The organism is Vibrio sp. 10N.286.48.F5 (genome assembly GCF_041469785.1).
Lineage (GTDB): Bacteria > Pseudomonadota > Gammaproteobacteria > Enterobacterales > Vibrionaceae > Vibrio > Vibrio crassostreae_C.
This window is the reverse complement of sequence record NZ_JBFRLG010000004.1, coordinates 403,701-599,585: the sequence shown is the minus strand read 5'-3', so window position 1 is coordinate 599,585 and position 195,885 is coordinate 403,701. Positions and strand designations below refer to the sequence as shown.

Sequence of the window (195,885 nt, the reverse complement as noted above, 5' to 3'; positions counted from 1 at the left end):
GTGACCATCGATACCGACGCCAATGCCGGTATTTTCATCGACACCATCACCGAAGACGGAATCATCAATGATGACGAGGCCCAAGCCAATATTACTATTAGTGGTTATGTCACTGGTGACGCTCAGCCTGGTGATACGGTCAGCATCTGGTTGAACGAGGAGAGTGGCGATTCATTGGTCGAGGTAGAAGTCTTAGAAGTGAAGGATGACCAAGGCCGTTACACATTCTCAGCTATCGTTGCTGGTTCCGAGTTAGCAAATAACAACGCAACATCACCTCAGGTATTTGCAAAAGTTACTGGTACTGATGCTGCAGGCAACACGTTCGAGGCCAGTGAAAACGAATCGTACCAAGTTGACCGTAGTATTGTGTTTGATTTCACTCCTACAGACGGAACCTTTAATGATGGTGATAACATTATTAATTTCACCGAACAAACCAGTGTTAACGTCAGTGGGTTTGTCAACGAATCTGCGACAATAAACTCTATTACATTCACTGACTCTAATGGAGATACCGTGGTTATCGATGGCTCTTCCGTAGTACAAGAGGTGATTGATAATAGTGGTGGTACCTCGTATACCGACTTCGTTATTACGGGCGTTGATGTGAGCGACTTAGAAGACGGAGATTTGTCCGTTGTGGTAAATGCAACAGATGAAGCGGGTAATACTTTTGATTCTTTGGCGAAAACTATAGAGAAAGACACCACAGCCCCAGATGCACCGGTCATTACCAATATCACCGACGATTCATCTGATGACGATTATTCAGTTGTTATCTTACATGGTACAGGTGAGCCAGGTCTCGAGATTAAGATATTTGATGAAGATGGAAACCTAATTAATCAAAACAGTACCGTTACTGTGGATGGCGAGGGTAATTGGTCGTTTGATATTTCAGACTTAACCAATACTCAAGTCAACGACAATGAATTCTTCACGGCTACCCAAGTCGACGTAGCAGGTAACGAGAGCGATGCAAGCGAGACGGTGCATTATTACCACGGTGACTTTGATCCTGCGCTTAATGAAGGCAGTGACGACTTTGTCCTGCTTGGTGAGGGTGATGATGTTCTCAAAGTTGACGTTGATGATGCTAATGATCTAATGGTTGCCGATGGCGGCGCGGGTAATGACAAAGCTGTCTTTGATTTTAATATTGACCAGGCGAGTATCGTACTCAATGCTGATGGCTCTGTGACTATTTCTGAGAATACCGATAGCGGAGATGTGAATACCTTTATCGAGTTTGAGGAGTTCGAATTTAAAGGCGGCGATAAGGCGACCTTTGATGAGCTGTTCTCGCCAACGATTGAGATCGAACGCGATGAAGATGAAGTAATCAATAGCGATCGCAGTACCATTAATTATACGATTGGTTTGCCGGCCGGTGCTGTTGCTGGGGCGACGTTGATAATCATGGCGGAAGGACAAGCAATTGCACAAAGCCCAATCACGCTAACCGATGACCACATCAGTACTGGAACTTTAAACTTCGGCATCAATGCTACCTTAGTTGACTCAGAGCTTAACGTGTCAGCGAGTTTGAACTACGGTAACAGTCAAGAGTTCAGCGATAACGATGCCTTGGCGATGAATGATGCTCCTGACGCAGACGACTTCACAGTTGAACTTGGGAGTCAGTCAAGCGCTAGCTTTAGTTTCGATGAGCATGTTATTGACCAAGAAGATGAAGATGCGTTGACTGTGTCAATTGATCAAAATCCAGAGTTAGGCACTCTGTACATTATTGACGGTGATGTTCGAACTGAAGTAACAACTGGGATGCAAATTAGTGAAAGTGACGTCGTAGAATATCAACTTCGTGACGATATCAATGAGTTTATGAGTTTTGATGCGTCTGTTGATTTTAACGTTGATAACAATACCGTATCGGAGTTTGAAGCTAGTAATGGTATTGTTATTTCTGGCGGCCGATTTGAAGGTGTTCGCCCAGATGGCAGTGGTAACGAAACGAGTAGCAAGCTATACAATGGTCAAGAAGGCAGCGTTAAGGCTGGTTCCGAAGGACTGGGAGTTGGCGACCAAGAAATCGATGTGAGTCAGAAAGATTTTATTGCCGTAGACTTTAGTCACGTCGGTGGGGGCAACACAGATATTACGATTACACAAGTTAATGTGAAGATCGGTAGTATCTGGGGTAACTATGAAGACGGTGATAGCGCAGACGCTCAGATCCACATATTACTGTTTAAAGATGGTCAAGTTGTTACAGATGCAAACGGAGACCCTGTTGAGTTTGTTTTCGATGATAGTGTTGACCCGTCTGTCTATGATGGCTCAGGCGAGTTTGTTGCCAATATCCATTATGAGGGCGGTTTTGATGAAATCCGCGTGTTTACGACGAAAGGTGGTACAGAAGATACCAGTCATAACTCAAACATCACCTTACAAGGCGTCGATATAATTGATGCAGCTGTATCGGAAGAGATCGCTTACACCGCTACGGATAGCGATAAAGGCGAAGGTAGCAGTGTGATCACCGTGAACAGTTCAACAACGGATAGCTCAATAACTACGCCAACGATAGATCTTGTTGCATCAAGTGATACGGGTGATAGTGATACAGACAACATCACTAAAGATACAACGCCAACCTTTGCTCTGGGTAATGTTGACAGCGACGTCGTAGCCGAAGGTATTGAGGTATTTAAAGATGGCGTCGTCGTTCAAGGAGATTTAGATCAGGTTGATGGGGTCTGGTACTTTACTCCAGAAAATGAAGCCAACGCTGGTAATCAGCAGTGGAGTGTCCAGGTCACTGATGATTCTGGCAATACAGCTACCTCTAGCGATCTCGAGGTGATTGTGGATACAGGTGCTTCGGCCAGTATTACCATTGATGCTATCACTAGCGATGACATTCTTGATGCTCAAGAAGCGGCTCAAAGTGTGGTCATTACGGGCCGTGTTGGTGGTGATGCGGAAAAAGGTGATACGGTGACGTTGACGCTGCAGGCAGAAGACCAAGCGTTGACTACATATACAGGCACCGTTGCGTCGGATGGTACGTATCGCATTAGTGTACCGGGCAGTGTGCTGGCGTCGGATGCGGATAGTTCCCTTGTAGCGAGCGTCACTGGCAGTGATGAGGCCGGTAACCCATTCACAGTGACGACAACGGTTAGCGGAGACAATAGAGATGGTGGTTATCATGTGGATACGGCGCCAGTTGCCAATCCAGGTGAAGTCACCACTGATGAAGATCACTCTACGGTCATTAGCTGGGCTTCTTTAGGCGTTGTTGACAGTGATTCAGATGAATCCTCATTGTCAGTTACCATCACCGCTTTACCTGAAGGTGGACTGTTAAAATATTATGATGAGATTGATGGCTGGCAAGCGGTAGCAGCAGATCAAGAGTTGGATAAGTCAGTATTTGACAACAACCAGGTACGATTTGTACCAGACAATAACCTGTCTGGTAGCAGCCAAATTGGTTTTGAGGCGTCTGACGGTGTCAACATGAGTGAATCAGCCGCGTTGACTATCAATGTGACACCTGTCGCTGATGCACCAAACCTAAGCCTAAAAACGCAAGATCCTGACTTGCCGTCGCAGGAGTTTAATGTCTCGACTTGGGACAATGTGGTCATCGATGATTCGACGTATGGTAGCGGCAGTGGGGTGCCAGGTAGTGATTTGGTTGCGCAGCTATCTCAACTGGATACAGCGGATGCGGCGCAGTCTACGACGGCGAATACTGAGGATAGTGCAAGCAATGCTACTGATCCGGATCAAGCGGTAATAGTAACTGGACTCGTTTACTTGGAAGCCAACGTTTCTTACGATTTTGTTGGGCGCGGGGATGATAGCATTGCGATTACTTTGGGTGGACAGCTGGTCGATGAGGGCCGTTGGGGCGACTCGAGCGGTGATATTCAGGGTGCGGCGTTTACGCCAACCGAGTCAGGCTACTATCCAATCGCGATTTACCACCATAACCAAAGTGGACAGGGCAACTTTAACGTTGATGTATCTATTAATGGCGCTGATCCTGTTGACTTGGCGAATAGCCAGCTTTCGATCGTGACTGACGTCGATTCAGCACAAGGTACAGACGTTCGTCTTTCTGCGTTGCAGACTGATGATAAGGGTTTCGATTATTATGAGACATATTCTGTTAATGAAGGGCGTCAAGACACTGCCATTCCATTGTCGGAAATTGACGCATCATTGACTGATGATTCAGAAACCTTGTCTGTTCTACTTTCTGGTATTCCTGTGGGTGCTACTATCAGTGATGGTAGTAATACTATCACCATAAACGGTGAGACAGATGAAAATGGTCAGCCTATTCAGCCAATTACCGTGACTGATTGGGCTCTCGATAATTTGACGGTCACGCCGCCTCCTGGGAGCCACGAAGACTTCACTTTGACAGTAACGGCTGTGAGCTCAGAGAATGCTAATGATAGCCAAGCTCAATCCACACTCGATATCGAGGTAGTGGTGCATGAAAGTGAGCCTACACTAACAGAAAGCGACACCAACTCTGCCAATGAAGATCAGATGATTACTGGTAATGTATTAGCGAACGACAGCGATGCTGACGATGTGCTGCAAGTGGTAGGCGTTAAGATCGATGGCACTGACTATCAGGTGGATCAGTCGATAACCCTTGATGAAGGTACGTTTACTATCGATGCTAATGGTAATTATAGCTTTGAACCGAAAGACGATTGGTCAGGCAGTGTTCCAACAGTCGAGTACACCACTAATACAGGGGCCACTGAGTCGCTTAACCTAGAAGTTATGCCAGTAACAGATGCGCCGAATCTCACTGTGAGTCTTGGTGATTCGACTTACAGTAATACGACAATCAACTCTAGCCTTTATCAAAAGCTAATTTTTGCTGATTCATCGACAAGCCTATCTGATCCAGAGCACGCAGAGTTAGGTCATAGCGATATCGGTAAACAAACCAGTGATATTAAAGTTGGAACAGACCAAGTCGATCAATTAACTGGTGATACCGGGAGTTGGGTTAAAGATGGCAATGACTGGGTGATGCAGACTAATGGAGATGACGTCTTTGTTGGTGGTCAGGGCAATGACAATATTGTAGGTGGTGATGGCTCGTCACTTGATTTAGGTCTGGATACAGTGGTTTACACTGGTAATCTTTCCGACTATACGTTTGATTTTTATAATAATCATGGGAATACTGACAAACCATATTGGCATGTTGTAGATAAACGCGGTATTGATACTCAAGACGACAATACTCCAGTATCAGAAGGCGAGCACCTTTATGAAATAGAGCGCCTAATCTTTGCTGATGCCATCGTAGAGCTCAATACAGATGGTACGCCCACTGTACTTCAAGAGGTTGTAACAGAGCTGAATATCTCAGCTTCCGTATCGGACCGTGATGGTAGTGAGTATCTTGATGAAGTACGTATTAGTGGCTTGCCGGGTGATGCCCAAATCTTCGATAAGGGCACGGGTCAAGTTGTTGGTATTAAAGATGGTGATGACTGGGTGATCGATGTAACAGGACAGTCAACTCAGGCTGTGAATTACGACACCCTAGCTGTTAAGTACCAATCAACAGATACCCTAGACATTGACGTCACTGCCGTGGCCAAAGAAATCGGCTTGGATAGTGACCAAGCTGGCAATACGACCACGGTTAATAGTGGTGCTAGTACGGATGCTATAGCCGATCAAGGCGGTGATGTGCCAATAACACTTATCTCTCTAGTCATTGACTCTTCTGGATCTATGGATGATGTCCCAAGCGGGCTCTCCGACATGAGAATTGAATACGTGTTGGAGGCATCCATTTCTTTATTAGATAATGTTAAAAGCCAACATGGTAGTGGTGATGTCTTAGTACAGCTTGTTGATTTTGATACGAGCGCATCTTTAGTCGAGAGTGGTAGAGGAGCGAATACCAGTGTTTGGATGACGGTATCCGAGGCGATTTCCATATTGCAAAAAGCGTCAGATACTGTAGATAAGTGGAACTATGATGGTGAGTTCGATCCAGATGGCTGGACTAACTATGATTCTGGCTTGGATGCAGTGATGGAGGGCTATAATGAAAGCCAAGTGACTAATATCAAAGGTGAAACCAATGATGTTATTTACTTCTTGAGTGATGGTGAAAGTAATAGGGGTAATATTGGTTCAGACTGGGCTCAGTTTATGGCGGATAAACAGGTAACTGCAGTTGGAGTGGGCGATCCTAATCGGATACCGGCTGACGGTCTTATTAAGGTAGCGGGTAGTGCAGAAAATGTTGTTTATATTCCTGACTCAAAAATCACTACAGATCTACCTAAATTGCGGCCAACTATTGGTGTTTCTGGCTCGTTGCTGATGGCGATAGCGGGGGCTGAGGCGGCTGCCATCGTGATTGATGAGTCGAATGCACAAGTGGCTCAGTTTATTAACCAAGATGGCGATGTATCTGTTGCACCTTCTGGATTAAGCTTCACCAAAGATACTGTCGGCAATGAGCTGGTTGTTGATACCGATTATGGTGTATTCCGTATTGGTTCAGATGGTTCTTACTATTTCCAACCAAGTGACACTGCTCCGACAATTGACGAAGGTAAGGCTGTTGGTTTCGAGATCGTGCTTTTGGTCGAAGATAGCAATGGTCAAACGACTGAACAGTTGGTTACACTGAATGTCAGCCACAATGGTCAGGTCAACCGTGTTGAGTCCTCGTCTTTCACTGCTTCCACTGGCGATGACCAAGTAAGAGGAACCGATGGTGATGACGTCATCCTCGGTCATGCAGGTAATGATGTCCTCGATGGTGGCTTAGGTGATGACTTCCTTATGGGCGGCACTGGTGATGACATCCTAATTGGTGGTTTGGGTAATGATATTCTGACCGGCGGTGCGGATGCGGACTTGTTCAAGTGGGTCGATATGGATAGCTCAACCGATACCGTTACCGACTTTGATTATGATGAAGGTGACCGTATTGATTTAGCTGACTTATTTGCTGACCTCAAGGATGATCAGCAAGAGCTTGCCGACTTGCTTACTTCATTGCAAGATAGTGACCCGCACTCTGGTGAAGGTGGTGGTTACACTGTCACTATTAGTGAGCATGATGACGTAGCAGAACTGACGATTACGAAAGGTGATCAGACTATGCAGATTGACTTTAATGGAGCGGATACCACGGACATTACCAGCAGTTTGCTGGATAGTTTGAAAACACTAACTAATGATTGACCAGTCAGAGTTTCAGGCGCTTAATCAACGCCTGAACTCGCTTGATTACCCTTGGGCTGTGTTTATCCCACGCTAATATAGCTAGAAGTTCAGTGGTTTAGGCTGGATAGGCCGAAAAGAATAAGGCCACCATTTTCAATGGTGGTCTTTTTTATGATAAATGTTTGGCTCGAAAGCTTGAGAGCGAGTCAAGGAACTCGATTACAAGACCTTACAAGCAAAGCCTTTCAGGTAGAAACCTTCTGGGTAGGCTGTGTCTGTTAGATGATCGGCTGCTTGCTCGAAGCGTTCTACGAACTTAACAGTGCGGCCTGCATCTAATGCTGCATCAGCAATGATTTTTTGGAACAAATCAGTACCCATTAAGCCAGAGCAAGAGTAGGTGAGTAGAGTGCCGCCTGGTTTCAGGATTTGCATCGCAAGCATGTTAACGTCTTTGTAGCCGTTAGCGCCTGAAGTTAGGTTATTCTTGCTTGAAACAAATTTTGGCGGATCCATGATCACGACGTCAAACTTAGTGCCTTGGTCACGGTACTCACGAAGCAGTTTGAAAACGTCAGCGTTTAGGAATACAGCGCGCTTTTTCGATATATCAAACTCGTTAAGTTCAGCGTTGAATTTAGCTGTATCAAGAGCTAGTTGAGATACGTCAGCGTTGATAACACGCTTCGCGTCGCCTTTAAGTGCGTAAAGGCCAAAGCCACCTGTATATGAGAAACAGTTAAGGACATCTTTGCCTTTAACGTACTTCATCGATTCTTTGCGGCTATCACGTTGGTCCATGTAGAAGCCTGTTTTGTGGCCTTCCATAATGTTCACGCTGATTTTAACGCCATTTTCTTCAATCACGATAGATTTTGGTGGCTCTTCACCATGAAGAACGCCGACAACTTGTTCTAGGCCTTCTTTCTTACGAACTGCCACGTCTGAACGCTCGTAGATGTTGCAGTCAGGGAAGCACTCGATTAACGCTTCAACCAATACGCTTTTGTTAAACTCAGCGCCAGCACTTAGCAGTTGGCAAACTAGGAAGTCTTGGTATTTGTCGATTGTGATACCTGGCAAGCCATCAGATTCTGCGGCCGTTAGGCGGTAGCCCGTTAGACCATCACGTTCGATAATGTCCTCACGTAAAGACTGTGCGTCTTGAATTCGTTTTACGAAGAACGCCTTGTTGATCTCTTCTTTTTCAAATGTCCAAACACGAGCTCGAATTTGAGATTCTGGTGAGTAAGCCGCTTTTGCAAGCCACTGACCATTTTGAGCATATACGTCTACAGTTTCACCTTGTTTTGGTTCGCCTTCGACCTTATCGATACCGCGTGAAAATACCCAAGGGTGTTTGCGGCGTAGTGATTTATCTCGGCCTTTAGCTAGATGAATTGAAGGAGTCATAATTTACTCTGTTTGTTGAATTTGAAGGAGATGTATTGTCGGGGAAGTACAGGTGAAAAGCAAATAAGAAAGGGCTGCAAAAGCAGCCCTAGTAATGATTAATCAACACATTGTGGTTGGAGAACAGTATTAAGCTTTAAGACCTGTCAGTAAACCTTCCATCGTATCGCTTTGTTTACGAAGTTGGTCAACATTGGAATTACTCTTACTGATCATCTCGCAGATGCTGTCTGATTGATGGCGAATCTCTTCAACACTTTGTGCAATGTTGTCAGCAACTACGCCTTGTTCTTCAGCTGCGGTAGCAATTTGAGTGCTGCTATCTGAAATAGACTGGTTCTTTTCCGCTAATGAACCGATCTCGACGTTCACTTCTGACATCAGTGTTTGGCCTTCATTAGCATTGTTCACCGTGACTTCCATCAGCTTGGTCAGTGATTGGCTGTTACGTTGTAATGATTCAATCATGCTTTGGATTTCAACCGTTGCTTGCTGAGTACGACCGGCAAGGGCACGAACTTCATCGGCAACAACAGCAAATCCACGACCTTGCTCGCCAGCACGTGCGGCTTCGATAGCGGCGTTCAACGCCAACAGGTTAGTCTGTTCAGAAATACCGTTGATGGTTGTGACTACTTCATCGATCTGCGCTGCGTTGGCATCCAGTTCTTCTACTGCTTGTGAAGCGGACTGGATCTCTTGAGATAGGCTAGAGATAGACTCCAGTGTATTTGAAACCTTGACTTGACCGCTCTGAGCAACGCCGCGAGCGTCCATCGTTTGTGAACTAGACTCATGAGCAAGGGTAGCGACTTCGCGAATGGTAGCCGCCATTTGTTCCGTTGCACTTGCCAAGCTATTCAGGTGTTCCTGTTGGTTACCTGAGATGTCTGAACTTTGTTGTGTTGACTGGTTCAAGTCCGAGCTGATTTGCTGCATGAGAGCGACAGACTCTTGGATTGATAGAACCATGTTTTGTTCACGCTCCGCAACTTTATCGATTGTAATCGCGATTTCACTAAACTCGTCACGAACTAAGAAGTAGTTCATACGGCAAGTTAAGTCGCCATTCGCTAGGGTGTTCAAAGCTTTGTTCATAGAGAACATCGCGCCGCCAATGAAAGTCATGATGTAGTAAACACCTAGTGCGATAAGCGTTAGGGTTACAGCGATGATAGAAACCTGAGTCGTCGATAGAGCAGACCAAAGGTTTTGGTCATGGTTAGCAACTAGGCTGAACGCTCCATTCATCACTGAAACAGAACCAGCACCGTAGCCTAAAGAGATGGTTTCAGAGCTGCTGACAAGCTGAGCTACTTGATCTTTAGTGAGTTGACCCGCTTCGATAAGCCCTTTCATCAAGAGCATTTCTTCTTGATAAAGGTGAGCAAGTAAAGAGTCCGCGGCACTATCTAAAACGAGAGTTAATATAATCAGGGCGAGAAGAGGCAATAAGAAGAGTAGATAGAACTTTTCTTGGATTTTTAGGTGAATGAGATATTTGTCAATCCAACGAAATGGGATTTCTTTCATAATCGTTATACTCGAAGTAAGTCCACCAATAAGCGGTGAATGAATAGAAACTCGACTATATCATTCATATAATTTATGAGGCAACGTTATGGAAAGTTCACAATATATTTTTGTCGTGTCAGGCGTAGTTCAATGTGTTGGGTTCCGTTACCACACCAGTAGGCAGGCGCAAGCTATGGGTCTCTCAGGTTATGCAAAGAACTTAAATGATGGTCGAGTTGAAGTGTTAGTTGTCGGAGAGAGTCAGCAAATTGAGAAGTTACATGCTTGGCTCTATATTGGCCCTTCGAGCGCAACAGTAGACAACGTTGTGATGCATCAAGTTAAAGATAGTGAGCGCCAAGACGTACGCATAGGGGCGTTTAAAATACTGTAGTTGTAGCACTACAGTATTTTATATTGAACGTAACTTAATGACCTAAAGCGGGTTAGGTTTTACAAGCACTTTGCTGGTTTAGGTAAACCGGCGAGCTTGGTCGCTTGTTTTGCAGGGCCTTTTTTGAATAACTTGAAAAGGTACTTACTATTGCCTTTTTCTGGGCCGTGAGCTTTTTCCATTGCTTTAACGAGCATGCGAACCGCTGGTGAGGTGTTGAACTCTTCGTAAAAGCTCCTTACAAAATGTACGACTTCTAAGTGTGCATCTGTAAGTTCAATCGCCTCGTCTTGAGCAAGAATTTCAATCATGCCTTCTTCCCATTGCGTGTAATCCAATAGGTAGCCTTGAGCGTCGGTTTCGATTTGCTTGCCGTTATATTCAAACATGTTTAATCCAGAATCCAATTAACTATGCGGATAGGGTACATGACCAAGTTTGTCTTTCTCAACAGAAATTATAGCTATCCAATGAAATATCGTACTTATAGATACAAAAAAGCCCAAGAGGTAGGCTCTTGGGCTAGATATTCTTCAATGATGGGAACGATTAGTCGTCGCTGCCCATGATGCCTAGGATGCTTAGTAGGCTGATGAAGATGTTGTAGATCGATACGTACAAGCTGATCGTTGCAGAGATGTAGTTTGTTTCACCGCCACGAATGATGTTTTGCGTTGTAAGCAAGATAACACCAGTCGAGAACAGGATGAACATACCGCTCATTGCCAATGATAGTAGAGGCATTTGTAGGAAGATGTTTGCAACCATACCTACAAGTAGTACTACGAAACCAGCTAATAGCATGCCATTAAGGAACGACAGGTCACGCTTAGTTGTTAGTGCGTAAGCTGATGCGCCCATAAACGCCAGTGCTGTACCGCCAAGTGCAGTTAGGATGACATCACCCATGCCTGCGCCAACGTACATGTTTAAGATTGGACCGATGGTGTAGCCTAAGAAACCTGTAAATAGGAATGTGAAGACTAGACCCATGCTGTTGTCACGGTTCTTTTCTGTTAGGAAAAGTAGGCCGTAGAAGCCAACTAGCATGATAATAAGACCCGGGCGAGGAAGGTTCATCGCCATGGATACGCCTGCTACAACAGCAGACCAAAGTAGTGTCATAGACAGTAATGCGTAGGTGTTACGCAACACTTTATTGGTTTGCAGAGCACTTTCTTGAGATGCTGTGCGTGAAAACATAGGGCTGTTCATAATCTTCCTCGTAAGGTGACTTCAATAGTTATTAGTACATTTATGGGGGTGAAAGTTCGAAAAATCAAGTCTCTCATTCCTCTTGTATACGTAAAATAATAATCAAAATAGTCGGTTAAGTGTTTCTGAAGGTGTAACAAAGTATTTCTTAAAGTGCAGTTAAGGTTCGTTGTTCAATTTTAATCGCACTGAATCGCTGTTTATAATCTTGAAAAACTAATTATAACACTGAAAACAAAGAGGCGACCTAAGCCGCCTCTGTAGTTTATGCATCATAACACATTAGTGGTGTAAGATTTGGCTTAAGAAGTTCTGCGTTCTGTCTGATTGTGGGTTTTCAAAGAAATCGACAGGGTTGTTCTCTTCTATGATTTCACCGGCATCCATGAAGATAACGCGATCCGCGACCTCTTTAGCAAAGCCCATCTCGTGCGTTACACAAAGCATCGTCATGCCTTCTTCTGCAAGCTCAACCATTACGTCTAACACCTCACGAACCATTTCTGGATCGAGCGCCGACGTTGGCTCATCAAACAGCATCACTTGAGGGTTCATACACAAAGAGCGAGCGATAGCTACACGCTGCTGTTGACCACCTGAAAGCTGACCTGGGAACTTGTCCGCTTGCTCAGGGATTTTTACGCGCTCTAGGTACTTCATTGCAATCGCTTCGGCTTCTTCTTTTGGCATCTTTTTGACCCAGATTGGAGCCAGAGTACAGTTCTCTAATACCGTCAGATGTGGAAACAGATTGAAGTGTTGGAAACACATGCCGACATCTCTACGCACGGCTTCGATGTTCTTTAGGTCTTCCGTTAATTCATTACCTGAAACGAAGATATGACCTTTTTGGTGCTCTTCTAATCGGTTGATGCAGCGGATCATCGTTGATTTACCAGAGCCTGAAGGGCCACAGATAACGATTTTCTCGCCTTTTTTAACTTCTAAATTGATGTTCTTAAGTACGTGGAATTCACCGTACCACTTGTTCATGTCTTTCAACTCGATCATAAGACCTTGAGAGTTGTTTTCTGTCTGCTGCGTCATAATACGTCCTTGATCTTGTTAATTATCGTTTGTGACCGGTGTGAAGTCTGTTTTCTAGCCATATCGAATATCTCGACATGCCAAAACAAAACACCCAGAACACTAACGCGACAAATACATAACTTTCTGTTGAATACCCAAGCCATTCAGGGTCGGTATTCGCGGCTTGGCCAATTCCTAGTACATCAAACATACCAATAATCAAAACAAGACTGGTATCTTTAAACAAACCAATGAAGGTGTTCACAATTGAAGGAATCGTGATTTTAAGAGCTTGAGGTAGAATGATAAGCCCGGTCTTTTTCCAGTAGCTTAACCCCAGAGCATCAGCTGCTTCGTATTGGCCTTTTGGTATTGCTTGTAGACCACCTCGAATTACTTCGGCCATGTAGGCTGCACTGAATAGAACTACCCCTACAAGTGCTCGAATGAGCTTATCGGTTTCTGTCCCTTCTGATAAAAAGAGTGGCAGCATTACTGAAGCCATGAATAGAACTGTAATGAGCGGTACGCCACGCCAAATTTCGATGTATACGGTACACATACTGCGAATGATCGGCATCTCTGAGCGACGCCCAAGAGCAAGTGCAACACCAATAGGGAGTGACACTACAATACCAACAAGTGCGATGACCAGTGTAACCAATAGGCCGCCCCATTTATGGGTATCAACAACTTCTAACCCAAAGACGCCACCGTATAGCAAGCCGGCAATGATAAATGGGTAGATGTTGACGAAGAACAACCAAATCCACGTACGTTTAGGTGTTTTTTCATAAGCCAGTAAGGCTACAAAAATGGCCAACGTTGCGTAGAAGAGGCGAGGTCGCCACAGTTCAGCTTCTGGGTAGAAGCCATACATGAATTGGTCCCAACGAACGCTGATAAAAACCCAACAAGCGCCTTCGCTAGTACAGGCATCGCGTGTGGTTCCTATCCAGTCGGCACTGATGAATGCCCAATCCGCTATTGCCCATAATAGGGTGAAAGCAAAGTAAGCAAGAATCACAGTGACGACGCTGTTAATAGGTCCATTAAATAGATTTTTTCTTAACCAACCGACTGGCCCAACGGTATTCGCTGGAGGCGGAAGATCAGGTTGAAATTGATGTGTACTCATCTTATCTCTCCACCAACGCTACTTTGCGGTTGTATATGTTCATTAGAGCGGACGTTAATAGGCTCAAGGTTAGGTAGACGCCCATTGTCATCGCGATTACTTCGATAGCTTGTCCAGTTTGGTTAAGTGTTGTTCCTGCAAATACAGAGACAAGATCAGGATAACCAATGGCCATCGCAAGTGATGAGTTTTTGGTCAGGTTTAGATACTGACTGGTTAGTGGTGGGATAATGATTCTTAATGCTTGTGGAATAATGACAAGCTTTAGAGTTCTAGAACGTGGGATGCCTAGAGACATCGCAGCCTCAGTTTGCCCATGGTTTACCGCGTTAATACCTGAACGAACAATCTCAGCAATGAACGCTGCTGTATAGATACTTAAAGCGAGCATCAATGCAGCAAGCTCAGGGATTATCGTAACACCACCCTTGAAGTTAAACCCTTTCAACACAGGGTAATCTGCAGAGATAGGCATGCCCATAACAAAGTAAGTTATCAACGGTAAGCCTAAAATCAACGCAGCGGCAATTCGCAACATCGGTGTTTGTTGGCCGGTCAGTTTCTGTCTGTTCTTAGCCCAGATGTTGATAATAAACGTAGCGATAATACCGACAATCAATGATGCGATGACAATGCTACTGCCTTGCTCAAAGACTGGAGCAGGGAAGTACAACCCGCGTACGTTCAAGAAAATTGCTTCACCTAGACTCATACTTTGACGAGCAGAAGGCAAGGCTTGTAGAACGGCGAAATACCAGAAAAAGATTTGTAATAGCAGAGGGATATTTCGGAATATCTCAATGTAGACAGCTGCAAATCGGCTAACTAGCCAGTTTGAAGAGAGTCTAGCGATACCCATACTAAAGCCCAGCACTGTCGCTAGCATGATGCCGAGTACTGAAACCAAAGCGGTATTGAGAAGACCGATAAAGAATGTACGACCGTACGAGTAGGTCTCGTCGTATTCAATCAGTGTTAAGCCGATACCAAAACCAGCTTCTTGTGAGAGAAAATCAAAACCAGTGGTGATACCACGGGAATCTAAGTTTGTGAGTGCATTATTTACAATCGTGTAAAAGAAAGCACAAAGCGCCCCGACGGCGATAATTTGGAAAATGATGGAGCGAAAAGTGGGGTTGTAAAATAAGTTGGCACTTTTGGGCTGTGGCTTTGCCTGAGCTGGAGAAATAGTTTCATTAGGTTTCATACTACTATAACCTCAAATCCATTTAATAAATAGGGCGGAAAACTCCGCCCTAATTGATGCTTGAAAATTTATTAACGGATTGGTGGAGCGTACATAAAGCCGCCCGCATTCCATAATGCATTTACACCACGAGAGATTTGAAGTGGAGAACCTGTACCAACAGTACGCTCAAAACTCTCACCGTAGTTACCAACTTGCTTAATTACTTGGTAACCCCAGTCGTCGCGAATGCCAAGGCCTTTACCTTTAGGACCGTCTACACCAAGAATACGTTTGATGTTTGGATCTTTTGACTTAAGCATTTCGTCTGCATTTTTAGAAGAGATGCCGTATTCTTCCGCGTTAATCATTGCTGAAAGTGTCCACTTAGCAACGTTAAACCATTGATCATCATCCTGACGAACAACAGGGCCTAGAGGCTCTTTAGAGATGATTTCAGGAAGTACTTCTGCAGATTTAGGATCAGCTAGGTTTAGGCGAAGTGCGTATAGACCAGATTGGTCAGTCGTTAGCACGTCACAACGACCTGCGTCGAAACCTTTCGATGTTTGTGCTGCCGTATCGAATACCACTGGCTTGTAAGACATGCCACTGTTACGGAAGTAATCGGCTAGGTTAAGTTCAGTTGTTGTACCTGATTGAACACATACAGAAGCGCCATCAAGCTCTTGAGCACTTGTTAGGCCAAGTTCTTTTTTAACCATGAAGCCTTGACCATCGTAGTAGTTAACGCCTACGAAGTTCAGACCTAGAGCAGTGTCACGATGTAATGTCCATGTTGTGTTACGAGATAGTACGTCGATTTCGCCAGATTGAAGCGCAGTAAAACGCTCTTTTGCTGTTAGAGGTACATACTTAACTTTAGTCTTGTCACCGAGTACAGCCGCTGCAAGAGCTTGACAATACTCAACATCAATTCCTTCCCATTCACCTTTTGAGTTAGGGTTAGAGAACCCTGGAAGACCGGTACTTACACCACAAGTTAGAAATCCTTGAGATGTGACTTTGTCCAGAGTGCTTTCTGCCGCTGATGCCGATGTTGCCATCATCGCAGTTGATGCAGCTACTACTGAAGCAAGAAGTGTTAGTTTATTTGTCATTTGTATCCTTCCTTGTTAACCAGGTGACACCTGATACTCGTGCTCGTTTGAGTTTCTCTTATGTGTTGCGTTTTCTATGACCTTGTTGTTCAAATTAAACGAGTTGCATTTTGCAAATGAAACTGTGTGCGATTTAAACAACTGTTTATAAGGTTAGGAAAGGATCCGTAGTTTCACAAATGTATAATTTAAAAAGAATTTTGAATGAAATCACAAATCCGAACACAATTAGAATGACCAAATGTTAAGTGAATGTAAATAGTGCAACGGTTCACACTGTTGGTGCAACGAGATTTAGATTTTTATATTGATAATCGACTAGATAAATATTCTGAATCCACATCACAATGATGAAATATTAAACTTAAGAAATGTTGAAATTTGGTCAATAAATATTTTTATTACACTTCGATAGTTATAAATATGCTCCAAATTTGGTAGCATGGCTGAATAGTTATTGAAGTAGTCTCAAGGAAGAACATGCGTTATTTCCCAATGTTTTTGGATGTAGAAAATAAGCCAATCTTAGTGGTTGGTGGGGGTGAGGTTGCTTGCCGTAAAGTCGATAGCTTACTACGAGCGGGAGCGGATGTGACTTTGGTCTCTCCCAAGGTAGCGCCTTACTTAAAGCAGCTTGTGGACGAGAACAAGCTTCACTGGGTTCAAAACTTTTACTCGTCACAGATCATATCGAAAAATTACTTGCAGGTTTGGGCCACAACAGACAACCCAAGCTTGAATCACCAAGTGTATAATGATGCGAAAAAACTGGGCATTTTAGTCAATGTGGTTGACGATCTTCCTTACTGCGACTTCATCACACCTTCGATGATAAATCGCGGCAGAATCCAAATTGCCATCTCTAGTGGCGGGGCATCACCTGTTTTAGTAAGAAATATCAGAGAAAAACTCGAAACGGTATTGCCACAAAACATAGGTTTGATAGCAGACTTCGGTGCATCAAAACGCAATTCAATCAAAGAGTCATTCCCAACCGTCGACGAGCGTCGTAAATTTTGGGAGCGTTTCTTGTCATCCAGCTTTATCGAGCAGGTGAATGACAGAGAGCAGTTAGAGTCTTACTACCAGCAAGCGCTAACCGAAGGCATTGATAGCGAAGGGCAGGTCACTTGGATTGAATTCGAGCAAGATGTCGAGCTGTTGTCTATGAAGGCTTTACGTTTGATGCAGGAGGCAGAGCTCGTACTTTCACCGAGCGATTGTCCATTTGAATTTATCGACCTGTGCCGCCGAGATGCAGAAAGAGAGAGCTACGCCAACAGCGGAGAGCTATCAACAAAGCTTGAGCAAGCAAGAGCAGAGAAATTACGAGTGTGTGTGTTTATTCCACCAGCAAGCGTAGAGTTTAATCTGTTGGTCGGCAAAGACCTAAAATTGTCAGCAGCCCAAGTACTCAGTTGAGGCTGTTGCTTCTAGTTGAAATGAGAGCTTTCTGGTTGTTTTAAATCGGCTAGAGGCTCGGAATAAAACTAAAGCTGGACCAGATAAATAAAAAGCCACTTCAAAAGAAGTGGCTTTTTGCTATTTCAAACACGACATTGTGCTGATGAATGAGCAACCCAAATAGGCGGTCACTCAAACTCAAAAATTAGTCGCGGAAGTTGTCAAACTGGAAAGGTTGACCAAGTTCACCGCCGCGAACTAGAGCCATAACAGCTTGTAGGTCATCACGCTTCTTACCAGTAACACGAACTTTGTCGCCTTGGATAGAAGCTTGAACTTTAACTTTGTTGTCTTTGATTAGCTTAACGATCTTCTTAGCGACATCAGTTTCAATGCCTTGCTTAAAGATAACCGTTTGGTGCCAAGTGCGACCTGTTTGGTCTGCCGCTTTCGCTTCCATCGCGTTAGGATCAACATTACGCTTCGTTAGGTTGCTGCGAAGGATATCGCGCATTTGCTTCAGTTGAAAATCGTCTTGAGCAGTCAATTTTACTGATTCATCTTTGTAATCAAAGCTTGCGTCAACGCCGCGGAAATCGAAACGAGTCGATAGTTCACGGTTTGCGTTGTCTACTGCGTTACGCAGTTCTACTGCTTCTACTTCAGAGATAATGTCAAATGATGGCATTGTGTTGTTTCCTTAAGCTAAGTTTCTATCTTTAATTGCTGTTGCAAGCATGTCTAGCATTGTTGCAGTATCTTCCCAGCTTAGGCATGGGTCAGTAATCGACTTGCCATAATCTAGGTTGTTAATGTCTGTCATTGGCTGGTTGCCTTCAATAATGAAGCTCTCTGCCATAATGCCTGCAATTTGGTTCTTGTTAGATTTAATTTGCTCACAAATGTCTTGTGCAACTTCTAACTGCTTACGGTGTTGCTTCTGACAGTTAGCGTGGCTAAAGTCTACAACCAAACGTTGAGGTAGATCGAATTCAGCCAGTTGCTTACATGCAGTATCTACAGATTCAGCGTCGAAGTTAGGGCCTTTATCACCACCACGTAGAATAACGTGACCGTATGGGTTGCCAGAAGTACGGTAAACCGTCATGCGGCCGTTCTTATCTGGAGAGTAGAAGTAGTGTGAAGCATGTGCTGCACGAATTGCATCGATAGCAATCTTGATGTTGCCGTTGGTCGCGTTCTTGAAGCCAACAGGGCAAGACAGTGCAGAAGCCATTTCACGGTGAATCTGAGATTCAGTTGTACGAGCGCCAATCGCACCCCAAGTGATAAGGTCTGCAATGTACTGACCTGTGATCATATCAAGGAATTCAGTCGCGGTAGCTAGGCCAAGCTTGTTGATATCTAGCAGAAGCTTACGAGCTTTGTTCAAGCCTGTTTCAAGTGCGTATGAACCATCAAGGTTAGGATCTGTAATCAAACCCTTCCAACCTACAACAGTACGAGGCTTCTCGAAGTAGGTTCTCATTACAACGAACAGTTCATCTTTGTACTGGTCTTGAATTTTGCTTAGGCGCTCAGCGTAATCAAGTGCCGCATCTGTATCGTGAACAGAGCAAGGGCCTACGATAACTAATAGGCGGTTATCACGACCAGTTAGGATATCTTCGATTTGGCGGCGAGAATTTTTAATGCGCTCAGCAACGTCGTCAGTAATAGGGTGTGCATTGCCTAGTTCGGCAGGAGTTGGCATAGGACCCAGAGCTTGGGTTCTCAACTCATCAGTTTTTAATGGCATGTGATAGCTTTTTTATTCTATTGCGAAGTGGTTAAGATAACGGAATTGAACAGAGGAATAAACTCTATTGAGTCAAAGTTATCTCAGTTATTGCTAATATTCTTATTTTTATCAGCAGGCCAGCGTCAAATAAGGGATTTTCACTTGTATTAACAGGCAGCTATCGGTATTTTCGTTTGAACACAACATAAAAATGCTGGAGCAGCAATGACTCAAGAAAATCAAAGCACTTTGCACCCAGAACTTGTCTTAGGTGATGTGCTGCCTTCTTATAACGATAATAATAATTCCAACCACTTATACGTTTCACTATCAGAATTGGTGATGGATCGTGTCTTTTATCACCCAAGTATCGAGAGTCACTTAGATACTTTGACTGATATTGAAAAAACGTCTTTAGATGCGATCCTTGGCGATAAAACTGTCGATGAGCATTTTGTTTCGACCTTAGTGATTGCCATTCAAGCTGCCGTTCAGCCAAATCACACTTCTGTTCGTATCGCATTAAGTAGTGCAGACAGCTATGGCTTCCGTTCGCTACTTGGCGGGAACTGTGAAGCTGAAGAGATTAACCCAGCACTAGGCGTTCGTGGCGTTGCTCGCTATGCAACACCAGAATACAGCAAGGCTTTCGCTTTAGAGTGTCAGGTCATTAAAACATTGCGAGAGCAGGGTATTAACGTTGAAGTGGTTGTGCCTTATGTACGAACATTAAGCGATGCCGCTAAGATTATTGACCTGCTTGCCGAGCAAGGGCTACCACGCGGCCTTAACGGTTTGAAAGTACTGTTCTCGTGCGATGTGCCGTCTGCAGTGCTACTGAGCGAACGTTTACTGCATTACTTCGATGGTGTAGTGGTAAACGTTGATAGCTTAGCGTCTTTCACTTTAGGCGTAGACAAACACAATGAAGCTCAGCAACACGCTTTTGATCCACAAAACGAAGCGGTTATTACCTTGTTGGATATGATTGTTAAACCAACCCTGAACGCGAAGAAGCCAGTGCTGCTAGTTACGCAAGGTTTAGTCGATTATCCACGTCTACAAGGTTACATTGCTGACCTTGAAGGTGTTGAAACGGTCGTGACTGCGTAAATCGATTAGCTTGCCTGATAAGCCGACTTAAGGCGCTAATGCTTTGAGAATGAAAGAGATATCATTGTGCGATGATATCTCTTTTTTGTAACATTTTTTTGACATTCTTATCGCTAGTCGATTAACTGGTCTGATGACTAACTTGGCTAGGTAATTCGAATGTTGACCCCTCTACAAAAAGCAAATTTCTACTTAAGCATGTTTGGCTTTTTCAAAGTCCCACTTATCTGGTTGTGCCGACCAAAACTACTCGCGTTGGACAACCAACATGTTGAAGTGAAAATCCCGCTTAGAAGGCGTACTAAGAATCACCTTAACAGTATGTACTTTGGCGTTTTGGCTGTAGGTGCGGATGTCGCGGGTGGGTTTCTTGCGATGAGCAAATCTCAGCAGCAAGGTGAAAAGATCTCGTTGGCTTTTAAAGAGGTGACGGGTAACTTTTTGAAGCGCCCTGAAGGTGATGTGCATTTCACTTGTAACGACGGTGAGCTGATCAACACTATGCTGGCAGAAACCATGTCGACCGGAGAACGGGTCAATCAACCCGTAACCATTATCGCGACTTGCCCATCTTTACATGGTGACGAGCCGATGGCGGAGTTCACGCTTACGCTTTCAATTAAGAAAGTCCCTTCAAGAAAATAGCGATTAAATAATAGATTTTGGTTTAGAAGTCATGGGTAACGTTGAAGAGATAAAACAACGGTATGTGAATGGTTTCCACATACCGTTATAGAGAACTTTATAACGGCTCTATGACTCTTGAGTGATCTGCTCAATATCAACTATTTTTGAACGGTTCATAACGATCTTCCAACGGTAGTAGGTTGGTTCGTTATCATGGTTGTTCTCTTTAATGATCAGGTTGAGAAGATGACGCTTTTCTACTGATTCGCGGCTCACTTGTCCTTCATTCAAGCGGTAGATCTTGTTTGAGCCTTTATCCATCAACCGTGTCAGGGCTCTTAGGCTGATCGATAACGTTTCACGAGTCTCCTCATAACCACTCATAAAGGTCGATGTCGACATCTCAGTATGAGAGCGGTAATGCAAGATTTGCTCTTCACGTTGTACCACACGCTTTTTACGGATCGACTGAATGCGATCTGCAAGCTTAGAAAAATTTGCGTAGTCCAACCATTCCAGTTTATGGCCTACTGACTTGTTGGTCGTTGGATCATAGTAACGACGCTTCCATTTTGGCTTGCCTTTACGCAGCCAGCGCCAAAGGATGTCTCTCAAGTCATCTTTAAAGATCTCACGCAGTGCGTAAATGAAAGACATTGCCACGATGAAAGAGGCGGTAATCTCACCAAGAAAGTCACGAGCCAAGATCACAGTAGTGGTCACGACAACCATCACCAAACCGGTCGCGATGCCTTTCACGGCACGCTTAACGTTCTTACCCATCGACGTTGTCTTTTCTTTAAGCACGATAGGGTGTTCAATCAAACGACGCAGCAAACGCATCTTGTTACTCAAGCGGGTAACGTCCTCTCGAACTCTTGCTGAGTTGTAGCGGTTCAGTTTACGGTGCGCGGTCTCTTTATCACAAAGCGTTAAGAGTCGTTCTTTAATCGTTGAATACTCACTACCTCGTGGCATGTGTGAAACTAGCGATAGGAACTTTTGCTCGGTATACCAAGATAGGTAGTTATCGATATTAGCGTAGTAGCGCTTGAGATTTTCTTCGTAAGGGATGCTTCGGCGTAGCTTCTTCAAGATATCTAAAGCCAATTCAATGACTTCATCTACTTCATCAGCCGTTACGTCGTCACTATCAGTTTTATTTAAGCTGCTGACTGCTTTATCTAACGCGATAACATATTGGTAGGCAAACAGACTCAAACTGACACGATACTGTGTTGTAGATAAGCGTCCACGTTTTGCCAAGCGACTGTGTACCAAAGGTAAAAGTGTTTTGTCACTATAGTAGGCACGTTTTTGAGTGATTGAGCTGTAGAAAAAGGCACTTTCAGAAAGCACTTCAGGAGTCAGTCCAAGTTCACCGGGAATGAATAGATAAACGTCCATGTCGAGCTTTTTGGTCTTAGCCATGGCATGGTTAATTTTAAGTGTTATCGCATCTTGTTTATCAACGGTGATCAACGATGTCTCCTAGAATGTAAAAATATGAATGAAACTAGCGAAAGCATATCAGAGATCACGTATAATCTCCGCCAAATTTAAAGTAGAGACAACCTTGATGATTAATATTGGTCAAATAAACAACTTAGAAGTAGTAAAACAAGCAGACTTCGGTGTATTCCTTGACGCGAGCGACTATGGAACCGTGTTGCTGCCGAAACGATTTACTCCTGAAGGTGTTGAAATTGGTCAAAAGCTAGATGTTTTCTTATACATTGATTCTGACAACCAGATCGCTGCAACCACTGAAAAACCAATCGCTCAAGTAGGCCAGTTTGGTTTGATGACGGTTGAAGGTGTTAACAGCACTGGTGCATTCATGAGCTGGGGCGTGAAAGGTAAAGACCTTCTTGTTCCTTTCAGCGAGCAGCGTGGCCGTTTAAACGAAGGCCAGTCAATCTTAGTATATGTGTATATCGATAAAGCATCGAGCCGTATCGTTGGTACAACGAAGTTCAACAAATGGTTAGACAACACGCCTGCTACTTATAAGCAAAATGAGCAAGTTGATCTCATTATCGCTGAGCGCAGCCAATTGGGTTACAAAGCGATCGTGAACGGTGAACACTGGGGTATGATTTTCCCATCTGACATCATCGGTAAGCTGTTCATTGGTAAAACACTAAAAGGCTACATTAAAAACGTTCGTGAAGAAGACGGTAAGATTGATTTGTCTCTTCAGAAGGTTGGTGTGGCTAAGATGGATGACCTAAGCACTAAGGTTCTTGACCTGCTTGAGAAGAAAGGCGGTTACCTGCCTTTGAATGATAAGTCTTCTCCTGAAGTTATTTTCTCTGCATTCAGAACCAGCAAAGGTACGTTCAAGAAGACAATTGGTGGTCTATACAAATCTGGCAAGATCACTATCGACAAAGAAGGTATCAGCTTAGTTAAGTAAGCGGTCCTTTCGGTCAAAAAAAAGCCCAAACCTTCCTGTTTGGGCTTAGGGGAAAGGGCTCCGAAGAGCCTACGCTAATCGTCTTAATCTTTTGACTGTTAGATTGAAGTCTAGTTTAGATTCTCTAAAGTGCGATTTTTCTTTTTGGAAATAGTGGCTTGAATTGATATTTATGTAATTAGTTGTTGATTTACAAGCGCTCGCACACTGACTTATATGGCCGATAGAATAGAAAAAGCCCAAACAATTAACGTTGTTTGGGCTTTTGTTTATCTAGCTGTATACAGGGAGAAAGCTTTAGAATAGGTTCTTATCGCGCACTAACTCGCGTGGTAAACCGTTCTTCACTCGGTTGCCAACCCATTTACCAAGGCCGATGATTGCACCGTTGTACTTCACTAGTACTTCACCTTTGCCAGACAAGCCTTCAGGGCGAACATCGCGTCCCATGAACCATTCACGAGCATCTTCAATGCTTAGCTCGACAACATTAGCTTCATTACCTGTTGCAAGCGTTGTCGCCACTTGGTGCTGCCAGCGGTAACCTTTTTTATGGGTTTCGGCGATCTTGATTCCCATGCGAGAAAAACGGAACTCACCGATCATAGGCTCTAGCGCTTCTGGGAATAGCCAAACGTCTTTGTCGCGAATCCAAACCTGAGTATCGCTTGGCAATTCGATATCGAGAGTACTCATTAGTTGTTCAGCGACTTCTTGTTGAGTTTTCTTTGATGCTTTTTCAAATGGGAATTTACCCATACGTTTTTTAACTTCTGGTGGAGTAACAGACGCTAATTTACGGATACGTGCAACAAAGAAACCTTCTGAGTCATAAACTTGAGGGAAGATGTGTAGAAAGCCTTCCTCTGTCGTGGTTGCTTTTGCGTTGTCGAATAGTGATTCAAGAGATTCAAATTCAACCGCATCACCAAAGGTTTCTTTTAAGTGATGACACACTTGTTGGTTCTCTTCGGTGCTAAGCGTACACGTTGAGTAAACCAAAACACCATTAGGTTTAAGAGCATGGAATGCACTTTCAATCAGATCTTTTTGCGTGTCGGCAATATCGACCACAGATTGATACGTCCAGTTCTTCATCGCATCGGCGTCTTTACGAATGGTACCTTCGCCAGAACAGGGAGCGTCTAGCAACACTGCATCAAACTGTTCTGGTAACCAACCACCGAAAACTCGACCGTCAAAGTTACTTAGAGCGGCATTACGAACACCACAACGTTCTATGTTAGCGTGAAGGACTTTCACACGGCTTGCTGCATACTCATTGGCAACCAATACACCGCGATTATTCATTAGCGCAGCGATTTGCGTTGTTTTAGAACCGGGTGCTGCCGCAGTGTCTAACACCGCTTGGTAATCAGCTTCACCTTGGAAAAGTGCCGAAGGTGGCATCATCGAGCTGGCTTCTTGGATGTAGAAAAGACCAGACATGTGTTCTGCCGTATTACCTAGTGGCGCTTCACTTTCATCAACTGTAATCCAAAAGCCCGTTTCACACCAAGGTACAGGTTCCAGTTCCCAGCCTTTCTCTTTTGCTCGTACTAGGAAATCTTCAACACTGATTTTCAATGTATTGACTCGAATACTTTTACGAAGTGGTTTTTGGCATGACGCAACAAAAGAAGCCATATCTAGGTGACTAGGCATGATTGCTTCGATGTGCGTTAGGAATTCTTCAGGAATATATACGTTAGCGTGCAAAAGAGTATCTCGATTTATTGCATTAATGCGGGGAGTTTAAAGCAAAATGAGGCCGTCCTAAACCATATTTGCAGCAAACAACAAAAATGCAGCCTAATGGCTGCATTTTGATGAAGAATTAATCTTCTTGAAACGTCAGGGGATTCTCTCTATGGGCGAGGAATTGCGGTTCTCCATGATTTCCACTCATCTTCGGCTTGAGGATAGAGGTAGAAAGACTGATCTTCGCTTGCTACTGGTTGAAGTTCATTTGTCGGTGGCGTTGAGAATGTAATACCACCTCTTAACAAGCTGTCTACCGTTCCGGCTTTGATGTTTGCGCCTGACAGGCCGATAGAGACATCGACGCCCGACACGTTCCAGAATACGGTGTTTGCGCGGATTAGATACGCGTAATCAGGTTCTATTTGAATCGTAGAGATGATGCGGTCAGCAAACTCGCCCAGCTGAACATCGATAACACTGCCGATTTCTAGCTCACGGAATAGTATAGGCGTGCCTTCAGATACCGAACCTCGCGTTTCGCTTTGTAGCTGGAATATCTTGCCTTCAGGCTGCACAGGTCCCTTACTAAGCTCAAATTTCGTGTTTCTTTCACCTTTACCCGGGTCTACGTTGATGTGCTTAGAGAGCAGCGCAGAGACGTTTTTGATGCCGTTAAGGCCAATTTCAGGCTCTGCCAACCAGAAGTGACTGTTCGCCACGGCAATCTTGTCGACGTACTCAGGTAAAATACGCGCAGTAATTTCAATACCGCCCTTGTTGAAGTTCGGAATCACTAAAGTAACCTCACCAACAGTGACACCTTGATATTTGATCGCCATGCCCTTGCTGACTTCTTGATCGCCAGAAGAGGTGATAGTAATGGCGCGGCCAAACTTTCGGGCAGATTTTGAATCTTTGTAAAGCTTCCACACATCACCAAGTTTGTTGTCGATTCCTGGCAGAGAGTCAAAAGCAATACCGCCTTGGATAAGGGTTTTAACTGGTGCCGCTTTAATGCTGATACCCGATAGCGACGCATCAACCTCAACGCCTGAACGGTTCCAGAAAACAGTGTGCTTGTTGAGTAAGTGCGTGTAACGATTTTCGATTGTGACTTTGATTCTTACGCCACCGTCGGCAAGCTGAAAATCAGAAATATTACCCACTTGTAGGTTGCGGTAGAGGAGTGGGCTGCCTTTAGAAATTGAAGGTAACTCACTGGCAAACAAAGAAAGTGTCTTTGAACCAGACTGATTAAACTTAGCAATTTCTGCTAACGACTTACTTTGGAAAAGTTGGTAGTCCGTTCGAGCTTCAGATTTACCTTCACTCACAAAGCTAATCGAGCCGGTAAGAAGCTGTTTTGCTGGTGGGACCGTAACACTCAAGCCTGATTCGGTTAGCTCTGCAGTCGCACTACCTGTCACAAAGAAACGGTTGTGGCTTTTGATAAGGTGCGCGTACTCATTATCGATAAGTGCATCCATGAAGACTTCGTGTTTATCAGAGCCCGTACCAACACCATCAACTAATCCCACATGGATGATAGAGCCAACGGCAATGCCTTTGTAGAGAAGTTGTGTACCGACATCTAACCCGAACGAATTGTTCGACGTTAAGCGAATCGCAACGGATTTCTGTTGTTCCTGACTGAATTCATTTTTGCGGATTGCAGTAAATCGACGCGCCTTTTCACCTTCACCCGGTACCAAGGTTAAAAAGTTACCTGTCACTAAATTGGCAATGTTTTTCATGCCAGTAAGCGACAGTTCAGCCTCTTCTAGAACGAATTTACTGCCGCTGTTTAAAAAGTCACTGAATGCCGGTTGGATAGCGGCAGATGCAACGACGTTTTCACGCCCTTCACTTAGCGATAAATCAGTGATTTGACCGATTTCAATGCCGCGATACATGATCGGAGCACCCGTTGCACTGATTTTATTATCATCGGGAACGGCGATCTTGATAGAGATACCTCGACCCGCTGTCTTCAAATCTGGGTAGAGCTTGAACTTGGTATTCATCTCTACGGGTTGGCCTTCTCCCGGAGAGTCGACCGCAATTGAACCGCCAAGCAATGCACTTAGGCTCTCTAAGCGAACATCAACACCAGAAAAACCAATACTGGCACCTAAACCACTGACATTCCAAAAACGGCTTTGGTCGGTAATGATATGGCTGTATTCATCTTTAATTGACGCTTGAATCGTAACGGATTTCGCGTTGTCGTTTAACTGGTAGTTGTAAACCTCACCAATTGGGATTTTACGGTAAACGATTTGAGAGCCAACAGACACGCCGCCCAGATCTTTGGTCGTCAGTGAAATATTCAAACCTTCAGAAGCCAGTAAATCAGAAGGGGAGGATTCTAACGCTTGGAAAATGGTTTCTGGGTCTTGTTTGGTTTCGCTCGGGTGGATAGCAATATAGTTACCTGAAACAAGTGCGTCTAATCCTGAGATACCCGACAAACTTGCTGTCGGTTTTACAAGCCAGAAACGAGTGCCTTTTGAGAGTAGCTTCTTCGCTTCAGGGTAGATGTCTGCATCGACATAGATGCTCGATAGATCTTTGGATAAAGTGATGTCGCGCACCATACCCACTTCTAAGCCTTGGTAACGAATCGTTGTTCGACCTGCGACTAAACCTGCGGCATCTGAGAAGTATATTTGCACACGTTGCCCAGCATCGTGTATCGATTTCATGACCAACCAACCGGCTAAGGCGACGGTTAATATCGGCAGAATCCACAAAGGGGAGATGCCTTTGTTTTTCCTTACTTCTGGTGAATATGACGTTTGTGATTGGTTATCGTTGTTCATTCACTGACTCATCTTTAGAGGTGTAGTTATCCCAAATTAGCCTAGGATCTAAGCTTTCCGCTGCTAGCATCGTGAGAACAACTACGACGCCAAAAGCGACTGCACCATAACCTGGTGTAAAGTTTAAAATTTGCCCGCGGTCGACCAAGGTCATCATGATCGAAATAACGAACAGATCCATTACTGACCATTTCCCCACCCATTTCACGATGAAATAGATGGTCATACGTTGCCTGTGGTAAACGGCGCGCTTCATCTTGATACAGATTAAGATGTACGCGAGGCCCAGTATTTTCGCGACTGGCACGACGATACTGGCAATGAAAATGATCGCAGCGATGCCATACATATCGCTATTAATCAGCGAAGCGACACCGGAAATGATGGTGTCTTCTAGCCTTTGACCGTTGGTAATAAGAATAGAAATAGGAATGACATTGGCTGGCACGATAGCCACGGATGCGGCAAATAGCAGAGCCCAAGTTTTCTGTATAGAGTAGGGCTTGCGGTGGTATAAGTCATGGTGACAACGCACACAAGTATGACCGTCAGGCTGAGATAGGTGACAGTTGTGACAGTGTACGTTCTTACTCTCAGCAAAAGAGTATTCGGATTCTTTTGCCCAAGCTTCCCAGTAGCGACGTACACTGATACGGCTTACTAGTAATACGCTGAAAAGCTGCAGAAGAATCAGGCCAATCAAACCAGGGCCGACGAAAATGTCAGAGTAATCTTGCAGTTTGAAACATGAGACCGCCAAACTTACCAGAAACACATCCAACATCATCCAATGTTTGAGAGTCTGAATAATGGCTAATGCATAACGAAAGGGTGTGAAGATCTTAAGACGCAGTGATGCATGAGTGATGAGTACCGAGGTGCACACGAGCAACGGAGCGATCGAACTGCAGAACAGGATCAGCAAACCAAGTAGAGGAAAGCCTTCGCCCATTAAGGTAAAAACACCCGATGGTAACGTCGCGGGTATCATGACGCCAATCAGGCGAATACTGATGAATTCAAAAAAGTGCGATGGGATAAACAGCAATAAGCAGGTAATTGCGATTGCTAGGTTTCCAGAGAGGCTAGGGGTACCGCCTCTATAAAGCTGAGTTCCGCATCTTGGGCAGTAAGCTGATTTCCCTAAAGGGATGTCCATTTTATCTACGGGAAGTTCGCAGCCCTGGCAAAGACGCACTGAGCTGCTGTCGCATTGGTGTTTTGTTGATAAAGGGTTGGTTACGGATGGGGAGGTCACGCGACCTCCCAAGTTGAAACGTAAGTTAGGTTAGCAACCCGACTTAAAGACTCAGAGCCACAAACATCAGGCGTGCGATTGCACACTGCCGTAGAGTGTTTGATAGAGTCCTTGTTGTTCAACCAATTCACCATGTGTTCCCGTCTGTGTGACTTGTCCATCTTCTAAAACATAGATTAGATCGGCTTGTTTCACCGCTGATAATCGATGAGCCACTATCAAAGTTGTGCGATCTTTCAAAAACTCGCTCAACGCTTTATGCAGTGCTGACTCTGTTGCTGTATCGAGTGCAGATGTCGCTTCATCAAGAATAACAAACTTAGGATTGCTCAGCACCATACGAGCTATTGCTAAGCGTTGTCGTTGACCACCAGACAGTCGAACGCCATTCCTACCAATTTGTGTATCTAAGCCATTGCTCAGTTGCTTGATGACATCTTGCATTTGAGCGACTTCAAGCGCACGCCACAACGACATTTCGTCGTATTCAGCACCAAGGGTCAGATTATGCCTTAATGTATCGTTAAAGAGTATAGGTTGTTGTAAAACAACGGCAATTTGATTGCGTATTACATCAAAACTGATGTCGTCGGTTGTTTCACCGTTATAGCGAATGCAACCTGAGTCTGCTTGGTAAACCCCAATCAGCAACTGGATTAACGTAGATTTACCCCCTCCACTCGCACCGACCAAAGCGACTTTTTTACCTGCAGGGATGTGCAGCGATAGCCTATTTAAAACAGTGTTTTCTAATGTGTAAGAGAATGTAACGTCTTCGATGTCGACTGTCACTTCTTGATCTTCAGTAAATGGGTTCACTTTACTGATAGGGCGCTTCTCTTCTTCTAACTGAAGAAGATCGTTGATGCGTTGCAGTGCCGCTTTCGCGCTATACCAAGAGAATTGAATCCCTAGTAGCTCTTGAACTGGGCCTAACATGAACCACAAGTAGCCAAATACCGCGAAAATCTGACCAATGGTTAAGTCACTGAATAACACCATTAGCATCGCGACGGCACGGAAAAGCTCGAAACCTAATAAGAAGAGTAGAAACGAAACACGGCCAGCAGCTTCAGATTGCCAAGCGTATTTGTCGGCATCGATTCTTACTTGGTTTGCTTGAACCTTAAGCTCATCGAGAAAGATACGCTCTTTATTCGCCGCGCGCAGTTGGTAAATGCCATCTAAGGTTTCCACCAAACGGTTTTGAAAGCGCTCAAAAGATTGGTTTTCGTATTTCTTAAGGTGTTTGACCCTGCTGCCTAGTTTACGGGAGAAATAAATCACAACAGGATTGACCAGTAAAATGAACAACCCTAAACGCCACTCTAGCCACAACAGCACGATCGCTGTACCGAACACGGTCAGGAAGCTGATGATAAATTTAGAAAGAGTCGAGCCAATGAACTTATCTATTGTCTCTATGTCTGTTATTAGGTGGGCGTTGATACCGCCGCTGCCTTTGGTTTCGTATTGTCTAATACTGATGCGACCAAGCTTATCTATCATCTTGCTGCGTATTTGATAGGTAATTGTTTTGGACACAAGCGTAAACTGACGCCCTTGCAGAATGTTCAACGCTTGGCTAACGGAGCGCATGATAATCACTAACAACAAAGTTAGTGCTATATAGCCAGTCGGTGTTTGTAATGAAGATGGAAGTAGGTGGTTCATCATCTCTAAGCCTGAAGCGGGCTTATCGAGTAATACTTCATCAACCATTAATGGCATGAGCAACGGGATAGGGACACTAATGAGAGTTGCAAATATGGCAATAATGTTAGCAAACAGTAATTTGGACTTGTGTTTTTTTACTTGAGTTATTAACCAAGAACGGCTAATAGTGTCTTCTGAATTGTTCATTGTAATGAGAATAAGTCCTATTTAGTTTGATGGCCGCATTCTACTGCGTTCTCTTGATAATGGAAGTCTCAATTTAATTGGAAGTTAATATGAAAATAGAACATTACCAACGCTTAACCAAACAAGCCGTTGCATTAATTGAATCAGAAACCGATCTAACTGCTAATCTTGCTAATATCAGTTCATTATTATTCATGGAATTGGATGACTTGAATTGGGCGGGTTTCTATTTAATGAAGCAGGATTTAGCTAAGGAAAAAGACGAACTTGTACTGGGCCCTTTCCAAGGTCAACCTGCTTGTGTGCGAATTCCGGTCGGGCGTGGTGTGTGTGGAACTGCGGTTGCGACGAATACAGTTCAGCGCATTCATGATGTTCATGAGTTCGAAGGTCACATCGCTTGTGACGCTGCAAGTAACTCAGAAATCGTTATTCCGTTCTCGATTGGCGGAAAAATCGCGGGCGTTCTTGATATTGATAGCCCAAATGTTGGTCGTTTTTCTCAAATTGACGAGGACGGATTGACATTTTTCATGGCAGAAGTGGAAAAGCTGCTTAATTCGCACGCGAACAAGGCATAAATTATTCTCTTACTGTGGTTTTTCCCAAGCATCTCTCTATAATACGTAAAAATATTTTCTTAATGCTCGCGGAAAACCGCAAAAACCAGGAACCCACATGGAAAACACTGAAAAGTTAAAAAACAGCAAAGAAGTTATCGCATATATTGCTGAATGTTTCCCTAAATGCTTTACTCTAGAAGGTGAAGCGAAGCCACTTAAAATTGGTATTTTTCAAGATCTTGCTGAACGTCTAAATGAAGACGAAAAAGTAAGTAAGACTCAGCTTCGTGCAGCGTTAAGACAGTACACATCATCATGGCGTTACCTGCACGGCGTAAAAGCTGGCGCAGAACGTGTTGACCTAGACGGCAACGCGTGTGGCACACTAGAAGAAGAGCACGTTGAACACGCTAAAGCTACACTTGCAGAAAGCAAAGCGAAAGTTCAGGCTCGTCGTAAAGAACAAGCACAAAAAGCTCGTGAAGAAGGCAAAGCGAAACCTAAGGCGAAGAAAGCTCAACAGCCTCGTCGTCAAGCGCCTAAAGCACCAAAAGTAGAAAAGCCTGTAGAAACACGCGCTTTGAACGCTGACGAATTCATCGCTGGCAAAGAAGTAAATGTGAACATGGGTAAAGGAAACATGGCTGCGACCATTGTTGAAATCAATAAGGAAGATGTGCGTGTTCAGTTAGCAAACGGCCTACAAATGGTTGTTAAAGCGGAGCACTTGCGCGCTTAAAGGAGATACTCCTACGCATGAAATGCCGTTCAAAATTGACACTGATTGCTGCTAGCTTTTGGCTAGCAGCTTCAGCTCAGGCTCTTGAAGCCAAATTAGATCAGGACGATTTACCTCTACTCGCTCCTGAGGTCCAACACGAAACTGCTAGTAAACGTGTTACTTCTCGATTTACTCGTTCTCACTATAAACACTTCAATCTCAACGATGATTTCTCTCAAGCTATCTTTAATCGTTACTTAGAGATGCTGGATTATAATCGTAATATCTTCACTCAAGCTGATATTGACTCTTTCTCTGCGTCATCTAAACAAATTGATGATCAGCTGAAATCGGGCAATAACCAGATTGCATTCGATGTTTATAATCTGTCTATGCAGAAGCGTTTTGAACGTTTTCAATATGCATTGTCTTTGCTAGATACAGAGATTAAGTTTGATACCGATGAAAGTATTGAGCTCAATCGTAGTGAAGCTGAGTGGCCAAAAGATATCGCTGAAGTGAATGAGCTTTGGAGAAAACGCGTTAAATATGATGCGTTGAATCTAAAACTTACTGGTAAAGAGTGGCCAGAGATTCAAGAAGTTTTGGAAAAGCGTTACAACAATGCGATGAAGCGTATTACGCAATCGCATAATGAAGATGCTTTCCAGATCTACATGAACGCATTTGCGCGTGAAGTTGATCCTCACACAAGTTACCTTTCTCCAAGAAATGCAGAACAATTCCAATCTGAGATGAACCTATCTCTAGAAGGTATTGGTGCTGTGCTTCAGATGACAGACGACTACACCGTTATTCGCTCTTTAGTTGCTGGTGGCCCTGCGTCAAACAGCAAACAATTGAGTGATGGAGACCGCATTGTTGGTGTTGGTCAAGATGGCGAAGAGATTGTTGATGTTATCGGCTGGCGTTTAGACGATGTAGTGCAATTAATTAAAGGACCGAAAGGGACTAAAGTTAAGCTACAGATCTTGCCAGACGGTAAAGATGCAAAAAGTCACGTTGTCACAATTGTTCGCGATAAGATTCGTTTAGAAGACCGCGCTGTTAAATCAGAAGTGATCGAGAAAGACGGCAAGAAAATTGGTGTATTAGAAGTACCAAGTTTCTACGTTGGCCTTTCTAAAGATACCGATAAACTGATCACCGAGCTTAAAGAGCAAGGTGTTGAAGGTATTATTGTTGACCTCCGAAACAACGGTGGTGGTGCACTGACTGAAGCAACTGAACTCTCTGGTTTGTTTATCAAAGAAGGACCTGTTGTTCAGGTTCGTGATAGCTACGGTCGTGTCAAAGTGAACAGCGATACTGATGGTCAAATCAGTTACCAAGGCCCGTTAACGGTATTGGTGAATCGCTACAGTGCTTCAGCGTCTGAAATCTTTGCAGCAGCGATGCAAGATTATGGCCGTGCAATTATCTTGGGTGAAAACTCTTTCGGTAAAGGTACGGTGCAACAGCATCGCTCTTTGAATCATATTTATGATTTGTTCGATAAAGAGTTAGGCTACGTTCAATACACAATCCAAAAATTCTACCGAATCAATGGTGGTAGTACGCAAAACAAGGGTGTAGTACCTGATATTGCTTACCCAACGCCAATTGATCCTGCAGATACTGGTGAAAGTGTTGAAGACAACGCTCTTCCTTGGGACAGCATCGACAAAGCGAAGTACTCAGTGTTACAGCGTAACGATGAGCAGATCGCAGCGTTGACGGCTAAACACGAAGCTCGTATCGCAACAGACATGGAATTTGGCTTTATCGCGCAAGATATTGAAAAATATAAGGCAGATAAAGACGACAATGACCTTTCTCTTAATGAAAAGGTTCGTCAACAAGAGAGTGATGATGCGGATGCGCTTCGTCTAGAGCGTATTAACCAACGTCAAAAAGCCGCTAAGTTAGAGGCATTTAAAACGTTGGATGATATTCCCAAAGACTACGAAGCCCCGGATGCTTATCTTGATGAATCAGTTGCTATCATGCTGGATATGATCAAGAAATAAACAAAATACCTGTTATAAGGTGATTGTTTAAAGACGTACTATTTGAAAAGCGAGCTTAGGCTCGCTTTTTTTGTACCTGTGTTCTTGCCTCGAATAATGTCATGTTAACGGCATGCTTCCTCGCTTTTTAACTTGCTGCAGAACCACTGTTATTTGATTTTCGGCTGTGAAGTACACTGTAAAAATAACTAAACTTAAGTATTATTTTTCGAGTGATAATGACATTTAAGTTACTTCGCACTTAAAATTTAGTGACTTAGATCATATTTTTTCGCTTTCTATTCATTACGTGCCTAAGCTTAAAGAAAACGAGGGGACGCTTATGAAATGGATTCTACTATTTTTATCTTGTTTAAGTTTTGTGGCTTTTGGGAGCGAGGTCGCTTCGAGTAGCCAACAATCAAAAAGTGATAGTAATCTATCTCATTTTGACCTTCCTTTGCTGCTTGGTGATTGGTATTTGATGAATCCTGATCCTGAGCAAGGCACTGAAAACTTTAGAGCGATCAAGCTCACTCTTGATTCAAACTACTCATTCACTATCGATATCCAAAAGAAAGACTACAGTGTCGATCATTGGGAAGGTTTGTATAACGCCAATGAAGACACGATTATTTTGGGTTTGAATACCTCAGAACCTCAGGTTTACGCGTACAGCAGTAATCACAACATGCTGAATCTTAACGGTGTTATGTTCACTAAGGCCTTGCCAAATGCATTGGCGGGAATCTGGTCAAGTGCCCAACTGTCTGGAAGCGATCTACGTGCGAGTAACATTCAAAAAATGGATTTAGTCCTTCAGCCGGACTTTATATTCATGTTCCGAGTATCAGATGAAGAAGGTGGTGAAGTCATTCGTCGCGGGGTGTATTACACAGAAGGCGATCAACTAGTGTTACTTTATGAGAACGGTGAACACGGCACTCGATATACACTGAACAGCGATGTGTTAACGCTGCAAGGTGAAGAGGGAGATATGTTTGCGGTACTCAATCGCATTCGATAATCGTGAGTTTTAGCAGTAACGGCGTACTCGTTGATAATATTGTGCACAGTTCATTTCTTAGGCGTTCCTGTCTGATTTGATTGATAAAATAGCAAAACATGGAGGCATTTTCTTACAATGCCTCCTTTTTTTAATATTCCCCTTGTTTTATTGGCGCTCAACCTTTAGATATATACAGTTAAAAAATAATTACGTATAACGATCAAAAGGAACCCGTCATGGCACATACACCTCAAGCCAAGTATCGTAAAGATTATCAATCACCATCTCACACGATTTCTGAAATCGATCTTACTTTCGATTTGTACGATTCAGCATCCATTGTTACGGCTGTTTCTAGTGTTAAGCAGGAGAAAGACAGCACGACATTAGTACTTGATGGTGAAGGCTTGAAGTTGGTTTCTGTTTTGGTTGAAGGCAACGAATGGACTCAGTACGAGCAGTCTGAAACTCAACTTACGCTGAATGACCTTCCAAAAGAATTTACTCTAACCATCGTTACCGAAGTTAACCCTGAAGGGAACAGTGCACTTGAAGGCTTGTACAAGTCGGGTGGCGCGTTCTGTACTCAATGTGAAGCTGAAGGTTTCCGCCGTATCACTTACTACATGGATCGCCCAGATGTGTTGGCGAAATTCACTACAACGGTAATTGCAGACAAAGCAGAGAACCCATTCTTATTAAGTAATGGTAACCGTGTAGATGAAGGTGAAGCTGAAAACGGTCGTCATTGGGTGAAGTGGCAAGACCCACATCCAAAACCAGCGTACTTGTTTGCTTTAGTAGCGGGTGACTTTGATGTACTTCGTGACGCATACACTACACAATCGGGTCGTAAAGTTGACCTAGAAATCTTTGTTGATAAAGGCAATCTAGACCGTGCGAGCCACGCGATGGTTTCTTTGATTAACTCAATGAAGTGGGACGAAGAACGTTTCAATCTTGAATACGACTTAGACATCTACATGATCGTAGCCGTTGATTTCTTCAACATGGGTGCGATGGAAAACAAAGGCTTGAACGTATTCAATTCGAAGTTCGTTCTAGCAAACGACCAAACTGCAACGGATACAGATTACCTAGGTATTGAAGCAGTAATCGGCCATGAATATTTCCACAACTGGACAGGTAACCGAGTGACGTGTCGCGATTGGTTCCAGTTAAGTCTGAAAGAAGGCTTAACGGTATTCCGTGACCAAGAATTCTCATCTGATCTTGGTTCTCGCGCAGTAAACCGTATTAACAATGTACGTATCATTCGCGGTCCACAATTTGCAGAAGATGCTAGCCCAATGTCTCATCCAATTCGTCCAGAAAAAGTGATAGAAATGAATAACTTCTATACTTTGACAGTGTACGAAAAGGGCAGTGAAGTGATCCGTATGATCCACACATTGTTGGGCGAAGATGGTTTCCAAAAAGGCATGAAGCTGTACTTCGAACGTCACGATGGTACGGCTGCAACATGTGAAGACTTCGTCGCGGCAATGGAAGATGCGTCGGGCGTTGACTTATCTCAGTTCCGCTTATGGTACAGCCAGTCTGGTACGCCGACGCTGTCTGTTGAAAGTAAGTACGACGCAGAGAAGAAACAGTACACGTTAACAACTCGCCAAGTAACAGCGCCAACTCATGAGCAAACGGAAAAGCAGGCTCTGCATATTCCTCTTGATATCGAGCTGTACACAGCTGCGGGTGAAGTTGTTGAGTTACAATGTAACGGTAAGCCAGTTCATAATGTATTAGATGTGAAAGAAGCAGAGCAAACGTTCGTGTTTGAAAACGTTTCTGAGCAACCGATCCCATCATTACTTCGTGAATTTTCTGCGCCAGTGAAATTGGAATATGACTACTCAGATGAAGAACTGATCTTCTTGATGGTGAATGCTCGCAATGAATTCTCTCGTTGGGATGCGGGTCAAATGCTATTAGCGAAGTACATCCGCAGTAACGTGGAGAAAGTTCAGCAGGGTCAAGCGTTTGAGCTTTCTGATTCTGTTGTTGATGCATTCCGTGGCGTACTGCTGAGTGATTCACTAGAGCCTGCGTTTATTGCAGAAATGCTTTCTCTACCAAGCCACAATGAAGTATCGGGTTGGTACGAGCGCGTTGATATTGATGCGGTCGCATCGGTTCTTAACTCGATGAAAGTTACATTAGCTGCAGAACTTGAAGACGAGTTAGCGGCGGTTTATCACAGCCACGCACTAACAGAATACACGATCGATCACGATTCGATTGGTAAGCGTACTCTACGTAAAGTTTGCTTAAGTTACTTAGCTCATACTGGGCAGGGTAATGACTTGGTTGTTGCGATGTATCAACAAGCGAATAACATGACAGATACGATGGCAGCAATGGGCGCGGCAAACAGTGCACAACTACCATGTCGTGAAACCTTGATGGTGGATTACAGTGACAAGTGGAAACACGATGGTCTTGTTATGGATAAGTGGTTTGCATTGCAAGGTACAAACCCAAGTTCAAACGCACTTGAAGTGATCAAAGCGTCGATGTCGCACCAGGCGTTCAGTTTGAAGAACCCGAACCGTACCCGTAACTTGGTCGGTTCATTCTTAAACATGAACCCGGTTCAATTCCACGACAAGTCTGGTCAAGGCTATGCATTTGCTGGCGAGATCTTACGTGAGCTAAACAGCAGCAACCCACAAGTGGCTTCACGTCTGATTGACCCGCTACTTAAGTTCCGTAAGTACGATGATGAACGTCAAGCTCTTATCAAAAAAGAACTAGAGACGTTAAAGAACATGGACAACCTAGCAAAAGACTTGTTTGAGAAAGTGACGAAAGCACTAGAGGCTTAAGTCAGCGCGCATTCAGGTAACTGTTTGCTAATAAGCGGTTTACTAATAAACTGTTTGCTACAACGAAAGGTCATCAGTGGTAGAGAATATCTGCCACTGATTTTTTGTTTCTGGTTCATCGAATTTTCGATAAGCTAGAGCAGCTTCAAGTTCAGTTTCACCGTCAGACATCTAAAAGTGCCAAAAAACACTGGCACTGTATGTTTATACAGGTATCGTATGAATCGCTATATTTTCCAACTTAACATCTCATATCAGCAGTTTTTGGCCAGCTATTCTGGCGCCGCAAGTAAAGTTCAAGTGATAACAACAACAGGTTTACGCTTACAGTTACCTGCAACTCGGTTCAGACCATTTCTTACACAAATAGGGGTTAGAGGGCAGTTTAGGCTGACAACTGACCAAAAAAATAAGTTTATTAAGTTAGAAGCTCTGTAAACCTTGGCGTGCCTAGTGAGTTAAAAGGAATCTTAATCACATAATCAAACATTTCACCTCTTACCACCTCCAAAACAATTAACTATTTTTCAATAATGCTTTTACAATAAATGAATGCATTACCTTTGCTTAACTCGTTAGTAGAAAAGAGCTCAACGGCACGTTTCAAACACCAGATTAAGTGATCCCCCTAATAATAAAATATAATTCTAATTGTGGAGTGTGACTATGACCGCACGTGAAACTGTGGTTCCAGTTTTACTTGAAAAAGTTTACAAGCTGATTCAAGACAAACTTGACCTTGCTCATCGACCTCTCGTAACTCAACTTGCTCAACACTTGTTTAGTAACGTTTCTCACGACGATCTGACTCAGAGAAACGAATCCGATTTATACGGTGCTGTAGTTAGCTTATGGCATCACATCAATGAAAAGAAAGCCGACGAAATCTCTGTACGCGTTTTCAACCCGACGGTAAGTCGTCAAGGTTGGCAGTCTACTCATACTATCGTTGAGATAGTCGTTCCAGACAGCCCATTCCTTGTTGATTCCGTAAAAATGGCATTGACTCGCCTAGACCTTTCTTCTCACCTTATGCTTCATAACCCAACACAAATCTCTCGCTCAGATAAGGGCAGTGTTGTCGGTGTAAGCAATAACGAAGGTGCATTCCAATCGCTTTTCCATATTGAGGTTGACCGTCTTAGCAGTAAAGCTGAAATGACAGCTCTTAAAACGGAGCTACTGGATATCTTTACCGATACTAGCTTAGTTGTGAACGATTGGTTGAAGATGGTAGAACGACTTGAAGAAGTAACCAATCAAGTAGAAAAGCAGAAAGAGAGCATTCCTGTAGATGGCCAACGTTTTGATGAAACGTTGGCGTTTCTTCGTTGGTTAGGTGAACACAACTTTACATTCATGGGTTATAAGGAATATGACCTAGTTTCAGTTAACGGCGACACTGAACTGCAACCGACCAAGGAGCAAGGTCTTGGTTTGTTTGCGAACTCAGATCGTGTACGTAACGTTAAGCTATCTGAGTTTTCTGATTCGGCACGTCTTGAAGCGAAAAAGCCTTATGTGCTTATCGTAACCAAGGGCAACACGGCTTCACGCATTCACCGCCCAGCTTACAACGATTACATTGGTATTAAGAAGTTCGATAAGAACGGTAAGGTCATTGGTGAGCACCGCTTTACTGGTCTTTACACATCTGCCGTTTATAACCAAACCGTTGAAACGATTCCTCTTGTTCGCGAGAAAGTAGAACGTATTTTGGATGCGAGTGGTTACCGTGAAGGTTCATACTCTTACAAAGCGCTGCACAACATTCTTGAAAACTACCCACGTGATGAACTGCTGCAAGCTCGAGAAGAAGAGCTACTAGAAGTCGGTACGGGCGTAGTACAAATGCAAGATCGCGATCTCCTGCGTTTGTTTGTTCGCAAAGACCCGTTTGGTCGTTTCTTTAGCTGCATGGTTTACGTAACAAAAGATCGTTACAACACTGAGCTTCGTCGCCAAACACAGCGCATCTTGAAACAGTACTTTGGTTGTGAAGAAGAGGTTGAATTTACAACGTACTTCTCTGAAAGTCCGCTAGCAAGAACGCACTATATTGTTCGTGTTGATAACAACAACATGGATGTGGACGTGAAAACAATTGAGCAAAATTTAATGGAAGTATCGTCTACGTGGGATGACCGTCTGTCTGAATCTATCATTGCAAACTTCGGTGAAAGCAAAGGTCTTCCATTGTCGAAAGAGTACATGCGTGCATTCCCACGTTCGTACAAAGAAGACATGATGCCAGGTTCTGCTGTTGCCGACATTGAACGTTTAGAAGCGCTAAGTGAAGACAACAAACTGGGTATGCTTTTCTACCGTCCTCAAGAAGAAGCGGCAGATTCAAAAGCCGTTCGTTTGAAGTTGTTCTACCACAGCGATGAGCCAATTCACCTTTCTGATGTTATGCCAATGCTTGAAAACTTTGGCCTACGCGTTATCGGTGAATCTCCATATGAAGTGCGTAAAACCAACGGTGTGACCTATTGGATCCTTGATTTCTCTATGCTGCACAAGAGCGATAAGACCATTGATCTTCGTGAAGCTCGCGATCTTTTCCAACAAGCCTTTGCGGCAATCTGGGCGGGTGAGTTAGACAGCGATGGTTTCAACCGCTTAGTACTTGGCGCTGGTCTTTCTGGCCGTGAAATCTCAATCTTACGTGCTTATGCTCGTTACATGCGTCAAGTTGGTTTCCCATTCAGCCAACAATACATTGAAGACACATTGTCTCATTACCCAGAATTAGCGAAAGGGCTAGTGAGCCTATTCGGCAAGCGTTTTGACCCGAAACTGAAGGGCAGCGTAAAAGGCCAACAAGATCTTATTAAGAAGATCACTGAACAGTTGGATCATGTAGAAAGCTTGGATGATGATCGTATCATTCGTCGCTACATGGAAATGATCACTGCAACGCTTCGTACTAACTACTACCAAGTAGACGAGAATAAGCAGTCTAAACCTTGGTTGGCTCTGAAAATGAGACCAAGCGAGATTCCAGATATCCCTGCGCCGGTTCCTGCGTTTGAGATCTTCGTTTACGCACCAGACATTGAAGGTGTGCATTTACGTGGCGGTAAAGTAGCACGCGGTGGTTTACGTTGGTCAGACCGTCAAGAGGACTTCCGTACTGAGATTCTAGGCCTAGTTAAAGCGCAACAAGTTAAGAACACGGTTATCGTACCGGTTGGTGCTAAAGGTGGTTTCGTTTGTAAGCGTCAACACATGATGTCTGGCCGAGACGAGATCTTTGCTGAAGGTCAACGTTGTTACAAGCGCTTCATCCGTGCATTGCTAGACGTTTCAGACAACATCATTGAAGGTGAGGTTATCCCACCTAAGAGCGTTGTTCGTCACGATGAAGATGACCCATACTTGGTTGTTGCAGCCGATAAAGGCACCGCGACATTCTCAGATCTAGCGAACTCAGTAGCTGAAGAGTACAACTTCTGGCTAGGTGATGCGTTTGCATCGGGTGGCTCTAACGGTTACGACCACAAAGCCATGGGTATCACGGCGAAAGGTGGCTGGGAATCGGTTAAACGTCACTTCCGCGAAATGGGTATTAACTGTCAAAGCACAGACTTCACTGCCATTGGTGTGGGTGATATGGCGGGTGACGTATTTGGTAACGGTATGCTGCTATCTAAGCACATTCGCTTGCAAGCTGCGTTTAACCACATGCACATCTTCATTGACCCGAATCCAGAATCAGCATCAAGCTGGGTAGAGCGTGACCGTCTGTTTAATCTGCCTCGTTCAAGTTGGGAAGATTACAATAAAGACCTGATTTCTCAAGGTGGTGGCATCTTCTCTCGCCGAGCGAAGTCTATCTCTTTGACACCTGAAATTCAGAAAATGCTGGGTACCAAGAAAGCATCAATGGCACCAAACGACTTGATCAAAGCGATCTTGTCTATGAAAGTTGATCTACTTTGGAACGGCGGTATTGGTACTTACGTTAAGTCTTCTAGTGAGACTCATACCGATGTGGGTGACCGTGCAAATGACGTGCTACGTATCGATGGCCGTGACCTGAAAGCTAAGGTTGTTGGTGAAGGCGGTAACTTGGGTATGACTCAATTGGGTCGTATTGAATACGCTCTAACGGGCGGTCGAGTTAATACTGACTTTGTCGATAACGTTGGTGGTGTAGATTGCTCGGATAACGAAGTTAACATTAAGATCTTCTTGAATGGCTTGGTGTCTAATGGTGATCTTACCGTTAAGCAACGTAACCAAGTTCTTGAATCTATGGAAGATGAAGTAGGTGAAATCGTACTAGACGACGCTTACTGCCAAGCTGAGTCTATCTCTGTTACTGAGCATCAAGGTGTAGGCTTAGTGAAAGAGCAAATCCGCTTTATCCACACAATGGAAAAAGCCGGGTACTTAGACCGTGGTTTGGAATACATCCCAGATGACGAAACGCTGCTAGAACGTGAGAAGCAGGGCCAAGCACTAACAAGACCAGAGCTATCAGTATTGATCGCTTACGGTAAAATGGTTCTAAAAGAAGATCTTGTGAGTGATGACATTGCGAATGATGAGTTCCATGCTCAACAACTGATGCAATACTTCCCAACAGAGTTACGCCGTAACTACTCTCAGCACATGGATAACCATCCACTTCGTGCAGAGATCATTGCGACTGCGCTTGCTAACCAAATGGTTAACGAGATGGGCTGTAACTTCGTGACTCGCTTGCAAGAAGAGACGGGCGCGAACATTGTTGATATTGCGAATGCTTACGCGGCATCACGTGAAATCTACGGCCTGGGTAAGGTATTGAAGAGCATCCGTGAACTGGACAACATCTCAAGTTCTGAAGCTCAATACGAATTGCTTTACCATGTACGTCGTACGCTTCGTCGTCTAGCACGCTGGTTGCTAAGAAACCGTACCGGTAAACAGTCAGTGAATGCATTGATTGAGCTTTACCAAGGTGATGTCGTCGCAATTACTGAGAAGCTGGATGAAAACCTAGTGGCTTCAGAAGTAGAAGAGCATCAAGCAATGGCTCAAGTATGGATTGACCAAGGTGTAAACGCTGAGCTGGCTAATTCAGTGGCTCGTTTGTCTAGCCTGTACTCAGCACTGGATATATCTACAGTGGCTCGTGAAACAGGTAAAACAGTACAGCAAGCGTCTAAGCTTTACTTCAACCTAGGCGACCGTTTGTCACTGCACTGGTTCTTGAAGCAAATCAATGGCCAAGCTATAGACAACAACTGGCAAGCACTGGCGCGTGCAGCATTCAGAGAAGATCTGGATTGGCAGCAACGCCAGTTAACTGGTCAAGTACTTAACTGTGGTTGTGCTTCAGATATCGATGTGATTAAAGCGCTTGATGACTGGATGGAAAGTAACTCTGTTTCTCTACATCGTTGGGAAAGCATCCTAAACGAATTCAAAGTAGGTTCTGTTCATGAGTTTGCTAAGTTCTCAGTAGCACTGCGTGAATTGATGCTGTTGAATCTAAACTGCATGTCAAAAGACTAGTTACTAGATAAGACGAAAAAGTATAAGGGCAGGCCACAAGGTCTGCCTTTTTCGTTTCGGTAAAGTGGAAACAATAGGCCTAACGACTTTTGAAGAACAAACTTCGACGCAAACGTTGTTTGTTGTTAAGTGACCTGATGGCTGTACTAAGGTTGAGATTAGAAATGGCTTAATAACTTGAAGAAACGATAACGTTTGCTTAATAATGAACCTCATTCGTTAGCAAACTTGATTATCTTACCCTTACAGACAGTAATAGATTGAATAGTTGGGTAAATAAGTAAATAATAGCGCCCCGTTTACACGGGGCTTTTTTCTATCGGAGGCACAATGCTTTACCGTCTAGCCAGAACTGGCTTTTTCCAACTTGATGCCGAAAAGGCACATGATCTTGCAATTCAAAATTTCAAGCGCTTCACAGGCACACCTATTGATCTTTTGTATCGCCAACAATTACCTCACCGACCTGTAGAGTGCATGGGTCTTACTTTTAAAAACCCAGTTGGCCTTGCTGCTGGCCTAGATAAAAACGGCGAATGTATTGATGCATTTGGCGCAATGGGTTTTGGTTTCGTAGAAGTAGGAACAGTGACTCCACGTCCGCAAGCGGGTAACGACAAACCTCGTTTATTCCGTCTTGTTGAAGCTGAAGGTATCATCAACCGCATGGGTTTTAACAACCTAGGCGTCGACAACCTTGTTGAGAATGTTAAGAAGTCGAACTACGATGGCATCTTAGGCATTAACATTGGTAAGAATAAAGACACACCAATTGAAAAGGGCGCTGAAGATTACTTGATCTGTATGGAGAAGGTATATCAATACGCTGGTTACATTGCTGTGAACATCTCTTCACCAAACACTCCAGGACTTCGTTCTCTACAATACGGCGAAGCTCTAGACGATCTATTGTCTGAACTTAAAACGAAACAATCTGAACTGGAAGAGAAGCATGGTAAATATGTTCCTCTTGCTCTTAAGATTGCTCCGGATCTAAGCGACGACGAAATTCGCCAAATTTGTGAATCATTGATCAAAAATAAGATCGATGGTGTGATCGCAACAAACACAACATTGGATCGTTCAATCGTTGAAGGTATGAAACATTGTGATGAAGCGGGTGGCCTAAGTGGACGTCCTGTTCAATCTCGTAGTACTGAAGTAGTTCGTAAACTTCACGAAGAGCTGGGTGACAAACTGCCGATCATTGGAGTAGGTGGTGTTGACTCGTATGTTGCTGCAAAAGAGAAAATGATGGCAGGCGCTAAGCTTGTACAAGTTTACTCTGGTTTCATTTACAAAGGTCCAGGCCTTGTAGGTGACATCGTTAAAAATCTTTAAACGGCAAGACGCTTTTATTTCTGAAAAGCGACAATCTGGCATCGTCTTAATAAAAGAGACACTGTAACTCACTGAGTTGTAGAGAAAAGCGACAAGAAAGAGGAATTCATTTCCTCTTTTTTTTTGCCTATTGCTCAGTAAAATTACTGTAATTGAAGGTAATTTTGCGTTTTACCTAATGGAATGGTTCAACAGTGTGAGACGAAATGATGCTTAAACCTAGCGATACATGGAGTTGGTATTACGATGAGCAGCAATGTTCATTAATGCTAAACCTCGGAGAGGATATGATTTTCAAAACGAATCTGGTCCGCAATAAGCTGGTGGACTGCGCGTTTCGAGATAATGAATTCACCGTTGATGACGCATCTTCATACCAAACCTTCAAAGAACAAATTTCTGGCTTAGAACTGTCTGAGCCTCGTCAAGCTGAATTAGCACTCTATTGTGTGGCAGCAAAGCGTTTCCATAAGCCTGTACAGCCTAAGAGTTGGTTCTTCGACTCACAAGGTACTGGCCATGAATATCCTCAAGAAGGGGATATTGTACAAATGAATAACGAGCATAGCTTAGGGTATTTCATTGTATTAGAAGTGGGAGAGTGTGCGAGCCTATGTGCATTTGTTGACCTAGAAGAGTTCCTGTTAACGCCTTCAAAAGGACTGCGATTTGGAGACTCAATCAAGGTGATGCACGATAGAATGGTAGACGCGAACGCTATCCTTCATCAGACACACATAGCGATGGTAGGTTAACCTCTAATCTAGAACATCATTTCAACCACGCATCGCAGCACACAAACGTATAAACCTTCCTCAGAATCGGCTCATTAGCCGATTTTTTTGTGCCTAAAAAACCTCATCCTGATAAATACATCACGGCTTAACCATTTAAATAGTGAACTTACGACTATTTTTTCACCTTAATTTCTGCCCGTTTTCATCGCCAGAAGAGTAAATCTACCGTATTTATTCCCTGTTTTTGGTCTTTTGTAGTTAAATTTCATCCATAAATCTCATTTGGTATATACCAGTTTTGAGGTGAATATAAATTCACATTGCTACTTTGGTTAATAAGTGGTCAGAAATGAAGTTGGTTTGATAGGTCTTATGTTCTAAGGGGATGTGGGTAAGCGATCGCTTCAAGACTGTGCATTTGCTAGCCAGTTAGTCGAAAGATTCAATGAAAAGACGTGTTTAGTGTGATGCTCTAGTTACAAATTCAGGTATAATCGAACTCATTTTTATCAATAAAAGAACACTATGAATCAATATCTAGCGGTTACCTCAAACGGCCTTGAGAATTTATTAGTTGAAGAACTAACCCAACTAGGGATTACAAACGCAAAACCTGTTCAAGCAGGTGTTAAATTCAAAGCGACCAATGAGCAAATTTATCGTTGTTGTTTGTGGAGCCGTTTGGCTTCTCGATTTGTACGTGTCCTTTCTGAATTCACTTGTATGGACGACATGGATTTGTACCTATCAACCACTGCGGTTAACTGGGTAAATCAATTCCATAGCTCTAAGCGTTTTGTTGTTGACTTCAATGGTACGAACAACGAAATCCGTAATAGCCAATACGGTGCAATGAAAGTAAAAGATGCCGTTGTTGATTGCTTTGAGAAGAAATCTCTGCCTCGTCCTTCTATCAGCAAAGAGAACCCAGACATTCGTATCCACGTTCGTTTACACCGTGATAAAGCGATTCTTGGTGTTGATATGGTAGGTAGCGGTCTTCACCAACGTGGTTACCGTCCTGAATCAGGTCGAGCACCACTACGTGAAACTCTTGCTGCCGCGATTCTTCTTCGTAGTGGTTGGGACGCAACTAAGCCTTTCCTAGATCCAATGTGTGGTTCAGGTACGTTAGTGATTGAAGCGGCGATGATGGCTGCAAACATGGCTCCAGGTGTTAAACGTCAGAAGTGGTGTTTTGAATCACTAGAAGATTTCGAACCAGAGCTATGGGCTGAAGTGAAAGCTGAAGCGAACGTTCAAGGTCGTCGTGGTGTTAAGAAAGTGGAATGTAAGTTCTATGGCTACGACAATGATGAACGTATGATCAAAACTGCGCGTGACAATGCTCGTCGTGCCGGTGTTGAAGAGTTGATTGAATTCGAAGTAGGCGATGCTGCAAAGCTTAAGCGTCCTACAGAGTTTACTGATGGTGTGATTGTTTCTAACCCGCCTTACGGTGAACGTCTTGGTACCGAGCCGGGTCTTATTGCACTTTACACAGCATTCGGTGCACAGCTCAAAGCTGAATTTGGTGGCTGTAACGCATCTATCTTCTCTAGCTCAGACGAGCTACTAAGCTGCTTACGCATGCGTGCAGATAAACAGTTCAAGTTGAACAACGGTGCGTTACCGTGTCACCAAAAGAACTACTCAATTTCAGATCGTCCGATGTCTGAGCGTCCATCAGGCGAGCAAGAACAATTGATTGCACCTGATTTCGCGAACCGTCTTAAAAAGAACATCGGTAAAATTGGCAAGTGGGCTAAGAAAGAGCAATTAGATTGCTACCGTATCTACGATGCGGACTTACCAGAATACAATGTAGCGATTGATGTATACCCAGGTCATCTTGTGATTCAAGAATACGCAGCGCCTAAAGATGTACCGGAAGAGAAGGCTAAACGTCGCTTAACCGATATCATCCGTGCTTCTATTCAAGTAACAGGCGTAGAAGCAAACAACGTTGTGCTTAAAGTTCGTCAGAAACAGAAAGGCCGTTCTCAATACCAGAAATTGGCTCAAGACTCATCGAACTTAGAAGTGAACGAGTATGGCGTTAAGCTGATTGTTAATCTTCATGATTACCTAGATACCGGGTTGTTCCTAGATCATAAGATCACTCGTCGTCGTATCGGTGAGATGGCCGTAGGTAAGGATTTCCTAAACTTGTTTGCTTATACAGGAAGTGCATCTGTTCATGCTGCTGTGGGTGGTGCTCGTTCTACAACTACTGTTGATATGTCTAATACCTACCTAGAGTGGGCGAAAGAGAACATGGAGCTTAACGGTCGTGTTGGTCGTCAACATCAGTTTGTTCAAGCTGACTGTCTACAATGGCTAGCTAAAGAGCAGGGTTCTTATGATCTGATCTTTATTGATCCACCTACGTTCTCTAACTCAAAGCGTATGGATCAATCTTTCGATGTTCAACGTGATCACATTCAGCTGATGGAAAACCTTAAACGTTTTCTTCGTGAAGAAGGCACGATTGTGTTCTCTAACAACAAGCGTCACTTCAAAATGGACTTGGAAGCTCTAGATGAGTTAGGTCTTAAGGCTCAGAATATCTCAGCGAAGACACTTCCATTGGACTTCTCTCGCAATAAGCACATTCATAACTGCTGGTTGATTACACATAAGTAGTTAAGAGATCGTATAAGGATATATAGTGCTGACTCTCTACAGTACAGAAGGGTGCCATCTATGTGAGATGGCATTCCAACTCACGGAACAGTTAAACATTAGCCATCACGTCAACGTTGTTGACATTGCATTTGATGATGAGCTCTTTTCCCGTTACGGGGTCACTATTCCGGTGCTCAAATTTGAAAGCTCTGACCTTTCTCAAAGCTCAGAGCTTAACTGGCCATTTGGCTTGTTAGAACTTAATGATTGGTTAAAGAAGAATGGCATTACTTACAATTCATAATGGGCAATTAGCGTTTGGCGATCACCCGTTATTAGATCGTGCGGACTTCGCACTGCAAGAAAACGAACGTGTGTGTTTAGTAGGGCGCAATGGCGCTGGTAAGTCTACGTTGATGAAAATCCTGTCTGGGAACATCATCATGGACGACGGCAAGATGCAAATCACACAAGATGTGGTTGTGTCGCGCCTTGAGCAAGATCCACCGCGCAATGAGCAAGGTACCGTTTATGATTACGTTGCTGGTGGCCTAGCTGAAATCGGTGAACAGCTGAAGATCTATCATGATCTTCTGGATCTCATCGGTACTGACCCTAGTGAAAAGAACCTAAATCGTCTTACTCGTGTTCAAGAGCAACTGGATCATGCGAACGCCTGGCGCTTTGAAGATCGCGTAAGTAACGTAATGGCTGCGCTTAAACTCACGGCTGAAACAAAACTGACTGATTTATCTGGTGGTTGGCAGCGTAAAGCGGCGCTTGCTCGTGCGCTTGTATGTGACCCAGACGTGCTTCTACTCGACGAACCGACCAACCACTTGGATGTTGCGACAATCGAATGGTTAGAAGGCTTCCTCAAAGACTTCCGTGGTTCAATCATCTTTATCTCGCATGACCGTGCGTTCATTAAATCGATGGCAACACGCATTGTTGATCTTGACCGTGGTAAGTTGAGCTCGTTCCCTGGCGATTACGAAAACTACCTATTAGATAAAGAAGAAGCGTTACGTGTCGAAGAGATGCAAAACGCTGAATTCGATAAGAAGCTTGCTCAAGAAGAAGTATGGATTCGTCAGGGCATTAAAGCTCGTAGAACTCGTAACGAAGGTCGCGTACGTGCGCTTAAGAAGCTACGTGAAGAACGTTTGAACCGTCGTGAAGTGCAGGGCAAAGCGATTATCCAAATCGACGATGGCCAGCGTTCAGGCAAGATTGTATTTGAAGCTGAGAATCTTAACTTTGGCTTTGAAGGCAAAGAAATTGTTAAGGACTTCAGCTTCAACATCATGCGTGGCGATCGTATCGCTCTGATTGGTCCTAACGGTTGTGGTAAGAGTACGGTACTTAAGCTGCTTCTTGACCAGCTTAAGCCTGATTCAGGTCGTTTGCATTGTGGTACTAAGCTTGAAGTCGCTTACTTTGACCAATACCGCGAAATTCTAGACCCTGAGAAGTCTGTAATTGATAACCTCGCGGATGGTAAGCAAGAAGTGACCGTAGGTGGCCGTGAGCGTCATGCTCTAAGCTACTTACAAGATTTCTTATTCTCTCCAAAACGTGCTCGCACTCCTGTTAAAGCACTATCTGGTGGTGAGAAAAACCGTCTGTTATTGGCGCGTATTTTCCTTAAGTCGAACAACTTGTTGATTCTCGATGAGCCAACCAACGATCTAGATATCGAAACTTTGGAACTTTTAGAAGATTTGCTTGCCAACTATCAGGGTACGCTGCTTTTAGTGAGTCACGATCGTCAGTTTGTTGATAACACAGTGATGACAAGTTGGATCTTTGAGGGTAATGGCGTTATTGAAGAATTTGTTGGTGGTTACCACGATGCTCAGCAGCAAAGAAAGCAAGCATTAGAGTACCGACAGGTTGAAAAGCCATCAAAGCCTGAGAAAGTAGTTGAGGAAACTCCCAAAACTGCGCCAGTTAAGGCTAAACCTAAGAAGTTATCGTATAAGCTACAACGAGAACTAGAAGCGCTACCAATGCGTTTGGAAGAATTGGAAACTCAAATTGAAACTCTTCAGGAAGAAGTCAACGATCCAAGCTTCTTTTCAAAATCTGTAGAGCAGACACAACCAGTATTAGATAAGCTATCTGCAGCAGAGCAGGAGCTTGAAGTTGCTTTTGAGCGCTGGGAAGAGCTCGAGGCACTACAACAGGAAAGTTAAGAAGTAATAATGACTTGTACTAAATTCAAATTAACAACTGTTGCAGCCCTAGTTTTGGCTGCAACTAATGCCAACGCTGCGCTTTACAAGGTAGTTGAAGTAACGCCTTCAATTACTGGTGCGTCTGAAATCTTTGGTGTAGCTATTCAGCCTGCGACGGTAACCGGAACAGAAAGTTGTTTTACGACTGGTACCGTTGGCGGAGTTGCATGTGATAGTTTTAAATTGGCTGGTGAAACTCGCAATACGGTCGAGGCTGTAAGTTATCGTGAAGAAGTACCATTCGCGATGGACGCTCCGTTCCAATACATCCAAGAGTTCGATGATTTCGAAAACTATTGTTATAGAGAGCTAAGATACTCTACATGTGAGAGTTGGGCGCAAAACCGTTGGAATGATACTTGGAGTAAGGAAAGGTTCGACCTAACTTACGTCAATGCAAAAGCATTTGTTGAAGGCGGCGCGACATTTGACACTCGTAATACGGTCATTAACTCTCTAGATAATAATGCTCAACCACTAGGTGTTAAATCTGAAGGTGGTATCCGTAATAATGCGATGTTTACGACGACGGCTGGGCCTACTGGCACCTCTGAAACTCGTGCATGGAAAGCGATTACGGCAAGCAACAGTACTGTTTATAATGTAGGTAGTGTATCTACGGCAGGTCCAAAAACAGACACTTCGGATACAACATTTAGCTCAAAAGCTGCTATCTGGGATGGTACTACAACAAAAGAGATTGATTGGATCAGAAGTGGAAATGCTCAACAAGATGAATACTTTGCCCAAGGCAGTATGCGTTCAATTGTTGAATCAAACTCTGTTTTCTATGGTGTTGGCTATAATACAGCAGATGGCAATGGCGACCTACAAGACATGAATGCCAGTGTTTTTGTGAGCGATTCACTTGACCTTACCAGCGCAACATGGACAACTACACAAATTAGCGGTGCAGAGGTTAAGTCTGGTTCATCGAATGACGATGCTAGATACAGTAACTCCGTTGCGACTGATATTAACCAGAATTTGTTTGCTGTTGGTTATTCTAAGCGTAATGGTTATGTGCCAGAAAGTGGTAGTGCGGGTAACAAGATTTTTGTTGTAACTGATGCTAAAAACCCGACAGCAACGTATTTGTCTGGTGGTATATTCTTCGGCGGTTCGAGCGGTGAAGCTAAAGCAGTTAACAACTTTAATGAGTTTGTTGGCCAAATAGATGCAGAAACCACTCGTGAGGTTGATGGTAGTGAAAGAAGACACAGAGGCTTTATATATCCTTATAACGTGTCTTCATCAACTGAAGCTCGTCGTGTAGACATCTTTAACGGTCAGGCTTGGTGGTTAGATGATCTAACAAATGATGGTAATGTTTCCGGAGAGAACAACAAGTTCCGAATTATTGATGCTACTGACATCAATGATGCTGGTGTGATCTCTGCAACCGCAATTAAGTGTACGGTTGGTGGCAAGGCACAAGCATATGACACAACTTCTCACAACTCATACTGTGGTGGTGCATCGTCAAATGCGGTAGAAGAGGTTGTTGCGGTTAAGCTTGTACCAATTGTAGGTGCGACGAAAGATGATATTCAAACTCGCAGCGCTGATACAGAAAAAGTTGATCGTCAAGGTGGTAGCCTAGGTTGGTTAACTTTGACTGTGCTTGGTCTATTAGGGTTCCGCAGAAAATTTAAATAATTTTATCTCCTGAGCCCGAGTTCACAATTCTGAACTCGGGCTTTTTTTCGCCTTGAGAAAAGTGAAAATTTGACCGATTCTTAAAGTTGGAGTCACAAAAACTCCGTAAAGTTGTAATCATTGTATGTTAGTAAATGGAACACCCGTATGAGGACTGCACTATGAAGAGACAAAAGCGTGATCGACTAGAACGAGCACAATCTCAAGGCTACAAGGCTGGTTTAAATGGACGGTCGCAAGAAGCTTGCCCATATAGCCAAATGGATTCTCGGTCTTATTGGTTAGGTGGATGGCGTGACGCCAAAGATGACAAGCAATCAGGTCTCTATAAGTAGATAGGGCGTAAAGAATTCAAGGTCAGGGCTCCATTGTCTGTTGATTACAACGGCTGGAGCCTTGTTAGTTTCAGAACAACACAAAGACTCCCAGAGCTATGTAGCATTCTAGTTTCGCTATCATAAGCGTATCGCTGGTGGATTTATCCTGTTTCAAGCTTAATACGGGATACTTTAATGCACTATAACTAAATTTATTGAAACGAAAATAAAGCAGCCATGGGCTGCTTTACTAAAAATCTAACTATTAGATTAGAATGCTGACGTATCTTGGAAAAGGCCAACTTTCAAATCTTTAGCAACGTAGATCTCTTTACCATCAACAAGTACGCGACCATCCGCAAGGCCCATAACTAGACGACGGTTAACAACACGCTTCATGTGGATCTCGTAAGTTACTTTTTTCGCTGTAGGCAGAATTTGACCAGTGAATTTCACTTCGCCAACCCCTAGAGCACGACCTTTACCTTCGCCGCCAACCCAACCAAGGTAGAAACCAACCAGCTGCCACATTGCGTCAAGGCCTAGACAACCAGGCATTACAGGGTCACCTGGGAAGTGACAATCGAAGAACCATAGGTCAGGAGTAATATCCAGCTCAGCAAGAACTAAACCTTTACCGTAATCACCTTCAGTTTCAGACATCTTAGTGATGCGATCCATCATTAGCATGTTCGGTGCTGGTAGTTGAGGGCCTTGTGGCCATAGTTCGCCTTGGCTTGATGCTAGAAGCTCTTCGCGAGTGTAAGAATCACGTTTGTTTTGCATTATCAATTACTCCGATTTTTGATAGGTGCATATTAGTGAACAGGTGTACGCTAAACAAGTCCGATCAGTACTAGACAAACCAGTTTTTAATGCGTCCAACGATTCCAATAGGGTGCTCATGTCTTTCAAAGTTTTCAATACGTTCCGCGATTTTGCTCAGAACGCTTTCTTGTTCATCGTCTCTAAATGGTTTGTTCATAATGAGAGGAATTGCTTCATCTACATTAGACACAGACCAAATATGGAATTCTTCATTCTTAATGCTTTCAATAAGGTCTGGCTTCAGTGCGAGGTGCCTTAAATTCGATCTTGGAAGGATCACACCTTGTTCGCCAGTTAAGCCGTTGTGCTTACACACATGGTAGAAGCCTTCGATTTTCTCGTTTAGCCCGCCAACAGCTTGCACACGTCCAAATTGGTCAACTGCACCTGTAACCGCAATTTGTTGATTGATAGGGTATTCAGACAAAGCACTCACCAAAGAGCAAAGCTCTGCAAGAGAAGCACTATCGCCATCTACTTCGCAATACGATTGCTCAAATACCACAGAAGCGGCATAAGGTAGCGGATCTTCAAGGTTGAGTGCGCTGCTCACAAATGCTTGCATGATCATCATACCTTTTGCATGAAGATTACCACCAAGTTCGGCTTTGCGCTCAACATCGGCAATATCACCATCACCAAAGTGAATAACACAGGAAATTCGTGCAGGTTCACCATACGATATCGGGTGTCCCGGTACATCGATGACCGTCAATCCATTAACTTGACCAACTTGTTCGCCCTCGGTTTCGATAATGACTTGGCCATCTCGAATATCATCAAGGGCGCGTTCTGGTAGGTAAGATTCGCGGTTATATTTGTGCTGTTGAGCTTGTTGGATATGGTGAATATCAATCTCACCATTGTTGGCTTCAATCAGAGCTTCGTTCAATAATGCATTGTGCCAAATAGGGCATAATGGAATATAGCTTTGATCTTCCGTTTCTCTTGCTCCGGCAGTAAGAATGCCCGTCAACGCTTGTTGCGTGATGGTTGGCAATTCATAACGTTGTTGAAGCCACTTAAGGTAACCAAGATATTGAGTCAAAGTCTCTTCAGAGAGCTTGATATCTTGTTCAATTTCGCTAAATAGGCAAAAACCGGTTTGAATATCGCTGTCCAGGTAATCAAGGTCACCTAGTTGAGCTCTGTCTCCAACCACAATCAACTTAATGTTGTAAGTCAAAGGCAAAGTCGGGGATTGGTTCAAGTGCTCTGGATTACTGCTGATTGGTTCTACGACTTCACCAAGCAGTGCTGATTTAAGCAGTAACCAGCTTCCTGGGTTGGCCAAGATCAAGTTTGCTGAAACGATCAGATAGCCGTTGTTTGCTCTAGCCAGTAGGCCGGGCTTTGTCGCTACAACCTTACCGTCTTTTGACTGAACTTGGTCAAACAGAGAGACAGCATTTAAAGACTCAGTTTTTATAACCGGTAGAGTGTGATCATCTAAAGCAGTGACTAGAGATTCAACAATCATTTGACGATAGATCGAATTGTCTGGAGCGTTTACAAGTAAAACACGCGAAAGGTTAGACAAACGGACAAAGCGGGTTAGCGCATCTTTGAATCTATGTTGAATATCTGAAAACGGGAAAGGCGAGATGTCAGGGAATTGCTCTAATTGAGCGCTATATTCGTCGTACTGAGGCGTAACATGTCGCCAATCTACTTGAGTCATTTAAGTTTCTGATTATGATAATGAGGTAGGGAGTATATAGAAAAACCGATCTCGCTTGTAGCTCTATGTTGTAGTTACTAATCACTAAGCTAATATAAGTATGATCTTGGTCTATTCTTTCAAGATCATAATTGTTAAATAGCCTATTTTGGGTTACGCTGTCACTAGGATTAACTCTCGAGATTAGACATGAAATATCAGCAACTTGAAAACTTGGAATGTGGTTGGAAATGGAACTATCTGGTCAAAAAATGGAAAGAAGGCGAGTCGATCACCTGCCACATAGATTCAAGTGAAGCTGACGTTGCTGTTAAAGCCTTATTGAAGCTTGAACACCAACCTACAGGTGTCCCTGAGTGGATATCTAACAACATGTCTCCTGAGCTCGATAACAAGCTTAAACAAGCGATCAGAGCTAAGCGAAAACGCCACTTCAATGCTGAACAAGTTCATACAAAGAAGAAATCAATCGACCTTGATTACCGTGTATGGGAAAAGCTATCTCAACGTGCGAACGAGCTAGGTTGTACGCTCTCAGATGCCATCGAGTATTTGGTTAGCGAAGCGTCTCGTAGTGAGCAGGCCAGCAAGACGGTGACTAGCCTCAAAGAAGACTTAAGCAAGCTCCTTTCTGACGATAAATAACCATCAACAGTAGTGGTGACATTATGATGTACGTAATCTTAATCGGTGCGGTATTAGTTTTTTGGTTAGTAGCAGTCGATCGACCGGTATTGAAAATTAAATTTAGCGACGGGGCGATCGAACAAGTTAAAGGGCATCTTCCACCGAGCTTTAAGCACAACCTTCAAGAGATTGGTCATAACAATACCTTTAAAGGCGAGCTAAAAGTGTATGCAAAACGTTCTGGTTACAATCTCAAGTTCACTAAAGATGTTCCTAAAAACGTACAGCAACGTATTCGTAACGTGTTCCCGCATAATGGTTTTAAGTCTAAAGGCTCAAAGAAAGCGTAATCGTTGAGAGTTACGCGTTAGCTGGTCAATCCTCATACTAAGTTAATCCTTCATTTCTCTTAAATCTCCGCATACTGTTCTCACCCTCAACAAAGAGAGAGCAGTATGAGATATCTAGTATTACTATTATGTTTTTTATCCCCAGTCGCTTTTCCCGACGATGCATTGGTTAATCCTGTAGCTAAAAAGATAAAAGTCACCGTCATGAAAGGGCTCAACAAGAGTAATGTTGATTTCGAGGGTTATTGCGATCTGATGATTGAGATGAAGCACTCTAAAGGTTATGCAAGAATCAAAAAGGTGAGAACGTCTGGAGATAGTAAAGTTTGCAAGCAGGCGAAAAAACACCTACCGACGAAGAAAAGGTTCAAATACAGCTTTCCAGAAAAGTATATCCGGCTACATATCACACACTAGCCACTCTCAACGCACTATAACTAAATATCCTTAATTTTATTGAAACAATTTCGTGAACCAATCTCTAATTTCTATTAATATTAGTTTTGTTATAAAGGCAGGATATGCCGATACAAGAGCATTTACGGCAAAGGAAAGTCACGGTTGTTGTTAGCAAATAAAAGTTATACCCCTGAAGTAGTTGAGATCTCAAGGAAGGTCTCAATCAATGTTGAAGCTCGCTTTAATCGATGGTTAATCTCACCTGAATATAAGCTCGCACAATCTACAGTAGACACGTTACTAAGTTTGGAAAATAGGTATTGTGATAGTGTCATATTTGATGAATCTGACCGCATATCTCACAATCAACGTATTTTATTGCGCTGCGAGCAGGATAGAGTCAATGCTCATCGTGAAAAAGTCGACGCGAAGCAACAAACCTTACGATACGTTATCGATGATGTCAGCAATGCCGCTTCTGCGCTAATGCTTGAGAAGCTTCAAGGTACCTTAATAAGTTCGTTGTTTTCAGACTTACCCGATTACAATCAGTTCGCTAGTGTTGCGTATTCGCCATCTTTAAACTTTTCCAAACTCCATGAAATATCCGCGAAAAGTAGGCCATTGAGCTCAAGTTTAATCGAGTTTGTTTCCAATCAAGAGTTTGCAGATAAATATGGAAAGAAATCTAAGGTAATTCTCGATCCAAAAGTTGCAGCACGACAAATAGGAATAGAAAATTGTCGTTTATTGTTCCCATTGTTAATGAGTCAACAGCTGATTAAGTGGAATGATGGCAACATTAAACACATCACACCTAAGGTTTGGCAACACTTGGTCGTGACGTCAAATGCGACTCGAATTCGACTTCAAGAAACGTCGGTTAAAGATCCTAACGTAGGCATTTTACTTGGTGTGTTGAGAGTTCTGCCTTTGTTTTTAATTTGTAACCACTTTTCTTCAACGTTTGAAGACGCATTGGTAAAAACGATGCTTGGTTATCGTGAAGCAAGTGACAAGCATGACGAATATTATGCTTGTACTGAGGTGATGCCAAACACACAGTTTCTTGAATCAATGGTCGAGCAGCTAGAGCTTAAGCTACTAAAAAACCTCGTTGAATTTATAGATTGGAGCCCTGGAAATCAGTTCATCAAGAGGGCACTTCTAGAGGAAGTGAATGACATTCCAGTACTTGAGCGAACGGTTTATGGTGCAGCTTTGGCTCAAGGTAGAAAATATTCTGTTTTCGAGGCGTTAGATAATAGTGAACTATTTAACGTTAAGCACCGACCTTATTGGTTTTCAACTGTTCAAATGTCTATCGCGACGATTGAGCAGATGCAAGATAAAGGATTGGGAAAGCTTACGGTGAACATGTAATAAAAAGAGAGAGTCTCATTAATGTCGCTCTCTTTTTTGTTGCGCTGTAACTTTATGTGAATGTCTTGTTTTGGCGCTAAACAGTAGGATTACACTCTACTTAACTGACCACTTCGAAGGTAAACGACTCTTGCTTTGCTATTGCGTGTTTAACAGGGATACCAAGGCGCTGGCAAGTCATCAGAACTTTCAATTTCCTGTCGGCAGGAGCGTGCTCTGACAGAATCACCGAGCTTAGGCACTCTCTATTAAGGTAGAGTTTATTTCCGATCATCTCGTCATCAGGTAATACCCAGCGGTATTCCTTTTCGTAGCACCAATTAGAGTGCTTAACCTTGAACATTTCAGATCCCAATTCAGCTCCTTGCAATTCCCCCAACGATGCTGAGTGGAACATGCTTGGCTCATCTTCGTATTGGACTTCGAAACAGTTGAGGTTGGCCTCACCGTTATAGCAGTTGAGGTCATACTCGATGCACATACCTTTAAAGTTGTCGCCATACTGAGACCATAGTATAGGGTGGTCGCTGGATTGAGAAAAACACATAACCTTGAAATTGTTTTGAAGTTCATTCTTGAATATGTGGTTAGATTCAAAAGGGTTATTGAAAGTTTTAGCATAATCGAACCACAGCGAACACTCGGCAATCGACTGTATGTTTCTATCATGGAGGGATCTGAACTTATAAAGTTTAGGCAACATATCAAACACCTAGTTTACAAAATTGCCTGATGTTAACACTTTAATTCATAGCTGATACCTGAGTGCATAGCATTTGATTGCCTAATCACCAAATATATTCATATAACTGTTTGATAGATCAAAATTTAAACATGAAATAGTAGCCTGTTTAAGTGGTTTATCTGGCAGCTGAGCGACAGTAATCTAACATTCGCTTGTTGAAAATAAGATACAACGTAACTTTTATGTTTGGCTTAACTGCTTGAGTTTCAGCATTTGAAAGTTGTGAGGTGAATGTTGTCCATTACGGAGTTATGAATAAGGTTTAAGTTGATTAGTTTTGTATAAAAAGGCGAAGCTCAGATCTTTCCTTGCCATTAGATAGCTATTAACAGAAACATCAATCCCTCAAATTCAACGAGTTATAAATCAACCACCACATGAACATCGAGCGTGTTTTTTTAAGAAGTTTAATGCCAAAGGGCTTGGCCGTCGAAGTATGAAGGATCACGAGGCAACTTACGCAAAGTGATTTCATCTCTTAAGTATAAATTGGCGAAGTTCTTTCGTTTTGTTCCTGATGCCGGCAGTTCTCCCAACACGTTGACAATCCTACTCACTTCTTGTGAATCAAAACTATAGCCTTGCTCAAGAAGCACCTCTAATACAGGGTATAGCTTTTTATATACTCGACTAGCATCCGCTTTTGAGTCTAAACGTGCTTTGATCTTTATTAGTATGGAATCTAATAGTGGTGCCTTCAAAAACTGGCCAAGTACATTGATTTCATTAACTATCACGTTCGCTACATAGCTATTGACGACTAGCTTAATGGAAAAAATGACATAGTACTCTCTAGTAAGTGCATGGCTGCTGAATATTACCATAGGATAAACATTCTCTAAGATGGTTATGCAAACAAAACTTGCACCAATCAAGGTTCGATATTTGGAATTAATAACGTCTACGTTAGCGAACCTTAAGAACAGAGAGACAATAACAATATAACTGATAAGCGACGAAATGAAGGCTAAGAGCTGTTCACCTATGGTCGCGTTCATTCCGTAAGCGTTAACGAAAGCCGACCCAATTGTTAATAGTGCAAATAAGATCATCGCTTGTTTTTGATAATTGTTTGTTTGCAAAGTTAGGGCTCCGTTTAATAAAGGCGCGGAGTATAGATGAAACTTGCAAATAATTTTATATCATTGATTTAAAATGGTTATTTTAACTATCCAATCAGTTATTTTGATTAGCTTGATGAGCAAAAAAGCCGTGTATTTGGTGTTTCTCAGTCAAGCTCTGTGCGACTTATGTCAATCGGCTTTTATAGTGTTCTGAAAATGTCTCTTTATGACCTAGGTTCTCTACACCAACCAACATTAGTTCTATCAGGAAGGCTTGAGCCAATTAGACGGCCACAAACGTCCAAGTCGCCATCAATCCGGGCATGCGATTGATTTCGTGGCTTACGATGAAAATAGCAAGGTGACATGGGACTTTAAGTATTATGAAGCCATCAGCAAAGCCTTTAAACAAGCGGCTAGGGAGCTTGATGTCTCTATCATTTGGGGCGGTGACTGGAAAAGCCTTAGAGATGGTCCACATGTTGAATTGAATCGTTTGGTGTACCCATGATTGGCGCATTATTGAATCTTGTGACCGGTGGCGTAGCGACGTATAAGCAGCTCAATCAAAACAAAGCTGAGGCGTTAAAGCGTAAAGATGAACTCGAAAATGAGAAGCATCAGGCGAGGGTACGTCGATTACAAAATGGCGAAGAGCAGGCCAGTAACCTTGATGACATCAGCATTCGAGATAGGGGATTTAAGGATGAATTTATCCTGTTAGTCGTCTTCGTGCCTCTCATCTTGTCTTTCATTCCTAATTACGCGCCATACGTCGAACAAGGCTTCAATGCACTGCAGAACATCCCTAACCCTTATTGGTTTGTAGTCGGTGCTGTTGTGTTGATACGCTAGGCATGCGCGCCATGCTGCGATACCTACTTTCTTTCAATTAGAAATTTTGCTACATGTTATTCCCTTGGATATTCAGATCAGCCAGATTTTTCGAGGCGCTCTAGCAGTAATCTAGGGGCGTCAAGTTTAGATATAGACAAAGAAGCTTTTAGTATATTGGAATCAGCTAGAATATTATGCACCAGAGGAGTAGGGGAAAACCTTACTCAATCTCAAATCGATATCGCAATTGAAGTCATCCCACAGATAGAAACATGGATGAAGTCCTTAATAAGTAGAATCAAGTGATCATGAGTGAATTTAAAAATAGAATTGAATCTCAGCGTGATGCTGTAAAAATCGTGAATAGTTTTAATTTATATAAAGAGCCTCTTTTTAGTCTTACCGAAAAGTCAATAATAAGATGGACCTCCGCTAATTTGATCGACCCTAAAGCTAAACATGTGGATTTGATTATGCAAGCATCTAAGAAATTGTTCTTTTTAGCTAACAAAAGTCAGGAACAAATCACTGAAGATTACAAAAAACTTTCGAAAGATGTTGAACTGATTTTTACAGAAATAAATAAAGAAATGAAGCGCTTAGCATAGGCTGGCAAGTCAACAACTTTACATTATGTCGAGAATTACTCCTTGGAGAGCGAGAAATTTATCACGTGTGGGTGTTGTTGTTATTTGAATTTGGTAGGCACCCAAGGCTTCGCTGGCATACGACGACCGCCACGAAATGGCAAAGGATGCTCTTTAGGTGGGTAAAACTTTGGGGAATCAATTCGGCCGTGGCGTTCAACGAGCTGACGATGTTCGTCGCGCCAATACGCAAAACTGAGCAATTCTTTCGGATTAAACTCGCGTCGTTCAGGCGTGATCAAGGTAGCACGGTCAAAGTGCACCTTAAATCCATTCCAACGATAGTCTAACGGCAAGTAACCGCGAGCGTGGATGTTCATCAATTTTTCGGCCATCGGGTTCACAGGGACTTCACCTGAGAGCCATCGTTGGACTGTGATTGGTTGAACGTGAAAAAAGGCCGCGGCGTCGTGGATATCACCAAAGTGATCGTGCACGAGATCCGCAAAGTGTGGCGTGAGCATGTGATCTCCTTCAAAAATTAAGACAAGCGCGCAAAGTTTTTTTTCTCCTTATAAAGTGTGTTTGTAGTAGAAAGTCTCTGGAAACGGCAACACGTGAGCGCAAAAATCAGAGACACGAAAACAAAGTATAGCCAACAATATTGAACTCAACGTGCATAAACGTGCAGATAAAATCCATAAAACCAACGACATTAAGGACTTAGTCCGGCGCCGTGTGCAAAATCTGCAAGGACTAAGGCATTGAAACCCCTCAGATTTCACATACAGTGACTGCGTATTATGTATATTATGTTAAATGGTGTTTGGTATTTATAAGGCAGGTATCTTTGTGCGATGCCCTGCCTCTTGTTTATCTACCAAATCGATGTTCTATTTAACAGTAAGGCTATTTACCATAAAATACCTAATAAACATATTTCCTAATCTTCGATTAAGAATACGTTTATTAGACTTCAAGCATTAATCGATCAATTGCTTCTGTGATCTCTTTAGTTCTTACTGGCTTGGTCACGAAATCATTCATGCCGACATCTAAGCACGAACATTTGTCTTCTACTGATGTGTGTGCTGTTAGCGCAACGATTGGTGTTTTGATGTTTGCGTCTCTCATGTATTTGGTTGTGGTTAATCCATCCATGACCGGCATCGACACATCCATTAAGATAATGTCTATTGATTCGTTGCCTCTTTCAATAAAGCCAATCGCTTCTTCACCATTACTTGCGATGAAAACCTCGTGGCCTTGTCTTGTAAGGATTAACTTTATCACCATTTGATTCGTTGGATTGTCTTCGACAACTAACACTGAATAACGGCTTCTTAACTCTCGTGAAGATTCGTCTTCTTTGTTAGCCAGATTATTCGTAACTCTAGTAAGCACTGGCAACTGTACTTCGAATTTGGAGCCTTTTCCAGGCTCACTCTTTACCGATATGCGCCCGCGCATCAGTTCAACCAGTCTTTTAGTGATGGCCAAGCCTAAACCTGTGCCACCAAATCTACGTGTGATTGTGCTATCAGCTTGCACAAATGGACTGAACAGCGACGAAAGTTGTTGCGAGCTAATGCCAATCCCTGTGTCTTCCACCGTTATATAGAAAGAGCTCTGCTGGTACTTTATAGAAACATGGACATGCCCACGCTCAGTGAACTTAATCGCGTTACCGATCAAATTAAATAGGATCTGTGCCAAGCGACTTGGGTCGATGTAATGAAGTTCACCTTCAGGGATATCGCTAGTTACTGTTAGCGGCAAACCTTTATCGTCTGCTGTCTTCTTTTGTTCAGATAATACAAAAGTTACAGTGTCTCTTGCGTTGCTCCATTGAGGAGCCAACGAGAAACACCCAGATTCAATCTTAGAAAAATCTAATACGTCACTGATAATTGCCAACAATAGCTCAGATGATGTGCTCATATTAAGCAGTATAGACTGTTGTTCTTCATTTAACTGTGTGGATTTTAATGCGTCAATCAATCCTATAATAGCGTTTAAAGGCGTTCTCAGTTCATGGCTCATCATAGCGAGGAATTCAGACTTGGCCTTGTTGGCTCTTTCTGCGTCTTTTCTTGCTGTGACAAGCTCTGCGGTACGTTCTCGAACGGTTGCTTCAAGCTTTTCTTTGTTCTCAATATCGAAAACAGCACGCTCTATCAACGGTCGAAAACGGTTTAGTGTGGCCTTAGTTTCAATACTAAAGTGCTTGGTATTCGAGTGGATAAAGATGATGACGGATTGTGTTAGTCCGCTATCGATACCAGTAATTAGAACAGAGTTGATTTGATCGAGGATAATGGGATGTAAGGAATTGAATTCACCCAGAGACTTGGGTTCAAAAAGGATGGCGCATTCTCCATTGATCACTCGAGATAACTTGCCACAATCACTCCAATTCATCTGTTCGAAGACTTTGTTATTGCTTAGCAGGGTTTTGAAACTGCCTTCGTTCCCTACCCTTGATACCACGATAAAGTCATCAAACTTAATGTATTTTTTGAGCACGAACTCGAGACTGGAGAATATCTCAGATATGTTACTTGCCTTACTGATCGCAGAGATGGTTGATAAGATCACCCTGTTCTCTTCAGCCAGCTTTCGCTCACGGGCTTTTAGTTTTTGCAGTTCAATACGTGCTTCTTGCAGCGCTTCTTGACCTTCAGAACCCATTACTTTTTCAACCTATAAAACGTTGCAGACGATACCATTAAATTCCCGTGTGCATTCTCGCCACCAGAGAGCCTGCCTTGTTCACCAAACGTAAATGGACATATGTATGGGAGCCCATTAAGTGCTTGATTTATTTGGTCACAAACCTCATCCATATCTTGTTTAAGGTTCAACATTGGGCCTGCACAAAAGATATTGATCGCCCCTAGTTTCTCTTCAAGATCCATGTCGTTGTAGTATGAGGAGTGAATGATATTCGCGGCGCGGCTAATCAACTGCTGCTTAGACCCTTGCATCAGGTAGATGGTGTCGCCTTCACTGATGTCTGTGAACAGCTCAATCCCATTACACTCCGTCTCTCTGATCGAATGAGACAATTTGAAATATGGGTAATCGTAAGAAGAGCCGACTTTCCTGCCTAATGGGTAGACTGACGACTTTTCGAATATGTAGCCATCATCACTGCCATCTAAGTGGAAATTAGTCCATTCGTTGTAAACGGTGACGGCTGGCCTGTGGTCTATCTCCAACAAAATTCGGTTTCTTACTTTGGTCACGGTGCCTGAATACCGCGTAGGCGTATGACCCGCGCTGAAAGAGGAATAGATGGACTGAGACGCAAACACTACCGTTAAAGACACACCATTTATAGACAGCGACTCTTCGGTGAAGATACTCCAATTTCCGGAAACCTGGTTGTCTGCAGCACTGCCACCAATAATTGGCACTTCAGTACCAAATTTCTTATCGATAGCCGCCATCACCTTTTCTTCGTTACCCGGTGTGGAATGCAGCAAGATAAGATCAGGAATTTCACCTTCTCGGTTGGCGTTCTTGAGTGCTTTGTCTATCGCGCTGAAGGTACTGCGGTCTATGGAGTCGCTGAAATGTTCGATTCCCGTACCATAGGCGTTGATCCCCGAGTCATGAATAATGAGGACGCCAATGACTGGACCAGAATGAAAACCAGTTTCGGTCATAATGCCGTGACAAGTAGTACAGCCATGTATGGGAGTGTTCGGGAGAGCATCTACGAAATATCTCTGCACAGCGAGTGTCGAATACTCTTCTGTGCTGTAGCAAATAAGACAAGCAATATCGTCAGGGTTTTCCACCCCGCTGAGCAACTCATCTACTGCGATTTTATCGTCTAGGGAGTAAGAGACTTTTGATAGAAATTTCATAGATTCTGGGTAACTTTATTAATGCTCTCTTTATAACACTTTAATGCATTGTGTTTCACTGATTTGGTACATGTTTCTATCAAAAGAACCGAGGTGTGCCCCAGTTTCTCTCTGTTACTCCTTAGAAAGGTTTACAGAAAACGTGCTCACCTGTTGTGGAAATGTAACCGTTATTGAGGAGGTCTTATCACTAGTTTGTAACAGCCAATTTGATGGTCCTTTTTCTTCCAGAATTCCGCTTTCATTATAGCTAATGATAAATTTGCCAGTTTTAGATGTTTCGATCGAATACCCTAGGTTATTGCTTGAAACTGAAACATTATGATTATCAATACCAAATTTACAAGGTTTTGAAACTATACAGTTTACTGTTTCGTTATTATCGTATGTTACTGTTCTCCAAGTAAATGCAGCTATTAAAACAACCAACATGACGATAATTTGAACAAGCCTGCCTTTTGTTAGCTTTTGTGCCGCCATTATAATCTTTACTCCTTGTTACAAAGTTCAAAGTTTTTAAATAAAAATCCAATTCCAGACCAAGCGTAAGGTTACTACTCTGTCATTGATTTGTTAATTCAAGTATAGTGTCGCGTTGAAAATGCCACTTTTTTTTAAAATCAGCAAGTGGAAATAAAGCCCTGAATAGGCTGAATTTCCTTTTCTAATTTGGGTGGCATTACGACGTGAGTCGTGTTGGAAGTAAAGTGTAGTAAATAAGAAATTGGAAGCATGCAAATGAGCCAAGAAAAGCAGCTTGAACAAAACTACAACTATACGGTCGTCCGTCAATTTACCCTAGTTACAATTTTGTGGGGTATTGTCGGTATGGGCGTTGGTGTTTTGATTGCCGCTCAATTAGTTTGGCCACAGCTAAACTTTGATACGCCGTGGTTGACGTACAGTCGTTTACGTCCCCTGCATACTAATGCGGTTATTTTTGCGTTCGGTACAAGTGCGCTGTTTGCAACATCATATTATGTTGTACAACGTACCTGTCAGACGCGTCTCTTTGGTGGCCCTCTCGTAGCCTTTACCTTTTGGGGTTGGCAAGCGATTATCCTGTCCGCTGCAATTACTTTACCGTTAGGTTTAACCTCTGGTAAAGAATACGCAGAACTTGAATGGCCAATCGATATTGCTATTACTCTTGTGTGGGTAGCTTATGCGGTCGTGTTCTTCGGAACCATGATTAAACGTAAGACATCGCACATTTACGTAGCAAACTGGTTCTTCGGAGCCTTCATTATCACGGTTGCCGTGTTGCACATCGTTAACAGCCTAGCTGTTCCTGTCTCTGCGTTTAAATCGTACTCGATTTATTCCGGAGCGATCGATGCAATGGTGCAATGGTGGTACGGACACAATGCGGTAGGCTTCCTATTGACAGCAGGTTTCCTAGGTATGATGTACTACTTCGTTCCTAAACAAGCTGGTCGCCCCGTTTACTCTTACCGTTTGTCGATTGTTCACTTCTGGGCTCTCGTGTCTCTGTATATCTGGGCTGGTCCTCACCACCTACACTACACTGCACTTCCTGACTGGACTCAATCTCTAGGTATGGTTATGTCTTTGGTTCTGTTTGCTCCATCTTGGGGTGGCATGATCAACGGTATTATGACTCTATCTGGTGCGTGGCATAAGCTTCGCTACGACCCAATCCTACGTTTCCTAATCGTTTCTCTATCATTCTACGGCATGTCGACTTTCGAAGGCCCAATGATGGCAATCAAAACGGTTAACGCACTATCTCACTACACGGACTGGACTATCGGTCACGTTCACTCTGGTGCGTTAGGTTGGGTTGCAATGGTTTCTATCGGTTCGGTTTACCACTTAGTTCCTAAACTATTTGGTCAAGAGCGTATGTACTCTGTATCCCTAATCAATGTTCACTTCTGGTTAGCAACGATTGGTACGGTTTTCTACATTGTAGCAATGTGGATCTCTGGCGTGATGCAAGGTCTGATGTGGCGTGCAGTTAACTCTGACGGTACATTAACTTACAGCTTCGTTGAATCTGTAGAAGCGTCTTACCCGTTCTACTTTGTACGTTTCTTAGGTGGTTTCATCTTCCTATCTGGTATGTTCTTAATGGCATACAACACGTACAAAACTGTTTCTGCACCTAAAGATAGCCTTAAAGCTATCCCTCAACCGGCTTAAGGAGATTTAGAATGAGCTCAAATTCAAATAATCGCCATGAGTTGGTAGAGAAGAATGTTGGCCTACTAGCGATTCTTATCGTTATTGCTATCAGTTTTGGTGCTTTAGTAGAAATTACCCCACTTATTTTCCAAAAGCAGACTACTGAACCTGTAGAAAATCTACGTGTTTACTCTGCTCTGGAAATGGAAGGTCGTGATATCTACATTCGCGAAGGTTGTAACGTATGTCACAGCCAAATGATTCGTCCTTTCCGCTCTGAAACTGAACGTTACGGTCACTACTCTGTAGCTGGCGAAAGCGTTTGGGAACACCCATTCCTATGGGGTTCTAAGCGTACTGGTCCTGATTTAGCGCGTGTTGGTGATCGTTACTCTGATGAGTGGCACCGCGTTCACCTTATCGACCCTCGCGAACTTGTTCCTGAATCAAACATGCCTGGTTTCCCATGGCTTGCTGAGAATGTACTTGATGGCAAATTGACTAAACAGAAGCTTGAAATCTTCCGTAATCAATTTGGTGTTCCTTACACAGACGAACAAATTGCTAACGCTAAACAAGATGTTGAAGGAAAAACAGAGATGGATGCAATCATCGCTTACCTTCAATCGCTTGGCCACGCAATGAAATAAGGAATAATTATGGACATTATTACATTTCAAAGTGTTTGGACTGTTACTGTTTTTGCTTGTTTCATCGGCATCGTTTGGTGGGCTTTCGGTAAAAATCGTAAGTCGCGCTTCGACGAAGATGCAAACCTAGTGTTCGCTGATGAAGCACCTGCGAAAGATAAAAATCAAGGAGTGACGAAGTAATGAGTACATTCTGGAGTATTTGGGTAACAGTAATCACAATCGGTACATTGATTGGCTGTGCAGCCTTACTTCGTTGGTGTTCCAACGATAAAACAGGTGTAGAAGAAGGTCAGGATATGGGCCATGAATACGATGGTATTCGTGAGCTTAATAACCCGCTACCTAAATGGTGGACATACCTTTTCGTTAGCACAATTGTGTTTGCAGCTGTTTATCTAGCTCTATACCCAGGCCTTGGCAACTTTAAAGGTCTACTAGGTTGGACGAGTTCAAACCAAACAGTTCGTAGCGTAGAAGAGTCTCGCTCTGCAATCGCTGCTGCGCAAGCAAACAAACAGTTAGACGCATACGCGAAAGAACTTGATGATGCTGACACCTACTTTGGTGAAGCTTTCAGAAAGCTAGCTCACGACGAAAATGGTCTACGTTCTGTCCCTGACATTGCATCAGATGCCGATGCAATCAAAGTGGGCCAACGTTTGTTCCTACAAAACTGTTCTCAGTGTCACGGCTCTGATGCACGTGGTCAGAAAGGTTTCCCGAACCTAACTGATGACGCATGGCTATATGGTGGTGAACCACAAGCTATCGTTACTACCATCATGCATGGTCGTGTCGGTCAAATGCCAGGTTGGAAAGACGCTCTTGGCGAAGAAGGCGTAAAAGAAGTAGTTAGCTACACGCTTAGCCTTTCTGGTCGTAGCGTAAACGCACGTGAAGCAGAGGCTGGTAAAGCGCGCTTTGTAGTGTGTGCAGCCTGTCACGGTACTGATGGTAAGGGTAACCCTGCTGTTGGCGCACCTGACTTGACTGACCGCGACTGGCTATTTGGCGATTCTCGCGCTGATGTGACGGAAACAGTCATGTACGGACGTTCTGGTGTAATGCCGGCTTGGAAGGACATCCTCGGTGAGGATAAGGTTCAGCTCGTCTCTGCCTACGTCTGGAGCCTCAGCAACTCAGATAAAGAGTAACATAATAATAACAGCCCCTTCTTAAGGGGCTGTCTTTCTTTTACAGTTATAACCTTAAGTGTTTGTAAAAATTAGTTTTATTTCATTGTATATATTGAGAATAATAATATGGAACAACCTTGGTATAAGCAGTTTTGGCCGTGGTTTTTGATCTTCCTAACCGTTGGCGTTTCTATGCTAACATTGGTTCGAGTCGCGATACTTACCAACCATTCAGTTAACGTTGTCACTGAAGATTACTATAAAAAAGGTAAAGGTATTAATGTCGACATTTCGAAAGTAAATGTTGCTAAAGAGCTTGGCTTATCAGCTTCAGTTAGCGAGAAAGGTAACTCAGTTATCATTACTCTCGACAAAGGCAAACTAGACCACTTCCCTGCTATTAGCGCAATGTTCGTGCACCGAACGCTGCCTGACCGTGATTTTACTCAGCTACTGACCGCTGATGCGAGAGGCAACTACACGTTGACTCTGGATCATGAAATGCAAGGTCCATGGTTTATCGAGCTTTCTCCGCATGATTCTGAATGGTTAGTGCAAGGTCGCATGAACTTCCCTATTGATACTCCTACTCAACTAACGAACTAAATCTTATGTGTGAATCCTGTTATCACTGCGGTGAAGATGTACCAGCGGAAACGGATTTTAAAGTAGAAATCTTAGGATCGGTGCGACCTATGTGTTGTCCGGGTTGCGAAACCGTAGCCCAGACAATCGTTGATAGCGGTCTGGTCTCTTACTACCAATATCGTACCGCTCCAGCTGAAAAAGCGGATCTCGTGCCAGAGCAACTTCTGGCACTCAGTCATTACGACAACGAAGATGTTCAATTGGAGTTCGTCCGTAACTCTGAAAACACCTCTGAAGTGACATTGTCACTAGAAGGTGTCTCTTGTGCTGCTTGTGCTTGGCTTATTGAAAAGCAAGTCTCTTCAAAGTTAGGGGTTGTTAGTATTCGTGTTAATACCACGACTAACCGCGCCCTGCTCAGTTGGGACAACACTCAGACGAAACTGAGCGAGCTGTTGTCTGCAATCCATACCTTAGGCTACAAAGCCGCACCTTTTGAGGCTGATCAACAAGAAGCCGCCTATCATCGATCGATGAAGAATTATCTCTATCGTCTTGGTATTGCTGGTTTAGCAACCATGCAGGTCATGATGCTGGCTGTGGCGTTGTATCTTGAAGTCTTCGGTAACCTTGAGCCCGAATTCAAAAGCTACTTCCGTTGGGTGAGCTTAATCTTTGCAACACCGGTTCTGCTCTACTCTGCATTGCCTTTCTATATCAACGCGTGGCGTAGCCTCAAAGGTCGAACATTGGGTATGGATGTACCTGTGTCGATCGCTCTTTTGTTTGCCTACGTTGCAAGTTTGGTCGCAACGGTGACAGAGAAAGGTGAAGTATTCTTCGAATCTATCTCGATGTTTACCTTCTTCCTACTGCTTGGTCGTTTCCTTGAAATGCGCGCTCGTCGTAAAGCCGCCGCTGCTAGTGGTAACCTGCTTAAGCTCGTTCCTGCTATGGCAACAACGTTAGATGGCGAACAAGTTCCAGTCAAAACCTTAAAAGTTGGCGACCAAATTCGCGTTCTACCGGGTGAGCACATTCCTGCCGATGGCAAAGTATTGTCTGGCAGAGTTCATATCGATGAATCGATGCTGACTGGCGAATCTATCCATGTAGTCAAAAACGAAGGCGATACCGTCTTTGCTGGTACATTGAATGGTGATGAATCATTTGAATTGGAAGTAATGACGTCAAAAGCGGATTCGGTGATTTCCAACATCGTTCGCCTGCAAGACGAAGCGCAATTGTCTAAACCTCGAATTGCAGAAATTGCTGATGTTGTGGCTCGATACTTTGTTGCGGTGATCTTAATCATTTCGTTCGGTACTTGGTTCTACTGGCACCAAACACGACCAGAAGACGCTTTCTGGATCATGCTTTCGGTATTGGTCGCAACGTGTCCTTGTGCTCTGTCACTTGCAACACCGACGGCGATTACTTGTTCAACGTCTCGCATGGGTAACTTCGGTATTTTGCTGCGCAAAGGCCACGTATTCGAAACCTTGTGCAAAGTGAATCACTTGATCATCGATAAAACAGGTACATTGACTGAGGGTGATATTCGTATCAGCCAAGTTGAAACCTTCGCTGAACTTGATAAAGACACTTGTCTCAAAGTAGCGGCGAGCCTGGAACAACACGCTAACCACCCTATCGCTAAAGCGTTCAAGACTCATCTTTCTGATGAGATCGAAGTAGAGTCAGTTAATAACGTGATTGGTTCAGGTATCACTGGTGAGTGGAATGGCCAAGAAGTTGCGATTGGTAGTAGTGAATTCATTCTAGGTGAAGCTCAACCATCGGAAAGCAACGGCATTTACTTGTCGATGGCGGGTCGTCATATCGCTACATTTACTTATGAAGATCCAATCCGTAAAGAAAGCATCGAGTTTATTAAGCAGTTTAAAGAAGCGGGCATCAAAACAACTCTGCTTACTGGCGATTCTTTGATTAACGCGAAGCCTGTTGCTGAAGAGATTGGTATTACTGATATTGTTGCTAACGCGAAACCTGAAGATAAACTTGCTTACCTGAACTCTCGAGATGCAAGTGACATTACCATGATGGTTGGCGATGGCATTAACGATGCCCCTATTCTTGCAGGTGCCCACCTTTCTGTCGCTATGGGCGGCGGTACAGACGTGGCGAAAGCTTCTGCGGATATGGTGTTACTGGGTGATAAGCTCGATAGATTACTTAAGTCGCGTACTTTGGCGTTAAAAACACGTAAGATAATTCGTGAAAACCTAGCTTGGTCATTAGGATATAACTTACTTATCCTTCCATTGGCTGTCGCGGGTTTGGTTGCTCCATACATTGCCGTTGTGGGCATGTCTGCCAGCTCTATTATTGTTGTGTCTAACTCGTTAAGGCTTTTAAAAGAGCAAGGTAAATAATGGAAAGTTTATACATCCTGATCCCCATTGCGATTGTACTGGTGTGCATCGCTGTTGGTATTTTTCTATGGGCGGTGAAGAGCGAACAGTTTGAAGACCTAGAACGTCAAGGTCACAATATACTGTTTGATGAAGACGAAAAGGCTCACAACCATTCTGATAGTAAACCTGTCAAGAATGAGAAAGCTAACAGCGAAAGCCAAACTAACGTAGACAAAAAGAACGATGACGCCTGATTGGATCGGAGCCTTTGTTGTTGGATTGATCGGCGCAGGCCATTGCATGGGAATGTGTGGTGGTATTGCGTCGCTTCTTTCGATTGGCAACAGTAAACCTTCCCCTGTTATTCCCCTACTTTATAACCTAGGGCGCTTGCTAAGTTATGCCGTGATTGGTGGTGTGATTGGCGGTGCAATCTCTTCGATAGGTCAGCTAAGCGATTTTAACGCTCTGCTAGGTTGGCTGCGATTATTTGCAGCTGGCTTTATGATCGTCTTAGGTTTGTATATCGGTAAATGGTGGTTCGGCTTGTTGTTCTTTGAAAAAGTCGGGCAGAAACTATGGCGCTATATCTCTCCTTTAGGTAAATCATTTCTACCCTTGAAGCACCCTAGCCATGCTTTGCCGTTTGGCTTTATTTGGGGTTGGCTACCATGTGGCTTAGTTTACTCAATGCTTACGTGGGCGGCGGTATCAGGAAGTTGGTACAACGGTGCAGGTATCATGCTTGCTTTCGGTTTAGGTACGCTTCCAGCAATGCTCACAGTAGGTATGGGCGCTAATTTCCTCAAAAAAATGCAACAAGCTGACTTATTTCGCCAATTAGGCGCAATTTTAATCCTCCTTTATGGTTTCTATACCGGATATATGGCATTGCAGCTCATTATTTATACCGTATAGCCATTCTTTAAATCCGGTTTTTTTACTACCCAACTGGATAAAGGAATGCTAAAATATTGACGTATATCAAATAGTGAAAGATTGTTATGATTTCTGAAAAGCCTGTGACGAAACGTGTTCAGTCTGGTGGCTGTGCGATCCATTGCCAGGATTGTAGTATTAGCCAGCTCTGTATTCCGTTTACTTTGAATGAATCTGAACTCGATCAACTTGATCAGATCATTGAGAGAAAAAAGCCTATTCAAAAAGGCCAAGAGTTATTTAAAGCCGGTGACGAGCTTAAATCTCTATATGCTATTCGCTCTGGAACGATCAAGAGCTACACGATTACCGAGCAAGGTGATGAGCAGATTACTGCATTCCACCTAGCGGGCGATCTTGTTGGCTTCGATGCGATTACTGGTGACCAACACCCTAGTTTTGCACAAGCGCTAGAAACTTCTATGGTATGTGAAATCCCATATGAGATTCTTGATGACCTATCAGGAAAAATGCCTAAATTGCGTCAGCAAATTATGCGCCTGATGAGTAACGAGATTAAAGGTGACCAAGAAATGATTCTGCTTCTTTCTAAGAAGAACGCGGAAGAGCGTCTTGCTGCATTCCTTTACAACCTTTCGACTCGCTTCTCTCAACGTGGCTTCAGCCCGCGTGAGTTCCGCCTAACGATGACTCGTGGCGATATTGGTAACTACCTTGGTTTGACTGTTGAAACAATCAGCCGTCTTCTAGGTCGCTTCCAAAAAGCAGACATCTTGAGCGTTAAAGGCAAATATATCACTATCGAAGATCACGATGCGTTGATGGAACTTGCTGGCGTTTCAAAAGAATAGTCTAGATATCAATGATGTAGTTCAATAATGAGCTACATCATGTTTCTCTCTTAAAACCTCTTATATTTCTCTTAATCTCTCCATAACTACGCTACATTATTTATATGTTCGGTCTGAAAAGTAGGCTTAGTTATGAGTATCTATAACAAAATTTTAGTTGTCGCAGACATTAATCACGATGAGCAACCTGCTCTAGTTCGTGCTATTCAACTTGCTAAGAAAAGCACCTCAACAAGCCACATCACTTTCTTTTTGTCGATATACGACTTCTCGTATGAAATGACATCTATGCTCTCTATCGATGAAAGAGACGCAATGCGCAAAGGCGTAATTCACCAACGCGAAATTTGGATGAATAAAGTCGCAGAACCTTACCTAGATGATTCTATTGAATTTAATGTACAAGTGGTTTGGCATAACCGCCCGTACGAAGCGATCATTGCTGAGGTTTACAGCGGCGAGCACGACATCTTAATCAAAGGTACGCGTAAACACGATACTTTGGAATCTGTCATCTTCACTCCAACCGATTGGCATCTGTTGAGAAAGTGCCCTAGCCCAGTGCTATTGGTTAAAAACGATTTCTGGCCAGATCACGCGAAGATTTTTGCTTCAGTTCATGTAGGTTCTGAAACAGAAGCTCATTTAGAGCTTAACGATACGATGGTCGATAGATTGCTAGAGATCACCGGTCGTTTGGATGCGGAACCGTTCTTGGTGAATGCCTACCCTGTGACACCTGCGAATATTACCATTGAACTGCCAGAGTTTGATCCAACGTCTTATACCGATGCGGTTCGTGGCCATCACTTAACGGCAATGAAAGCATTGCGCCAGAAGCACGGTATGTGTGAAGAACAAACTGTGGTTGAACAAGGCTTGCCAGAAGATGTTATTCCTCGCGTCGCTTCTGAAAATAACGCTGCGATGGTGATTCTGGGTACAACGGGTCGTACTGGCTTGTCTGCCGTGTTTATTGGTAATACCGCGGAACATGTTATCGATAAGATTAACTGTGATGTGTTGGCTCTTAAACCGTCTGGTTACGTTAGCCCACTAGACCCTAACCTTTCGAAAGGTTAGGTCAGGGATAGTTTAACTTATAAAAAAACGCCTCAAGCATTGCTTGAGGCGTTTTTGTTTGTCTGTTGTAGGCGCATCTATTGCTCTACAACGATTATTCTTATTATACGTTCGTTACGTCGATGAACATTGACTCATCGATGTTAGAAGATGAAATTTCAGCTTCTTCGAATTCGTACGCTTTGCGGTCTTCACTACGGTCTAGTGGAAGGTTCACGAAGTCAAACAGCTCGCGGTCAGCCAGTTGGCTTGGACTTACGTTCTGGATTGACTTGAAGATCTTCTCAACACGACCTGGCGTTTTCTTATCCCAATCAATTAGCATCGCTTTAATGTTCTGACGCTGTAGATTCTCTTGAGAGCCACATAGGTTACAAGGAATGATTGGGAACTCTTTATGTTCTGCGTATTTGATTAGGTCCGTTTCACGACAGTAAGTCAGTGGACGAATAACAACGTTACGACCATCATCTGAACGAAGCTTTGGTGGCATAGCCTTTAAGCGCGCACCGTGGAACATGTTTAGGAACATGGTCTCAACGATGTCGTCTAGGTGGTGACCCAGAGCGATCTTAGTTGCACCAATCTTCTCTGCGAATGAGTACAAAGTACCACGACGAAGACGAGAACATAGGCCACACGTTGTTTTACCTTCTGGCACTTTCTCTTTAACCACTGAATACGTGTCTTTATCTACGATGTAGTAAGGAATGTTCAGCGTTTCAAAGTACTCAGGAAGAATGTGTTCAGGGAACCCAGGTTGTTTTTGATCTAGGTTTACTGCCACAACATCAAATTTGATCGGTGCTGCTTCACGTAAACGTAGCAAAATATCTAACATCGCAAATGAATCTTTACCGCCACTAATACATGCCATTACTACGTCATTCTCTTCGATCATGTTGTAGTCGATGATGGCATTTCCAACATTTCTTCTCAGACGTTTCTGAAGTTTGTTGAATTCAAGTGTTTCTTTTCTATTATCGTTTTGGTTCATTGCGACTCTCACACCGTCGTATTACCGACTGTAGATTGCTAGTGGGACTGTTTTAGGGCGTGGATTATACGGATTTTTATTTGATGTTGAAATAGTAACGGCCGGATAAACAAGCTGAGTAATAGAAAGATTCTGCTTTTATTGTTCGATAAGCGCCTAAACGGCAGAGAAACGCGGCTTCAAAAGCTCTCGGTTGGTATCATAGATAAAGAAAAGCAGCCTGATCTTATTCGATGAGGCTGCTTTAAGATATGTCGCAAAAACTTAGGGGGATGATTTCGCTAAGCTTTTACTTCACTAACAATGATTCTGTTAAAAATTATTGCGCGGGAATGTACGGCAATACGCGAACTGTTGGTTCTGGCAACGTGATGCTGTCACTTCCATTCAGTTCTTCTAAGATGAATTTCGCACGTCCTTCTTTGATTGGTAGTTGCTTGCCATTTGAAAGCTCGATGTTGCCTTCCAGCTTATTAGCGAACTCTAGCGTTAACCCTTGGATATCTGGCGTGAACCAACCAGAGAACATACCGCTGACGTCTTCAAGCATCGCCTGCATCTGTGGCAATAGATTTTCTATCTGTGTAACTTCAACAGTTCCAACTAAAGGCTCTTGAGTCATCACGACCAAAGAATACGCACATTCTTGTTCTTGAGTTTGTACAAAGATAAGAGGGTTTGCTGAACGAAGGTTTTGATCTACCGGTAGAAGCAGTTCATTGGCTGGAGAGACTTTTAGCTCTTCGTAGTGCTCTTCTTTTTCCATCCAAGCTTTGCTGATGTGACAGGTTTGCTGAGCTTGTTGATCAACAAAGAAGACCGCAACTTTGACATCATCATGCCCTTCTTTGGTGTTGTTTTTCAGCTGAGTATAAAGCTTAGAATACGTGAACATGTATTCTTGCGCTGTAGCAGGAAGAGAAACCCCAAGGCTTAATGAGGCTAATAAAGCGAGTGCTGTCTTTTTCATTATTATAATCTTGTCGAAGTTGAGCGTTTATAAATAGAAAGAGCAGCCAATGAGCTGCTCTTTTTGTGATATTACTGGTATAAGCCGACTATCGAAGGCAACCAAGTTGGTATCAAAATGAGTTACTTTTTCCAGTATACCTCGTTGTGACGGATCATAGCTTGTAAATCAGTCACATAGTCGGAACCTCGCTCAGAATATTTTAACAAGCCATTGGTGAGCTCTGTCGCCGTTGCGGTTGTTAAAAGATCATCACCTTGCGCATCAAGCTTTGCACGAATCACTCTTAGATCGGCGTAAGCACGATTACGATTAAGGTTCATGAAATACCGATGTACGGATTCTTGGCTTGAAGAGAATGTTGCGACTTCATGCGAGCTACCTTCGTTACGTTGTAGCGGAACAAGGCCACAACCTTTGGTGTAACACCAGTGTCCAAAATAGTTATTTGCTTTAGTGGCGAAACGAGATGTACCCCAAGCTGATTCATTGGCCGCCTGAGTTAACACAAGCGCTTCAGGTAGCACGTTTACACGATTCAACATTTCTTTCAGCCAAGCGTCATTTAAGCCCGATGAAGGTACAGGCAGGCTATATAGCTTCCCTAGTCTCTTTGCGTATGACGCGTCTTCAGAGTCAACATTGTTCAACCCCGTCTCTGAAAGCTTGGTTAGAAACGCACGTTCTTTGGTGATTCGCTTGTTTTCGATGTTGATACTTGGGCGAAGATAAGAAAAGAAGGTGTCTTTCTTTTTATTTACATCTTCAATCGCTGCGAAATCTGGCTTATCAGAAGAGACGGTCAAGTCACCAAAGTTTTGCTCTGAGTCTGAAGCCTTTTGCCCCGCTCGCCTGCGCTCTTCTTCTTGTTGGTAAAGCATTGGGCCAACTAACGAGATCGAGCCAACTAAGGCTAATGCTGTCACTTTTAGCGCAAGTGATTTACTTGAGCTTAATTTAGAGTTGTTATGCATCGAATACCTGTGGGTCTTTATTGTTGCTACCGTTGTGGTCGTCGTCGCTCTTTGGTCTGTCTGACGCGATCAGTTTGAGTTTAATGCCAAACATCTCGCGGTAAAGGATACCTTTCACGTGGAAGAAGAATGGAAGAACGAAGATTAAGCCAATGCCGTACATCATTGCCGCGACGATGAACATCAGCATTACTAATAGGTAGATAGAAGCAACGGTGAAGATTTTTTTGTTGACAGCACGCAGAGAAAGCAGCAGCGATTGCATTGGCGGCACTTTCTTATCACAAATCAGCAGAATCGAATGGCTGAACGCCAGTGAGAAGTAGATAGACAAGAACGGCAGAATCATACCTGCGATGCCTTGAAGCATTAGGCTAAACAAAGTCACTAGAATAACCGGAACCGTAAACTGCAAACCTTTACCGATGTGGCGTACTTTGGTTTGTAGGCCAGCGGCGTGACTCATTGCCATTAAACAGATACCCGCATAGATAGGCGCACTGATCACTTCATAGCTAAAGTTCGCGATAAAAATCGATTCAACGATTTGTGGCGTAAACGACTCAGGGTCGATAACTGCATCTAAGATAACCGCGGGATCACCAAGCTGTAGTTTTAGTGCGATATAAAAGATAGCGAGCTGCACAAACATCAAAGCAATAATCGCTGGGGAAAACGAAAGAAAGTGACTTATCGTATGTTTCCAAGCTTCTTGGAATACAGCCGTTGCTTTGAGCTCATAATCGCCAGAAAGTGCACGGTTGATACTACCGCCCAAATTAAAATCTTTTTCGATGTCGTTGTTCATATTGATACCTAGGTGTGCCGATTAAGCGAAGCCACCTAACTTATTGATAAAAAATTACCTTCATTATACTCATATGTCGGATACAAACTAAAATATGAATCTGTAACAAGGCTTGCTTTTGCGTCTTGATGGTTAATAATTAGACACTTGTTAGGGTGTAAACCCAGTAAATAACAGTATGGTAAAGGATGTTTACTTTTACCTGCGAAATTTTTTATCTTCGAAAGGTAAAAAATGCTTTGAATTCACGTTTTTGGTGATTATGATGCGCGCCTTAAAGGTGTATAGCAACAGGTCTCAAATAGAACCAAGGTGGAGAAAAACAGACGTTGAACGCTAAAAAATCAGTAGGAAAGCCAGTAGTACAGCTAACTGGCATCAGTAAAAGTTTCGATGGTAAGGAAGTCATCGGCAATCTGGATTTAAACGTAAATCATGGTGAGTTTCTCACGATTTTAGGCCCATCAGGTTGTGGTAAAACAACCGTGCTAAGAATGATTGCGGGTTTTGAAACGGCAGATAGTGGTCAAATACTATTAGCTGAACAAAACGTAACCCAAGTTCCTGCTGAACAAAGGCATGTAAACACTGTATTCCAAAGCTATGCCCTATTCCCGCATATGACCGTTTTCGACAATGTGGCATTTGGCTTACGCATGCAGAAAGTTCCAAACAGCGATATTGAACCTCGTGTAATGGATGCTTTGAAAATGGTGCGCCTAGAGCAAATGGCACAACGAAAGCCACACCAGCTATCTGGTGGTCAACAGCAACGTATCGCAATCGCTCGTGCTGTCGTTAATAAGCCTAAAGTTCTTTTGTTGGATGAATCTCTATCTGCTCTGGATTACAAACTACGTAAACAGATGCAAATCGAGCTGAAACAATTACAACGCCAACTTGGTATCACGTTCATTTTTGTAACGCATGACCAAGAAGAGGCGCTGTCTATGTCTGACCGTATTATTGTTATGCGTGATGGCGTGATTGAACAAGACGGAACACCAAGAGAGATCTACGAAGAGCCTAAGAACCTATTTGTAGCGCGTTTCATTGGTGAAATTAACGTATTCGAAGCGACAGCGAAATCTCGTCAAGATGAAAAACGCATTGTTGCGACAATCGAAGGTGAAGAGTCCATTATCTATCACGATAAAGACGTAACACCGGGTCAAAAACTGCAAGTATTGCTTCGCCCTGAAGATCTTCGAATCGAAGAAATTAAAGAGTCAGAGCAACGCGGTATTGTTGGCCACATTGTCGAGCGAACCTATAAAGGCATGACATTAGATTCAGTCGTAGAACTTGAATCTGGTATGCGTGTCATGGTTAGCGAATTCTTCAACGAAGATGACCCTGATGTTGATCACTCACTGGGCCAAAAAGTTGCAGTAACTTGGGTTGAGAGCTGGGAAGTGGTATTAGAAGATGAGCAAGAAGTTTAATTTACAAAACGCAATTGTTGCTTTAATCACAGGTTGGTTAGTGTTGTTCGTGATGATTCCAAATATCATGATCATTGGTACTAGCTTCTTAACTCGTGATGAAGCGAACTTGATCGAGATGACCTTCACTCTCGATAACTACGTGCGTTTGGCTGACCCGCTGTATTTTAAAGTGTTGATGCACTCTTTCTATATGGCAATTGTCGCAACCCTACTTTGTTTGATTATTGGTTACCCATTCGCTTACATCGTGGCAAAAATGCCGGCGAAGTGGCGTCCAATCATGTTGTTCCTGGTGATAGTACCATTCTGGACGAACTCTTTGATTCGTACATACGGATTAAAAATTGTACTGGGTACGCAAGGTGTCTTGAACAAAAGCTTGTTAGCGTTAGATATCATTGATAAACCGCTACGTATCATGTACTCAGAAACCGCAGTAATGATCGGTTTAGTGTACATCCTACTTCCGTTTATGATTCTGCCGCTGTATTCAGCGATTGAAAAACTGGACGATACGTATTTAGAAGCGGCTAAAGATTTAGGTGCGAACAAACTGCAAACGCTATTGAAAGTGGTACTACCACTAACAATGCCGGGCATTATTGGCGGCTGTTTGTTAGTGCTACTGCCAGCGTTAGGTATGTTCTACATCTCTGACCTATTAGGCGGAGCTAAGAACCTATTGATTGGTAACGTGATTAAGAGCCAAGTGCTCAACGCTCGAGACTGGCCGTTTGGCGCAGCGACGAGTATCGCACTGACCATGGCAATGGCTGTGATGCTGTATGCCTACTACCGAGCAGGTAAGCTATTGAACAAGAAAGTGGAGCTAGACTAATGGGGCGCACAGTTAAGTTCAGCTTTATGGCGCTGGTATACGCCTTTCTATACCTACCTATTATCGTATTGATCGCTAACTCGTTTAATGCCAATAAGTTTGGTATGAAATGGGGTGGCTTCACCACTAAATGGTATGACGCGCTTATTAACAACGACAGCCTAATGCAGGCTGCGTGGCACTCGATCAACGTAGCGGTGTTCTCAGCAACAGCCGCAACGATTGTCGGGAGCCTTACAGCAGTAGCCCTATTCCGTTACCAATTTAAAGGTAAAGGCATCGTAAATGGCATGCTGTTCATCGTAATGATGTCTCCAGATATCGTAATGGCGATTTCGCTTCTTGCGCTATTCTTGGTAATGGGTGTTCAACTTGGGTTCTTTACCCTACTTGCTGCTCACATTACCTTCTGTCTACCGTTTGTTGTAGTAACGGTATACAGTCGCTTGAATGGCTTTGATGTGAAGATGCTAGAAGCAGCAAAAGACTTAGGTGCAAGTGAATGGACGATTCTAAAACAGATCATTCTGCCTCTTGCTAAGCCAGCGGTTGCTGCGGGTTGGTTATTGAGCTTCACTCTGTCTTTGGACGATGTAATCATTAGCTCTTTCGTAACCGGCCCAACGTATGAAATCTTACCACTGAAGATTTACTCAATGGTTAAAGTGGGTATCTCTCCTGAGGTAAACGCCCTAGCAACAGTGATGTTAGTGGTGTCGTTAATACTGGTGATCATTTCTCAGTCATTAGCGAGAGAAAAAATCAAGTAAGTCTCCTACTCTATATAGAGACTGGCTTGATTAAGAAGTTAAGAGACTTCAAGTTCAAAAAAAGTGTTAATCATAAACAGAATGGTAAATTGCCATTCTGTTTTTCTATCTACTGCCTTCGGGCAACGTTTAGTTTGGAGCTAACGTCAATGAAAAAATGGGCTACTCTATTAGCTGGTAGTGCATGTGCGCTTTCAATGTTATCTGCACCATCATTTGCAAAAGATAACAAAGAATTGGTATTCATGAATTGGGGACCTTACATCAACAGTGAGATTCTAGAACAGTTCACTGATGAAACTGGTATCAAGGTGATCTACTCGACTTACGAGTCGAACGAAACCCTGTACGCAAAGCTAAAAACACACAACAAAGGCTATGACCTAGTTGTGCCGTCGACTTACTTCGTATCTAAGATGCGTGACGAAGGTATGCTACAAAAGATCGACAAAACTAAGCTGAACAACTTCAAGAATCTAGATACTAACTATCTAGATAAGCCGTACGACCCAAGCAACGACTACTCTATTCCACACGTAGTTGCGATCACAGGTCTTGCTGTTAACACTGACATGTACGATCCAGAAGATTTCCAAAGCTGGGCTGATCTATGGAAGCCAGAGCTTGAAGGTCAACTGATGATGATGGACGACACTCGTGAAGTGTTCCACATCGCACTGCGTAAGTTAGGTTACTCTGGTAACACAACCAACGAAAAAGAGATCGACGAAGCGTACGCTGAGCTACAAAAGCTTATGCCAAACGTTCTAGTATTTAACTCAGACAACCCAGGCGCGCCTTACATGTCTGGTGAAGTGGGTCTTGGTATGCTGTGGAACGGTTCTGCTGCTGCAGCGCAAAACGAAGGTCTACCAATCAAACTGGTTTTCCCTAAAGAAGGCGGTATCGGTTGGGTTGATAACTTTGCGATTAGCTCTGGTGCGGTAAACGTAGAAGCAGCTCATAAGATGATTGATTTCCTACTTCGCCCTGAAATTGCTGAGCAAATTTCTCGTGACACAGGCTACCTAACGGCCGTTAAAGCGTCTAACGAGAAGTTCAAAGATAGCCCTGCGCTATTCCCATCGCAAGAAGACCTTGATCGTGTTGAATGGCAAGCTGCGGTTGGCGATAAGACAGTTAAGTACGAAGATTACTTCATGAAACTTAAAGCAGGTCAGTAATTTAGCTTATTATCTAACTGTGGCTAAGTAACCAGTTTACTTAACAGGTCAACGTAGATAATCAATAAGTTAAAAATAAGAATATCAATGAATAGGCAGCATAGGCTGCCTATTTTATTATATCGCTGCTATAATATAGCGCGATTTTTCGAAATCCTTTACCTTGGGTTCACTACCCAGCTCCAAATCAAACAAATGAACGGAACAGTAATGAAAAAAACACTGTATACCGGCGCATTGTGTGCTGCTACTTTACTTTCTACACCCTCTTTCGCAGCTGACCAAGAACTGTATTTTTACAACTGGTCTGAATATATTCCAAATGAAGTACTAGAAGACTTCACAGAAGAGACGGGCATTAAAGTCTACTACTCAACTTATGAGTCTAACGAAAGCATGTACGCTAAGTTAAAAACTCAAGGTACGGGTTACGACTTAGTGGTTCCTTCTACTTACTTCGTTTCTAAGATGCGTAAAGAAGGCATGCTTCAAGAGCTTGATAAAACCAAGCTAAGCCACTTTGCAGATTTGGATCCAAATTACTTAGATAAGCCATTTGACCCAAATAACAACTACTCAATCCCATACATCTGGGGTGCGACGGGTATTGGTATCAACTCAGACATGCTAGACAAGTCTTCAGTTAAAAACTGGGGCGATCTGTGGGATACGCAGTGGGAAGGTCAACTGATGATGATGGATGACTCTCGTGAGGTTTTCCATATCGCTCTATCTAAACTGGGCTACTCTCCAAACACGACTAACCCTGAAGAAATCAAAGAAGCCTACGAAGAACTTCGTAAGCTAATGCCAAACGTATTGGTATTTAACTCAGATTTCCCAGCGAACCCTTACCTAGCAGGTGAAGTGTCTCTTGGTATGCTTTGGAATGGTTCTGCTTACATGGCACGCCAAGAAGGCGCAACGATTGACATTATCTGGCCAGAAAAAGGCGCTATCTTCTGGATGGACAGCCTAGCAATTCCAGCAGGCGCTAAGAACACTGAAGCGGCTCATAAGATGATCGACTTCCTTCTTCGCCCAGAGAACGCTGCGAAAATTGCTCTAGAGATCGGTTACCCGACACCAGTTAAAACCGCTTACCCTCTTCTTCCTAAAGAATTTGCTGAAGACAAGAACGTTTTCCCACCACAATCAGTGATGGATAACGGTGTGTGGCAAGATGAAGTTGGTGAAGCGAGCGTTATTTATGACGAGTACTTCCAAAAACTTAAAGTAAACAACTAAGTTATTGTTAGTTAAGAAGTTAAGTAAATAAAGCGGCGTAAGCCGCTTTATTTTTTCAGATTCAGAAACTGATGTGTGTTATTAAAGACAAGGCTTAGGCCGTTAAAGAACCTTTCTCTGTACATAATAACTCGCCAACCAGTTTAGGCACCTCGATACTCGCCTTGCCGTAGCGCTTCTCTTCAAATTCACTTTCAACCGCACTTGGTTCGAGGTTTATCTCGATAGTATGTGCACCATGCATTTTCGCATCGTGAACAAAGCCTGCCGCTGGATAAACAACACCTGAAGTTCCGATAGAGATAAACAGATCCGCTTCTTCCAGTGCGGAATAAATGTCGCCCATTCTTAGTGGCATTTCGCCAAACCAAACAATATGTGGACGCATTTGTGCAGGGATTTGGCAGCAATGACAAAGTTCACCCGTTTCAATATCGCCTTTGTGCTCTACAACTTGATTGGATTCACTGCAACGCGCTTTTAAAAGTTCACCATGCATGTGAATAATGTTGTTGCTACCGCCTCTCTCGTGCAAATTGTCGATGTTTTGAGTAATGATGGTAACTTTGCCATCAAGCTTGTCTTCGAGCTCTCCTAGCGCCTTGTGGGCTGAATTGGGCTGAATGCTCTCACTTTGCAGGCCGTGACGACGCTTGTTATAGAAGGCTTGTACCAAGTCAGGATCTTTTGCGAACCCTTCAGGCGTCGCTACATCTTCGATTTTGTGGTTTTCCCATAGCCCGTCTTGTGCTCGGAATGTTTGTATCCCCGACTCTGCAGAGATGCCAGCGCCAGTAAGAATTACGATATTTCGATATGGGAAATGCATATAACGTCCTTTTAGATATGTCACTTTGTAACAGCTTAGCACTGTTCAAATTCCAACAATAGTTTTGGGGATTAGACCATAGTCTTAGGCAACTGAATTCATTGGCTATTTGTGACATAACTCGCTTGATAGTTGTGGTTGTTGTTACTCAAATTCTCTGTTTTGCTATCCATAGAAACAAAAAAGCGACCGAAGCCGCTTAGTTCTGTTCAACAGTTGTCTACTTGATGTGCTTTACCCCACCAAGTGAACAACGTTAGTCTTCGTTGATAGAAGAGATCTTATGGATAGAAAGATCCGCACCGTTGAATTCATCTTCTTCACTTAAGCGTAGGCCTGTTAGTTTGCTCAACACACCATAAACAATCATTGCGCCAATCAAAGCCACAGCAATGCCCGCTAGTGTACCGACAACTTGAGAAGCAAAGCTCACGCCCCCTAGCCCCCAGAATGTTTGCGAGCCGAAGATACCCGCTGCAATGCCACCCCAAGCGCCACATATGCCGTGTAGAGGCCATACACCTAATACATCATCAATCTGTGTTTTGTTTTGCATATAAGTAAATAGGTAAACAAACAGCGCACCTGCCACACCGCCCGTCACCAAAGCGCCAAGTGGGTGCATCAAATCTGAGCCCGCACAGATAGCGACGAGACCAGCCAAAGGACCATTGTGGATGAAGCCCGGGTCATTTTTACCTGCAATTAGAGCCGCAAGAATACCGCCAACCATGGCCATGAGAGAGTTCATTGCCACGAGACCGCTGATGCCATTGATCGCTTGAGCTGACATCACGTTAAAGCCAAACCAACCCACACATAAGATCCAAGAGCCTAGTGCTAAGAATGGGATATTCGATGGTGCGAAGTTGGTGTGTTTGCCTGCACGGATTCGACCTTTACGCATCCCTAAGAAGTAAACTGCGACCAAAGCAATCCAACCACCTACGCCGTGAACCACTACCGAGCCTGCGAAGTCATGGAACACGTAACCAAACTGACCTTCTAGCCAATCTTGGAATCCAAAGTTGCCGTTCCAAATGATGCCTTCAAAAAATGGATAGATGAAACCAACCGTAAACAGTGTCGCAATCAAAATTGGATAGAAACGAGCACGCTCTGCGATACCACCAGAAACAATCGCAGGAATTGCCGCTGCGAATGTCATTAGGAAGAAGAACTTAACCAGTTCATATCCGTTGCCTTGCGAAAGTGTTTCTGCGTCTGCAAAAAAGTGTGCACCGTAAGCAACCCAGTAACCGATAAAGAAGTAAGCAATGGCGGAGACACCAAAGTCGGAAAGGATCTTAACCAGCGCGTTGACTTGGTTCTTCTTTCGAACGGTACCGACTTCTAGAAATGCAAAGCCAGCGTGCATCAAGAAAACCATGATGGCGCCGAGTAATAGGAATAAAGTATCTGAACTTTGGGTAAGGGTTTGTACTGCACTATGAACTTGAGTCACCGTTTCACTCATTAAAGCATTCTCCTTCGCTTTATTTGATTTGCACTGATATCGTGCGATTCAATGTTGTAATTAATTAAAGACTCAACAGTGAACGCAAGATGCGTTCCAAGTGTGTGGTGTAATTTTCGTGCAACAGTTTTTGCTTTTAACTTACTGATTAATTGATAATAAATTTATCGGTGCACTTTCTTGGTTCTTAATGAGCGTGAAAATGGAAACAAGAATTGCACCAATTAAGGGAGTTGCACCATATTGAAGCGGTCAATACTATGCTTCATTAAGTTTCGTTGCTGATTAGAAACAAAAAGCCCAATGACCGAAATCATTGGGCTTTCAAAAGGACTATTGTGCTAGATAATTCGCTATCTAGTGAGCCGATACTCGACTACAAGTTTGGACCTGTTGTCGGGTTTTGCGGTAGGTTTTGACTTAAACGCTGCATACCTTGATACATACGAATAAACCAAACCACAATCGCAACACCACCGAACAACATGCCTACATACGGTATGTAGTAAGCGATGTCATCGATAATATGATTTTGATACCAGTAATCGTTCACACCGATCAACACGCCATTAGAGGTCGCTACTGTCACGATAAGTACAACAAAGAACGTCAAGTTCAAGAAGAACGAGCGAATCAAGCCGTAGTAATGGGTATCCACTACTTCACCATCTTCGCCTTTATCTAAACGATAGCCCGCGTAGATGATGGCAACCACACCAGAGAGAAGACAAGTAAATGGCGTAAAGCAGCTTAGTATGTAAGCGACCCAAATACCTTTATGAGGTTTGTTCATTCTTATTCACCCCTTCCGTTTTCTCTGTTGCTGCGTTAGCGCTTTGTTCAACGCCGTTTTTCTCTTGTTCCATCACTTCTTTGTACCAAAGGTCATGGTGCTCTTTAGCCCAGGTTTCATCAACTTCGCCTGTTACCATACCTTCTAATGCGCCTTCCATACCGAACAAACCGATATAAATGTGGAACACAAAGCCACAAATAAGGATAAGAGCGGCGATCATATGAACAAGGTTTGAAAGTTCCATATGGCGGCGTGTTTGACCGAATATTGGAAAATCCAACACCAAACCACTGATTGCCGCCACACTGCCCATCACAATTAACAGCCAAAACAGCGCTTTTTCACCCGCGTTCGAGAATTCTGCCGATGGATGAGAACCTTTATGTTTCCCGACCATACCACCCAGTTTGATGAACCACTGGACATCCACCATCTTAAATATCGACTTGCGCCACCACTTGATAAGAACAGCCATCAACAGCACATAGAAAATCGGGCCGATGTAGTTGTGGTATTGCTTCGCCAATAGAACGATAAAGCCCCAAAGGTCAGTTGGAATGTAGGGTTTCAAAAAGTGCTTGCCGTAAACCAACATCAAACCACTGAACGCGAGCGTTAAGAAAGTAAACGCCATGCTCCAGTGCAACGCACGATCCAGTCGAGACCAACGTTTGATCTTACGACCCGTTCTTGGTGCACTTAGCATTAATGGGCCAATCACAACATACATCAAAGTAACGAAAGCAATACTACCAAAGATAGCGACAGCACCGGCTGGTGACATCCACTTCTCTTTCAATATGTACCACGTTTGACCTGGAGTACTGATCAACACACCGTGCTCAGCAGATTGAGAGGTGGTGTAACCTTCCTCACCGTTTCTTACTTGTCGCCAAAAATCAGCGCCAGCAAGTTGTGTGATTTCTCTTTCAGCAGAGCTCGATTGAGTTTGTGATGAGTTCGTCTCAGATGCATGACTCAAAGGAGACAGCATTGTTAGTGCTGCCAACATCGGCAGCACAACAAGGAAGAGACGCTTAAACATTGTAAGCATATGTCTCTCCTAACTAGCTCTTCATCGCATCGTAAGAAAGGTCGTTGCCGTCTGTCCAACCAGCACCTTTCGCACCACGCTCAACAACACGCTGACGGAAGATATCAGAGACTTGCTCAGCATCACCTGCAAGCAGCGCTTTTGTTGAACAAAGCGAAGCACACATTGGCAGCTTGCCTTCAGCAATACGGTTCGCACCGTACTTCTGACGCTCTTCTACAGAACCTGGCTCTGTTTCAGGGCCGCCAGCACAGAAGGTACATTTGTCCATCTTACCGCGCTCACCAAATGCTTCCTGTTTAGGGAATTGAGGTGCGCCAAACGGACAAGCAAACAAGCAGTAACCACAACCGATACATAGATCTTTATTGTGAAGTACGATGCCGTCTTCTGTATGTTCAAAACAGTCTGCTGGGCAAACTGCCATACAAGGGGCATCAGTACAGTGCATACATGCTACTGAGATAGAGTTTTCACCCGGTTCGCCATCGTTCAGTGTTACAACGCGGCGACGTTGAATACCCCATTCCAGAGCATCATCATTTTCATTCTTACATGCAGTGACACAACCGTTACATTCGATACAACGCTTGGTGTCACAAAGAAATTTCATTCTAGCCATTTTAAGACTCCTTACGCTTTACGAATATTACAAAGGGTTACTTTCGTTTCCTGCATTAACGTGACAGGGTCGTAACCGTATGTGGTTGCTGTGTTAGCAGCTTCACCAATAACGTAAGGATCAGTGCCTTCTGGGTATTTAGAACGCAAATCTTCGCCTTGGAACTTACCACCGAAGTGGAATGGGATGAATGCCAGACCCGGTTTCACACGACGTGTAACCATCGCTTTCACCTTAATACGGCCCTTCTCTGCACCCTCAACCCAAACATCGTCACCGTCTTTAAAGCCGATGTCGTTTGCATCTTTCGGGTTCACTTCAACAAACATCTCTTGCTGTAGTTCTGCTAGCCAAGGGTTAGAACGGGTTTCTTCACCACCACCTTCGTACTCAACCAAACGACCAGAGGTCAGGATAATCGGGTATTCGCCAGATTTGTCTTGCTCTTGAATCGACTTGTAAAGCGTAGGAACACGGAAGATAGCTTCTTTGTCGTCCCACGTTGGGTAATCAGCAACTAGGTCGCGACGTGGCGTGTAAAGTGGCTCACGGTGCAGTGGTACACGGTCTGGGAATGTCCAAACAATCGCACGTGCTTTCGCATTACCAAATGGGATACAGCCGTGTTTAATTGCCACACGTTGGATACCACCTGAAACGTCAGTCTTCCAGTTTTTGCCTTCAGCAGCCGCTTTCTCTTCTGCAGTTAGATCATCCCACCAACCCAGTTGTTTCAGTAGTTTGTCACTGAACTCTGGGTAGCCGTCTTTGATCTCACAGCCTTTCGAGTAGCTGTCTTCTGCCAGTAGGCTTTGACCTTCAAACTCAACACCAAAACGAGTACGGAAGTTACCACCACCTTCAGCAACCGTCTTAGACGTATTGTAAAGGATGTGTGTACCCGGATGTTTCATCTCTGGTGTGCCCCAACATGGCCAAGGTAGACCGTAAGTCTCGCCATTTGCTGGACCGCCTTCTGCTTCTAGAGACGTTTTGTGGAATGTGTGCCAATTCTGTTGGTGTTCTTTCAAACGCTCAGGGCTTTGGCCTGTGTAGCCGATTGTCCACATACCTTTGTTGAATTCACGTGTAATATCTTCAATCAGTGGTTGGTTGTTCTCAACACGGATGTTTTTGAACAGCTGATCAGAGAAACCAAGCTTCTTAGAAAGCAGGTACATGATTTCGTGGTCAGGTTTAGATTCGAATAGAGGATCAACAACCTTGTCACGCCACTGTAGAGAACGGTTTGACGCCGTTACACTGCCGTAGGTTTCAAACTGAGTCGTTGCTGGTAGCAGGTAAACGCCGTCGGTACGATCATTCATTACCGCTGCAACCGTTGGGTATGGGTCAACAATAACCATCATATCCAGCTTCTGCATCGCTTTTTTCATCTCTGGACCACGAGTCTGAGAGTTCACCGCGTGACCCCAGTAGAACATGGCACGGATGTTTTCGCGTTGGCGAATCTTGTCTTTGTCTTCAAGTACGCCATCAACCCAACGAGATACAGGAATACCTGCACTGTTCATTGGTTTTTGACCGCCGTATGCGTTGTCGTCGAAACGGCCTTTCACCCAGTCAAAGTCGATATCCCAAACTTTTGACCAGTGACGCCAAGAACCTTCAGACAAGCCGTAGTAGCCTGGAAGTGTGTCTGACAGTACGCCAAGGTCAGTTGCGCCCTGTACGTTATCGTGACCACGGAAGATGTTTGCACCGCCGCCTGATTTACCGATGTTACCTAGCGCAAGCTCAAGTACACAGTAAGCGCGTGTGTTGTTGTTACCAGTCGTGTGCTGAGTACCACCCATACACCAAACGATACAACCCGGACGGTTTTCAGAAAGTAGTTTCGCGGTGTGGTATACGTCTTTTTCACTAACACCAGTTACGCGTTCAACTTCTGCTGGGTTCCACTTCGCGACTTCTTCACGGATCTCGTCCATGCCGAATACACGTTGTTTAATGAACTCTTTGTCTTCCCATTGGTTTGCAAAGACGTGCCATAACACACCCCAGATAAACGCAACGTCAGAACCTGGACGAAGAGAAACGTAGTGATCTGATTTCGCAGCAGTACGCGTACGACGAGGATCCGCAACAACGATCTTACAGTTGTTCTTCTCTTTCGCGATCAAGATGTGTTGCATCGCTACTGGGTGAGCTTCTGCTGGGTTTGAACCAATGAACAGCATCGATTTACAGTTGTGCATGTCATTGAACGAGTTTGTCATTGCACCGTAACCCCAAGTGTTCGCAACACCGGCTACTGTGGTTGAGTGACAAATACGTGCTTGGTGGTCAACGTTGTTGGTGCCCCAAAGCGAAGCCATCTTACGGAATGCATAAGCTTGCTCGTTACTGTGTTTCGCACTACCTAGGAAGTAAACTGAATCAGGGCCAGACTCTTTACGAAGTTCTAGCGCTTTGTTACCGATCTCTTCAATCGCTTGTTCCCAAGAAAGCTTCTTCCACTTACCGCCTTCCAATTTCATTGGGTACTTAAGACGACGTTCACCGTGGCCGTGCTCACGAAGTGCTGCACCTTTCGCACAGTGTCCACCAGCGTTGAATGGGTGATCGAATGCAGGCTCTTGACCTGTCCATACGCCATTTTGAACTTCAGCGTAGATACCACAACCCACAGAACAGTGAGAACAGATAGTACGTTTCACTTCTGTTTTCGCTTCTGGATCGACCGATTTAGCCTGTGCTTTCTTCATCATACCTGGTGCAAATAGACTTGCGCCTACCACTGCGCCACCAGCAGCTAATGAAGTGTTTTTCATGAAGGCACGTCGAGACACACCTAGCTGATTGGTTTCTTTGCTCACACTATCGGAGCGTTTGACAAGTTTCATCCGTTATCTCCTAAAGTGTGTCGTAGTAATCGCGAATGTGTTGCGTCTCACGATACCCTGTCTTCTTCACGTCTTCTGTCGAAATTTCAACAGTTTCTGAAGCGGTTGCCACTTTAGTTGTACCAGCGACAACGGCACCAGCAACGGCTGCAGTCGTCAAGCCTTTGAGTAGATCCCTACGGCTTGTATTTATATCTTTATTATCTTTCATCATTGCTTCCTTACCTTACGGTAGATCTTTTTTTGGAGGCTTAATGCCCCTCTATCGATATAATCGCGTACTGCTCGATTACTCGTAATCAGTGACGTTTTTCACATCAATCTTTAATTTGTGCTTACTGCTTTTTGTATTCACGCTAAAACGCACTTGTTCTAACGTTAAGAATGCTTCACACAGTTGAGCGGCCGATTTGTAGAAGTTCGCGCTTTCTGCCCCTTCAAGCTGACGCGTGAAAGAGTTAAACCAAGGGCCAAGGTGCTTATTGAATACCGCCTGTTGCAGTGCTTCTTCTTCAGCCGTTAGCATCGCCATCACTTCACACAGTGCTGCGATATGATCTTCCGGCTCTTTCACTTGATCGTCACGCTCAATGCCTAAAAGCTCTAAGTCATGACGAATCTCTGCCAATGGTTTTTCCATCATGGCGCCAGTGCGATGCCAAGAACCAAATGGAACGACTTCTCCACGCCCAATACCGATGAACAAATCTTGATATTCGTCTTCAAGAGCTTCACGGTTTGATTCTGTTGCCGCTTGTTGAATGGCAATCCAAGCCTTTTGCATTGCGCTTTCAGACGCTTCAATATCGAGTGTTTTTAGAAAGTCGATCACCTCTTCAGAAGGTGCGCTGCGAAACAGTGCGGATAGAACCAAATAGATCTCAGTTCTTAGTGTCTGTTCTTGTGCCTGATCCAAATTCGTTTCCAAGGCTAACTCCTAGTATTTCAATTGTTTCAATGGGTCTTGAGCCATTGAATCGAACATATCCACCACACGGCAGTCTTCACACATAGCGATACGATTAATCGCTGCTTCATCTGAAAAGTGAGAGTGACCGCGTAACTTGTTCTGTAACATGTCAATCATAGACTGAGGTGCGAATGGTTTATGGCAACGTACACATTCCGCAGCTTTCTCTTCATGAATCACAACTGCTTTTTGACGTTCTTCTTTTACCCAGTTCATACGAGGCGTAAGAGTCAGAACATTTTCAGGACATGCCTTTTCACACAAGCCACATTGAATACAGTCTTGTTCTACAAATTTAAGTGATGGAGAAGCCCCGTCGGTATGAAGCGCACGTGTCGGACACACAGCCACACAGCTCATACATAACGTACAATCTTTGCTATCACACGAAACGTTGCCGTAAGGTGCGTTTGACGGAAGCTCAACAATATTTTCAACAGGAATACGAGCTGAAGACATCGCATCAAGTGCTGTAAATAGACGTTGGCGCTTGTTGCCTTGAAGATCGCCAAGTGCAAGGTCGAATGAATCCACACAAAGTGTTGGAGGACATTCACGTAGAGATTCTAAGTACAGAATATCAATGGTTTCTTTTGGAATACCGATTTGATCTAGTAGTTCTTGAGCAATCCCTACTTCGTTATTCAGAACACGAATGATCGTTTCTGGCATAAAGCGAGATGCGGCAAACAGAACCTGAGTTGCGCCATTAACTAAAGCTGCAAACCAAGTATCGATACCAATAGATGGCAGTTCTTCTACGACAATTGGAATCACGTTATCTGGTAGCGCCTTAAGTGCCATCACGTTATAGGTTTCATGACGCGAGCTACAGATAAGCACTATGGGATCCAGACCGCCCGCTTGCTCATAGTTCGCTAGCGTACGTTCAATAAACTTTTGAGTGTCGTCAGGGTTTGGAAGCGCATAGGTAATCGCTTCTGTCGGACAGCTCGTTGCACAAGTACCCACGCCTTGACATAGGTAAGGGTTAATCTCGATCTTATGACCCGTCTTATCTGAGCCTTCACTCGAAAGTGCACCAGCAGGACAAGCATCAACACAACGCTCACAACCTTTAACACCACGAGAACTGTGTGCACATAGGTCTGTGTCCAAACGGAAGAACTTAGGCTTATCAAACGTGCCCATTAACGTAGGAATTTCTTCTAACGCTTCAGCCAGTTTTGGATAACCACGACCTACTGGGTAATAACCAGGAACAGGCACTTCTTCAGTCATGCAGCTATTCAGACATAAGTCCAAAACCACATCAAAACAGTCATGATTGATTGCTACTTTTGCAAGGTTATTGGTTCGGCCTTTGTTTTCGATTAGAACTTCGAACGTACCAAGGAACCCTGAAACCTGAACAGCATTTGCGTAGTAAAGCTCTGACTCAGTATTCGTCGCCTTCACACCATCTGTCGAAAGCAGTGTTAGGCTTGTTAACTGAGGTAATTGAGCCGCAGCACTTTCAATGATCGCAGTTGGACCAATAACAAGTGTATTACCGCCGCTTTCGTAGCTAACAGTAGGTGGAATCAGATTTGTTAACTCAACTGTATTTTCAAATGCATACAGTCTTGCTTTAGCGTTATTTGAATTTGCTTGTTCTAATAATTGTTTAAGCATTGCTCAGTTCCATCTTTGGACATGGATAATCTGTTCAACCTTTATTGTAGTAAGCGAGAGAGAACTTGCTGAGTAATCCGTTAACAACTAACCCTTTAGCCAGTGTGTCGTTCGTCAGACCGTGAACTCGTCTATCTACAAAAAAGTTGATAATGAACGTTATTTAGCAAATGCCATGCCAATTTAATATGCCTTATATTTCAGTGATTTAATCCTATATAACGTTTATTGTGCGTATAAAAAAACCGCTTGGGACATTTTGTCGCAAGCGGTTCATTGAGTGTTTAGTACAAAATGTACCTATTCTTTGTGTGGTATATTTTGTCCCACCTCTTTCAGGTCTGCTTCGTCTGACATTGTAGCGTTATTATCCGATACTGTGTTTTTATACAGTTCTTTTTCTTGTTCGGTTATTTCGGCACTTTCTGACGTTTCAAGTTTATTATCAGATACCTCAAGATCGCTTTCAGAATTTTCTAAAACTTCACCTTCGTCTTTATTATCAATGATTTGCTCTTCTTCTGGCGCAGTTTCTTCTTCCGTTTTGTCTTTAACCCAATCACGCAAGGTTTCCGCAACCCCTTCAGAAAGAGACTTCAAATTACTGTAATCGTCGTCGTAATCATCTAAACCATCACGAACGTTGAATTCTTCTGAGAGGAATAATTTACGCAATGCCGCTTTTTTTACGCTTTCTGAAGCTTCTGACACCAATAATTGAGCAACAGACAAGTCTTCAGTCGTTTCTGATGCTATCTCCTGAGAGTCAATAGCTTGAGAATCGACAGCGTGAGCGTCTTCATTGTGTTCTGGAGACTCATTTTCTAAAGCACCATTTTCTAAAGTATCACGCTCTAATGACTCCGATGTTTCTGCGTCTATAGATGAAGCAGCAAACGAAGTCCTTGCGGAAGTAAGCTCAGTTTCCTCAAGCGTTTGTTGCGCTTCTAAAGGTTGGTCGGTTGATTCATCAAGCTTTCGTTGAGACCAACGGCTAAAAAAGTTAGTTGCCATTTGATCGACCCGCGCCTTTACGTTTCTTACGTCTTGCTTCTAATAACTCACCATGACGACCGATGAACGCTTCCATCCAAGCTTGTACAGGTAACGGAATGTCGTATGAAAGGACTTGGTTGTCACCGTCCATGTATTGCCCTGCAACGGTTTGTGATGCTGTAAGTAACTGAATGACGGGCTTAACGCCTGAATCGACATTATCCATCACTAAGAAAAGCTTAGGTTGCTGAGAGCTTAGGTTGAAACGATAGTCTGTACGCTCGTCTTTGTGCAACTGAAGCGAACATACGTCTGGGGTTTCATGTTCAGGTGATAATTCAAAACCGATGAGTTCCCATTGAGTTGTTACCCAAATGCCAGTTTTGATCTCTTTCTCTATTCTTTGGACACCTATTGGCCAAGCTGATTCTGTTTTTTCGTAGTGTTCTTGGAATTCTTTTATCTCAGACATACTGCACCCAATTGATTTTCTTTATTCTGATCGTACGTAGGACATTTTGTACTTCGCATAATCATATACCCTCTACAAAGCAATAAACACGCCAATACATTTTAAGTCCTGCTCCGTCTTTAGTGCGTTTGTCGTAAAGTTACCCCTATAACGTTAGTCGATCGCGCTGGTTTGAGATGTTAGTCTCGGTGAACTCTCATATTTTGCGCTATTTTAATCGAATGCTTCATGTTTTCTCGAATAGCCGCTATTTTGGAATGAGAATTGCTAAATGCTTGAGTTAAAGCTAAGACTGACTAAGTGACAGAGAACGCATGTATTCTAAAGAGTCGTATGATGACTCTTGCCTAACTTCTTATCCCTTATAATCGCTATCTCATTAAGTAGGACGTGACTGTGGTAAAACCAAACATAATAAAAACCAGTGAAAACCCACTTCAGACCATCGAAGTTGAAGTGTTTGATGAATATGGCGAAAAGCTAACGAAACAAATTGCGTGCGAGCGCCCTCTTACCGTTATGTTGAACTGGAAAGAGATCGTAACTCTAATGACATTGGGTTCACGCCCGGAAGCATTAGTCTTGGGTTATTTGAAAAACCAAAGCTTCCTTTCTGATCCAGAAGCCGTTGAATCAATCATCATCGACTGGGAAACCAGCTCAGCAGCGGTTATCACCAAAGAAGATACGAGCCAACTTGAGCAAGCGCTTAAGAAGAAGACAGTTACCTCTGGCTGTGGCCAAGGTACCATGTATGGCAACGTGATGAAGCAATTGGAAGATTACCAAGTGCCTCAAACCAAGATTAAGCAATCTGAAATCTATACGGCTCTAGAAGCGCTGACTCATTATAACGACACCTACAAGAAAGCGGGTGCGGTTCATGGCTGTGCTGTTTGCAAAGACGACAAGGTTCTATCGTTTGTTGAAGATGTTGGCCGACACAATGCCGTTGATACATTGGCTGGTGAGATGTGGCTTAACAAAGAGACAGGTGAAGATAAGATCTTCTACACCACAGGCCGTTTAACGTCTGAGATGGTGATTAAGGTTGCGCAGATGGGAATCCCTGTTCTACTGTCACGCTCTGGCGTTACACAAATGGGCTTAGATTTAGCGCAGAAGTTCGGCATCACTACGATTGCTCGCGCTAAAGGTTTACGCTTCCAAGTGTTCACGGGTGCAGACAAGATTGACTTTGATGTGAAAGGTGAATAATCAGCAGTCGGAAAAAAGCGTAGGTTTGATTGGTGATTCACTAACCGCTTCTAATTGTAAAGTTCTGATGTAAATAGTTAGTGACCCATCAAGGATAAATACATAGAAACTTAGCTAGATACAAAAACGCCGTCATGCTTTTTAGTATGACGGCGTTTTTAATTTTCAATTTATAGCTTAATTTCCAACGCATAGAGTTGAAAACTAAGGCTAACTTAAAGCTTAGCCGCGTGCTTTCAAGAACTCAGCGTAAGTACCGCGGAAATCGTTGATCTTGCCATCTTTGATTTCAAGGATACGAGTTGCAAGCGAGTCTACGAATACACGGTCGTGAGATACGAAGAACAATGTGCCTTTGTAGTTCTCAAGAGCCAAGTTAAGCGCTTCGATAGATTCCATATCCATGTGGTTTGTTGGCTCATCCATTAGCAGGATGTTTGGTTTATGCATCATGATCTTACCAAGAAGCATACGACCTTGCTCACCACCAGAGATAACCTTTACAGATTTCTTAATGTCGTCTTGACCAAATAGCATACGACCTAGGAAGCCACGAACAACTTGCTCGTCTTCGCCTTCTTGGCGCCATTGGCTCATCCAATCAAACAAGTTCATGTCTGTCTCGAAATCGTGTGCGTGATCTTGAGCGTAGTAACCGATGTTTGAGTTTTCAGACCACTTGTACTCACCTGTGCGAGGCTCAAGAGCGCCAGCTAGTGTGTTAAGTAGTGTTGTTTTACCCACACCGTTCTCACCGATGATAGCAACACGCTCACCTACTTCGAAAATACCGTCGAACTTGTTGTATAGGTCTTCTTCAAAACCTTGAGATAGGTTTTCAACCACAAGTGCGTTACGGAATAGCTCTTTAGACTGTTCGAAACGGATGAATGGGTTTTGACGGCTAGACGCTTTAACTTCGTCTAGTTGGATCTTATCGATCTGCTTAGCACGTGACGTTGCTTGCTTCGCTTTAGATGCGTTAGCAGAGAAACGAGATACGAACGTTTGAAGTTCAGCAATTTGTGCTTTCTTCTTAGCGTTGTCAGACAGTAGACGCTCACGAGCTTGAGTCGCAGCCGTCATGTACTCATCGTAGTTACCTGGGAATAGACGAAGTTCGCCGTAATCAAGGTCAGCCATGTGTGTACAAACAGAGTTTAGGAAGTGACGGTCGTGCGAAATGATGATCATTGTGCAGTTACGTTGGTTTAGCGTGTCTTCCAACCACTTGATGGTGTCCATGTCCAGGTTGTTCGTTGGTTCGTCAAGAAGCATGATATGCGGGTCTGCAAACAGTACTTGAGACAATAGAACACGAAGTTTCCAACCCGGTGCTACTTCGCTCATCAGACCGAAGTGCATTGATTCTTCAATACCTACCGCTAGAAGAAGCTCACCAGCTTTAGCTTCTGCCATGTAACCGTCCATTTCAGCGAACTGAACTTCAAGGTCAGCCACTTTCATGCCGTCTTCTTCGCTCATTTCTGGCAAAGAGTAAATGCGGTCACGCTCTTTCTTAATAGCCCAAAGCTCTTTGTGACCCATGATAACCGTGTCGATTACCGTGAATTCTTCGTAAGCAAACTGGTCTTGGTTTAGCTTAGCAACGCGCTCGTTTGGATCGTAGCTTACGTTACCAGCACTTGGCTCAAGTTCACCAGATAGGATCTTCATGAACGTCGATTTACCACAGCCATTCGCGCCGATTAAACCGTAGCGGTTGCCTTCGCCGAACTTAACTGAAATATTTTCGAAAAGTGGCTTAGCGCCGAATTGTTGGGTGATATTTGCTGTGGAGATCAATGCCATTACCTTTTTAATGTGAAAAACGCCGCAACGTTACTTGTTCAGGGCTTTAACTGCAAGTATTGATTGCAATTACTGGCCATTAAGTGAGTGATAACCTAGCCAAATCATAGTTTGAACTGACTCACATTTTTGGTTTTCTATTTATCGCCGTAAAACCGTCGATTTTAAGGAAAAACAAAGTATCGAACAGCGCACCATAATGGGCGGTATATAACGTCCCAAATCATGCCAACCATTGAATATATCGTATGCTGATTGGTCACAGTAAAAGCCAACCCGATCAACGCAACAGAAGACATAATAAAGATGCTCAAATACTAGCCTAATCCCTGACAATTTCATGACAAAATCGCTCGAAACAGGAATAAAGTACTCGCCCCCGACACGGGGTTGGATTTCACAAAGTCAGATTATCTAACTATAGTAATCCTAACCTCATAATTCTAAGAGACTTTTATGCGTTCACTATCGCGCTTCTTAATCCTCACTTTGGCCATTCTCTCTTGGCCTAGTCATGCCAACTTGGAATATGACTTACAATCTCAGCCGCAGGTATCCGATTCTGCTGTTGATCTCGATGATCGAATTGATTCGTTACCCGACCCCCTCTTTATGGAACCGTCGGACAGACGCCAAGTCAATATATTGCTCGCTGAAGTGCTACAAGTTCAAAAGCAGGAAATCAAAACCTTCGAGCAACAGATAAAAGCCTACAGAGCGAACAACGACGCCGATCAATGGTTTGCCGTTCAAACCAGTTACGTCACTTTGAATAGCTTGAATGTGAGCAAGCAACACCTGTTAGAGCAGACGAATTCCGCTAATAAAGAGCGCCTAACGGGTTTTGGCCCCTACGGCGTAACTCAATTTAAGCAAGAGTGGGAATTAACCAAGCTCAACATTGAGTATCTTGTTTATTTCCAAATTCGTAGCTTTAAAGCGCTTGTTAAAGACATCTTTATTTCGCCAGTGCCAGTGATTGGTGCCTCACTAAAAGTGTTATTCATCTACTTCGGTTTAGTGTGGTGGCTTGCCAACAGCACCCGCTTGATTGAACTGTTTCGAATTAACTTTCTTGAAGCGAAAACGAACCCTCCTTTTCTGGTTCGCGTGATTTGGTATATCAGCCGCGCTGATCGTGCGATTGCTTGGCTAATTGCCATCACATTGTCATTGAGAGTGCTTTCTAGTATCCCTAGTCTTCAACATTTGATTTTCCTGGAGATCTTCACTTGGTGGATTCTAGGTGGTTCGATTGCCATCAGCTTTATTTTGGAATTTGCCTACCGTTTAGGTCGTACATCAAATCAAGAAGTGATAGCACTACGCCTATCGACTATTCGTCGTTACGTGTGGAGCTTCATCGTTGCGGGTGTGATTCTCCAGATATCAAGTATTACGCTAGGCAAAGGTACGATTTACAGCTGGATTTACAGCGCTCTGTTTTTCTGGTTTGTGCTGGTCACGATCTCAGTTCTCAGACTATGGAGAGCGAAGGTCTTCGATACGTTGCAACACATCTCTGATCGCCCGGTTTGGGTGAATTGGGCAGTAAACCGCAAGGATACCTTCTTACTTAATATATTGGCGACGGCCATTGGCATCGTGTGGTTGAGTGTTTACAACTTTCAACATCGAATTATGGCCCTGCTATCCAATTACACTTTGTTTAGCCAGGCCTTAGCTTATCTATTTAGAATTGAAGTTGCTAAACAGTCTGACCTTGATAAGAATCAGCAAAACTTGGTTCGAATCAAAGGCGATCAAACCTATGAATACATTCTTCCGGGTAATATCGACAGTACGTTGATAGATTACGCGGGAGATGAAATTAAGCAGTTATCACGCTACTTAATGTCAGACAGCCCGGCTATCTGTATTGTGTCTGGCGAACGTGGTGTCGGCGCGACAACGCTGCTATATACCTTACTGCACAAAGTCTCTAACGCTGAGCCTGTATACGTGAGTTGCCCTTATGCGGGTTACCAAGAGCTTTTAGCGCATTTAGCCGTGAGCATTGGCTTGGACGAAGAAGCGACTGAAATTCAAATATTAGCGCATCTTCGTAAGAGCAATACCACTTACCTTATCGCGATTGATAACGCACAACGACTGGTGCAACCAATGGTCGGTGGCCTGTCTGATTTGATTCGTTTGACCAACCTTCTGCGTCGTTCTAAAAAGAACCACCGTGTCGTGATATCGATCGCCAAATCAAGCTGGCGATTTGTGGATAGAGCGCGTGGCGAACGTTTGCTGTTTGACTTGGTGTGTTTCCTTCCGCGTTGGACAGAGAAACAAGTGGGTGAACTTCTAAATAGCCGTATCAATACGGAGCTTGAGAAGCCGTTGTCTTTTGATGGTTTAGTAGTCCCTAAGCAATGGGACCAAGATGATATGAGTGAAGAAGAACGTGCACGCCAAGGTTTCTATCGAATTTTGTGGCACTATTCTGATGGCAACCCTACCGTTGCGCTGCGTTTCTTCCGACTCTCTTTGAACCGAAACAAAGAGACAGATCAAGCAGTGGTGCGTCTGTTCCATGTTCCTGAAGCCCAGGAGCTGGAAAATATGCCGAAACCTATGCTGGCTGTACTTCGTTCTATCGTACAACTGGAAATCGCTTCTCCGGAAGTATTGTCTGAATGTACACAGCTGAGCACGGCAGAGATAACGGGGATTCTGCGTTACTTTGAAAGCCGTGGTTATATTGGTTGGCATGAAGAAAAGGCTCGGATTTCTGAGCACTGGTTCCGCCATATTACGAACGTTCTCGACCGTCAACATCTACTGGTGAAGTAAAATGAAGAAGTTATTTATCCTACTATTTGTTGGCTTGGCAAGTGCTGTCAGTTTCCCGACCTTTGCGACGGAAGAGTTAGCTAACGTAGAAAACATCTCTAAAATAGCGAGCCTTGTGCGATGGAGCGGCGTGTTCTTCTCCATGATCGTTATTGCTGCGATGTGGTTATTGCTTAAGTTCATCAACTCGTTAGTGACCAGCTTTGGTAGTCAGTTCGTGCAATATCGAATGCTACTACAAAAACTGCAGTCGTTTACTCAGTTCTTCATCTATGTGAGCACCGGTCTTATCGTGTTCATGATGAGCTTTAGAATCAACGACCAAATACTGGCTTTGATTGGTGGTACCCTCGCCGTGTCAGTCGGCTTTGCGCTTAAAGATTTGGCAGCTTCATTCATCGCGGGCATCACGGTAATGATTGATAGACCCTTTCAAGTTGGTGACCGCGTCACGTTCGAAGGCAACTACGGAGATATCATTACCATCGGTTTGCGTTCAGTGCGAATGAGAACGCTGAACGATGACATCATTACCATTCCTAACAACAAGTTCTTAAATGAAGTGACCACCAGTGGTAACTACGGTGCGTTGGACATGCAGGTGGTGATTCCGTTTTACGTCGGTATGGATGAAGACATCACCCTAGCCCGTGACTTAATTCAAGAAGCTGCGTCTTCGAGTCGTTACATCCACTTACCGAAGCCTGTCACGGTTTTGGTTAAACAGACGATTACCGATAACTACCTAGCGATACAGCTAACCTGTAAGGCTTATGTTGTGGATACTGCGTATGAGAAGCTGTTTGAAACCGACATTACCCTGCGTGTGATGAAAGAGTTTAAGAAGCACAACATCAACCCACCGAAGATTTCAGTGGCAGCGCATTAGGCTTGATGCTTTTGACGTTAGTTTCTTATAGCAAATGACTAACCATAAATAAAAACACCTCCGAACTTATCTCAAGTGCGGAGGTGTTTTTTATGGGCTTTTTATCTTCAGCTCAGTTGTATTTAGGCTAAACCTTAAAGTATTTCAATTGCTCAGTAAGGTGCTCTGTGGTGTTCGCCATTTTCTGACTGTCTTCTGCGAGCGATTGTGAGGCCTGCAGCACTTCATTTGCAGCGAGTTGAGATTTGGTTTGCGATAGATTAGTAGTGCGGAATTTTCGTGCTTGGGCTAAAACGTTCGTGTAATAGCCCAAGCGCGTTAGAAATATTATCAGATGATAATATCAGTGAATGAGTTCTTAGAACTTATAGGTTTGATACAAGCAATTGAGGTGTCGCTTTCTGTTGAAGATAGATACTAAAGCAACTTCCCTTACCTACCTCAGATTCAACTCGGATCTCGCCGCCAGTTTGGCTCAAGATACTCTGAGATACTGACAACCCTAAGCCCGTGCCATCTCGTTTGGTGGTATAGAAAGGCGAGAAGATACGTTTCAGTTGTTCTTCCTTAATACCGCAGCCTTCATCTTGAACATGAACGATAGCGCCATGAGACACACCATTTTCAACCCAGTCTTCACTCGAAATGGTTAACGTGCCCTGACCGTCCATTGCATGAATCGCGTTCATTTGTAGGTTAACCAGAATCTGTAGCAATTGGTTTCGATTGACCTCGACTGAGGTTTTAGCGTTCAGCTGCGATACGTACACAATGCCTTTCTTCTTCGCACCTGTTTTTACGAGCGTAATACTTTCATCCACTATTGGGTTGATATGTTGCCACGTAATTTCGTCTTGTACGCCGCCGTGACGGCTGTATTGAAGCAGGCTTCGTGTGATATTTCGAATTCGGTCAATCTGCTCCATGATCGCGTGGACTTCCTCATCTACACGGCTCACTTCATCGCCCAGTTCAAACTTCATCAGTTCAACGTTGCCAAGAATCACGGCGGTTGGGTTATTGATCTCATGAGCAATACCTGCCGTTAATTCACCTAACGCGGCCAGTTTTTCATTGACCACCAGCTTATCTCTGGCTTGATTGAGAAGCTTGATGTGCAGTTCGAGTTCTTCAGTTTTCTCTTTCAAACTCGCGGTACGAGAATGCACTTTGCACTCAAGTTCAGACGCCGCTTGTTGAATCTCTTGATTGCGCTCGTGCAGTAGATCCAACATCTTGTCGAATTGTTTAGCGAGCAGTGTCAGTTCGTGTTGATCATCCAAACCTAGCGTACCAATTCGCTTGTCTTGCCCCATCTGGACTAGCTTGACGACCTTATGAATGCGTTCGATTGGGTTGAAAAGATCACGTGCGCCACGGTGAACGATCAAACCGGATGCCAACAACAGCAACACAATGGTAATGCTAATTTCGCCAAGGTTGGTCAAGTAGGTTTCTATCAACGGCCAAATCAAATAACCGGTGTAAAGCATGCCGATCACATTATTAAACTGGTCATGGATTGGTTGGTAAGCTGTGATGTACCAAGCATCGTAAACATACGCTCGATCTAGCCACTCTTTACCTTCATTCAAGACTTTCGAGTGAACCTCGTGAGAAACACGTGTACCAATGGCGCGCCCTACACTGTCTTCACTGCTCAAAGGCACGTTGGTGCTGACACGAAGATCATCAAGGAAGACCGTGACCGTACCAATATGACGATTAAAACCTTCTCGTTGTGGATAGATAAGGTTACTGATTTGGTCAACAAGTTGAGTACTGTTATTCAGTAAGATCCCACCATCCAGAAAACCAATCAAATGATCATGTTCATCTTTGATGGATACAACGGTTCGGCTTACCAATCCGCGAGTCTCGACCTCTTGCCCGTTGAGCATCGGAACTTCCGCTTTTTTAGCGAGGTCACGATCGAGATAATTGAGTTCATTACGGCTTAAGACACTGAAAAATGAAGGCTTGTGAGTTAAGTTTAGATATTCGAGTTTCTTTTCCATGCTCTCGACACTGCGCCAGCGCAGAAAATCGAGCTCATAGCGAGATTTGTTCTCAGACACCCAGCGAGTTAGCTCTTCGTGTGAAAGATCACTCGCGAGTTTGGTTCGAAAGTTATAAGACTCGGCGAACGCACGAACGTTGTATGCTTGCTGATTTTGGATCAGGTGAATACTGTTATCGGCAACATCCAAGCGTTCATCAACATCAATCAGAGCGCCCTGCCACGTGTAACGTATTGACCAATACAGTGTGATAGCCACAAGCGCGCACAAGGTCAGAATGATCGGAGCTGATGTTAGGAATAATAATCGGTAGCGAACCATGGTTTTGAATCGGAACGCCCACTTTGACCACCAACGACGTCTAATCGGCATATTCAGAGCCTTCTGTGTTCCAATCTTTGTACTTACGCTCTAGCGTTTTACGTGCGACGCCAAGATCTCTTGCAGCTGCCGATTTATTGCCATCATGAAAACTAACCAGCTGTTCTATATGAGATTTTTCTACTTCTTTGAGTGTCCAAGTGTTTGGATAACCCTCGGCAGCGTCTGCATTATTCAAGTTTGGCATTTCCGCACCATGTGACACCGTCACTGAAATGCTAGCGGGAACAGGATCACCATTAATCTCGCGCCAATAGTGTGCTGGTGGCTTGTCTAAAAGAATGCATCGTTCGACTAAGTTTTTAAGTTCACGAATATTTCCCGGCCATTCGTATTCGTTCAACGCCAAGATATCTTCATGTGCCCAATTTGGAACTGGCATGCCAAGCTCGCTCGATAAAAGACGAGTAAAGTATGGAACAAGTTCAATCAGGTCTGACGGGCGCTCTCTCAATGGCACCACATCAATCTTAAGTACATTGAGTCGGTAGAACAGATCGCGGCGGAAGTGCCCTTTATCGACCTCTTCTTGAAGATTTCGGTTGGTCGCCGCCACCACTCGTACGTCAACGGAAATTTCCTTTTCGTTACCGACTGGACGAATGGTTCTTTGCTCTAACACGCGTAGCAATGCAGCTTGCATTGGCAGTGGCATTTCACCAATTTCATCAAGGAACAAGGTGCCACCACTTGCGACTCGGAAAAGACCTTCACGGTTTTTCTTCGCACCAGTAAATGCGCCTGATGTATGTCCAAACAGTTCACTTTCTAGAAGCTCTGGAGCAATCGCACCACAGTTGATTGGCACAAATGGACCTGTGCGTTTACTGGCTTCATGTACACCACGAGCAACCAGCTCTTTGCCGGTACCCGACTCACCTTCTATCAAGACGGACGCTCGAGACGGTGCAAATTGACTGATCAGCAATTTAAGTTGTTTGGTCTTGTCTGAATTGCCAATCAGTTCAGTCTTGATATGACGACTCACATCACGCTTCAACGCGTACTGCATTCTTTGGTCGAGTCGCTTATCCATACAACGCAGAACCGCTTGTATCATCTGTTCGAGGTTGAACGGCTTAAGAATAAAATCTGAAGCACCAAGCTTAAGCGCGGATATGGTCATCTCTAGATCGGCATAACCCGTCATGAAAATCACATCGGCGCGTTTGTCGTTGTCGTTAAACGCCTCTTCCCACTCAATGCCAGAGCGGCCTGGTAGGTTGATATCAAGGACAATCAGATCAAAATGTTCGCTCGAACGCAGCGTTTCAGCCTCTTCAACCGATCCTGCGCTCGACACCTTGCCAAAGAACTTACCTAGTGCTTTCTTTAAGATAGCCTGCATACCCAATTCATCATCGACGACCAAAACGGAAAAGGCCTGATACTGAGTCAATGTGTTCGGGTTGAGATTGGATGCAGATGAACTAGGTAAAGACATAATGATTAGCCGGTGAGAAAAGTTGGGACAGAGTGTACCAATTAACCTTTTCTCCAACAGGGACAATGTGCGACATTTTGTCCTAGCTCATGTTTTGATTCATTTTAACGGGGTAAAAGACTCAGTTTTGTCCGAAATAACAGCAATTTAAAGAAATCTGATGCATTATTTGTTGGCATTAAGATTGCTTATAAGGTGTAGATTTCTAATTACAACAATTAGCGTCTTATTCACATGCCCTCTTTGAGCCCTTTAAAATTGAAGGCATGTCATTCATTTATAACAGAATGGACATAATAATAATGAAAGCAATTCCCCTAACTATTGCAGCTCTATCTATCGTCAGTTACACGGCTAGCAGCGCGGAAGACACCACTCATATTAAGTTGGCGACAACCACAAGTACTTATCACTCTGGTCTACTGGACTACTTATTGCCTGAGTTCGAAAAAGATTCTGGTATCAAGGTTGATGTTCTAGCTGCGGGTACCGGTAAATCACTTCGCATGGGCGAAAATGGTGATGTTGATTTGGTAATGACTCACGCACCAAAAGCTGAAGCGAATTTCGTAGAAAAAGGCTACGGCGTTTTACCTCGTAAGCTGATGTACAACGACTTTGTGATTGTGGGCCCTCAAAGTGACCCAGCAAAAATTGAATCTCAAAAAGCTGTAGCTGATGTATTCAAAGCAATCGCAACCAACAACGCGACGTTTGTGTCTCGTGGTGACGATTCAGGCACGCACAAGAAAGAGATGGGCATTTGGGCACAGACCAAAATGGAACCAAACTTTGGTGGCTACCGCAGTGTTGGTCAAGGCATGGGCCCTACTCTGAACATGGCGTCTGAAATGCAAGGCTACACCATGACAGACCGTGGCACATGGTTGGCTTACCAAAACAAACTGGATCTTAAAATCCTTTTCCAAGGTGACAAGAACCTATTCAACCCTTACCAAGTAATCCTTGTTAACCCAGAGCGCTACCCAAGCATTAACTACCAAGCAGCGAAAGTATTCAGTGATTGGTTGGTGAACCCTAAAGGTCAGAAACTGATTAACGACTTTAAACTGCATGGCAAACAGCTGTTTGTAGCGAGCGCAGAGTAGTTTTTCGTCAGCGTAGATTCGTTTATAACAAGCTGAGAATGGTTTGTTGTAAGTACTAATTCCAATTAGCACTACGTTTAACTAACCAGTTAACTGAAGCATTTAAAGAAACAATAGCTGGCCAATATAGGCTCAATAATATTGTGTCAGCTATGATTAACATCAGTCATTACCGATAAAGACCTATTATCGATTCACACGAGATACTTCATGACCCTATGGCAAACAACGATTGATGCAATGAACCTACTAGTGAGTTTTGACCACGAATTGTGGAAAATCGTCGCGGTATCTTTCAGCGTATCTTTGTCCGCCATCTCATTAGTGATTATTCCTGCAATCATCATGGCTTTCTTATTGGCTTATACCGAGTTCCCCGGGAAGTGGGCATTATTATCGGTGATCAACACCCTGCAAGCTATCCCAACCGTGGTTATCGGTTTGTTGATGTACATGATGCTCTCTCGCTCTGGCCCGTTAGGTGATTGGGAATTACTGTTCACCCAAAAGGCGATGATTCTAGGTCAAATGGTGATCTGTTTCCCAATCCTAGTCGCGATGATGCACGGCGCTCTGCAGGCCAGTGACCGCCGAGCGGTTGAAACGGCGCGCACGCTTGGCGTATCAACGACTCGTGTGGCGTGTACGTTAATTTGGGAAACGCGCTTCCCTCTTTTAGCTGCAACTATCGCTGCCTTCTCTCGTATCGTCACTGAGGTTGGTTGTTCAATGATGGTCGGTGGCAACATTATGGGGATGACAAGAAACATCCCAACAGCTATCGCTATGGAAAGCCACAAAGGCGCATTCGCTCAAGGCGTCGCCCTCGGTATGGTGTTATTAGCATTGGCATTAGCCCTTAACTTTTTCCTTTCCAGTGTGAGAGGAAAAGGCTATTTAAGAACTTAGGAACGCTGTCATGAGTATAAAAATAACAACGCAGCAAATTTCAATGCGCTACAAAGAGCGTGTTTTGTTCCATATTCCCGAATTGTCGATCGGCCCCAACGATGCCATTTATCTCAAAGGAGATAATGGTGTGGGTAAAACGACCCTACTTAAAATATTGTCTGGATTGATTCAGCCCAGCTCTGGCCGCATTCAGTCTCCGACACAAAGCTGGCAGCAGATCTTATTCCCTAGGCTCAAGTTCAAAGACATTATCTACCTGCATCAAACCCCCTATCTTTTTGATGGTTCGGTGTACCAAAATGTCGCTTATGGCATTCGCTTTAACAAAGAGAGCCAAAAAGATAAGCGAGCTCAAATAATTAATGCATTGAGAATGGTAGGTTTAGAAACCTTGGCAGATGAACACATTTCTGTGTTGTCTGGTGGTGAGCGTCAACGCGTAGCAATGGCTCGAGCTTGGATTCTTAAGCCTTCAATCTTGCTTATGGATGAACCAAGTGCTTCTTTAGACAAAGAATCTATTGAAAGATTGGTGATAATGGCCGAAGATCTTCTTCAAAGAGGCGCGAGTTTAGTCATCACCAGTCACCAAACTAACGCGTTAACCGATTTATGTAAGAAGCAGTGGTGGATCAAAGACAATACTTTGACCGAATCGCCGCTTCTGCAAGTTATTCAGAAAGATAAAGCACAAGAGAATATTTATGCTGCTTCCAACGCAAACTAGTTGGGTTATTTTGGCTGGCGGACAGGCCAGCCGCATGGGCGGAAAAGATAAAGGACTTGTTGAGCTCAACGGTTCTCCGCTTATTCAATACGTTATAAACAAGCTGTCACAGCAAGATGTCAGCATCACTATCAATGCCAACCGTAACTTAGACAGTTACCAAGCATTTGCTCCGGTTGTTTCCGATTCCTTCCCTGACTATCCAGGTCCATTGGGCGGCATTCATGCTGGCCTTAAAAACGCGAGTACAGACTGGGTCGGCTTTGTCCCTTGCGACAGCCCACAAATCAGTGACGACCTTGTTGAGCGTTTTTGTTCTGCAGTTAAAGAAGACAGCGACATTCTTGTCGCGCATGATGGCGAATTTAAGCAACCTGTATTCACCCTATTCCACAAACGTGTTCTACCAAAGTTAGAAGCGTTTTTGGAACGTGGTGATCGTAAAATCATCTTGCTATACAAAGAGTGTGTTACCGAATACGTTGATTTCAGCGATTCTCCTAACTGCTTTGTTAATCTCAACACGCCAGAAGAACTCACCCAATTCGGAACGCTTCAATAATGAAAGATTCTAAACAACGCCCTAACCTTCCTTTATTGGGCTTTGCTGCTTATAGCGGTACAGGCAAAACGACCGTACTTGAAGCCCTGCTTCCTCTGTTGACTGATGCGGGTTTAAAAGTTGGCGTGTTAAAACATGCTCACCACGATTTTGATGTCGATAAGCCGGGTAAAGACAGTTACCGCTTACGTAAAGCGGGCGCGAACCAAATGTTGATTGCTTCTCGTAATCGTCACGTGATGATGACAGAAACACCAGAAGCCGAAGCAGATTTTTATTACCTGCTGACTCGATTTGATACCAACACGCTTGATCTGATTTTGGTTGAAGGCTGTAAGAACATCGCCTTCCCTAAAATTGAACTGCACCGAGATGAAGTGGGCAAACCTTGGTTATATCCAAACGATAACAACATTATTGCTATCGCGGCAGGCAGCCAAGTTGAATCAGAGCTGCCACAAATGGCGATCAGCGACTTAGAAGCGATTCGTGATTTCATCATCGATTACGCGCAGTCCTTTGACCTTGTCTCTACAACAGGCAGAGCCGTGTCATGCTCACCTTCAAAAGACGCAGCGCCAGCTGTTTGTTGTGATTCGTTCTCTCCTGCAGGTTTAACCGTTACTCAAGGCCAACAAAAGATTGTTGATAGCATTGACGCACTCGATCTCACAGAGAGTGTTGAATTACTGCAAGGCTACGGCCGCGTGCTGGCTGAAGATGTGATTTCGCCAATCAACGTTCCTCAGAATACCAACTCTGCAATGGACGGTTATGCAATTCGTAGTGAAGATCTAGAATTGGACAGTTACAACATCGTTGCTGAAGTCATGGCGGGTCACAGCTACGAGCAAATCGTGCAACAAGGTGAAGCCGTTAAAATCATGACCGGCGCACCAATGCCAGAAGGCGTTGATGTTGTCGTGATGCGTGAACAAGCCGTCCAAGATGGCGATAAAGTTAGCTTCCCTGATGCTAAAATCTCGGTTGGACAAAATGTCCGTATGGCAGGTGAAGATTTAGAAATCGGCCAACCTGTCTTTACACGTGGCACACGCATTGAAGCGCCAGAAATGGGCATGATGGCGTCGTTAGGTTTTAGTACCTGCCCTGTTCTGCGTAAAGTGAAAGTGGGTGTGTTCTCTACGGGTGATGAAGTTCAAGCGCCGGGTCACGAGCAAAAACCAAACTCTATCTATGACTCAAATCGTTTTACTATTATCGGCATGCTTCAAAAGCTCGGCTGTGACATCGTCGATTACGGCATCATTGAAGATGATGAGCAGAAGATGATGGATGTGCTGCATTCTGCGTCGCTTGAAACCGATATGGTTTTGACTTCTGGTGGTGTGTCTGTTGGTGATGCGGATTACATCAAGCTTGCGTTAGATAAACTGGGTGAAATCAACTTCTGGCGTATCAACATGCGTCCAGGTCGCCCATTGGCTTACGGTAAGATTGAGAACAAGCCGTTCTTTGGTTTACCGGGTAACCCTGTTGCTGTGATGGTGTCGTTCATTAACTTTGTTGAGCCTGCGATCCGCAAGCTTCAAGGTCAAACGAACTGGACACCAGTAAAAGCAAATGCTGTAGCAACTGAACAACTGCGCTCACGCCAAGGCCGTACTGAATTTAGCCGTGGTGTGTTCTCGATGAATGAATCTGGCGTGCTTGAAGTGAAAACAACGGGCAAGCAAGGGTCAGGTATTCTGCGTTCAATGAGTGAAGCGAACTGCTTAATCGAAATCTCTCCAGCAGTTGATACTGTGAAAGTTGGCGAGACAGTGACGATCATTCCTCTGCAAGGTCGTGTTTGATTCAAAGCTCAAACACCTAAATTGACTTAGCTGCTTTTTAATTGACTTAGAAGCTCATTGCTAAGACATAGACGAAGCCCCTTCTATCGAGCTTTCGATGTTAAGGGGCTTTTTGTTCTTTTCGTTTCGTGAAAGACAACCTGTTCGTTGCCTAAAAGACAAATAGCTTAAATTACGCTAAACGTTAGAACGATAATCTTAAGATTTCTTATCATAACCTTGAGCCACGTACTGTTTTTATGTAGAGTGCGCGCAAAGTAATAATTCTATTGGAGAGCATCATGGCTCGTACCATTCTGTACACTTACAAAGACGAAGACAAAGAGTTACTGTTTTCGAAACAAGAACACCGCACGATCCAAGAAGCTGTAGCTGCAGCCGAAGGTATCGACATCACTGAGTACCTAAAAACTGAGCAACAGCTTGAGTTTATTTCTGATACTAAAGCGGTTCGTAACTACCAAGACAACTATTTCCGCAAGCTTGGCTTTACTAAGCTTACGTTGAAGCAAAAAGACAACCTTGGTGTTGGTAAAAAGAAGAAGTAAGCCCTCTGGCTTCTTTTTCTCGTTCTGTAGTTTCTTGCTTTTCGTTTGCACTTGAGAGCTAAGAAGTTAAGAGCTAAAGAAACGGAAACACCGAACAATAAAAAATGCCGCAACCTCTTTTGAGATTGCGGCATTTTTATTTATGCTTTTAACTATCTAACCTTAATTAGCTTAACGGTAAGTAATGATTACTTAATGTTAAGGAATGCTGCGCCACGAACGCCACCTGAATCACCGTGCTTCGCTTTGATGATCTTTGGACATTTCGCTACAGACAATAGGTATTTAGGAACACGCTTTGGCATCTCTTCGTAGATAAGTTCGAAGTTTGAAAGTCCACCACCTAGTGCTACAACATGCGGGTCAAGTGCAGTAAATAGGTTTGCGAAACAGATAGCCAATAGTTCCATGAAACGGTCAACGTGTTCAGCTGCTTTTGCTTCGCCTTCGTTGTACGCTTGGATGATTTCAATCGCTTTCTTTTTCTCACCGAAGTAGTGCTCATAAATCAGTTCAAAGCCGCGACCAGATAGGTAGCTGTCTAAACAACCTTTCTTGCCACAACCACAGCCTAGTAACGGTGCGTTGTCGCCAAGGTGGAACCATGCATCAATAGGAAGACGCATATGGCCGAGCTCGCCAGCAACGTGGTTACGTCCTGAAAATACTTTGCCATCAAAAACCAAACCACCACCAAAACCAGTACCTAGAATTAGGCCAGCTACTGATGGTTCATCTTTCAATTCATCATCCCACGCTTCAGACAGCGCAAAACAGTTCGCATCGTTCTCGATTTTAACACTACGACCAATCAGCGCTTCTAAGTCTTTGCGTAATGGCTTACCTGTTGAAGCCGGTACGTTAACAACAAGCATAGTGCCGTCGTCCGCATCTTCCATGCCTGGAAGACCAAGGCCAATTTTGCCTTCGCAAGAGAATTCGCTATCGTATTTTTTTACCAAACCGGCAATCGTATCAAGTAGCAGTTGATAATCTTCAGTAGGCGTTGGTACGCGTTCGGTTGCTACTCGCTCAAGTTTTTCATTGAACGCACCAAACTCAATTTTTGTGCCGCCAACATCAAAGCCGTAATACATGAAATCTCTCCAATTTTTCCCTAAATTCGGGCAAATAAAATTTTTAAATTAAACAACTAGGAAGCATTATCCATAACACTCCCCCTACAAACCGTGATAGATAACAAACTTATCTCGTGTTCGAATCTGTTTGAACAACAAGTCAGCACAAAGCGGTTAAAGGTTAGAGTGACGTCTCACTTTTAGTATGCTCTATGAAAGCATTCAGGCTTGGTTTGGTTGGATCGGACTTATAACGCGTCTTACTCAACATGTAGCTTTCACGAAATGCTTCAAACCATAGCTGTAAAGTCTTAGCGCCCTGTTCTTCACCGGCTTGTTTCAAAACTAAGCTCGCTACTTCGGCCGTTGATAGATGTTGTTCGTTGTCTGACTTACGCATCATGTATTGAGAAACCGATTCCGGCTCAATCGACAACACCGGTAAATCTTGCAGATACTCTGAGCGACGGAAGATACGTCGTGCTTCGCGCCAACTGCCATCAATGAAAATCAGCAATAGTGTTTTGTTTGGGTCACGCATTTGTGGCAGATCTTGAACTACGCGCGTTTTGTCGTCGGTATAGTCTTCAGGGAATACGATCACAGGTTGGTATTTGTCATCTTTGAGGACATCCAACATCTCTTGATTTGGCTCAGTACGATGCCAAAGGTAGGCGTAACTGTCTTTAACCGTATCAACAATCAAACGGCCGGTATTACTTGGCTTTAAGATTTCGTTGTCTGACAAGATCAACATAGTCGCGACGTTCGTATCAACGTTAGGTTGATGCTCACAGATACAGCTGTCTTGTTTGATTTTGCAGAATTCACATCGCACGACTTTACACCCGCGCGCATTAAACGGTTTGGTAGCAATGGATAAACGATGTTGATATAAACGGTGAAAAGCGTGGATTCTCATGGACAATAACGATAACTCTAGAAAAGTGGCACGATTGTACTTACAGTGTCCTTAGAATGATAGAAGGAATTCCCATGCAAGACCCATCACTGCTTCGCCTTGTTTGTTTTATTGTCGTTTTTGGATTGTGTGCGCTTTGGGAATACCGTTTTCCGCGTAAAACACTGACTCAAAACAAGTGGTTTCGTTGGGGAAACAACTTTGCGCTGGTCGCTTTGAACAGCTTTCTATTAGCCACTCTGATTCCTATTGCAGCATTCCAAGCGGCGGTCATTGCGCAAGAAAACCAATGGGGTCTGTTCAATACCCTGTCACTTCCGAAAGAACTCACCATTCTGGTCTGCGTATTACTGTTAGATTGCGCCATTTACCTGCAGCACTTGGTGTTTCACCGTGTTCCTTGGTTGTGGAAGCTACATCGAGTTCACCATGCGGACCTAGATATTGATGTCACAACCGGAACGCGCTTTCACCCTATTGAGATGATTCTTTCAATGCTCATCAAAGTGAGTTTGGTGATCGCACTTGGTGTGCCTGTCATTGCGGTCGTGATATTTGAAATTGTTCTTAATGCGAGTGCGATGTTTAACCACAGTAATGCACGTCTTCCGCTATGGTTCGATAAACGATTGAGAAAAGTGGTTGTGACACCAGACATGCACCGCGTTCATCACTCAGTCATTGTTAAGGAAACGCACTCAAACTTTGGCTTCTTTTTATCAGTGTGGGACATCTGGTTTAAGACTTACCGCGCCCAACCCAAGCTTGGTCATGACAAGGTGCATATTGGTGTTCCCGAGATTCAAGATGGTAAAGAGCAACGGCTAGATTTAATGTTACGTCAGCCATTTGCACGATTCCCGACAACGAAAGATTAAGTTCGAATTCAGTTGAGTCTCAAGCTTATATTGAGACCAACCTTAGCTTAATACCAAAGTTATCTTAATCCGAAAACAAAACGCCCTTAGATTCTTGTGAGAACTTAAGGGCGCTTCTGTATCGATAGTCGTTATAAGCGTAGTTAATGATTAAGTACTGCTAGTGCTTAAACTCTTTCGCACACTAGCTTAACTATCACGCTCGTCTATTTCAGCACGTACTTATGAAGCATGGCTTGTTGGTGCCCTGCTATCTCTCCGACTTGCTCTGAACTCTCGATCATAGATTCAAGTTGCAGCTTAGTATTCTCGCCCTGCTCAGATACTCGAGTGATTGAATGGGTAACATCGACAGTTGCACGAGCTTGTTCTTCGGTAGCCACCATGATTTGCTCAACACGCCCTTTGATCTGGCTAACCGCAAATTCGATTTTCTCGAAGGCTTGTCTTACATCGCCACTGGTTTCCAGTGCATTGGCCATCTCACTTCTCGATTCCGTTACAGAAGCACGTGAGCGATCTGCTGCCGCTACTAGTTCGTTCATCATGCTACGAATATTGGTGGTTTGCTGGGATGTGCCGCTCGCCAATTTACGCACTTCGTCTGCAACTACCGCAAAACCTCGACCTTGTTCACCTGCTCGCGCCGCTTCTATCGCAGCGTTCAGTGCCAATAAGTTGGTGTTTTCAGCGATACCACTGATCATGTCGACCATTTCACGAATCTGTTTCACTCGACCATCCAAGTCAGCCATCGACTCTTCACTCATGCTAAGAGAGTGCTCAAGTGCTTGTAATCGTTGTTGGTTAAGGCCAACCACTTGGCTGCCATTCACTGACTCATCTTCTGCTATTTGAGCATCGTCGTTCGATGCGTTAGAGATACGAGCAATCTCACCAATCGATGCTTCCAGCTCCGTAATGGTGGTGATCATATTCTGAAGTGATTCGTTCTGCTCGTTCAAGCTCGAATTGGTTTGCTCTGCAGCGTCGTGGCTTACTTCTGCCGTTTGATAAAGCGTCTCACAGTTGCGCGTTACTAAACGAACCGAATCTGCGGTTGAATCAACGACCGTATTGAGTTTTGAAGTAATAACTTGCAGCTCTAGCGGCCCCAGTAATTCACTCTGTTTAGAGAAGTCATGATCTGCCAGTGAACTCAACTGTTGAGTTATGTTTTTAAGCCCTTTATTCATCCAACGGCGTAACACGAACCATGAAATCACAATGATTACGGCAATCACTAGCCCGCTGATAAACAACACACGATCAATATTGGTGATGGTTTGATTTACAACCAGTTCACTTTCATCAATCAGGTGGGAAGCGGTGGAAGACAGCTGATTCAATGTGCTAATGACGGTGTTCGCTAAGTTAATGACTTGCGTTAAGTTTTGCTCTTGCTGCTGAACCAGTTCGAGTTTCAAGAGGATCTGTTTGATCACGCCTTCTTCGGTAAAGCCTTCTTTCACCATCTCGTAAGGCGCCGTCAAGCTCGCGAACTCAACGATGTCTGGATGCCAATCGGCAAAATCGCTGTAAGCCAAGTTAAGGCCTGCGATTCGGTTTCTCAATTGACGGTATTCGTCTTGTGCTTTATCAATGTCAGGTTGCATCATCAACATCAAGAAGGTGTTCGCCATAGCAGACGCACTGGATGTGAATCGGTTCGCTGCATCGCTCGCTTCTGGGTTGTCTTCAACCAAGAATGAGCTGATTCGATTCATTTCTGGTCCGATAGATCCAACGCCATAACGGAACTCGCCCATTTTACTGTCGATCAGATTTTGCTTACTTTGAATTTCGATCTGTGCCAGCAGTACCGTGTTGGTCATGGTTTGCAGTTGCGCCATGTCATCGACAAGGTTTTGTTGTTGCTCTAAAGAGATTGCATCAGGAAAAGATTGGGAGATAAAAAGGAGTTCCTCTAGCGTGGTATTGCTCTCTGTAGCGAGTTGGTCAATTGAGCCCCTTGTGGCATTCAGTGTATCTAAGTCGGTTGATTGGGTGCTGTAAGTGAGAAGTTTTACTTGTTCTAATACGCTTTGCGTTAATTCGGCGTTATGTAGAGCAAGGGGTAATGCTTGTTCCGAGAGTGCATCAAAATGTCCCCCGACCCGTTCAACGCCCCGAATGCTAACCATTGATAAAAAAGTAACAAGTAAAAGAATGGAAATAAATACAGCAGTGACGGTTTGAATGAGCGAGAATGTATAACGTGAGGGTTTTATTGATAAATTTGTGTCGGGCATGTGAAATCCAGTTTGACTACGAAAAGAGATATCCTTAAGTTAGGTCGTATACTAGAAGTCCTTGATGACGTTTTTATTTCAGTTTTTTGTCAGAAGAGTTACATATGAAAATCAGAAAAATGGCTGTAGTTACAATAACTTTAGCAACATTGGCTGCTTGTAGCTCGTCACCTTCGCCTTCTCAGCTTAGTCAAACCGCACAGAAACCCCTATCAAAGTCAGAACAATTGACTACAAACGCTTATATGAGCGTGTATGAACAGTGGAAAGGCGTGCCATACCATTTCGGTGGGACCTCATTTCGAGGTATAGATTGCTCTGCTTTTGTTCAAATCGCCGTGCAAAATGCGACTCAACAAGCTCTACCAAGAACCACAAAAGACCAGAGTAAAAAGGGAAAAGAAATTGCGTATGGGCAGGCAACAAGCGGTGACTTGGTGTTTTTCAAGACTTCGATGACGGTGCGACATGTAGGCATTTATTTAGGAAACAACCAATTTCTACATGCCTCGACATCGAAAGGTGTCATTATTTCTAGGTTAGATAACCCTTACTGGGCATCCAAGTTTTGGCACTTTAGGCGTTTATAGCGGTTCGAAAGATAAACCGCTGAGCGAGGTAACTCTAGAAAGATACGACTTAAACGCCCGTTGTTATTATGCTGATTAATTACGACGATAAATGAGCAAACAAACCGTTAATCGTATTTAGCAACAGCAGTATCAAACAGGTTCTTCACTAACGCGATGTACTCATCGAGGAATACAATTTGTTCGTTAGTCGCTTTCTTAGCCCACACACCCGCTAATACTTCACCAAGATCCGCTACTACGGCATCTGCTTCTTTCAAAAGTTGAAAACGAACGCTCGAATGCAACTCTGGGTTTTGCTCGAAAATAGCCATGATGTTTGTTGAAATCATGTCGGTAACAATGTCTTCGACACTTTCGTTTCCAGTATCACCATTACTATTGGTAAACACATCAAGGTTGAATGATAGGTGCTCGATTAAAGCCAAATAGCCATCGGTTTCTACAACCACAATAATTCTCCGTTTTAAGCTCTAGAGCAGATTAATACGTACTTGCCTAATACTATGTAAATGAAGCTATTTGTCATCACTTTATTGCCCAAAACCACATTTAAATGATCCTAGTTAGTATTTCAGCTTAAAATTAAATCGATATAGCTTTATGTGGTATACCTGCCTACTTACGACATAAGTAAATTCACGCTAAAGAAGTGTAAGACAAACTTTGAAGCAAAGTATTGCGCCAGTTAACAATAGCCCTTTCAACTTACTCTAAAAGCTCATTTGATTTAGTCGCTAGACAATAACAAGCTCAAACCTCTTTTCCAGTTTGTGGCGTTCAAAACCGTTTCGATTGTGAGACCAGTTCCAAACTATTTCATCACGTCAGGTTTTCAATTTATGTTTGTATTTCAAAGAGCTTGAATCAGTTCGAGTTCACAATTCGGCCAATTGATTCTACGTAAGATGAAGAAGAGCTAAGAACATTGACGAGTGCGTCTATAAATTGTTCAGATTTATCCTAAACTATTGCTATTAAACAAACAGTATTTCTAACCTTCAATCTTTTTAACTTTCAGTCTTTGAGGATTTCCTATGTGGCAGGCCATTTCTCAACAACTTTCAGATACTCTTCTATTTAACTTTCAGATTACTGAACGTACCAAGGTTTCTGGTGGCGACATTAACGATTGCTATATGATCAGCGATGGTAATGAGCGTTACTTTGTGAAAGTGAATCAGCGAGAATTTTTACCTAAGTTTGAAATTGAAGCTGAGAACTTACGCTTGTTAAGAGAAACCTCCACTGTTTACGTTCCTGAGTTGGTGCTTATTGGCAAAACCAAAGAGTGCTCGTTCATTATTCTGAATTACTTGCCGACCAAACCGCTCGAGACGGGCAACAATAGCTTCGATTTCGGCGTTCAGCTTGCGCGGCTTCATCAATGGGGCGAGCAAAAAGAGTTTGGTTGCGACCAAGACAACTATATCGGCAGCACACTTCAACCCAACCCTTGGCATAAGAAATGGGGTCGCTTTTTCTCTGAGCAACGCATTGGTTTCCAACTGCAACTGCTCAAAGAGAAAGGCATCGAGTTTGGTGATATCGATGACATCGTTGATGTGGTGAATATGCGTCTTGCTGGCCACAACCCTCGCCCTTCTTTGCTTCATGGGGATCTTTGGAATGGCAATGTAGCAAATTCAGCCTTTGGGCCAATCTGTTACGACCCGGCTTGTTACTGGGGGGACCATGAATGCGATTTGGCATTAACGGAATTGTTTGAAGGTTTCCCTAAAGAGTTTTATGAAGGTTACCAGAGCGTCAATCCACTCGACGTTGGCTATACTGATCGGAAAGACATTTACAACTTGTACCATCTTCTTAACCACTGCAATCAATTTGGCGGCGAATATTTAGCACACACTGAAGCATGCATTCAGAAGATACAGGCCGTTTAATACCAATTACAGCTGTTTATAACCGAATACGATTGGTATCAGTTACTGTGAGGAGAATTTGCCATGCATAAATACACAGAGAAACATGTCTCCTGTCCGCATTGTGGGCACGGTATTAACATCACGCTTGATGCATCTAATGGTAGCCAAGACTTCTATGATGATTGTCCAGCGTGTTGCAATGCCATTCATTTGGATATGCAGGTTGACGAAGTAAGAGACAGAATCAACCTTTCGATTGATGCCGATGATGAACAAGTATTCTGACAATCAGTTTCTCGTTTAAACCATGATCAAAAAAGAGCACCTCACGTGCTCTTTTTTAATTTGGTCATCGGTGTGATTTTATTGCCACCGATTAAATGCGCTTAGTGGCTATTTCTGGTTCGCTAATACACGCTCGACAGTATCAACAATCGCTTGTGTTTGAGGATCAAACTCAATGTTTACTTGGTCGCCTACTTCACGGCCGCCAAACAGAGTACGATTCAGTGTTTCTGGGATCAGGTGAACAGAGAAACGGTTCTCTTCCACTTCACCAATCGTCAATGAACAACCATCAACGCCGATGTAACCCTTACTCAGCACATACTTCATTGATTCTTGAGGCAGCTCAAACCAAAGCGTACGGTTGTTTTCTGTTTTAATCACATCGACTAGGTTAGCCATCAGAGTAATGTGGCCAGACATGCTATGCCCGCCAATTTCGTCACCAAACTTTGCTGCACGCTCAACATTCACTTTGTCACCAACATTCAGTTGGCCTAAGTTCGTCAATCGCAATGTCGCTTGCATTAAATCAAAAGCAATCTGGTTACCTGAAATTTCCGTTACCGTTAAGCAACAACCGTTATGAGCTACTGAAGCACCAATGGCTAATCCTTCAACCATTTCATCGCTTAGCTCAATGGTATGACTTTGAAACGACTCTTTTTTGTTGATAGCAACCAGTGTTGCCATGCCTTGAACGATACCTGTAAACATAAGATTCCTATTTAGTATTCTAGGGCGTGTTGACCTTTCGCGGTTAAATTTTGTTCGGATGGGGACGCCTAGTCAAAAACGTTTTAATCGCGGCGAGGGGGAAGTAGCCTAGCATCCTAAGCAAATCTCCCTCAACAAAGAGTAAAACGCTTTTTGCGGGGGCGCCCAGCTCGAACCCTTCGGGCGGCGTTTGCTGGTCATTTTTACTACGTTATCGGCTTCTCATGTAGGCTAGCTACACATCAAAGCCGCTGCCATGTATAAAGGCCCAGCAACTCGCTGCAAAAATCAGCTCGAAAGATCAACACGCCCTAATAACAGTTTTTCATAGCAGTTATTGTGACATTTCTTTATGATTCGTCCAGTGGAAGCTTAAGATCATTGTCTCTGATTCCTTCAGAATGTCCTTTCCTACACTATTATTCTAATTTTCCCTCTTATTTGGAGTTGTTTGTGCATCGTTACAAAGAAGAATCCTCGAATCTAATCAAACTTGCGACCCCAGTATTGATCGCATCTGTTGCACAAACTGGAATGGGGTTTGTTGATACCGTAATGGCCGGTGGCGTAAGTGCTATCGATATGGCGGCGGTTTCTATTGCAGCAAGTATCTGGCTACCATCAATCTTATTTGGTGTCGGTCTATTGATGGCGTTGGTTCCTGTCGTTGCACAACTGAATGGTTCTGGTCGACAAGTCAAAATTCCATTTGAGATTCAACAAGGTGCTTTTTTAGCACTCGTCATTTCCCTTCCAATCATTGGCGTCCTGTTCCAGACGCAATTGATATTGGAGTGGATGGACATTGAACAACTCATGGCGGAAAAGACCATCGGCTATATGAATGCGGTGATGTTTGCTGTACCTGCATTTTTGTTGTTCCAAACATTGCGAAGCTTTACGGATGGTATGTCTTTAACTAAGCCTGCGATGGTGATTGGTTTTATTGGTTTGCTATTAAACATCCCGCTTAACTGGATGTTCGTATACGGAAAACTTGGTGCTCCTGCTCTGGGCGGTGTTGGCTGTGGCGTTGCAACGGCTATCGTATATTGGGTGATGTTTGCACTACTGTTCGCTTACGTTTTAACATCAAAGCGTTTGGCGAAAATCAACATCTTCGGTACGTTCCATAAACCGCAACTTAAAGCTCAAATTCGTCTGTTTAGACTTGGTTTCCCTGTGGCGGCCGCTATCTTCTTCGAGGTAACTCTGTTTGCGGTGGTTTCTCTGTTAGTTGCACCATTGGGTTCATTGATTGTTGCCGCGCACCAAGTCGCGATCAACTTCTCTTCGCTGGTCTTCATGATTCCAATGAGTATCGGTGCAGCCGTGAGTATTCGTGTTGGCCATAAGTTGGGCGAAAACAACACCGAAGGCGCTAAGATAGCGACACACGTGGGTATCATTGTTGGTTTAGTGACAGCCTTAATGACAGCGGCGTTAACTGTCCTGTTCAGAGAACAGGTTGCATTACTTTACACAGAGAACACCGCGGTAATTACCGTTGCAATGCAGTTGCTGTTGTTCGCGGCGGTTTACCAATGCACCGACGCCATCCAAGTTATCGCTGCAGGTGCTCTGCGTGGCTACAAAGACATGCGTTCAATCTTCAACATTACCTTCGTAGCTTACTGGTTGCTTGGTCTTCCTATCGGCTACATCTTAGGAATGAAAGATTGGATTGTTGAACCTATGGGCGCACACGGTTTCTGGATTGGTTTCATTATCGGTCTAACGTCAGCAGCGATTATGCTAGGTATGCGCTTACACTGGATGCACAAGCAGGATGATGACGTACAGTTAGAATTTAGTTCTCGTTAGATTCGCACTCGCTAAGTCGGTCTATCTGATTTCGAACACAAAAAGGAGCTCTGATTTTCAGGGCTCTTTTTCGTTTAATGGTCAGGTAGATCGCATCTGCCTTAGTATTCACTCTTCTCTCGAACAAAGCGCGCAAACTTGGGTTTTCCGTTTTGAGTAAAACCATTGTAGCGAAAGGTAATACGGCTGCCGATCTCTGGCGGTGCGAGTCTCATTTGGTCACTGAACCCGCTGCCTATATAAAATTCCACACCCTCTTCTGTGTGAACCAAAATTGACCCCATCATCCCTTTGTACTTCCCTGTCCCGCTCTTGTAGCCAATAACTGTGGCTTCGGCATCGTGATGCCTTTTGAGCTTTAACAGGTCATTACTTCGGCCTGCTTGATAACGACTGGTGATCTTTCTAAGCATCAAACCTTCGCCATTACGCTCATCGACATTATCAAGTTGATGAAATAAAGCCTCTTCACTGTGAATTGGTACATGTTCTATGTAGCTGACATGAGATTCTCCAATCACGCTTACCCAATGCAAAATGTTGTAATAGCGCTTTTGGTAATCTCCTGCGGCGCCTGGCATATCAAACAGCATGAAATCGATTTGGCGCCATGCTGTGTCACTCGGCGTATGGTCGAGAACGGTAGATTGAACGAGATGGAACTTGCCCCTTCCTGCCCACAACTCTCCTTCGAGATGGACCTTAGGCAAGTTTTCAGTAAACCACTTGGGTGAGTAAATGCGATTACCATTGCGTGTATAAAGATGTTGTCCGTCCCAAAGAGCCCGAATCCCATCAAGCTTTTCACTCTTCCAGTATTCAGAAACATCAATGCCTTGTTGGTATGTATTGGCCAGTACCAAATGGTCGGGAGGTAAATAGGATGAATGAGAAGAAAGCGAACACGCCCATAGAGTTGCTATCGCCAATTTAGTTAATCTCATCATCTGCTCCGTATTGATATCTGTAGTAGTCAACAAACGCCTTTAATCCTAAGCGTTCTGACACGTAGGTAGACAACCTTTGCTAGAAGATGCGATCCACTCATCAACCTTATCTAACCTTTTCATTTATTCATTAAATTAGTGATCTATAACTCTCATATATTCCGCCGTTTTTAGTTCTCATATTGAGAAACGTCTTTTCTCAATTTGAGATAGGAATTCGTACTAAACATAACTTATTGAAAAATAACAACATAAAAGTTGGCACATTCAGTGCAGTTGTCCATACATACTTAAAAGGAGATATCGCTATGGAACTACGTAAGATTGATTTAAACACAACGACACTGATACTTTCTATTTTCGGTGATCTGGATGCAGCAGGCAGTCGTGATGCACAAACCGACATCGATGATGTGATTTCTAACGATGGCCACCCTGAAATCGAAGTTGATTTTAGCCAAGTTGAGTTTTTAGATTCATCTGGGGTTGGCGCAATTGTTTATATGTTCAAACGTCTGACTGAACGCGAGCGCAATATGCGACTTGAAAATGTGACGGGGCAACCGCTTGAAATTATGAGCTTGCTGCGTATTGGCCACGCTATCCCAGTAAATTCAAAAAATCCTGCAAATTCATGAAGAACCACTAAGCTAGAAGTAACAAAAAATAATAAGAAAAATTAGAAACATAGGACGTTGGCATGAAAATACTGAAAAACTACATAGCCCTTTCTCTGTCCGCTCTCGTTCTGGGTGGCTGTACTAGCTATCCTGAACAAGGCACAGGGGGTTTGGCTGAAAGTTACGATTCTATTAACTATCAAAACTCAGACTTCTCTCCTGTCATGCCAGACGAGCCTCTTGGTCCAGAACATGGATTACGCTTTGATTGGCAGCTTGCTAAATTGCACCTTGATGCCTTGATCCAAGAAGGCGCTCGTTGGTGCTTCCCCGCTGCTGTTGTTCAAGCAATCGAAAAGCAAAATCGTATTGCTCGTGAACTTCAAGGCGGTCTACTACTGGATGCAGCCAACGACTTAGTGATCCAAAGAAAACGCCTAAATGAACTTGAGGTCCAACTGGATTACGTAACTTCACAAGCCCGCTGTGAGCCACCAAAAAATGAAAATCAATTTAGAATGCAACTGTCGGTTATTGAACAGTTGTATGACCTGCTTAATGTTGACAACCAATTTGCGGAAAACTCGACTGAAGTAAATCCTAAATATATGGGAAGACTGGCCGAGGCGACCACTTTACTTAAAGAACACAAATCCCTAGACCTTGTTGTTACCGGCCATGCTGATGCAACGGGTGCCGAAGAATACAACGACAAGTTAGCACTTGGACGAGCGAAACAAGTCGAACGCTACCTGACTATTTTTGGACTAGGCGCTCAACGAATCAAAGCCGTCTCTGTTGGCGAAACCGTCCCTCTTTTTGAAGGTGAATCCGACGGCACGCGTTTAACGAACCGCCGAGTAAGTATTGAAATTGTCTCGCCTAAGAATGCCGAGAAAATGGGAGGTGGATTATGAAATCCTTGATCGCTTTTATCATCACCCTATCGTTATGCTTTGCGAATGTCGTCAATGCTAACGATGAGTTTTCAGACGCGGTTCAAGTCGGTGACCTTATCCAAGTTAACGTACCCGGTGAAAGTACCTTAAACACGGGGTTCCAAGTGGATAAGCGTGGCCGTATTACCCTTCCTGAAGTAGGCGCTGTGTTTGTTGCGGGTTACGACAGCGAACAGCTTAACAAAGTCGTTCTAGAGTCGCTGGCAACCGCTTACAAAGATCTTTCGAACGCTTCAGTGTATGTAAAAGAGCAGCAAATCATCATCTACGTGCAAGGTTATGTAGAACAGCCTGGCGAATACACGCTCTCATTAGGTTCTAGCATCCAAATGGCACTTTACGCTGCGGGTGGTTTACGCCCGGGCGCGCAACTGGATAAGCTGATTCTTAAGCGAGGCGCAGATAAGAAAGAGTTTAACTACAAACGATTCCTTGATTCAGGAGACGAGTCAGCATTACCTACTCTTCAATCACTGGATTCACTATTCGTTCCAGCTTCTCCACTGGTTGGTAATATTGAACAAGAATTTGATCCTGCTAAGCTCGCCAACTCGGGTGACAGCGCGGATTCAAGAAGTTCAATTAAAGTCTTCGGTGAGGTAAACGCACCTGGTTCATTCACTTATAAAGAAAACACCGATCTCGTTGATGTCTTAATGCGCTCTGGCGGCGTCACTCGCTACGCCAGTGTCGAACAAATCCGCGTCATCTCAAACAATACTCCAACGCTATTCAACCTTAAGCGCTACCTTGATTCTGGTGACGAAAGTCTACTGCCAGTGCTACGCCCAGGCTCAACCATTTTTGTGCCAAAACAGGAAGAAGAAATCAAATCTGGTGCGAACATGGTTTATGTAATGGGCGAAGTGGCAGCACCTGGTGCCTTTGAAGGTAAAAAAGGCGCGACCTTTATGGATATCTTGGCGAATGCGGGCGGCCCAACTCGATTTGCAGAGTCACGACAAATCCGTGTTATCAAAGCAGATGGCAGAGTGCTTAAATTCGATTTAGCGGCTTACACTGAAGGCTTACCTAACTCTAACCCTCCTAGCATCAAAGCTGGTGACGCGATTTTCGTTCCCGAGAAAAACGACATGAACGAGAAGTCTTGGTTGAAAATCACGCCAGACAGAGCAGTTAACGTGATTGGTGAGGTGAATCGACCTGGTCGTATTGAATGGTCAGATGAAATGAATTTCATGGGATTATTGGCACACGTCGGTGGCCCTACGCTACGCGCTGACACATCGAAAATCGAAGTTGTTACTGGTAGAAAGCTAGTTGTGTTTAACCTTGATGATTTTATTCGAAATGGTGCGCCACGTGACCAAATGCCACAAATTCGAGCGGGCTCTATCGTGCGTGTTCACGACTTGCCACAAGATCCTTCAGACAATAAATCACAATGGGTTCGTCAAAGCTCTGATGCTTCGATCTACATCTTTGGACAAGTGAATGCACCCGGTCGTTACCGCTTCACCAAAGACATGCACTTCCTTGATATCTTGTCTGCGGCTGACGGTCCAACAAAGGATGCCGACATCCACAACGTTCGAGTAACGCATCGTGACAAAACCTATTCGCAAGTAAGCAAACTTAACTTATCACTGTACTTTGAAACCGGTGACGAATCGTTACTGCCAAACGTAACCACTGGCGACACGATTTACATCCCAGAGAAAGGCAAAAACTGGTTAGATACACCGAAAGAAGAAACCGTTCGTGTGCTTGGTGCGATTAACAATCCGGGGCGTTATGTGTTCAACGACAACATGACCATTCTAGATATTCTGGCAGAAGCAGCAGGACCTACCGACAATGCTTATGTAGAAAAAATTACCATCGTCAATATGTCTTGCTGCCAAGGTCAGGCTCGTACTTTTGACCTTGTTGAATTCAGCAAAACGGCGAACATTTACAACTTGCCGGTGCTACGCGCTGGTGACACGATTTACATCCCAGACCGTCGCGAAAGCTTTATTGAAAAAGCACGCGTCGGACTTGATGACATACTGCGTATCACCACCACCATCGTATTAATAGGAGCTTTATAATGACAATTTCAGCGACCCATGCCGAAGTCGAGCAACTGTATTTAGCTTCTGAACTTAACGGCCAAAAATCAATATGCGTCACCGCCTGCCATTCAGGTGACGGCGTAACATCTATTGCAACCGCATTAGCCGAGCGTTTTCTTCTTGCGGGTCATTCAACGCTTTATGTTGATCTCAACTTATTCAACCCTGCTTTCAAAGATTTGAATATGCTAGAAGATAATCAGCAAGGTCAACTGATAGAACATGTTGAATCTCAGCGTACGTTTATCGGTGTCCCTGCTCCACAAGTTGCTTCAACGCAATTGGCTTATAAAGATCCGACAACGTTACAAAACGTGGTCAACAAATGGTTAGAGAAATACGACAGAGTCATCATTGATACCTCACCGCTTCTCAACATAAACAAAGGCAACATTCCGGCTCAGTCTGTGGCGAGTGCTTGTGACAGCACATTGATGGTTGTCGCCTATGGTGAAACGTCGAGTCACCACCTAGAACAAGCGAAAAAGCTGCTTGATGCACAAAGTATCAACCTAATGGGCTGCGTGATGAACATGAAACAAAAGCCTAGCTTTGCACAAGAGATGGTCAGACAAATCAATCGAATGAAATTCATCCCCGCTAAGCTTCGCGATAGCTTGGCAAACAAGCTGTATCAAAATGAGTTTTTGAACCTTCCGATGTAACTTTCTTTTGCTACTTTCTGGCTGTCATTAAACCATGACAGCCACCTATCCTATTAGACTTCAAGCTCCAAAAGCTCTGAATAACTCAAAACCAAATTGGGTATTTTTGGCGAAGTTATTATTAAAAATAAGATTTTAAAAACCATTCAACGCATTTCACACACATCAATCATGGTCTTACCCCCTTTAAATTCCTTCAAAAATCAACAGCCCCACACCTAACTTTAGCGGTAATGTGACACAGGCGGTTAAAGTGCCATGTAAATCGCATCAAAGATGGAATTCGTACGATTATTCCCTAAGATTATAAATAGAGGTGGTTTTTGACGAATTTGTAATAGTTTGACAAAGTTATCCGATGGCTGTTGAAACACAGTGGATGAATTGGCAAATCACACTTCACTGACTTTGCACGTTTATCTATTCAAACTTCACCCATCCCTCCTTCTGCTCAAATGGTTCAAATACACGGAAAGGATCACCATCGAGCAATTTAGATAATCAATTTACCTTGATTACCTTAGTTGTATTATTAAAGAGAAAGGAAACTCAATATGAAATACAAGTTAAGCTCCGTATTTTTGTTAGTAGCAGCAGCCAGCGGTAATGCTAACGCTGGAGAATGTGGCAGCGTAACAATTGCAGATATGAACTGGAACTCTGCAACACTGATCGCCAATATCGACCAATTCATCCTTGAACATGGTTATGGGTGTGATGCTGAACTTATCCCTGGCGACACTATGCCAACAGGCACGTCTATGATCGAAAAAGGCCAGCCTGATGTTGCACCTGAACTTTGGAGCAACAGCTTAAAAGACGCATTAGATAAAGGTGTTGAAGAAAAACGTCTTCGCTACGCAGGTAAAGCACTTGTGAACGGCGGCGAAGAAGGCTTTTGGGTTCCAGCTTACCTAGTAAAACAGTACCCTGAAATGGCAACCATCGAAGGCGTACGCAAAAACGCAAGCTTATTCAAACACCCTGAAGACCCAGATACATCTGCATTCTACAGCTGCCCTGCAGGCTGGAACTGTCAGATCAGCGCCGGAAACCTGTTTAATGCTCTTGAGCTAGAAAACAGCGGTTTCACGATTGTTGATCCAGGCTCGAGTGCCGGCTTATCTGGCTCTATCGCAAAAGCTTATGAACGTGAAGAAGCTTGGTTTGGTTACTACTGGGCACCGACCGCTGTTCTAGGTAAATACGACATGGTTAAAGTCGACTTTGGCAGTGGCGTTAATGAGGAAGAGTTCCTTAACTGTACCACCAAAGAAGATTGTGAATCGCCAAAAGCAACCATGTACCCGCCTTCACCTGTCCACACGATTACCACTGAAAGTTTTGCGTCACGTGCTCCTGAAGCATACGACTACTTTACTAAACGTGGTTTCACGAACGACAAAATGAACTCGCTACTTGCTTGGATGGAAGACAACCAAGCTGATGGCGAAGAAGCGAGTCTGCATTTCTTAAGTGAATTCCCAGAAGTATGGCACCCATGGGTTTCTGAAGAAGTGGCTAAGAAAGTTGAAGCAGAGCTGTAAGAGCTTGATTTAATAACAAGTAATTACGCTTCAACAATAAAACAGAAATAACGTCGCTATACTTGATGTTATTCATGATTCGGAGCCCTTTTCATTAGCGATTTTCTTATCGCATGGACAAGTGGCTCCGAACTATAAGGATATAAAATGGCTGACAGCAATTGGTTATCAAGCTTTCCAGAGATGGAACGCGGTGATTTACGAACCATAAAAAAGACGCTAGATGGCGCATACCGTGAATTTTCCCGTGAATACGGCGAAATGATTGAATCTCTCTTTGACCCTCTTCTTTCATTCCTCGTTTGGTTTGAAAAACTCCTTATCTCAACACCTTGGATTATAGTCCTGGCTGTGTGTACCAGCCTTGTCTACGCAGCAAGCCGTTCTTGGAAACTGGCTCTAGGCTGTGTTGCTTCTCTACTTCTCATTGGTTACTTTGGAATGTGGGAAGACACCATGCGGACGCTCAGTATCATCACTGTATGTACCTTGGTTTCAATATTCTTGGGCATTCCGATTGGTATTGCGATGGCTCGTTCAAATCGAGCTCAGTCAATTGTTACGCCGATGCTCGATATCATGCAAACCATGCCTGCGTTCGTTTATTTGATTCCAGTGGTAATGCTACTGGGCATCGGTAAGATTCCAGGGCTAATCGCCGTGGTTATCTACGCGATCCCACCTGTAATTCGTCTAACTAACCTAGGCATACGCTTAGTTGATAAAGAAGTCCTTGAAGCCGCTACCGCTTTCGGTGCGAGCAAAAAGCAACGCTTATGGGGTGTTCAACTTCCTCTAGCAATGCCAACGATCATGGCGGGTATTAACCAAACCATCATGATGGCACTGTCTATGGTTGTTATCGCATCCATGATTGGTGTGAAAGGCCTAGGACAACCGGTTCTCAAATCGATTACTAACCAGTACTTCACATTAGGCTTGATGAATGGTTTCGCCATCGTTGCCCTCGCAATCCTTTTTGACCGCGCTTCACAAGCGTACGCAAGAAGAACTAATGCGCATTTAGGAGGATTCAAGCATGACTAAACCATTGATTGAAATTAGTGGTCTGTACAAGGTGTTTGGACCGAAACCAATGTCTGTTATGAACCGAGTTCAAAACGGCGAACACAAAGATCAGATTCTTGCGGATACGGGTCATACCGTTGGTTTGAAAGAGATCAACCTTGAGATTAACCGTGGTGAAATCTTCGTTATCATGGGGCTTTCTGGCTCGGGTAAATCGACGCTGATCCGCCACTTCAACCGTTTGATTGACCCGACTCAAGGTAAAATCATGGTTGAAGGCATTGATGTGATGAGCCTCAACACTAAACAGCTAGAAGAGTTCCGTCGTCATAAAATGTCGATGGTATTCCAACGCTTTGGCTTAATGCCTCATCGCACTGTGGTTGAAAACGTTGCGTACGGGTTGGAAGTACAAGGCATCAAAAAAGAAGACCGTTTAGCGAAAGCCAACGAATGGTTAGAAACGGTGGGCTTAAAAGGTTACGGCAAGCAATACCCAGCGCAACTTTCAGGTGGTCAGCAACAACGTGTTGGGCTTTCGCGCGCTCTGTGTACTAACGCTGAAATCTTGTTAATGGATGAAGCCTTTTCGGCACTCGACCCTTTGATTCGAAGTGAAATGCAAGACCAGCTTATTGAACTTCAAGAGAAGCTTCATAAGACGATTGTTTTCATCACACATGATCTGGACGAAGCACTCCGCCTAGGCGATAGAATCGCAATTTTGAAAGACGGCGAGTTAGTACAACAAGGCACACCACATGAGATTCTGCTAAATCCAGCCGATGATTACGTGGAAGCGTTCGTGAAAGACGTAAACCGTGCTCGTGCACTGACCGTTGAAACCGTTATGCAGCCTCCTCTGTATCGAATCACATCAGAAACAATTGAAGGTGCTTTGGCACAAATGAAGATGCTTAAAAACGATTACGCTTATCACGTAACAGATGACGGCTATCAAGGCCTAGTCACACAAGAAAGTCTACAAGACGCCGTTGAAGATTCATCGGTACATGATTTTAGTGATGAGATATACGAAGAAGTCCCTGCCATCTTACCAGATGCGGTGATTGAAGAAGTGCTACCGGACACTATGTCTTGTGACTACTCTCTTCCAGTTGTTGATGAAGACGGTAATCTAAAAGGTGAACTCGAGAGAAGCGCTGTTGCTGATATCTTCTCAGAAAGTAGCGAGGAAGAAGTAGAAGCCGACCCAAAGCCAAAAATTGATAAAGCTTCGTAGTCCTACTTTTCGTGATTTAAAGCACGGCTGTTTAAATTATCATTGTTTGGGTTATCGTTATTTGAGTTATTGCTATTTAGATTAGCCTAAACTACATAAACCGCTCTAAGACCACTGTTGTTATTTCACTGCAGTGGTCTTTTTTATTTGTATCGGGCTCGTTTTCTTCTGAGATCTACCCGCACCTTAGGCTTTATAGGCACCTAAGTTTATATTTCATAAGAGAAAACAAAATAAAATCAGTCCGTTAGGTTTGTCACAAACCCAATAGCAAGATGAGTGAGATGCCAATTAAATGCTCTATTTGTACGGCAACCAGTTGAAATTATTCTAGAAAATGACTAAAACTTAATAGTATTAACAGATATTAAGCTCAATAAAAGGACTTAGTTTGATGAATTCTACTTTAGCGTCAGACGCAGCTACAAATCTAAACTCACAACAAGTGAGCGAGCTTGTCGATGAAAGCGTTCTGGAGCAAATGATTCGCGATACAAGTGCGGACATTATCCCTATCTTGATCGACCATTATGTCGAAGAATCACAAACACGCTTGGTCGCTATAAAAGAGGCAGTCACGCAGAAAGACGCTCAAACACTTGAGTTCGAGGTCCACACTCTCGGCAGCACAGCGCTTTCGTTAGGTAATCGCCCTTTGGGTGAATTAGCTCGAGCTTTAGAAAAGCTATGTTTAGAACAGAGTCATGATGCGGCATTTCGACAAGTTGATGAATTACTAGAGCTCGCAGAGCGTTCAATAAAAGCCTTGCTTGAAAGGAAAGAGGCAGGCTTCAGCTAGCTTTGCATGTTCATTATCGGTATCAGATTAAAAACTCAAAACAGTCGTTATTAATATAGTCGCCATAAGATGGGCTCCATCATGAACAGCAATGCGAGAAGTTATACAGGCCGCTTCTTAAAAGATTGCATGTGGTAGATAACAAATACACAAGACTCGTATTGATGGTTGCATATCACTATGTTATTGATTGGTTAGGATAAAGTTTCAAAAGGAATACACAATGCGCCCTAAGGTATTGTTAGTTGAAGACTCCACCTCACTCGCCGTACTCTACAAGCAGTACGTAAAAGACGAGCCCTATGATATTTTCCACGTCGAAACCGGCGCGGAAGCTAAGACCTTCATTGAAAGGCACTCTCCACAGCTTGTGATTCTCGACCTTAAGCTTCCTGACATGCCAGGCGAAGAAGTCTTAGATTGGATTACTGCTAACGAAATACCGACCGCTGTCATCATCGCGACAGCGCATGGTTCAGTAAACATCGCGGTAGACCTTATCCAACGCGGTGCAGAAGACTTCTTAGAGAAACCCATTCAAGCCGATCGACTCAAGACCTCTGTTAGCTTGCATCTAAAAAGAGCGAAACTCGAAAACCTCGTCGATAACATGCAAAGCAAATTCGATCGTGATCGTTTTCATAATTTCATTGGCTCTTGCCTACCCATGCAGGCGGTTTACAAGATCATTGATTCGGTAGCACCAACCACTGCCAGCGTGTTTATTAACGGCGAAAGTGGTACAGGTAAAGAAGTGTGTGCGGAAGCGATTCACCAAGAGAGTCAGCGTAATGGTAAACCCTTCGTGGCCATTAACTGCGGCGCTATCCCTCGAGACCTAATGGAGAGTGAAATCTTCGGTCACGTTAAAGGTGCGTTTACCGGTGCGACAACCGACCGTAAAGGTGCAGCAATGCAAGCGCATGGCGGTACCCTATTTCTCGATGAGCTTTGTGAAATGGAACTGGAGATGCAGAAGAAGCTCCTCAGATTTTTGCAAACTGGTACGTTTACTCCACTCGGTGGCAACCGCGAGATTAAAGTGGATGTCAGAATTATCTGTGCGACCAACCGCGATCCACTGGTTGAAGTAGAAGAAGGACGTTTTAGAGAAGACCTTTACTATCGTGTTCACGTTGTGCCTATCGAGATGCCACCGCTTCGCGAGCGAGGGAGTGACATTGTCACTCTTTGCAATCATTTCTTGAAGCTGTACGCGAAGCAAGATAAGAAGAAGTTTAAATCAATAGACAAAGAAACGCAGAATCTACTTAAACGTTATGCGTGGCCAGGCAATGTGCGTCAGTTGCAAAACATCATCCGTAACATAGTGGTGTTGAACAATGAAACGAGCGTGACTAAAGACATGTTACCGCCTCCGATTAATAAAGTAGATGCCGCTCCATCATCTAAATCAGTGACACCAATTCGAGTAACTGCGCCTCAACCTGCAGTTGTTGAAGCACCAGAAGCTAAGTTGCCACCGATTACTCCGGAAGAGTTGGAACAATCGTCAGTTGCTCAAGCTCACAATGAGCCGATGACGCCTGCATTTACCACAAGCGAAGGTGCTATTCGTCCAATGTGGCAAATAGAACGTGAAGCCATTCAACATGCCATCAATCATTGCGATGGGAATGTGTTAAACGCTGCTGTGCTGTTAGAACTTAGCCCTTCTACTGTTTATCGTAAGAAACAGGCTTGGGAATCGGAAGATGAGTACAATCAAGCCTAACCAAGGTATACTCGACATAAACCTTCATGAGATTTGGCTGTTGATCGACAGCCAAACTTTTGGAGGCATAGAAACGCATGTTTTAGAATTAGCACAAGGCCTGATATCGGAAAGCGCTCAGTATTCAGAGGCTGTTCGTATCGTTCTTTTGACTAAGTTTAATCCTGAAGCGATCATCGTTGAAAAGTTGAATGCGCTGAACATCCCTTTTAGTTACCTCTCCGATTTAGCCTCATGTTCTGTAGATTCAAATGGCAATAGCGCGACACAGCTGAAACGTGCAGTTCAACATTATCAACCAATGCTTATCCATGCTCATGGTTACAAAGCCAGTTTGGTCAGCAAGTTAATCAAGCTTCCGCCTCGTTTCAACAACACAAAGCAAATCACCACTTATCACGCAGGCGAAACCCCAACAGGCAAAGTATGGCTTTATGATTGGCTCGACCGTTACAGCAGTTTTCTTTCTGATCAGTCGCTCGTGGTCAGTGAAAAGATTAAAGCGAAAGTGCCGAGTCAAACCCATCAATTGAATAACTTTGTTAAAATGCCAACCGGGTTAACAAGCTCCCCTTCATCAAGCCCATTCCATGTTGGTTTTGTGGGGCGATTGAGCCATGAAAAAGCGCCTGATCGATTTGTTGCATTAGCCAAACAGTTTCCTGATGTTCGGTTTGAGCTTTTTGGTGACGGGCCAGAAATGGACATCTTAGTTAAATCGCAGCCTGATAATGTGACCTTTCATGGGCATCAGACCAATATGGACGACGTCTGGAGCCAAATCGATCTGTTAATCATCCCTTCTCGCTTTGAAGGCTTACCTATGGCGGCATTAGAAGCCATGATTCGTGGCATTCCCGTTCTCGCCACCTCAGTTGGTAACTTGCCTCAACTCATCGAGCATCAAGTTAACGGCTACCTTGCAAATTCAGAAGCTGAGCTAGAACAGTTTTTATCTTTGTGGATGTCATTGACGAACGAGCAACGTAACTCTCTCAAGAGTCACGCGATAGAAACCGTGAAAAACCAATACTCTCCACAAGCCGTTGTCCCGCAGTTGTTGGAAATCTATCAACTCGACCGTTAATTCTAGCCTTAGTCGATAACTGGTTATTTGGGCTTGATGATTTAAGTACTTTAGTCAGTTTTATACTGATTCTCAAAATGACAAAACTCACCTCAAGGCTACGCCCTCACTTAATAATCCAACATTAAATCAGTAAGTTAAACAAAATGCATAACTGGCACTCACTTTGCAATCTTTAACATCAGGCGTAACTACGTCTTAAAAAGATTACGAGCCGAGTCCTAAAGAGTTTATTTGCCAATAGAGGTCACAATGGTCAACCCTGAAGCCAATAGATTGCCAGTCATCATCACGATCAGCACCTTGTGTGTTGGGCTTGGTGTTGTTTGGTACTTTGTGCCTCACCCTGCTGTCATTGTGGCGCTCGCTCTTGTGCCATTGGCCGGGTTATTCGTGTTAAACAAAACATTCTGGTTAGTTTTACTGTTCGTTGTCTTTTCATTTTTCCGAATTCACGAAGCTATACCTCAGCTCTATTCGCTAAAAATACCGCTGATGCTTTCATTAGGCGCTCTGTCGGCTCTTCTATGGCATGCATTAATCAGTAAAGAACTTAAAATCTTCTGGCACCCTTGTTTAAATTGGCTCGCCATATTTTGGGTATTGGTTTTCATTGGTATTATCTTCGCGTCCAACAGGCCAATAGCACTAGCAGAATTCAAGGGCGTTTATTGGAAAATTATAGTGATGACGCTTGCGATTACTTGGCTAGTAAACACCACGGAAAATCTCGCAAAAACCGCGATGACGATTATCTACGCTGGCGCTTTAGTCAGCTCTATTGCCGTGTACAACTCAGTAAATGGTATTGGGCTTGTCGAGGGCTCACGCGTGACTATTGGCCGCGATTTTGGCTCTATGTTAGGCGACCCGAATGATCTAGCACTGGTACTGATGTTCCCACTCGCCTTTACAATAAGCCAAGCCACCACGACTGGCATCTCACGATCCAAACGTTTAATCAGTGCCTTAGTTTGTCTGTTACTGCTCGCCGCCATTATTGCCACTCAAAGCCGTGGCGGATTACTGGGTTGTATTGCGGTGATTGGTATTTTTGCGTGGAAGCTAGTGCGCTCTAAAGTTCTCTTAATCTCAGTGGGAACTGTCGCGGCCGTGGTGCTCTATTTAGTTGCTGGTATCTCAGACAGATCTTCTGGTGGTGCCGCTGAACAAGGTATCGATGAATCTGCAATGGGTCGAATCTATGCTTGGGAAGCAGCAATAAAGATGGCAGTTGAGAATCCACTGACCGGCGTAGGGTTGAACAACTTCTTCTCGAACTACTTCTTTTACAGTTCGCATTGGGACGGACTGAATCACGCCGTTCACAGTACCTGGTTTGGTGTGTTGGCAGAAACAGGCTTTATTGGTCTGATCATTTTTGTCTGCCTTATCGTTGCTTTGATCAAAACCTCTCGCTCTACGCTAACGAGGTTAAAAAACTCGGCCACAGAAATCGCCCCCGAACTCAATGCGGTCGCCTATGCGATCTATGCAGGTCTGATTGGAACAATCGTGTCGGGTACATTTTTGACTCAAGGCTTCAACTGGCCGATTTATATCCTCGCAGCACTCACAGTTTGCGTCTCAAAAGTATCTCAAACTGCCTGTCAAAATGAGAAAACCTAAAAGACACATTTTAACCTATTGAAAATATTATATTTATTAGATGGCACAATATATGAAAGTACTTCTATATAACAAAACAGAGGATTTTCATTATGACGTCAGTATCTATACATCAATTCAAACATTGGCTTAAGTTTCATCCTAATTCTCGAATTAGAAATGTGTTTTTCATTTTGAAAGACATCAGAAGCGCAGAGCTACCTACCCCTCAAGTACTTAATCGCTGCCTATATCAAGCGCACAAGCTAGTGGTGAGTTTGGTTTCTGGCTTTACGCGATTCTTTTACTGGACTCCGGCTTTCAAAGGTCGTGTGGCTCAATGTGGCAAACGCCTGTATTTGTATGGTGGACTGCCTTTCGTCAGCGGTCCGGTGCAAATTACGATTGGCGACAACTGCCGTATCTCTGGCCACACGACATTCTCTGGTTGTACTCAACAACTTGAAGGCTTGGAACACCCACTATTGTCGATTGGCAACAACGTCGACATTGGTTGGCAGTCGACTATCGCTGTTGGCGGTAAAGTCGTTATCTCTGACAACGTACGAATCGCAGGCGGCGCTTTTCTATTTGGATACTCTGGACACCCGCTTGATGCAAAACGCCGAGCGCTAGGTGAAGGTGACGACCCTCAGCAAATCGGTGACATCATTCTTGAACCCGATGTTTGGTTGGGCACGAATGTGACGGTCAAAGGTGGCGTAACCATCGGCGAAGGTGCCGTAATAGCCGCAGGCAGCGTAGTAACAAAGAATATTCCTGCCTTCGCAATCGCAGGTGGCAACCCAGCTCGAGTTGTCGGTCACATCAAACCCGTTGAAGTGACAGAATCCGATATGTTCGATTCGTTAGAGACTCATGGAGGTGACCATGCGTGATTTAATCGTATTTGGTGAAGACTTTGGTGGCCTACCTTCATCGACTCAACATTTAGTTCGTCACCTTGCTAAGCAGCACAAAGTCTTATGGGTCAACTCAATTGGCTTAAGACAACCGAAGCTGTCCGCCAAAGATGTTAGCCGAGCGTTCAACAAGTTGTTTGGTAAAACCAAGGCCGTAACTCAAAACATGCTCGACTCTGAGGGACACGACAACATTACTATCGTTAACTTAAAGACAATCCCTGCGCCTGCTTCTAAATTTTCTAGAAAGTTGGCTCAGCAAATGATGTTGCACCAACTAAAACCGGTTATTGCAGAGCTTAATCTTAACGCGCCTATCCTATGGACTTCTCTTCCGACCGCTGTTGATTTGTGCGGACACTTAGGCGAGTCATCTGTGGTCTATTACTGCGGTGATGATTTTAGCGCGCTGGCTGGTGTTGATCATGACACCGTTGCACAGCACGAATCAGAGCTAATCGAAAAATCAACGCTTATATTCGCGGCTAGCAAAAAATTGATGGATAAATTTCCAAAGCATAAAGCGCACTTGCTACCACATGGTGTCGACGTAGACCTATTTTCAACACCCGCACCAAGAGCAAAAGATTTACCAAGCAACCACCGCCCTATTGCTGGTTTTTATGGCAGCCTTTCTAAGTGGCTTGATTATGAAATGATTGATCATGTTGCGAATGCGATGCCGGAATGGGACTTTGTTTTCATAGGTCCAAACGAGCTTGATACGCTCATGCTGCCTAAGTTGAGTAACGTACATTACCTTGGCCCTCGTCCACACCACACGCTACCAAGCTATTCTCAACACTGGGATGTGAGCTTGTTGCCGTTTGTTGATAACGAGCAGATCCGAGCGTGTAGCCCACTCAAACTAATGGAATACCTTGCGGCGGGCACACCCATTATCACAACACCGTTCCCTGCTTTGGTTCCATATCAAGGGCACGTAACCACGGTTGGCAGTGCCAACCAAATGATTTGGGCGCTTGATCATGCACGCGAGCTAAGCAACTCACCTATCTCTGTCGTCGAACAAGAGAGCTGGCAGAACCGTGGTAACTTTGTACATTGGATGTTGGAGCTATTATGAATAATCTGAAATTGCGGTTATTAGTCATCATCAATGCGATGTGGCGCCAACGCTACGTTATCGTTCTGCCAATGCTTATTTTGCCCTTTGTAGGCTTTGGTGTGAGCAAGTTGGCTCCAACTAAATATGACGCGCATACCAGTATGTTGATTCAAGAAACGGCCAAGATGAATCCATTCTTGGAAGACATTGCCGTTTCGACGATGCTCAAAGATCGACTTAACGCATTGAGAACACTGCTTCACAGTCGACATGTGCTTTACTCGGTCGCTGATGAACTGCAATTAACCACGCCAGATATGCCTGAAATTGAGAAACAAGAGATCATTACTGACCTGTCTCAACGTCTAACGGTGACTCAGCTTGGAAAAGATTTTCTAAAGATAAGTCTAACGTCGAACACACCAAATGGAATGGAAGCGACGCTGCGCTCGGTAAGTGAACATTTCATTGAACAGTTACTCGCACCGGAACGTTCATCGATTGAAGATTCAAGTAACTTCTTGAAAATCCATATCGACAAACGTAGCGCAGAGCTTGCAGAAGCAGAAGAAGCGCTAGCTGCATACATGAATGAGAATGTTCATTCGACGCCTGAGGTACAGAGCCAAAGTTTGAATCGCTTAGCTTCACTCAAACAAACACTGGCAGAAAAAGAGGCCGAGTTATCGGGTGTCGAAAAAAGTTTAGGGTCAATCGACCAACAACTTTCAAGAACCAACCCTGTGATCGGTAAATTAGAAGACCAGATCATCGACATTCGTAGCGACCTAACCTTGTTACAAGCTAAATACACGGACAAGCACAGTGCTGTGCAAGCTAAAGTGCGTGAGCTAGACAGACTAGAGAATGAACGTAAGAGTTTGCTCGAGGTAACCCAGCCAACGATGAACAGCGACCAGCTTTGGGACATCGCAAGTAGTACGACACTGAACAAACTTTCTGATACCCAACCTCTTCTGGTCACTCAATTACACAGCCTACAGCTGGTTCGTGCTCGCTTTGAGTCTTTAACTGAAGAGACCAAAAGCCTTCGAACTATGATTTTTGAATTAGAACACAAGGCCAATAACTTCGGCGAAAATGCAAAAGAGATGTACCGCCTTAAACGTCAAGTTGAAATCAAACGTCAACTATATGATGAACTGACAGAGCGTTATGAAATGGCTCAACTAACGGGTTCGCTTGGTGTATTTGAGCAAAACAAACGTGTGAAGATTATCGATTTGCCTTTCACACCGAGTGTCAAATCTAACATGCCGACTTTTGTTTTTATTCTGGCTGGATTCGTTGCAGGTATCGGACTGGGTATTGGTTTAGCGGTATTGTTTGAACTGTTTGATTCTTCAATCAAACGCAAAGACGAAATCGAAGATATCTTGGGTGTCCCTGTGATAACGGTGATCCCTAAAATGAGCTAGTCAGCCTCAAAGCCATTTTTGACTTGCTAGATTCACAGCTTTCTAATTTCCTAGCTTCGTGCTTCCTAGCTTTCTAGCTTTCTAGCTTTCTAGCTTTCTAGCTTTCTAGCTTTCTAGTTTCGTGCATCCTAGAGCAAAACGCCAACACTCGGTTGGCGTTTTGTTTATTTAGAGCCCCAAGTTCTAATGCTACTTTCGATTTACCCAAGCCCTATGATTCAAACTGCCATTCAATTGTATTTTGTTTTGATTCCCATTTTGAGAAATGAAAACTGCCCTAGAATTAAACAATCTAAACAACTGAAAAATAACGGTTATTTAATTGGCACAACTCCTGCAATCTCCTTGTGTAGTTAAACGTTTTAAAGAAGTTACTTCAAGAGAAACGTCAGAAAGGCGAAACAACAATTATAAAGGCAGGGTCCAAACTATGAATACGCATTTAACGAAGCATGGCAAAAAGATCATACACGTTGTTCAGCACCTTGCACCGGGTGGATTAGAAACCCTAACTCTGGATTTGCTCCGCCTTGCTAAACCAACAGACCAAGTGTTGATTGTCAGTTTAGAGGGTACTAAACAAGAGTCTATAAACAACTGGCCGAAGCTAGAGCCATACAAAAAGCAAATCGTCTTTTTGGATAAAGCACCAGGCGTACAATTCAATATCATTATTAAGCTAATTAAAGCCTTCAACGCGATTCGCCCTGATGTGGTTCATACCCATCATATTGGCCCACTGTTATACGCTGGTTATGCCGCTCGCGTAACCGGGGTTCCAACTCGAATCCATACCGAACATGACGCTTGGCATCTGAACAACAACAAACGTCGTCGATTACAAGCGCTTGCTTTAAAAGCTGCGCAACCAACGTTAGTTGCCGACGCGACACGTGTTTATAACCAACTACGCACTGCTTTTTCTTATGAGAACATCATTACCATCAAAAATGGCGTTGATTGTGAGAAGTTTAAGCCAATGTCGAAAGAACACGCGAGAGCAAAACTAAACCTGCCGACAGACAAACACATCATCGGTTGTGCAGGTCGACTAGAACATGTCAAAGGCCAAGACCAACTTATTAAAGCACTGACTCTTTTACCTGCAAACATGGTTGTCGCATTGGCTGGCGGCGGTACTAAACGCAATCAACTAGAGCAACTGACTAGCCGGTTGAATCTGAGTGACCGAGTGATTTTTCTTGGCTTAGTTGAAGACATGACCACGTTTTACGGAGCGTTGGATACGTTCTGCCTACCTTCACGCCACGAAGGGCTGCCGCTTTCTACACTTGAAGCTCAAGCATGCAATATTCCAACCGTCGCAATGGACGTTGGTGCCGTCGATGAAACCTTATGTCCAGTCAGCGGCGCCCTCGTCAAAAGCGGCAGCATTGTGGGGTTAGCTAGTGCGCTATTAGAAAAGCAAAATGAACGCTTTTTGTCACCTCGTCGTTACGTACTCGAAAACTTCGACATCATCAAAATGGTTTCGTCTTACAACGATATATCAGAAGGAGCTTACGCATGATTGATTGGTTGCTTGCGGGACTTTGTTTGTTTTCAGGTGCGTTGATTGTCTATCATCACGCAGCCTACCCTTTGTTACTGCGTTGGTATGCGAAAAGCCACCCCGCACGCAAAGTTGAAGAGAGTCATCGTTGCTACAAAGAGGAACAGCAAGATTGCACGTTGCCGACCATCACCGTTCTTGTTCCTGCATTTAACGAAGAACAGTGGATCGCAGACAAGATTCGTAACCTTGCTTCACTCGATTACCCAAAAAAGAAGTTGGAAGTCATTATCGCTTGCGATGGTTGCACTGATAACACAGTCGCCATTGCACAAATGACCATACAAGAAGCGATGTGCAGTGATGTCTATTTTGAGATACATGACCATCAAGTAAACCGAGGTAAAGTCGCGGTTGTTAATGAAGAAGTGACACGTATAACCAGTGATATCACGGCGATGAGTGATGTTTCTGCCCTTATTTCATTGGATGCTTTGCTTATAGCTGCCGCTCATTTTGAAAGTGACAAGGTTGGAGTGGTAAACGCAACGTATCAACTTTGTCCAACAGGCAATGAAGGCGAAAACACGTATTGGCAGTACCAAACCGCGGTTAAAGAGTCTGAGGCTTCGTTAGGTTCTAGCTTGGGTTCTCATGGCGCTTTCTACTTGTTTAGAACACACCTGTTTGAACTGCTTCCACTCAACACTATTAATGATGATTTCATCTTACCGATGCAAATCGTTAAACAAGGTTACATCGCAGAATACGAAACCCAAATGGTGGCATTAGAGCTAGAAGAATCGAACCTAGAAACAGACTTCAAAAGAAGACTTCGTATTTCAGCGGGCAACATGCAACAAGCGATTCGATTATTTGCCTTGTTCAGCCCGAAGTTTAAAGGCATCGCGTTTGCGTTCTTTTCAGGAAAAGGACTTCGCCTGCTCACTCCCTATTTAATGATTGTGTGCTTAGTGTGCTCAATCTTACTTAGCAACTACTTGGTATTTGAAGCGCTGTTATGGGCTCAAGTTGCCGTTTATACCATTGGCGTCCTTGGCTGCATCTTGCCAAAGCGTCTAGTAAACAAACCTATTTCATTAATCTCTTATTTGATAGTTGGACACTACGCCAACTTCATTGGTGGCATTCGTTACCTAATCGGACTAGAAAACTCACCTTGGACACGAGCAAATCATTAAGGACTTATTATGATGAACATCGAACAGCTATCTACCCAAAACCTATACCAATACAAAATCTCACGTGCTAAACGTACTTTCGATTTTGTAAGCTCACTGATTGCTTTGATTTTGCTAGCGCCCGTATTTCCGTTGATTGCGATGGCGATTGCACTCACTTCTCGTGGCCCTATTTTCTACCGTCAATTGCGCGTTGGTAAATCGACACCGGAGAAAATGGAAATCTTTGAGATCATGAAATTCCGTAGCATGTACGAGGATGCAGAAACTCGCTCTGGTGCAGTTTGGGCTACCGCGAATGACCCACGAATCACGCCTGTTGGCCGCTTTTTGAGAAAGACACGTCTTGATGAACTGCCACAACTGATCAATGTACTGAAAGGTGAAATGTCTCTAATTGGCCCGCGCCCTGAACGCCCTACTTTTTACACCAAACTAGAGAACGAAATTCCTTACTTTGCCGACCGCACATACGGTGTAATGCCTGGTATTACAGGGCTTGCACAAGTAAATCAAGGTTACGACACCTGTATTGATGATGTACGTCGTAAAGTAGGTTTTGACCACAGTTATGCACTAAGCCTATGTTCGGTTAAGTCTTGGATTGCCGCTGATCTCAGCATCATCTCTAAAACAATCATCGTAATGGTAGATGGTCGAGGTCGCTAAACCAGTATGGTCTAATGTGGATACAAAGCCTGTTTTCTATAAAGCCTTAGGGGGCGATTGGAAAGTCGCTAATGAAACACATAGTGCCGAATTAGCCCACGTTAACTAGACTCGCTGCTCTCGGCTCTCAGTTGAATGGTGTAATAAGGTTTCTTCCCTATCAATTGACGTAAACATTGGCAATGAATGTATAACGCAGATGTGGCTTGAGTTAGGGATTAGAAATTAAGAGCTGAGAGCTCAGAGTTAAGAATTAAGAGTTAAGACGAGAAAGCTTATATTCATAGAAAACCACGGCACTTTCGTCAGAGGCTTGCTCAACAAAACCTAGCTTATTAAGTAAGTGTGTAGAGGCTATGTTTGAACGGTCGACACCGCCAATCAGTGTGGACCATGACTCGGTTTTTGCGACTTCTGTGATGAAACTCTGCAATAACTCACTCGCGAAACCCTTGCCCCAGCATTCTTCTGCAAGCAAGTAGCCAATATGAGCATCACTTTCGTCTTCTACATAAGCGAACAGAAAACCAATTAATTGATTATCGTTGGATTTCACTTGAAGTAAGCGGCTCTCCGACAACATTCGGTCGAGCCAAATTTCAGCCAGCTCACCTGACACAATACCATGAAAGTATGGTGGAAGGTTTTCAACGACTGACGGGATTAGAATGCCAGGTACTCGCTCAAGCAGAGCCGAACGTTCAGGAACAGTAAGTTCACCTGCGACTTCTTCTACTTTTAGTCTTTGAGTTTCAAACGAGATCGCCATGTGTCCTGCCCAATTTGATAAAAATGTGGATTATACACCTGAGTTCTCGTGTTGGCTTCGTTTCCAGGCTAAAGCAAACTAAAGAACAGCCACGCCTTCAACTTCAATCACTGAGTTAACATTTGCTCGCTCGATTATCTTGAGTAACGTCGTTTGAACTAACTCATTATCTCGGATTTCGGTTTCACAAGAAAAACGCTCTTCTTGAACACCATCGCCCTCACCCAGCATAAATTGAACCGCGACTTCCGTTGCGAGATCTTTGGTCGTCCCGTAATACGCTAACGTGATTTTTGGGTATCCGTGGTCGCCTTTTTTAACCTGCTTTGCGATACGTTTTTTGGCTTTATCTAAATTCATACAACTTCCTTTTAAGTTTGAAATACAAGGTGACTAGAACACCTTTTTAAACGGTAAGCAATACAATCAGCGTTGGTTATAGAGATTCCCTAGCCTCTTGATACTAATCAAGATGGTACAGTCTTAGCACTTTAAAGAGTGATAGCTAGAACACAGAAAACCTGTTTAAGAAATATAATGACAACACATAAGAATTACGCGCCAAGAAGCGGTAGATGTTTTCGTTGTTGATAAGTTAAGGCTAACTCTAAGCACTGCTTGATTGGTGCTTTGGGAAGTGGTTCAGTTAGGTTCAAGACGATTGCCCGATTACCTTGAAATACCAATGTGCCATCGTGCAATTCTCTGAATGTGTCGACTAGCTTCGTTTGACAGTTAAAGAACAAGTAATAGTTGTTTGGTGACTTCAATTTCCAGTCGATTCGAATTGGGCTGCCCGTCTTAACGCTGTAACTCGGCTCGCCCCATTTCAGAGACTCTTCGACTTCAGCTAGTTCCAAATCAGAGCAAAGCTCAAAGATTAATGAACGCAACTCTTCAAGCCGAGCTCGAACATCATCGGGATACTCGTCGAAATGTGTTTTGATTGCTTGGTCCATTGAACCTCCGATCCACTTGTTGAGATATTAAAATGCAGCTCACTTAAAGCATACAGCCTTAAAAATTAGTCCAACTCAAAACGAAAAGTGCCAAGCCTCGTAAATCACTTTTGCGTTATCTGTTCGTTAGCGGTTTTCAACGCCAGCTTTAAACCGTCCGTATCCTTACAACCAATGTAAACATGCTTTCCATTGCTTAGGCTTAACTTAAGCGCTGAACCTATCGATGCATTATACAACCAACCATCGCTCAGCATTCGGATACCAATACCTTGATACCACTTGCTTTGATAAAACGATGTCTCTGTAATGTCTGACACTTCTACATTCTTACGCCAAAAACCAAAGCCGAAATACCAGCTTAGTACATTGTCTTTAACCTCAATTGTCATGGAGAAAAAGAGCAAAGCAATTAAACCATTGATGGCGTGAGCGATTAATGTCCCAGGGTTATTATCCGAGGTAACGACAATGAAAGCACTTATCGCAACAAGGATGAGCAGCAATCCCTTGTTGGATTCCTTACTATAAAACACAGTGGCAACTCCTATAGACAACGAACAATCAACTAACTAGCCAACAGTTATCTTACTGCAGCCTTTCTAAAAAATCGTAGCAAGTAATGCAGGCATACTCCCACAACCAAACCAAGTAGCATCGCCTTGATACTACCAACCCAAAGTATCAAACCAGAATAACCTTGTCCCGGACCTAAGCCTTGTTTATTAATCACATCGACAAACATAAAACCGTTCCACAGCACATGCAGTGAGGCTGTAAATCCATGCACACAAATTGCGATGGTTCCAAGTAACTTGTACTTGTTAATAACTGGTGCGCCACAAAAAATGACAACAAGCGCAAATGTAAAAATCAGAGGGCCAGACAGTACTAAAGTGAGTGTAATTACTTCAACGTGGCTCTCTATGCCATAACTGTATGTACAAAATACCATTGTCATTGAAAACAAAAGCGAAATGAGTGCGAACCATAGCGTTCTATTCATTGGGGTTCCCTGCCTTAATAGTGGGTTTAGGACAAATTCGATAATCGACAGGAAGAACTAATTACCAAAAATACGGCATGAGAAATGCCCTTGTTACTCTACTATTCGATGGACGACTCAGACTTTCATAAACCCAATGTAACGGAAGACTTAGAACACAAGCTAGATAACAAAAACACCTCTCACCTGCGCGCCTAACTACATACCTTTTTGAGCTTCCTGTTGAACCCAAACAACATTTTCGTTTGAAGTTGGAACCTCAAACCAAGACCAAAACAGATCTAACATTTCAGGTGTCATTTCATAAGACCTACCATTCAGTTCCGAGTTACGGCTGAATGCTCTCTCCTTGCAAGTCTCAAACGGAACATCAAGATAGTGAACTTCGCTGTCCACACCTAGGTTTGATGCCCAGCTTGTAAAAGAATCCCGATCAGACTCACGCCAAAAACCAAAGTCAAAAATCACAGGGACACCCAAAGAAAAGAGCTGCATTGCAGAGTCCTTGAATAAACCTTGTAACGTAGCCAGCCGGCTATCAAAAACCTCACGCTCCATATGCTCGCCATACAAAGGAATCATCCACTCATCGATTGAGAAACGAAAGGCGCCATGCTTTTCTGCAAGCGCTTTCGAGTAAGTAGTTTTACCTGAGCCAATAAAGCCACATACGAAGTAGATTTTAGTCATGATGCTCCATTAGTCTCCTTGTTACGCATGATTCTTTCTTTTAGAAGTGTACCAATACTGCTAACTACAAACGTAAAAGCAAAAGCCACAAGTGGTCGATAGAAATCAAACGCACCATCCGTCATAAAAAAGTACTGATGAATGGCAACACCAAAACCAACACCTAATGCCAACTTCAGATTCTTTAAAATTCCTTGTTTCATGTTCATTCCCTCGTAGAAAGCAACACTATGTATAGGTGTGAGTGACGTTATGACCAGACCTTAAACCATTGTTACATAAACACTGAGATTGAAGTAAGCCGAAAACAACAGCGCTGGGCATTAGTCTTAAATGCTATGTCGGGCTAATTTTTCCTGACGTTCTTGAGTGCATGTTTGATCTTGTCGTAAATAAAACTAAGAACCGCACCGACAAAGACAAATAAACTAAGGTCAATCAGAGCAAGCTTAAGACTGAACGGATCTGAAAACAGGTTATAGGTGAATCCCATTTGCAAACCAATAAATTTAGCTAAAAAAACTGTAGGTATGATAAGAAGTATATTCACGTATTACCTGAAAAATTGACTAGAAGTAGAGTTCTAAAGCACATACTACTTTTGCTCATTTTTCAGGCAAGGAAATAGGTCTCGATTTACCCTGAAATGGGGATGAAATATGAATTTCACCACGATGAGTGGTGCGCCCTGTTCAGGGCGGAGTAACGCAATGCCGAAGCAGCCTTATACTTCTTAAATGGCTAATACAAAGGCATAGTTAAAATGCCGTGTGTTGTGAATCACTCTTGAACAGCTCGGATGGATAATAAGCCCTCCAATCTAGTAAGATGAGGCTCAGACTTGCTATACGTTACTTCCAAGCTCAGAATTTGGCCTCAACTTATTGCTAAAAACGAACAGGCAACTAACCAAAATGCCTATCTCGAAAAGCTGACATAGAAAAGATGCTGTCTTAAACACCAGACCAGATTCCATCCAGGGCATCGCTATTTCCATTAGCACAGCGGCAAAAACCAAAGCATACCCAACCCATTGATGCCACTTACCTAACATGGGTGAAAAATGATAGAAAGCTAACAAATAGAGCACCGAAAAAAAAGGCATTATAAACCAAGTGAAATATTCAAGAATTTCAACTAACGAGCGACCAACTTCGCCCAAAATCGCCATTAGAATCGGGATAATAAAATTGAGTATCATGTAAAGAAACGGGTAGATAAGAATACCCAAGGTAAGATACCGAACCGACTTTTTAACTCTAGTTTCCACTTGTACTACCTTCTCAAGTTGGAGTAGCGCATGACTCCCAATTAACTTGCTTAGCAATACAAAGATTCAGCATTGTGCCATAAACACTAAAACTGGAGTAAAAGCAAAAATGCCAAGCGTTGGGAATCCCTCTTAAATTGCTTGTTATGAATCAGAATTTCTCGACAACTTGAGAAACTCACTACCAATATCATCTGAATAGCATGTTGCAATTTGCATCATTACAATTGCATCCATTGACGGTCTTAACATAAGTAACGCACTCGTCACTTGAAGTAGACTAATTGCAGTCGCATGAGCAGGGTCAGTCATCCCCGAATTACTCTGCCCCACAACTAATATATCTTCTTCACATTCTTCGAGAGCTAAACGATTTCTTAATCCTTTTGAGCCAGCGTGAATATTTTGGCTTGCCCATTTATAGTAAGGACGTAAGTGCTCAAGACCAACGTCTTTTTCAATTGCACCAAAGCCAACACGATTATGCGCAGGAAACAAATAAGCGGCCCATCCGTAGTGTCCTGAGTAACCTTTTCCGTATTTTTTAATTAGGTCATCGTAGACCTTTTTTACTTCTTGTATTTCTGTGTCTGTTGGTGCTTTTGCTTGAAGTCTGCTTTCATATTTCCGGTGCTCTTTCATGGCATCGTAGGAATCCACAACATCATGAAAGTAAAATCTTTCTGCACACTCTTGACCATGTTTAGCGATAAACAATGCAGTAGCACTCACTTCATGCAACGCCCTCCAGCGTGAATGCGCTGCATCAGGGAAACCATTTTTCATTAAGCATAAAATTTCATTTGCGATGTGGCAGGCTCTCGCATGATGACGAACTAAAAGATCAAATACCAAATCTCCTTGTTCCGCTGCTTGAGGGCGATGTTCAGAGTTTAAGGTTTCACCTGCTTCAGTACAAATCACGATATGAGTTTCTAGAAGATCAAAGCCTGACTTCCACCTGTCAACGTTCCTATCAGCAAATGAATTGTAGTCATACCTGCGATTTGAAAGCATTTCTGGCATCGAACTGGCCAATGATGCACCTATTGCATCTACGAAATCAGGTGTTATATCTGCTATTAGCATTTCTATATCCAAATCTTTAGCTTTATCTGGATTTTCGGCAATCAAATCTTCAATGAACTTCTCGAATTGTTCTTGAATAGTGCTCATAAGTCTCCCTGATTCATAACAGCTATTAGACTGAAAAATTCTGCATTCAAATACAGAATCATTCTATCTAGTTTCATATGCATATTAATTTACCACGATTAATCACAGCAATTCAGTGACTTAAAACATAGATAGACTCATTGAATGACAAAATGCAGAATATTTCTATATAGTATGAATTTCGCAAAAACCCCGCTCTACTAGATATAAAAACAGTACCACTACACATACCCCAAACACAAAAAAGCCTGCCATCTATGCGAACATAAATGGCAGGCTTTATACGTTAATTAAATTTGTTTGTGGCTAGCTTACGCGGCTTCGAATGCGAGGGCTTTCTTCTCTACCTGACGGAAGATCAGCGTTAGTATGCCGTTTACTGCTAAGTAGAATGCGCCAGCAATGCCGAACACGGTTAGCGTGTCGTAGGTTTGGCCGTTGATACGCTGAGCGTAGCCCATCAAGTCCATGATGGTGATGGTGCTTGCCAGTGACGTACCTTTGAAGACTAGAATCACTTCGTTCGAGTAAGCTGGAACGGCGCGGCGTAGTGCATATGGCAGTAACACTTTAAGCGTTGCTACTTTGTCCATACCTAGTGCACGACACGCTTCCCACTGCCCTGCTGGAATGGCGTTGAATGCGCCTCTGAACAGTAGCGTGCTGTATGCGGCAGTGTTCAAAGCTAATGCTAACATTGCACAAAACCAAGGTTGGCTTAACCAAGTCCACATGAAGCTTTCACGAATCCAATCGAACTGCCCCGGGCCGTAATAGACCAAGAAGATCTGCACCAACAATGGTGTGCCGGTGAACAGCGTGATGATGCCACGTGTTAAGCAGTGAATCGCAGGTATTCTTAGGATTAGCGTTACCGTCATCAGCAGTGACAAGATACAACCAACCAGCAATGAAGCGCCTGTAAGTTGAAGACTGGTCACTAAGCCTTCAAGCATTTGAGAGAGGTATTGTTGATTCATGCCATTGCCCCTTTGTTACCCAAACCTTGAATAGAGAACTTACCATCAATCACTTTTACCAATCTTTGTGTGATTAAAGTGATGACCAAGTAGATTGCTGCTGCTGTCGCGTACCAAGTAAATGCTTCGTGCGTTGCAGCGGATGTTAGTTGTGCTTGTTTCAGCAAATCTGTTACGCCAATTAGCGAAACTAATGCAGTGTCTTTCAGTAACACTAACCATTGGTTGGTTAACCCTGGTAGTGCGTGTCTTACCGCTTGAGGTAACACGATACGAAAGAATGCACGAGACTGAGAAATACCAAGTGCGCTTGCTGCTTCTCTCTGCCCTTTGCTTACTGCTTTCAAAGCACCACGCAAGGTTTGCGAAGCGTAAGAAGCAAAGATAAGTGACAGTGCAACAACACCAGATAAGAACGGGCTCACTTCTATGAAGTCGCCAGTGATCATGAACAGAACTTGTGTCGAACCAAAGTAGATAAACAGTACGACCAGAATTTCTGGTAAACCACGAACAATCGTCACAAATGCAGTCGTTGGCCATTTGATTGCAATACGACGAGACATCTCACCACTTGCAAACAAAACTGCTAGAACCAATCCAACCAATAGGCTTACGAACGCAAGCTGAACAGTCATCCAGCTTGCTTCGACGAGCCCTAAAGAGTAACCCGTTAATTCCATAAATTACTTACCGAAGTACTTGTTGAAGATCTTGTCGTATTCGCCGTTCGCTTTCACTGCTGCAAGTGCAACGTTAAGCTGGTCTACAAGTTCTTGGTTGCTCTTGTTTACTGCGATACCAAAGCCGTTACCGAAGTACTCTTGGTTTGTTACTTGGTCGCCTACGTACGTTAGGTTGTCTTCTTTCTTGAACCATTCTGCTACAACGGCTGTGTCACCGAATACAGAATCGATACGACCGTTCTTCATGTCGATGAATGCATCTTGGTAGCTTGAGTAAGGTACCGCTGTTACGCCAGTCATTTGCTCAAGTAGGAAGCTCTGGTGAGTAGAACCGTTTTGAACACCAACACGCTTGCCTTCTAGTGCTGCTTGGTCTGCGACTTTGCCTTCGAAAGAGATGAATGCTGCAGAGTTGTCGTAGTATGCGTTAGAGAAGTTCACTTGTTGAAGACGCGCTTCTGTGATGTCCATTGCCGAGATAGCCGCATCGTAACGTTTGAATTTAAGTGCAGGGATCAAGCTATCGAATGCTTGGTTGTGGAAAGTACACGTTGCTTTCAGCTCTTCACAAAGTGCGTTTGCTAAGTCTACGTCAAAACCCTGAATTTGGTTGTTCTCATCCATGTATTCGAATGGTGCGTACGTTGCTTCCATCGCGAATTTGATTTCTTCTTGAGCTGCTGCGTTAAAAGAAGCAAGGCCGATAAGTGAAGCTAGTAGAATCTTTTTCATTTTGTTACTCCGAATACTGTGTAATAGCGGCCTGTGGCCATTCTTATAATTTGATTGTTTTAATTGATGTTGTGTTTAGCTAGATCTAGTGAGTCAACTTTCTTTTAATAAGTGACTTACTTAATGAGTCAGATACTCGGCAAACTCAGGTGTCTGCGGATTAACGAATGAATCGCTGGTGCCGTGTTCAACGATGTACCCTTTCTCTAGGTACAGAACGTGGCTAGCAATCTTCTTCGCGAAATCGACTTCATGCGTCACGACCACTTGGGTAATGCCCGTTCCGCTCAATTCTTTAATAATGCTCACGACTTGGTTGGTGATCTCAGGATCAAGCGCCGCTGTTGGTTCATCAAACAACAACACATCCGGTTTCATCATCAGCGCACGTGCAATCGCAACACGCTGTTGTTGACCGCCAGACAGTTGAAGTGGCCAAGCGTCTGCTTTGTCGGCAAGTTGAAGTGTCTTTAGGACTTCTTGCGCTTGCTTAATCGCTTCTTGCTTATCCAAACCCGCCACTTTGGTTGGTGCTTCAATCAAGTTTTCCATCACCGTCATGTGTGGCCATAAGTTGTATTGCTGGAACACCATGCCGACTTTACGACGAAGTTTAAGCCCTTGCTTCTCTTGGATCTGACCAGCAAAGTCGAATTGCTCGTTAGCAATGTCTAATTCGCCGTTGTCCGCGATTTCTAGCAGGTTCAAAACTCGCAGTAGTGAACTCTTGCCTGCGCCGCTTGGGCCAAGCAATACCAAGGTTTCGCCACTCTCACAGTCGAAACTGATGTCGTGAAGAACTTGGGTATCACCGTATGATTTGTTGATGCTCTTTACTTGAATACTCATGCCATAATACTGCATTAATTGTCATTTGTTGGTTATTCTATTCAATCCGAGGTTTTATGCAAGAAAAATGTATAAAAAACTACTTTGTTGAATTTTTGTAACAAATATCGCACAAAAAACAGTCGCTATAACTGGTCTTACAACCAAAAATTGCAAGCCATTGATAAGGTTAGTATCGAGATAAAAAGCAAACGTTTTTCTATCAATTTATAAATCATAACTCGATTACTAGTTTATGAACGCACTCCCCTATTAACGCTAATTTACTTGCATAAAAATTAGGGTTAAACCCCCTACTTTCCTATCGAACTGACTGGATCAGAATGCTTAGTTTTCCTTTAATGTCGTTTCGAACTATGCACTTGGTGATGATCAAATATTGGAAATTGAGTTTCCTAGGGAGCGTCACGGAGCAATAAATGCTTTAATGGGTTCTATTCTCAACAACAAGTACTTCCCAACGAACAACACGCAGTACAGGCAATAAGTCATAAGTAACAAGCCATAAGCAACAAGCAACAAGCCATCTATTTTTAAAGCGACAACACATTAAGGCAGTCATATGCAAAACGATGTCTCTTCTACGCTCGACTCAACTCAGCGATCGACTCAAAAAGCGCCAGACCCCAAACCTGAGAAGAAAAGCCTCAGTATTTTGTTTGAGCTGAGTAAATTCATTCAGCCTTATAAAGGTCGTGTTATTGCTGCGTTGATCGCGTTGATCTTCACAGCGAGCTTAACCCTTTCAGTCGGACACGGTATTCGCCTTCTCATCGACCAAGGTTTTAGCCAACAATCACTCTCAGATTTAGGCAGCGCAATTCAGTTCATCATGGTCGTGGTCGTATTGATCTCGATTGGTACCTTCTTCCGCTTCTATTTGGTTTCTTCTGTTGGGGAACGTGTGAGTGCGGACATTCGTTTATCGGTTTTCAATCATGTCGTGACGCTGCACCCGAGTTACTTTGAAACCAACGGCAGTGGCGACATCATGTCGCGCATCACCACGGATACCACTCTGCTTCAAAGTATCATAGGTTCATCGTTCTCTATGGCGATGCGCAGCGCGTTGATGTGTATTGGTGCAATCATCATGCTGTTTGCGACCAATATTAAGCTGACGTTGATTGTATTGGCCTCGGTGCCATTTATCTTGATTCCGATCCTTGTCTATGGGCGTCGTGTAAGAGCTTTATCTCGCCAAAGCCAAGACTCCATGTCTGATGTGGGTTCTTACGCAGGTGAGGCAATTGAGCACATTAAAACGGTGCAAAGCTACAGCCGAGAAGAGCAAGAGAAAGCGTCATTCGCGGTAGAAGTGGAAAAGGCTTATGAGATTGGTCGCCAGCGTGTAAAACAGCGCGCGATTCTTATCTCTGGTGTGATTGTTATCGTGTTCAGCGCAATATCAGGGATGCTGTGGGTTGGTGGTAGTGATGTCATCAATGGCACCATGTCGGCTGGTGACTTAGCGGCGTTTGTGTTCTACGCAATTATGGTTGCTTCATCGTTAGGTACGATTTCTGAAGTGATGGGTGAACTGCAACGCGCGGCAGGTGCGACCGAGCGATTAATCGAGATCCTACAAGTTGAAAGCCATATTGTTGCGCCAGTTGCGAATCCAACTTCGCTTGCTAACGTAACGCCAGAAGTTGCATTTGATGATGTGACCTTCTGTTATCCATCAAGACCGGACCAACCCGCAACAAGCAACCTCACGCTTACTGCCCATGAAGGCAAAGTGTTGGCACTGGTTGGCCCGTCTGGCGCAGGTAAAACTACCCTGTTCGAACTGCTGCAACGTTTCTACGACCCACAAGTGGGTAAGGTCACCTTAGGCGGTGTTGAACTGAATCAGTTTGATCCTAACGAGCTAAGAAAGCAGATGGCATTGGTACCGCAACAACCTGCTCTGTTCAGTAACGATGTGTTCCATAACATTCGCTACGGCAACCCGCAGGCAACAGACGAGCAAGTGATCGAAGCGGCGAAGAAAGCGCACGCACACGAGTTCATTCAAAACCTACCTGATGGCTACAACAGCTTTCTTGGTGAACGTGGTGTAAGGCTTTCTGGTGGGCAGAGACAACGTATTGCTATCGCACGTGCCATCTTGAAAGATCCAAATATTCTATTGTTGGATGAAGCAACCAGCGCACTAGACAGTGAAAGTGAGCATCACGTACAACAAGCGTTAGAAGAGTTAATGCGTGGCAGAACGACGATCATTATCGCCCATCGATTATCAACAATTAAACACGCCGACCAAATTGCGGTGCTCGATAAAGGACAACTAGTAGACATCGGCGACCACCAGTCTCTCATCAATAGCTGCGAATTGTACCAACGCTTGGTTGAGCTGCAATTCAAACACCTTAGTGCCTAACTATTGAGTGGATGTGCAACTAAGTCACTGACATTGTGTGGTTTCAAGCTTCAAAAACTTAAATCACGCGTGTTGCAGTTTTGTTAATTTAGCGGTAGGGTTTTTATTCCAATAACAACTTATCCCTACATAACAATAAGAGAGTTCGCATGGAAGCACTATTATCTGACTACCCGGTAGTAACAGAAATCCCTGTCGCGTGGGGAGAAATGGACGCACTCAATCACGTTAACAACGCTGTATATTTTCGCTATTTCGAAACCGCTCGCTTAGATTTTTTCAAGCACGTCGAGCTGATGGAAGAGATGGCGATTACCAAAGTTGGTCCTGTTCTTGGTGACACTTACTGTAAGTATTTCCGCCCAGTCACGTATCCAGATACCTTGATGGTCGGCTCACGTGTTACCGATATTCAAGATGACCGATTCACCATGGAATACGCGATTGTCAGTAAGGCTCAACAGAAACTGACGACCGTTGGCACTGCGACTATCGTGATGTTTGATTTTGCTTCGAACCAGAAAGCCCTGCTCTCGCTGCGCTTAACCAATGAAATCGAAAAGATGAACACGTTGAAAAGCCCATGCTTCAAACAAGAAGCCGTGACAGAATAACGTATTCGTTGGTTGAGAAAGATTCAGAAAGTTTCAGACATTAAAAAGGCCACTCGATTGAGTGGCCTTTTGTTTATTGGTTCAGAGTGCTTATAAGCGGTTGAGCGTTATAAACCTTGAACGCTCTTTGCGTTAGAAGCTATAAGCCTTACAGCCCATAGACATTGAACCCTATAAACCTTGTACGCTATAGACCTTGCACGTACTGAGCATTAGTTCGAACTTCAACCATCTGCTCTAGGTTCTGTTGTGAACCTTCAACGCCGTTCAGTAGCGCTTCGAAATGCTTGATAAGCTCAACTTTGTCTTTCACTTCTTTAGAACCTGCACCGATGTTGGTTAGGTCAATGAAGAACTCGTCGAACAGACCAGAGAAGTCAGTTACTGCGTCGTGGTTCAAGAACTGCTCGTGGTTGTAAATGCTTGGGTAGCCACCCTTCTGTTTATCAACCGCAAAAGAGATGCCTTTCACGTTGGTAATCGTGGTCGCTTTCTCACACTTCAACATACAACCTGCTTCGATGCTTGGCTTGTTACAACCCACGGTTCTTTGGAAGAAACACTGACGGCTGGTCATCATCAAGATTGGGTGGTAAATGCTGTAGAACAGTTTGAAGTTCTCTGGGCGACGAATATGACGAATCTGACCTTTGTTGATCTCGTTCGAAATGAATGCGCCTGCACAGTTTAGCTCTTCTTTCAGAGTAACCAGTGCGTGAGAGTTGGTCGTGTTCATGAACGGGCCTGCAACCCACTCAATACCCATCTCGTAAGCTTTGTAAGCAATACCCGTGTTGTTGGTTACGATGCGAGCTGGCTTGATCTCTTCAAGAATACGAACCGCTTCGTCGTAATCTTTACCGATCAATACCGCTGGGAACCAAGGAATCAAACGTGGGTTTGCTGCCAAGATGTCGATGTACTTGTTACAACGCTTCTTGAAGCTTTCTGGAAGTTTGAAGTAAACATCCGCGTCAGTCACGTCACACAGGTGTAAGTCTTCTACATCGGCGATAAGCATCGACATAGTCGGCTTCTCGTTCACTTTAGGGTGCTGAGGCAGTGCTGGCACTTCAACGTGCTTAATCACTTCCACAGAGCCGTTCAGAATGAAGTCGATCTCGCCTTTTAGGTCTGAAACTTCTTTTAGAGGAATCAACAAGCCTGCATCCACTTCACTGAAGTCGTGGCTTTCTAGCGTGTGAACTGCACTCTTCACGTTTTTGAAGCGCTTCTCAAGTAGCTCTTGAGTAATCGCCTTCTCTTCAACCGCTTTCAATAGCGATTTAGATTGAAGAGTAAAGTTCTCTTTTGGCGTGTTCACAGTCACCGTAAATGGTTGACCCACTTTTGCGCTGAACGACAGTGCTACTGGTGTCTTGCGAATATCAAGGAACTCGATCTTGTCACGCATTTCGTTACCAAGAACGTCTTTCGCTTGGTGAAGTTCGTTGGTCACTTCTTGAATCTGTACAACTGAGATTTCGTTGTTCTGCTCCGTCGCTTTTTCAACAGCGTAGTTCATGCTGTTGTCGCGCGGGTTATCGATGAACATGTCTTTCGTTAGGTTGCCCTTTAGGAAAGAGTTGGTGAAATCACGGTTGAATACTTTGTGTAGGTTCGAATCGTCTTCGATCAACAAACCACTTTCTACAAAGCTATCAATCTGTTTACGCCATGTGTCTACCACAGTGTAAACGTAGTGTGCGCCTTTAATACGGCCTTCTACTTTCAATGAGTCGACTTTCGCATCAACCAATTCAGGTAGGTCGTAGTAAGCTGAGTTATCTTTCAGGTTAAGTGGGAACTTGTTGCCCGCGTTGGTGATTTCGTACTCATCACGACACGCTTGGCTACAACGACCACGGTTACCTGAGTTACCCACACTTACTGAGCTTGAGTAACATTGACCAGAGAATGCGATACACAGAGCGCCGTGTACGAACACTTCGGTTAATACGTCGTGATCGTGTGCCACTTCCGTCAGCATCTTGATTTCAGGCAGGTTCAACTCACGAGACAAGTTAACGCGCGTCGCGCCAATCTTAGACAAGAACTTAATCTGACCTTCGTTGTGCGTAGTTAACTGAGTCGACGCGTGAACGTCTAACGATGGGAAATGCTTCTTAACCAGGTTGAATAAACCCAAGTCTTGAACAATGATGCCGTCCACTTTGGTGTTCACAAGCTGGTTCAGCAGTTTGGTGATGCTCTTAGTCTCGTGCTCCAGTAGCACAACGTTAAGAGTCAGGAACACTTCACAGCCGTATTCATGAGCAAGGCGAATCACACCATTCAATTCGTCTAACGACAGGTTAGAGGCTCTGTTACGAGCGTTGAATGTGTCTAAACCACAATAAACTGCATTAGCACCCGCTACGATGGCGGCTTTTATCGCTTCTACATCGCCACCTGGGGCTAATAACTCAATTTTTCTGCTCATTTTTGAAGTCGCTCACTTACTTATAATTTTTAAGCCGCGTATTCTACCCACATCACGATCTCTTTACCACCGTACAACACTTTTCAAACTAAATGACCTCAATAATGCCGAACGAATCCGATCTACCTATCCTTTATTCTTTACGCCGTTGCCCTTATGCAATGCGCGGACGAATGGGCATCGCACTATCACAGCAAAAAGTGTTACTTCGAGAAATCGTTACCAAAGACAAGCCTAGCGAACTATTGGCCAGTTCGCCAAAAGGAACAGTGCCTGTATTGGTGTTACCCAATGGACAAGTCATTGAACAGAGCTTGGATGTGATGAACTGGTCACTTCAACAAAACGATCCTCAAGATCTTCTGCGTTCAAGCAATCCAACGCTTAGCGAACAAGTTCAGCAGCTCATTAAAACCAACGATGAAGAATTTATTGGTCACTTAGAAAGGTATCGTGCATCGGTTCGTTACCGAAACATCGATGTTGAACAACGCCGACAAGCCTGCGAAACCTTCATTAAGCAGTTAGAAGTGCGACTTACCGATCAGCCCTACTTTTTTGGAGAAAGCCCAAGCTTGGCCGATTTTGCGGTGATGCCTTTTGTCAGCCAGTTTGTGCGGGTCGAAAAGAAGTGGTTTGTGCAATCTGAATACCAAAACGTAGGACGTTGGTTAAGAGCGCACTTGGAAAGTAAGCTCTACACCCAAGTCATGAAGCAATACCCTTTGTGGAATGAAACCAAGCAAGATTGTCTTTTTGGATAACTTAAGAGAATTTTGGGTGACTTAAGGGTATCTAGGGTGATCTAGGGGAATTCTGGAATAGATAATTCCTAGGTATTAAAGTAGTTACGTGACACTTTATCTTCTTTGTAAAGAACAGATATTCAAAGGCTTAACTGGGATTCCGTTGTCTCTTTACCGGTAACGACTGTCTCTTAACTGGCAAACACAGTCTAAGCTAAGCCTTTTGTTCATTTTAACCTGATCACTGAATCGCTATCGAAATCTCGACTTCAGTTTCACCTTTGTATAGTTCAAAATCTGTCGTGTAAGTTCTCACATGTGGGCAGTCAGCAGCGCTGAAATACGCCCACACTTCACCCCATAGGTCGATCACAGCTTGTGGTAATTCACCTTCAGCAGAAAACGTTAAGTATTTACCTGCTTGTATTTCGGTTTCTACAAGCGTATCAACATTCTGATCCGTAAGTGCATTAGTACACGCGATAACATCAAATTCGCCCGTAAAGTCAGACTCGTAGTTAGTGTAAACGCCATACACTTTTGAATCCGGTGTTAATTTCGGAAATGCTTGGTCAAAAAAGCCCTGCCACAATTGTCCTATCTTGGCTCTTGCTGGGTCCATCTCATCGGTATTGGTGGTTCTTACTGAAAAACCATACGCCTTTACGGCTTCTATCGTTTCAACTTTCATTCGTTCTATTCCTAAGCCAATTGACGATCTAACTGTATTGAATCCAATGTTTTATAAGATAACGATGCTAATCTTGTATCTCTTTATGGCCACATTTTTCACAGACAAGGTGACGAGAAAACTCATCCATTGACGCGACAAACGGGCCAAGGAACCAACCTTTTATCATGCCTGCCCAAAACTCACTTCGCTTTTGGTTAGGTTTGTCTGCAAACGCACTCGTCTTTCTGACCAACACAACAACATGTTGTGTCTCTTCTCTGCACGCGGTGCAATAGCATTGTTCTATGGTTCTATTCATTTGAAAGCCTATGACGTTTTGAATGAAACATGCTGAAAGTGAGGGTTGTCGACACAGACATCCAATGTCGCTATTTGAGTTAATACGACAAGTTGTTGCTCGCCTTGAGTACTGACTTTAATGCACTCTTCACGGCTGTCATTGCGCTGGGTATCTAACCCGACACATTCAATCTGCTCGCCAGACTTCAGCGTTAACTTGATTGGGTATCGGTGCATACACACAATTTCAATATAATCGTAATCGTTGCAACTAATCATAATACCCCTCCAATTCATCCACCACGCTAATGCGACACGCCATACTATGCAATATGCATATAATCAATAAGTTACTCGTATCACAATCGCATTGCCATAATCAGATTATTGAGTAATTTGTTAAATTTAATCTCGTTCTCACCATTCACATTTCATCTGTGAACGACAATTTAAGGCTTCAAGAATCCTTTCCAATAATGGTACAAACCACCAATGTCTGAAGAACACATTAGCGACATTGCGCCTTTGATTTGTTCTTCGCTCCATTCCCACCATTTCATTTCTAGCAACTGAGCGATTTCAGTCTCATTGAAACGATAACGGATATGGCGTGCTGGGTTTGAACCGACAATCGAGTATGGCGCGACATCTTTAGTCACAACCGCTCGACTTGCGATGATTGCTCCGTCACCGACCTTAACACCACTCATGATCATGGCTTCTGTACCAATCCACACATCGTTACCAATCACGGTATCACCAGAGCGTTCAAAGCCGTCTATCGCACCTTCAAACTTCTCATCGTCTTGATAGAAAAACGGGAAGGTACTCACCCACTGGTTTTGGTGGCCTTGGTTGCCCGCCATCATAAACACGGCGCCAGAACCAATCGAGCAGTAGCTGCCAATGATCAGCTTATCGATGTCGGTTCTATCCGGTAATAGGTAACGCGCACAGTCATCAAAGCTGTGGTTATGGTAGTAACCCGAGTAATAGCTGTGCTCGCCCACGATGATGTTCGGGTTGGTCACTTGTTCTTTGAGTGACTTTCCAACAAACGGGCTTTCAAAATAGTTTTTCATGGTTGTACTCTTAGTTTCGTTCTTTTAGTTAGGTACTTTTGTTGCGTGTTGATGGTTGTAACTTGTTTATATTAGTGTAAAGGCAAACGTGCCCTATCGACCGCCTGCAATATCAATAAACGAGCCGGTGACATACGAAGCTTCGTCTGATAATAACCACGCGATAGAGTTCGCGACTTCTTCTGGTGTGCCACCTCGTTGTAACGGTAACTGCGAAGCTAGTCTGTCTACGCGATCTGGCTCTCCGCCGTCTGCATGCATCTCAGTATAAATACAACCTGGCCTTACGCCATTCACTCGGATATTGCGTGAAGCTAATTCAAGCGATAAGCCTTTGGTGAGTGAATCCATCGCACCTTTCGATGCTGCGTAATCCACATACTCAAACGGTGCGCCAGTACGAGAAGCGGCAGACGATACATTCACAATCGAACCCGCGCCATCGGCTTGTTTGATAAAGGCTTTACTGCACAGAAAGCAGCTTGATACGTTGGACTTCATCACCTTTTCAAAGCGATCCAATTCAATATCAACCAATGGTGACTGGGTAAACAAGATCCCGGCATTATTAACCAAGTGAGTCACTGGACCTAGCTTGTTACGAGCAATCTCGAATAAGGATTTCACGTCCGATTCAACAGACACATCCGCACGCACACTAATCGCGGTTCCGCCTTGTTCGCGAATCTCATTCACTAGATCTTCAGCTCGCGACTCATTGTGTATGAAGTTAACGCATACAGCATAGCCTTTACTGGCCAACAATTTAGACGTTGCTGCGCCAATGCCTCGGCTTCCGCCGGTTACAACCACTACCTTGCTCAATGAAACCTCCTAATGTTTACTTATTCTGTGCAACCTGATTGTTCGTGACAAACTGATCGTATCGATACAAACTAATTGTTCGATACGATCTGAACCCACTGCGATCGCCACGCCGGCGCTTCGAATGGGTCTGGCCAAAACTCAGTTTGCTTTTGAATTAAACCGTCAACCACCGTGTGAAAGGTGATCACTCGGCCTTTCAACACACTGTCAGTGACCGAAACGTCCGTGACTACCGTATCACCTTCACAGACAATCGAATTGAGCGTGAACTCCCAAACACCATTGGCTGGATATTCAGAGTTGATTGCCGTGAAGTTGTGGCGGCCTACCGTCAATTCAGACGACTGAGGCCAATAGCCTTCAAAATCTGCGGCTAGCCATTCGCTTGCCTTGGCAAAATCATTACTGCGCATTGCATCCCAAAAACCTAATACCACTTGTTTTGGTGTCATTATTCTTCCTTAAAGTCATTCAGGTGTGGTGATTTTTAAATGTCTGCTTCGTTATGCGTACTTGCTAATGATCGTTAAAAGATCATCGACACTGTTAGCAATGTAATCGGGCTTGGTTTGCCAATTTTCAGGTTTCGATCGGCTATAACCTGCTGCAACGGTAATCACTTTTGCGTTTTTACCCAGCGCGGCTTCAATATTGCGAGCAAACTGTGTGTCCGCTTCATGGTCACCGATGTACATCAAACAAAGCTCGTTAGTCGGATCGGCGCCAAATATGTTCTCGACACATTTCACACCACCAAATGGATGGGGTTTTTGGTTGCCGTTCGAAACATCGTCATAACCCACTACCGATTTAAACAAATCGCCGATGCCATAACTGTCGAGCACACCACGAATATTCAATTGAGAGTTTTGAGAGCAGATCCCATGAGGAAGATGAGCAAACTGATTAACCACGGTTTCCATTCCTTCAAACAAGGCGACGGCTGTTTGGTTTTTCTCTTGATGCTCTGCCCACATTCCACCAGCGATCAACATTTCATCGTGTGATAAGCCGTAATAGTCGATATATAAGGCTTGCCAGTTTTTAGCCCCGTGGTTGGCTTCATGATAAAGCGCTTCGCTGAGCAAATATTTAGGTAAGTTATCACCTGACAAGTGTGGCGCGACTAAAGAGATAATATCTTTTGTGATTGCGATATTCTTTGGAAGGAATTGACTATGGTTCCATCGTAATCCCACAGGGTGGCATCTAACTTCATACACTATCTCTTTGTTTCGATTAGTAATTTGAATTTATCATTCATAAGCCTATTTAGGGCAATTTTATTGTCTTGAATTTCGAAATTTGTCGAATAGAAGCAAAGCTAGAGAACAAACCGTTACTAGCAAACAAAAACCAAACAGTGTTTGCTCACATCACTGCTTTATCAATTGCAATATATGCGTATAATCCCCGCTCCATTGCGCTATCGCCGTTAAAAATAGCGCCATTCAACATTTTTAATGAGTACCCAATGTCGAAACTATTTTTCAAAGGCCGTATCGAAACAAGACAGAACCACGTTCTTGCTGGCTACAACGTAAACCGCGATGTGAAAGCGGGTACTGAAGAATCTCCAATCGCAGTAATGGTTCAAACTGAAGCGCGCAAAGCAGAAGTTGAAGCACTAGCCGCTGAAAATACTATCTTCGTTACTGTTACAGTCGACGAAGACAAAGAAGAGAACACCATCGAGCTTGATACTCTACTGAACAAGCCAAAAACGATGACGTTTGAAAAGACCCCTAACCGTAACGATCCGTGTTCTTGCGGCAGCGGTAAAAAATACAAGAAGTGTTGTGCATAAGGCTTCTCACTCAAACTGCCAATAGCACGATGAGTTAAGTAATATCTAACGGGAAGATCATTGAGGTCTTCCCGTTTTTATTTGCCTAAGCCAAACTCACAAACTCACAAACTCAGTCGAGGTTGTCTGGTGTATTCAGATATGTTCCACATTGGGTACATTTGTAATCACCTGTCGCGCCCGAACCTGTAACACCAAAAGATAGAAACTCCGATAAAATTCGTTGGAGTAAGCTCGGTTCTTTATCTTCAGCTTGTGGTGCCTTTTGCACTTGGCTACTGAACATCGTGTACCTATGCAGTGTAAGTTCCTTACAGTTACAGCAGAACGCTCTCGTCTTCTCACTTCCATACATAATATCTATAGCCTTAATTCAAAGCACAAATTCAACACATGGCAAATATGCCACATGTTGAGTTAAATCTATATATTTTCATGAAGTTATGAGCAAATTAAAGCGTTTCAAAGAAAGGTAAGCTCTCGACTGTTAAGTGACGTGTTGATGAACAAAGTTATTCAATTCAGTCACGCTTCTGATGATGTAAACCTCTTTCTCTTTAGCACGCAATTCTAACTGCGCTTTAAAGTCGTCATTCCAAAATTTAGGACACAGTTTTAGTGTCTTATAACTTTGTATCGTGCCTTTTATAACTGAACTTCCATCAGGCCAGCCTTCAGGTTTAACGAATAGACCTTTGAGCATTCGCTTGGTTACAAACCAGTAGCTAATTGAATAAGGAAGGTCGATATAAACCAAGGTATCAGCTGCATCTAAACGTGTGTTGAACGATCCTAGAGGGCCAAAACCATCGATGATCCAGCTTTCTGACTTAAGTATGCTCTCATGAGCCTGCTCGAATACTTCACGTTCAACAAACTCTCCGTTGGCCTTATAAACAATAGAATCTAACTGGTGAAGCTCTATCCCTGTAGCTAGTGCTAACGCCTTGCTGATTGTGGATTTTCCACTCCCAGGCTTGCCAAAAACCGCGATCTTTTTCATATGACTTCCTCTATTCAGATAAAACCCATAAGACAGCGACAAAAAACCCACCTTACGGGTGGGTTCGATAAACAAAGCGCATCAACAATCCCACCATTCCTATGGAATGATGATAATTCGTTGGTTAGATGGCGCTAAATTCAGTTTCATAAAACTACTTTTATATACTGTTGCTTAATTGTCAACACAATGACTAATGGGCGATATCATCGTCATATCGCACCCATTAATAGTCTTAATGAGTGCTTATTCGTCTTGGTTATTTTGCTTTCTTTTTCGTCACTGTCGCTTCTGATAGCTTGCTTAGCACACCCGATACTTTCTTAACGACCTCGTCACAGCCATTGATCGCGTGACGCTCTACCAAGTAATTAGGATCGTTGTAAGACAACCATACTTTCTTATTAGAATCCTCAGTGACTAACACCTTCTGCGGTAAATCTATCGCGACTTCTTGAGCACATTGCATTAATGGTGTCCCTACTTTCGGGTTACCAAAGATGATGACTTCCGTTGGTCTCAATTCAAGATCGACCTTACTCGCGTTTTTCTGATGGTCGATTCTCGCAAACAAGGTCAAACCTTTGCTCTTGGCGATTTCTTCAAAGCGGTCAGCGGTCTCTTTCACTGAATAATTACTTTGGTATTTAATCAAACCATCAGAAGCCGCAGCTGAAAATGATGCCGAGAGTAAAATGGCGCATAGTGGTAGTAATTTTTTCATCGTCACCTCTGAGATTTAACCTAATCAAACTTACATTCATAGCGCCACTTCCAAATTCAGCGACGTAACCCATGTCAGTATAGACGCGATTCCATTCTCAGTTTGCAGAGAGGATCACTTTTCTAATGCGTCTTATTATCATCAGTTTACCTAGGGTTTATTCACATCGTTAACTCATGGAGTAACTTAAAACAAGAGAGCTAATACATATAGCCAAGCCAATCAATATCCCCTAAAGGCCATTGTTTTCCGTTCAATGGCTTTACATATAGGTCATCAATTTCTTCAACAGCGACGCCATAACTAAGGTGCTCATGAAGTCTTAACCAAGAGTTAGTACTAGTAATTTGGATATACCCTTGTGAGGAATAGAAATCATGAAGATCTGATATCAAAATAATGAAATCGACATCCCTATTCTTTGCATACTCATCCAATTCACACAGCATAGATTTACCAACACTTTGCCCTCGGACATTCTCAGCAACACAAAAATCAATAACACCTAATACTTTGTAAGCACTGTCACCAACACTGACCATACGGTAATCAAGACCAAGGTAGCCGACCAGTCGTTCTTCACGGTATTGCAGAGCTCGCATATGAGGGAGTTGTTTATAATAAGAACGCTCTACCTGATGATCGGGGAAAGAGCTATTTCTCAGAGCGGTAATGGCTTGATGTTGCTTTTTGGACACTTCGATTTCGGATATGATTTCCATACAGTCCCTTGTAATTTCTGACTCATATTTATTATTGTCATGAGATTTACATCAAATGTTCATACCCAATCAGTGCCACGACTTAGTCCCACATTTCTCACATTGGTATTCGTAATCACTGTCTACATAAAAACCGGGAACATTATGGTCACCTCTAAACAATAACGTCACCAGGTACTCCATCAACACGCCTAACTTCCATTGTTTCTTTTCAGATTCAGCGTCCGCTTTAGATTCAGCATCGGAAGCGCTAACAGCAAGGTGCGGGGTAAGTGCGTCGCACTGCTCACAGTGATAAGGGTGTTTAATATACTTATTATCAAGCATTTATATAAGCCAACTGATATTTATAAATTTGATACATACTAACAACTTATCACTCGGTTCTCGAACTTATTGTTGTCCACTAGAGTTTTATTAGAAAGAAATGAGACACAAGGTAAGTGCCATGCATCTTGAATCAGTTACCATCGAGATCTCCCTCATTGAAAAGCTAAAGCTATTCTTACGCTAAGGATGAAATTAACTTTTACTTTAATAGCCCTTTTTCCGCAGCACCTTCAAGTTGCACTTCTAGCTCTTTCCATAAGGCACGACTGCCTTTAGAAATACGCTCGCCATTGAAGGTCAGTACTTTGTCTTTGGATATGTTGTGCTTCTTCCAGCTGTGACCACCACCATGGATGTTATGAAGCAAAGGCGGCACTCTATCGATCGCCTTACAAAATCTAGCTTCTGGTGACTCACCGGCTTCGAACTCAAGCCATAAATCCAAATACTCGCTTGTTGAATGGCTCGGCAATGATTTCAGCAACCGCTCGACGCAGTTTCTCTCTTTGAGCTTGTTTTCTTCGGTTTCACTGGCATAAATGATGGTGTCTCCGGCATCGATTTCCCCAAGATCATGAATCAGCAGCATCTTCATTACTCGCGTAATATCGATTTCTTCATTGGCATAGTCTTTCAACATGAGTGCGCTCAAACAGACGTGCCAACTGTGCTCAGCGGAGTTTTCATATCGATCCAATCCAACCGGTTTTGTCTGTCGATGAACATCCTTTAATTGTTCAATCTCGACCATGAATTGCAGAATGCCTTTGATTTCTTCCACGATGAGCTTCCTTAACTTAAGTTGATGATTTATCGGAGCTGAGAGTTAACTTAGCGACAAAGAAGCGTTACTCCCAATGAACCGACATTTTGTAATACGCAACACCCGATTTTTCAAATTCAGAGCCTTCTACAGCCATCCCAAACTTTTGATAAAAACCTAAAGCCGTTGTGCGCGCATCGCACCAAAAATATTGGATGTTTGATTCTTTGAGGTTAGAGATGGCATGATCAATCACGTTTGAACCGATTCCCTGCCCTTGGAATTCAGGCAGCGTGGCAAACTTTCTCAGCCTCGCTTCATTGCCTTGGATATAGATAGACGCGACACAAACCAACTGCTCACCAACAAACGCGCCGTAATGCGTTGCTTGTTCGTCATCTGGCACCATACAAAATGACATCGGTTTATCAGGCCAAAGCACTTGATGCCTAACCGGAAGTACCTCCGTCGCTGAAAGCTGTTTTATTTCCATATTATCTCCAATGTTCAGAAACCTACGTAAGTATGCAAGCTTGAAATGAAGCAAATCCTTTTCAACATTAATTTACTATTGAGTAGTCTTGGCATACATTTCACAAACGACTTCGACGTTTAGAAAATTACTTGTGCGCCAAAAAGGCTGGCGTTCAAAACCTCGAGTTGCATTTCTTTGTTTGTAGCCATCCGGATTGCGACCAAAATAAGATGTTAACCTTGCCGTCATATCATTTTCGAGCGAAATTCCGCTAATCGAAATATCGTAACCGCCCTGACATGGAGATACCCATACCCTCCCATTAGCCCCACTCAAACTAATATTCTTTGTTGTTATTTGTTGCTGATGTAGAACCAAAGAAACTGGCAAACGTTTATTTAAATCAGACACTATTCTATTCATTAGGGCATAAAGAACTTCAACTTGATTCATTCGGGATCTCTAGTAACGACTAAACATTGAAACAGAATTGGATGACGCTACCATTTGAAATTATCTATTGCACCGTAAACAAAGAACTCAAATTTGATTTTTCAATACTTAGAGCTAAGTTGTAGCTCACATCCTAACTTTAGATATCAGCTATCTGTATTCCATTAAATGATAACGCTCTAATCCCTCTCCTTTTGTGAATGAGATAACAAAACCTTGCGACTGGTAAAAGCCAATAGCATGTTCATTGGCAGTCAAACACTTCAAAGTCAGATCAGTGTAATGTTGTTTGCAGGTATTGAGTAAAGCAGAGCCTACTCCAGAACGTAGCGTTCGCGGGCACACATAGAGGTGATGGATGAAACTCTCAGGTTCCCAAACAGAGGCAAAACCTAAAACCTTGTCGCCAGAAACAGCCACCCATATCTGCTCACCTTCTGTATCTAATTCGAAATCGGATAACTCAAAAGCGTCGGCATCAGCCCAATGAAAGGTGTCCTGTCTTGATTCTAGATAGAGCGCCTGTAAAGCGGTTAAATACTTGGGTTGATACCTTGTGACTTCCATGTCGCTCCTGCCTATCCGTATGACCAGAATTAAGGTTGTTGACTAAGCTTTTCTACCTGTTAGCCATAGGGTGTTCAGGGTTTAACTGAAGCAGATCCCACAAGTTACCGTAAAGATCTTCAAACACAGCAACGGTGCCGTAGCCTTGCTCTTTAGGCTCTCGGACAAAGTTAATGCCCAAAGACGTCATGCGTTCGTAATCACGCCAGAAATCATCGGTGTTTAAGAATAGGAATACGCGTCCACCAGCTTGGTTGCCGATGAAATCGAGTTGCTCTGGCTTGGAAGCTCTAGCAAGTAACAGGCTCACACCGGTTGAATTTGGTGGAGCAACAACAACCCAGCGCTTATCTTCTTCTGGCAGATACGTGTCTTCGATGAGATCAAACTTAAGCTTGTTTACATAGAAATCAAGCGCTTCATCGTAGTCTTTTACCACGAGTGCAATGTGGACAATATTCTGTTTCATAACATACCTTGTTGGGGTTTTAGCTGCAGGGAATGATGCCATGAAGCAGGTAAAGACACTAGGTGTCGCATCATAAATCGTAGTATCTCGTCCGTCACAATCTAAAAGGTATACATCATTTATAACTGCCAGAATCCGAGCTCGACGCCACCTTGAATGACAATGGCACACATCCCGTGACGTGGTAACTCCATTGGCGGCACCGCAACTTCGGCGCCTAGTTTCTCGGCTGCAGTTACTGCAGACTGAATATCCTCAACCAACGTGTAATGACGAACAGTTGGTTCTTCAGTTTCACGAAGCGGTGCTCGAATGCCAATTACCCCGCCATTAGATAGCTTTGCAGTGCGCGCCCCACCAAGGTTCACATCTGCACCACTGAATTTCACGTTGTAGAGCTGAGCGTATGTTGCACAAACGACATCGACCTCTGGGGTAACCACTTCAAGATATTGAACCTTCATCAAATTTCCTTCTCGTGTTCTTTAAGACTCTCAACCTGCATACAGCTGTGCAGGTGTTTCTCATCAATAATTTATTACTAAGCAATTCGACCGCGCATGATAAATTGCGGGCCTGCTGCGCCACCTAAATACTGTTGATTGATATCTTCGAAGCCGCCTTTCTTATAACAGTTGAATGCTGCCGGATTTTTGCAATTCACAGTTAAGTAAATCGACTCATACGCTGAGTAATTCGCTTTTAAATACGGAAACAAAGCCTTCACCGTGCCTGTTCCTAAACCTTTACCTTGCTGGTTTTTATCAAGCACAAAAGCTCTCAAGCCAATGCTTCCTTCAGGGCAGAATTCGTAGTGCTCTGCGTAAGCGATATCCAGCTTAAAGAAACCCACAACTTCGTTATCAGACTTAATCACGTGCAAGTGCGTCGTTTCACTGCCGTCTAATAAAAACTCTGCAGCTGTACCAGCGAACTTAACCTGTTCATCGGCGAGTTGGATGGCCTGAACTAACGCCACATGTGAATCTTCAAGCCTTTCGATAGTTATCATTGTTGTTCCTTCTGTATAACACGCACGAAAAACCGACTAGAGCTCATCGCTAGTGTCTCGAAAACCGTAGTTTGGGAAATGCAACCTTAGTACTCAGTTAATACGTTTAGTCCATCCAATAATTTAGAGCAAAGACCAGCATTTGGTATCCAACCAAAAGGTCATGACTTAATGAATATCTTGGCAGAGCCTAAAGAGATAACCGTCAGGAGTTTGAACGATGAACTGCTTCTGAGTCGCGATCGAATCCCCACATTGATAAGACTTTGACTCTAACGCTAAGTAAATAGAATCAGCGGCGCTTTCGTTAACTCTCTGATAAAGTGGTTCGATATCGATAACATCCCATTGGAAGTTAACACCACGCCCTAACGGAAACTCCAGATCACCTGAAAGCCATTTTCGACTTTTGCCCGCAATCCCTTCAAGCATCACATCAACACCGTCAAGCGTTAGATAAACAAACTCTTCATCTGAGCGCTCGTATTTCACTTCAAACCCCAACACATCGACAAAGAAGGATTTGCTCACATTAATATCGAAACAATAAAGCTCTGGAACTACTCGTAATGTCATGATTTACCTATTCACTAAATAGCGAGAGATTAGTAAGAATCTAATCAGGATTTCCACTCTAATATAGAGTTAATTAATCTGTGTACTTTAGCTAGCTTTATAAAGCCTTTCGTTAATCTCCCAAAGCGCGTTTCTGTTTGAGTCATATGTTAGAAGTTCAATAGCTTCTTGGTAGTCGCACCAACGGTAATCTGTGTGTTCACTTGATAGTTCAGGATCTTCTGTGACTTTAACTGAGAAGGAATGCTCAGGAATGACGAATGGATGCTCAGTCCAATTGTAGTTCCCTGCATAAAAGACTTTTGGAAGCATGCACATTGAATCAAGCTGCTGCCAGTTATCACCGACTAACTGAGTTTCTTCAGAAAGCTCTCGTTTTGCTGCTTCAAGAATTGATTCATCATTTTCGCCACCACCGGATATTGCCTGCCATACACTATTGTCACTTCTGCGTACGATTAAAAACCGAGGTTTGGTGTCGACTATTTGATAGGGAAAGACTAAAACTTGAAAAGGTGCTCTCATTGATATGCCCTCCAATCGTTCACGTTTACGGCGCTAGTTTCCCAAGGATGACTGGATCGCTCAACAGATTCGTCAGAGGAAGAAACAATGGCTCTGGTAAATCATCGAGCTTAAACCATTTCCATTGCTTACATTTATCAGGCTCTGTCACCTGTGGTTTGCCGCTAGCATCAGAAGCCACAACAAACAGCGTTATATAGTGCTTGTTCTCTTTCTCAAAAATATCATTGGTAAAAGAGAGCTTTTCAAATCCACTAACAACGAGGCCAGTCTCTTCGAGTGTTTCGCGTTTGGCACACTCTTCAATGCTCTCACCCCATTCAAGGTGTCCGCCCGGCGTTGCCCACGTATGAGCTCCGTGAGAACCAATTCGCTCTCCAAGTAACACTCGCCCTTCACGTAGAATAACCGCAGCGATACCTACTCTTACTTCCTGACTCACTTAAAACTCCTTAATTCTTACCAAAAGACAAACGAACAGCTAAGTGACTAACAATGCCGAGATTACGCTCAAACTTACCACTAGCGCTAAGCCGAGTTAAATACCAAATGTAGAGAATGATCTCGTAAAGCTCTGTCGATCACACCCAAGGAAACACTTTTACTTGCTGCCATCTAGCCTTATAACCAGCGGTCATTTTGTTGTAGTTCGCTTCTGTCATTGCTCGCTTATTCGGTTTAATCAGCATATCAAACGCGTCCTCTACACCGTATGGTGCAAACAACTTGATATCGCCTGAATCATCCAGAGTAAACCCGATAGCAAGCGCAGAAAGCCAAGACTTGATACCTTGTTCAACACGATCGTATGGTTGAATCAAGCAACCGAACTTCTTAGCGTAACGCTCATGGATGGTCGCTTGGTTCTTTACATCCACGTCGACACGATGACTTAACCGCGAACGAATGCGGTTTTTGAATTCGTCCTCAGTGAGGGCTGATGCATTATTGAAATAGACAATATCTAAGTCTTTAACTTGGTCTAGAAGCGGTTTGTTTTCGATATCATTCCAGATTATTTGAGTGATGGCGCCGCCTGCAATATAGAAGTTTGGCAAACCCACCTCACGACATACGTTGGCTGTTTCGATTAGCTCAGGAACTTGTTGAATGAGGTTCTTTAGTTTTTGTTTATTCATCATTCCCTTTTTATCTAATCACGAATCGTACATTGCCCAACGGAAATAAGGTCTTTGACCATCCATTCGCTCAACCTTTGCACCCAACCTTTTGTAGAAATCATGCGCTTTCTTATTGTGCGGACTTGCCGTCCATGAGATGTGAGAGGCGGATGATGACTTCGCTTGTTAACAGACAAGAATGCCACGCATTACAAATCAACTTGCTGCACCAATTAAGTTTTTTGTTTCGCAGACGTTATTGCTTGGGCTATTTTAGCCCTATGACTCGTTTCCCACTCAGCGAGTGTTAATGAAGCTTCGTCACTTGCTTTCTTTGAAGCCATTAGAAACACTTCATCTTTTCTTGATTTAGGAATAACGACAATACCCTCTACATCAGCAACAATGATATCTCCCGTATACACCTTTGCTCCCCCGCAAGTGATTGGAGCACCCAATTCAGAATAGACCTCTTTCTTTCCCGGTACTGGATGAACACCTTTCGCAAAAACTGGAAAATTCATATCTGAAATTTCATTCAAATCTCGAATGACACCATCAATAATAAAACCTTTGATACCTCGACTCTTAGCGACTGCGCATACATTACCGCCGGCTACTGCATATTCGCTATCAACTCCATCCACTACAATGATGGAACCTTTTGGTGCTTCGTATATGGCTGAATGAAGCATTAAATTATCACCAGACGTTAACTGGACAGTAAACGCTTCTCCAAAAATTGGCGGCATTCCCTGCCAAAGAGGACCAATACTAAAGTCAATAAAGTGCTCGTTACTTAGTATGTTTCCGTAATCGGTTGTCGCTAATTTAGAAAAATCTCGCTTCATATTTACTCTCCACTTTCAAAGTGGGCAAATACCTCTGCACCAGTCATATTATGTGTTTCATTTTTAAATTCGTAGTATTCGGGCTTTTCATCGATGAATATCTGATGAGTTAACTTGTAGCCATCCCCAGACATCAATAAACCGACAGGAAGGTGATACTGATTATTTGGCACTAAAAAGTAAAACAAGTGAGTACCACATTTACCGCAGAACCCTCTCTCAGCCCAATCGGATGACTTATATCTCACTACATTTGATTCACCTGATATTTTGACGGAATCAGAGCAATCAATGACTAACATCGGACCGCCAGACCAATTTCTACACATACTACAATGACAAGCCCCCAATTCATTACTGGCGTACTCTACTTCCAACTCAACCGAGCCACATAGGCACTTTCCTTTACCTTTCATGAATCCTCCAATCTTTGCAATGTGTGTAAATGAATAGCAGATCACGCTTTTTATACCGATGACTTAATTAGAAAGGCTATTTTGTGTTCCCCTTCTCCGACAGATACGCGGCATACTTTTTAGAGATCCATTTATGAATATGAAGCCCTGTTTTACGAACAAGATACCAATCTATCGCAACTAGAATCACCAAACCGATTACAGTTCCCATTACAAAACCCCCATGCTCATTGAAATGCCACTCTACCAAATAGTTAAGAAAGGCACCGTGAACCTAAACTAGATATGGATAGTTACTTTAACTCAGGAAGAATGACGAGGCATAACGCTTAGCTACGCTGTAAGTGGATGTATGCCATGTCTGAGCGAAGCGAGTTCGGCACGCGTTTACGAATCAGATTTAGGCGCCTTGTTATATGTTTTACTTACTAATATGCCAAGCCATTACACCACTAGCAATAAGTAAAAATATACCAATCAATCCGACATTAACTGCAAAACTTACTTTATTCGTTTCGTCTTGAAAGTCATTGGTTCGGGACACAAGTTCACGATGAATCATTAACGATAAAAAGTCTTGATTAGCTGGATTGTTACCATCAAATGTAATGCCAGCCAATACAACAAGTAAAACCCCGGCATATGCAATGTAGTCAACCAAGTCTATTGTGGATAGGTAATCAAAAAAATTGCGAGAAATTAGCAGAGCTACCGAGATCACAACAAGATAAGCTAAAATCCCTTTGAGAAAACCCTTCATTGAAACTCCCTGTACATATAACAGCTATCAAACAGAAAAATTCTGCACTTAACTCCAGAATAATTTTGTCTAGTTTCTAAGATAGATAAGTAATATACAACTAAGCCATTGCATAACAATGACTTATGTCACAGCTAATTTCAGGCGTGTGAAAAGTCGCTTACTTTAATTCATCGGGAATGCGACGATCTTTGTGGTAATACTCTCGGTCGCGTTCGTTGATTTCGCGTACCACTTTGCATGGGTTGCCGACTGCGACGACATTGGCTGGGATGTCTTTGGTGACGATGCTCCCTGCCCCTATTACTGAGTTTTCACCAATAGTGACACCGGGAAGTACGACGGTGTGTGCGCCAAGCCATACGTTGTTGCCAATACGAACGGGGATATTGAACTGCGCTGCTTTTAGCCTGAGTTCTGGGCTGATGGGATGTGTGCCAGTGGCGATGGTCACGTTAGGCGCAATCATCACGTTGTCGCCGATGAATACGTCTGTGTCGTCGACCAGAGTTAAATTGAAGTTCACGTATACGTTGTTGCCTAGGTGCGTGTGACGCCCCCAGTTCGCATGTAGTGGTGGTTCAATGTAGCAGCCCTCACCGACTTCGGCGAACAACTGCTTCATGATCTGTTGTCGTTTATCACCTTCGCTCGGGCGAGTGTGGTTGAAATCGTATAGCACTTCTAAGCATTGAGTTTGCTCAGCAACCAAATCAACGTCGTCACAGTAGTAAACGTCTTGGCTGTGCATTTTAGCCTTTATATCCATGTTTGAACCTATTTGATCATTGCCTTATGTCGGCAGAAATAAAGAAACAGACGGATAATTTGAAGTTTTCACTGGCCTCAATGCAAGTTGGATGCATTAACGCGGCCTGATGTTTTCAGCCACACGCCACAGCACACCACTTGGGTCAGTGATACAAAACTCAAGCATTCCCCAAGGCTGTTCAACAACCTCGGAAACGGTAACTTCAAAATCCGACACTACATTAGAGTTTTGGATGTTTTGATACCAACTTTTTACGTCTTCAACCAGCAAGTGCATCATGTAATTTTGACAGTGCGCAGGTTCATAAAAGTTTTGCAGAAGGAACGCACAACTGCCGTGTCGTAGGTAGGCGATATCGTGAAATTCAGACATCACTTCGAAGCCGATTGACTGGTAAAAACGCTTAGATAAATCGAAGTCTTTCGCGGGCACGAAAGACTTAATTTCTGAGACTTTGAGGTTTTCCATCCTACATCCTTATAGTGCTGATATTCTGGTCCTGACACGCTTAACGCTTTAAGTGGTTACAGCGTTTATTCAGAGTCTTGCTGAAATGAGTCGACTTCGGCTTTAGTTAGATAACGCCACTGGCCTGCTTCAACATCTAAACGAACATCACCAATCTGTTCACGGTGAAGGCCAACAACTCGGTTTCCTACCGCAGCAAACATTCGTTTTACTTGATGAAACTTACCTTCTGTAATGGTCAACAGCACTTCTTTACTGGTAATCACTTCGAGTTCTGCCGGACGCGTCAGATTTTGTTCGCCCTGCAATTTAACGCCCGCTTTGAACTTGTCAGCGACATCATCTTTGATATCTCGTGACAATGTCACGCGATACACCTTCTTACATGACTTGGTTGGCAGAGTGATGTTGAATGACCATCGCCCATCATCGGTAATCAAGACTAAGCCTGTGGTGTCTACATCTAAGCGTCCTGCGATGTGCAGTTCTGATGCTTTGTCTATCTCGATGTAGTTGAACAGTGAAGGATAAACTTCATCGATATTAGAGCAGATAGTATCCGCAGGCTTGTGCATTAGGAGGTATCGAAATTCTCGCAACTTAAGCGGAGTGCCATTTAACAAGATGGTGTTGCTTTCATGAACCTGAGTCGATTCATCGGTGACCGTCTCACTGTTTACGTTCACCTCGCCATTATGGATGCGTTCAATTGCTTCAGGCTTGGTTAGTTCAGTGCTTTTACATAGGTATTTATCAAGGCGCATTAATCGTCAGCACCACATTTTGCGCATGGCTTATAAGTACGTTCGCCTTGAGCAATCACCACATAGTCTCGAACGCAGTTATCACATAGCGCCAATTTTGGGTAAGCGTCTTTCTGTTTCTTTGCGTTGATGTCGCCTTCGGTGGTGTATACGGTTCTCATTTTTATGCCTTGTTTTAATAACTTGCTAGGCGCAAATTGTATCACTGTTTACAGCCTTGTTTGGAGTGGTGGTGCATAGATAAATTGATTTTAAGCACCGCCATTCCAAGATCCCTCCCCGTAAAGGCTTAACCATGAACAACAAAGTCAACGTGCCACGGCTATCAGTGGTAAAATGATAAAAGCTCACCAACTTATGAAGTCGATAATGAAAGATTGTAATCAATGCGGAAAATGCTGTATCAAATACGGAGATGGCGACCTTGCCGCGACTCAAGAAGAGATCGATTTGTGGGAGCTGTTCAACCCAGACATCTTTGAATATGTTCGAGGAAGCGAGATATGGTTTGACCCTGAATCTGGCGAACGTTTAACTCGCTGCCCTTTTCTGGAGCTAGTTCCGACGAAAGACACCAAGGCTCAAGCCAAGTACACATGCAGCATCTACTTAGACCGACCAGAAGATTGCAGACACTATCCAAGTCTGATTAATGAGATGGTACGAGATGAGTGTGAAATGATTGAGATGGTGGATTTACAAAACACGAAGAAAGCTCAAAGGAAACTCGACCTATTGATGAAAGACAGCCGCCCTTCAAGCTATTCGTAAGCGATGATCTTTTGAAGATCAATCTTCAGTATTAGCTAGTAGCCGCTAAAACCTTAAGCCAAATACTGGTTCGCTTCTAACCAATCAAGCGCAACCAGTGCCGCCAATGAGCATACCGCTCTGTCGTTGCCATCCACAAACTTAAGCTCTTCAATTTCGGCATCCGGAGACAGTTCCCCAGTATAATCAGCAAGATAGCAAGTCAATTGCACCGATACGCCTTCCGCTTTGCCATCAGCTTGGCCTGTAAACGTCTCGACGTATTTGATGGAGTCAGGCACTAAATCAACTGAGATCTCTTCTTTGATTTCGCGAACCAGTGCTTGCTCATCACTTTCGCCAGCTTCACGCTTACCACCCGGTAGATAGAACAGTTCTTTGCCTTTTGATCTGACCATCAACAACTCGCCGTCTTTGATGAATATCCAAGCCAGCTTATCAATTACCTTATGCATGTCGTTAGACCTTATTTCTGTTTTAGTTCTCGTTCTTACTGAATCAAGCCACACCATTAGTCGCGACCAAACAAAGCCTGGGTATGTTACACGCTGGAAGGAATATACTCTATTGAATCGAATAGGAAATATCATCGCCAAAACGAAAAATGACAGCGTTCGAGACAATTCTCGTCAACTGTCATCGGCGATGTTTACGAACTGCTCTCTAGCTGCCCGCGAATAGTATCAATCGACTAGCCACTTAAGCGCAGAGTCATGGTCTTCGAATGACTTAATCTCACCGGACACAAACCAACTGCCTACTTTTGATGCCATTTCTTGCCAGCTTTTATCACCATATATCGCGATTTTGTCTATCTTCGAATTGAGCTCTAATCCAAGTTTAAAATCGTCCCAAGCAGCACGTAACTCCCAACCCGTTAAGGTGGAGATGTCGACCAGCATCTTGAGTTCAGATGAATCGAGTTCTTCTAGCGTGGTATTTAGAATTGGCATCATTGCTTGATAGTCATCGTGTGTAAGCTTGCCTTTCGCTTTAAACACAACGATGGTTTCACCGCTAACACGTTCAATTCCAACCGATATTCCGTGACGTTCGATACTCATAGTCTAGCCCTTATAGTGGAAATTAGACTTAGCTTAGAGGATTAGACAGCAAAGAGATGAGAGATTGGCGTCAAAACAGACAAGCATCCGAACGGGTTTTAGTTACTGACATTTTAACGGCGTTTAATCGCAACGACCGAGTATGTGTGCCAATGCTTCACCCTACCCAGGGACGTAAGTGCTTGTTCGTCTCGCTCATGGAATCGTACTATCTCAAAGTCGTTGAATAAGCTGAGTACTTTGGCTTTCGTTAACGGCGTTGTTGGAGTTCGATAGCCATGTGCCCAACTGTCATCGACGCCCATGAAATCACCTGCAAATACGCCACCTACTTCAAGACAGTATTCAATATTGTGCCAAACCCCGTCAAAACGCGTTGGGTCAGCAAAAAACAGACTCGAATTGGCAATCACTACGCCAGATTTTGGGTAATCATAGTGTTCAAATCCACTTTCAGATATCTCGACCAAAGATTTGCGACCAAAACGATCCCGACATATAGCAATCGAATCAGGATTAACGTCGAAGCCATACACTTGATACGCTTGTTGTTCTAAAAAAGCGATGTCACTACCTGTTCCACAACCACAATCAATCGCAACATTTAAGCCTGACTCATTCAGTTTGATTGCGAATTCAGTTCTCTTTAAATGAGGTTTGCTTAGTGCTTTTTGGTAATACTGACGCCAGATCTCTGAATGTTCATCCATGGCGTTTATCCAACAGTTCGCTTAGGGATTGAACTTGCACGATACGCGGGTGCTGTGACTTAAGCTCAACTCCTTCCGTGTTCAACCACACCGTATTCAAACCCGCTTCAAGTGCTGGGTAAATGTCTTTCTCTAAGGTGTCGCCAACCATGGTGATATCTTGTGGTGCAACACCGAGCTTAGAAATAATGGCAGGATAGAACCCCGGCTCGAACTTAGAAAAGCCAATGCTCGCCTTACAAAAGTAACCCAAGATATATTGAGATAGGCCAACGCGCTCAAAGGCTCGAATGATGTCGTCTTTACTGGAATCACCAGCATTGGTGGCAACATAAACTTGATGAGTTTTCGACAACTCCGCCAGTAATGCACGAGCACCACTCACTTCTTGTACGGTTTCCCAGTCACACATCTTCCCTTGTGCGTCTGAGAAATCGACCATCAGCGTATTGCCCCAGTCGAATAAGACTATTTCTGTTAATTCGATTAGCTTTGTCATCTTGCCTCCTGCATTAGTCATCGCGCCTTTATAAGCCATCTCTTTGATAGGACAGAATGTTGTCGAAAGCGATATCGAAGTAGAGTTCGTAGCTATTTTGTTCAACATAGCCCAAATGTGGAGTCGCTGTGACGTTTGGTAAGGACAATAGCGGTTCGGTGTCTATTGTTACTGGCTCACAATCGAACACATCAATAGCGGCTGTTTTGGTCGGTACCTCACGTAGTCCATGATACAGAGCCATCGGTTCCACTAACTCAGCACGACTGATGTTCACAAACAGCGAGTTCGGCTTCATCAAGCTGAGGTCGTGTGCCGTAACACATCCTCTGGTGACATCATTCAAACGCAAATGCAAAGAAAGCACATCAACTTCTCGAAAGAAATCTTGTTTGGTTGTTGCTGCTTTGAAGCCATCAGTTTGTGCTTGATCGCGTGAAACTTGGCTCCCCCACACTACGACAGACATCCCAAATGCTTGGGCATATTGTGCAATGCATTTGCCGATCTTGCCGTAGCCCCAAATACCAAGCTTCAAGCCCTTCAAAGTTCGACCTAGCCCTAACGAGCCAGAATCCTGCCACTGGTTTTGTTTAAGGTTTGACGCGTAAGTAGGAATGTGGCGCGATGCAGCCATAATCAGCGCCCAGCATAGCTCGGAAGGCGCAACAGGCGAGCCTCGACCTTCTAAAACGGTAACACCAAATCGTTCGCACATTTGCGGCTCGATATGGTTGCTCACTTTGCCCGTCTGGCTAATCAGCTTGAGGTTGGGGAGTTGTGATAACAAAGATTCGGTGATCTCGGTTCTTTCACGAATGAGCACAATGGCTTCAAACGAGACCAACTTAGCGACGAGCTCTTGCTCTGAGTAAGCCTCGGTAAATACCGTGACATCGTATTGTTCGAGTTTGTTGAAGCAATCGAGGTCTTTAACGACGTTCTGGTAGTCATCCAATATCGCTATCTTCACATCACTCTCCTTGTGATTGTTAATCTTCTGGCTTTGTTCAAATGAAGACTAAGGTGCCATGCCTTTCGATTCAACACGGCACGCGCTAGAACTTCACTATTGATAAACCACTTTGAAACGCTCCAACATAAGTAGCATGTCTTCACTTGGTGAGATCTTAAGCTCTTCACATTCACGAGAGAAGAAGTTCCAGTGAGCTTCTTTCCACCATTCGAGTGTTTTGTCACCCTCGCCTTCGGCAGCAGCAAACTCCGCCGTCACTTCGTTATATTTGCACTGTGAGACTGAAGTGATCTCTACAATGCAAACTGGCTTGCCATCCCAGTCAGTGACGACTTGCAAGTGACCAACTACTGGTCTCGTCTCGCCTTCATGGCTGTACCAATATTCAAGGCTGCAAGACGCTTGTTTTTCACCCTTGAGAATTAACTGGGCGCAGAGGTTGGCGTTGTATTCATCAGCACAGTAATAGTCGGCACTAAAAGAGGTGTATTGCGAAGCAACGTCTGCTGGTAATGTGTTGAGGTAGCTATCAAGATAAGCTTTGCTTCTTTCTTCCATGATCTTTCCAAATTCAATATCAGGTTGAGCCGATAAACACTTATAGATTAAGCATCTGGCTGCATTGGGAGTAACCTATCAAGTCAGGTTATAGCTGTAAACCGAGTGAATATCAAAATGTGGGCTGAGAAAGAAGAATATAGGTAGGATTTCGAGGCCAGTACAAGGAGATCCAAAAAGTGAAAGAAGAACCAAAAGCACCTTTAGTCGGTGCTTTTGGCTCTTAGTATCTCGTTACTAATAGCTCGTAACTGACGGGGTATTAACGGTTCAAGAAGTCGACCGCTTTGTCTGGGAAGTCGGTAAACACACCATCAACTTTGACTTGGTTGTAGAAGACATCCAACATGCCATCAAAGTTATCAGCATAAGCTGGGATTCTTCCTGGGTCAGCACGGAACGTGTACGGGTGAACATCTAAGCCCGCGTCTTTTGCTGACTTCATTAACGGTTTAATAATGATGTTATCTTTGGTCGATGCATCGTCCACCAACATTGGCTTCCAAGGGCCTATTCCTTCCGCATAAGACGCCACTTTTTCCATGCCACCAGCTTCAAACATCCAGTCGTAACTGTACGGCGTTGCTTTGTCACCTTGGTAGGTCATGGTTTCATTCCAATCTGTATAGGCCATCAACTGAACGAGCTTAAGATCCATTTCCATCACTGGCATGAGCTCATCGTTAATGCGTTGAAGTTCATTGGCGTCAAAACACTGCAAATACACTTTGTCGTCTTTCGATAGGTAACCATATTGATGCAAGGTCGCAAGTACCGCTTTGGAGATGTCTTTGCCTTCGTGACGATGGAACCAAGGTGCTTTAATTTCAGGATAGATGCCCACGTCATAACCTAAGGTCTTATTTAGGCCTTGGATCAGCTCGATTTCTTCTGCAAAGGTAGCGACACGGAAATCAGACTGCCACATTGGGAAGCGCGTTGGGTACCCTGCCACTCTGTTGCCTTGTTCATCTAACTTAAAGCCTTCGGTCACCTTTAATGATTTGATCTCAGCGAGCGTAAAATCAATCGCGTAGTAACGGCCATCTGAACGAGCACGTGTTGGAAAGCGATCCGCGACATCGGTGACTCGGTCTAGATAATGATCATGCAAAACCACCAATTGGTCGTCTTTGGTCATCACGACATCTTGTTCGATGTAGTCGGGTTTCATTGCGTAAGCGAGCGCTTTAGCGGGTAAAGTGTGTTCAGGTAAATAACCAGAAGCGCCGCGATGCGCAATCACTAAAGGATCGGCGAACGCATTTGTAGATAAACTTAGTGCTTATAAGGTCAGAGACAGTGACGTTGTTTTCATTATTGTTTCCCTTGATAAAACAGAAGCAGGATATACCTGCCTCTGTTGTTATTTATAGATGTGATTCAGTAAATACACTACTGAGCTAGCGCTTCTCTCTCTCGTTCGAGATCTTTTTGTTTATGGTGCGCACGCTCACCTAAGAAGGCGTAAAGCAGACAGATGATTGAAGCCACACAAGCGCCGACCAAAATAATGAAGCCGCCATCCCAGCCGTAATGGTCAACCATAAAGCCGAGTATTGCGTTCGCAGCAACCGCGCCACCTAAGTAACCAAACAAACCCGTTAGACCAGCCGCTGTACCCGCTGCTTTCTTAGGCGCAAGTTCCAGTGCATACAAACCGATCAGCATTACAGGACCATAGATAAGGAAACCAATCGCAACCAGTGCCAGCATATCAACCGTTGGGTTACCTGCTGGATTCAGCCAATATACCAACACAGCGACTGTCACTAGAACCATGAACAAGATACCTGCAGGTGCACGTCGGCCTTTGAATAACTTATCTGAAATCCAACCACACAATAAGGTGCCAGGGATACCTGCCCACTCATACAAGAAGTAAGCCCAAGATGATTTATCTACAGAGAAGTCTTTTGCTTCTTTTAAGTAAACTGGAGCCCAATCGAGTACGCCATAGCGGATAAGGTAAACAAACGCATTGGCAATAGCGATTGACCACAACAGCTTGTTAGAGAAAACGTACTTAAAGAAGATCTCTTTCGCCGTCATTTCTTTCTCATGAGACGTATCGTAGTCGTCTGGGTAATCGTCTTTGTGTTCTTCAATCGGTGGTAAGCCGCAAGATTGAGGTGTATCTCTTACAGTAAACCAAACAAAGACAGCAACGAGAGTGGCAAAAAATGCAGGAACATAAAAAGCGGTTCGCCAATCGTCGTTAAAAGCCCACAGCCCCAACAAGAACATTGGGCCAATCAAACCGCCACCCACGTTGTGAGCAACGTTCCATACTGACACTATCTCACCACGTTCTTTTCGTGACCACCAGTGGACCATGGTTCGTCCACAAGCTGGCCAACCCATACCTTGGAACCAACCATTCAAGAACAGCAGGATAAACATCGCAGTGATGCTGCCTGTTGCCCAAGGCATAAAGCCAAAGCAGAACATCACCAGTGCCGACATTAACAAGCCACCGCTGAGGAAGTATCGAGGATTAGAACGGTCAGAAACACTGCCCATTAAGAACTTAGATAAGCCGTAAGCGATAGATACCGCCGCTAATGCAACCCCTAGTTCTCCACGGCTAAAACCTTGTTCAATGAGATAAGGCATCGCCAAACTAAAGTTTTTACGGACTAAGTAGTACCCCGCATAGCCAACGAAGATGCCAAGAAACAGTTGCCATCGTAGTCGTGTGTAGGTGCTATCGATCTTATCTGATGACAAGCGATCGATATGCGCCATAGGTTTGAATATTCCAAACATAGGAACCTCATAATTATTGAGCGAAGGAAGAATTTAAATGCTCGAACGAAAAAATTTAGCGCTCATTCGAAATCAAGGGAATTGTATGTGCTTCAGGATTAATTTCTGTGATAGAGGTAGTTATTAACAAAAAATAACTTTAAATACAGCATATTAGTTTCATTTAATTAGACTGCGCTTCATATTTTTGTTTGTATCTGTTTAATTAAACATCAGAACTTTCGAGTACGAATAAATCCAAAAAGAGCGAGCGAACATAAATCAACCAACAACAACTTTGTTATTACTGCGAATGCATAGTGAATAACAACAATTTTGGTTGAATCTGTGGAGTTATGAAGGTGGTTTGGGCTATTGGTTAAAGAAGTTCGCTAAAATCAATGCAAACAAAAAGGGTCTAGATTTCTCTAGACCCTTTTAGGTAATAACGCTTGGTGGCTTGATGTTGGCTAATTAAGCAAACATTAGCTAATTACTCGAAGTATTAGCTATCCACACGACGTGACTATGCGTCGATGTATTAGCTAGCCACACGACATGATTATGCGTCGATGTAAAAAGCTTCTACAGTGCCTTTTAGAGTAATAAGCATTGGCTGACCAAAACGATCTAGCGCTTTTGGAGAAGGGATCTTAACCCAACCTTCGCTGATGCAGTATTCTTCAACATCAGTACGCTCTTTACCATTTAGACGAATGCCGATTGGGTATTCGAAACACTCAGCAACGTGGTGTGGGCTGCGTGGGTTGCCTGCAAGATGATCTGGTAAAGCTGGTCTTGAATTAGTATCGCTCATGTTCATTACCTGTATGTACGTAAATAAAAAAAGTGCGTCATTCTAGTCAATATAGGCTTTGTGCTCAACAACTGCTGCAATAAATCGTCTTGATCGTTTTAATCAACAGCTAGTTGTTTGATTTAAAGGCGATATCGGCATGAGTTTCAACGAAAATTTAACAGGTTTATGCATTATGGATGAAAGGGAGAAATTCATTACTCGAACGGCAGATAAACTAATATCAGGCTTTTATTCCGAGCTTATCGATTAAGCTCAATACTCATCACTTTATGGTTCGGTTCTGATTCGATATTTACGATTGACCAACCTAGCCCTTGGTAGAGACCCATGATATTGGTGTACGCGTAGAGTTGAGTTTGCACTGCAGAAGAAACCTGTCTGACACCACGATTAATCAGTTCACTGGCAATGCCTTGACCGCGCCATTGAGGGTCGACAAACACAGCGTTGATCCACACTACATCACGAACTTGGTGAGGTTCTTGAAAATAGGAATACGCCAAGCCACCAATGACCACATTATCGCGAAGTACTGTTATTACTGGAGGGAGTTGTACGTTTTCTTTATATGTATCTTTAAACTTGAAATCAGACCATTCACTTTGAAATAAGCCCTCTAACTCATGCCAATAAGGTGAGTTTTCATCGCAATTTCTAAAGATTACTTTCTGCATTTTTCCGTCCTTTTAAAGAGAGTAATTCGGCTATCCTAGCCTTGTTTAATCTAAGTGTAGGTAAAGCTACTCTTCTTCGTCGTAATCGTCTGCTGGGTCTTGATTAATTTCTTCGCCGCATCCTAGGCATTCACCTTGCAGATCCGTAGGCATCACAATAATCAAACCACAATGCGGGCAAAGATCGCCTTGTTGAAACATCCTGTATTCCTTCTACTTAATGGCTATTGCTTAGGATATTTTTGCTTACTCGCTTCTAGCCAGTCGTGAATCACTTGGCGAGCGGATTCCGACGGAGGTGCATTTCGTTTTCCGCAGATTTGGTCAATTTCAAAAGGAAATGCTTTACTTGGCACACGGCGCAAACCTATGGTTAAACGCTGAGGCTTGAGCATGCGGAACACCACATAACGATCGCTCATGATTCGGTTATGGTACACACCAATACAGTGCTTCTGCTCGATGCCTTCGTGTTCAAGATCGTAATAATCCGTAAGCGGATGAATGTTGTCATTGCCAAGTAAAGGAACGGGATAAGGGATGTCTTTATCCATTGGGCAGTTACCCTCCAAACGACGTAATTGGCGTTGCTCCGTCCAGCGGTCATGGAGTTGTTCAAACATCGCAAAAGAGTTCTGACTGGTAATCGCGCGCAGTGGATCATCCATCTCCAAATCTTGCCCTAGCAATATCGCATCTTGGAACATCGCCATCTTCGACGGTGCGTTAAGTCTGCCCTCTTCCACCATCGCAATCCCTAGCCTGCTACCAGTTAGAAATGGATGAACTTGGTCCAAACGCAGGGCTGTGTATCCAACTTTTGAGTAATGCTTAAACTTAAGAACTCGTCTTTGCAGTGGCTCGAGAATGCGAACAATGTGGTCGAGTTCATCACCAACATTGTAATGAAGCTCTAGCTTGTCGATGAATTTGAGTGTCGCCTTGCTGCCGTCTAAGCCCAACTTGGTAAGGATCTTCTTCTGCCCTAAGCGACTTAGTGCCAGTGCTTTCTTGTTGTCGACACTGTATTTCATGCAGATCAAAGCCAAAATAACAGGCCTTAATTCAAGCAATTGCGCGGCTTCATAAGTATTCGCAGCAAGCCACAACATCTGGTATTGGTATTCTGGAAAGTCGTCGGTGATTTCACGATAACGCGCAGGTAATGAATTTAGCCAACGACCATTCACGTCAAACTGTTCAACAAGGTTGAGGCTCAGCCCAATGCCTCCATCAAGCGGTCGTCTACCATCTTCAAACACATGAAAGCCGACGAGCTTTTGAGACCAGTCTCGGATCTCAATATCGTAGTCGAAACCTAATGTTCGAGTGGGAATGGTTAGTAGTGCTGTCATTGATGCCTCTTCGTTATTGGCGCATTGAACTATCAAGCCTATCTAACAGCATAAGCTAGCGCTTCAACCACTATATCAACCTTTTGTAAATTTCTTACCAATCAAAGCGATATAAATACGATAGTGCTTAGAAGAACATTGAATGATGATTTTACGGAATATGAGATCTCTTCGATATCATTTGCGTCAACAGAAACTATGCTTGTTACATAACTCACAACAAGAGGCTTTAATTATGGATTACCGACATATTCTGGTCGCACTTGAACTGTCTGACGACACCAAGATTCTCATTGATAGAGCGACCTTCTTCGCTGATAAACTGGAGGCTGGCATTTCATTTGTTTATATCGATGGTACGCATGGAGAAATTTATCCAGAGCTCGTTGATATTCAGGGAAATGACGGTGATTTACCCATCAATGAAGATGCCGTTAAGCATTTGAAAGAGTTTGAAGCCTACGCCAAACACCCAATCAAGCACATTTTCGTGGGAACGGGTGATTTGAACGATAAGCTCAAAAATGCCATCGAAGCAAACGGCGTTGACCTATTGCTGTGCGGCCATCACCATGATTTTTGGCATAAGCTCATCTCCCATTCTAAACAGATCATCGATACTTCCCCTATCGATATTCTCGTTGTTCCTATGGAATAGAAGCTCCAGTTCGACACTCAAAAATAACCGGCTTTGCCAACCTCTATCGGTATTATTGGTTGGCTTGATATCCTCTTCAACACACTCATCCTGACCGAAATCTCCTATTTCCCACTTAGAGTAATCATTTGTGATCTTGTCAGCCTATCAACTCGTAAGCGTCTAATAATTAACAAATCACGTCATTTCGATTTGAATCAACGTACTGAAATGTACGACCCAGACCATGCCTTCATCAATCAATGGACAGGCGGTAACGCAGTCACAACAAGCCTCACAAACCAGGACGCATTATGAAATTTAAAACGGTACGACTTGTATTAGGTGACCAACTCAACATTGAGCATTCATGGTTTAGACAGGTTAACGATGACGTTATTTACATCATTGCTGAGCTAAAACAAGAAACAGATTATGTTGCCTCTCACGTTCAAAAAGTGGCCGCGTTTTTCTGTGCGATGGGTTACTTCGCTAACGAACTCAAAGAACAAGGTCATCAAGTACTCCACCTTACTCTTGACGACACAACGCAATTTGAAAACCTAGACACACTTTTAAAGCACTATGTACACGAATTCGGCGCAGAGAAATTCGAATATCAAAGGCCAGATGAATATCGCCTCTTAGAGCAGATGAACAAGCTCAAGCTGACCAATGCGACCAAAGGTTGTTGTGATACAGAACACTTCCTCTTTCCATTCGAGGAGATAGAACAACAGTTTCCAAAAGACAAACACATCATGATGGAACACTTCTATCGCCGAATGAGAAAACGTTTCGACATTTTGCTAGAAGACGGAAAGCCCGTTGGCGGAAAATGGAATTACGACGCGAACAATCGAAATAAGCTCAAGAAACAAGACATCGAAAACCTGCCTCAGCCGCTGATGTTTACCAATGACATAACCGACATTTTGCAGCGTATCGAGCACCACCAAGTGCAAACTATTGGTCAAGTCGGTAACCAGTTACTATGGCCGGTGAACCGCGCACAAAGCTTGTCTCTACTCGCTTATTTCTGCCAAGTCTGCTTGCCGTTATTTGGGCAGTTTCAAGATGCGATGACGACAGAGCACGACTCTAAATGGAGCTTGTATCATAGCCGTATATCGTTCTCGCTGAACAGTAAACTGCTGAGCCCTAAAGAAGTGATTGATGCAGCACTGTCGGCCTACCAAGCATCCTGTCTTCGAGACAGCTCACCAGATAAGCCAAGCATCGATATTGCACAGGTCGAAGGATTTGTACGCCAAATACTGGGGTGGCGAGAGTACATACGCGCCGTCTATTGGGCAAACATGCCTGCTTACGCCAACAAAAACCATTACTCAGCACATAATAACCTGCCCCATTACTTTTGGGACGGACAAACCAAGATGAACTGCATGAAGCATGCGATTGACCAGTCTCTTGAGTTTGCTTACGCGCACCACATCCAAAGGTTAATGATCACTGGCAACTTCTGTTTAATCACGGGTATAGACCCTGACCAAGTCGACAGTTGGTACCTCGGTATTTACGTCGACGCGATTGAGTGGGTTGAAATGCCAAATACGCGAGGTATGGCACTGTTTGCGGATGGCGGGATCGTAGGAACCAAACCATACTCTGCCAGCGGTTCCTATATCAACCGCATGAGTGACTACTGCAAAGGCTGTCACTACAAGATAAAAGAACGCAGCGGCGAGCAATCTTGCCCTTTCAATAGCTTGTATTGGCGCTTTATGGACCAGCACCGCGATGCGTTAAACCGCAACCCACGTATGGGCATGTTATATCGCTCTTGGGACAACATGGATGAGCAATCACAACAAGCGATTCTCGATACTGCTGAACAACGAATCACAAACTTGGAGAACTTATAATGGTGGAGCAACTCAGATTACACATATTGGTGGTCGGTGGGAGCGGCGGTATTGGTTTCGCTGTGGTTAAACACCTATTATCTGAGCTCTCTCGGTTTGATTTTCTTGATGTGCATGTAGACGCGACTTACCACTCTCAACAGCCGGAACTAGAAAACAATCGCTTGAGCTGGCACAAAGTCGACGCCACCGACGAAGCTGATATTAAGCGCTTGAGTTCTGAGTTTGAACAACTTGATTGGCTGATCAACTGCGTGGGTATGCTCCACACTCCAGATCTTGGACCGGAAAAGAACTTGTCGTCCATCGACCCTGAGTTTTTCCTCAAAAACATCTCTGTGAATACCCTGCCCAGCTTGTTATTAGCAAAACACTTCACGCCGATACTTAAAGCGAGCGACAATCCAAAGTTTGCTGTGGTATCCGCAAAGGTTGGCAGTATTTCAGACAACAGATTAGGCGGTTGGTATAGCTACCGCTCATCGAAAGCAGCCCTAAATATGTTCATCAAAACCATGTCGATTGAATGGCAACGCACCATTAAGAAAGGCACCGTGTTGGCTCTGCACCCGGGCACGACAGACACAGCTCTGTCGAAGCCTTTTCAGACCAATGTCCCTGAAGGTAAGTTGTTTGAGTCAAGCTATGTCGCCCATCAGTTGGTCGATATTATTCGCACTGCCACACCGGATAACAGTGGGCACTTCTACGCTTACGATGGTGAACAGTTAAATTGGTAGTTGATACGAGTGTCCGTCTTTCATTAGTGCTAAAAAAGAAAACCCAACAGAGTTGAAGCTCCATTGGGTTTTTATTTAGAAAGAACGCCTCTGTTTTAAAAGGCGTTTGGTTGATATCTAGCTAAAGATCAAAACTGATCATCACGATTATTCAGCCCAATTGAACTTAGTATCGTCAACACCTTCTTTCTCTTCTTTAGCTCGCTCGCGTCGATGTTGTTCTTCAATTCGCGCAGCGTCTATCTCTTGCATGATGGCTTCGATATCAGCCAAGTCGTCGGTTTCCGTAAACTCACCCGTCAGTTTGCTGTCTGGCTTCAAGTCGCCTTTCTCGTACAGCGCCCACATTTCCTTGGCATACTCGGTTTTTGCCAGTTCAGGAGCAAACTGAGCGTAATAGTCACGGATGTTATTGATGTCACGAGCCAGCATCCACTCAGCGTTGTTGTTAGCCGAAGCGTCAACCGCTTGTGGTAGGTCGATAATTACTGGACCGTACTCATCCACCAATACGTTGAACTCAGACAAGTCACCATGGATCAAACCAACACACAGCATTTTAACTACGTAAGTCATCATCACGGCGTGGTCTTCGATCGCTTGCTCTGCTGACATCACCACATCGTTCAAACGTGGTGCAACGTAACCCTCATCGTCAGTGACCAGCTCCATAAGCAGTACGCCATCAAAGCAACCATAAGGGACAGGCACACGAACACCCGCTTCTGCCAGTTTATATAAGGCATCCACTTCAGCACTTTGCCAAACCTTTTCTTGTTGTTCACGACCAAAGCCAGAGCCTTTTTCCATCGCTCGAGCGCGGCGGCTATTTCGGACTTTTCGGCCTTCACGATACGCGGTCGCTTTTTTGAAGCTGCGTTGGCTTATTTCCTTATATACCTTGGCACAACGGGTCGTATCGCCGCAGCGCACAATGTACACCGATGCTTCTTTGCCACTCATGAGTTGGCTTGTCACCTCGTCGACTAAACCGTCGTCAACTAAAGGCTGTATTCTTTTAGGTATCTTCATGCCGCCTTTATACATCACTTATCTTACAGATAGAAATATTAACTTGAGAAATGAATGACGAAACGATTAAAGGATCATCAAAATTACGACAAAGGAAGGAAATATTGGAGTTAACGGGTTTAGATCATGAGTATTGACCTGATCTATTCAGATTATGGGACTAAGACTTATTACGACGACAACGTTCAGAACAGTAGATCACGTCATCCCAACAGCGCTGCCATTTTTTACGCCATGCGAAAGGCTTTTGGCAAACAGGACATATCTTAGTCGGTAAATGGGGTTTCTTGTGCATGGCCGTTCCCTTCTTGAAGCATCCACTTCCTGCGTTTACTAGAGATTCCCTATTACGTTCGTACCTCGCTTTAGAGAATGACGAAGGCAATACGAACAAAGCCTAGTTCTCTATGACGTTCGTTCCTGACTTTAAGGAGTGACTGCGTAGTGATTTGTGACTACTCCCGACTCCGTCATCCTCGAGAAGGAGGAACGACTGAGTCGGGGATCTGCTTCATCTAGCTCTGTTTCTATTTCTGCGCAGATAAATTTAGCAAGAACCAAAGTAACAACCTAAGCGACAACCTTGTACTGCTTCTCCATCTCACTCACACCTAAGCCAGAGTGTTTTGTCACTTTAAGCTGAACGGGCACTCGCTCTTTCAGTGCTTCAACGTGGCTAATGACACCGATCATCTTGCCTGATGCATTCAAGTTATCTAACGCGTTAAGGGCAATGTCCAATGTGTCACTATCCAACGTGCCGAAACCTTCATCTAAGAACAGAGAATCAATACTGGTTTTGTAGCTCACAAGATCAGAAAGCGCTAATGCCAACGCCAAGCTCACCAAGAAGCTTTCGCCACCTGATAAAGTCTTTGTATCACGCATCACATCGCCCTGCCATGTGTCGAGCACTTGCAGTTCTAAACCATCGTCGGCTTTGCGTTTAAGCTCGTAACGACCATGCAAACGCTGTAGCTGCTTGTTCGCAAGGTACACCAAGTTTTCCAACGTTAAACCTTGGGCAAACTTACGGAATTTATCGCCGTTCTTAGAGCCGATAAGTGAGTTCAGACGTGAAATATCATCAAACTCGACTTGTTGCTCGTCGATCTGCTTAAACAGATCTTGCTGATTGCTGCGGTTCTGGCTATCCGTTTCAAGATTGGCAGAAATTGCACCGATCTTGGTCGCATGGCTTTGCTGTGCGTTTTGACACTCAGTCGTCGCTTCTTCAACTTGCTGTTGGTCTTGCTCTTGCCATGCTTTCGCATTTTCGTGATTTAGTAGATCCACTTGTGTCGCTTTGGCGGCGTTCAACCTAGCTTGCGCACTGACAATCGCTTCGTCTAAAGACTTCTTCAGGCTTTGAAGTTGAGTTCTAACCTCTTCATCTAACAACGCTGCTTCAAAATTAGCCTCATCTTCGAACGGGCTAGTTTTCAGCGCTTCTAACCAAGCATTCGACGCTTGTGTGTAGCTCGATTGCTTACTGACTAACTCGTCCGAGAAACCAGTGTGTTTGGTTTGCTCGGTTCGATGTTCAAGTTCGCTGCGGTTAAGCACTAACTGCGCGGCATCAAATGCATTTACTGCTTCAGTGACTCTTTGCTTCATCGCATTGCTGGTGGCTTGAATGTCTTTGTCACCAAACAACTCTGTTCTTTCAGCCGTTACACGAGTGAGTTCTGACACTAAAGACTCACTCTGTTGCGTCAGTGTCGCGAGCTCTTTCTCAACACTGCTTAGCTTGTCGTCTAACGTTTTCAATTCGGCATTTTGAGTAATCAGTTGCTTCTCAATATCGTCCTGTTGCTGTTTGGTTTGCTGCCATGTGCTTGATGCTTGCGATTTCGCAGTAAACCAATCATCGATATGCTCAAGTTCAGGTGCTTCGATAGAAGTTTGAACAATGCTCTCTTTCAAAGCGTTCCATTGCTGGCCTTTCGCTTGAGCTATTTGAGTCACTTGCTCGTTTGCGACTTGGTTTTGCTTATTCAAATCAGCTAAGCGTTGCTCAGCTAACTCTAAATTAGACTGCGCTTTATCAGCTTCGACACTCGCAGACAGGCGTTTTTTTTCAACTTCAGAAAAATGTGCTTTGGCATCAACTAACGCTTTGAGCTGCTGAATGGTGTAATTTAATTGCTGCTCACACTGCTCGGTGAAATAAACCACTGCCGCTTCATCACCTAAATCATCATTGGTTAGCAGCGCTAGTTCCGGATCTGCATCGTCGAAGCCAATTAAGCTCTGTTGAAGCTTGCCGACAACGCCTTGCCAATTCAGCTGAGCTTGTTGAATATCCGCTTGCGCACGTTGAATATCATCGTTCAACGCTGCAATCATAGGGGCAAGAGAATCTAACTGCTGACGATGCTCTTGGCCTTCTTTTTTGATAGCCGTTAGCTCTAGGTTTTCTCTATCTTTTTGAGCAACCAAATTTGCAATATCTTGAGACTGTTCAATCGCATGGTCTGTTGAACCACACAGTGGGCATTCAGACCCAGATTCTAGAGCTGCACGATATTTTGCTAATTCACCTTCTTGATCAATCAATCGCGTTAATCGCTCAAGCGAAGTCTCTTTCTCTTTATATCGCTCCACCAACACTTCACGCTCTTTCGAAAGCTTGTCGACCAACTGGGTGTTGGTTTGATGTGCCTGTGTTTTCACGTGCAGCTGTTGTTGGGCATTTAGAAAACCACGGTTGATCTCAAGTAATGAGTGCGTATTGCGGTTCCAAAACTCCAACAGATCTTTTTGCGAATTCAACACTTGCTCGCTGGTGTTGCCTTGCAATGCTTCCCACTGTTGCTTTGCACTACTCTCGAGAACAACCAATTCAGCTAAAGTTTTATCTTGCGTTGCTTTAGCATCTTGCGCGGATTTGATGATCGTTTGCTGTGCATCAACTGCAGACAAAGCTTGCTTCGCTGAATTCAACTGCTCTGAATGCTGGCGCTCTAGAGTACGAACTTGCTCGACCTTTGCTTGCCACTGACCTAGGTATTTTTCCAGATGTTGGTCAGCTTGATGCGTATTTAGGTACTCAGTGCTGAGTTTATCTTGTTGCTTCAGTGCATCTGTTTTTTGGACTAAAACAATCTGTTGATTACGCTGCTGCGTATGTTGCTCGTTAAGCGTATTCTCTGCACTAACGGCCGCAGTTTGCTTATCTTTGAGTACGGCAATTTGGTTATCGAGCGGACGGACAAGATCGATGATCTTATCTTGATCTTGTTGCTCACTTTTTACCTGTTCGACAATCACACCGCTTTGAGTCAGTTTAGTTTGCGCGTCTTGCATTTCTGCATCACGAACGGCAAGTAACTTGGTGCTGTTATCTAGGTGAGCTTGAGTAGTGTTCACCTCTTGTTCGCAACGCTTTAAATCTTTGTGTACTGGACGCAGCTTTTCAGCCGGCTCACTGTTTGCCAAGCGCTCTAGTGACGGTTGGTTACGGTCTAGTTCATCTTGAGCGGTTTTCAGATCGAGCTCACTGGCCGCAATAGTTTGCTCAGCTTTGGTCACGTCTTTCCACCAGCTAAGATGCACTTGCCACTCTTTTAATTGCTCGGCTAAACGCTTCTGCTCTACTTCTAGCGTTTCACGCTCTGCGGTCAGCTCTTTGATTTGCTCTTCAGACAGTAAGCTCACACCTTCAGCTTTCGCTTTAAGTTGATTAAGCGACTCTTCACTCGACTTAAAATGATCGTAGATACGCTCTGAAATCAGGCTATAAACTTCGGTTCCCGTCAGCTCTTCAAGTAGCTCTGCACGGTCGTTAGCATTGGCATTTAAGAACGCCGCAAACTCACCCTGAGACAACATGATGGATTTAGTGAAGCGTGAGAAATCGAGCCCTGTAACCTGCTCCACCAGCTTGGTCTTCTTGGTCAACATGGTCTCTAACACTTTATCTGTGTCGGCATCTGCAAATTCACAGGTCGGCGTTTGCAGTGCGCCATCATGTTTGCCACGTGCGCGCTTTTGGTGGAAGTTAGAGCGGTACGTTTTACCCTGCACTTCAAATTCAAGCTCAGCAAAGCACTCGCCCGTACCACGAGTCATTAATTCATTATTACCTTTAGCAATGCTTTTCAAACGCGGTGTGCGATGGAAAAGTGCCAAGCAAATCGCATCAAGAATGGTGGTTTTACCCGCCCCAGTTGGACCAGTAATTGCGAACAGACCGTTTTCTGCAAACGGCGATTGGGTAAAATCGAGCTTCCAGCGCCCTTTCAAAGAGTTCAGGTTTTCAAATTCTAGGCTTAAAATCTTCATACGATTACTCTTCTACTTTATTGGGCGCTTGAGCGCTTTCAGACACTTCGACCATCACTTGTTTGAACTTCACCGTCATGCGCTCTAAACGCGCTTTTTCAGAATCGGTTTCAAACTCTTCTAAGGCAATACGCTTCGTAAACACGTCCATCGGGCTCAGTTCAGATAAGGTCTCTGCCGACTCTTGCTCTAATACTTGATTACGACGCTCTCTTGCTCGGCGCAGTTGAAGTACTTCCACATTCAATCCTTCGGTCAGTGCGCGCATACGTTCTTGTAGATCCGACAAGTAATCTTGCGCTTGCACTTCTATCGATAACCATACGCTTTGGTCGCTATCTAAACCTATGTATTGGTTAAGCTGAGATTCGATCTCGCTCAAGTCGCCTTTGATTTCAGCTAGAGGTTGGAATGTGGGAACAGGCAATTGAGAAATGGTGCGCTCACCTTCAACAAACTCAACAACACACACTTGTTTCTGAGACTTAAGTTCATCAAAACTTAGTGGGATTGGAGAGCCTGAATAACGAATGTATTCACGCTTTGCCACCACTTGTGGGCGATGAATATGACCAAGTGCGATATAGTCTGCGTCTGGGAAGCCATCAGCGGCGAAACCATCAAGGTTGCCGACATAGATATCACGCACAGAATCCGATTGTTGGACACCCATCGCCGTTAAATGACCGGTAGCGATAATCGGCATGTGCTCGCTGTTTACAAACGTCGCGCGCTTAGCAACC

At 43.7% G+C, this 195,885-nt stretch carries 185 protein-coding genes and 5 pseudogenes (1 of these 190 cut by a window edge); 81 read left to right on the top strand and 109 right to left on the bottom strand.

Annotated features, from left to right (window positions below; genetic code table 11):
* Positions 1-7,224 (top strand): Ig-like domain-containing protein (locus AB4185_RS05465; RefSeq protein ID WP_372135064.1); only part of this gene is annotated, 7,224 nt, incomplete at its 5' end.
* 201 nt (positions 7,225-7,425) lie between these two features.
* On the opposite strand, the gene AB4185_RS05460 is transcribed toward AB4185_RS05465, so the two are convergent.
* Complete coding sequence (locus tag AB4185_RS05460) at positions 7,426-8,619, bottom strand: class I SAM-dependent methyltransferase (RefSeq protein WP_017059708.1); 1,194 nt, start codon at positions 8,617-8,619, stop codon at positions 7,426-7,428.
* Positions 8,620-8,748: 129 nt separating this feature from the next.
* Positions 8,749-10,152, bottom strand: coding sequence for a methyl-accepting chemotaxis protein (locus AB4185_RS05455; RefSeq protein WP_372135062.1), 1,404 nt, complete (start codon positions 10,150-10,152; stop codon positions 8,749-8,751).
* An 88-nt stretch (positions 10,153-10,240) separates the two neighbouring features.
* Here AB4185_RS05455 and yccX point away from each other — a divergent pair, with 88 nt between their 5' ends.
* Positions 10,241-10,528 (top strand): acylphosphatase, encoded by a 288-nt coding sequence (gene yccX, locus AB4185_RS05450; protein WP_017059706.1) that lies wholly within the window; start codon positions 10,241-10,243, stop codon positions 10,526-10,528.
* 59 nt (positions 10,529-10,587) lie between these two features.
* Here yccX and AB4185_RS05445 read toward each other — a convergent pair whose 3' ends face one another.
* From AB4185_RS05445 to AB4185_RS05420, 6 genes are all read right to left on the bottom strand, one after another.
* Positions 10,588-10,917 (bottom strand): TusE/DsrC/DsvC family sulfur relay protein, encoded by a 330-nt coding sequence (locus AB4185_RS05445; RefSeq protein ID WP_017057205.1) that lies wholly within the window; start codon positions 10,915-10,917, stop codon positions 10,588-10,590.
* Positions 10,918-11,077: 160 nt separating this feature from the next.
* Positions 11,078-11,743: a Bax inhibitor-1/YccA family protein gene (locus AB4185_RS05440; RefSeq protein WP_017057206.1), complete on the bottom strand. Its 666-nt coding sequence runs from the start codon at positions 11,741-11,743 to the stop codon at positions 11,078-11,080.
* Positions 11,744-12,025: 282 nt separating this feature from the next.
* Positions 12,026-12,790 (bottom strand): amino acid ABC transporter ATP-binding protein, encoded by a 765-nt coding sequence (locus AB4185_RS05435; RefSeq protein WP_017059704.1) that lies wholly within the window; start codon positions 12,788-12,790, stop codon positions 12,026-12,028.
* 22 nt (positions 12,791-12,812) lie between these two features.
* Positions 12,813-13,910, bottom strand: coding sequence for an amino acid ABC transporter permease (locus AB4185_RS05430; protein ID WP_017059703.1), 1,098 nt, complete (start codon positions 13,908-13,910; stop codon positions 12,813-12,815).
* 1 nt (position 13,911) lies between these two features.
* A complete protein-coding gene (locus AB4185_RS05425) occupies positions 13,912-15,117 on the bottom strand; it encodes an amino acid ABC transporter permease (protein WP_017063829.1) in 1,206 nt (401 codons plus the stop codon).
* A 71-nt stretch (positions 15,118-15,188) separates the two neighbouring features.
* Complete coding sequence (locus tag AB4185_RS05420; RefSeq protein ID WP_017059701.1) at positions 15,189-16,217, bottom strand: amino acid ABC transporter substrate-binding protein; 1,029 nt, start codon at positions 16,215-16,217, stop codon at positions 15,189-15,191.
* Between the two features lie 480 nt (positions 16,218-16,697).
* Between AB4185_RS05420 and AB4185_RS05415 the strand changes: the two genes are divergently transcribed.
* On the top strand, positions 16,698-17,639 hold the full coding sequence (locus AB4185_RS05415; protein ID WP_017059700.1) for a bifunctional precorrin-2 dehydrogenase/sirohydrochlorin ferrochelatase: 942 nt from the start codon (positions 16,698-16,700) through the stop codon (positions 17,637-17,639).
* Positions 17,640-17,826: 187 nt separating this feature from the next.
* Here AB4185_RS05415 and AB4185_RS05410 read toward each other — a convergent pair whose 3' ends face one another.
* Positions 17,827-18,309: a YajQ family cyclic di-GMP-binding protein gene (locus AB4185_RS05410; protein ID WP_017063832.1), complete on the bottom strand. Its 483-nt coding sequence runs from the start codon at positions 18,307-18,309 to the stop codon at positions 17,827-17,829.
* Between the two features lie 12 nt (positions 18,310-18,321).
* Positions 18,322-19,380, bottom strand: coding sequence for a 3-deoxy-7-phosphoheptulonate synthase (locus AB4185_RS05405; protein WP_372135060.1), 1,059 nt, complete (start codon positions 19,378-19,380; stop codon positions 18,322-18,324).
* Between the two features lie 207 nt (positions 19,381-19,587).
* On the opposite strand from AB4185_RS05405, the gene AB4185_RS05400 reads away from it, so the two are divergent.
* Both AB4185_RS05400 and AB4185_RS05395 read left to right on the top strand, forming a co-directional pair.
* Positions 19,588-20,475: a putative PEP-binding protein gene (locus tag AB4185_RS05400; protein WP_372135058.1), complete on the top strand. Its 888-nt coding sequence runs from the start codon at positions 19,588-19,590 to the stop codon at positions 20,473-20,475.
* A 159-nt stretch (positions 20,476-20,634) separates the two neighbouring features.
* Positions 20,635-21,120 carry a PaaI family thioesterase gene (locus tag AB4185_RS05395; protein WP_017059696.1) on the top strand — a complete coding sequence of 162 codons (486 nt, stop codon included), beginning with the start codon at positions 20,635-20,637 and terminating at the stop codon, positions 21,118-21,120.
* A gap of 108 nt (positions 21,121-21,228) precedes the next feature.
* On the opposite strand, the gene AB4185_RS05390 is transcribed toward AB4185_RS05395, so the two are convergent.
* On the bottom strand, positions 21,229-22,584 hold the full coding sequence (locus AB4185_RS05390; protein WP_017063834.1) for a hypothetical protein: 1,356 nt from the start codon (positions 22,582-22,584) through the stop codon (positions 21,229-21,231).
* Positions 22,585-22,612: 28 nt separating this feature from the next.
* Here AB4185_RS05390 and AB4185_RS05385 point away from each other — a divergent pair, with 28 nt between their 5' ends.
* Complete coding sequence (locus AB4185_RS05385) at positions 22,613-23,521, top strand: S1 RNA-binding domain-containing protein (RefSeq protein ID WP_017059694.1); 909 nt, start codon at positions 22,613-22,615, stop codon at positions 23,519-23,521.
* A 297-nt stretch (positions 23,522-23,818) separates the two neighbouring features.
* Here AB4185_RS05385 and rsmF read toward each other — a convergent pair whose 3' ends face one another.
* The 4 genes from rsmF to AB4185_RS05365 form a co-directional block, all read right to left on the bottom strand.
* Positions 23,819-25,240 (bottom strand): 16S rRNA (cytosine(1407)-C(5))-methyltransferase RsmF, encoded by a 1,422-nt coding sequence (gene rsmF, locus AB4185_RS05380; protein ID WP_372135056.1) that lies wholly within the window; start codon positions 25,238-25,240, stop codon positions 23,819-23,821.
* 149 nt (positions 25,241-25,389) lie between these two features.
* Positions 25,390-28,047: an MlaD family protein gene (locus tag AB4185_RS05375; RefSeq protein ID WP_372135054.1), complete on the bottom strand. Its 2,658-nt coding sequence runs from the start codon at positions 28,045-28,047 to the stop codon at positions 25,390-25,392.
* Positions 28,034-29,317 (bottom strand): paraquat-inducible protein A, encoded by a 1,284-nt coding sequence (locus tag AB4185_RS05370; RefSeq protein WP_102321147.1) that lies wholly within the window; start codon positions 29,315-29,317, stop codon positions 28,034-28,036. Before AB4185_RS05370 ends, AB4185_RS05375 begins: the two co-directional genes overlap by 14 nt.
* Before the next feature lie 54 nt (positions 29,318-29,371).
* Positions 29,372-31,168 carry an ABC transporter ATP-binding protein gene (locus AB4185_RS05365; RefSeq protein ID WP_372135052.1) on the bottom strand — a complete coding sequence of 599 codons (1,797 nt, stop codon included), beginning with the start codon at positions 31,166-31,168 and terminating at the stop codon, positions 29,372-29,374.
* 89 nt (positions 31,169-31,257) lie between these two features.
* On the opposite strand from AB4185_RS05365, the gene AB4185_RS05360 reads away from it, so the two are divergent.
* From AB4185_RS05360 to rmf, 14 genes are all read left to right on the top strand, one after another.
* On the top strand, positions 31,258-31,749 hold the full coding sequence (locus tag AB4185_RS05360; protein WP_017059689.1) for a GAF domain-containing protein: 492 nt from the start codon (positions 31,258-31,260) through the stop codon (positions 31,747-31,749).
* Positions 31,750-31,846: 97 nt separating this feature from the next.
* Complete coding sequence (proQ, locus tag AB4185_RS05355; protein ID WP_017057223.1) at positions 31,847-32,470, top strand: RNA chaperone ProQ; 624 nt, start codon at positions 31,847-31,849, stop codon at positions 32,468-32,470.
* 17 nt (positions 32,471-32,487) lie between these two features.
* Complete coding sequence (gene prc / locus AB4185_RS05350; RefSeq protein WP_017068919.1) at positions 32,488-34,482, top strand: carboxy terminal-processing peptidase; 1,995 nt, start codon at positions 32,488-32,490, stop codon at positions 34,480-34,482.
* 322 nt (positions 34,483-34,804) lie between these two features.
* Complete coding sequence (locus AB4185_RS05345) at positions 34,805-35,488, top strand: hypothetical protein (protein ID WP_017059686.1); 684 nt, start codon at positions 34,805-34,807, stop codon at positions 35,486-35,488.
* Between the two features lie 218 nt (positions 35,489-35,706).
* Positions 35,707-38,313: an aminopeptidase N gene (gene pepN / locus AB4185_RS05340; protein WP_136982183.1), complete on the top strand. Its 2,607-nt coding sequence runs from the start codon at positions 35,707-35,709 to the stop codon at positions 38,311-38,313.
* Positions 38,314-38,532: 219 nt separating this feature from the next.
* Positions 38,533-38,751 carry a DUF2835 domain-containing protein gene (locus AB4185_RS05335; RefSeq protein ID WP_004733645.1) on the top strand — a complete coding sequence of 73 codons (219 nt, stop codon included), beginning with the start codon at positions 38,533-38,535 and terminating at the stop codon, positions 38,749-38,751.
* Between the two features lie 228 nt (positions 38,752-38,979).
* Positions 38,980-43,821, top strand: coding sequence for an NAD-glutamate dehydrogenase (locus AB4185_RS05330; protein WP_017063846.1), 4,842 nt, complete (start codon positions 38,980-38,982; stop codon positions 43,819-43,821).
* 330 nt (positions 43,822-44,151) lie between these two features.
* Complete coding sequence (gene pyrD / locus AB4185_RS05325; protein ID WP_017063847.1) at positions 44,152-45,162, top strand: quinone-dependent dihydroorotate dehydrogenase; 1,011 nt, start codon at positions 44,152-44,154, stop codon at positions 45,160-45,162.
* 206 nt (positions 45,163-45,368) lie between these two features.
* Positions 45,369-45,917, top strand: coding sequence for a cell division protein ZapC (locus AB4185_RS05320; protein ID WP_017063848.1), 549 nt, complete (start codon positions 45,369-45,371; stop codon positions 45,915-45,917).
* 507 nt (positions 45,918-46,424) lie between these two features.
* On the top strand, positions 46,425-48,545 hold the full coding sequence (rlmKL, locus tag AB4185_RS05315; protein WP_372135050.1) for a bifunctional 23S rRNA (guanine(2069)-N(7))-methyltransferase RlmK/23S rRNA (guanine(2445)-N(2))-methyltransferase RlmL: 2,121 nt from the start codon (positions 46,425-46,427) through the stop codon (positions 48,543-48,545).
* 25 nt (positions 48,546-48,570) lie between these two features.
* Positions 48,571-48,831 (top strand): glutaredoxin family protein, encoded by a 261-nt coding sequence (locus AB4185_RS05310; RefSeq protein WP_019823251.1) that lies wholly within the window; start codon positions 48,571-48,573, stop codon positions 48,829-48,831.
* Positions 48,809-50,725, top strand: a complete 1,917-nt coding sequence (locus AB4185_RS05305; protein WP_372135048.1) for an ABC transporter ATP-binding protein — start codon at positions 48,809-48,811, stop codon at positions 50,723-50,725. The genes AB4185_RS05310 and AB4185_RS05305 overlap by 23 nt, the downstream gene beginning before the upstream one ends.
* A gap of 9 nt (positions 50,726-50,734) precedes the next feature.
* Positions 50,735-52,426 carry a DUF3466 family protein gene (locus AB4185_RS05300; RefSeq protein WP_372135046.1) on the top strand — a complete coding sequence of 564 codons (1,692 nt, stop codon included), beginning with the start codon at positions 50,735-50,737 and terminating at the stop codon, positions 52,424-52,426.
* 161 nt (positions 52,427-52,587) lie between these two features.
* Positions 52,588-52,761, top strand: a complete 174-nt coding sequence (gene rmf, locus AB4185_RS05295; RefSeq protein WP_017059676.1) for a ribosome modulation factor — start codon at positions 52,588-52,590, stop codon at positions 52,759-52,761.
* Between the two features lie 252 nt (positions 52,762-53,013).
* Here rmf and fabA read toward each other — a convergent pair whose 3' ends face one another.
* Together fabA and AB4185_RS05285 are read right to left on the bottom strand one after the other, a co-directional pair.
* Complete coding sequence (fabA, locus tag AB4185_RS05290; RefSeq protein WP_017059675.1) at positions 53,014-53,529, bottom strand: bifunctional 3-hydroxydecanoyl-ACP dehydratase/trans-2-decenoyl-ACP isomerase; 516 nt, start codon at positions 53,527-53,529, stop codon at positions 53,014-53,016.
* Between the two features lie 70 nt (positions 53,530-53,599).
* Positions 53,600-55,252 (bottom strand): AAA family ATPase, encoded by a 1,653-nt coding sequence (locus tag AB4185_RS05285; RefSeq protein ID WP_372135044.1) that lies wholly within the window; start codon positions 55,250-55,252, stop codon positions 53,600-53,602.
* 189 nt (positions 55,253-55,441) lie between these two features.
* On the opposite strand from AB4185_RS05285, the gene matP reads away from it, so the two are divergent.
* The 4 genes from matP (at position 55,442) to AB4185_RS05265 (ending at position 58,011) form a co-directional block, all read left to right on the top strand.
* The gene (matP, locus tag AB4185_RS05280; RefSeq protein ID WP_102321156.1) at positions 55,442-55,897 is read left to right on the top strand and encodes a macrodomain Ter protein MatP; all 456 of its coding nucleotides are present in this window, start codon (positions 55,442-55,444) and stop codon (positions 55,895-55,897) included.
* A gap of 23 nt (positions 55,898-55,920) precedes the next feature.
* Complete coding sequence (locus tag AB4185_RS05275) at positions 55,921-56,229, top strand: DUF3634 family protein (protein WP_017059672.1); 309 nt, start codon at positions 55,921-55,923, stop codon at positions 56,227-56,229.
* Between the two features lie 105 nt (positions 56,230-56,334).
* The gene (locus tag AB4185_RS05270; protein WP_017059671.1) at positions 56,335-56,646 is read left to right on the top strand and encodes a hypothetical protein; all 312 of its coding nucleotides are present in this window, start codon (positions 56,335-56,337) and stop codon (positions 56,644-56,646) included.
* A 144-nt stretch (positions 56,647-56,790) separates the two neighbouring features.
* On the top strand, positions 56,791-58,011 hold the full coding sequence (locus tag AB4185_RS05265; protein WP_017066879.1) for a hypothetical protein: 1,221 nt from the start codon (positions 56,791-56,793) through the stop codon (positions 58,009-58,011).
* Between the two features lie 100 nt (positions 58,012-58,111).
* Here AB4185_RS05265 and AB4185_RS05260 read toward each other — a convergent pair whose 3' ends face one another.
* Together AB4185_RS05260 and AB4185_RS05255 are read right to left on the bottom strand one after the other, a co-directional pair.
* Entirely contained in the window at positions 58,112-58,714 is a 603-nt protein-coding gene (locus AB4185_RS05260) for a DUF2971 domain-containing protein (RefSeq protein WP_102333350.1), read from the bottom strand.
* Positions 58,715-59,163: 449 nt separating this feature from the next.
* A complete protein-coding gene (locus AB4185_RS05255) occupies positions 59,164-59,838 on the bottom strand; it encodes a hypothetical protein (RefSeq protein ID WP_372135042.1) in 675 nt (224 codons plus the stop codon).
* Positions 59,839-60,082: 244 nt separating this feature from the next.
* Between AB4185_RS05255 and AB4185_RS05250 the strand changes: the two are divergent.
* The 3 genes and pseudogenes from AB4185_RS05250 to AB4185_RS05240 form a co-directional block, all read left to right on the top strand.
* Positions 60,083-60,331: pseudogene (locus AB4185_RS05250) on the top strand (M15 family metallopeptidase); the annotation flags it as partial.
* A pseudogene (locus AB4185_RS05245) lies at positions 60,328-60,716 on the top strand (hypothetical protein). The pseudogenes AB4185_RS05250 and AB4185_RS05245, both read left to right, overlap by 4 nt.
* Before the next feature lie 249 nt (positions 60,717-60,965).
* A complete protein-coding gene (locus AB4185_RS05240; RefSeq protein ID WP_229647984.1) occupies positions 60,966-61,265 on the top strand; it encodes a hypothetical protein in 300 nt (99 codons plus the stop codon).
* Positions 61,266-61,345: 80 nt separating this feature from the next.
* On the opposite strand, the gene AB4185_RS05235 is transcribed toward AB4185_RS05240, so the two are convergent.
* From AB4185_RS05235 to AB4185_RS05220, 4 genes are all read right to left on the bottom strand, one after another.
* Positions 61,346-61,768: a phage protein gene (locus AB4185_RS05235; RefSeq protein ID WP_102333346.1), complete on the bottom strand. Its 423-nt coding sequence runs from the start codon at positions 61,766-61,768 to the stop codon at positions 61,346-61,348.
* A 445-nt stretch (positions 61,769-62,213) separates the two neighbouring features.
* Complete coding sequence (locus AB4185_RS05230; protein ID WP_372135040.1) at positions 62,214-63,935, bottom strand: ATP-binding protein; 1,722 nt, start codon at positions 63,933-63,935, stop codon at positions 62,214-62,216.
* On the bottom strand, positions 63,935-65,119 hold the full coding sequence (locus AB4185_RS05225; RefSeq protein WP_372135038.1) for an FIST signal transduction protein: 1,185 nt from the start codon (positions 65,117-65,119) through the stop codon (positions 63,935-63,937). The genes AB4185_RS05230 and AB4185_RS05225 overlap by 1 nt, the downstream gene beginning before the upstream one ends.
* A gap of 114 nt (positions 65,120-65,233) precedes the next feature.
* On the bottom strand, positions 65,234-65,599 hold the full coding sequence (locus AB4185_RS05220; RefSeq protein WP_372098693.1) for a hypothetical protein: 366 nt from the start codon (positions 65,597-65,599) through the stop codon (positions 65,234-65,236).
* A gap of 252 nt (positions 65,600-65,851) precedes the next feature.
* On the opposite strand from AB4185_RS05220, the gene ccoN reads away from it, so the two are divergent.
* The 10 genes from ccoN (at position 65,852) to uspE (ending at position 74,856) form a co-directional block, all read left to right on the top strand.
* The gene (gene ccoN / locus AB4185_RS05215) at positions 65,852-67,285 is read left to right on the top strand and encodes a cytochrome-c oxidase, cbb3-type subunit I (RefSeq protein WP_009846707.1); all 1,434 of its coding nucleotides are present in this window, start codon (positions 65,852-65,854) and stop codon (positions 67,283-67,285) included.
* Positions 67,286-67,296: 11 nt separating this feature from the next.
* Entirely contained in the window at positions 67,297-67,917 is a 621-nt protein-coding gene (ccoO, locus tag AB4185_RS05210) for a cytochrome-c oxidase, cbb3-type subunit II (RefSeq protein WP_017059643.1), read from the top strand.
* 9 nt (positions 67,918-67,926) lie between these two features.
* A complete protein-coding gene (locus AB4185_RS05205; protein ID WP_004733679.1) occupies positions 67,927-68,100 on the top strand; it encodes a CcoQ/FixQ family Cbb3-type cytochrome c oxidase assembly chaperone in 174 nt (57 codons plus the stop codon).
* Entirely contained in the window at positions 68,100-69,074 is a 975-nt protein-coding gene (gene ccoP / locus AB4185_RS05200) for a cytochrome-c oxidase, cbb3-type subunit III (RefSeq protein ID WP_017063857.1), read from the top strand. Before AB4185_RS05205 ends, ccoP begins: the two co-directional genes overlap by 1 nt.
* A gap of 108 nt (positions 69,075-69,182) precedes the next feature.
* Positions 69,183-69,662 (top strand): FixH family protein, encoded by a 480-nt coding sequence (locus tag AB4185_RS05195; protein WP_017059641.1) that lies wholly within the window; start codon positions 69,183-69,185, stop codon positions 69,660-69,662.
* Positions 69,663-69,667: 5 nt separating this feature from the next.
* Positions 69,668-72,040, top strand: coding sequence for a heavy metal translocating P-type ATPase metal-binding domain-containing protein (locus AB4185_RS05190; RefSeq protein ID WP_029235846.1), 2,373 nt, complete (start codon positions 69,668-69,670; stop codon positions 72,038-72,040).
* Positions 72,040-72,276 carry a cbb3-type cytochrome oxidase assembly protein CcoS gene (gene ccoS / locus AB4185_RS05185; RefSeq protein ID WP_017059639.1) on the top strand — a complete coding sequence of 79 codons (237 nt, stop codon included), beginning with the start codon at positions 72,040-72,042 and terminating at the stop codon, positions 72,274-72,276. Before AB4185_RS05190 ends, ccoS begins: the two co-directional genes overlap by 1 nt.
* Complete coding sequence (locus tag AB4185_RS05180) at positions 72,266-72,940, top strand: sulfite exporter TauE/SafE family protein (RefSeq protein ID WP_102428850.1); 675 nt, start codon at positions 72,266-72,268, stop codon at positions 72,938-72,940. The genes ccoS and AB4185_RS05180 overlap by 11 nt, the downstream gene beginning before the upstream one ends.
* 86 nt (positions 72,941-73,026) lie before the next feature.
* On the top strand, positions 73,027-73,773 hold the full coding sequence (locus AB4185_RS05175; protein WP_017059637.1) for an FNR family transcription factor: 747 nt from the start codon (positions 73,027-73,029) through the stop codon (positions 73,771-73,773).
* A 132-nt stretch (positions 73,774-73,905) separates the two neighbouring features.
* Entirely contained in the window at positions 73,906-74,856 is a 951-nt protein-coding gene (uspE, locus tag AB4185_RS05170; protein ID WP_017070547.1) for a universal stress protein UspE, read from the top strand.
* Between the two features lie 103 nt (positions 74,857-74,959).
* Here uspE and ttcA read toward each other — a convergent pair whose 3' ends face one another.
* The 4 genes from ttcA to AB4185_RS05150 all read right to left on the bottom strand — a co-directional run bounded on the left by ttcA (position 74,960) and on the right by AB4185_RS05150 (position 78,605).
* The gene (gene ttcA / locus AB4185_RS05165) at positions 74,960-75,853 is read right to left on the bottom strand and encodes a tRNA 2-thiocytidine(32) synthetase TtcA (RefSeq protein ID WP_017059635.1); all 894 of its coding nucleotides are present in this window, start codon (positions 75,851-75,853) and stop codon (positions 74,960-74,962) included.
* Between the two features lie 319 nt (positions 75,854-76,172).
* Entirely contained in the window at positions 76,173-76,823 is a 651-nt protein-coding gene (locus AB4185_RS05160; protein WP_102333343.1) for a DUF2987 domain-containing protein, read from the bottom strand.
* A gap of 122 nt (positions 76,824-76,945) precedes the next feature.
* Complete coding sequence (locus AB4185_RS05155; RefSeq protein ID WP_102333342.1) at positions 76,946-77,797, bottom strand: glucosaminidase domain-containing protein; 852 nt, start codon at positions 77,795-77,797, stop codon at positions 76,946-76,948.
* Complete coding sequence (locus AB4185_RS05150; RefSeq protein ID WP_017063864.1) at positions 77,790-78,605, bottom strand: membrane protein; 816 nt, start codon at positions 78,603-78,605, stop codon at positions 77,790-77,792. The genes AB4185_RS05155 and AB4185_RS05150 overlap by 8 nt, the downstream gene beginning before the upstream one ends.
* A 329-nt stretch (positions 78,606-78,934) precedes the next feature.
* Between AB4185_RS05150 and potA the strand changes: the two genes are divergently transcribed.
* From potA to AB4185_RS05125, 5 genes are all read left to right on the top strand, one after another.
* Entirely contained in the window at positions 78,935-80,050 is a 1,116-nt protein-coding gene (potA, locus tag AB4185_RS05145) for a spermidine/putrescine ABC transporter ATP-binding protein PotA (protein ID WP_372135036.1), read from the top strand.
* On the top strand, positions 80,034-80,891 hold the full coding sequence (gene potB / locus AB4185_RS05140) for a spermidine/putrescine ABC transporter permease PotB (RefSeq protein WP_017059630.1): 858 nt from the start codon (positions 80,034-80,036) through the stop codon (positions 80,889-80,891). Before potA ends, potB begins: the two co-directional genes overlap by 17 nt.
* Positions 80,891-81,661, top strand: a complete 771-nt coding sequence (gene potC / locus AB4185_RS05135) for a spermidine/putrescine ABC transporter permease PotC (RefSeq protein ID WP_017059629.1) — start codon at positions 80,891-80,893, stop codon at positions 81,659-81,661. The genes potB and potC overlap by 1 nt, the downstream gene beginning before the upstream one ends.
* A gap of 149 nt (positions 81,662-81,810) precedes the next feature.
* A complete protein-coding gene (locus AB4185_RS05130) occupies positions 81,811-82,845 on the top strand; it encodes an extracellular solute-binding protein (protein ID WP_017059628.1) in 1,035 nt (344 codons plus the stop codon).
* Positions 82,846-83,055: 210 nt separating this feature from the next.
* Positions 83,056-84,093 carry an extracellular solute-binding protein gene (locus AB4185_RS05125; RefSeq protein ID WP_017059627.1) on the top strand — a complete coding sequence of 346 codons (1,038 nt, stop codon included), beginning with the start codon at positions 83,056-83,058 and terminating at the stop codon, positions 84,091-84,093.
* Between the two features lie 94 nt (positions 84,094-84,187).
* Here AB4185_RS05125 and cobB read toward each other — a convergent pair whose 3' ends face one another.
* The 11 genes from cobB to AB4185_RS05070 all read right to left on the bottom strand — a co-directional run bounded on the left by cobB (position 84,188) and on the right by AB4185_RS05070 (position 95,811).
* Positions 84,188-84,922 (bottom strand): Sir2 family NAD+-dependent deacetylase, encoded by a 735-nt coding sequence (gene cobB, locus AB4185_RS05120; RefSeq protein ID WP_017063867.1) that lies wholly within the window; start codon positions 84,920-84,922, stop codon positions 84,188-84,190.
* 256 nt (positions 84,923-85,178) lie between these two features.
* On the bottom strand, positions 85,179-86,399 hold the full coding sequence (locus AB4185_RS05115; RefSeq protein WP_102320202.1) for an ammonium transporter: 1,221 nt from the start codon (positions 86,397-86,399) through the stop codon (positions 85,179-85,181).
* A gap of 376 nt (positions 86,400-86,775) precedes the next feature.
* On the bottom strand, positions 86,776-87,192 hold the full coding sequence (locus tag AB4185_RS05110) for a hypothetical protein (protein WP_017059624.1): 417 nt from the start codon (positions 87,190-87,192) through the stop codon (positions 86,776-86,778).
* Positions 87,176-88,249, bottom strand: a complete 1,074-nt coding sequence (locus tag AB4185_RS05105; RefSeq protein ID WP_372135034.1) for a formate dehydrogenase subunit gamma — start codon at positions 88,247-88,249, stop codon at positions 87,176-87,178. Before AB4185_RS05105 ends, AB4185_RS05110 begins: the two co-directional genes overlap by 17 nt.
* Before the next feature lie 13 nt (positions 88,250-88,262).
* On the bottom strand, positions 88,263-88,871 hold the full coding sequence (gene fdh3B / locus AB4185_RS05100) for a formate dehydrogenase FDH3 subunit beta (protein WP_010440854.1): 609 nt from the start codon (positions 88,869-88,871) through the stop codon (positions 88,263-88,265).
* Between the two features lie 11 nt (positions 88,872-88,882).
* The gene (locus tag AB4185_RS05095; protein WP_372135032.1) at positions 88,883-91,738 is read right to left on the bottom strand and encodes a formate dehydrogenase subunit alpha; all 2,856 of its coding nucleotides are present in this window, start codon (positions 91,736-91,738) and stop codon (positions 88,883-88,885) included.
* Positions 91,739-91,748: 10 nt separating this feature from the next.
* Positions 91,749-91,949, bottom strand: a complete 201-nt coding sequence (locus tag AB4185_RS05090) for a twin-arginine translocation signal domain-containing protein (protein WP_371724615.1) — start codon at positions 91,947-91,949, stop codon at positions 91,749-91,751.
* Between the two features lie 78 nt (positions 91,950-92,027).
* Positions 92,028-92,666 (bottom strand): molecular chaperone, encoded by a 639-nt coding sequence (locus AB4185_RS05085; protein WP_017059621.1) that lies wholly within the window; start codon positions 92,664-92,666, stop codon positions 92,028-92,030.
* Between the two features lie 9 nt (positions 92,667-92,675).
* Positions 92,676-94,343 carry a 4Fe-4S dicluster domain-containing protein gene (locus AB4185_RS05080; RefSeq protein ID WP_372111321.1) on the bottom strand — a complete coding sequence of 556 codons (1,668 nt, stop codon included), beginning with the start codon at positions 94,341-94,343 and terminating at the stop codon, positions 92,676-92,678.
* 300 nt (positions 94,344-94,643) lie between these two features.
* Positions 94,644-95,357: a DUF3306 domain-containing protein gene (locus tag AB4185_RS05075; RefSeq protein ID WP_372135030.1), complete on the bottom strand. Its 714-nt coding sequence runs from the start codon at positions 95,355-95,357 to the stop codon at positions 94,644-94,646.
* Positions 95,347-95,811: a DUF3305 domain-containing protein gene (locus AB4185_RS05070; RefSeq protein WP_136974282.1), complete on the bottom strand. Its 465-nt coding sequence runs from the start codon at positions 95,809-95,811 to the stop codon at positions 95,347-95,349. Before AB4185_RS05070 ends, AB4185_RS05075 begins: the two co-directional genes overlap by 11 nt.
* A gap of 396 nt (positions 95,812-96,207) precedes the next feature.
* Here AB4185_RS05070 and AB4185_RS05065 point away from each other — a divergent pair, with 396 nt between their 5' ends.
* Positions 96,208-97,029, top strand: coding sequence for a formate dehydrogenase accessory sulfurtransferase FdhD (locus AB4185_RS05065; RefSeq protein WP_017068189.1), 822 nt, complete (start codon positions 96,208-96,210; stop codon positions 97,027-97,029).
* Positions 97,030-97,251: 222 nt separating this feature from the next.
* Here the strand turns inward: AB4185_RS05065 and AB4185_RS05060 are convergent, their stop codons facing one another.
* The gene (locus tag AB4185_RS05060) at positions 97,252-98,835 is read right to left on the bottom strand and encodes an ABC-F family ATPase (protein ID WP_372135028.1); all 1,584 of its coding nucleotides are present in this window, start codon (positions 98,833-98,835) and stop codon (positions 97,252-97,254) included.
* A gap of 462 nt (positions 98,836-99,297) precedes the next feature.
* On the opposite strand from AB4185_RS05060, the gene AB4185_RS05055 reads away from it, so the two are divergent.
* Positions 99,298-101,643 (top strand): ATP-binding protein, encoded by a 2,346-nt coding sequence (locus AB4185_RS05055; protein WP_102428858.1) that lies wholly within the window; start codon positions 99,298-99,300, stop codon positions 101,641-101,643.
* Between the two features lies 1 nt (position 101,644).
* Complete coding sequence (locus tag AB4185_RS05050; protein ID WP_017063876.1) at positions 101,645-102,532, top strand: mechanosensitive ion channel family protein; 888 nt, start codon at positions 101,645-101,647, stop codon at positions 102,530-102,532.
* A 365-nt stretch (positions 102,533-102,897) separates the two neighbouring features.
* Here AB4185_RS05050 and AB4185_RS05045 read toward each other — a convergent pair whose 3' ends face one another.
* Both AB4185_RS05045 and AB4185_RS05040 read right to left on the bottom strand, forming a co-directional pair.
* Positions 102,898-104,925 carry a cache domain-containing protein gene (locus AB4185_RS05045; RefSeq protein ID WP_372135026.1) on the bottom strand — a complete coding sequence of 676 codons (2,028 nt, stop codon included), beginning with the start codon at positions 104,923-104,925 and terminating at the stop codon, positions 102,898-102,900.
* On the bottom strand, positions 104,915-106,378 hold the full coding sequence (locus AB4185_RS05040; protein ID WP_065584417.1) for a sigma-54 dependent transcriptional regulator: 1,464 nt from the start codon (positions 106,376-106,378) through the stop codon (positions 104,915-104,917). The genes AB4185_RS05045 and AB4185_RS05040 overlap by 11 nt, the downstream gene beginning before the upstream one ends.
* 302 nt (positions 106,379-106,680) lie before the next feature.
* Between AB4185_RS05040 and AB4185_RS05035 the strand changes: the two genes are divergently transcribed.
* The 6 genes from AB4185_RS05035 to AB4185_RS05010 all read left to right on the top strand — a co-directional run bounded on the left by AB4185_RS05035 (position 106,681) and on the right by AB4185_RS05010 (position 112,053).
* Positions 106,681-107,487, top strand: coding sequence for a substrate-binding domain-containing protein (locus tag AB4185_RS05035; protein WP_017068185.1), 807 nt, complete (start codon positions 106,681-106,683; stop codon positions 107,485-107,487).
* 210 nt (positions 107,488-107,697) lie between these two features.
* Positions 107,698-108,396 (top strand): ABC transporter permease, encoded by a 699-nt coding sequence (locus AB4185_RS05030; RefSeq protein ID WP_102428859.1) that lies wholly within the window; start codon positions 107,698-107,700, stop codon positions 108,394-108,396.
* 10 nt (positions 108,397-108,406) lie between these two features.
* Positions 108,407-109,126: an energy-coupling factor ABC transporter ATP-binding protein gene (locus AB4185_RS05025; RefSeq protein ID WP_004733775.1), complete on the top strand. Its 720-nt coding sequence runs from the start codon at positions 108,407-108,409 to the stop codon at positions 109,124-109,126.
* Complete coding sequence (mobA, locus tag AB4185_RS05020) at positions 109,104-109,688, top strand: molybdenum cofactor guanylyltransferase MobA (protein WP_004733776.1); 585 nt, start codon at positions 109,104-109,106, stop codon at positions 109,686-109,688. Before AB4185_RS05025 ends, mobA begins: the two co-directional genes overlap by 23 nt.
* Complete coding sequence (locus tag AB4185_RS05015) at positions 109,688-111,505, top strand: bifunctional molybdopterin-guanine dinucleotide biosynthesis adaptor protein MobB/molybdopterin molybdotransferase MoeA (RefSeq protein WP_372135024.1); 1,818 nt, start codon at positions 109,688-109,690, stop codon at positions 111,503-111,505. The genes mobA and AB4185_RS05015 overlap by 1 nt, the downstream gene beginning before the upstream one ends.
* A gap of 281 nt (positions 111,506-111,786) precedes the next feature.
* A complete protein-coding gene (locus tag AB4185_RS05010; protein ID WP_004733780.1) occupies positions 111,787-112,053 on the top strand; it encodes a DUF2960 family protein in 267 nt (88 codons plus the stop codon).
* A 188-nt stretch (positions 112,054-112,241) separates the two neighbouring features.
* Here the strand turns inward: AB4185_RS05010 and nagK are convergent, their stop codons facing one another.
* Together nagK and AB4185_RS05000 are read right to left on the bottom strand one after the other, a co-directional pair.
* Positions 112,242-113,150, bottom strand: coding sequence for an N-acetylglucosamine kinase (gene nagK / locus AB4185_RS05005; protein ID WP_004733781.1), 909 nt, complete (start codon positions 113,148-113,150; stop codon positions 112,242-112,244).
* A 163-nt stretch (positions 113,151-113,313) separates the two neighbouring features.
* Entirely contained in the window at positions 113,314-114,060 is a 747-nt protein-coding gene (locus AB4185_RS05000; protein ID WP_017080483.1) for a tRNA-uridine aminocarboxypropyltransferase, read from the bottom strand.
* Between the two features lie 68 nt (positions 114,061-114,128).
* On the opposite strand from AB4185_RS05000, the gene AB4185_RS04995 reads away from it, so the two are divergent.
* Positions 114,129-114,932, top strand: a complete 804-nt coding sequence (locus tag AB4185_RS04995) for a sterol desaturase family protein (protein WP_372135022.1) — start codon at positions 114,129-114,131, stop codon at positions 114,930-114,932.
* Between the two features lie 206 nt (positions 114,933-115,138).
* On the opposite strand, the gene AB4185_RS04990 is transcribed toward AB4185_RS04995, so the two are convergent.
* Positions 115,139-117,184: a methyl-accepting chemotaxis protein gene (locus AB4185_RS04990; protein WP_372102743.1), complete on the bottom strand. Its 2,046-nt coding sequence runs from the start codon at positions 117,182-117,184 to the stop codon at positions 115,139-115,141.
* A 104-nt stretch (positions 117,185-117,288) separates the two neighbouring features.
* On the opposite strand from AB4185_RS04990, the gene AB4185_RS04985 reads away from it, so the two are divergent.
* Positions 117,289-117,774 carry a C40 family peptidase gene (locus tag AB4185_RS04985; RefSeq protein ID WP_372135020.1) on the top strand — a complete coding sequence of 162 codons (486 nt, stop codon included), beginning with the start codon at positions 117,289-117,291 and terminating at the stop codon, positions 117,772-117,774.
* A 107-nt stretch (positions 117,775-117,881) separates the two neighbouring features.
* Here the strand turns inward: AB4185_RS04985 and AB4185_RS04980 are convergent, their stop codons facing one another.
* Complete coding sequence (locus AB4185_RS04980; protein ID WP_010440912.1) at positions 117,882-118,226, bottom strand: DUF3802 family protein; 345 nt, start codon at positions 118,224-118,226, stop codon at positions 117,882-117,884.
* Positions 118,227-118,811: 585 nt separating this feature from the next.
* Between AB4185_RS04980 and AB4185_RS04975 the strand changes: the two genes are divergently transcribed.
* Entirely contained in the window at positions 118,812-119,678 is an 867-nt protein-coding gene (locus AB4185_RS04975) for a fructosamine kinase family protein (protein ID WP_017059601.1), read from the top strand.
* A gap of 63 nt (positions 119,679-119,741) precedes the next feature.
* Positions 119,742-119,945, top strand: a complete 204-nt coding sequence (locus AB4185_RS04970) for a CPXCG motif-containing cysteine-rich protein (RefSeq protein ID WP_017059600.1) — start codon at positions 119,742-119,744, stop codon at positions 119,943-119,945.
* A gap of 108 nt (positions 119,946-120,053) precedes the next feature.
* Here the strand turns inward: AB4185_RS04970 and AB4185_RS04965 are convergent, their stop codons facing one another.
* Positions 120,054-120,662, bottom strand: a complete 609-nt coding sequence (locus AB4185_RS04965; RefSeq protein WP_102333328.1) for a riboflavin synthase subunit alpha — start codon at positions 120,660-120,662, stop codon at positions 120,054-120,056.
* Positions 120,663-121,115: 453 nt separating this feature from the next.
* On the opposite strand from AB4185_RS04965, the gene AB4185_RS04960 reads away from it, so the two are divergent.
* On the top strand, positions 121,116-122,486 hold the full coding sequence (locus tag AB4185_RS04960; protein WP_136974276.1) for an MATE family efflux transporter: 1,371 nt from the start codon (positions 121,116-121,118) through the stop codon (positions 122,484-122,486).
* A 101-nt stretch (positions 122,487-122,587) separates the two neighbouring features.
* On the opposite strand, the gene AB4185_RS04955 is transcribed toward AB4185_RS04960, so the two are convergent.
* The gene (locus AB4185_RS04955; protein ID WP_372135074.1) at positions 122,588-123,430 is read right to left on the bottom strand and encodes a DNA ligase; all 843 of its coding nucleotides are present in this window, start codon (positions 123,428-123,430) and stop codon (positions 122,588-122,590) included.
* Positions 123,431-123,741: 311 nt separating this feature from the next.
* Here AB4185_RS04955 and AB4185_RS04950 point away from each other — a divergent pair, with 311 nt between their 5' ends.
* The 17 genes from AB4185_RS04950 (at position 123,742) to AB4185_RS04870 (ending at position 143,618) form a co-directional block, all read left to right on the top strand.
* Positions 123,742-124,071, top strand: coding sequence for an STAS domain-containing protein (locus AB4185_RS04950; protein ID WP_102333326.1), 330 nt, complete (start codon positions 123,742-123,744; stop codon positions 124,069-124,071).
* A 62-nt stretch (positions 124,072-124,133) separates the two neighbouring features.
* On the top strand, positions 124,134-124,970 hold the full coding sequence (locus AB4185_RS04945) for an OmpA family protein (protein WP_017067078.1): 837 nt from the start codon (positions 124,134-124,136) through the stop codon (positions 124,968-124,970).
* Entirely contained in the window at positions 124,967-127,066 is a 2,100-nt protein-coding gene (locus AB4185_RS04940) for an SLBB domain-containing protein (protein ID WP_372135018.1), read from the top strand. The genes AB4185_RS04945 and AB4185_RS04940 overlap by 4 nt, the downstream gene beginning before the upstream one ends.
* The gene (locus tag AB4185_RS04935) at positions 127,066-127,755 is read left to right on the top strand and encodes a tyrosine-protein kinase family protein (protein WP_017059593.1); all 690 of its coding nucleotides are present in this window, start codon (positions 127,066-127,068) and stop codon (positions 127,753-127,755) included. The genes AB4185_RS04940 and AB4185_RS04935 overlap by 1 nt, the downstream gene beginning before the upstream one ends.
* A gap of 554 nt (positions 127,756-128,309) precedes the next feature.
* The gene (locus tag AB4185_RS04930) at positions 128,310-129,302 is read left to right on the top strand and encodes an ABC transporter substrate-binding protein (RefSeq protein WP_017063893.1); all 993 of its coding nucleotides are present in this window, start codon (positions 128,310-128,312) and stop codon (positions 129,300-129,302) included.
* A gap of 147 nt (positions 129,303-129,449) precedes the next feature.
* The gene (locus tag AB4185_RS04925) at positions 129,450-130,349 is read left to right on the top strand and encodes a proline/glycine betaine ABC transporter permease (RefSeq protein ID WP_017059591.1); all 900 of its coding nucleotides are present in this window, start codon (positions 129,450-129,452) and stop codon (positions 130,347-130,349) included.
* Positions 130,342-131,574 (top strand): glycine betaine/L-proline ABC transporter ATP-binding protein, encoded by a 1,233-nt coding sequence (locus AB4185_RS04920; protein ID WP_017059590.1) that lies wholly within the window; start codon positions 130,342-130,344, stop codon positions 131,572-131,574. The genes AB4185_RS04925 and AB4185_RS04920 overlap by 8 nt, the downstream gene beginning before the upstream one ends.
* A 394-nt stretch (positions 131,575-131,968) precedes the next feature.
* Entirely contained in the window at positions 131,969-132,373 is a 405-nt protein-coding gene (locus AB4185_RS04915; protein ID WP_017059589.1) for an Hpt domain-containing protein, read from the top strand.
* 223 nt (positions 132,374-132,596) lie between these two features.
* Positions 132,597-134,108, top strand: coding sequence for a sigma-54 dependent transcriptional regulator (locus tag AB4185_RS04910; protein WP_136978470.1), 1,512 nt, complete (start codon positions 132,597-132,599; stop codon positions 134,106-134,108).
* Positions 134,089-135,195 (top strand): glycosyltransferase family 4 protein, encoded by a 1,107-nt coding sequence (locus AB4185_RS04905; protein WP_372135016.1) that lies wholly within the window; start codon positions 134,089-134,091, stop codon positions 135,193-135,195. Before AB4185_RS04910 ends, AB4185_RS04905 begins: the two co-directional genes overlap by 20 nt.
* Before the next feature lie 252 nt (positions 135,196-135,447).
* Complete coding sequence (locus tag AB4185_RS04900; RefSeq protein ID WP_372103337.1) at positions 135,448-136,824, top strand: O-antigen ligase family protein; 1,377 nt, start codon at positions 135,448-135,450, stop codon at positions 136,822-136,824.
* A gap of 92 nt (positions 136,825-136,916) precedes the next feature.
* Entirely contained in the window at positions 136,917-137,702 is a 786-nt protein-coding gene (locus AB4185_RS04895) for a DapH/DapD/GlmU-related protein (RefSeq protein WP_372135014.1), read from the top strand.
* A complete protein-coding gene (locus tag AB4185_RS04890) occupies positions 137,695-138,813 on the top strand; it encodes a glycosyltransferase (protein WP_017059584.1) in 1,119 nt (372 codons plus the stop codon). Before AB4185_RS04895 ends, AB4185_RS04890 begins: the two co-directional genes overlap by 8 nt.
* Complete coding sequence (locus AB4185_RS04885) at positions 138,810-140,234, top strand: Wzz/FepE/Etk N-terminal domain-containing protein (RefSeq protein ID WP_017063900.1); 1,425 nt, start codon at positions 138,810-138,812, stop codon at positions 140,232-140,234. The genes AB4185_RS04890 and AB4185_RS04885 overlap by 4 nt, the downstream gene beginning before the upstream one ends.
* A gap of 430 nt (positions 140,235-140,664) precedes the next feature.
* The gene (locus AB4185_RS04880; protein ID WP_017070860.1) at positions 140,665-141,765 is read left to right on the top strand and encodes a glycosyltransferase; all 1,101 of its coding nucleotides are present in this window, start codon (positions 140,665-140,667) and stop codon (positions 141,763-141,765) included.
* A complete protein-coding gene (locus AB4185_RS04875; protein WP_017059581.1) occupies positions 141,762-142,949 on the top strand; it encodes a glycosyltransferase family 2 protein in 1,188 nt (395 codons plus the stop codon). Before AB4185_RS04880 ends, AB4185_RS04875 begins: the two co-directional genes overlap by 4 nt.
* A gap of 9 nt (positions 142,950-142,958) precedes the next feature.
* Positions 142,959-143,618, top strand: coding sequence for a sugar transferase (locus tag AB4185_RS04870; protein ID WP_017063903.1), 660 nt, complete (start codon positions 142,959-142,961; stop codon positions 143,616-143,618).
* Between the two features lie 253 nt (positions 143,619-143,871).
* Here AB4185_RS04870 and AB4185_RS04865 read toward each other — a convergent pair whose 3' ends face one another.
* The 13 genes from AB4185_RS04865 to artP all read right to left on the bottom strand — a co-directional run bounded on the left by AB4185_RS04865 (position 143,872) and on the right by artP (position 152,735).
* Positions 143,872-144,387 (bottom strand): GNAT family N-acetyltransferase, encoded by a 516-nt coding sequence (locus AB4185_RS04865; protein WP_102333317.1) that lies wholly within the window; start codon positions 144,385-144,387, stop codon positions 143,872-143,874.
* A gap of 78 nt (positions 144,388-144,465) precedes the next feature.
* Complete coding sequence (locus AB4185_RS04860; RefSeq protein WP_017059577.1) at positions 144,466-144,747, bottom strand: hypothetical protein; 282 nt, start codon at positions 144,745-144,747, stop codon at positions 144,466-144,468.
* Positions 144,748-144,941: 194 nt separating this feature from the next.
* Entirely contained in the window at positions 144,942-145,346 is a 405-nt protein-coding gene (locus AB4185_RS04855; protein ID WP_102320222.1) for a DUF1801 domain-containing protein, read from the bottom strand.
* A 104-nt stretch (positions 145,347-145,450) separates the two neighbouring features.
* Positions 145,451-145,903, bottom strand: a complete 453-nt coding sequence (locus AB4185_RS04850) for a hypothetical protein (RefSeq protein ID WP_102333316.1) — start codon at positions 145,901-145,903, stop codon at positions 145,451-145,453.
* A 26-nt stretch (positions 145,904-145,929) separates the two neighbouring features.
* A complete protein-coding gene (locus AB4185_RS04845; protein ID WP_102333315.1) occupies positions 145,930-146,352 on the bottom strand; it encodes a hypothetical protein in 423 nt (140 codons plus the stop codon).
* Between the two features lie 198 nt (positions 146,353-146,550).
* A complete protein-coding gene (locus AB4185_RS04840; RefSeq protein WP_102333314.1) occupies positions 146,551-147,042 on the bottom strand; it encodes an ATP-binding protein in 492 nt (163 codons plus the stop codon).
* On the bottom strand, positions 147,039-147,245 hold the full coding sequence (locus tag AB4185_RS04835; RefSeq protein ID WP_372135012.1) for a hypothetical protein: 207 nt from the start codon (positions 147,243-147,245) through the stop codon (positions 147,039-147,041). The genes AB4185_RS04840 and AB4185_RS04835 overlap by 4 nt, the downstream gene beginning before the upstream one ends.
* Positions 147,246-147,886: 641 nt before the next feature.
* The gene (locus AB4185_RS04830) at positions 147,887-148,312 is read right to left on the bottom strand and encodes a hypothetical protein (RefSeq protein ID WP_372058637.1); all 426 of its coding nucleotides are present in this window, start codon (positions 148,310-148,312) and stop codon (positions 147,887-147,889) included.
* Positions 148,313-148,456: 144 nt separating this feature from the next.
* A complete protein-coding gene (locus AB4185_RS04825; protein ID WP_372106276.1) occupies positions 148,457-149,488 on the bottom strand; it encodes a DUF5677 domain-containing protein in 1,032 nt (343 codons plus the stop codon).
* A 311-nt stretch (positions 149,489-149,799) separates the two neighbouring features.
* Positions 149,800-150,468 carry an arginine ABC transporter permease ArtM gene (gene artM, locus AB4185_RS04820; protein ID WP_372135010.1) on the bottom strand — a complete coding sequence of 223 codons (669 nt, stop codon included), beginning with the start codon at positions 150,466-150,468 and terminating at the stop codon, positions 149,800-149,802.
* The gene (gene artQ, locus AB4185_RS04815; RefSeq protein ID WP_017061822.1) at positions 150,465-151,151 is read right to left on the bottom strand and encodes an arginine ABC transporter permease ArtQ; all 687 of its coding nucleotides are present in this window, start codon (positions 151,149-151,151) and stop codon (positions 150,465-150,467) included. The genes artM and artQ overlap by 4 nt, the downstream gene beginning before the upstream one ends.
* Positions 151,152-151,154: 3 nt before the next feature.
* Positions 151,155-151,886: a lysine/arginine/ornithine ABC transporter substrate-binding protein gene (locus tag AB4185_RS04810; protein ID WP_054546341.1), complete on the bottom strand. Its 732-nt coding sequence runs from the start codon at positions 151,884-151,886 to the stop codon at positions 151,155-151,157.
* Between the two features lie 120 nt (positions 151,887-152,006).
* Complete coding sequence (gene artP, locus AB4185_RS04805) at positions 152,007-152,735, bottom strand: arginine ABC transporter ATP-binding protein ArtP (RefSeq protein ID WP_004733840.1); 729 nt, start codon at positions 152,733-152,735, stop codon at positions 152,007-152,009.
* Between the two features lie 562 nt (positions 152,736-153,297).
* Between artP and AB4185_RS04800 the strand changes: the two genes are divergently transcribed.
* Both AB4185_RS04800 and AB4185_RS04795 read left to right on the top strand, forming a co-directional pair.
* Positions 153,298-155,121, top strand: a complete 1,824-nt coding sequence (locus AB4185_RS04800) for an ABC transporter ATP-binding protein/permease (protein WP_372135008.1) — start codon at positions 153,298-153,300, stop codon at positions 155,119-155,121.
* A gap of 149 nt (positions 155,122-155,270) precedes the next feature.
* Positions 155,271-155,735: a thioesterase family protein gene (locus AB4185_RS04795; protein WP_017061819.1), complete on the top strand. Its 465-nt coding sequence runs from the start codon at positions 155,271-155,273 to the stop codon at positions 155,733-155,735.
* 187 nt (positions 155,736-155,922) lie between these two features.
* Here the strand turns inward: AB4185_RS04795 and AB4185_RS04790 are convergent, their stop codons facing one another.
* Positions 155,923-158,178: a peptidase U32 family protein gene (locus AB4185_RS04790; RefSeq protein WP_372135006.1), complete on the bottom strand. Its 2,256-nt coding sequence runs from the start codon at positions 158,176-158,178 to the stop codon at positions 155,923-155,925.
* A 173-nt stretch (positions 158,179-158,351) separates the two neighbouring features.
* Between AB4185_RS04790 and AB4185_RS04785 the strand changes: the two genes are divergently transcribed.
* A complete protein-coding gene (locus AB4185_RS04785) occupies positions 158,352-158,942 on the top strand; it encodes a glutathione S-transferase (RefSeq protein ID WP_240799499.1) in 591 nt (196 codons plus the stop codon).
* A gap of 223 nt (positions 158,943-159,165) precedes the next feature.
* On the opposite strand, the gene AB4185_RS04780 is transcribed toward AB4185_RS04785, so the two are convergent.
* From AB4185_RS04780 to AB4185_RS04750, 7 genes and pseudogenes are all read right to left on the bottom strand, one after another.
* Positions 159,166-159,615, bottom strand: coding sequence for a GyrI-like domain-containing protein (locus AB4185_RS04780; RefSeq protein ID WP_102319784.1), 450 nt, complete (start codon positions 159,613-159,615; stop codon positions 159,166-159,168).
* Positions 159,616-159,682: 67 nt separating this feature from the next.
* Complete coding sequence (locus AB4185_RS04775) at positions 159,683-159,916, bottom strand: hypothetical protein (RefSeq protein ID WP_017068340.1); 234 nt, start codon at positions 159,914-159,916, stop codon at positions 159,683-159,685.
* Between the two features lie 8 nt (positions 159,917-159,924).
* Positions 159,925-160,176, bottom strand: a complete 252-nt coding sequence (locus tag AB4185_RS04770) for a Rho-binding antiterminator (RefSeq protein ID WP_017068339.1) — start codon at positions 160,174-160,176, stop codon at positions 159,925-159,927.
* A 170-nt stretch (positions 160,177-160,346) separates the two neighbouring features.
* On the bottom strand, positions 160,347-160,979 hold the full coding sequence (gene catB / locus AB4185_RS04765) for a type B chloramphenicol O-acetyltransferase (protein ID WP_017063920.1): 633 nt from the start codon (positions 160,977-160,979) through the stop codon (positions 160,347-160,349).
* A 93-nt stretch (positions 160,980-161,072) separates the two neighbouring features.
* Entirely contained in the window at positions 161,073-161,804 is a 732-nt protein-coding gene (locus tag AB4185_RS04760; protein ID WP_017063921.1) for a glucose 1-dehydrogenase, read from the bottom strand.
* Between the two features lie 71 nt (positions 161,805-161,875).
* Positions 161,876-162,259: a nuclear transport factor 2 family protein gene (locus AB4185_RS04755; RefSeq protein WP_372135004.1), complete on the bottom strand. Its 384-nt coding sequence runs from the start codon at positions 162,257-162,259 to the stop codon at positions 161,876-161,878.
* A gap of 51 nt (positions 162,260-162,310) precedes the next feature.
* Positions 162,311-163,026, bottom strand: a pseudogene (locus tag AB4185_RS04750) (HAD family hydrolase).
* A gap of 255 nt (positions 163,027-163,281) precedes the next feature.
* Here AB4185_RS04750 and AB4185_RS04745 point away from each other — a divergent pair.
* The gene (locus AB4185_RS04745; RefSeq protein WP_372135002.1) at positions 163,282-163,614 is read left to right on the top strand and encodes a PBPRA1643 family SWIM/SEC-C metal-binding motif protein; all 333 of its coding nucleotides are present in this window, start codon (positions 163,282-163,284) and stop codon (positions 163,612-163,614) included.
* Between the two features lie 112 nt (positions 163,615-163,726).
* On the opposite strand, the gene AB4185_RS04740 is transcribed toward AB4185_RS04745, so the two are convergent.
* The 25 genes and pseudogenes from AB4185_RS04740 to AB4185_RS04620 all read right to left on the bottom strand — a co-directional run bounded on the left by AB4185_RS04740 (position 163,727) and on the right by AB4185_RS04620 (position 176,546).
* On the bottom strand, positions 163,727-163,969 hold the full coding sequence (locus AB4185_RS04740) for a hypothetical protein (RefSeq protein WP_029235167.1): 243 nt from the start codon (positions 163,967-163,969) through the stop codon (positions 163,727-163,729).
* A gap of 132 nt (positions 163,970-164,101) precedes the next feature.
* Complete coding sequence (locus tag AB4185_RS04735; RefSeq protein ID WP_065583646.1) at positions 164,102-164,617, bottom strand: adenylate kinase; 516 nt, start codon at positions 164,615-164,617, stop codon at positions 164,102-164,104.
* Between the two features lie 259 nt (positions 164,618-164,876).
* A complete protein-coding gene (locus AB4185_RS04730; protein WP_102333304.1) occupies positions 164,877-165,341 on the bottom strand; it encodes a DUF302 domain-containing protein in 465 nt (154 codons plus the stop codon).
* A 200-nt stretch (positions 165,342-165,541) separates the two neighbouring features.
* Positions 165,542-166,063 (bottom strand): GNAT family N-acetyltransferase, encoded by a 522-nt coding sequence (locus AB4185_RS04725; protein WP_136974254.1) that lies wholly within the window; start codon positions 166,061-166,063, stop codon positions 165,542-165,544.
* A 69-nt stretch (positions 166,064-166,132) separates the two neighbouring features.
* Positions 166,133-166,390, bottom strand: coding sequence for a hypothetical protein (locus AB4185_RS04720; RefSeq protein ID WP_017066541.1), 258 nt, complete (start codon positions 166,388-166,390; stop codon positions 166,133-166,135).
* A gap of 202 nt (positions 166,391-166,592) precedes the next feature.
* The gene (locus AB4185_RS04715) at positions 166,593-167,174 is read right to left on the bottom strand and encodes an HD domain-containing protein (RefSeq protein WP_017063928.1); all 582 of its coding nucleotides are present in this window, start codon (positions 167,172-167,174) and stop codon (positions 166,593-166,595) included.
* A 67-nt stretch (positions 167,175-167,241) separates the two neighbouring features.
* Complete coding sequence (locus AB4185_RS04710) at positions 167,242-167,649, bottom strand: GNAT family N-acetyltransferase (RefSeq protein WP_102333302.1); 408 nt, start codon at positions 167,647-167,649, stop codon at positions 167,242-167,244.
* Positions 167,650-167,724: 75 nt separating this feature from the next.
* Positions 167,725-168,084 (bottom strand): histidine kinase, encoded by a 360-nt coding sequence (locus AB4185_RS04705; RefSeq protein WP_102333301.1) that lies wholly within the window; start codon positions 168,082-168,084, stop codon positions 167,725-167,727.
* Between the two features lie 150 nt (positions 168,085-168,234).
* Entirely contained in the window at positions 168,235-168,651 is a 417-nt protein-coding gene (locus AB4185_RS04700; RefSeq protein WP_102333300.1) for a GNAT family N-acetyltransferase, read from the bottom strand.
* Positions 168,652-168,703: 52 nt separating this feature from the next.
* The gene (locus AB4185_RS04695) at positions 168,704-169,120 is read right to left on the bottom strand and encodes a VOC family protein (protein WP_017061801.1); all 417 of its coding nucleotides are present in this window, start codon (positions 169,118-169,120) and stop codon (positions 168,704-168,706) included.
* Between the two features lie 119 nt (positions 169,121-169,239).
* Positions 169,240-169,584, bottom strand: coding sequence for a VOC family protein (locus AB4185_RS04690; RefSeq protein WP_017061800.1), 345 nt, complete (start codon positions 169,582-169,584; stop codon positions 169,240-169,242).
* 77 nt (positions 169,585-169,661) lie between these two features.
* On the bottom strand, positions 169,662-170,132 hold the full coding sequence (locus AB4185_RS04685; RefSeq protein ID WP_017070703.1) for a GNAT family N-acetyltransferase: 471 nt from the start codon (positions 170,130-170,132) through the stop codon (positions 169,662-169,664).
* Positions 170,133-170,300: 168 nt separating this feature from the next.
* Positions 170,301-170,708 (bottom strand): VOC family protein, encoded by a 408-nt coding sequence (locus tag AB4185_RS04680; RefSeq protein ID WP_102333299.1) that lies wholly within the window; start codon positions 170,706-170,708, stop codon positions 170,301-170,303.
* Between the two features lie 87 nt (positions 170,709-170,795).
* On the bottom strand, positions 170,796-171,233 hold the full coding sequence (locus tag AB4185_RS04675; RefSeq protein ID WP_102333298.1) for an NUDIX pyrophosphatase: 438 nt from the start codon (positions 171,231-171,233) through the stop codon (positions 170,796-170,798).
* A gap of 25 nt (positions 171,234-171,258) precedes the next feature.
* Positions 171,259-171,675 (bottom strand): NUDIX hydrolase, encoded by a 417-nt coding sequence (locus tag AB4185_RS04670; RefSeq protein ID WP_372135000.1) that lies wholly within the window; start codon positions 171,673-171,675, stop codon positions 171,259-171,261.
* Between the two features lie 139 nt (positions 171,676-171,814).
* Positions 171,815-172,372, bottom strand: coding sequence for a nucleotidyltransferase family protein (locus tag AB4185_RS04665; RefSeq protein WP_102333296.1), 558 nt, complete (start codon positions 172,370-172,372; stop codon positions 171,815-171,817).
* A gap of 18 nt (positions 172,373-172,390) precedes the next feature.
* Positions 172,391-172,540, bottom strand: a pseudogene (locus AB4185_RS04660) (GNAT family N-acetyltransferase); the annotation flags it as partial.
* 47 nt (positions 172,541-172,587) lie between these two features.
* Positions 172,588-173,205 carry an RraA family protein gene (locus AB4185_RS04655; protein ID WP_102333295.1) on the bottom strand — a complete coding sequence of 206 codons (618 nt, stop codon included), beginning with the start codon at positions 173,203-173,205 and terminating at the stop codon, positions 172,588-172,590.
* A 2-nt stretch (positions 173,206-173,207) separates the two neighbouring features.
* Entirely contained in the window at positions 173,208-173,621 is a 414-nt protein-coding gene (locus AB4185_RS04650; RefSeq protein ID WP_372102168.1) for a GFA family protein, read from the bottom strand.
* Between the two features lie 76 nt (positions 173,622-173,697).
* Entirely contained in the window at positions 173,698-173,832 is a 135-nt protein-coding gene (locus AB4185_RS04645; RefSeq protein WP_017091388.1) for a hypothetical protein, read from the bottom strand.
* Between the two features lie 210 nt (positions 173,833-174,042).
* Positions 174,043-174,381: a hypothetical protein gene (locus tag AB4185_RS04640; protein ID WP_017090233.1), complete on the bottom strand. Its 339-nt coding sequence runs from the start codon at positions 174,379-174,381 to the stop codon at positions 174,043-174,045.
* A gap of 160 nt (positions 174,382-174,541) precedes the next feature.
* The gene (locus tag AB4185_RS04635; RefSeq protein ID WP_032555728.1) at positions 174,542-175,150 is read right to left on the bottom strand and encodes a sugar O-acetyltransferase; all 609 of its coding nucleotides are present in this window, start codon (positions 175,148-175,150) and stop codon (positions 174,542-174,544) included.
* 96 nt (positions 175,151-175,246) lie between these two features.
* Positions 175,247-175,621: a VOC family protein gene (locus AB4185_RS04630; RefSeq protein WP_372102169.1), complete on the bottom strand. Its 375-nt coding sequence runs from the start codon at positions 175,619-175,621 to the stop codon at positions 175,247-175,249.
* 65 nt (positions 175,622-175,686) lie between these two features.
* On the bottom strand, positions 175,687-176,385 hold the full coding sequence (locus tag AB4185_RS04625; protein WP_372102170.1) for a pseudouridine synthase: 699 nt from the start codon (positions 176,383-176,385) through the stop codon (positions 175,687-175,689).
* Positions 176,385-176,546, bottom strand: coding sequence for a hypothetical protein (locus tag AB4185_RS04620; protein WP_012604036.1), 162 nt, complete (start codon positions 176,544-176,546; stop codon positions 176,385-176,387). The genes AB4185_RS04625 and AB4185_RS04620 overlap by 1 nt, the downstream gene beginning before the upstream one ends.
* A 208-nt stretch (positions 176,547-176,754) precedes the next feature.
* On the opposite strand from AB4185_RS04620, the gene AB4185_RS04615 reads away from it, so the two are divergent.
* Positions 176,755-177,156, top strand: a complete 402-nt coding sequence (locus tag AB4185_RS04615; RefSeq protein WP_372134998.1) for a YkgJ family cysteine cluster protein — start codon at positions 176,755-176,757, stop codon at positions 177,154-177,156.
* A 53-nt stretch (positions 177,157-177,209) separates the two neighbouring features.
* Here AB4185_RS04615 and AB4185_RS04610 read toward each other — a convergent pair whose 3' ends face one another.
* The 12 genes and pseudogenes from AB4185_RS04610 to AB4185_RS04555 form a co-directional block, all read right to left on the bottom strand.
* The gene (locus tag AB4185_RS04610) at positions 177,210-177,611 is read right to left on the bottom strand and encodes an NUDIX domain-containing protein (RefSeq protein ID WP_372102171.1); all 402 of its coding nucleotides are present in this window, start codon (positions 177,609-177,611) and stop codon (positions 177,210-177,212) included.
* Between the two features lie 228 nt (positions 177,612-177,839).
* A complete protein-coding gene (locus AB4185_RS04605) occupies positions 177,840-178,220 on the bottom strand; it encodes an STAS/SEC14 domain-containing protein (protein WP_017070707.1) in 381 nt (126 codons plus the stop codon).
* A gap of 113 nt (positions 178,221-178,333) precedes the next feature.
* On the bottom strand, positions 178,334-178,930 hold the full coding sequence (locus AB4185_RS04600; RefSeq protein ID WP_017063959.1) for a class I SAM-dependent methyltransferase: 597 nt from the start codon (positions 178,928-178,930) through the stop codon (positions 178,334-178,336).
* Positions 178,923-179,429 (bottom strand): HAD family hydrolase, encoded by a 507-nt coding sequence (locus AB4185_RS04595; RefSeq protein WP_372134996.1) that lies wholly within the window; start codon positions 179,427-179,429, stop codon positions 178,923-178,925. Before AB4185_RS04595 ends, AB4185_RS04600 begins: the two co-directional genes overlap by 8 nt.
* Before the next feature lie 28 nt (positions 179,430-179,457).
* On the bottom strand, positions 179,458-180,402 hold the full coding sequence (locus tag AB4185_RS04590; protein WP_372134994.1) for a D-2-hydroxyacid dehydrogenase family protein: 945 nt from the start codon (positions 180,400-180,402) through the stop codon (positions 179,458-179,460).
* A gap of 96 nt (positions 180,403-180,498) precedes the next feature.
* Positions 180,499-180,963 carry an ASCH domain-containing protein gene (locus AB4185_RS04585; protein WP_017059207.1) on the bottom strand — a complete coding sequence of 155 codons (465 nt, stop codon included), beginning with the start codon at positions 180,961-180,963 and terminating at the stop codon, positions 180,499-180,501.
* 262 nt (positions 180,964-181,225) lie between these two features.
* Positions 181,226-182,281 (bottom strand): annotated as a pseudogene (glpQ, locus tag AB4185_RS04580) (glycerophosphodiester phosphodiesterase).
* A 77-nt stretch (positions 182,282-182,358) separates the two neighbouring features.
* Positions 182,359-183,732 (bottom strand): glycerol-3-phosphate transporter, encoded by a 1,374-nt coding sequence (gene glpT / locus AB4185_RS04575; protein ID WP_029235174.1) that lies wholly within the window; start codon positions 183,730-183,732, stop codon positions 182,359-182,361.
* Between the two features lie 541 nt (positions 183,733-184,273).
* Positions 184,274-184,528 carry a DUF3297 family protein gene (locus AB4185_RS04570; protein WP_017059204.1) on the bottom strand — a complete coding sequence of 85 codons (255 nt, stop codon included), beginning with the start codon at positions 184,526-184,528 and terminating at the stop codon, positions 184,274-184,276.
* 242 nt (positions 184,529-184,770) lie between these two features.
* Complete coding sequence (locus tag AB4185_RS04565) at positions 184,771-185,205, bottom strand: GNAT family N-acetyltransferase (protein WP_017059203.1); 435 nt, start codon at positions 185,203-185,205, stop codon at positions 184,771-184,773.
* Positions 185,206-185,271: 66 nt separating this feature from the next.
* Positions 185,272-185,406 carry a hypothetical protein gene (locus AB4185_RS04560; protein ID WP_017059202.1) on the bottom strand — a complete coding sequence of 45 codons (135 nt, stop codon included), beginning with the start codon at positions 185,404-185,406 and terminating at the stop codon, positions 185,272-185,274.
* Between the two features lie 23 nt (positions 185,407-185,429).
* Positions 185,430-186,560, bottom strand: coding sequence for a PcfJ domain-containing protein (locus AB4185_RS04555; RefSeq protein WP_017059201.1), 1,131 nt, complete (start codon positions 186,558-186,560; stop codon positions 185,430-185,432).
* 235 nt (positions 186,561-186,795) lie between these two features.
* Here AB4185_RS04555 and AB4185_RS04550 point away from each other — a divergent pair, with 235 nt between their 5' ends.
* From AB4185_RS04550 to AB4185_RS04540, 3 genes are all read left to right on the top strand, one after another.
* Positions 186,796-187,218: a universal stress protein gene (locus AB4185_RS04550; RefSeq protein ID WP_017063967.1), complete on the top strand. Its 423-nt coding sequence runs from the start codon at positions 186,796-186,798 to the stop codon at positions 187,216-187,218.
* 293 nt (positions 187,219-187,511) lie between these two features.
* Positions 187,512-189,083, top strand: a complete 1,572-nt coding sequence (locus AB4185_RS04545) for a cryptochrome/photolyase family protein (RefSeq protein WP_372134992.1) — start codon at positions 187,512-187,514, stop codon at positions 189,081-189,083.
* On the top strand, positions 189,083-189,823 hold the full coding sequence (locus tag AB4185_RS04540) for an SDR family oxidoreductase (RefSeq protein WP_065583629.1): 741 nt from the start codon (positions 189,083-189,085) through the stop codon (positions 189,821-189,823). Before AB4185_RS04545 ends, AB4185_RS04540 begins: the two co-directional genes overlap by 1 nt.
* Positions 189,824-189,970: 147 nt before the next feature.
* Here AB4185_RS04540 and AB4185_RS04535 read toward each other — a convergent pair whose 3' ends face one another.
* From AB4185_RS04535 to sbcD, 4 genes are all read right to left on the bottom strand, one after another.
* Complete coding sequence (locus AB4185_RS04535; RefSeq protein ID WP_372134990.1) at positions 189,971-190,855, bottom strand: PA4780 family RIO1-like protein kinase; 885 nt, start codon at positions 190,853-190,855, stop codon at positions 189,971-189,973.
* 160 nt (positions 190,856-191,015) lie between these two features.
* The gene (locus AB4185_RS04530; RefSeq protein WP_081324519.1) at positions 191,016-191,150 is read right to left on the bottom strand and encodes a DUF2256 domain-containing protein; all 135 of its coding nucleotides are present in this window, start codon (positions 191,148-191,150) and stop codon (positions 191,016-191,018) included.
* Between the two features lie 275 nt (positions 191,151-191,425).
* Complete coding sequence (locus tag AB4185_RS04525) at positions 191,426-195,142, bottom strand: AAA family ATPase (RefSeq protein WP_102333282.1); 3,717 nt, start codon at positions 195,140-195,142, stop codon at positions 191,426-191,428.
* A 4-nt stretch (positions 195,143-195,146) separates the two neighbouring features.
* Positions 195,147-195,885: the 3' portion of an exonuclease subunit SbcD gene (gene sbcD, locus AB4185_RS04520; protein ID WP_372134988.1), read on the bottom strand. It continues 515 nt past the right edge of the window; 739 of the gene's 1,254 nt are visible here — the last part of the coding sequence; its start codon lies off the right edge, out of view; it ends in the stop codon at positions 195,147-195,149.

What these genes read in the sequence shown, in the direction of transcription:
- AB4185_RS04610 (WP_372102171.1), bottom strand. Translation starts at nt 177,611, where the DNA reads ATGCATAAGGTAATTGATAAGCTGGCTTGGATATTCATCAAAGACGGC.
- AB4185_RS04625 (WP_372102170.1), bottom strand. Translation starts at nt 176,385, where the DNA reads ATGCGCCTTGATAAATACCTATGTAAAAGCACTGAACTAACCAAGCCT.
- AB4185_RS05190 (WP_029235846.1), top strand. Translation starts at nt 69,668, where the DNA reads ATGTGTGAATCCTGTTATCACTGCGGTGAAGATGTACCAGCGGAAACG.
- AB4185_RS04695 (WP_017061801.1), bottom strand. Translation starts at nt 169,120, where the DNA reads ATGAAACAGAATATTGTCCACATTGCACTCGTGGTAAAAGACTACGAT.
- AB4185_RS04685 (WP_017070703.1), bottom strand. Translation starts at nt 170,132, where the DNA reads ATGATAACTATCGAAAGGCTTGAAGATTCACATGTGGCGTTAGTTCAG.
- proQ (WP_017057223.1), top strand. Translation starts at nt 31,847, where the DNA reads ATGGAAAACACTGAAAAGTTAAAAAACAGCAAAGAAGTTATCGCATAT.
- AB4185_RS04645 (WP_017091388.1), bottom strand. Translation starts at nt 173,832, where the DNA reads ATGGGAACTGTAATCGGTTTGGTGATTCTAGTTGCGATAGATTGGTAT.
- AB4185_RS04915 (WP_017059589.1), top strand. Translation starts at nt 131,969, where the DNA reads ATGAATTCTACTTTAGCGTCAGACGCAGCTACAAATCTAAACTCACAA.
- AB4185_RS05335 (WP_004733645.1), top strand. Translation starts at nt 38,533, where the DNA reads ATGAATCGCTATATTTTCCAACTTAACATCTCATATCAGCAGTTTTTG.
- AB4185_RS04835 (WP_372135012.1), bottom strand. Translation starts at nt 147,245, where the DNA reads ATGAAACAAGGAATTTTAAAGAATCTGAAGTTGGCATTAGGTGTTGGT.
- AB4185_RS05415 (WP_017059700.1), top strand. Translation starts at nt 16,698, where the DNA reads ATGCGTTATTTCCCAATGTTTTTGGATGTAGAAAATAAGCCAATCTTA.
- AB4185_RS04555 (WP_017059201.1), bottom strand. Translation starts at nt 186,560, where the DNA reads ATGACAGCACTACTAACCATTCCCACTCGAACATTAGGTTTCGACTAC.
- AB4185_RS04565 (WP_017059203.1), bottom strand. Translation starts at nt 185,205, where the DNA reads ATGCAGAAAGTAATCTTTAGAAATTGCGATGAAAACTCACCTTATTGG.
- AB4185_RS05360 (WP_017059689.1), top strand. Translation starts at nt 31,258, where the DNA reads ATGAAAATAGAACATTACCAACGCTTAACCAAACAAGCCGTTGCATTA.
- AB4185_RS05330 (WP_017063846.1), top strand. Translation starts at nt 38,980, where the DNA reads ATGACCGCACGTGAAACTGTGGTTCCAGTTTTACTTGAAAAAGTTTAC.
- AB4185_RS04825 (WP_372106276.1), bottom strand. Translation starts at nt 149,488, where the DNA reads ATGAGCACTATTCAAGAACAATTCGAGAAGTTCATTGAAGATTTGATT.
- AB4185_RS05105 (WP_372135034.1), bottom strand. Translation starts at nt 88,249, where the DNA reads ATGCTTACAATGTTTAAGCGTCTCTTCCTTGTTGTGCTGCCGATGTTG.
- AB4185_RS04910 (WP_136978470.1), top strand. Translation starts at nt 132,597, where the DNA reads ATGCGCCCTAAGGTATTGTTAGTTGAAGACTCCACCTCACTCGCCGTA.
- AB4185_RS04755 (WP_372135004.1), bottom strand. Translation starts at nt 162,259, where the DNA reads ATGACACCAAAACAAGTGGTATTAGGTTTTTGGGATGCAATGCGCAGT.
- artQ (WP_017061822.1), bottom strand. Translation starts at nt 151,151, where the DNA reads ATGGAATTAACGGGTTACTCTTTAGGGCTCGTCGAAGCAAGCTGGATG.
- AB4185_RS05275 (WP_017059672.1), top strand. Translation starts at nt 55,921, where the DNA reads ATGATGTACGTAATCTTAATCGGTGCGGTATTAGTTTTTTGGTTAGTA.
- AB4185_RS05365 (WP_372135052.1), bottom strand. Translation starts at nt 31,168, where the DNA reads ATGAACAATTCAGAAGACACTATTAGCCGTTCTTGGTTAATAACTCAA.
- catB (WP_017063920.1), bottom strand. Translation starts at nt 160,979, where the DNA reads ATGAAAAACTATTTTGAAAGCCCGTTTGTTGGAAAGTCACTCAAAGAA.
- AB4185_RS05425 (WP_017063829.1), bottom strand. Translation starts at nt 15,117, where the DNA reads ATGAAACCTAATGAAACTATTTCTCCAGCTCAGGCAAAGCCACAGCCC.
- AB4185_RS04720 (WP_017066541.1), bottom strand. Translation starts at nt 166,390, where the DNA reads ATGCTTGATAATAAGTATATTAAACACCCTTATCACTGTGAGCAGTGC.
- AB4185_RS04995 (WP_372135022.1), top strand. Translation starts at nt 114,129, where the DNA reads ATGCAAGACCCATCACTGCTTCGCCTTGTTTGTTTTATTGTCGTTTTT.
- fabA (WP_017059675.1), bottom strand. Translation starts at nt 53,529, where the DNA reads ATGCAAAACAAACGTGATTCTTACACTCGCGAAGAGCTTCTAGCATCA.
- AB4185_RS04905 (WP_372135016.1), top strand. Translation starts at nt 134,089, where the DNA reads ATGAGTACAATCAAGCCTAACCAAGGTATACTCGACATAAACCTTCAT.
- AB4185_RS04955 (WP_372135074.1), bottom strand. Translation starts at nt 123,430, where the DNA reads ATGAGATTAACTAAATTGGCGATAGCAACTCTATGGGCGTGTTCGCTT.
- AB4185_RS04525 (WP_102333282.1), bottom strand. Translation starts at nt 195,142, where the DNA reads ATGAAGATTTTAAGCCTAGAATTTGAAAACCTGAACTCTTTGAAAGGG.
- AB4185_RS05030 (WP_102428859.1), top strand. Translation starts at nt 107,698, where the DNA reads ATGACCCTATGGCAAACAACGATTGATGCAATGAACCTACTAGTGAGT.
- AB4185_RS05345 (WP_017059686.1), top strand. Translation starts at nt 34,805, where the DNA reads ATGAAATGGATTCTACTATTTTTATCTTGTTTAAGTTTTGTGGCTTTT.
- AB4185_RS05220 (WP_372098693.1), bottom strand. Translation starts at nt 65,599, where the DNA reads ATGGCGGCACAAAAGCTAACAAAAGGCAGGCTTGTTCAAATTATCGTC.
- AB4185_RS05110 (WP_017059624.1), bottom strand. Translation starts at nt 87,192, where the DNA reads ATGAACAAACCTCATAAAGGTATTTGGGTCGCTTACATACTAAGCTGC.
- AB4185_RS04665 (WP_102333296.1), bottom strand. Translation starts at nt 172,372, where the DNA reads ATGAATAAACAAAAACTAAAGAACCTCATTCAACAAGTTCCTGAGCTA.
- AB4185_RS04740 (WP_029235167.1), bottom strand. Translation starts at nt 163,969, where the DNA reads ATGTATGGAAGTGAGAAGACGAGAGCGTTCTGCTGTAACTGTAAGGAA.
- nagK (WP_004733781.1), bottom strand. Translation starts at nt 113,150, where the DNA reads ATGTATTACGGCTTTGATGTTGGCGGCACAAAAATTGAGTTTGGTGCG.
- AB4185_RS04770 (WP_017068339.1), bottom strand. Translation starts at nt 160,176, where the DNA reads ATGATTAGTTGCAACGATTACGATTATATTGAAATTGTGTGTATGCAC.
- AB4185_RS05430 (WP_017059703.1), bottom strand. Translation starts at nt 13,910, where the DNA reads ATGAGTACACATCAATTTCAACCTGATCTTCCGCCTCCAGCGAATACC.
- AB4185_RS05035 (WP_017068185.1), top strand. Translation starts at nt 106,681, where the DNA reads ATGAAAGCAATTCCCCTAACTATTGCAGCTCTATCTATCGTCAGTTAC.
- AB4185_RS04990 (WP_372102743.1), bottom strand. Translation starts at nt 117,184, where the DNA reads ATGCCCGACACAAATTTATCAATAAAACCCTCACGTTATACATTCTCG.
- AB4185_RS04560 (WP_017059202.1), bottom strand. Translation starts at nt 185,406, where the DNA reads ATGTTTCAACAAGGCGATCTTTGCCCGCATTGTGGTTTGATTATTGTG.
- AB4185_RS04945 (WP_017067078.1), top strand. Translation starts at nt 124,134, where the DNA reads ATGAAAATACTGAAAAACTACATAGCCCTTTCTCTGTCCGCTCTCGTT.
- AB4185_RS04680 (WP_102333299.1), bottom strand. Translation starts at nt 170,708, where the DNA reads ATGACATTACGAGTAGTTCCAGAGCTTTATTGTTTCGATATTAATGTG.
- AB4185_RS04855 (WP_102320222.1), bottom strand. Translation starts at nt 145,346, where the DNA reads ATGGACCAAGCAATCAAAACACATTTCGACGAGTATCCCGATGATGTT.
- AB4185_RS05455 (WP_372135062.1), bottom strand. Translation starts at nt 10,152, where the DNA reads ATGAAAGAAATCCCATTTCGTTGGATTGACAAATATCTCATTCACCTA.
- AB4185_RS04970 (WP_017059600.1), top strand. Translation starts at nt 119,742, where the DNA reads ATGCATAAATACACAGAGAAACATGTCTCCTGTCCGCATTGTGGGCAC.
- AB4185_RS04845 (WP_102333315.1), bottom strand. Translation starts at nt 146,352, where the DNA reads ATGAATAGAACGCTATGGTTCGCACTCATTTCGCTTTTGTTTTCAATG.
- AB4185_RS05040 (WP_065584417.1), bottom strand. Translation starts at nt 106,378, where the DNA reads ATGTCTTTACCTAGTTCATCTGCATCCAATCTCAACCCGAACACATTG.
- AB4185_RS04595 (WP_372134996.1), bottom strand. Translation starts at nt 179,429, where the DNA reads ATGACAAAGCTAATCGAATTAACAGAAATAGTCTTATTCGACTGGGGC.
- AB4185_RS04650 (WP_372102168.1), bottom strand. Translation starts at nt 173,621, where the DNA reads ATGAAAGGTAAAGGAAAGTGCCTATGTGGCTCGGTTGAGTTGGAAGTA.
- AB4185_RS05235 (WP_102333346.1), bottom strand. Translation starts at nt 61,768, where the DNA reads ATGCTCACGCCACACTTTGCGGATCTCGTGCACGATCACTTTGGTGAT.
- AB4185_RS04800 (WP_372135008.1), top strand. Translation starts at nt 153,298, where the DNA reads ATGCAAAACGATGTCTCTTCTACGCTCGACTCAACTCAGCGATCGACT.
- AB4185_RS05300 (WP_372135046.1), top strand. Translation starts at nt 50,735, where the DNA reads ATGACTTGTACTAAATTCAAATTAACAACTGTTGCAGCCCTAGTTTTG.
- ccoO (WP_017059643.1), top strand. Translation starts at nt 67,297, where the DNA reads ATGAGCTCAAATTCAAATAATCGCCATGAGTTGGTAGAGAAGAATGTT.
- AB4185_RS05205 (WP_004733679.1), top strand. Translation starts at nt 67,927, where the DNA reads ATGGACATTATTACATTTCAAAGTGTTTGGACTGTTACTGTTTTTGCT.
- AB4185_RS05130 (WP_017059628.1), top strand. Translation starts at nt 81,811, where the DNA reads ATGAAAAAATGGGCTACTCTATTAGCTGGTAGTGCATGTGCGCTTTCA.
- AB4185_RS04570 (WP_017059204.1), bottom strand. Translation starts at nt 184,528, where the DNA reads ATGAGCGATACTAATTCAAGACCAGCTTTACCAGATCATCTTGCAGGC.
- AB4185_RS04860 (WP_017059577.1), bottom strand. Translation starts at nt 144,747, where the DNA reads ATGAATTTAGATAAAGCCAAAAAACGTATCGCAAAGCAGGTTAAAAAA.
- AB4185_RS05400 (WP_372135058.1), top strand. Translation starts at nt 19,588, where the DNA reads ATGACTCAAGAAAATCAAAGCACTTTGCACCCAGAACTTGTCTTAGGT.
- rlmKL (WP_372135050.1), top strand. Translation starts at nt 46,425, where the DNA reads ATGAATCAATATCTAGCGGTTACCTCAAACGGCCTTGAGAATTTATTA.
- AB4185_RS04985 (WP_372135020.1), top strand. Translation starts at nt 117,289, where the DNA reads ATGAAAATCAGAAAAATGGCTGTAGTTACAATAACTTTAGCAACATTG.
- AB4185_RS04790 (WP_372135006.1), bottom strand. Translation starts at nt 158,178, where the DNA reads ATGAGCAGAAAAATTGAGTTATTAGCCCCAGGTGGCGATGTAGAAGCG.
- AB4185_RS05070 (WP_136974282.1), bottom strand. Translation starts at nt 95,811, where the DNA reads ATGTCTGAGATAAAAGAATTCCAAGAACACTACGAAAAAACAGAATCA.
- AB4185_RS05460 (WP_017059708.1), bottom strand. Translation starts at nt 8,619, where the DNA reads ATGACTCCTTCAATTCATCTAGCTAAAGGCCGAGATAAATCACTACGC.
- AB4185_RS05375 (WP_372135054.1), bottom strand. Translation starts at nt 28,047, where the DNA reads ATGAACAACGATAACCAATCACAAACGTCATATTCACCAGAAGTAAGG.
- AB4185_RS05160 (WP_102333343.1), bottom strand. Translation starts at nt 76,823, where the DNA reads ATGAAAAAGACAGCACTCGCTTTATTAGCCTCATTAAGCCTTGGGGTT.
- pepN (WP_136982183.1), top strand. Translation starts at nt 35,707, where the DNA reads ATGGCACATACACCTCAAGCCAAGTATCGTAAAGATTATCAATCACCA.
- AB4185_RS05155 (WP_102333342.1), bottom strand. Translation starts at nt 77,797, where the DNA reads ATGCATAACAACTCTAAATTAAGCTCAAGTAAATCACTTGCGCTAAAA.
- AB4185_RS04935 (WP_017059593.1), top strand. Translation starts at nt 127,066, where the DNA reads ATGACAATTTCAGCGACCCATGCCGAAGTCGAGCAACTGTATTTAGCT.
- AB4185_RS04655 (WP_102333295.1), bottom strand. Translation starts at nt 173,205, where the DNA reads ATGAAGCGAGATTTTTCTAAATTAGCGACAACCGATTACGGAAACATA.
- ttcA (WP_017059635.1), bottom strand. Translation starts at nt 75,853, where the DNA reads ATGAACCAAAACGATAATAGAAAAGAAACACTTGAATTCAACAAACTT.
- AB4185_RS05320 (WP_017063848.1), top strand. Translation starts at nt 45,369, where the DNA reads ATGATGCTTAAACCTAGCGATACATGGAGTTGGTATTACGATGAGCAG.
- mobA (WP_004733776.1), top strand. Translation starts at nt 109,104, where the DNA reads ATGCTGCTTCCAACGCAAACTAGTTGGGTTATTTTGGCTGGCGGACAG.
- AB4185_RS04875 (WP_017059581.1), top strand. Translation starts at nt 141,762, where the DNA reads ATGATTGATTGGTTGCTTGCGGGACTTTGTTTGTTTTCAGGTGCGTTG.
- AB4185_RS05150 (WP_017063864.1), bottom strand. Translation starts at nt 78,605, where the DNA reads ATGAACAACGACATCGAAAAAGATTTTAATTTGGGCGGTAGTATCAAC.
- AB4185_RS04675 (WP_102333298.1), bottom strand. Translation starts at nt 171,233, where the DNA reads ATGAGAGCACCTTTTCAAGTTTTAGTCTTTCCCTATCAAATAGTCGAC.
- AB4185_RS04635 (WP_032555728.1), bottom strand. Translation starts at nt 175,150, where the DNA reads ATGGATATAAAGGCTAAAATGCACAGCCAAGACGTTTACTACTGTGAC.
- AB4185_RS04880 (WP_017070860.1), top strand. Translation starts at nt 140,665, where the DNA reads ATGAATACGCATTTAACGAAGCATGGCAAAAAGATCATACACGTTGTT.
- AB4185_RS04545 (WP_372134992.1), top strand. Translation starts at nt 187,512, where the DNA reads ATGAAATTTAAAACGGTACGACTTGTATTAGGTGACCAACTCAACATT.
- AB4185_RS05240 (WP_229647984.1), top strand. Translation starts at nt 60,966, where the DNA reads ATGAGTGAATTTAAAAATAGAATTGAATCTCAGCGTGATGCTGTAAAA.
- AB4185_RS05405 (WP_372135060.1), bottom strand. Translation starts at nt 19,380, where the DNA reads ATGCCATTAAAAACTGATGAGTTGAGAACCCAAGCTCTGGGTCCTATG.
- AB4185_RS05195 (WP_017059641.1), top strand. Translation starts at nt 69,183, where the DNA reads ATGGAACAACCTTGGTATAAGCAGTTTTGGCCGTGGTTTTTGATCTTC.
- AB4185_RS04710 (WP_102333302.1), bottom strand. Translation starts at nt 167,649, where the DNA reads ATGGAAATAAAACAGCTTTCAGCGACGGAGGTACTTCCGGTTAGGCAT.
- AB4185_RS05445 (WP_017057205.1), bottom strand. Translation starts at nt 10,917, where the DNA reads ATGTTTGAATATAACGGCAAGCAAATCGAAACCGACGCTCAAGGCTAC.
- AB4185_RS04965 (WP_102333328.1), bottom strand. Translation starts at nt 120,662, where the DNA reads ATGTTTACAGGTATCGTTCAAGGCATGGCAACACTGGTTGCTATCAAC.
- AB4185_RS04735 (WP_065583646.1), bottom strand. Translation starts at nt 164,617, where the DNA reads ATGAAAAAGATCGCGGTTTTTGGCAAGCCTGGGAGTGGAAAATCCACA.
- AB4185_RS05385 (WP_017059694.1), top strand. Translation starts at nt 22,613, where the DNA reads ATGAAACTAGCGAAAGCATATCAGAGATCACGTATAATCTCCGCCAAA.
- AB4185_RS05055 (WP_102428858.1), top strand. Translation starts at nt 99,298, where the DNA reads ATGCGTTCACTATCGCGCTTCTTAATCCTCACTTTGGCCATTCTCTCT.
- AB4185_RS05395 (WP_017059696.1), top strand. Translation starts at nt 20,635, where the DNA reads ATGTTGACCCCTCTACAAAAAGCAAATTTCTACTTAAGCATGTTTGGC.
- AB4185_RS05095 (WP_372135032.1), bottom strand. Translation starts at nt 91,738, where the DNA reads ATGAAACTTGTCAAACGCTCCGATAGTGTGAGCAAAGAAACCAATCAG.
- AB4185_RS04925 (WP_017059591.1), top strand. Translation starts at nt 129,450, where the DNA reads ATGGCTGACAGCAATTGGTTATCAAGCTTTCCAGAGATGGAACGCGGT.
- AB4185_RS04530 (WP_081324519.1), bottom strand. Translation starts at nt 191,150, where the DNA reads ATGCACAAGAAACCCCATTTACCGACTAAGATATGTCCTGTTTGCCAA.
- prc (WP_017068919.1), top strand. Translation starts at nt 32,488, where the DNA reads ATGAAATGCCGTTCAAAATTGACACTGATTGCTGCTAGCTTTTGGCTA.
- AB4185_RS04640 (WP_017090233.1), bottom strand. Translation starts at nt 174,381, where the DNA reads ATGAAGGGTTTTCTCAAAGGGATTTTAGCTTATCTTGTTGTGATCTCG.
- AB4185_RS04975 (WP_017059601.1), top strand. Translation starts at nt 118,812, where the DNA reads ATGTGGCAGGCCATTTCTCAACAACTTTCAGATACTCTTCTATTTAAC.
- AB4185_RS04605 (WP_017070707.1), bottom strand. Translation starts at nt 178,220, where the DNA reads ATGAGTATCGAACGTCACGGAATATCGGTTGGAATTGAACGTGTTAGC.
- AB4185_RS05175 (WP_017059637.1), top strand. Translation starts at nt 73,027, where the DNA reads ATGATTTCTGAAAAGCCTGTGACGAAACGTGTTCAGTCTGGTGGCTGT.
- matP (WP_102321156.1), top strand. Translation starts at nt 55,442, where the DNA reads ATGAAATATCAGCAACTTGAAAACTTGGAATGTGGTTGGAAATGGAAC.
- pyrD (WP_017063847.1), top strand. Translation starts at nt 44,152, where the DNA reads ATGCTTTACCGTCTAGCCAGAACTGGCTTTTTCCAACTTGATGCCGAA.
- AB4185_RS05090 (WP_371724615.1), bottom strand. Translation starts at nt 91,949, where the DNA reads ATGAAAGATAATAAAGATATAAATACAAGCCGTAGGGATCTACTCAAA.
- artM (WP_372135010.1), bottom strand. Translation starts at nt 150,468, where the DNA reads ATGAATCAACAATACCTCTCTCAAATGCTTGAAGGCTTAGTGACCAGT.
- AB4185_RS04940 (WP_372135018.1), top strand. Translation starts at nt 124,967, where the DNA reads ATGAAATCCTTGATCGCTTTTATCATCACCCTATCGTTATGCTTTGCG.
- AB4185_RS04620 (WP_012604036.1), bottom strand. Translation starts at nt 176,546, where the DNA reads ATGAGAACCGTATACACCACCGAAGGCGACATCAACGCAAAGAAACAG.
- AB4185_RS05115 (WP_102320202.1), bottom strand. Translation starts at nt 86,399, where the DNA reads ATGAGTGAAACGGTGACTCAAGTTCATAGTGCAGTACAAACCCTTACC.
- AB4185_RS05075 (WP_372135030.1), bottom strand. Translation starts at nt 95,357, where the DNA reads ATGGCAACTAACTTTTTTAGCCGTTGGTCTCAACGAAAGCTTGATGAA.
- AB4185_RS04920 (WP_017059590.1), top strand. Translation starts at nt 130,342, where the DNA reads ATGACTAAACCATTGATTGAAATTAGTGGTCTGTACAAGGTGTTTGGA.
- AB4185_RS04950 (WP_102333326.1), top strand. Translation starts at nt 123,742, where the DNA reads ATGGAACTACGTAAGATTGATTTAAACACAACGACACTGATACTTTCT.
- AB4185_RS05050 (WP_017063876.1), top strand. Translation starts at nt 101,645, where the DNA reads ATGAAGAAGTTATTTATCCTACTATTTGTTGGCTTGGCAAGTGCTGTC.
- AB4185_RS05285 (WP_372135044.1), bottom strand. Translation starts at nt 55,252, where the DNA reads ATGACTCAAGTAGATTGGCGACATGTTACGCCTCAGTACGACGAATAT.
- AB4185_RS04600 (WP_017063959.1), bottom strand. Translation starts at nt 178,930, where the DNA reads ATGGATGAACATTCAGAGATCTGGCGTCAGTATTACCAAAAAGCACTA.
- AB4185_RS04870 (WP_017063903.1), top strand. Translation starts at nt 142,959, where the DNA reads ATGATGAACATCGAACAGCTATCTACCCAAAACCTATACCAATACAAA.
- AB4185_RS04690 (WP_017061800.1), bottom strand. Translation starts at nt 169,584, where the DNA reads ATGAAGGTTCAATATCTTGAAGTGGTTACCCCAGAGGTCGATGTCGTT.
- AB4185_RS04535 (WP_372134990.1), bottom strand. Translation starts at nt 190,855, where the DNA reads ATGAAGATACCTAAAAGAATACAGCCTTTAGTTGACGACGGTTTAGTC.
- potB (WP_017059630.1), top strand. Translation starts at nt 80,034, where the DNA reads ATGAGCAAGAAGTTTAATTTACAAAACGCAATTGTTGCTTTAATCACA.
- AB4185_RS05305 (WP_372135048.1), top strand. Translation starts at nt 48,809, where the DNA reads ATGGCATTACTTACAATTCATAATGGGCAATTAGCGTTTGGCGATCAC.
- ccoS (WP_017059639.1), top strand. Translation starts at nt 72,040, where the DNA reads ATGGAAAGTTTATACATCCTGATCCCCATTGCGATTGTACTGGTGTGC.
- ccoP (WP_017063857.1), top strand. Translation starts at nt 68,100, where the DNA reads ATGAGTACATTCTGGAGTATTTGGGTAACAGTAATCACAATCGGTACA.
- ccoN (WP_009846707.1), top strand. Translation starts at nt 65,852, where the DNA reads ATGCAAATGAGCCAAGAAAAGCAGCTTGAACAAAACTACAACTATACG.
- artP (WP_004733840.1), bottom strand. Translation starts at nt 152,735, where the DNA reads ATGAGTATTCAAGTAAAGAGCATCAACAAATCATACGGTGATACCCAA.
- AB4185_RS04585 (WP_017059207.1), bottom strand. Translation starts at nt 180,963, where the DNA reads ATGGAAGAAAGAAGCAAAGCTTATCTTGATAGCTACCTCAACACATTA.
- AB4185_RS05420 (WP_017059701.1), bottom strand. Translation starts at nt 16,217, where the DNA reads ATGACAAATAAACTAACACTTCTTGCTTCAGTAGTAGCTGCATCAACT.
- AB4185_RS04865 (WP_102333317.1), bottom strand. Translation starts at nt 144,387, where the DNA reads ATGGCGATCTCGTTTGAAACTCAAAGACTAAAAGTAGAAGAAGTCGCA.
- AB4185_RS04540 (WP_065583629.1), top strand. Translation starts at nt 189,083, where the DNA reads ATGGTGGAGCAACTCAGATTACACATATTGGTGGTCGGTGGGAGCGGC.
- AB4185_RS04615 (WP_372134998.1), top strand. Translation starts at nt 176,755, where the DNA reads ATGAAAGATTGTAATCAATGCGGAAAATGCTGTATCAAATACGGAGAT.
- AB4185_RS05410 (WP_017063832.1), bottom strand. Translation starts at nt 18,309, where the DNA reads ATGCCATCATTTGACATTATCTCTGAAGTAGAAGCAGTAGAACTGCGT.
- AB4185_RS04895 (WP_372135014.1), top strand. Translation starts at nt 136,917, where the DNA reads ATGACGTCAGTATCTATACATCAATTCAAACATTGGCTTAAGTTTCAT.
- AB4185_RS05125 (WP_017059627.1), top strand. Translation starts at nt 83,056, where the DNA reads ATGAAAAAAACACTGTATACCGGCGCATTGTGTGCTGCTACTTTACTT.
- AB4185_RS04700 (WP_102333300.1), bottom strand. Translation starts at nt 168,651, where the DNA reads ATGGAAGTCACAAGGTATCAACCCAAGTATTTAACCGCTTTACAGGCG.
- AB4185_RS05015 (WP_372135024.1), top strand. Translation starts at nt 109,688, where the DNA reads ATGAAAGATTCTAAACAACGCCCTAACCTTCCTTTATTGGGCTTTGCT.
- AB4185_RS04900 (WP_372103337.1), top strand. Translation starts at nt 135,448, where the DNA reads ATGGTCAACCCTGAAGCCAATAGATTGCCAGTCATCATCACGATCAGC.
- AB4185_RS05440 (WP_017057206.1), bottom strand. Translation starts at nt 11,743, where the DNA reads ATGAACAGCCCTATGTTTTCACGCACAGCATCTCAAGAAAGTGCTCTG.
- AB4185_RS04890 (WP_017059584.1), top strand. Translation starts at nt 137,695, where the DNA reads ATGCGTGATTTAATCGTATTTGGTGAAGACTTTGGTGGCCTACCTTCA.
- yccX (WP_017059706.1), top strand. Translation starts at nt 10,241, where the DNA reads ATGGAAAGTTCACAATATATTTTTGTCGTGTCAGGCGTAGTTCAATGT.
- rmf (WP_017059676.1), top strand. Translation starts at nt 52,588, where the DNA reads ATGAAGAGACAAAAGCGTGATCGACTAGAACGAGCACAATCTCAAGGC.
- AB4185_RS05080 (WP_372111321.1), bottom strand. Translation starts at nt 94,343, where the DNA reads ATGCTTAAACAATTATTAGAACAAGCAAATTCAAATAACGCTAAAGCA.
- AB4185_RS05045 (WP_372135026.1), bottom strand. Translation starts at nt 104,925, where the DNA reads ATGCCGATTAGACGTCGTTGGTGGTCAAAGTGGGCGTTCCGATTCAAA.
- AB4185_RS04885 (WP_017063900.1), top strand. Translation starts at nt 138,810, where the DNA reads ATGAATAATCTGAAATTGCGGTTATTAGTCATCATCAATGCGATGTGG.
- AB4185_RS04795 (WP_017061819.1), top strand. Translation starts at nt 155,271, where the DNA reads ATGGAAGCACTATTATCTGACTACCCGGTAGTAACAGAAATCCCTGTC.
- AB4185_RS05225 (WP_372135038.1), bottom strand. Translation starts at nt 65,119, where the DNA reads ATGAAATTTCTATCAAAAGTCTCTTACTCCCTAGACGATAAAATCGCA.
- AB4185_RS05260 (WP_102333350.1), bottom strand. Translation starts at nt 58,714, where the DNA reads ATGTTGCCTAAACTTTATAAGTTCAGATCCCTCCATGATAGAAACATA.
- AB4185_RS04810 (WP_054546341.1), bottom strand. Translation starts at nt 151,886, where the DNA reads ATGAAAAAGATTCTACTAGCTTCACTTATCGGCCTTGCTTCTTTTAAC.
- AB4185_RS04550 (WP_017063967.1), top strand. Translation starts at nt 186,796, where the DNA reads ATGGATTACCGACATATTCTGGTCGCACTTGAACTGTCTGACGACACC.
- AB4185_RS04730 (WP_102333304.1), bottom strand. Translation starts at nt 165,341, where the DNA reads ATGAAAAAATTACTACCACTATGCGCCATTTTACTCTCGGCATCATTT.
- AB4185_RS05435 (WP_017059704.1), bottom strand. Translation starts at nt 12,790, where the DNA reads ATGACGCAGCAGACAGAAAACAACTCTCAAGGTCTTATGATCGAGTTG.
- AB4185_RS04780 (WP_102319784.1), bottom strand. Translation starts at nt 159,615, where the DNA reads ATGAAAGTTGAAACGATAGAAGCCGTAAAGGCGTATGGTTTTTCAGTA.
- AB4185_RS04725 (WP_136974254.1), bottom strand. Translation starts at nt 166,063, where the DNA reads ATGGAAATCATATCCGAAATCGAAGTGTCCAAAAAGCAACATCAAGCC.
- AB4185_RS05230 (WP_372135040.1), bottom strand. Translation starts at nt 63,935, where the DNA reads ATGGGTTCTGAAGGTCAAGAAGCGCTGCAAGAAGCACGTATTGAACTG.
- AB4185_RS04630 (WP_372102169.1), bottom strand. Translation starts at nt 175,621, where the DNA reads ATGGAAAACCTCAAAGTCTCAGAAATTAAGTCTTTCGTGCCCGCGAAA.
- AB4185_RS05010 (WP_004733780.1), top strand. Translation starts at nt 111,787, where the DNA reads ATGGCTCGTACCATTCTGTACACTTACAAAGACGAAGACAAAGAGTTA.
- AB4185_RS05025 (WP_004733775.1), top strand. Translation starts at nt 108,407, where the DNA reads ATGAGTATAAAAATAACAACGCAGCAAATTTCAATGCGCTACAAAGAG.
- fdh3B (WP_010440854.1), bottom strand. Translation starts at nt 88,871, where the DNA reads ATGGCTAGAATGAAATTTCTTTGTGACACCAAGCGTTGTATCGAATGT.
- uspE (WP_017070547.1), top strand. Translation starts at nt 73,906, where the DNA reads ATGAGTATCTATAACAAAATTTTAGTTGTCGCAGACATTAATCACGAT.
- cobB (WP_017063867.1), bottom strand. Translation starts at nt 84,922, where the DNA reads ATGCATTTCCCATATCGAAATATCGTAATTCTTACTGGCGCTGGCATC.
- AB4185_RS04785 (WP_240799499.1), top strand. Translation starts at nt 158,352, where the DNA reads ATGGGCATCGCACTATCACAGCAAAAAGTGTTACTTCGAGAAATCGTT.
- AB4185_RS04930 (WP_017063893.1), top strand. Translation starts at nt 128,310, where the DNA reads ATGAAATACAAGTTAAGCTCCGTATTTTTGTTAGTAGCAGCAGCCAGC.
- AB4185_RS04775 (WP_017068340.1), bottom strand. Translation starts at nt 159,916, where the DNA reads ATGAATAGAACCATAGAACAATGCTATTGCACCGCGTGCAGAGAAGAG.
- potC (WP_017059629.1), top strand. Translation starts at nt 80,891, where the DNA reads ATGGGGCGCACAGTTAAGTTCAGCTTTATGGCGCTGGTATACGCCTTT.
- AB4185_RS04745 (WP_372135002.1), top strand. Translation starts at nt 163,282, where the DNA reads ATGTCGAAACTATTTTTCAAAGGCCGTATCGAAACAAGACAGAACCAC.
- glpT (WP_029235174.1), bottom strand. Translation starts at nt 183,732, where the DNA reads ATGTTTGGAATATTCAAACCTATGGCGCATATCGATCGCTTGTCATCA.
- AB4185_RS05270 (WP_017059671.1), top strand. Translation starts at nt 56,335, where the DNA reads ATGAGATATCTAGTATTACTATTATGTTTTTTATCCCCAGTCGCTTTT.
- AB4185_RS04840 (WP_102333314.1), bottom strand. Translation starts at nt 147,042, where the DNA reads ATGACTAAAATCTACTTCGTATGTGGCTTTATTGGCTCAGGTAAAACT.
- AB4185_RS05180 (WP_102428850.1), top strand. Translation starts at nt 72,266, where the DNA reads ATGACGCCTGATTGGATCGGAGCCTTTGTTGTTGGATTGATCGGCGCA.
- AB4185_RS04705 (WP_102333301.1), bottom strand. Translation starts at nt 168,084, where the DNA reads ATGAATCAAGTTGAAGTTCTTTATGCCCTAATGAATAGAATAGTGTCT.